Consider the following 218,149-nt stretch of genomic DNA (forward strand, 5'->3'; position numbering starts at 1 on the left):
AACGGCGCGCCATGCGCCTGGCCCTGCGTTTCATCGCGCCTTATCGCTGGCCGGCCGTCGGTGCCTTGCTCGCATTGATCGTCACGGCGGGCATCACCTTGTCCATGGGGCAGGGGATTCGCCTGCTGGTGGATCAGGGTTTCATGACCCAGTCGCCGCATTTGCTCAACCAGTCCATCGGCTTGTTTATGTTGCTGGTGGTCGGGCTGGCGATTGGCACCTTCGCGCGTTTTTACCTGGTCTCATGGATAGGCGAGCGCGTTGTCGCGGACATCCGCCGTCAAGTGTTCAACCATCTGATTTATCTGCACCCAGGATTCTACGAAGACAACCGCAGCTCCGAGATTCAGTCGCGGTTAACCGCTGACACTACGCTGCTGCAATCGGTGATCGGCTCTTCGCTGTCGCTGTTTTTACGCAATCTGTTGATGGTGATCGGCGGGATCGTCCTGCTGTTCATCACCAACCCCAAGCTCACCAGCATCGTAGTGGTCGCGTTGCCGTTGGTGATCGCGCCGATCCTGATCTTTGGCCGTCGGGTGCGTAGCCTGTCGCGCCTGAGCCAGGACCGGATTGCCGATATCGGCAGCTACGTTTCCGAAACCCTGGGCCAGATCAAAACCGTGCAGGCCTACAACCATCAGGTCCAGGATGAGCAGCGCTTTGCCGCAACGGTGGAGGAGGCCTTCAACACCGCTCGCAAGCGGATCTTCCAGCGGGCCTGGCTGATTACCCTGGTGATCGTGCTGGTGCTTGGCGCCGTCGGGGTGATGCTCTGGGTCGGCGGAATGGATGTCATCGCCGGGCGAATTTCCGCGGGCGAGCTGGCGGCGTTTGTGTTTTACAGCCTGATCGTTGGTAGCGCATTCGGCACATTGAGCGAAGTGATCGGCGAACTGCAGCGTGCCGCCGGCGCCGCCGAGCGGATAGCCGAATTGCTGCGTTCGGAAAACATCATCCGGCCACCGACCGCTGACCTGGTGACCTTGCCTGAACGGGTAAAGGGTGACCTGGTGCTGCAAGACGTGCGCTTTTCCTACCCGTCGCGTCCCGAAAGCTATGCGGTCGATGGTTTGAATCTGACGATCAATGCCGGTGAAACCCTCGCGTTGGTCGGGCCGTCCGGTGCCGGTAAGTCTACGGTGTATGACTTGCTGCTGCGCTTTTACGACCCGGCCGAAGGACGCATCCTGCTCGATGGCGTGCCGCTGACTCAACTCGATCCGTTGGACCTGCGCCGCTGCTTCGCCCTGGTCTCGCAATCCCCGGCGCTGTTCTTTGGCAGCATCGAAGAGAACATCCGCTACGGCAACCCGACGGCAACCCTGGCCCAGGTTCAGGAAGCGGCGAAAATCGCTTACGCCCACGACTTCATCGAGCAAATGCCCAACGGCTACCAGACCCACCTTGGCGACGGTGGCCTCGGTTTGTCCGGTGGTCAACGCCAACGCTTGGCCATTGCCCGGGCCTTGCTGGTGGACGCGCCGATTCTGCTACTGGACGAAGCCACCAGCGCCCTCGACGCCCAGAGCGAACACCTGATCCAGCAAGCCCTGCCGAGCCTGATGAAAAACCGCACGACGCTGGTCATCGCCCACCGACTGGCCACGGTGAAAAACGCTGACCGGATCGCGGTGATGGACCAAGGGAAACTGGTAGCGGTGGGGACGCATCAGGAATTGATTGCGAGCAACGCGCTGTATGCGCGGTTGGCGGCGTTGCAGTTCAGTGATGGGCGCCATGTACCAACCGACCAAGTAACCGACTAAGTAATCGACCAAGTAGAGCACCCAAAAAAAATGCCCGCATCAATCGATGCGGGCATTTTTGTCTGCGCTTCAAAGCAGGCTCATTGATCGTCAAAGTAGCGCTCATGCCAATCCACCAGCGGTTGCGGTGAGTTGAGCTTCTGGCCGTAGATCACCGAGTACGACAACACGTTCTGCACGTACTGACGGGTTTCGTCGAACGGAATGCTTTCCACCCAGACGTCAAAACTCAGGTGGTCCGCACCGCGCAGCCACTGACGCACGCGCCCCGGGCCGGCGTTGTAAGCGGCGGAGGCGAGGACGCGGTTGCCGTTGAACTGGCTGTGGACCTGGCTCAGGTAAGCGGCGCCGAGCTGGATGTTCTTATCCGGATCGAACACTTGCTGCGGCGAGGCCAGTGGAATGCTGAACTTGCGCGCGGTTTCCTTGGCGGTGCCGGGCATCAGTTGCATCAGGCCGCTGGCGCCAACGCCGGAGCGGGCGTCGGCCATGAAGGCACTTTCCTGGCGGGTGATGGCGAACACCCAGCTCGAATGCAGGCCGCGAACCTTGGCTTCGCGCACCAGGGTTTCGCGGTGGGCCATCGGGAAGCGGATGTCCAGGTCGTCCCAGTACTTCGCCTGACTGATGGTGCGGATCGCCGGGAAATACCATTTCAGGTCGTAGGCCAGTTTCGCCTGGGCGACCATTTCGTCGCGGCTGAAGTGGCGGCTGACGTGGTACCACTCGCGGCGACCATCGACGATCTGTCCGCGAGCATGAAACTCAAGCGCCCGACGCACGCCTGGGGTATTGCGGACCTTGTTGATCAGCGCCTGGCTTAGCACCAGCGGTTTGTTGTTCAACGAGTAGGGCAGCTGCGAGCGATCCGCCGCGAGGAAACCGTAAAAATCACGCTCGCGGGCGAGGTCCTTATAAAGCGTCTGCGCTTCCGGGTTCTGCGGCTGCGCCAGTTCCAGGCTGCGGGCCTGCCAATAGCGCCAGCGGTTGGTGGTCGCCAGATCCGGCGGCAGGCGGCGAGTCAGCTGATAGGCATCGTCCCAGCGGGCCAGGCGCAGCAGCAGACGCAAGCGCCATTCGGACACCGTGTTGTCACGCAGTTCCGGGTCGTATTTAGTCATCATGTCCAGCGCGCGGCTGTCGAACCGTTTAGCCAGGGACAGGCCGATTTCCCGGGCGATCGCCACTTTTTCGTCACGGGAGAAGTGCATGCTGCTGGCATAACTATCGAGCATCTGCATCGCCCGGTCAGGATCCTGCCGCGCCAGACGGCGCAGGCCAAGGCTGACCACGTCGGACATCGGCTCATCGGCCGGAATGAACCGTGAAGGAGCGTTGAGCAGTTCGGGTTTCTGCGCCACCTCCACCAGCAAACGACCGCGAGGGGCGAGGGTGGTCAGTCCGTTGACCAAGCTGTTGGCCAACGGATAGTTGCGTGCCTGGGCGGCAAGCTTGGCGCGCTCCCAGCGTTTCTGCTCGGTCAGTTGACCTTCGGCGGCCCAAATACCAAACAGCGCATCGCACGCGGCGGGTTGGGATTTGCCGGTCAGCCAGAGTTTATTGGCGTTGGCGTAACCTTCGGATTTCTGGTTATGCCCGATCTGATACTGCGCGTTCAGGCAGTCCAGTTCGGTGAAATTGAGCTTGGGATCGTAGTACTTGACGAAGGTCGCCCAGTCGCCGCGTTCGGACAGCCAGCGCAACCAGCGCAACTTCATCCAGTTGGCCTGGGGCAGGTCACCGTGCTCGGCGAGGAATTTCTCGATTTCGGCATTGCTAGCGGTTTTAAGGCGAGCGGTCAGTTCGTCATACGCCAGGTACGGCTCCAGCGGGTAATCGCTGAGGGCCTGGCTGTAACGGAAATAAGGACCGGTATCCCCCTTGGCGAGGGCACGCTTGGCTTCATCGTAATACTGGCGCTGGGTGGACAGGTCCACCGCCTGGGCGGTTTGAACGGCAGTGGCAGAAAGAAGAAAACAGGATAAAAGACTGAAAAGGCGACTGCGCATGAGACGTCCGGGCAGAGAAATCATGACAAGTGCGAGCATGGCCTGCACTGAATTGTCTGTAGCTTAGCCTTTTGCCGGCAGCGGGCGAAAGCTTTGCCGGCCTGTCAGCATCAGTTCGCAACATTTGTCATGCAGAGTGTTGCGAAGGTGAAATTGCCGGCCTTCTGAAGCCTCAAGTCAGGTAGAATGCGCGCCCGGTTTTTGGAGAAGCTCATGACCCTGCTCAAATTCAGCGATGTGTCCCTTGCTTTCGGCGCTATGCCGTTGTTGGACAAGGTGTCCTGGCAGATCGCCCGTGGTGAGCGGGTGTGCATCATCGGCCGCAATGGCACTGGCAAGTCCAGCATGATGAAGCTCGTCAAGGGCGACCAGAAGCCTGATGAAGGCTCCGTTTGGCGCGCACCTGGCCTAAAGATTGGCGAATTGCCGCAAGAATTGCCGGTAGCCGACGAGCGGACCGTGTTCGACGTGGTGGCCGAAGGTCTGGACGGTGTCGGCGAGCTGCTCGCGCAGTATCACCACCTCAGCCAGAACATCGTCACCGACGCCGACCTGGACAAACTGATGCACGTCCAGCACGACCTCGAAGCCCGTGACGGCTGGCGTTTGCAGCAATTGGTCGACAGCACGTTGAGCCGTCTGCAGTTGCCGGCCGACAAGACCCTCGCCGAACTGTCCGGCGGCTGGCGTCGTCGCGTCCTGCTGGCTCAGGCTCTGGTTTCCGAACCCGATCTGCTGCTGCTCGACGAACCGACCAACCACCTGGATATCGGTGCAATTGCCTGGCTCGAAGAAGCGCTGAAGGATTTCCAGGGCGCCGTGCTGTTCATCACGCACGACCGTTCATTCCTGCAGAACCTCGCGACCCGCATTCTCGAACTGGATCGCGGTGGCCTGATCGACTGGAACGGCGACTACGCCAGTTTCCTCGTCCACAAAGAGGCTTCCCTGGCCGCTGAAGACACCGCCAACGCGCTGTTCGACAAAAAACTGGCCCAGGAAGAAGTCTGGATCCGCCAGGGCATCAAGGCTCGCCGGACCCGTAACGAAGGCCGCGTACGCGCCCTGAAAGCCCTGCGCAACGAGCGTAGCGAGCGTCGTGAGCGCACCGGCAAAGCCAACATTCAGCTGGATACGGCTGACAAGTCTGGCAAGCAGGTAATGGTCCTCGATAACGTGAGCTTCGCTCACCCGGGCGGCCCGTTCCTGATCAAGGATTTCTCGATGGTCCTGCAGCGCGGCGACCGTATCGGTCTGCTCGGCGCCAACGGTACCGGCAAAACTACATTGCTGAAGCTGATGCTCAGCGGTCTGCAGCCAACCAGCGGCACAGTGGAAGAGGGGACGCGCATCGACGTGGCCTACTTCGATCAGTTGCGCCATCAGCTGGACCTGGAAAAGACCGTAATCGACAACGTCGCAGAAGGTCGCGACTTCATCGATATCGATGGTCAGAGCCGCCACGTGCTGAGCTACCTCGGCGATTTCCTGTTCAGCCCGCAGCGTGCCCGCACGCCGGTGAAGGCGCTGTCTGGTGGTGAGCGTGCCCGTCTGCTGCTGGCGAAACTGTTCAGCAAACCAGCGAACCTGCTGGTCCTCGACGAACCGACCAACGACCTCGACGTCGAAACCCTCGAGTTGCTGGAAGAGGTCTTGCTGACCTTCAACGGCACCGTGCTGATGGTCAGCCACGACCGGGCATTCCTCGACAACGTGGTCACCAGCACCCTGGTCTTCGAAGGTGAAGGCAAGGTTCGTGAATACGTCGGTGGTTATCAGGACTGGCTGCGTCAGGGCGGCTCGCCGCGCCTGCTGGGCGTGACCGAGAGCAAGTCTGGCAAAGCCGACCTGACCTCCGCTGTCGTGACGGCCGAAGCGGCGCCAGTCGCTGCTGCTGTCGTCGAAGCGCCGGTGGCGAAGAAGAAGCTCAGCTACAAGTTGCAGCGTGAGCTGGAAATGTTGCCGGGTCAGATCGAAGCCATGGAGCAGCAGATCGCTACCGTTGAGGCGCAAATGGCCGATGCCGGTTTCTATCAGCGTCCTGCTGCCGAGACCGCTGCAGTGATCGCTCAGTTGGAGCAGTTGCAGGCTGAGCACGACGTAATGGTCGAGCGCTGGGCCGAGCTGGATGCCTGATTGATCCTGCTATAAAAAAGCCCGGCGTTCAGTGATGAGCGCCGGGCTTTTCGTAGGCGCTGTGGTTTAGCTTTTGATCAGGCGCACCGCGAGCACATCACAGGGCGCACCGTGCAGCACGTCATTGGCGGTTGAACCCAGCAGCAATGCCAGGCCGTGTCGGCCATGGCTGCCCACCACGATCAGGTCGCAGGTTTGTTCCTTGGCCAGGTGGTGGATTTCCTGGCGTGGCTGGCCGTAGGTCAGGTGGCTGTATTCTTTGGAGAGTTCCGGATACTTCACGATCAGCCGATCCAAGCGTTCCTTGGCCTGATCGAACTGCTGTTGTTGCAGTTGTGACAGGTCCATGGGCACGTCGCCGCCAAAGGCCATGGCCATTGGCTCGACAATGTGCACCAAGGACAATTTTGCCCCGTTGCTCACCGACAGTTCGCGAGCGCGGTGGATTACAGGATCGCACTCTTCGGTTAGATCTACAGCGACCAGAATGTGGTTGTAGGGCATGAGGTGCTCCTCCTGAGGGTTGCAATATTGGTAAGTATGGCTGGTTTCAAGCGCATTGTTTTCAAAGTGACTCAATGCGCTCATCAAGAATCGGGAGTACAGATATGACGGTCTGGATAGTGGTGTCAATCCTGTTGGTGGTACTGAGTCCGCTGGCATGGTTGCGACCGTCGCGCCACCAGAGCGGCCGCATGGCCCTGCGCATGGAGGCGCGACGCATCGGATTGGCGATGCAACTGGCGCCTCAGGACTGGCCGCACTGGCTGAGCAAGGAGCCGCCGAGCCCTTGCGCCCAATACCATCGACCGCGGCGTGGCAATCGGCCGGCGTGCTGGAGTTACTGGCAAAAAGCGCCGGGTGTGTGGGTCAATCAATGGCAGGAGGTCTGCGAGGAGCCTACGTTGTTGATTCATTTCGAAAAGTTGCCAGACAACGTTTACAAGGTCGAAGCAGACAAGCAGATGATCACGTTGTATTGGGGCGAGAAGGGCGAAGCGTCGGTTTTGGAGGATATTGATGCGGTGCTGAAGGCGCTGGCATAAATCGCGGAAATTTCGCGCCGCAATGGCGCGAAACGTCTGGCAAACAAGCAATAAAAAGCCCGACATCATCGGGCTGGAGTTGGCCAGGCAGGCCGGTAATTCTGTGTGGCGCTGATCTTACGCTGGGCATTCGCCAAAAGCGTTCATGTTTTTTTCCTCAAGGTCCCGCCAGCGTAGCTTTTTAAACAAAGGCTGCAGCGAATTAGGGCGACTTTTCTAACTATTGATCCTATGAATGACCTCACATGCAGCCGCGTGTTGCAGGGCTTCGCGGTACGGAAATGACCGGAAAGTCGCGTTTCAACCAGTATTTTGGGCGATTGACAATTGTCGGAAATTCCGTGAAGGTGACGTACCCAAATCAAACGGGCGTATGAATTGAGCGTTTGTATTACAGACCGCTCCTACAGAATCCCGACTATCGCGTTGGCGGGTGTGCCGGGTGGATGGGCGTAGCATTGACTTAAACGTCCTTGCCGAGCCATTCGCCTGCGTCCGACGTGTACTGTTCAGCTTCCATATCGTGGAGATCAGTTGATGATTTACGAAGGTAAAGCCATCACGGTTAAGGCTCTTGAAAGTGGCATCGTCGAATTGAAATTCGACCTCAAGGGTGAGTCCGTCAACAAGTTCAACCGTCTAACCCTGAACGAACTGCGTCAGGCCGTAGACACCATCAAGGCAGATGCTTCGATCAAGGGTGTGATCGTCAGCAGTGGCAAGGACGTGTTCATCGTCGGCGCCGACATCACCGAATTTGTCGAGAACTTCAAGCTGCCTGATGCAGAGCTTGTTGCTGGCAACCTGGAAGCCAACAAGATTTTCAGCGATTTCGAAGACCTCAACGTCCCGACTGTCGCCGCGATCAACGGCATCGCCCTGGGTGGCGGTCTGGAAATGTGCCTGGCGGCGGACTACCGCGTCATGTCCACCAAGGCCAAGATCGGTCTTCCGGAAGTCAAGCTGGGCATCTACCCGGGCTTCGGCGGTACCGTGCGCCTGCCGCGCATCATCGGTGCCGACAACGCCATCGAGTGGATTGCCGCCGGCAAGGAAAACCGTCCTGAAGATGCGCTGAAAGTCGGCGCAGTCGACGCAGTGGTTGCTCCCGAGAAACTGCAGGAAGCTGCTCTGGAGCTGATCAAGCGCGCCATCTCAGGCGAGTTCGACTACAAGGCCAAGCGTCAGCCGAAGCTTGAAAAGCTCAAGCTCAACGCCATCGAACAAATGATGTCGTTCGAAACCGCCAAGGGTTTCGTGGCCGGTCAAGCTGGCCCGAACTACCCGGCACCGGTCGAAGCGATCAAAACTATCCAGAAAGCCGCGAACTTCGGTCGCGACAAGGCGCTGGAAGTCGAAGCCAGCGGTTTCGTCAAACTGGCCAAGACCTCTGCCGCGCAGAGCTTGATCGGTCTGTTCCTGAACGATCAGGAACTGAAGAAAAAGGCCAAGGCCTACGACGAAATCGCCAAGGACGTGAAGCAGGCTGCCGTATTGGGCGCCGGCATCATGGGTGGCGGTATCGCTTATCAGTCGGCTTCCAAAGGGACGCCGATCCTGATGAAGGACATCAACGAGCACGGCATCGAGCAAGGTCTGGCCGAAGCCGCCAAATTGCTGGTGGGCCGCGTTGATAAAGGTCGCATGACCCCGGCAAAAATGGCTGAAGTGCTCAACGGCATTCGCCCGACCTTGTCCTACGGTGATTTCGGTCACGTCGACCTGGTCGTTGAAGCTGTCGTCGAGAACCCTAAGGTCAAGCAAGCCGTTCTGGCTGAAGTGGAAGACAAGGTCAAAGAGGACACCATCCTCGCGTCCAACACCTCGACCATTTCCATCACCTTGCTGGCCAAAGCCCTGAAGCGTCCGGAAAACTTCGTCGGCATGCACTTCTTCAACCCGGTGCACATGATGCCGTTGGTGGAAGTGATCCGTGGCGAGAAGTCCAGCGAGCTGGCAGTTGCCACTACCGTTGCCTACGCCAAGAAAATGGGCAAGAACCCGATCGTCGTCAACGACTGCCCGGGCTTTCTGGTCAACCGCGTGCTGTTCCCGTACTTCGGCGGTTTCGCCAAGCTGGTCAGCGCCGGCGTGGACTTCGTCCGCATCGACAAGGTCATGGAAAAATTCGGCTGGCCAATGGGCCCGGCGTACTTGATGGACGTGGTCGGTATCGACACCGGCCACCACGGTCGCGACGTGATGGCTGAAGGCTTCCCGGACCGCATGAAAGACGACCGTCGTTCGGCCATCGACGTGCTGTACGAAGCCAAGCGCCTGGGCCAGAAGAACGGCAAGGGCTTCTACGCCTACGAGACCGACAAGCGCGGCAAGCAGAAGAAAGTCGCCGATCCGTCGGTGCTGGAAGTGCTCAAGCCGATCGTCTTTGAACAGCGCGAAGTCACTGACGAAGACATCATCAACTGGATGATGATCCCGCTGTGCCTGGAAACCGTGCGTTGCCTGGAAGACGGCATTGTCGAAACCGCTGCCGAAGCCGACATGGGTCTGGTCTACGGTATTGGTTTCCCTCCATTCCGTGGCGGTGCGCTGCGCTACATCGATTCGATCGGTGTTGCAGAGTTCGTTGCCCTGGCTGACCGGTACGCTGATTTGGGCGCGCTGTACCACCCGACCGCAAAACTGCGTGAAATGGCCAAAACCGGCCAGCGGTTCTTCGGTTAAGCGCCCCCAACTAGAGTGAGAGTGAATATATGAGCTTGAATCCTAGAGACGTCGTGATAGTCGACTTCGGTCGTACTCCGATGGGCCGCTCCAAGGGCGGCATGCACCGCAACACCCGCGCCGAAGACATGTCGGCGCACCTGATCAGTAAACTGCTGGAACGCAACGTCAAGGTTGATCCGAGCGAAGTCGAAGACGTGATCTGGGGCTGTGTGAACCAGACCCTGGAGCAGGGCTGGAACATCGCCCGCATGGCATCCCTGATGACGCAGATCCCGCACACCGCTGCCGGCCAGACCGTCAGCCGTCTGTGTGGTTCGTCGATGAGCGCTCTGCACACTGCTGCGCAAGCGATCATGACCGGCAACGGTGACGTGTTCGTGGTTGGCGGCGTCGAGCATATGGGTCACGTGAGCATGATGCACGGTGTCGACCCGAACCCGCACATGTCGCTGTACGCGGCGAAAGCTTCGGGCATGATGGGTTTGACCGCTGAAATGCTGGGTAAAATGCACGGCATCACTCGCGAACAACAGGACGCTTTCGGCGTGCGCTCCCACCAGCTCGCCCACAAGGCGACCCTGGAAGGTAAGTTCAAAGACGAAATCATCCCGATGCAGGGCTACGACGAGAACGGTTTCCTGAAACTGTTTGACTACGACGAAACCATTCGTCCGGAAACTACTCTGGAAAGCCTGGCGGCTCTGAAGCCAGCGTTCAACCCTAAGGGCGGTACCGTGACAGCCGGTACTTCGTCGCAAATCACCGATGGTGCTTCGTGCATGATCGTGATGTCGGCGCAACGTGCACAGGACCTGGGCATTCAGCCTATGGCGGTGATTCGTTCGATGGCGGTGGCAGGTGTAGATCCGGCAATCATGGGCTATGGTCCAGTACCGGCCACACAAAAAGCACTGAAGCGCGCCGGTCTTGGCATTAACGATATCGACTTCTTCGAGCTCAACGAAGCTTTCGCCGCACAGGCCCTGCCAGTGCTGAAAGATCTGAAAGTGCTCGACAAGATGAACGAGAAGGTTAACCTGCACGGCGGCGCGATCGCCCTGGGTCACCCATTTGGTTGCTCCGGTGCGCGTATCTCCGGCACTCTGCTGAACGTGATGAAGCAAAATGGCGGCACCTTCGGGGTAGCTACCATGTGCATTGGTCTCGGCCAAGGCATCTCCACCGTCTTCGAACGCGTTTAAGCGTTTTCGTTGAAGGAAGCCGGGGCCAAGTGCCCCGGTTTTTGTTTTTCTGAATTTATTTTTGTTTTTATTTTGAAAAGATTTGAGCGAGGGCCAAACCATGCCGATACAACCTGGGCTCTACCAACATTACAAAGGTCCGCAGTACCGCGTATTCAGTGTTGCGCGGCATTCGGAAACTGAAGAAGAAGTGGTCTTCTACCAAGCCCTGTATGGCGATTACGGCTTTTGGGTGCGTCCCTTGAGCATGTTCCTGGAGTCGGTCGAGGTTGACGGCGAACAGGTGCCACGCTTTGCTTTGGTGCAAGCCGAACCGAGCCTTTTTTCCAAGCCATAAGCTGAGTGCGCGCAATACCCTGCGCTTGACCTCACCTTGTAGCCACTATATATAGCGGTGCCGCGTCAGGCGCCAACCGCCTTTCACTTCTAGAATTCAGGAATTTTCTGATCCATGGGCAAATCGCTGGTCATTGTGGAATCCCCGGCTAAGGCCAAGACCATCAACAAGTATCTGGGTAACCAATACGTGGTGAAGTCGAGTATCGGCCATATCCGAGACCTGCCCACCAGCGGTTCGGCTAGCGCCAGCAAAGAGCCAGCCGCCAAGCGCGGCAAGGCCGCTGCGGGTGAAGGTCCGGTGCTCACGCCAAAAGAGAAGGCGCGCAAGCAGCTGGTCTCGCGCATGGGGGTCGATCCCGATCATGGCTGGAAAGCCAAGTACGAGATCCTCCCGGGCAAGGAAAAGGTCATCGAAGAGCTGCGCCGGCTCGCCAAGGATGCTGACACCATCTATCTCGCAACCGACTTGGATCGCGAGGGGGAAGCCATTGCCTGGCACCTGCGCGAAGCCATCGGTGGTGACGACAGCCGCTACAAGCGCGTGGTGTTCAACGAAATCACCAAGAAGGCGATTCAGGAAGCCTTCTCCAAGCCGGGCGAGCTAGACATCGACCGTGTAAACGCCCAACAGGCGCGTCGTTTCCTCGATCGCGTGGTGGGTTACATGGTTTCGCCACTGCTGTGGGCCAAGGTCGCTCGTGGCCTGTCCGCCGGTCGTGTGCAGTCGGTTGCCGTGAAGTTGGTCGTCGAGCGTGAGCGTGAAATCCGCGCGTTCAACCCGGAAGAGTACTGGGAAGTTCATGCCGACCTCGGCACCGCGAAGGGCGCAACCGTGCGCTTTGACGTGGCTCGCGAGAAAGGCGAAGCCTTCAAGCCGCTTAACGAAGCGCAGGCCATGGCCGCGCTGGAGAAGCTCAAGGCTTCCAGCTACAGCATCGTCAAGCGCGAAGACAAGCCGACCAGCAGCAAACCGTCGGCACCTTTCATCACGTCCACTCTGCAACAGGCTGCGAGTAACCGCCTGGGCTTCGGCGTGAAGAAAACCATGATGATGGCCCAGCGTCTGTACGAAGCCGGCTACATCACTTACATGCGTACCGACTCCACCAATCTCTCGGTCGATGCCGTGACGATGGCGCGTACTTATATTGAAGGTGAGTTCGGCAAGAAATACCTGCCGGAAAACCCGAACGTCTACAGCAGCAAGGAAGGCGCACAAGAGGCTCACGAAGCGATTCGTCCCTCCGATGCCAATACCGAGCCAAGCAAGTTGTCGGGCATGGAGCGCGATGCAGAGCGGCTCTACGAGCTGATCTGGCGCCAGTTCCTCGCTTGCCAGATGCTGCCGGCCCAATACTTGTCGACCACTGTCACCGTCGGTGCCGGTGACTTCGAGTTGCGCGCCAAAGGCCGCATCCTGAAGTTCGACGGTTACACCCGCGTCATGCCGCAAATTGCCAAGCCTGGCGATGACGACGTGTTGCCGGACATGGCTCAGGGCGACGCGATGAAGCTGATCAAGCTTGATCCGACCCAGCACTTCACCAAGCCGCCGGCGCGTTACTCGGAAGCGAGCCTGGTTAAAGAAATGGAAAAGCGCGGCATCGGTCGTCCTTCGACCTACGCGGCGATCATTTCGACCATCCAGGATCGTGGCTACGTAGCGCTGCACAATCGTCGTTTCTACTCGGAAAAGATGGGCGACATCGTTACCGAGCGTCTGGCCGAGAGCTTCTCCAATCTCATGGACTACGGCTTCACCGCCGGCATGGAAGAGAACCTCGATGACGTTGCTCAGGGTGAGCGCGACTGGAAGAACGTGCTCGACGAGTTCTACGGTGACTTCAAGAAGAAACTTGAAGTAGCCGAAAGCGCCGAAGGCGGCATGCGCGCCAACCAACCGGTGATGACTGACATTCCGTGTGTGCTGTGCAGTCGTCCGATGCAAATTCGTACCGCATCGACCGGCGTGTTCCTCGGCTGCTCGGGCTACAGCCTGCCGCCGAAAGAGCGCTGCAAGGCCACCGTCAACCTGGTGCCGGGCGATGAAATCGCTGCGGACGACGAGGGTGAATCGGAATCGCTGGTGCTGCGTGGCAAGCACCGCTGCCCGATCTGCAGCACGGCGATGGACGCTTACCTTCTGGATGAGAAGCGCAAGCTGCACATCTGCGGTAACAACCCGGATTGCTCTGGCTACGAAATCGAAGAGGGCACTTATCGCATCAAAGGCTACGAAGGTCCGAGCCTGGAATGCGACAAGTGCGGCAGCGAGATGCAGCTCAAGACCGGCCGTTTCGGCAAGTTCTTCGGTTGCACCAATGCGACGTGCAAGAACACCCGCAAACTGCTGAAAAGCGGTGATGCAGCACCGCCGAAGATGGATCCGGTGAAGATGCCTGAGCTGAAGTGCGAAAAGGTCAACGACACCTACATCCTGCGCGACGGTGCTTCCGGCCTGTTCCTGGCGGCCAGTCAATTCCCGAAAAACCGCGAGACGCGTGCTCCGCTGGTCATGGAAATTGTGCCGCACAAGGATGAGATCGATCCGAAGTACCACTTCCTCTGCGAAGCGCCGAAGAAAGATCCAGACGGCTTGCCTGCTGTGATCCGTTACAGCCGTAAAACCAAAGAGCAGTACGTGCAGACTGAAGTCGACGGTAAGCCGACTGGCTGGAAAGCGTACTACGACGGCGGCAAGTGGACGGTTGAAGACAAGCGCCCGGCGAAGGCTGCCAAGGCTTAACAGGTGCTGTACTGAAAAGGCCGCATGACAACCCTCGGGTTTTCATGCGGCCTTTTTGTTTTGTACTTGCGGGAAGCGGAGCTGATCCACGACACTGTCTGACCTGCGTGAAGCAATTATTTCGTTGTGGAGGCTGCCGTCATGGCCCACGAACTCTATACCCGTACCAACCAGAAGATTTACTTCGCCGGTCTGTCTCTGGAAGCGCTCGCCAGAGCCGAAGAGGGGCGGGCGATGAACTCCCTGGCGCTGATTCAAGCCGGACGCGAGTCGGCGTTGTTTCACCTGTACGGTGCCCTGTTGGGGCTGTGCCATGAAATCGCCGGTTTCTACCGCTTGCCTCAGGCCAATGCACCTCGGGCCGAGTTGCTGCTGACTCGCGAAGTGCTTGAAGCCATCGCGATTCCGGAAATGGCCGAGATGGTGGAGTTGGCCAATAATTCGGAAACCTGGCTGGCCAAACTGCTTGCGGCCCATGCTGCACTGTTTCAGCCTCCACGGGCGCCGCACAAGCCCAAGGGTGACGTGACGCAACCGCTGATCCTGGCCGTAAACCTGGATGAAGAAGAGGCTCCACAAGAGCTGAGCCGGGAAGAGCTGGAGAGCTGGCGTCAGAACCTCAAGGGGCTGGCGATTCGGTTTCGCGAAGGCCTGAACGAGTGCTGAAGGATTGAGCTGAACAATGGATGGCCCGCTGGGTTGTCCGTTCAGGTATGAGAACTGGCGGACCTTCTCTTTGTAGTGGCATCTGGTCAAGATCCCGAGCGAAGCCTGGCCGATGCCTATATAATCCCCGCCTTTCGTGGAGAACAGACCTTTATGCCAACGTCCTTTCTAGAAATTGTCGAGTTACCAGACGGCCGCATCGAGCTGCGCAGGGCTGAGGACGAGGGTTCTCTGGTTACTTTGGATTTCTCCGAGGATGCCAAAGCGTTCTTGCAGGGCCAGCACGTGGAAGTCGCCAAGGCGATGTTGAGCGTCGGCGTTCAGATGGCCGGACGATTGGTTGAAGGCGATTTCAATACGGACGAGGGGTCGCGGGTTCTTCATTGATCCCATCCGTCGGTTTTTTGCTGATATCGCTATAGGTTGGCTTCTCTATCCTTGGAGAAGCCCCGCGCTGCTCAGCGCGCGCTTTGTTTGTCAGTTACCCAATCGAATATTCAGGCTTTGTGCGTCCCCGGTCCGGGCGGCGCTGATCAACTGTTGCCGTGAAGTTGAGCTCAATGGGTTGAGCCAGCTGACCACCGTGTGACTGCGGCCCAGGCGCAAGGCCTCGCAGGTCAACTGCTGAGCGCTCTGAGTACCGCGCGGTTGCAGCAGCAGGATGCGTTCGCGGTTAAGGCCGGCGTCCCGCAACCAGGCCTGGGTCAGGCTGGCGGGCGGAGCGATCAGCGTCAGCCACCGCGCGTCCTGTTCCTGACTCAGTTCCCTGAGAATCGGCGCAAGCAGGTTCAGGCAGTTCCCGGCTGCACCACGCAGCGACAGCTCGCTGAAGACTTCGGGCTCGGCGCTCCAGGGTAACTCGACCACTTCTTTCAGGATCGGCGCCAAGGGCTGCACCATGAAAGCCTCGAACAACGGCAGTTGGGCTTGCTGTGATGTGTGTGGGAACTGCATAAAGCCTCCTTTAGCGGCGAATGACGCCGACACTCAAGCCTTCGATCACCAGTTCCTGATCTTTCAGGTTCACTTCGATAGGGGCGAATTCAGGGTTTTCGGCAATCAACCAGACCTTGCTGCCATCTCGCTTGAAGCGCTTGACGGTCACTTCATCGCCGATCCGCGCTACTACGATCTGGCCGTTGCGGGCCTCGCGGGTGGTGTGCACTGCCAGCAGGTCACCGTCGAAAATGCCCACGTCCTTCATGCTCATGCCATGAACCCGAAGTAGATAGTCGGCCCGAGGATGGAAGAATGACGGGTTGATGTTGCAGGACTCTTCGATGTGCTGCTGGGCGAGGATCGGAGCACCGGCAGCCACTCGGCCAATGATCGGCAGGGTGGATTCGTCGGCCTTGGCTTCGAAGCCGGGAATGCGAATGCCGCGGGAAGCGCCAGGCGTCATCTCGATCGCACCCTTGCGGGCCAGCGCCTTAAGGTGTTCTTCCGCCGCATTGGGCGACTTGAAACCCAGTTCCTGAGCGATTTCCGCGCGGGTGGGTGGGTAGCCGTTGTCTTCGAGGCAACGTTTGATGAAGGCCAGAATCTCTGCTTGGCGTGGCGTCAGCTTTAGCATATTGATCGCTCTGTCTTTTTATACAGTGACTGGGATTATATACAGTGGAACTGTCTTGGCAATGCCCCTTTTTTTGCCGGCCGCCAGACGGTCGATGAGCCTGCTGATTCACGCTTGCGAGTTGTATGGTTAAATAGCTGACCGACCATTCCCAAAACGAACCGTCAGGCTTGACAAGGCCTGGGCTGAAACGTATGTTTCAAACAAGTGTTTGTCAGGCGGAGTAGCCATGGCCCAGTCGGAAACCGTTGAACGCATTCTTGATGCTGCCGAGCAATTGTTCGCGGAAAAAGGTTTTGCTGAAACCTCATTGCGTCTGATCACCAGCAAGGCCGGTGTCAATCTGGCGGCGGTGAACTATCACTTCGGTTCGAAGAAGGCGCTGATCCAGGCAGTTTTTTCGCGCTTTCTCGGGCCGTTTTGCTTAAGCCTTGATAAAGAGCTGGAGCGGCGTCAAGCCAAGCCGGAGAACAAGCCGACGCTTGAAGAGCTGCTGGAAATCCTCGTCGAGCAAGCCCTGGTGGTGCAACCACGCAGTGGCAACGATCTGTCGATTTTCATGCGTTTGCTGGGTCTGGCTTTCAGTCAGAGCCAAGGGCACTTGCGACGTTATCTGGAAGACATGTACGGCAAGGTGTTCCGCCGCTACATGATGTTGGTCAACGAAGCTGCGCCGCGTATTCCGCCAATTGAGCTGTTCTGGCGTGTGCACTTCATGCTCGGCGCCGCCGCGTTCAGCATGTCCGGTATCAAAGCCCTGCGCGCAATTGCCGAGACCGACTTCGGCGTCAACACCTCCATTGAGCAAGTCATGCGTCTGATGGTGCCGTTCCTGGCAGCAGGCATGCGCGCCGAAACCGGTGTGACCGACGTAGCCATGGCCACCGCGCAGTTGCGTCCGCGCAGCAAATCAACCCCGGTTGCCGCCAAGGTTTAACCCGCACACGGGTGGGCGCGGCAGCTGACATCCGCTAAGCTAGCCGCCCATGCCGACTCTCGTTCTGAACCCGTTCCCCATTTGTATCGCCGACCTGCCGGGCATTTCCCATGGCGGCGATTGCGTGCGAGCCGGGTTTATCGTTATCAAGGAATCTCTATGACTGCTGGCCTGCAAGGCTCGTTGATGGTGGACGTCGCCGGTACCTGGCTGACGGCTGAAGATCGCCAATTGTTGCGCCAACCCGAAGTGGGCGGGCTGATCATTTTTGCCCGCAATATCGAACACCCCCGCCAGGTGCGCGAGTTGAGCGCCTCAATCCGCGCCATTCGCCCCGATCTGCTGCTGGCAGTCGACCAGGAGGGCGGCCGGGTTCAGCGTTTGCGTCAGGGCTTCGTACGACTGCCAGCCATGCGCGCCATCGCTGACAATCCGAATGCCGAGTACCTCGCCGAGCAGTGCGGCTGGATCATGGCGACTGAAGTGCTGGCCGTCGGCCTCGATCTGAGCTTCGCTCCGGTGCTGGACCTCGACTTCCAGCGCAGTGCTGTGGTCGGCACCCGTTCATTTGAAGGTGATCCCGAGCGTGCAGCGTTGCTGGCGGGAGCCTTCATTCGCGGCATGAACAGCGCCGGCATGGCCGCCACCGGCAAGCACTTTCCCGGTCACGGCTGGGCCGAGGCCGATTCCCATGTTGCGATCCCTGTTGATGAGCGCAGCCTCGACGAAATCCGCGCCAATGACTTGGTGCCGTTCACCCGACTGAGCAAGCAATTGGCTGCGGTCATGCCGGCCCACGTTATCTATCCACAAATCGATTCCCAGCCTGCCGGCTTCTCCCGCCGCTGGTTGCAGGACATCCTGCGTGGCGAGCTGCAATTCGACGGCGTGATCTTCAGCGATGACCTGTCCATGGCAGGCGCCCACGTGGTCGGCGATGCCGCCAGTCGTATCGAAGCGGCACTGACCGCCGGTTGCGACATGGGTCTGGTGTGCAACGATCGCGCGGCCGCTGAGTTGGCCCTGAGCGCCGCCCAGCGTCTGAAGGTCAAGCCGTCCGAGCGCATTGCGCGGATGCGCGGCCAGTCGTACGCCAGCACTGAATACCGTCAAGACCCGCGCTGGCTCGCAGCGGTCGGCGCGCTCAAAGAAGCTCAACTGATTGATTGAGGACTTTTCGTTATGACGGTTTACGCGATTATCGGCGGCACCGGTCTGACTCAACTCGAAGGCCTGAGCATTCGTCAATCATTGGCGGTGGACACCCCTTACGGTGCGCCTTCGGCTGAAGTGCAGATTGGCGAGTACGCCGGCAAGGAAGTGCTGTTCCTCGCGCGCCACGGTCATCCTCACCGTTTCCCGCCGCATCAGGTGAACTACCGCGCCAACCTCTGGGCGCTGAAGCAGGCCGGTGCCGAAGCGATTCTCGCGGTCAACGCCGTGGGTGGAATTCATGCCGTGATGGACACCGGATATTTCTGCGTACCGCATCAATTGATCGACTACACCAGTGGTCGCGAACACACCTATTTCGCCGATAATCTCGAACAAGTTACCCACATCGATTTCAGCTATCCCTACAGCGAAGCCCTGCGTCAGCAGCTAATCGCGGCATTGGAGGCTGAAGGCGTTGGTTTTGCCAGCCAAGGCGTGTACGCCTGCACCCAGGGGCCACGGCTGGAAACCGTCGCTGAAATCGCGAGACTGGAGCGCGACGGATGCGACATCGTCGGCATGACCGGGATGCCTGAAGCGGCATTGGCTCGCGAACTGGAACTGGATTACGCCTGTCTGGCGCTGGTAGTAAACCCGGCAGCGGGCAAGTCGACGGCAGTGATCACCATGGTCGAGATCGAGCAAGCGCTGCATGACGGGATGGGCAAGGTGAAGTCGACGTTGGCTCGGGTGCTTAAAGGCTGAGTCTTGATACCTGCGAACTACAGTCACTTTCAGAAGCGTAGATATTATGTCGGCAATTATTGAGCAACTTCATGAGCTGCCGTGGGCGGAGGCGTTCAGTCATCGCGCTCTGGATAAGGCTCGCAGATACGCTGTAGAAAGCCGGGTACAGATCCGCGAAATCGAGGACGCTTTGGTTCTCGCAATCTGCAAGGGTTCCCAAGGGAACATCTACGAACAAGCCATTGAACTCATTGAAGACACGAATGGTGATTTTGAGCTGGTTTGCTCTTGTTCGTGTCCAGTGGTGATCAATTGCAAACACTGCGCAACCGTGCTTTACAACCTGCAAGAACTCCCCGTGGACTCGTTCAAAAGCACTGCATCGGTTCAACTGAATCGCGACTTGGAGCGCTGGCTCAATGATATTCCTCGCGACGTTCCGGATCGCGATGGGACTGCGCAGAGCACCGGCACGTGCTGGGTCTACAAACTCAAAGCAACGTCCACTACAGGCAAGTGGTTGCTGGAAATTTACAAGGCTCGTCAGCTCAAGGATGGCCGCTTGCAGGACATCAAATCTGTGTACTCGCCGTCAGACGCTCTGATGCGAGAGCCCGGCTATCTGTCGGAGCTTGATCTGCGAATCGCAAGATTGCTGGTCGCCGTCCACTCCCATCATTCGTTTTACAGCGGCTATCCCCTGCAAGGCAGCAGTGGTGCCGAAGTTCTTCAATTGGCATTGAAAACCTCACGCCTGTATCTCGACTTCGAACAATTGCAGCCGCTGGTAGCTGGAAAGAGCAGGTCTGCGCAGTTTGCCTGGACCGAGCAAGCCAGCGGCAGCTTCCGTCCTCAATGGCGTAGTGACGAAGCGCCTGAGGAAACGATTCTGGCGCTGGAACCTTTGTACTACCTGGACCGCGAACGGATGGCGGTTGGGCCACTGCTAAGCGAGCTAGATGAAAAGCTGGCCTGTCATCTGTCATTGGCCCCTGACATTCCCGCACGTCAGGCCATGCAGTTCAGCCATCGGATGAGTACTGCAACTCGAGTCGTGCCTCCACCGCATGCATTGACCGAGCGGATCGTCGACGACGTTGAACCCCAAGCCTTCCTGGCGCTTGCAAGCACCAACCGTTACAGGAACTGGAAGTACGAACCCGAGCATCGCGCGGCATTGGCGTTTACCTACAACGGCCACATGGCGGCGGACAAAAAATCCTCAGAAGTACTGATACTGTCCGGCACCGAAACCCAGCGCATTCAACGCAAACCCGTGGCTGAAAAAGCCTTGCGCCAAGCCTTGCAAAAACAGGGCTTCAAAAAGGCCACCCGTAAAAGTGATGCGCTACCCGATAGTGCAGGCGAAATGTTCGATTTGCCGGACGACTCGGCTTGGCTGGTTTTTGTGCAGTCCGGGGTCCCGGCGCTCAGAGAGGCAAATTGGCAGATCCGTATCAACGAGGGCTTTCATTTCAATTTGCAGCCTATAGATGAATGGTATGCCGATGTCGAGGAATCTCCGGGGCGCGAATGGTTTGATCTGCAGTTGGGTGTCGTGGTCAATGGCGAGCGACACAGTTTGCTGCCGATTCTGTTGCAACTGTTGCGCAGGCAACCGCAGTTGATGGATCCGGGTAACCTGGCCTTGCGCGACGATGACGATCAGGTGCTGATCGATCTCAATAGTGGTCAACTCGGTGCCAAACCTGGCATCAAAGTCGCGCTGTCCCTCGGACGGATCAAGCCGTTAATGGCTACGCTCAGTGAGTTGTATTTAAACGCGACCAGCGGTGATTCGCTGCGCTTGAGTGGCCCTGATGCGGCGCGCTTGAGTGCGCTTGAAGGCCTGCCATTAGTGTGGCAGGGCGGCGAGCGTTTACGTAGTTTCGCAAAACGCTTGCGTGAATCGACTCAGCAAAACGTTGCTGCTCCTCAAGGCCTCAACGCCGCACTGCGGCCTTATCAGCTTGAAGGCCTGAACTGGATGCAAACCCTTCGTGAGCTGGAGGTCGGCGGTATCCTCGGCGACGACATGGGCTTGGGCAAGACGCTACAAACCCTGGCTCATCTGCTGTTGGAAAAGCAGTCGGGTCGACTCGATCTTCCGGCACTCGCTGTGATGCCGACCAGCCTCATTCCCAACTGGCTCGACGAAGCGGCACGCTTCACCCCGCAGCTGAAAGTCTTGGCGCTGCATGGCGCCACTCGGCAAAAGGACTTCAGCAACCTTGCCGAATACGATTTGGTGCTGACCACCTATGCGTTGTTGCCGCGTGATCTTGAGGTTTTGCAGCCTCAGGTCTGGAGCGTGCTGATTCTCGATGAAGCGCAGAACATCAAAAATCCGCTCAGCAAAGCCGCTCAGGCTGCCCGTGATCTGGAGGCCCGGCAGCGTTTGTGCCTGTCCGGCACGCCGTTGGAAAATCACCTCGGCGAGCTATGGTCACTGTTTCACTTCCTGTTGCCCGGCTGGCTTGGCGACAGTAAAACCTTCAATCGCGACTACCGCACGCCGATCGAGAAACACGGCAATAGCGAGCGGATGCAGCACCTGACAGCCCGGATAAAGCCCTTTCTGCTACGCCGCAAGAAAGAACAGGTCGCCACCGAGTTGCCGCCAAAAACCGAGATCGTGCATTGGGTCGAACTCAGCGATGGGCAACGCGATGTCTATGAAACCGTGCGTGTGGCGATGGACAAGAAGGTGCGTGACGAAATTGCCCGAAGCGGTGTTGCGCGTAGCCAGATCATCATTCTCGACGCCTTGCTCAAGCTGCGTCAGGTGTGCTGCGATCTACGGCTGATCAAAATGCCCCTGACGGCGAAAGCACTTCGTGCGGGCAGCGGCAAGTTGATCGGCCTGATGGAGATGCTCGAGGAGTTGCTCAGCGAAGGCCGCAAGATTTTGTTGTTCTCGCAGTTCACGTCGATGCTTGCATTGATTGAGGAAGAATTGCAGCGGCGAGGGATCGGTTATTCATTGTTGACGGGTGAAACGACGGATCGGCGCACACCGGTCAAAGACTTTCAGGGCGGCAAAGTGCCGTTGTTTCTGATCAGTCTCAAGGCAGGCGGGACAGGACTGAACCTGACAGCGGCGGACACGGTGATCCACTTCGATCCCTGGTGGAATCCTGCCGTTGAAAACCAGGCGACGGACCGTGCTTATCGTATCGGTCAGGATAAGCCGGTGTTCGTCTACAAGATGATTGCGCGTGGCACGGTGGAAGAAAAAATACAGGCGCTGCAGCAGGAGAAGGCGGCGCTGGCCGGGGCGGTGCTTGAAGGTGGGACGACGGGTGGATGGAAGCTTGAGCAGAGTGATATTGAGGCGTTGTTTGCGCCATTGCCTGATCCCAAGTTCTGATACCCGGTCTTTTCAGGAAAACCGAGGCGACCCCATCGCGGGCAAGCCACGCTCCCACAGGTTCAGTGACTTCCCGTGGGGGCTTGCCTGCGATAGCGATCTTACAGTCGCCGCTATTTTTCGAGTTTATCCGGCAACGGCGCAAACAACGCTTCAATATCATCACTCTGCAACTTCCAGTCCCCGGTTTTGCGCCCATCCAGCACGCCAGCCGCCAGGTCGGATTTTTCCTTCTGCAGATGCTGAATCTTCTCTTCCACCGTGCCCCTGGCAATCATCTTGTAGACAAACACCGGTTTCTCCTGACCAATGCGATACGCCCGGTCAGTGGCCTGATTCTCCGTCGCCGGATTCCACCACGGATCATAGTGAATCACCGTGTCGGCTTCGGTCAGGTTCAGGCCGACGCCACCCGCCTTCAGGCTGATCAGAAAGATCTGACGCTTGCCGCTCTGGAAGTCTTTTACCGGGGCGCGCCGGTCGCGGGTCTGCCCGGTCAGCAGCGCATAATCGACTCCGCGTTTTTTCAGCTCATCTTCAATCAACGACAGCATCGAAGTGAACTGCGAGAACAGCAGAATCCGCCGACCTTCATCGAACAATTCCTCAAGCATTTCCATCAGGCTGTCGAGCTTGCCCGACGTGCTGCCGCGAGTGGGCAGGGTGGCATCGTTGACCAGGCGCAAATCGCAGCAGACCTGACGCAGCTTCAGCAGCGCCTCAAGAATGATGATCTGGCTGCGCGCCACGCCCTTGCGGGTGATCTCGTCGCGGACTTTCTTGTCCATGGCCAGGCGCATGGTTTCGTACACGTCGCGCTGGGCTTCGTTGAGCTCGACCCAATGGATGATTTCGGTTTTCGGCGGCAACTCGGTCGCCACTTGTTCCTTGGTTCGACGCAGCAGGAACGGTTTTATCCGGCCGTTGAGGTGCTGAAGTCGAACTTCGCTGGCGCGTTTTTCGATCGGCACGCGGTAATCGCGGTTGAAGCTTTTCACGTCACCCAGCCAGCCGGGCAACAGGAAGTGAAACAGCGACCACAGTTCACCCAGGTGGTTTTCCAGCGGTGTGCCGCTCAGGCACAGACGCTGTCGGGCATTCAATTCGCGGGCAGCATGGGCGGCCTTGCTGTTGGGGTTCTTGATGTATTGCGCCTCGTCCAGAACCAATACATGCAAAGGTTGCGCCGCCAGACGTTCGACGTCCTTGGGCAGCAACGCATAGGTGGTCAGGATCAGGTCGTAATCGGCCAGCGTGTCGAAATGCTTTTTGCGACTGGCGCCGTACAGTGCCAGCACGTTGAGTTGCGGCGTGAAGTGCGCCGCTTCATCCAGCCAGTTGGGGATCAGGCTGGTGGGCATCACCACCATGCACGGCCGATCGAGGCGTCCGGCGTTCTTCTCGCAGAGAATGTGCGCCAGGGTCTGTAGGGTTTTGCCCAGACCCATGTCGTCTGCGAGAATCCCGCCGACTTCCAGTTGTCGCAACGACTGCATCCAGCTCAAGCCTTCCAGCTGATAGGGGCGCAAGATCGCGTTCAAGCCTTCCGGTGCGGTCGCGGTGAAGTCCTTGATGTCCCGCAGCCGCTGGGCAAAAGTGCGAATTTGCTCGCCGCCCTCCCAAAGCAACGGCAAGTCTTCCAGCGGATTCAGGCGCGTGGCATCGGCTTTGCTCAGGCGCAGCGTCGTTTCGCCGGGCCCTTGCAGGTAGAACTCGCCGAGGGTCGCCAGCACCGGTTTCAATCGGCCGAAGGGCAGGGCGACTTGCAGCGGGCCGTACTCAGAGTTCGGGCGATTGGGAATGTTCACCAGGATCAACTCGTCGTCGCGACGTCGGGCGAGGCGTTCCGGGTTGAGGATCTCGGTGTGGGAACGCATCAGGTTCAACAGGATCGGCAGCAGACTGAGCCGCTCGCCGTTGACGATGATCCCCAGTTCCAGATCGAACCAGTCGCGCTCCGGTGCCTGTTCTACGGTGGCGTACCAATCGTCCACGGCAGTCAGGTCGAAACCGAAGTCTTCGTCGATCTGCAACTCCCAACCCTGGGTACGCAGCTTCGGCAGTTCATTGAGGGTGAAGGTCAGCCAGGCGCTGTCGTTGACCATCTCGAAAAGTTCGCCCGCACTTTCCGGCAAGGCCTTGCTTTGCCGGGTTGCGACTTTGAATCCGAGGATTCGCAGCTGTTCCCTGTAGGTCTGTTCGACTTCCGGGTGACGTTTTATCCGAAGCGTCTGGGTTTCCTGACGGATCAGGATGTCAGCGTTCTTCTGCCCGGAAACGTATTCATCCAGATAGCTGAAAGACAGCGCCGCGCGATGCTGAATATAACGCTGCATCTTGCCATTGCGCGGTTCGAAGGCGCTGAACTCGATGCTCGCCAGCCATAGGCGCGGCACCGGTTGCACGTTATCCACCAGCACTTGCGGTGGCGCCTTCGGGCTGCGGTTTTCCAGTACGGCTTGAAGTTTTTCCAGCAGCTCGGCGTCTTGCGCGGCGGCGGGGTAAGCCAGGGTTTCCTGCACTTTCAGCAGCACCGCCGCGCAGTGCTTGCAGTTGCTGTGGACCGGGCAGGTGCAGGTGGCGTCAATCATAAGCAACGTGGCTTTGGCTGACTCGCGCAGGCGAATGGTCTGACGGTAAACGTTGCCGCCAGAGCCCTCGCAGGCGGCAATGATCGTGGCGTCGCCAGCCTCGACGATCCTGACGCGGTTCTCCAAAGCGTAGCGACGGCCGCGCTCCAGGCTCTGTTCCTTGAATCGGCTGACCCAGGAAGGTGCCAGGGGTTTGCTCAGGGTCGGGGGCATAAGGACTTCAATCAGTCCGGAATTTCATCGGGGACTGGCCGAGGCGCAGGGGCAGTCAGCGAGGTGATCTTGATCAGCAGGCCGAGATGGCCGTTGTCTAGGAAGTTCAGCTGGCCGTTCTTGGTGTGGCTTTCCTGTTTCATGCGTTCGCTGGCGGTCACCATGCCATTGGCGTCGATCTGGTTGACCCAGAAGTCTGCGTCGACGTCGGTGAAACGTCCCAGTTTCATGCTCAGCGTGCCCTCGATCGGGAACTGGCCGAACTGTTCTTTGCCCTCGCTGATCGCAACTTTGCTGGCTTCTTCGCCAAGGTTCTGTTGCCAGGCCTTGTGCAGCAACACCGTGTATTCATTGCTGGCGGTGAGTTTTTCCACTTCGGCATTGAGGCTCGGTGTGCGCAGGCTGTCGGGGTTGATGGATTGAGCTCCGGCAGCCCAGTCTTCCGGTGCGGCGCGGCTGACGATTGCGGGCACGGCGTTTTGGCGGACCAGAATCATTTCTATCTGGTACAGGTCATCGGCAAACGTCGTCGGCGCAACCAGGGTCATCAACAGGATCAGTGAGCGAAACAGGCGCATGCGGCGTCCTTCAAGCAGTTTTCGGAATGAGGTGCTCAAACAGCGCCTCTACAGTATTAAAGCGCTCTTCCGGGCGCTCCATTGGCACCTGGAATTTAAACATCGTGGCGCCTTCGAATTTGTAGCGTTTGGGCTGGCTCTGGATCAGTTTGATCAGCGTCAGCGGGTCGACCGGGGTTTGCGTCGCGAACTCGATTCGGCCACCTTGCGGGCCGCCGTCGACTTTCTTGATACCCAGTAGCTCGGCCTGCAATTTCAGCGCGGTAATGCGCATCAGGTTCTTGGTCGGTTCCGGCAGCAGACCGAAACGATCGATCATCTCCACCTGCAAGTCCTTGAGGCCTTCCTCGTCGGTGGCCGAGGCGATGCGTTTGTAGAGAATCAGTCGGGCGTGTACGTCCGGCAGATAGTCCTCGGGAATCAACGCCGGTACCCGCAGATTGACTTCCGGACCACCGCCGAGCGGTTGATCGAGGTTCGGTTGTTCGCCCTTGCGGATCGACTTCACCGCGCGCTCGAGCATTTCCATGTACAGCGTGAAACCGACGGCCTGGATCTGTCCGCTCTGCCCGTCGCCGAGCAGTTCGCCGGCGCCACGGATTTCCAGGTCGTTGGTGGCGAGCACGAAGCCCGCACCGAGGTCCTGTGTATTGGCGATGGCTTCCAGACGTTTTTCGGCGTCAGGCGTGATTTGCTGGCGCGGAGGCGTCAGCAAATAAGCATACGCCTGGTGGTGACTGCGACCGACCCGGCCGCGCAACTGGTGCAGCTGCGCCAGGCCGAACTTGTCGGCACGCTCAATGATGATGGTGTTGGCGCTCGGCACGTCAATGCCGGTCTCGATGATGGTCGAGGCGATCAGCACGTTGAAACGCTTGTGGTAGAAGTCGCTCATCACTTGTTCGAGATCGCGTTCGCGCATCTGCCCGTGGCCGATGCCGATCCGCGCTTCCGGCACCAGTTCGGCGAGGTCGGCGGCGCATTTCTCGATGGTCTTCACGTCGTTGTGCAGGTAATAGACCTGACCGCCACGCAACAGCTCACGGAGCAAGGCCTCTTTGACCGTGCTCTTGTTCTGCTCCATGACGAACGTCCGTACCGACAGTCGACGGGCCGGCGGCGTGGCGATGATCGACAGATCGCGCATGCCCGACACGGCCATGTTCAGCGTGCGCGGAATCGGCGTGGCGGTCAGGGTGAGGATGTCGACTTCACTGCGCAGGGCCTTGAGCTGTTCCTTCTGACGGACACCAAAACGGTGCTCTTCGTCGATGATCACCAGCCCCAGGTTTTTGATTTTTACGTCGTCTTGCAGCAGCTTGTGCGTGCCGATGACGATGTCGATCTTGCCTTCGGCCAGATCCGCGACCGCAGCATTCACTTCTTTGGTCGACTTGAATCGGCTCATCACTTCCACGCTCACCGGCCAATCGGCGAAACGGTCGCGGAAGCTGTTGTAATGCTGCTGGGCGAGCAGGGTGGTCGGTACCAGAATCGCCACTTGACGCCCGCCATGCACCGCGATGAACGCGGCGCGCATCGCCACTTCGGTCTTGCCGAAACCAACGTCGCCGCAGACCAGACGGTCCATCGGTTTCGGCGCGAGCATGTCGGTGCGCACGGCTTCAATGGTGGTTTGCTGGTCCGGAGTTTCTTCGAACGGGAAGCCGGCGCTGAAGGTCGCGTAATCGGCTTTCGGGTCGGCGAACGCATAACCTTCGCGGGCGGCGCGGCGGGCATAGATGTCGAGCAGTTCGGCCGCCACGTCGCGCACCTGTTCGGCGGCTTTGCGTTTGGCTTTCTGCCAGGTCTCGGAGCCGAGACGGTGCAGTGGGGCCAGGGCATCGTCGCTGCCGGTGTATCGGGCGATCAGATGCAGGTTGGCCACCGGCACATAAAGCTTGGCGTTTTCGGCGTATTCGAGGGTCAGGAACTCGGCGGCCTGACTATCGATTTCCAGAATCGTCAGCCCGAGATAGCGACCGACACCGTGATCGATGTGCACCACCGGCGCACCTTCGCGCAGCTCGGTGAGGTTCTTGATGACGGCATCGTTGTTGGCATCGGCGCGTTTCTCGCGGCGACGGCGCTGCATCACGCGCTGACCGAACAACGGGCTCTCGGCGACCAGGGCCAGGGCCGGATCGTCGAGTACCAATCCTTCGTCGAGCGGCGCGATGGTGATCGCCAGGCGCTCCTTGCTCGCAACAAAGTCCGGCCAGCTGTCGACGGTTTTCGGTCGCAGCTTCAGGCGTTCCAGCAACTCCAATAGCACTTCACGACGGCCCGCCGACTCGGCGGTAAACAGCACGCGACCGGGGAACTCATCAAGGAAGCCTGCCAGCGCCGCCAACGGTTGAGTGGCCTTGGCTTCGATGGCCAGGTTCGGCAGCTCCCGAGCGGGAAAGCGCTCGCGGCCGACGCCGGTTTCAACGTCCTGTTGACTGGCGACCACGCGCGGCCAGTTTTTCAGGCGAGCGAAGCAATCTTCCACCGGCAGGAACAGTTCAGCTGGCGGCAATAAAGGACGGGCCGGATCGACGCGGCGCTCTTCATAACGATTGCGCACGTCGTTCCAGAAGTTTTCAGCCGCCTGCTCGATGCCCGGCAGGGAAAACACTTGCGTGTCCTGCGGCAGGTAATCGAACAGCGTGGAGGTCTCATCGAAGAACAGCGGCAGGTAGTACTCGATACCGGCCGGTGTAATCCCGCTGCTCAGATCCTGGAAGATCGGGCAGCGACGGAAGTCGACATCGAAACGCTCGCGGAAGCGCGCCTTGAAGCGGGTGACCGCATCCTTTTGCAGCGGAAACTCTCTCGCTGGCAGGAGGCGAACCGTTTCAACCTTGTCGATGGAGCGCTGGTTTTCCGGATCGAAGGTACGAAGGGTCTCGATTTCGTCGTCGAACAGGTCGATGCGGAAAGGCAGTTTGCTGCCCATCGGGAACAGGTCGATCAACGAGCCACGCACGGTGAATTCGCCATGCTCATAGACAGTGTCGACGTAGCGATAGCCGCTGGCCTCAAGCCGGGTGCGCATTTGCTCGACATCGAGCTTCTGGCCGATGTCCAGCACCAGGCTGCTGCCGAGCAGGAATTTGGTCGGTGCCAGGCGATGCAGAGCCGTCGTGATAGGCACGACCAAAACGCCATGACTCAGCTCCGGCAATCGATACAACGCGGAGATTCGCTGGGAAATAATGTCCTGATGCGGCGAAAACAGATCGTAGGGCAGCGTTTCCCAGTCCGGGAAATGCAGCACTGGCAAATCCGGGGCGAAGAAACTCAGCTCCTGTTCCAGCCGTTCGGCACTTTGGCTGTCGGCAGTCAGTAGCAGGGTGAAGCGCTTGGCAGCGCTGGCGGCCTCGGCAATGGCCAGGCTCAGGGCGGCACCGGGCAGGTTGCCCCAGTGCTGTTTACCTGCCGCGGCAGGGAGAAGCGGTAGACGCAGAACGGGCACGGAAGGTTGAGCTCCAAGCGTTGCGACAAAGTCGGTAATTGTAACGGTCCCGGGTGCCGCCTGTCAGTTGCAGACTGTGTCTATTACGCAGGTTGGGCAAAATGTAGTGGTAAAGACAAAATCGGCCCGTTTTTTAGTAAAAATGACTGAATATGTAGTGGCAAAACGACCGAGTGTTACGGAGGGTTACAGACAAGACGGTGTTGTCTACCAAAAAATGACTGCGCTGCAGGCCGCGGTTTCGTTGGGTTTGAGCCGTGCGTGATTTTTTTGAAGAGGATTTTGTTACTGGCCGTGCGACAGGCGCGCATTGCTACGGGAGGCGCTCGGCGGCATAATGTAGCCCCTTTTTTCTGCCCCTACATGTGGAAGGTTCCCGTGACTCAGAAGCCCGACCAGTGTCTTGGTGAATGGATCGACCGTGAAGCACTCGCAGAAGCGATGATTCCGCTTATCGGTCAGCTCTACCGCAATAACAACGTGGTGAGCTCGATCTATGGCCGCAGCCTGATCAATCGTTCAGTCATTGCGATTCTCAAAGCTCACCGCTTTGCTCGTCATCGTCAGTCTGATGACAGCGAATTGTCCGTCCACGAAACATTCCCGCTGCTCAAGGCAATGAGCGAGCTCAAGCTCGGCGCTGCTTCGGTAGACCTGGGCAAGCTTGCAGTCAAGTTCAAGGCTGAAGGCAATGGCCGCACTGCCGAGCAGTTCGTCCGTGAAGAACTGGCTGACGTCGTTGGTCAGCAAAATGTTTCCGCCCGCAAAGGCACCGACGTTGTTCTGTACGGCTTCGGTCGTATCGGCCGTCTGCTGGCGCGCATCCTGATCGAGAAAACTGGTGGTGGCGACGGCCTGCGTCTGCGCGCCATCGTTGTCCGCAAGGGCGCCGAGAACGATCTGGTCAAACGTGCCAGCCTGCTGCGTCGTGACTCGGTTCATGGTCCGTTCGATGGCACCATCACCATTGATGAAGCCAACAACACCATTACTGCCAACGGCAACCTGATCCAGGTTATCTACGCGAAAAACCCGACTGAAGTGGACTACACCCAGTACGGCATCAAAGACGCGCTGCTGGTGGACAACACCGGTGTATGGCGTGACGCCGACGGTCTGGGCCAGCACTTGGCTTGCCCGGGTATCGACCGCGTTGTTCTGACCGCGCCTGGCAAAGGCAAGCTGAAGAACATCGTTCACGGCATCAACCACGGTGAAATCACCGCTGATGACAAGATCGTTTCCGCGGCTTCCTGCACCACCAACGCCATCGTGCCGGTGCTCAAAGCCGTCAACGACAAGTTCGGCATCATCAACGGTCACGTTGAAACGGTTCACTCGTACACCAACGACCAGAACCTGATCGACAACTTCCACAAAGGCGATCGCCGTGGCCGTAGCGCCGCGTTGAACATGGTGATCACCGAGACCGGTGCTGCCACCGCTGCTGCCAAGGCGCTGCCTGAGCTGGCCGGCAAGCTGACCGGTAACGCGATCCGCGTTCCGACGCCAAACGTGTCGATGGCCATTCTCAACCTGAACCTTGAGAAAGCCGCCACCCGTGAAGAGATGAACGAGTACCTGCGCTACATGGCGCTGCACTCCGATCTGCATAAGCAAATCGACTACGTCAATTCGCAGGAAGTGGTTTCCACCGACTTCGTTGGCTCGCGCCACGCAGGCGTAGTGGATGCTGAAGCAACCATCAGCCAAGACAACCGCGTTGTTCTGTACGTTTGGTACGACAACGAATTCGGTTACAGCTGCCAGGTGGTTCGCGTGATGGAAGACATGGCCGGTGTAAACCCGCCTGCATTCCCGCGCTAAGCGTTAGCTGCACATGAAAACGCCCCGACTTTGGTCGGGGCGTTTTTGTTTGTGCGGTGATCGTTCTCACGCAGAGCGTAGGAACGATCTTTTTTCCCTGTGGGAGCATAATGGTTGGCCTTGGCGTTGTGTCAGGGAATGCCTGGGGGGGTGGGGATTGTTGAATAGGTGGCAAGGCGTTTTAATTTTTCTGTTCGGCGTCCTTTCAGGCTGCGGCAACGGCGATTCCATGGAAAGCTTCGGCGGCCCGACCATGGGCAGCACGTATTCGATCAAGTACCTGCGCCATGCCGGGCTTCCCGCCCCGACCGAGGTCCGTGTTCAGGTCGAAAAGATCCTTGCTGAAGTCGATCAACAAATGTCGACTTACCGCAGCGACTCCGACATCGAGCGCTTCAACGATCTACCCGCCAACCGCTGTCAGAAAATGCCCCCGCCGATCCTCAAACTGGTGCGCGTCGGTGAGCGTCTGTCGGAACAAAGCGAAGGTTCTTTCGACCTGACGGTGGAACCGCTGCTTAACCTCTGGGGTTTCGGCCCGCAGGCTCGCGAGGAAAAAATCCCCGCGGCCCAAGCGCTGGCCGAAGTGCGGCAGCGAGTCGGTTACCAGCACCTGCGTATCGACGGCGATCAGCTGTGCAAGGACGCCGCGGTCGAGGTTGACTTCAACAGCATCGCCGCTGGCTACGCAGTCGACACGATTGCCGCGAAACTCGAAGCAATGGGCATCCACAACTACCTCGCCGAAGCCACCGGCGAACTCAAGGCCGCCGGCAAGAAACTCGACGGTTCACCGTGGCGCGTCGCCCTGGAAGAACCCCGCGACGACCAGCAAGTGGCCGAGCGCATCATCGCCGTCGACGGCTACGGCGTTTCCACTTCCGGCGATTACCGCAACTATTTCGAGCAGGACGGTCGGCGTTATTCCCACACCTTCGATGCCCGCACCGGGGCGCCGGTCTCACACACCCTGGCGTCAGTCACGGTGATTCATCCTTCAGCGTTGATGGCCGATGGCTTATCGACGCTGTTGCTGATTCTGGGGCCTGAACAGGGTTGGGATTACGCAGAAAAACATGACATCGGTGCATTCTTTGTGATTCGTGCCGATACAGGTTTCGTCACACGAACCACGCAGGCTTTTGAACGCCTGAGTGACGGAAAAACCGAGTGATCACGGCGATTCAAGCAGCAAAGACTGGCGTTGTAGTGCAGGCAAAACTAGCCTACGACGCGACCAAGGGTTAATGTGCGCGGCGTTGACGCTTATATAGACTGTGTCCGGGTTCTGCACTGGCCCCAAATTGTTCCTTCACGCCGCAGATCGGCGTGATTTAGCCGCAGGTGCCGAGGGCGCCGCGGCCTGTTCTGAGGAGTATGCATGGCTGTCTACAACTACGACGTGGTGGTGCTGGGTTCCGGCCCGGCGGGAGAAGGCGCGGCAATGAACGCCGCCAAAGCAGGGCGCAAGGTGGCGATGGTCGATAGCCGTCGCCAGGTCGGCGGCAACTGCACTCACCTGGGCACCATCCCGTCCAAGGCACTGCGTCACTCGGTCCGGCAGATCATGCAGTTCAACACCAACCCGATGTTCCGGGCCATTGGTGAGCCACGCTGGTTCTCGTTCCCGGACGTTTTGAAAAGCGCCGAAAAAGTCATCTCCAAACAAGTCGCATCGCGCACCGGCTACTACGCCCGTAACCGCGTCGACGTGTTCTTCGGCACCGGCAGCTTCGCCGACGAGCAAACCATTGAAGTGGTTTGCGCCAATGGCGTGGTCGAAAAACTGGTGGCCAAGCACATCATCATCGCCACCGGCTCGCGTCCTTATCGTCCGGCGGACATCGATTTCCACCATCCGCGTATCTACGATAGCGACACCATCCTCAGCCTCGGCCACACCCCGCGCAAACTGATTGTTTACGGCGCCGGCGTGATCGGTTGTGAGTACGCTTCGATCTTCAGCGGTCTGGGTGTATTGGTTGAACTGGTGGATAACCGCGGTCAGTTGCTGAGCTTCCTCGACTCGGAAATTTCCCAGGCCCTGAGTTATCACTTCAGCAACAACAACATCACGGTTCGCCACAACGAAGACTACGACCGCGTCGAAGGCGTGGACAACGGCGTGATCCTGCACCTGAAGTCCGGCAAGAAGATCAAGGCCGACGCCTTGCTCTGGTGCAACGGTCGTACCGGCAACACCGACCAGTTGGGTCTGGAAAACGTCGGCGTGAAGGTCAACAGCCGTGGCCAGATCGAAGTCGACGAGGCCTACCGTACCTGCAAGCCGAACATCTACGGCGCCGGTGACGTGATTGGTTGGCCGAGCCTGGCCAGTGCCGCTCACGACCAGGGGCGTTCGGCCGCTGGCAGCATCGTTGACAACCATAGCTGGCGTTTCGTCAACGACGTGCCAACCGGTATCTACACCATTCCGGAGATCAGCTCGATCGGCAAGAACGAGCAGGAGCTGACTCAGGCCAAGGTGCCGTACGAAGTGGGCAAGGCGTTCTTCAAGGGCATGGCGCGTGCACAGATCGCCGGCGAGCCTCAGGGCATGCTGAAGATTCTGTTCCATCGCGAAACCCTGGAAGTGCTGGGCGTTCACTGCTTCGGTTATCAGGCGTCGGAGATCGTTCACATTGGTCAGGCGATCATGAACCAGCCGGGCGAACTGAACACGCTGAAGTACTTCGTCAACACGACGTTCAACTACCCGACCATGGCTGAAGCCTATCGGGTAGCGGCGTACGATGGCCTCAACCGGCTTTTTTGAGTGGCTCCGGCCGGTGGCCTGAGCCGGCCGGGGAGACCGATTTCAGCAATTCTCGAGCGTGGCGCTGGCCAAACCGGGAAAGTCTGTAATCAGGCTGTCAACGCCGAAGTCGGCGAGTCTGCGCATTAGCGCGGGCTCGTTGACTGTCCATACCGACACATGCAGCCCCTGACGCTGCGCCTTCTGCAGGCGTTCCGGCGTACACAGGGTCCAGTTCAGCGCCAGAATCTCACAGCCATAGCTTTGCGCGACCTTCAACGGGTCAAGCCAGGCGTACTCGGCCACCAATCCGCGGGACACATCCGGCACGAAGTCCAGCGCAGCTTTCAATACTTCCCGTGAACTCGAGGTGATCGTGACCTTGTCGAGCAGGCCGAAACGCTGAGCCATTTCGCGAATCGCCAGCACCGTAGTCGCGGCGCGGGTGCGTGAAGCGCTTTTGACTTCCAGTTGCCAGTGCTCGAAATCGCATTTCTCGAACAGTTCTTCCAGTGTTGGAATCGGGCACGGTTTAATCCAGCCCGGTCCGCCGGTGCGCGCATCGTAGGTCACCAGCTCAGCCGCCGTGTGTTCGACGACTTTGCCGCGACGGTCGGTGGTGCGCTTGAGTGTCGGGTCGTGGATAACCATCAACTCGCCGTCCATGGACAGGTGCAGGTCCAGTTCGCAGCGGCGCACGCCGTGCTTGAGGCATTGCTGAAAGCTGGTCAGCGTATTTTCCGGTGCTTCGCCCTTGGCGCCGCGATGGCCGTAGATGAGAGTCACGGTTCTTCCTTAAATTAAATGCCTGATTCGTTTTGTTCGCGGGCCAGGCGTCGTTCCTGGGCCTGCTTCTGCAAAATGTAGCGAGCCAGCAATTGGCGCTGGGCATCGGTCGGGTACTCGAATTCGGTACCGACGTCATAGCCGTCGCCTTTGCGATCGCAATGAGTGACGCGAGCTCGCAATAAGAGTCCGAGGGCTTGCGGCATTAGCACTAGTTTGACCGACAGGTGGGCGCCCTCGGCAATGGGCGTCGGATGCTGAAACTCGATCCCGCCTTCGGAAATGATCACCGGCTGCGGCTCGCCGATCTGCCCGAGCACAGTGATTGCGATCACCTGGCTGAGCAAATCGATGCGTTTATTCTGGGATTTCAGGAATGCGGCGAGGTTCCGGTCGCGCTCACTGATCTGGCGCAACAGGTGCTGTGACTCGAATTCGCTCAGGTGCAGTTCGCTGAGCAAGTTGAACAGAGGGGAAGCATCCTGCAACACTTCCTGGCCTGCGGCTTCGGGAGCGGACAGGGGCCGAATTTCCAGTGCGATCGTGTCCTCGATACGGTAGTATTCGCGGCGATCTTCTTCATCTAATGTCGACATGGCGAACCCATGGTAGCGGCGGTGGTCTGAGTGTAAAGCTGGTTATCGACCCCCGCCACAAGGACGTTCCTTTTCCCTCCGAACAAGCCCCGACATGTTCAGACCTCTCTTCGTATTTATTGGCACGCGTTATACCCGTGCAAAGCGTCGCAATCATTTTGTGTCATTCATTTCCCTGACCTCGATGATCGGACTCGCCCTTGGCGTGGTCGTGATGATCGTGGTGCTGTCGGTCATGAACGGCTTCGATCATGAGATGCGCACCCGCGTGCTGGGCATGGTGCCCCACGCGACCATCGAGTCCGGTGAACCGATCAGCGACTGGCAAAGCCTGGCCGCCAGGGTCAAGCAGAACCCGCAGGTGACGGCCGTGGCGCCGTTTACCCAGATGCAGGGTTTGCTGACCAACAACGGCAAGGTCTCCAAAGTCCTGCTCAATGCCATCGACCCTGCGCTGGAACGGCAGGTCTCGATCATTGATAACTTCATGCAGCAGGGCAAACTCGACGACCTGGCGCCGGGCAGTTTCGGCATCGTCATCGGTGACAAAGCCGCGGCCAAGTTGGGTGCGGCGATCGGCGACAAGCTGACGTTTGTGGCACCGGAGGTCACCGTGACCCCGGCCGGGATGTTCCCGCGCATGAAACGCTTTACCGTGGTCGGCATCTTCCATGTCGGCGCCGGTGAACTGGACGGCTATCTGGGCATCACCAATCTGCAGGATCTGGCCAAGCTGCATCGCTGGAAACCGGATCAGGTCCAGGGCATCCGCCTGAAGTTCGACGACCTGTTCCAGGCGCCACGCGTGGCGTGGAGCATCGCTCAGCAACTCGGCGAAGACCATTTCTATGCCCGCGACTGGACGCGCACCCACGGCAATCTGTATCAGGCGATCCGCATGGAAAAAGCCATGATAGGTTTGCTGTTGCTGCTGATCGTCGCTGTTGCCGCGTTCAATATCATTTCCACGCTGGTGATGGTGGTGAACGACAAGAAGGGCGACATCGCGATTCTGCGCACCCTTGGCGCCACGCCGGGTTCGATCATGGCGATCTTTATGGTGCAGGGCACCGTCATTGGTGTGGTCGGGACGCTGATCGGCGCCGTGGTCGGGATCTTCGCCGCGCTGAACGTCAGCGCCGCGATCTCGGCCCTCGAAGGGCTGATCGGGCACAAGTTCCTCAACGCCGACGTGTACTTCATCGATTACCTGCCGTCGCAAGTGCAGAGCCAGGATGTGTTGATGGTCTGCGCCGCCGCGTTGGTCCTGAGTTTCCTCGCCACCCTGTATCCAGCCTGGCGTGCTGCGCGCACCCAGCCTGCGGAGGCGCTACGTTATGAGTGAGTTGGGCATGAGTGATAAAGCAATCTTGAGCTGCCGCAACCTGGGCAAATCCTACGAGGAAGGCCCGGAGTCGGTAGAGGTTCTGGCCGGTCTGCAACTGGAGCTGCATCCGGGTGAGCGCGTGGCGATTGTCGGTACCTCGGGCTCGGGCAAAAGTACCTTGCTCAACCTGCTGGGTGGCCTCGATACACCGACCAAGGGCAGCGTCTGGCTGGCTGGTGAAGAGCTGTCGGCGCTGAACGAAAAGGCTCGCGGTTTGCTGCGCAATCGGTCGCTGGGTTTCGTTTACCAGTTCCACCATTTGCTGCCCGAATTCACCGCGTTGGAAAACGTCTGCATGCCGCTGCTGATCGGCAAGACTGCGATCCCGGAAGCGCGTCAACGTGCGACAGCGTTGCTGGAGCGGGTAGGGCTGGGTCATCGCCTGGAACACAAGCCGGCCGAACTGTCCGGCGGCGAACGTCAACGGGTGGCCATCGCCCGTGCCCTGGTGAACAAGCCAGGCCTGGTGATGCTCGACGAGCCGACCGGCAACCTCGACTCCCACACCGCCCAAGGCATTCAGGATTTGATGCTGGAACTCAGCACCTCGATGCGCACGGCGTTCCTGGTGGTGACTCACGACATGAACCTGGCTCGCCAGATGGATCGCGTCCTGCATTTGCAGGAAGGTTACCTGACGCCCATCTGATTGACCGAAACCCGGCGTACTGAACAGTACGTCGGGTCTTTTATTTTTATACGGTGCCCAGCGAATGTTCAGACCGTTATCGATCTTTATCGGCGCGCGCTATACCCGCGCCAAGCGCCGCAATCGCTTTGTTTCCTTCATCTCGATGACCTCGATGATCGGCCTCGCCTTGGGCGTGCTGGCGATGATCGTGGTCCTGTCGGTGATGAACGGCTTCCAGCGCGAAATGAGCTCCCGCATCCTCGGCATGGTGCCTCACGCGACTATCGTCGGCGTCAATCCGATCGACGATTGGCAGCCCGTCGCTGCCGCCGCCATGAAGAATCCCGAAGTGACAGCCGCCGTGCCGTTCACCGAGATGGAAGGTATGCTGTCCTACAAGGGGACGATGCAGCCGATCCAGGTCAGTGGCGTTGATCCGGCGCTGGAAGGCAAGGTGTCGATCGTTGCCCAGCACATTGTTCAGGGTCGTCTCGATGCCTTGAAGCCGGGTGAGTTCGGCGTGGTGATCGGCGAGATCACGGCACGCCGCTTCCGCTTGAACGTCGGCGACAAGATCACCCTGATCGTGCCTGAAGTCAGCACTGCACCGGGCGGCATCACCCCGCGCATGCAGCGGTTGAACGTGGTTGGAGTGTTCAAGGTTGGCGCCGAACTGGACGGCTCCATGGCGCTGATCCACGTGGCCGATGCCGCGCAGATGCAGCACTGGGCGCCGAATCAAGTGCAAAGCGTGCGTCTGGCGGTGAAGGATTTGTATGCTGCGCCGAAGGTTTCCAGCGATATTGCTGGCGGGCTGGGCACCGCTTACAAGGCTGATGACTGGACTCACACACAGGGCAGTCTGTTCAGTGCAATGAAGATGGAAAAAACCATGATCGGTTTGCTGTTGCTGATGATCGTCGCCGTGGCGGCGTTCAACATCATCGCAACCCTGATTATGGTGGTGAACGACAAAGGCGCGGACATCGCGATCCTGCGGACCATCGGCGCTACGCCGCGGCAGATCATGGCGATCTTCATGGTGCAGGGCACCGTGATCGGGGTTGTCGGTACGTTGATTGGTGGTGTGCTTGGCGTGATTGCGGCGCTGAACGTCAGTGAACTGGTGGGCTGGATGGAGCGGGTCAGCGGGCAGCACATCTTCAGTTCAGACGTGTACTTCGTCAGTAACCTACCGTCCGAACTGCAGGGTGCGGATGTGGTGTTGATCTGCTCTGCCGGGTTCATTCTGAGCTTTCTCGCCACCGTTTACCCTGCATGGCGTGCGGCGAAAGTCGAGCCGGCTACCGCGTTGCGGTATTCGTAAGTTACCCATGATCGTTCCCACTCTGTGGGAACGATCAAGTTCGCGGCAACTCAATCACAAACCGCGTCCACCCGTTTTCCGATTCGCAACGAATCTGCCCGCCATGGGCGCGGATGATTGACTGAGTGATTGCCAACCCCAATCCCGCATGTTCACTACTGCCTTCCTGGCGCGCCGGGTCAGCCCGGTAGAAGCGATCAAATAAACGCGGCAGCAACGCCCCGTCAATTCCGTCGCCGCTATTCTCGACCGTCAGGCTCAACCCCTTAGGTTGATCAACAATCTGCACCCGAACCTCGCCTTCGACCGGCGTAAACCGCAACGCATTGTCCAGCAAATTGGAGAGCGCCCGACGCAACATGCTGCGATCGCCCTCCATGCGAGCACTGCCTTCACGACTCAACCTGACCTGAGCGTCCTCCGCCAACGGCGCAAAAAATTCCAGCAACAGATCCGCTTCTTCCGCCAGTTCCAGCGGTTCGCGCTTGGGCATCAACAACCCGTGGTCAGCCTTGGCCAGGTACAACATGTCGTTGACCAGTTGCGCCATCCATTGCAGTTCTTCGAGATTGCTGTGCAGTGCTTCGCGGTAATCCTCAATGGGCCGTGGACGGGTGAGGGTGACCTGGGTGTGGGTCAACAGGTTCGACAGCGGCGTGCGCAATTCATGGGCGATGTCGGCGGAGAAGGCCGAGAGCCGCTGAAAAGAGTCGTCGAGGCGTCCGAGCATGGCGTTGAAGTTGTGGGCCATTTCCGCGAGTTCTGGCGGCATGTTTTCTTCGGACAGGCGTGAATTGAGCGATTGCGCTGAAACGCCGCTGGCAACCGCACTCATGCGCCGTAACGGCCGCAACCCTCTGCGCGCGGCCCAGGCTCCGAGCAGGGCGGTGGCCAATGCTGACAAACCGACTGTCAGCCAGATCAGGTGCTGCATGCGTTGCAGAAAGTGCTGGTGATGGGTGATGTCCAGCAGCAAGGTCAACTGCGGCGAGTCAGGTTTGTCGAGGAACAACGGAGCGTTGAGGACGCGGTAGTCGGTACCTTCGCTGCTCACCGTGGACAAGCCCGGTTGGGTCGGCAATGCCTGGGGCAGGCGCGTCGAGCTGTCATACCAGCGCTTGCCGTCGCTGCCGGTGATCCGCAGCGACAGATCAGCCTGGCGGCTCAATTCATCGGCCAGTTTGACTTCGCTTTCACTCGACTGAATGTCATGAAGTGCCCGACGCAAACCAATCAACTTGCCGTCGAGCAACTGCTGATCGAGTTCAACGAAATGCGCTTCACTGGCCCGGCTGAACAACACCCCGGCAAACAGCGACACCACGGCGGTGCACGCCGCAAACAGCAGCGCCAGACGGCTGCTTAACGAAAGTCGGCGCATCAAGCGGGGCGCTCTTCAAGGACGTAACCCATGCCACGCACGGTGTGAATCAACTTGTTCGGGAATTCATCGTCGATCTTCAGGCGCAAACGACGGATCGCCACTTCGATGACGTTGGTGTCACTGTCGAAGTTCATGTCCCAGACCTGAGAAGCGATCAACGACTTGGGCAGGACTTCGCCTTGCCTGCGCAGGAGCATTTCGTCTCGCGTTGTCAGAAACAGTACCGGCGTGTCGAGGCCGGCACCGCGCACCGCTTGCAGAATCTGCCAGCCATCGCGACCGGGCAGCATCACATCAAGGATCAACAGCGCGTAATCGCCGGTCAGCGCCAATTGTTGGCCGGTGCTGCCGTCCGCCACCAGTTCAGTATTGAAACCGGCTTCGGTCAGGCCTTGGCGCAAGTAGTGGCCAGTTTTCGGTTGGTCTTCGACGATCAGCAGTTTCATGGGCGACTCGAGGCAAATGGAACGAACGCTTTATACCGTGGGCGGCGTTAATACAGGTCAACCTGACAAAGTTGTAATCTGGCCGTCAGGTTGCGGGCAGTCACAGCAGTTTAGAGTTTTCCACAGGCTGAACCTTATCTTGTTGGAGTACGACTATGTTTTTGCGCAAATCACTGGTACGCGTCGCGTGTTTGCTGGCGCTGAGCTCGCCGGCGTGGGCTTCCCCGGCGCATACCTACGACTTCGGCCAGCCGGCCCCGGCGGCCAAGGTGACTCGCAGCATTGAAGTTGTCATGGGCGACATGTCGTTCACGCCCAAGGCGATTGATATCAAGGCCGGTGAGACGGTTCGTTTTGTGTTGGTGAATAAAGGTCAGTTGTTGCACGAATTCAACCTCGGTGACGCGGCAATGCATGCCAAACATCAGCAGGAAATGATGAAGATGCAGCAGAGCGGAATGCTGATGCCTGCAGGCATGAAGGAAATGGACCACGGCGCCATGGCCGGTATGGGGCATGGAATGAAGCACGACGACCCCAATAGCGCGCTCGTCGAGCCGGGTAAAACCGCCGAGCTGACTTGGACCTTCACCAAGGCCACCAACCTGGAATTTGCCTGCAACATCCCCGGTCATTACCAGGCTGGCATGGTCGGCAAGATGACTGTCAGTCAGTAAGCACTCAAAGGCGGGAGCAAAGGCTGGTAGAATCCGCTGATTCTTCAGTCAGGTTTCCGCCATGCATCCCGCAGCCGAACACTCGCCGCTGGGCAAATCCAGCGAATACATCGCCACCTACACGCCGTCCTTGCTGTTCCCGATCCCGCGCACCGCGAAATGGGCAGAGCTGGGCCTGACGGCTGAAACCCTGCCATACAAGGGCGTGGATTTCTGGAACTGCTTCGAGCTGTCGTGGCTGTTGCCGTCCGGCAAGCCAGTGGTGGCGATTGGCGAATTCAGTATCCCGGCGGATTCGCCGAATATCATCGAATCAAAGTCGTTCAAGCTGTACCTCAACTCCCTGAACCAGACGCCGTTTGCCGACACCGCGAGCCTTGAATCGACATTGGCGAAAGACCTGTCGGCCGCTGCCGGTAAACCGGTCGGCGTGCGGATTCGCAGCCTGAAGGACGTCGAAGCTGAAGGCGTTGTGGCGTTGCCGGGCGTGTGCATTGATGATCTGGACATCAGCGTCAGCAACTACGAGCATCCGCGTCCGGAACTGCTGCGTTGCGATGAATCGCGCATCGTGGAGGAGAGCGTGCACAGCCATTTGCTCAAATCCAACTGCCCGGTCACCAGTCAGCCGGACTGGGGTAGCGTGGCGGTGGAATACCGTGGCGCGGCGCTGGATCACGCGAGTTTGCTGGAGTACATCGTGAGCTTCCGTCAGCACTCGGACTTTCATGAACAGTGCGTGGAGCGGATTTTTCTCGACCTGCAACGGTTGTTGAAACCGGAGAAATTGACGGTGTATGCGCGGTATGTGCGGCGCGGTGGGTTGGACATCAACCCGTATCGCAGTACTGAAACCGTTCAACTGCCAAACCACCGTCTGGTCCGCCAATAAAGAACCACTGTGGGAGCGAGCCTGCTCGCGAAGAGGTCAGCACATTCAACATCAATGGTGACTGACACTCCGCATTCGCGAGCAGGCTCGCTCCCACAGGGGATTGCATTGCAAGTCGCAGACAATAAAAAGCCCCGCTTTTGACGACTTATACCCTAACGGTACATAGTTTTTTCAGCTGGGACCGAAGGTCTAACAGGTGTTGGCTTTCAATCATCCTAGCCTTACGATGTAGAAATACATCCTAAGACATCGTAATTCCTAAGCGCCCACGGCTACGTCGGCGCTTTTTTATTTTCCGATCCACAGCCCTAGTCGCGGCCCCTGGCCCAGTGTTTCCAGTCAGGCTGAAGGATGGGTAGTTGCACAGACTTGCCCACCCGTTTGCATTCAACTTGACCAGCCATTTGCATCGGACTTGACTACCAGCGTCGTGGCGGTGACCGGCAGAGAACGACCCAAAGCTGCCGGTGGCGATAGTCAAAAACGGCCACTAGCGGATGTTCATGGCGGGACCACTTTCGGCCAAAAACCGTTATACAAAATGCTAATACTTGCCACGGAGGAAGCAGCGACTCTAACTCCGCGTAGCGTTCAAGCTGCTTGTGGTAAAGGCTATGTGGAAGAGCCGACTCTTCGCTCTGAGTTAAAGAAAAGCCACTCTCACGAGTGGCTTTTCTATCTGCAGATTACTCTGAGCAGGGCGCGTCACAGAGGGGCTTCATACCGAGTACGATGCCGCAAGCGAGTGCTCTCGCATCCGTCGATACCCCCAAATAGTTACCAGTAATACAGCTGCTCCGGCTGCCAGAGCAACGTTAAACCCATAGCGAGCACCTTCCATATCCACCAGTTGGCCCGACGCCGCAGCACCCATCGCCACCCCAACATTCAAGCCTGCCAGTAACCAGGTCATGCCTTCGGTCAATTGTCGTTCCGGCACAATTCGCTCAACCAAGGACATCGCCACAATCATGGTGGGCGCAAAGAATAACCCGGACACCAACACTGCTCCCGAGAGGCTGGCAATGTTGCAAGCCATCAACAAGGGCAGTGTCGTTGCGGCAGTTGCAAGGCCACCCAACAGCAAGAGTTTGTGCAACGGCGTTTTCAGTTTTAGCGCACCGAACAACAAGCCCGCGGCGCACGAGCCGATGGCGTAACAGGACAACACGATACTGGCCGTCGCCGGACTGCCCATTTGTTCAGCAAACGCGACACTCACGATATCGACCGTTCCGACGATGACGCCCATCGCGACCATCAGCAATGTTAATAGCCGGACGTCCGCCAGGCGAAAGATTGAGGCTGTTCGCGTGCTCATTTCTTCAGCGGATTCTACTGGCGGTTCGGTGGATGCTTGTGCTGCCAAAGCAAGTGCGCCAATCGCCAGCAGTACAACTGCCGCTAACGGTCCTGCCTGGGGGAAGACGGCCACGCTCAAACCAATGGAAACCGGAGGGCCTGCGATAAACGTCACTTCGTCCAGCACGGTTTCTAGTGAGTAAGCTGTTTGCAGGTGCGGCTTGCCCCTGTACATCGCAGTCCAGCGAGCGCGGACCATGGCCGACATGCTCGGCATGAAACCCGCTAACACAGCGGCCACGAACAATGTCCAATCGGGCGTATGCCAGTAGGTACAGGCAAGCAGTAGAAGAATACCCAAAACACTGATGCCAGCTGACAAGGGTAGTACCCTGCGCTGGCCGTATCGATCCACCATGCGTGAAACCTGCGGTGACATCAATGCATACGTCAGGACGAAGGTGGCAGAAACCGCGCCTGCCAGTGCGTAGCTGCCCCGCAACTGCGAAAGCATGGTGATGATGCCGATACCTGTCATGGGGAGCGGTAAACGGGCGAGGAGGCCTGCCAGGAAGAATCCCTTGGTGCCGGGGGCTTGGAACAGTATTCGGTACGGATTGGCCATGCTCGATACTCCTTATCGAATGAGTTCAGCTTTTCGGGGCGTCGCTGAACTGGGAATATACATTCATTACGTATGATTAAAACCCTATAATCATACGCAGTGAATGTAAATAGCTTGTTGGTCTGGGAGATATCATGGTTCGACGTACACGCGCTGATATGGAAGAAACACGTGCCACGTTGCTGAAGACCGCGCGCCAGGTTTTCAGCGAACATGGCTATGCCGAAACGTCCATGGATGATTTGACAGCGCTGGCTGGCCTGACGAGGGGCGCGCTTTACCATCATTTCGGCGACAAGAAAGGTTTACTCACGGCCGTGGTTGCTCAAATTGATGCGGAGATGGACACGCGGCTACAAGTGATTTCGGACAGTACAGACAACGCATGGGAGGCTTTCAGGGACCGCTGTCGCATGTATCTGGAAATGGCACAGGAGCCTGAGATACAGCGCATCGTATTGCGGGATGCGCGCGCTGTTCTGGGTAGCTCCCCACCAGAAGCGCATCGGCACTGTGCAGCCTCCCTACAAAAGATGCTTGAGCAACTGATGCTGCAAGAGACGGTTGTACAAACCGATCCCGAAGCATTGGCGATGCTGATCCATGGTGCCTTGTGCGAAGCAGCATTCTGGATCGCAGTAGCTGAGCCAGGTTCAGACAGGCTGTTGCAGGCCCTGGGGGCACTTGAGCTTCTGCTTAAGGGCGTCCGTAGCTGAAATCAGGAGCATAGGGGGCGGATCCCAGTGTGGGTAATACGGTGCGTTGATAATGGGGTGCTCTTCCCAGATGACGAATTCTTCATGGAGTTTTCGTGGTGGAGCAAAAAAGAAGGGCGTAATCATTGCATCAGCATCACACCGAAGTGTAACCGTCCGGCCAACACATCCCGACGTCGATTATTGAAGCGATGGGGTCAGGAAGATGTGTTGGCCGGATGATGTTACGAGTCACTAGGGGCAAAATTCGGTGCACAGCCATTCCCAATATCTACTGCCGCTTTGTCAGATTCTGTAATAATTGGTCTCGTATGAGGCGCTCCGAAACATTGTAGGATTTCATCCCCAATTTTTTTCAGGTCTTTATGAGCACCCTCCTGGAGCCTCCCAGTAGTTTTTTTCAATCCACACCTTGTATCAGTTCGCTCTCCGCTGTTAGGCGTAGATCTCGTTTTTTAAGATCGCTTAACCTCGAAATCTCGTCTGTAGGTTTCTCAGCGATTACTTTCCCCAAGTCGAACTGTGTCATCTCCAAAGCTTTACCTCCTTGCATACGCTTGGGGAAGCCTTTCTCTCTTGCGCCTTTCGCACTGAACATCAAATCCGCTCCGTCGAGCAGGAGTTCGTGTTTTCGTGCAGTTCACTCATTAGCCCTAACTCTACGAGAGATTGAATAATCCCTATGGAATGGATTGCTGATCCCACTGCATGGCTTGGCCTGCTGACCCTGATCGTGCTGGAGCTGGTGCTCGGCATCGATAACCTTGTGTTCATTGCCATCTTGGCTGACAAGCTACCGCCGGAGCAGCGAGATCGTGCGCGTGTCATCGGCCTATCCCTTGCGTTGTTGATGCGTCTTGGCTTGCTGGCCAGCATCTCCTGGATGGTCACCCTTACCGAACCTTTGTTCGAGGTCTTCGACAAGACGTTCTCGGGCCGAGACTTAATCATGCTGTTCGGTGGTGTGTTCCTGTTGTTCAAGGCAACCATGGAGTTGCATGAGCGACTCGAAGGACATGTGACAGAACGTTCAGGTAATGCGGCCTATGCGATGTTCTGGCCTATCGTTGCGCAGATTGTGGTGTTGGATGCGGTCTTCTCGCTGGACGCTGTGATCACTGCTGTGGGCATGGTGGAACACCTGTCGGTCATGATGATCGCTGTGATTTTTTCCATTGGCCTGATGATCATCGCAAGTAAGCCGCTGACTAACTTCGTCAACGGGCACCCAACCGTCATCATGCTCTGCCTGGGCTTCTTGATGATGATCGGCTTCAGCCTCACCGCTGAGGGCCTGGGCTTTCACATTCCGAAAGGCTATCTGTACGCGGCGATTGGATTCTCGATCCTGATCGAACTGTTCAACCAGTTGGCTCGCTCACGTCGCAAGAAGAGCCTGCATGGTCTTCGCCCCATGCGTGAGCGTACCGCGCATGCAGTGATGCGTTTGCTGGGTGGTCACAAGTTGGGGGTCGATGAAGTCGGTGAAGAAATCGCTGACATGCTGTCAGGCGATGAAGCAGAACAGGTTTTCCACCGACGGGAGCGCGTCATGATCAGTGGCGTACTTCAGTTGGCGGAACGCCCTATACGCGGTGTCATGACCCCTCGTGCAGAAATCGACCAAATTGACTTAGCCGACTCTCCAGAAGAAATTCGCACAAAGCTGATGCACTCGTCGTACTCCAGGTTGCCGTTGATCCGGGAGGGGCGCGTTGATGAGCCGTTGGGGTTCATCCACAAGAAGGAGCTGCTCAAGGAGCTGTTGGCAGGTAATGAGCCGAATCTGGAAGCCATGGCGCGCAAGGCTATCAACTTGCTGGACAACTTCACGATTCTCAACGCGCTGGAACAGATGCGTAAAGAGTCGACTCACATCGCTTTCGTGGTGAACGAGTTCGGTGACTTCATCGGTATTCTTACCATGACCGACATTCTTGAATCCATCGCAGGTGAGTTGCCGGATGCCAGTGAAATTGAAGGCCCGAACATCGTTGCTGAGGATGGCGGTTTCCTCGTCAGCGGTGCGCTGAATCTCAGCCAGATTCGCGAACACATCGGTTTCCAAGCGAAAGCGACCGATGACTATCAGACGCTCGCGGGGTTGGTTATGAGCCTGCTGGATCGCTTGCCGATCATTGGAGACAAGCTCAATTGGCAGGAGTGGAGCATGACCGTTGTCGAGGTCGAAGAGCGGCGAGTGACGAAGGTGCTGTTGCGTAAAGAATGATAATAGAAAACAAGGCCGCATTTGCGGCCTTGTTTGTTTTCAGGGTATTACTCGTGCGAATGCCCGTGGACAATAAGCGTCTGCTGGGGGCTCCTTTCGTAAGCCTGGGAGGTAAGCTAGACCGGAATCCACTGATGCGGCAGCAGTTGCCCGATCTCACTTGCTCGCTGCGTCGGCAGCCGCGTCAGCACATCCTTCAGATAGGCATACGGATCATGCCCATTCATGCGCGCTGACTGGATCAGGCTCATAATCGCCGCCGCGCGCTTGCCGCTGCGCAGCGAACCTGCAAAGAGCCAGTTTTTGCGACCCAACGCCCATGGTCGGATTTGGTTTTCGCACCAATTATTGTCAATGGGTACGGCCCCGTCATCGAGGTAGCGCGACAGCGCCGTCCAGCGTTTGAGGCTGTAATCCAGAGCTTTGCTTATCGCCGAGCCGTCGTGCACGATCTGGCGCTGGGCGATCATCCAGGCATGCAGAGCATCCATCACCGGTACAGCTTTTTCTTGCCGTATTCGGCGGCGTAAATCCGGTTCAAGGTTGCGGGCTTCGCTCTCGATTTCGTAAAGCAACTGGATGTAGCGCAAGGCCTGTTCGGCGAGCTGGCTCTTGTTGGTGGCGTGCAGTTCGAAGAACTTGCGCCGTGCATGGGCCATGCAGCCGATCTCGGTGACGCCGAGTTCAAAGCTGGCCTTGTAGCCGCCAAAATCATCACAGACCAGCTTGCCTTTCCAGTCTTGCAGGAAGTTGCATGCATGCTCTCCGGCGCGGCTCGGGCTGAAGTCGTAAACGACCGCCGCCAAGTCCGAGAACTGGGTGGTGGCGTAGGCCCAGACATACGCGCGATGGGTTTTCTTTGCGCCCGGCGTAAGCATCTGCACCGGCGTTTCATCGGCATGTATTACGCCATGTTCGAGAACCGCATCGCGCAGGGCATCGACCAGCGGCTGCAACTGCACACCACAGCTGCCGACCCATTGCGCCAAGGTCGAGCGGGCGATGACCAGACCGGCCCGACCAAAAATCGACTCCTGACGATAGAGCGGTAAATGGTCGGCGAACTTTGCGATCATCACGTGGGCTAGCAGGCCGGCGGTCGGGATGCCCTTGTCGATGACCTGCGCCGGAACCGGCGCCTGGATCAGCGTTTCGCACTGGCCGCAGACCCACTTGCCTCGGATATGACGCTCGACGGTGAACACGCCTGGCGTGTAGTCGAGTTTCTCGCTGACATCCTCGCCGATACGCTTGAGGGCGCAGCCGCACTGGCAGTGGCTGTTGTCGGGTTCGTGGTGGATCAGGGTGCGCGGAAACTGCGGCGGCAAGGCGGTACGCTTGGGTTTTTACCGAGCCTCGGTCGAAACGGGAGCGGGTTGTAGCGCTTCAAGTTCGGCTTCGATGGCTGCGATGTCAGTGTCGATCAGGTCGTCAAGCAGGCTGGCCTGATCCGGGCTCAGTTGCTCGCTGCGCTTGGCAAACTTGAAGCGCTTGAGCTGCGCGATCTCGTGGGCCAGTTTCTCGTTGACCGTTTTGTGATGGTGGATTTTCTTACCCATCGTCTCGACTTTCTGATCGAGATTCTCGACACGCCGCATCAACTGCGCCGCCAGAGCGCGCAGTTGTTCAGGGTTTAGTTGGTCGAGGTTTGGAAGCGAAGTCATGCCGCCGATTTTGCCAGAGCAAGGCTACACCGGCGATAGACTCATCGGACAATTGCACGGCCAGGCTGGCCATGGCAGGCGTCACACGATGGAAATCGCGCCGCTTGGCCCAACTCTTTGCCAAGGCAAACCCAGCACCAGGGCATGCAGTTGTTCGGCACCTAATTCCATCTGAGAGCCGTATCGAGAACCCGGCCAGAAGAACTTGCCTTGATGCAGGCGGCGCGCCGCCAGCCAAATACCCAACCCGTCGTGCACCAGCACTTTCATGCGATTGGCGCGGCGGTTGGCAAACAAATAAGCACAGTGCTGCTGCGCCGCACCGAACACGGCGACCACACGCGCCAGCGCGGTTTCGGTGCCGGCGCGCATGTCCATGGGCTCGGTGGCGAGCCAGATGGAGTCGATGCGGATCATCGCAACAGGTCTCGAAGAAAGGTCGCACAGGCAGCCGCGCTGTCGGTCGGCCAGTTCACTTTGACGGTGCCGCGTGGGTGTGGGATTTCGAGGCAGATCATGGCCGGGGTGAAATCCGATCGTGACGCTGGCGACGGTAATGCCACCGGGATAAAGGCAGGTTGCAGGGCGACACTTTTCTGCGACTGTAGCCGAATCCACTTATGGACGAGGTTCGCGTTGAGACTGTGGCTCAGCGCGACGCTGGCGATCGAAGCGCCGGGCTGGGCACACTCTTGAATGACCTGGGCTTTGAAGGATTTGGAGTAGGAACGGCGTTGTGGCTGCATGAAATACCCGCTTAAAAGGCTAGAACTGGTGCCCACTTAAATTTAAGTGCACACCATGTCTTGGCTTTGCGGGGCTGGGTAGATGACTTGGCCGGACGCATACACCGAAGTGGCCTAACACCGATATCTATCTAAACGCAGATGGCAACATCGACATGCTAAAAGAGAGCGGTACTGACGTAGACAGGTTGAAAGAGTGTCAATGGGACCGAGCCAAGCCTTAGGTTGATGCCTTCGTTGCGGGCTGAAGTAAGCTGGCTGCTCGCTCACACCAAAGAACTGTCATCCTGCGCGGCGGTAAACGGAGGGTGAGAGCGAGTGAATTCTACGGTATGAGTCGTCCTTGATTTAGTAGACACCTCCGACCGGCTGCTAATGGCCGTTTTCTGCCTGTCAGGACTGATCGGAAACGACCCGTTGCAACCATTAATGGACTGCCTGAAATTTCCATCTGCCGCCCGCCAATTCTCCCTTCTCGTCAAGCCCCCGACACATCCAACTGGTCAGGTGGAATGCAAATGGGGGGCGAGTCGAAGGAATTATCAGCCGCACATCGCCCCATCGTGTCGGGGCTTTGGCAGTACCAGGATGCAATTTTCGCGTCCGCGAAAATGGAAGCTACCCCATGCTAAACAACCTGTGTGCCCCTGCCCGAAAGTTGAGCAGGTACAGTCAAACACCAGGGGCAATTTTCGGTCAGCGGCAACACGCCAAATCATCATATAGTCACTATTTCTCGTCATAATGACCAATGATTCGTTAAATCAACGCACTTTTCGTCTTATCGTCGCACTCGCTTGCTTCTAAACTACTTTCCCCGCGGGCTCTGCCTTCTACGCGAGGGAGCGCGACCTGTCGGGTGTTAGTTCTTCCAAAGTCTCATACGAGCTCCATAACAGTACTCATGAGTCACAAGCGCTCATGTTGGTCCTTGGGAATAAAACAATGAAAAAAAAATTTCTCACCCTTTCTGCATTGGCTTTGTGTGTAGCTGCCGGTTCCTCGCTGGCCAAGGAGTACAAGGAGTTGCGTTTTGGCGTCGACCCCTCTTATGCGCCGTTCGAATCCAAGGCCGCCGATGGCAGCCTGGTGGGCTTCGATATCGATCTGGGCAACGCGATCTGTGCCGAACTGAAGGTCAAATGCAAATGGGTCGAAAGCGACTTCGACGGCATGATCCCTGGCCTCAAGGCCAACAAGTTCGACGGTGTGATCTCGTCCATGACCGTCACGCCGGCGCGGGAGAAAGTCATCGATTTCTCGAGCGAGCTGTTCTCTGGCCCGACCGCGCTGGTTTTCAAGAAAGGCGCGGCCCTCGGCACCGATCCGGCCTCCCTCAAGGGCAAGAAAGTCGGCTACGAGCAAGGCACCATCCAGGAAGCCTACGCCAAGGCCGTGCTGGACAAGGCCGGGGTCGAGACCCAGGCGTACGCCAACCAGGACCAGGTGTACGCTGACCTGATCTCCGGACGCCTCGACGCCTCGATCCAGGACATGCTGCAAGCCGAACTGGGCTTCCTGAAGTCGCCACCAGGCGTCGACTTCCAAATCAGCGAGCCGGTCGATAGCGAGTTGCTTCCCGCGAAAACCGCAGTGGGCATCAGCAAAGGCAACGCCGAGCTCCAGGCCTTGCTGAACAAAGGCATCAAGGCACTGCACGACAATGGCACCTACGCTGCCGTCCAGCAGAAGCACTTTGGCGACCTGAATCTCCACAGCGGCCAATAATGCCCCCTGCGCCCATCTGACGATGGGCGTTTTTTTTGAATGCCAAAGGGCTGCTCAATGTTCGAACACCTATTGCACATACTGGGGCTTTCCGGCTTCAGCCTAAAGGGCTTCGGCCCGCTGTTGGTGCAAGGCACCTGGATGACCGTCCAGCTGTCCTTTCTATCGCTGCTGGTGAGCGTCGGCCTGGGTCTGTTCGGCGCCAGTGCCAAGCTTTCGAGATCGGCGCTGCTGCGCGTTCCCGCGCAAGCCTACACCACGCTGATCCGCGGCGTGCCGGACCTGGTGCTGATGTTGCTGATCTTCTACAGCCTGCAAACCTGGCTGACCAGCCTGACCGAATACCTGGGTTGGGAATACATCGACATCAATCCGTTCAGCGCCGGGGTCATCACCTTGGGCTTCATCTACGGGGCGTATTTCACCGAGACCTTTCGCGGCGCCATCCTCGCTGTACCGCGCGGGCAGATGGAAGCGGCTACCGCCTACGGCCTGACCCGTGCCCAGCGCTTTCGCCTGGTGGTGTTTCCGCAAATGATGCGCTTTGCCCTGCCGGGCATCGGTAATAACTGGATGGTGATCCTCAAGGCCACCGCGCTGGTGTCGATCATTGGCCTGGCCGATCTGGTCAAGGTGGCCCAGGACGCGGGCAAAAGCTCCTATCAACTGTTCTTCTTCCTGGTGCTGGCCGCCTTGATCTATCTGGTGATTACCACCGCTTCCAATTACGTCTTGCGCCGGCTGGAAGTCTTCTATGCCGCAGGCACCCGGGAGGCCGTACGATGATCGAACTTCTGCAGGAATACTGGCGACCCTTCCTGTACCAGGATGGCAGTCACATCACCGGCCTGGCCATGACCCTCTGGCTGCTCAGTGCCTCGATCTTCTTCGGCTTCGTGATGTCGATCCCGCTGTCGATTGCCCGGGTCTCGAGCAATGTCTGGGTGCGCTGGCCGGTGCAGTTCTACACCTACCTGTTCCGCGGTACGCCGCTGTATATCCAGTTGCTGATTTGCTACACCGGGATCTACAGCCTGGCCGCGGTGCGTGCCCAGCCAGTACTGGATGCGTTCTTTCGCGACGCGATGAACTGCACCATCCTGGCCTTCGCCCTGAACACCTGCGCTTACACCACGGAGATCTTCGCCGGGGCCATCCGCAGCATGAACCACGGTGAAGTGGAAGCGGCCAAGGCCTATGGGCTGCGCGGCTGGAGGCTGTACGCCTACGTGATCATGCCGTCGGCCCTGCGCCGCTCGTTGCCGTACTACAGCAACGAAGTGATCCTGATGCTGCACTCGACCACCGTGGCCTTCACCGCCACCATCCCGGACATTTTGAAAGTCGCGCGGGACGCCAACTCGGCGACCTTCCTGACCTTCCAGTCGTTCGGCATCGCCGCGTTGATCTACCTGGCAGTCACTTTCTCCCTGGTCGGCCTGTTCCGCCTGGCTGAACGCCGTTGGCTGTCTTTCCTTGGTCCGGCTCACTAATTCAGGATGCTGTTCATGTACAAACTGACCGTTGAAAACCTGCACAAAAGCTACGGCAACCTCGAAGTGCTCAAGGGCGTTTCGCTAAACGCCAGGACCGGCGATGTTATCAGCCTGATTGGCGCCAGTGGTTCGGGCAAGAGCACCTTCCTGCGTTGCATCAACTTCCTGGAAACGCCCAACGACGGCGCCATGAGCCTGGACAACCAGCCTATCCGCATGGTCCATGACCAACACGGCATGCGCGTGGCCGACGCCGATGAACTGCAGCGCCTGCGCACGCGCCTGGCGATGGTGTTCCAGCACTTCAACCTGTGGAGCCACATGACCGTGCTCGACAACATCACCATGGCCCCACGCCGGGTGCTGGGCGTCAGCAAGAAGGATGCGGAGGAGCGCGCCCGGCGCTATCTGGACAAGGTCGGTTTGCCGTCGCGGGTCGCCGACCAGTACCCGGCGTTCCTCTCGGGTGGCCAGCAACAACGGGTCGCCATCGCCCGGGCCCTGAGCATGGAACCGGAGATCATGCTGTTCGACGAGCCGACCTCGGCCCTGGACCCGGAACTGGTGGGCGAAGTGCTCAAGGTAATCCAGGGGCTGGCCGAGGAAGGCCGGACCATGATCATGGTGACCCACGAAATGAGCTTTGCGCGCAAAGTGTCGAACCAGGTGCTGTTCCTGCACCAGGGGCGGGTCGAAGAGCAGGGTGCGCCCGAGGCCGTACTGGGCAACCCGCAAAGCGAACGCCTGAAGCAGTTTCTCAGCGGCAACCTGAAGTAAGCCCCATAATTCATGCACCTTTGAGCGACTACAGGGCGTTCTCAATCAGGCCAGCCAAATGACGGTAGACACGAGGCTCAACATCGCCTGATAGTTCCTGACCGGTCGCTCATACCCCACAAGGAAGACTCCATGCGCGTCGAGTTCCATCCCCTGTTGTTTAAGCCAGCCACTGGCTCACTCGATACCCGTTTACACTGTTGACTAGTGAGCAGAAGAGTACACAGCTTGGTTAAGTCACAGGCACGCAGACTGCTGTCGATAGCCAAGTTGAAGAGAGCTAGATCCCGTGTCTTCTCCGCGAGCTGGAGTCTGACCCGGATGGCCCAGATATCTCTGATTCGAAGCGGGGCTTTCTCCCCGACAAGCTTTCCCTTGTTCCAAGGCTGATGGCCGTATGTAGCAATAGTGTTCATGGCTTGTCCTTCGCGTTGAGGGAGGACAAAGATGGATCAGTCACGGTGCATGGTCGCTTTCCGACCCCAAACGGTCATTGGGACTGTGGCCAATAATCCTGAATTTCATACCATGTTGCCTTGGACACCACCTCTATATGTTTCTGCTTGTCGGAAGTGAACGTGGAGTCCAGAGTGCCCATCGCTATCGAGATCCACTCGGCGGCAGACCACGTCAGCACCGATCGCATTCATTCCGCACATGCCGGCAGCACTTGCATGACATCCCACATGTTCAACCCTGGGTAGCCGGATTAGATGTTCGATACGCCAGGAGAATACAAAGGGTCCAGCGAATCGAGATCGAAAGTGACATAAACAGGGTATCTTCGCCGATAATTTCGCGGATTACCTTGAATTCGGCAGCAGGGCCCATCTTGTGAAACTCAAGGGCCTCAATCACGCGATAGCCGGCTTTTTCACTAAAGCTGCCTTCGGTTTCGGCATCCATGTGCCCCCGCATTCCGATCTGGATGACTTTTTTCGGGGCGACTAATCCTTCGTCACACATGATCTTGGTCCAAGCACCGGCCCATTCGACATTGCCCAGAAACTTGTCGCCGTAATCACTGGCGTCATAAAAGTCGTGGTGGGCGTCAAAGTGAACCATAGCCAGCGGTTCATTGGTCACCGTGGACTCGGCGCTCCTCAAGGCGCGCAGAATTGGCAAGGTCACCGAGTGATCGCCGCCAATAGAGACCGGCTTGATGCCTGCCGCTACGAGAGGCATGTAAAACTCTTGGATGTCCTTGATCGTTTGATCGTTGTGCATGGCGTTCGGCAGCGGTGTATCGCCCATGTCACAAATTCGGCACTGCTCCCAAGGCGACAGTTTGTACTCGCGATGGACTCGTCGATAGCCCATGGACACATCACGCATGGCGCGTGGACCGAAGTGCTGGTCACGCTCGTTCCAGCCATTGCCACTAGAGTGCGGTACACCTACCAGGCCTATATCGACGGCAGCCAGATCGCGTTCCATTGGGCAGCGAAAAAGTGTCGGCACTCCCCACCACGCAAACATTTCCATCTGGTCGAAATTCTTGTCAGTCATCACTTGCCCTCATCCAGTGTGCAACGCATTTGCGAAAAGCCGCGTCACGGAGCGCGGCGGATTGGGCGCGGCATGTCTGTTTGTTTTCATTGAATAAATGCGAAGTTACAATTAATTACATTGATAACCTATCAATGTAATTCGAGTTGCGGATGTGAAATTTGTGCTGTAGTTTTTCATGAAATTATAAAAACATAATTTCACGAGGCCTCGAATGTTTCAGCAATCCAAGCGACATGTCGCCAGCTATTACGCTCACAGTTGCGCCGATCACCTGGTACCTCGGGCCGGGCTGTCGGGTGAGCACGACACCGACGTCGTGATCGTCGGTGCTGGCTTCAGTGGCCTGCACACTGCGTTGCGCCTCGCTTTGGCCGGCAAACGGGTGACGCTGCTGGAAGCCAGCCGCGTGGCGTGGGCCGCCTCGGGGCGCAATGGCGGGCAGGCCATTCTCGGCTGGTCGTGTGACATGCCACCGCTGGAAGCCGCGTTGGGTTATGAACGTGCCCGGCGTCTGTGGGACGGCATGCGTTGGGCCGCCAGGGAGTTGCGTGAATTGCCGGGGCGTCATGGCTTCGACTGTGACTATCGGGCCGGGCATCTGTGGACCTCGGTCATGCCGCGCCGGGTCAGCCTGTTGACCGAATGGCAACGCGAAGCCAGTCATAAGTGGGGTCATCACGGGTTGCAGTTCATCAGCCGTGAGCAGTTGCCCAGTTGGGTGGCCAGCTATCGCTATCAGGCCGGTCTCTACGATCCCGAAGGCGCTCACCTCAACCCGCTGAAACTGGCGCTGGGCCTGGCAGCGGCTATCGAGCGTGCTGGCGGACGCATTCATGAACAAAGCAAAGCGTTGAGTTATCGAGAAGAGGGTGGCCGTTTTCGGGTGAATACCGAGCATGGGTCGATTAAGGCCGATGTGCTGGTATTGGCCTGCAACGCCTACCTGGACCGGCTCGATCCAAAACTGGCCAGTTGCGTGTTGCCGGTCGGGACGTATCAGGTCGCTACCGCCCCGCTGACGTGTGAGCAGGCCAAGGCGCTGCTGCCGACCAATGTGTGCGTGACCGATAATCAGTTTGTCCTCGACTACTTCCGTCGCACCCCTGATCACCGCTTGCTGTTCGGCGGTGGCTGCACCTATCTGGGCGGCCTGCCCAAGGACATTGCTGGTGCAACCCGGCCTTTCCTGGAGCGCGTGTTTCCGCAGCTCAAGGGTGTCGATCTGGAGTTTGCCTGGGGCGGACACATCGACCTCACCTTGAACCGCACACCGGACGTCGGACGTCAGGGTGATCGTTACTGGCTACAAGGGTACTCCGGGCATGGCGTGCTCCCGACACTGGCGGCCGCCCGCGCGGTGGCCGATGCGATTCTCGGCCAGGGGGATGAATTGGCGTTGTATCAAGGCTTGAGTAATGGCAGCTTTCCCGGCGGCAAGTACCTGGCCGCGCCGCTGGAAGCCATCGGCAAAGCCTGGTACCGACTGCGCGACAGCATTTGATGAGTCATTGACCGGAATCCCAGCCATGAACAAGCAAGAAGAAATCGCCGCGCTGGCGATCCTTATTCACGATTTGCGCAAACATAAGAAATTCACCTTGAAGGACCTGGCCGACCAGATCGGCCGTTCAGTGGGTTTTTTGTCTCAAGTCGAGCGTGGCTTGTCTCGGCCAACGGTAGCCGATCTGACGGCGATCAGCGAAACCCTGGGCGTACCGACGACCTATTTCTATAGCTTGCCAAAACCCAAGGTTCTGCCGTGGGTGACCCGGCCTGACGAGCGTCGCACGTTGTATTACGCCAACGGGATTACCGACGTGCTGGTTTCGCCCAAGATGCGGGCCTCGTTTTCGATGCTCGAAAGTCATCTGGAAGCCGGCGCCAGCAGTGGTGACAGGCACCTGACCGACAGCTCGGAGCAGGGCGGCTACGTACTCGAGGGCGAGTTGACGCTCTGGCTGGGGGATGACGAAGACCCTGTCACTTTACGAACCGGCGACAGTTTTCAGTTCGACAGTCACACCCGTTGCCGTTACGGCAACCTTACCGAGCATCTCACGCGAGTGCTCTGGGTCTACACCTGATAACAACAAAGGAACAACCAAGATGGATGCTGCCTGCTCTGATTTGCTGTCCGAAGTGCGTGCTTTTCGCCAACGCTACCCCGAGGTGCGTTATGTCGACCTGATTTCCCTGGACATTCCGGGACACTTTTACGGCAAACGTTATCCCGTTGAGATGCTGGAAAAAGTCGCGGCCGGCAGCGCGCTCAAGCTGCCCCAGAACTGTGTGTTGCTGGGCGTGCAGGGCGGGTTGTTCAAAATCGGTGACTACTGCTTTAACGACGGTGACCCGGACGCGCTGCGTCGATTGGTCCCCGGCACACTCAAACCGGTGACCTGGGAAGCACAGCCGCTGGGACAGATGCTGATCACTTCGGATGGCACTGAGGCGCCTATCGTTTTCGAACCGCGCGAAGTCTTGGCGCAGGTCCTGGATCGCCTGCGCAGCAAAGGCATTCACCCGGTGGTGGCCTTCGAGCTGGAGTTCTATCTGTTCGATAAGCAGCTGCGCGATGGGCAACCACAGTTCCCCCGCGATCTGCTGACGGACGATGCGGATGATCAGCCGAATATGCACATCGAACGGCTGTCGCGCTTTTCTCCGGTGCTCGATGAAATGGTCGAGGCGGCGCGGACCCAAGGCATCGATACCACGGTGATCACTGCCGAACTTGGTCCGGGTCAATTCGAGATTAATTTTGGTCACCTCGATGACGGTCTGCGTGCCGCCGACTGGGCCGCTCTGTTTTGCCGCAGCACTCGCGGTGTCGCCCTCAAGCATGGTTACCGCGCCAGCTTCATGGCCAAGCCTTATTTGCAGCACCCGGGCAGCGGCATGCATGTGCATGTCAGTCTGTACGATGCTGCCGGTAATAACCTGTTGGCGGCTAACCAGCAGCAACCACTGCGGCACGCCGTGGCTGGTTGTCTGGAACTGCTGCCGCACTGCATGCCGATCTTCGCGCCGAACCAGAATGCCATGCGTCGCTTGGGCGGCACGGTAAACGTAGCCACCCAAGCGAGCTGGGGGTTCGAGGATCGCGATGCGTGCTTGCGCATTCCGGAGTCGGACTCGAAAAACCTGCGTATCGAATACCGTCTGGCCGGTGCCGATGCCCACCCCTATCTGGTGCTGGCGGCGATTCTGGTGGGGCTGGAACATGGCCTGCAAGCAGGCAAAGAACCCATCGCGCCACTCAACGAAGACCGCAACAGTGGGATCGGCTTCCCGCTGGAAATGCTGGACGCCGTTCGCGCGATGCAGCATCAACCGCAACTGCGCGAAGGTCTGGGGGCTGAATTCGTGGATGTGTATTGCGAGAACAAACGCCAGGACCATCTGGCGTTCATGCAAGAGATCAGTGCTCGCGAGTATCGCTGGTACATGTAAAACCGAGGCGTACGGGTGTTGAGTGTAATGACGCTCAACACCCGTTGGTTTCTAATCGTTACTGGCGTCAGCAAAGGCCTGCATCAAGTCTTCAACCAACGCTTGCTGGGCCTCGCTCGGCTGACGGCCGCGATGGTTCGTCAGGTGAAATTGCACGTTGTGGCCCAGCCGCTGCGGTTCTAGCGGTCGTAACAATCCTCGGGCTTCCCAAGGCGCTGCGATGTGCTGGGGCAGGTAGCCGATATGGGCGCCAGAAAGAATGAAGGCCAAACTGCCCTCGACCTGCTCGGTGCGCCCGGTGCTATGGCCAGGCAGATAGGGTTCGGCAGCGTTGACGAACCGGTAGGGATATCGCACGCCGTCACAGGCATCGAGATGCGCCTGAGTGACCTTCGACACACCGAACAATGGATGACTCTTGGCGCAGTACAACTGTTGTTGCTCGCTGAACAGCGGATGGTAATCCAGCGAGCTTTGCTGTCCCGAGAAATAACCGATAGCCAAATGCAGCTGATCCTGTAGCAGACGGCGCTCGAGTTCGGCTGGCATGGCACTGAGCAGATCGATCTGCACCGCCTGATTGCGTTTGCGAAACAAGCCGATGGCGTGCGCGACACGTTCGAGCACTTGTGAGTCGAGTGACTCGGACAACCCGATGGACAGTTCGCCGAGCAACGTGTCGGCCATCCCCAGTGCCTCACCCTTGAACACCTCGATCGAGGAGAACAACTTGCGGGTGGCTTGCAGTACTCGCTCACCCTTGGGCGTCAGGTGAAAGCCCGCCTTGCCGCGTTCGCACAGGCGATACCCGAGGCGGGTTTCGAGCTTGGCCATTTGCGGTGATCCGCGGCATTGCCGAGCAAACCAATCTGCTGGCACTCAACGCCGCTATAGAAGCCGCGCGCGCCGGTGAACAAGGCCGTGGCTTTGCTGTGGTCGCTGACGAGGTGCGTAACCTTGCCCGACGCACCGGCAGTGCCACCGAAGAAATCGTCGCCATTACCCTCACCTTACAAGGCTCTTCCACCGAAGCCCAGCAGGCGATGCAGGCCTCGGCCGAACAAGCCCATACGCTGGAGCGTGAAACCCAGGTCGTGCTGACCTCGCTCAGCCAGTTGGACAACTCCCTGCAAGGCGTGCACGCCCTCGCTGTGCAGATCGCCGTCGCTGCGGACGAACAGGCCGGAACCACGCAGGAAGTGAATCAGCACATGCACCGCCTGCACGACATGACCCGCGACAACCGGCAGAATGCGGCACATACCCGCAGCAGCGGCGAGCACCTGCAGCAAGTGGCCGACAACCAACAAGCCCTGGTGCTGCGCTTCCGCCTATAGCCGCCGCCAGCTCGCAGCCGGGTGATTGCCTGGAGGCATCAGGGGAGACAGAGAGCCTTGAGATTCCGCCTCTGGCGGAATGTTTTGCCGGCAGATGGGGCTGGTTGTGATCCTCGCCCCCCGGACTGATTCAGCCAACCCACTGGGTGGTGTCGTCGAGTGCCTTGCCGAAGCGCTCCAGGATCAGGCCGACTTCCTGTTCAGTGACAATCAGCGGCGGGCAGAGGGCGACGGCATCGCCCATGGCGCGGGTGATCATGCCGTGCTCCTGAGCCCTGCCGGCCATGTAGCGGCCAAGGGTGCCGAGTGCCTGGTGGGGTGCCTTGCTCGCGCGATCGCCAACCAGCTCGACCGCTGCGATCAGGCCGCAACCGCGAATCTCACCAACCAAAGGATGATCGGCGAAATCCTGCAGGCCCGCATGAAGCTGCTTGCCCATTTGTGCTGCGTGTTCGACCAGATTTTCCTCCTCGATAATCTTCAGGTTTTCCAGGGCCACAGCGCTAGCCACCGGATGGCCGCTGCCGGTGAAACCATGGCCGAGGGTGCCGAGGGCATGGCTCTGATCGGCGATGCCTTGGAAGACTTTGTCGTTGATCAGAATCGCCGCGATCGGCTGGTAGGAGGAGGACAGTTGCTTGGACACAACCAAAATGTCCGGTTGAATGTTGAAGGTCTGGCTACCGAACATCTGCCCGGTTCTGCCGAAACCACAAATGACTTCATCGGCGATCACCAGGATGTCGTGCTTGCGGCAGACCCTCTGTATTTTTTCCCAGTAGGTGCGTGGCGGCACGATGACGCCCCCGGCGCCCATCAACGGTTCGCCAATAAAGGCGGCGATGGTTTCCGGGCCTTCGGCGAGAATCTTCTGCTCCAGTTCTACTGCCAGGCGGTCGGCAAACTGCTCTTCGCTTTCACCGGGCTGGGCGAAGCGGTAGTGGTGCGGGCAACCGACATGCAGGAAGCCTGGCAGCGGCAGGTCGAAACCACGCTGGTTACCCGGCAGACCGGTCAGGCTGGCGCTGGCAATCGTGATGCCGTGGTAACCGTTGACCCTGCTGATGAATTTTTTCTTGGTCGGTCGACCAAGTGCGTTGTTCAGGTACCAGACCATCTTGACTACGGTGTCGTTTGCCTCGGAGCCTGAGTTGGTGAAGAACACCTTGCTCATCGGGACTGGCGCCATCTCGATCAGCTTTTCGGCCAGTTCGATGCTAGGGCGGTGCGATTTGTGGCTGAACAGGTGGTAGAACGGCAGGGTATGCAGCTGCTTTTCGGCGGCCTTGATCAGGCGTTGATTGCTGAAGCCCAGCGCAGCGCTCCACAAACCAGACATCGCTTCGATGTAGGCTTTGCCTTGATCGTCATACACATAGATGCCTTCGCCACGCTCAATGATCAGCGGGCCGACTTCCTGGTGCAGGCGAGCATTGGTGTAAGGGTGTAGTTGATACTGGATGTCTTTTTCTTGCAGCGAGGAAACTGGCTGGTTCATGGCACGCTCTCAAGGTGAGTGACAAGGCATAGGGCTAGCTTTACTGGGCGAGTCGCGACGCCAATCGGGCGTACCCGCCTCAGGCCAAGTGCCTGGGACGGTTGCTGGATTATCGTCAGGTGCGCCGTTTTTTCTCCAAAACGCTCTGTTCAGGCGGGCTGCTTGGCTTTGCTGAAACCCGGCAGGGCCAGCAGCTGAGCGTCGATTTGCTTGATGATGTAAGCGCCGATAGGGAGTGCAGACGTTGCCGCGGGTGATGGCGCGTTACAGACGTTGACGCTGCGCCGGGTATTGCGAAACAGGAAGTCCTCAATCAGCTTGCCTTCCTTGGAGATCGCCTGGGCGCGGACCCCGGCCGGATACGGTTTGAGATCCTGCACCCTGAGGCTGGGGCAATATTTACGCACTTGCTGCAGATAGCCACGCTTGAACAGCGAGTTCTTCATCTCGATCAGGCCGGGGCGAAGGTTGTCTTTGAGCACCTTGAGGATGCCCGGGTTGGTCAGCATGTCGAAGATGTCAGCCAGCGAAATATCGCGTTTGCGATAGCCCTCGCGCTTGAGCGCCAATACCGCATTCGGCCCGACCGTCACACTGCCATCAATCATGCGAGTCAGGTGCACGCCGAGGAACGGCATCGACGGGTCCGGGATCGGGTAAATCAGGTGGTTGACGATACGGTTGTGCTGCTCGGGCAGCAAATAGTATTCGCCGCGGAACGGGCAAATGCTGAAGCCCGGATCCAGGCCGAGCATGCGCACTATGCGGTCGGCCATCAACCCTGAGCAGGTGACCATGAAGCGGCCGCGGAATTCGCCGGTCTTGGTTTTCACCAGCATTTCCGTGGGGTGTTCTTCCAGCCCGCTGACCTCGGTGTCGTAGCGAATCTCGCCGCCGCGCTTCTGGAACTCACGGGCCATGGCGGCGGTGACCGCGGCATAATTCACGATGCCGCTGGAGGGCACGAAGATACCGCCGATGCCACTGATGTTTGGCTCACGCTCACGCAACTGTCCGGCAGACAACCAACTCCGCTCCAGTCCATTAGCTGCAGTGCGTTCCCAAAGCGCTTTCATTCGTTGCATTTCCAGCTCGTTGGTCGCCACCAGCAGCTTGCCGCACTCGTCGTAAGGGATGCCTTGCTGGTCACAGAAGGCCTTGGTTGCCCGATTGCCCTCCAGGCAGAACTTGGCCTTCAGGCTGCCGGGCGTGTAATAGACGCCCGCGTGAATGACGCCGCTGTTATGACCAGTTTGATGGTGGGCTGGCCCCGACTCTTTTTCCAGCAGCAGCATCTTGCTGTCGGGATAGGTCTTGATCAACTGCATGGCCGTGGACATGCCAATGATGCCGCCGCCGATGATGATGAAGTCGTACATGTCGTTGCCTACGCTGCTGTAACGGTGGGTGCCGCAAGAGGGCAGGTGCAGCAGCCTGGCTGCCCTCGACATGGCGTTAAGTGGGGCCGCCCGCGGTTCACTGGCGGGGGTTGCGCAGCACCTTGGCGTGGGTGAAGTAACCACGCTGGCGCATCAGTTCACGGCGCAGCCCCGGGTGTGCGGTGAAGCGGTCGCGCCCGTGCAGCCAGAAATGGTTGTTGATCAAGACGAAACTACCCACCGGCACCGGCACCGAGAGTTTCTGTTGGCTGGTTTCGAGCGCTTCACAGAGGTCGGTCAGCCAGTTGCCTTCCTCGAAGTTCTTCGGCTGCACGAACTGGTCGATGTAGCTGATGATCGGCAAGCCCTGGTTGTCGTTATCGAAAACAGCGTGAAAAATGTCCTTGTCGACCTTCTTGCTCGGCGGTGCAGTCCAGCGCATTTCACGCCGAGCCAGTGGATGGCTGCTGAATGTCTGCAGGTGTTCCCAATCATCCAGGTGCAAGAGCAGGGAATTGCCGCCTTCCATGTTCTTTTCGTCGATCTTCATCATCAGCACATAGTCGGTGTCCTGTTCGACGAAAGTCCCATCGGTGTGCAGCTCCAGCACTCGATGGGGTTGACGCAGGTAGCTATCAGAGCGGTCGACGTTCTCCACGACGAAGCGCGCGTAGTACTGCCCGCTCATCGCATCGTAGTTGGAGCGGCCAAACAGATGGGCCACGGCCGTCGCCAGTTTCACCATGTCGTCAGCCTGCTCGACAGTGTCCAAACCTTGCGCCGTTACCAGCATGCCCCCGGTATCGCGATCAACCAGCGTGTTGATCAGGACCGGCTGCAAGCTGCCTTCGCACAACTCATCCAGCAACCTGGCGGCGCGAAAACGCAGGAAGGATTTGTATTCCAGCGCCTGTATTGGCCATTGGGCCGTCGCCGCGAGAAACGCCTCTACCGTGCTTTTGGCGAAGGTCAGTTGTAGCAGGCGCGGCGAGTACTCGCTTGGGGCGAGGGTGAAGCCCTTGAGCTCCTTGGGCAGTGGCACAACAAGATTTTTGAGGGGGGTGAAAATTGTCATGGCGTTTCTCTTGGGCAGTGAGATGGGCGAATCCAAGGGATGAGACGCAGCGATGATTTAATGTCGCCGAAATTGAAAAATATCTACATTTTAAAGATATGTCAACAAACCGATGAGTATCTAGATACTAGCGGTTCTTGTACCTCGATCCGGTACAATGGGCGGGTTATGTGAAAGGACTTGCTCAAATGGAAGCACTGATTTCCCGGGAAAACTCTGGTGTTCGCGGCTACGACGTATTGAAGCGGGACATCATTTGCGGCGTATTCAAACCGGGTGAAAAGCTCTTGATGAGTGGCCTGAAAGAGCGCTATGGGTTGGGCGTAGGACCGCTGCGCGAAGCGCTGTCACAGCTGGTGGCGGAGCGTTTGGTGGTTGCTATCAGCCAGCGCGGTTATCGGGTCGCACCGATGTCGCTGAGCGAGTTGGCGGACATCTACGATGCCCGGGCCAACCTTGAAGCCATGCTGCTGACGCTGGCGATCGAGCGCGGTGATGACGCCTGGGAGGCAGAAATTCTGGCGGGGGCGCATACCTTGACCAAGGTTGTGGAAGTCAGAAATGCCGAGGAGATGCTCAGCCTTTGGGATGCCCGGCACAAGGCCTTCCACGGGGCGATTGTCGCCGGTTGTGGCTCCGCCCATTTGCTCAAGGTCCGCGCGTCCCTATTCGATCAGGCTGAGCGCTATCGCCATCTCTGGCTGCAGCAAACGGTGTTTTCCGAAGCAGCGCTGCAGGCCAAGCGGCACGAGCATGCGGTGCTGGTGGAGGCGATTCTGGCACGGGATGCCGAGCGTGCCAGCCGCATCATGCGTGAACATTTGCTCGGCCCGGTGCCGATCATCACTGAGCTGATGAAAGCCCAGGGGCTTGCCGGCTAACGAGCCGGCAGGGCCGATTGCCAGGCAAGCCTTACTGACCTGCAACCGCAGTTCCTGCTAGCCCGCCGTGCGGCTGGCAGGTTTGCATCTCTTGCGTGCCATCTTCAGCCACTCGGCTTACACACCACACACACACACCGCTGGCGTTCGCTCTAGCCTTTTCTGGGGGGGCTTGGCCGTCACTTCATTGCGTGAGTTGCGCTTGTTCGGGTAAGTAAATTCTCCCGGAATGTTGCGGTTGTGAAATTTAAATGATAATTTTTCATGAAATTATATAAGCATAATTTCATGAGGTGTTCATGTTTCAGCAGTCCACGCAACACGTCTCCAGCTATTACGCCCACAGTTGCGCTGATCGCCTGTTGGATCGTGCCGCGCTGGAAGGTGAACACGACACTGAGGTGCTGATCATCGGTGCCGGGTTCAGTGGCCTGCATACGGCCTTGCGCCTGGCCTTGGCTGGCAAGCGTGTGACATTGCTGGAAGCCAGCCGGGTTGCCTGGGCAGCTTCAGGGCGCAATGGTGGTCAGGCGACTCTAGGGTGGTCCTCTGATATGCCGCCGCTGGAGGTAGCACAGGGCTATGAACGAGCACGGCGGCTGTGGGACAGCATGCGCTGGGCTGCGCAGGAGTTGCGTGAGTTACCCGCGCGCCATGACTTCGATTGCGATTACCGCGCCGGCCACCTGTGGACTTCGGCGATGGCGTGTCGGGTAAGTATCCTGACCGAATGGCAGCGCGAGGCCAGCCACAAGTGGGGGCACGACGGCTTGCGTTTTATCCCGCGCGCAGAGTTGCCGCAATGGGTCGCCAGCGAGCGTTATCAGGCGGGCCTGTTCGACCCCGAAGGCGGGCATCTGAATCCGCTGAAACTGGCGCTCGGCCTGGCTGCCGCCATCGAACGCGCGGGTGGTCGCATCTATGAGCAGAGCAAGGCGCTGAGCTATCGCGAAGCAGGTGATCAGTACGTGGTCACTACCGAACACGGCAGCATTCGGGCGGATGTGCTGGTGCTGGCGTGCAACGCCTACCTCGATCAGCTCGATCCTGAACTGGCCAGCTGTGTATTGCCGGTCGGCACCTATCAGGTCGCCACCGCGCCGCTGACAGCAGAGCAAGCCACTGCATTGCTGCCGAGCAATGTCTGCGTCACCGATAACCAGTTCGTCCTCGATTATTTCCGCCGCACACCGGATAACCGCCTGCTGTTCGGTGGTGGTTGCACCTATCTGGGCGGGATGCCCAAGGACATCGCCGCAGCGACCCGGCCTTATCTGCAACGGGTCTTCCCACAGCTTAAGGACGTCGAGCTGGAGTTTGCCTGGGGAGGGCATATCGACCTCACTCTCAAGCGCACCCCCGATATCGGCCGGCGTGGTGACCTCTACTGGCTACAGGGCTACTCCGGACACGGTGTACTTCCGACGTTGGCCGGAGCCCGCGCGGTGTCCGATGCGATTCTCGGCCAGCCGGATGAGCTGGCCTTGTACCAAGGTTTGAGCAACAGCAGGTTCCCCGGCGGCAAACACCTGGCAGCCCCGGTGGAAGCCATCGGCAAGGCCTGGTATGGACTGCGCGATAGTATTTGATGAGCAATCTTTTGGAGCTCCTGGCATGAACAAGCAAGAAGAAATCGCTGCCTTGGCGATCCTCATTCAGGACCTACGCAAGCACAAGAAATACACCCTGACGGAGCTGGCGGACAAAATCGGCCGCTCGGTAGGTTTTCTCTCGCAAGTCGAACGCGGTATATCGCGCCCCACCGTGGCGGACTTGACGGCGATCAGCGAAACCCTCGAGGTGCCGACCACCTATTTCTATAGCTTGCCCAAGCCCAAGGAATTGCCTTGGGTTACCCGGCCGGATGAGCGGCGCACGCTGTATTTCGCCAACGGGATTACTGACATTTTGGTTTCGCCGAGTATGTCGGCCACCTTCTCCATGCTTGAAAGCCAGCTGGAGGCGGGTGCCCACAGTGGCGAGCGGCACTTGAGCGACAGCTCAGAGCAGGGCGGCTATGTCTTGGAGGGGGAGTTGACGCTGTGGCTCGATGACGATGAGCCCGTCACCTTGTATCCCGGCGACAGCTTCCAGTTGGCCAGCCGTGCCCGTTGTCGCTACGGCAACCTCACTGAAGATCCTGCCCGAGTCCTCTGGGTTTACACCTGATTGCCTAATAAGAGATCAAAGGAAGAACAACAATGGATACTCGCTGCTTTGACCTGCTGGCCGAGGTTCGTGCTTTTCGCCAGAGCTACCCTCAGGTGCGTTACGTCGACCTGATTTCCCTGGATATTCCCGGGCACTTTTATGGCAAGCGCTACCCAGTAGAAATGCTCGAGAAGGTGGCCGCCGGTAGCGCCCTCAAGCTGCCGCAGAACTGCGTGCTACTAGGTGTCCAGGGTGGGCTGTTCAAGATTGGCGACTACTGCTTCAACGACGGCGACCCGGATGCCGGTCGTCGTCTGGTGCCCGGCACACTCAAGCCGGTGAGCTGGGAAGCACAACCGCTGGGGCAGATGTTGATTACCTCGGATGGCACTGAGGCGCCTATCGTTTTCGAACCGCGCGAAGTCTTGGCGCAGGTCCTGGATCGCCTGCGCAGCAAAGACATTCACCCGGTGGTGGCCTTCGAGCTGGAGTTCTATCTGTTCGATAAGCAGCTTTGCGATGGACAACCACAGTTCCCCCGCGATCTGCTGACGGACGATGCGGATGATCAGCCGAATATGCACATCGAACGGCTGTCGCGCTTTTCTCCGGTGCTCGATGAAATGGTCGAGGCGGCGCGGACCCAAGGCATCGATACCACGGTGATCACTGCCGAACTTGGTCCGGGTCAATTCGAGATTAATTTTGGTCACCTCGATGACGGTCTGCGTGCCGCCGACTGGGCCGCTCTGTTTTGCCGCAGCACTCGCGGTGTCGCCCTCAAGCATGGTTACCGCGCCAGCTTCATGGCCAAGCCTTATTTGCAGCACCCGGGCAGCGGCATGCACGTACATGTCAGCCTCTACGACGCGGCGGGGAATAACCTGCTGGCAGCAAACCAGCAGCAGGCGCTGCGTCATGCAGTGGCCGGTTGCCTGGAGCTGCTACCGCATTGCATGCCGATTTTCGCACCGAACCAGAATGCCTTTCGCCGTTTGGGCGGCACAGTGAACGCCGCGACGCGGGCCAGCTGGGGTTTTGAGGATCGCGATGCCTGTGTACGGATTCCCGAGTCGGACCCGCAGAACCTGCGAATTGAATATCGTCTGGCCAGCGCCGATGCCAATCCTTATTTAGTCCTGGCTGCGATCCTGGTCGGTCTGGAGAGCGGCCTGGTCACCGGCCATGAACCGATCGCGTCGCTCAACGAAGACCGCCGCAGCGGCATCGACTTCCCGCTGGAAATACTGGAAGCGGTGCGTGCAATGCAGCACGAGCCACGGATACGCGAGGGGCTGGGCGCGGAGTTCGTCGATGTCTACTGCGAAAACAAACGCCAGGACCATCTGGCCTTTATGCAAGAGATCGATGCGCGCGAATACCGCTGGTATCTGTAAGTGGCCGTTCGCTGTTCCCGCGTGTTGACGTGGTTGGGGGCAGCAAACTCTCTCCGGATTTGTTAGGTACGACTGTAGGAATCAACTATGAGCAAGCAAGTCAGCAACCCGCAGACACTCGAGTGGCAAGCACTGAGCAATGATCACCACTTGGCGCCCTTCAGCGATCACAAACAGCTGAAGGAGAAGGGACCACGGATTATTACCAAGGCCGACGGGGTCTATATCTGGGACAGCGAGGGCAATAAGATCCTCGACGGTATGGCCGGGCTCTGGTGCGTGGCGGTGGGGTATGGTCGTGACGAGTTGGTGCAGGCCGCCAGCAAGCAGATGAAACAGCTGCCTTTCTACAACACCTTCTTCATGACCGCGCACCCACCGGTGCTGGAACTGGCCAAGGCGATTGCTGATATCGCACCAGCCGGCATGAACCATGTGTTCTTCACCGGCTCCGGTTCGGAAGGCAACGACACCATGCTGCGCATGGTTCGTCACTACTGGGCGATCAAAGGCCAGCCACAGAAAAAAGTTATCATCGGCCGCATCAACGGCTATCACGGTTCGACCGTGGCCGGCGCCAGCCTAGGCGGGATGCAAGGCATGCACAACCAAGGAGGCCTGATACCCGATATCGTGCACATCCCGCAGCCGTACTGGTTCGGCGAAGGCGGGGATATGACGCCGGACGAGTTCGGTATTTGGGCCGCCGAGCAGTTGGAGACTAAAATCCTTGAAGTCGGTGTGGAAAAGGTCGCGGCTTTCATTGCCGAGCCGATTCAGGGTGCCGGCGGCGTGATCATTCCACCCGACACCTACTGGCCCAAGATCCGCGAGATCCTTGGCAGGTACGACATCCTGTTCGTTGCCGACGAAGTGATCTGTGGCTTCGGTCGCACCGGCGAATGGTTCGGCAGCGACTACTTCGCTAACAAGCCAGACATGATGACCATCGCCAAGGGTCTGACCTCCGGCTACATTCCCATGGGCGGGCTGATCGTCAGCGACAAGATCGTCGAGGTGCTCAACGAGGGTGGCGATTTCAACCACGGTTTCACCTACTCCGGGCACCCCGTGGCGGCGGCGGTGGCGCTGGAAAACATCCGCATCCTGCGCGAAGAAAAGATTCTCGAGCGCGTGCGTGAAGAAATAGCACCTTATTTGCAGCAACGTTTGCGCGAGCTGGCGGATCATCCGCTGGTGGGCGAGGTCCGTGGCGTCGGCATGCTCGGTGCGATCGAACTGGTGAAGAACAAGCAGACTCGCGAGCGTTTCGAGGGTAGGGGCCTCGGCATGATCTGCCGCGGTCACTGTTTCGACAACGGCCTGATCATGCGCGCCGTCGGCGACACCATGATCATTTCGCCGCCGCTTGTAATCAGCAAGGCCGAAATTGACGAACTTGTGACCAAGGCGCGTCAGTGCCTGGATCTCACTGCCACTGAGATCCTCGGTTGAGCTAAGCGTTAGACATTAGCTCCGGTTACCCGCAACAGATACCTGTCTCTCTGACGTACGCCTGACCTGTGCCCTTTTGGGCATGGGAAGGGCGAAGCCTTGTCTTTGTCTAGTCCGGAACCGTTACGTAGCCTGGCTTCCTGCTACCAGGTGGTTAAGTAACCACTCACTGAAGCTCCGCGCCACCGGGTCGTTCTCGCTGTCGCGATGAGTCAGCAAAGCCCAGTTGGGGCCATGGTTTGTTCGGTCAAGGGTCGTAACAACCCGTTGACGCGTGCCTGTCGACCTCAGGATGACGTGTTCGTCTCAACCAGTGGCAGGGTTCGCAGTAACTATGACGAATGGGAAGCCAAGCTGACCCGTAGCGCTTTTGGCGTTGACTGGGGGCTGAGTTACGTTGCCACGGATCTTTCCAAGAGCGAGTGCGCGAGCTATTACGGTTATACCGATGTGTGCTCGGCGACCGTGGTGGTCAGCGCCAGCAAGACGTTCTGATTGGCCTTGGCGGTCATAAAACTTGCACGCTTTAGTGTTTGCAGGTTTTACGGCCACACTCTACCTGGCACGCTGGAAAAGGCGGCATGGAAAAAGAGAGAGATTTACTGCCCGCATTTTGACCGTCTGCTTTTGGCCGATAACTGCCTGTCACGACTGACGTCCTCAGGGCGTGAAGTGGGCACGCGACCGTTTCACGATCCATGTCTGCGTAGGTTGCCCTTGCCGGTTTCTCTCTTGAGATCCCCCGTCCCAATAGCGTTCAGCATTTTCTGAAACGTCGAGCATTCGATATGACGGGGAGCAGGGCACGACGCAGCACGACGAAGCTCGTCGCGTATAGTACTGAGGCGCTTGATGGTGCGGTCCAGTTCGTCAGCCTTTTCTTCAAGCCGCTTGTGATCAATGGCAGGCTGACCGTCCGCGTCCAGCATGGCGGCGATATCGTCCAATGAAAACGCCGCAGATTGCCCGAGCGCGATCAATGACAGCCGCTGGAGTACATCCGCACGAAATACGCGGCTCAGACCACGACGACCTATCGAGCTGATAAGACCTTTTTCTTCGTAGTAGCGCAGGGTTGAAGACGGCAGACCGGAACGTCGTGCCACTTCACCGATATCCATCTCTTTCATGCTTGACCTCAAGTCGACTTGAACTTGCAGACTGCCGGGATCAAACCGCCAAAACAGGCTGAAGGCAAGGGGAAATACCGTGGGAGTAGGTGAGACAGTACTGCGCATTCTGTTTGTTGGAATGGGGGCCACGCTGATCATGGACGTATCGGCTTTTATTCAAACGCGGGTATTTGGCTTGGCGTCGCTTGACTATGGGCTCGTCGGTCGTTGGTTGGGCCACATGTTACAAGGGCGGTTTCGTCACGCCTCGATTGTGACTGCGCCCCCTGTCGGGAATGAACGCCTGGTTGGCTGGGTGTTCCATTACATCACTGGCGGTGTCTTCGCGATGGTGCTCTTCGGTGCCCAAGGGCTTGCCTGGATGTGCAACCCCTCTCTGATGCCCGCGCTGGTGACTGGTTTGATCAGTGTGATTGCACCTCTCTTCATTATGCTGCCCGCGTTCGGTTTCGGCATCGCCGCTTCGAGGACAGCGGCACCGAACGTGGTAAGACGCAGAAGCGTCATTGCGCATTTGACGTTCGGAATTGGGCTCTTTGGGGCTGGGTGGCTATTGATGCTGCTCTTTCCTACGCCGCTGTGCCTAGGGTGAGCGCCTGTGGGATTGAGGTGGCGCTCAGGGGCCGGTCGTAAGCACTGAGTGTCTGCTCCTGACCCAGGCTGTGTGAAAACGCATGCGCCGTTTTGAAGTCTGCGTTGCTACGTAAAATCTGCCAGCGTTTGGTTAATCAATAGACCGAAAATTTGCGTAGGAACGCGATTTTCGGCCCCGTCCTGACTGTCAAACTTGCTCTAAAACGTTTTCACACAGCCTCGACCCATTGCGGACATCCACCGAGCAGGGAGGCTTGTGAATCAGTTTCCGATAGTCCAGAGCATTGTCTGAACCGTGATATGCGGATGACTTTCTAACGGTTCCCATTCATCTATGAAAGAAAAACCCTGCTTCAGATAGAAGTTCGAGGCTCTCGCATTGTCGGGAGAGACGTCCAGAAAAACGCGGTCGTGCCCTTTCCCCATCGCGCGAGATTTCACTGCCTCAATCAGCTTAGCTGCCATGCCAGAGCCACGTGCAGCGGGTTCAACCCACATTCCGATCAAGTTATAGCGATTCGCGCTACTGACCCCGGCCCCTATCATTCCCACGGGGTTGTCTCCCTCGAAGGCCAGCCAGAATTCCGTTCCTGCTGACGAGGCTCGTTCTTTCCACTGTTCGTCACTGTAATTGGCGGCAGTTTGGTAACTCACACCAAACGCTGTCGGTGTGTCCAAAAGCGCGGCGAGACGGACTTGCTTCAAAAGCATCCAGTCTTTTGCTTCCGTCGATCGAATGTCCATGATCTTCCTGAAAAATTAGCGACACCTCAACGTCTCACAAGAGTGTTGAGGGAGCAACCAGGCCGTTGTTGCGCAATGGCCGCTCTTGGCCGATAGCTGCCTGTGAGGTGAACCGGGCTGGTTCTCCGAATTCAACTGTCGACTGGCCTTTTGTGTGCAATCGGTTAACCGATATCCAACTTCTTCAATCGAGCCAGGCCTTGTTTGATATGGCCGGCGTTTTCACCCATGGTCCATAGTGCTCCACGGATATTTCCGCCCACTTCCTGCGCCCCTTGCTCCTCAATTAGGAGGGTCAGCTCCATAATGGCCGCCTGCAGAGCCTGCTGGTTTTCGTACAGCCTTTCCAGTACATCCGACAATGAATAGTCACCAGGCATGGTGTCGACTCCTTTCAAGAAAAACACAAGCATACTACCGGCAGTGCCAATGTCAGGCGGTTATTACAGCTTGCTTAGAAATTGCTACAAAGCGAAGAAGTCGCAGCAGATTAGCCAGTCAGGCTGGGGCGTTGGAGGACTGCTAGACCCAATCCATCACGGTAGATCACCTGAATTATGATGTGCAAAACATGAAAGAGCTCAAATACTAATAGTGTTAATCGCGAATTAATATAATGTATAAGGCTTTTAACAGTAGAAGCCTGTCGTGTTTTGAATGACTATGGTGTACACGGTCAATTGACTGTGTCACTCCCGCAGCTACGCGGATTGGACGAGCAGGTCGGTGGCCCCGGCCTATTGAAATGGAGATGGCAACATGTGCTCTTTCTATGGCGGCATGTTTCTTTTAAATGGTAAAAAGTCAAAAAATTATAAATTAGCAACAGGCGGTCAACAGGCCGCTGACCCTGACGTTTCAGCACTAGATATTCAAAGAGCATCTGAGCCTATATTTGATTGCGATTGAGAAAAATCCCCCCGATGGGCTGTTCTACGGCTACGACTGACACAGTCAAGTACCAAAAATCCCTACTTGCCGAGAATGGACTAGTTGACGGTTCCGTACTAAAAAGCGGCACAGACAATCGCGAGATTGTCCTGCTACATCCTATATTCTCATCAATAATTTGCTCTAACAAACTCAATGCCACATAAACTAGCGAGGAATGACTATGCAACTCAACGGCAACCATATTCCGACCCCAGGCATATCCTATGCTATTCATGAATATCCAGTACCTACGAATCATTTTCACGCAAGTGCTGTAACGGTGGATACGGGTCCTAACCTTGCAGGGGCCGTGAAAATGGCGGTATGGGCGGGCCTTCCAAACCAAAAATTTGAGTGTGTCGAGTATGGGGGCTACCTTGGTTTTATTTGCCGTGTAGCCCCTGAAAGTTCTAACGGGGCTTACCTTGGCTACAACACTAAAGAGAGGCTTATCTGTGAAGCTCAGTACCAGCGAGCATGGGAGCAGATGGTTGTGAATAAGATTCAGTCTGGAGGATTCGAGTGGTGTATGAGAAAGGATGACCATCTTGCATTCGTTTGGCGTGGCAATGACAACGCAAATCTAATGATATTAAGGGACTTTACCGACACATGGGGCTTCACCGAGTGGAGCCGCTAGCCTTCACAACAATTCAAGTACTTACGTACTTGAGTTACCACCCGTAACATACTCGTTCGGGTTAGCAGGCTGCTGAAAAATACTGTTTTCAGTAGCCTGCTAGATCGAGAGATATGCCAAGCAGAGTTGACGCAAGACCTGACCCCTTGACTTGCAAAGCCTCAAAGCCTGACCCCAAAATCCAATCCCAAAAAGACGCTTGTTGAAACCTCTAATAAGGGCCTATTCCTGAATCCAGGGAGACCGTTAGCTGCTCTCCACTCCTTAATTGCCCTAGTGATTTTGTCGGCTGAAATAGTCAACGGCATCGACGGGACGGCTCGGTCATACGGGCCACCTAAAAGTGGGTTGCTTAGTACCTGCTACATCATATGTATTAAAAGCAATGAAAGCCTTATTTTATGGGGCCTGCAGCAACCTATCTACCCAATCCATCATGGGGCTGCTTTCGACCCAAAACTGACGGTGGCGACAGGCAGAAATCGGTAAGCGTCCGGCCATGTCACCTTCAAAACTCCAGCATTAAGGGCGATGGTGTCCGCGTATTTTTAAGCGGACGCGATCACCCTTAATCGCCAGGATTTCCATGCGCCAACGAAGCTCTTATCCCAAACCGTTCAAAGCCCAGGTCGTTCAGGAATGCCTTCAGCCCGGGGCCACCGTTTCAAGCGTTGCCATCGCTCACGGCATCAACGCCAACGTCATTCGTAAATGGCTGCCGCTTTACCGGCATACCTCAGTTGCCGCGTTGCCTGCGTTTGTCCCGTTGAAGGCTCCGCCTAAGCGGCCGTCGGAGGCATCGGCGATCATCGAGATACCCGTTGGCGAACAAGCCATCGCAGTGAAGTGGCCAGTTTCCGATCCTGATGGGTGCGCTCGATTTATTCGAGAGCTTGCCAAGTGATCCGCATAGACGCCATCTGGCTCGCCACCGAGCCCATGGATATGCGCGCGGGTACCGAGACTGCGCTGGCCAGAGTGATCGCAGTATTCGGTGCGGCGAAGCCGCACTGTGCTTATCTGTTTGCCAATCGCAGGGCTAACCGAATGAAAGTCCTGGTTCATGACGGAATTGGTGTTTGGCTGGCGGCACGGCGGTTGAACCAAGGCAAATTCCACTGGCCAGGCATTCGCCAAGGTTGCGAGATGGAGCTGGATGCCGAGCAACTTCGGGCGTTGGTGCTCGGTCTACCTTGGCAACGTGTTGGCGTTGGCGGCGTAATTACACTGCTTTAAAAGTTTTAATTTTGCTTCTTGGCCTACTGCCGTAGGCGGTCTGCTTTGGTAAAATCCACGGCATGACTTCCTTGCCCAACCTCGACCAAATGACCCCCGACCAACTGCGCGCCCTCGCTGCGCAGTTGATGTCGAAGGTCGACACCATGGGCAGAAAGATCCACCGCGATCAAACCATCATCGAACAGCTGACCCACGAGATCGCGATCCTCAAGCGGCACCGGTTTGCCAAACGCAGCGAGCAGATCAGTCCTGAACAAGGCAGCTTGCTCGACGATCTGCTCAACACCGACCTTGAGGCTATCGACGCCGAGCTGACGGCACTGCTTCCGGCTCCTGCTCCAGAAGAGGCGCGCCAAAAACCAAAGCGCGCGCCACTGCCGCCGCAGTTTCCACGCACCGTCATTCATCACGAACCAGAAAGCACTCAGTGCACTTGCGGCTGCCAACTCCAGCGCATCGGCGAGGACATCAGCGAGAAGCTCGATTACACGCCGGGCGTGTTCACTGTTGAACAGCATGTGCGTGGGAAGTGGGCCTGCCGTCAGTGCGAAACACTGATCCAGGCACCGGTACCGGCCCAAGTGATCGACAAGGGCATCCCAACTGCGGGCCTGATCGCGCATGTGTTGGTGGCGAAGTTCGCTGACCACTTGCCGCTGTATCGGCAGGAGAAAATCTTCGGACGCGCTGGTTTAGCGATCCCGCGCTCCACACTAGCTCAATGGGTTGGACAAACAGGTGTACAGCTTCAGCCATTAGTTGATGCCTTGCGAGAAGCCGTCCTGGCGCAGCAAGTTGTCCACGCCGATGAGACGCCGGTGCAGATGCTTGCGCCCGGAGAGAAGAAAACTCACCGCGCTTATGTCTGGGCTTACTGCACCACGCCGTTTTCGGCGCTTAAGGCAGTGGTTTATGACTTCAGCCCGAGCCGCGCCGGTGAGCATGCGCGTAACTTCCTCGGCGCGTGGAATGGCAAGCTGGTGTGCGACGACTTTGCTGGTTACAAAGCTGGGTTTGAGAAAGGCATGATCGAAATCGGCTGCATGGCTCACGCCCGCCGCAAGTTTTTCGATCTGCATGTCGCGAATAAAAGTCAGTTGGCAGAACAGGCGCTGCACTCGATTGGCGGTTTGTACGAAGTTGAGCGGCAAGTGCGAGACATGAGTGATGGAGATCGCTGTCGAATACGGCAAGAAAAAGCGGCGCCGCTGGCCAAAGCACTGCACGACTGGATGTTGGCCCAGCGCGATCTTGTGCCCAATGGATCAGCAACGGCCAAAGCCTTGGATTACAGCCTTAAACGCTGGGTAGCGCTGACGCGCTACCTGGTCGATGGGGCGGTGCCCATAGACAACAATCCAGTCGAAAACCAGATCAGGCCGTGGGCACTTGGACGCTCGAACTGGTTGTTTGCTGGATCGCTTCGCAGCGGCAAACGGGCAGCGGCGATTATGAGTTTGATCCAGTCGGCACGTATGAATGGGCACGATCCGTATGCCTATCTCAAAGATGTGCTGACGCGGCTGCCGACGCAGCGGGCGAGTGAGATCGACCAACTGCTGCCGCATCAGTGGGTATCTGCCTGAGTCATGCAAGGTGACTTCGGCGGACGCTTACAGAAATCGGGCCAAAAGCGGTCGTTCAGTAAAGAGGGAGAAATTTCCAATATGTGTTTTTATCGCAACAGATTAAAGCCCGCTCTTAGCGTCCGAGTGGGGGCGGCCCATAAAGTTCGGTTTCCCAGTCTTCAAGAGGTGGCGTCACTTTGAAAGATGGGTCGCAGTAGGACCTTAGGTAGTCAGTCGCTCTCTTTTGGGCGTGGGTGAAATTGAGCACATTCCCTTCACTGTCCATCTCTATCACGTTCGCAAATATTGCGAACACCATCTCGATTGCACTTGGTTCTGAGCCATAAACGTCCAGGTACTCCACGTTTTTTAGCATGTAGTGGGTTCCACTTGCCATGAAGTATGCAAATGTTCGGAGTGCCCCACTGAAATCGTTACTTAGCTTTTTCATATAATTTTTCGTAGTAAATATACTGGTTTGATTGAGGGGCGAGCTCTAACACGTCCCGAGCAAAAAGAAAGGCTTGTACCGTTAACCAGGATCTAAGAATACACAACAGTACCGGGCGGCAATTTTATACCGCGCAGAGAGCGGTAACAGACCCCATTCCCATACACAAGGCCCGCATCCAGGGCTTGAGCTTTAAGCACTAACGCTCGCAGCTTGTGGACGAGTCGAGCTAGTCGCTCCCTGAATAACAGCGGTTGAATTGGCCGCCGTGGTTGCCTGGGGTACTGAATTTCACCTAGATATTCCCGCCAGCTTGTGGGTCGCTGATATAGCGCCATTTCGAAATTATTCAAAATTTCCACCGCGTTATTTAGATCGTCACTTCTGAGGCAAAATTTTACGTTCATTGACGTAATGCTTATCCCTGCATCTCTTTGAGCATATTGTTCAAAAGCAGGAGCTATCAGGTAAAAATAACCAAGCGAATGAAAGCAATCAGATCTGAAAACAATTTGGTCTTGAGACTCTAGCCGCCACAATTGCTCTGTTTTTTTCGAGGTGTATAAACCGATGATGTGATGCATGTGACTATCCTGATTACTGACACTCTTATTGGTGACGGCAAGCTCAATACTTTGCGAGGACTCAGCATAGCGGCCCATGCCATCCATTTGCCACGGTTTTGTCTGCTTCTGGCCCAGAGTGTGTAAAAACGCTTCGCCAAAATTGAAGTGTGCGCGTCTACGTTAAATCTGAAATTTATTGGCCCGTCAGCAGATGTGGATTTCGCGTAGAAGCGCGATTTCCAGTCCGGCTTTGAGTACCTGTCGCGCTCAAAAACGTTTTTACACAGCCTCGGCCGGTTGCTGCCTTTTGCGAACGACTGCATAGGGTCGGTTAGCGACCACCACGCACCGTGACTGATCCACCCTTGTCCTCCCTCAACGTGGAGGACAAACCATGAAGATCATTGCTACATATAGTCGTCAGCCATGGAACAAGGGAAAGCTAGTCGGACAGAAAGCCCCGCTCCGAGTCAGAGATATCTGGGCCATTCGGGTAAGACTCCAGCTCGCGGAGAAAACACGGGATCTGGCTCTCTTCAACTTGGCCATCGACAGCAAGCTGCGTGCCTGTGATTTAACCAAGCTGCGAGTCCGAGACATAGCCCATGGGGAATATGTGTCGTCACGGGCCATCGTGATGCAGCAGAAAACCCAGCACCCAGTGCAATTTGAAATCACAGAGCAAACCCGAACAGTTCTGGAGGCTTGGATGCATCAGGCCCGCCTCCGCAGCGAGGACTTCTTGTTTCCGACCCGGTTGCACGGCTCAGACCATCTATCCACCAGGCAATACGCTCGAATAGTCAAAGCGTGGGTGACAACCATTGGCCTTGACCCAACCATGTACGGTACTCACACGCTCCGGCGAACCAAGGCATCGCTGATCTATCGCAGGACGAAGAACCTGAGAGCTGTGCAACTCCTGCTTGGTCATACGAAGCTTGAAAGCACTGACAGATACCTGGGTATCGAGGTCGATGATGCCCTAGAAATGGCTGAACAGACGGAGGTGTAATTCCTCTGCGATGGTCGCAACTAAACTGTCGCCAATAGCTGCCAGTGAGGTGAACCGGACTGACTAACCGAATTGTAAGCGCTCCATAAACCCCACCTGCACATGAAGCGCCGATTCAAGGATGCTGAGTTCCCATTTCTCGCTCGGATCGACCGATCCGCCGGACGGTCTGTTAGTCGTTACGTGTCTGTTCAAGCCGCTTATCAAGCTCGCTTGGCGGCAAGTTCGGCGTCGAGTGAAGCGTCAGCCAGACGGCCCGCAGAATGTTGATCGCGGCCATGTTCAGGTGTTGTTCGGCGGCGTGCAGGGCCAGTTCGGCTGCCAGGCGCTTGTCGGCAGCACTGAGGTGCGCCGTTTTGTGGGTCATGTCCGCATCGACGTTGGCCAACAGCCCCTGGAGTTCCTGCACCGCCTGATCCGATGCCTGACGCATGTCCGCCAGCAGGCGGCTGGCTTCGGCAGGCGTCATGGCCAAGGCGCGGACGCTGCGAAAAGTCAGGCGGGCGGGCAAGGTGGCCAAACTGAACCCCGTCGAAATTAACTTGCCAATCATGCGAACAACTCCTGTAAACGAGTGCTTCAGCAGCGTATCAGAGTAAATCGCAAAAAAATGTCTGCTCATCGCTTGCCAGAATCAACTCTCCGCCTCTTTTTGGCATCAAGCGTCTGATCGTCGTCAGAACCCTCGAGCGATGCGCCCATAGGCACTTTGGAGTCGGATTCAGGCAGCCTTGGCAAAGGTGTTGCACCTAGCCGATGTCCAATTTCTTCAATCGAGCCAGGCCTTGTTTGATATGACCGGCGTTTTCACCCATGGTCCACAGTGCACCACGGACATTTCCGCCCACTTCCTGTGCCCCTTGCTCCTCAATCAGCAGGGTCAACTCCATAATGGCCGCCTCTAAGGCCTGCTGATTTTCGAACAGCCTTTCCAGTACATCCGACAGTGAATAATCGCTTGGCATGGTGTCGATTCCTTTCGAGAAAGCTCAAGCATAGCAGCGACAGTGCCCCCAATTGGAACCTGCAATAGGTTGATTGGAGTATGGTCAATTGATGAAGCTGTCACCGGCTACTTTCGACCCAAAGCGGACAGTGTCAGAAAGCACAATTAGCCAAGGGTGGTTGGGAACACTGACAAATTGTGAGGCGCAGGCGTATAAATGTGGAGTAACGACAGCTCTGGGTTCGTTTGGGATTTGAATGGACGATCTTTCCGATATTGAATGTGTAAACCTCACGGTGACCAAGCGAGAGCTTAGGTATCTCATTGCATGTGGGCCAGCTCTCGCGCAGCACATTCCGTCCGAATCACTCCCTACATATTGTGGAATGACGAAAGACGAGATCATCGCCGTAACACTGAGGCTAAGGGCGTTAGCGGATAGCCTGGGCATAGACATGTGATCAGCATCGTTAATGACGTTGGATTGCGATCTCAGAGACATGCTGCCGTGCGCTGTCCAGCGTCCGCTTCTGGCCGTTTTCAGCCCTTAGCGACAGACAGAAATCGGCCAGAAGCGGTCATTCCTCCTGCCTACAAAACTAGGGCTGATTCGGAGTCCGGTATTTGGATTCTTCTAAGCCTGCTACGTCCAGCCGAGGCTCGGTCTTTCATTGCTGCATCTTAGGGTTTAGAAACGTCCAAAACAAACACATCAATTAGTCCTGCTAACTCTGGCGGCATCGTTTTCTCGATGCTGTTTTTCAGCTCCTGAGCGGTGTTGATAGTTCTGTTTTTAATTCCTGCGACGTTCACATTTCGGCCAAACCAGATCACAAGATAAATGCCTTGGTGTTCAGCGTCGGGGTGGATGGAGTAGCGCGCATATAATTGCGCCGCCGCGGCAGTGTATAACTCTCTATGCCACTGACCTTTTACCTCAATCACAAGCAGCCGTCTTGTACCGCCAATCAACTTTGTCGCCGTAAAATCGCTGCGGTTAGCACTCTTCAGCTGGTGCTCCGGCGTAATTGCGATGCCTTGCGGTTTGAGTATTAGGCTGAGACGTTCAGCAATGATCTCGGTAGCTCGTACTTCATTCAAGTGCTTACCATCGTCGTAAAAGCGATCCGCGGAGTTAAATTCACCACCATTTATTGCTTTCTGAAAATCTTGAAGTTCTTGGAGGACAAGTTGGCGCAAGCCCTCAACATTCACCACCATGTCGCGATCCAGGCGATCGACGATTTCCTGTGGCGTCGGCGGTTCAAAATCCCTCCGTGCTTTCTGACTGATTTTACCAGCACGTATGCTCTTAAGATCGTTGTACATGTCTATGAACTTCGGATCGGCAAGAAGGCGATCAATGACACGGACGGCGTCATCGGAGACATCTAAATCGATTAACCAAACGATTTCTGTCAAAAAGCGGTATGCATTTTCTTCGCTGGGGCTTCCCGTACCCCAATGGCTCGGTAGGTCCACCTTCGGCCACTTGTCAATAAAGGCCTCTAGAACAGCCACTACTTTGCTTAATGTGAGCTTGGGCCAATGGGAGTGTTCGCCATAGTTAAATCGCCCAGAGCGATCATTAAGCGAAAATATGGTGTCCTTGTCGGTTTTGAGCCAATTCCAGTATGTTTTAGGAGTTTCCTCTAAAAAATAAAAAGCGCGCACGAACCAAAACACGCGCCTTTTTTCGAGGTCTTCATCACCAGTCGGGCTGGGCCACGCGGACATGAAAGTTGAGCAACGCTCTGCAATGATTTTTTGAAGGGCATCGCGATCACCGAACTCGGCCGCAATTTCAAAGAGCGTATCAAGCGATCCGAGCGCCAAATCAGGAAATCGGTTAAGCCATTCTATTGAGATTGCCGCTCGTAGATGGCTGAAAACCTCATCACCGCGTAACAACCAAATATCGGGATGTTGACAGCCCTTTTGTGCGAGTTGGGGCTCGACGTACTGCCGGAGAAAGGTTTCGGCACTTCCCGCGGAGGCGAAAATCAATCGGTTGACTTCATCTTTCAGCGCTTGGCGTTCTTCGTCGGGCACGGCACTGTAACCCATGTCAAGATTAGTACGCAGTGCGTTCAGTAACGACAGATCGACATTTTCCAGGTTCCCGTCGCTGCGCATGATTTCCAAGCAAGCTGCAAAAAGAACAGGTTCAGTATGTGCGCCCTGCGATGCACACTGTAATTCCGCAAGCCTGAGCAGATTAGGGACATCGGGAGCAATGAAATCTAGGCAGTTTCTGAGAGCTTTACGAACGAGCGCTTCATCACCGAACTCATGCTCAATTTTATCGGGGTCGTTAAGAGCCAAATGAGCAAAGCGCGCAAGACAAAGCCAATGCCGACCACTTTCAACAAGCTCACGGTTGTCTCGCAAATACTGGATGTTTAACTTATTGATGTCGTTTTGTTCTCGGTGGCGGCGTTTCATCCTCCGCCTATGAGCAAACATACTTTTTTGTTGGGATTGTGCAGATTGCGCGGCAGCTCTGTTGAACTTTGCCCACTCACGCATCAAAGAGGATTTCTCCAATGCCTGTTCACGCATGTGCCGTCGCAATTTATTTGGGCCTCGCAGTGTTTCACTTTGATGAAAGTTATGCATTGCGATATAGCTCGCCCACAAGGCTGGGTTATCAATTTCAAATGCCAGATCGACTATAAAATTGTAATCATTGGATTGAAAACGAAGGCCCGAGTGAGAGTGAAAATCAAATTTCTGTATTTTAGTCTCGAAAATATCGTCGCTGTTGGTAAGGTTTCCAAGTGCTTGTGCCATGATCCCTTGACGCAAACCATCGTCATCTTGAAGCACTTGAACTGCCTTGCTCTGACCTGCTGATTTCTGCTCATGAAAAATCAGATTTTCGATCCAATGCCAAACTCTTTTCGGGGCAAAATGAGGCATTGCCAGGTCAAAGTATCGATCCAGCATTAGGCCTATAACCTTGCTGATCCCAATTCGACAATCACATTCATAATGTTTTTTTTTGCATGTGCAAACAAGGTCTTTGGTTAAGTCATCAAGTAGCCACTCGATTGATATCAAACCAAGCTCGCCAACTAAGCGCTTTATGAAATAACGCGTACCGATTGTGGATTTGTAAGGGTCTTGATGACTAGGGTAAAGGTTTGAGCAGACTCGAAAGAAGCTGGCGAGGTAAGCTAAACCTAATACTTCTGCGCCGATAGCCGTAAGGATGGTTACCGCAATTTTCAGAGAGGTATGACTGGATTCAGAGACTAGGACTGCTAAATCGGCGCGATGGTCATGGCCCGACAGATCGAGCAGACATCTGCTAGCCAACAAGCGAGTGTGTTCGCTTTCGCTTGAGTTCAACAAGAGTTGACGCAGTTCTTGTGTCAGTTGCGCAATCGCTGGTGACCCCGTCAGAAGCTCAAGAATTAGATCACGCCAATGCCCATCACTGCCGCTCGCTAGCAGGGGTTTAATCTCTGTCATAACCTCTTGGGTGAAGAAACCTGAAGCACTGAACCGGCGCCAAGCATCGCCTCGGCGGAAATAGGGATCCTTCGTTTCGACGTCTTTCAGACCCTGTATAAGTAGACGTTTTGAGGAGTGTTCAAGTTGAGAGGGATCACCGTTCGCAAGCACCGCGTAGGGGTCAAGCTCAATAGCAATCTCTTGAATGGATCTGTTGCCTAGCGCCGCGAGCCAACCCAGTAATCCCCGGAGCTCATCTCGAACTAAGTTGTTCGGAGCGATGATAGGTAGGCATTTATGTAATGTCAGAGGATCAACCGGATCAGAAATCCGCTTTGCAAGGTAGTCTGCCGCACAGTATTCAGCAACGATCTTGTGAACAGGCCGATGCTGATCCGCACTGTCTCCAGGTTTGAAAAGTCGAGTTGCCAAGATGCCTTCAGCTACTGTGTGTTTGTCAAAGAGTGATGCCAGTAGTGGATAGATCCGATCTGCGGTTAACTCGCTCGTCCCTATGCCTTCTGCTCCGGACAGCAAAAGCTTGGCGAACACTTCGGAGGACAGAGCAACCCTTTGTGTGCTGGATAGCGTCTGCGCTACATTGACGTTAGCTTCCTTCGCCAGCCGCTCGACAGCTTGTGAAAATATATTTCGTTTATCTGTGAAGTGTCTGCCGCTTTCCATATAAGCATCTGCAAACATCTTGAGAAATTGGGGATTAGGGAGTAACGCTCCTAAGTCGAATCGAGACACTTCCGCTTGGAACTTTGAAAATTCCTCACCCCGAACATGATGATGAAAAATTTCCCGCTGTTCTCCCTCTTCAAACTCGCAAAGCCTAACCACCAGCGGTGAGCATCCTAGATAGTCTTCGAATGCGTTTGTGGCAGCTGTGCCCCACTCGCTGGATCGGCTAGAAATGATGACGCGTGTTGGCTTTGCTTTTCTGGCGTTAGCAAGAAGGCTGTGAATACCCGTTTGATCGAGTTTGGCCAACTCATCAAACGCATCGATCACGAGTGGGTTATTCTCGGCATCGGCCCCCAAGTGTTTGAACTTGTTTGCGGTAACGGTGGAAGTTCCCAGCTGTCGGGCTAAGCTTCCCATAAGTTCAGTTTTTCCGCCTCCGGGCTCTGCTAAGACAACAACGTAATTTGAAGCCGCCAGCAACGCTTCTTCAGTGTAAATGCTGTCTTTATTGGAGAGGCTGCGCGGAAGGTAGAAAGTTGAATTCATAGGATAAATTCTGCGTTTTGTATTGCACCTTGTTTTCGGTGCTATGTCATTTCAGCCAGGTCAGTTTCACTGACTGTTCCTGCTGATGATAGTACGCCATTTCAATCTAAAATTGGGCTTTGCAAAAGTTCTGGCGATCGGGTTTTTCGGTACGGTGCCAATCTCAACAAAAGCAATGCCTGATCATAGGTTCGTGGTGCGATTTGCGTTTGCACTCTAAATTGCCTCCAATTTAGTAGACAAGTCTCAATGACCGCTTTTGGCCGTTTTCTGCCCATCCCAAGAGGCACAAAGTGACCCAGAGCGGGCACTAACGATCAGGTAAACGGCAGGCAAAAGCGTACCGTTTGACTGTCTGGCAAGCCAAGTGAGCGACGTTTGCGTATTGTTAAAAACCATATACACAATTGCCTAGTAAGTCGCCAAAGGCGTTAGTTAGCGTGCCTATGGCAGTAATAACGATGCCTAGTGCAACATTATTACCAATCCTCCGTTCTTCTGCTGTCGTGATTATCGGCGTGCCGTCGGTGTGGAGGTCAGCGAAGCGCCCAGCGCCGGATTGTGACTTATAAACTCCGCTTGAAAACAGAGGTGACATAGTAAAAAGCAGGCCGACCACTATAACCACCGCGCCAAATCGATTCATCCACGACCAGTTTTCATTAATTAATGAAAAAGTAATTCCTGCGCCAAAGGCTGCTAAAGAAATAAAAATTAAGAAACCCTTAGAGGCGAGGGGTTTTACTATTGAATCGAGTATATGCCTGTCTGGATGTCGGTTTTGGGTGAACACGGAGCATTCCTTTGGCTACTAACGTTTGGTTAAGGGGCGGGCTTTAGCCCGTCCCAGTGAGCGAAGCGAATGATTTGAACCATTTGTTAGGTGGTGTGAACGATGTCGGCTGTTACAGACAGAGTTGAAAAAGCTCCTCGCCCAGGATCTTCAATGCCTGAATGGGCATAGCACTTGCTCCAACCTTGAACAATTTTAAAGTAGCATTGCCTTTTTAACTTCAGCTCCTTTATTTCTGTGATCTCGAACATCGAGCCTAAACCCAGAAACGCCTGCTCATCGGCTCGGAATGGTTGAAAGAGACCAAATGAACTCCAAGAAACTAAAAGCGACCACACTCTAACTAGTAGGCGCAGGTCGTTGTCAACGTCACTCCACCGGACAATTGGCATTGCCTCGTTGTGTGAAACTAGCTTGTTTCTGAATAATAATGTCTTGGAGTTTTCGTTTGTAAAGAGGCCGGATTTTATTTCCATTGCCGAGTGGATATAGTCGACTTCTTCTTTAGTGCACGCGCCGTTAGAAAGTATTAATGGAGAGGCAAGCTCCCATAACTTGCGCAATGAGTTGTCGCGTTTGTCTTTGCTTACAAGCTTTCCAATAATTGTGAATACACCATAGATTGAGCCGAGATACCATTGAGCATAAAAACCACTGTCTTTGAATGGATTGTTTTTTGTTTCTACATTTTGAAATGCATACACCATGGCTCGCCATTCGATGAGTTCAAGAATTAATTCATCAATGCCCTGAGGATAGTTTCCTTGCTTAAAATCATCGCTATTTTTCCATTCTTTCAATTTTTCCAGTTCACTTAGCCATAAGCCCCGAGATTCCTCACTGTGTGCGCTCTCAAACATTTCCTGATAATGGCTTATGGTTGAGTTAATTTCTTCAAGTGTCTTCGCTTTGTTTGTGAGAGCGACAACATACTCTTTAGCTTCTTCTACAGTGCAAAACTGCATGTGCGGCTCCACCTAACGATTGAGCTAAGGGGCGGCGGCACGCCGTCCCAGCGAACGAAATGAGCGATTTCAGCGCCTTATTATCTCTTCACCATGTTTTTGTTCAATGAACTCAATAAAATCATCTAGTGGAGTCTTGGCCATATAATATCCCCTTTTTTTTTGGTAGCACCAGCCTGACTGCCGTTGACCTTATCTGTTGCAGACCTAAATTTGGATCCTGGTTCAATTGCCCAGTATCTTCCGAATCGCTCGAGCAAAACCCACGTCGAACAACGTCCGTCCGCGCTCATTGACAATTTCGCCGTGGCTACCTTCCCGCAGACCGCATGTTTCCAAGTGTTCGGGCGATATCGCCTTCAGCAAGGCTTCGTACTCAGATGGGGTCAGTTGCGCAGCAAGGGCGAGCACTGCAACCTGCGCTCCAGGCGCACTCGCAATAGTTGCCCCCAGTGGACGCCGATCCACCGTAACTTGCGTGTTGGCCTTCAGGACGTTGAGCTGTGCCTTGAGCTTATCTCGCTCGGCAATAATGGCTTGCATGATGGAGCGAATGGCTGGATCTTCAATACGCATCAGATATTCGTGGCTCGCGAGAATCTTTGCCGGTTTGGGCGCGGGCGGTCCCGCGTAGGCGGCCCAGGCTTCGATGAGCACTCGGTAGTCAGCAGACTGAGCATTGTAGAGCGCTCGGCCCTTTATGATGCCATCCGCTTCTGCCAGACGGCCGATGGCTGGCAGCAAGAAGTCTCGAGAGCTGGTCTCATACTGCTTGCGGCAAAGTTCGTGCATCTTAACTAGGTTGGCGCGCCGGTTTGATCGCCCGCCCTTAGCGAGTAAAACTTCCAAGATCGCGTCCGGGTGGATGTCCGTTTTGCCATTCATGTTTCATCTCCCGCGAGGACTTGGTGCACGGAAAAAGCCGCCTGAACGCCTTTTTTCGTCGGTAGTAGAGTAGACAGGTCAATATCGAAGTGGTGACTGAGGCTCACGCCCGCATCAATCAAATGAATGACTTGGCGTTGACCAAGTGCGGGATTTTCAGGGTTCATTTTCTGCGCAAGGTGGCGCATGAAAGCATTGCCGGCGAGAAGTTGCTCCTGTTCACTTAACAGCATGAACAGGGGAGAAAGATCCTCGCGATAAAGGGTCGCGTCGAGCAATTGGCTGCGACGGAATATTGCTTTACCCGGCTCTAGGTCGGGGTAGACCTCTACGCTTTCGCATACGCCCGCTAGCTGGAGCAACTCCGATTCCGTCTCTTCAAAGACAATATTCGCATCACCCAACGTGCCAGCGGCAACCAATTGCGTACCATCGCTAGATGGTGCATTAAGGGCGTCCTTACATCGTTCGATGAGGCGCCAGCAGGCTACCAAGTCCTCGGCAAGGTCGCTGAAACGCTTCATGCTTTTTTCCCACATTCGTTCTGCCTGCCGGTATGTGTCGATCCGCGCAAACGGTTGGTTTTCTTCCTCGGCGTCAGCTCGTTGTTTTTTCAGGTCCTGCAGCGTTTTTTCGTGGGCAATACAAATGTTACGCGCCTCGTCAAAGTGGTAGGCGAGTGTATTGAAGTGGGCAGCCAGTGCAGGCAGGTGGTGCGGTTCAGTTACGAACCAGCGGCAACGTACGCAATTTCTGCTCCCGCCTGGCACGGGGCCATGTTTTTTCGAGCAAAGTGAGCCGATTTGAGGGCCACCGTTGTAACAGCCGCCCACCGAGTCATTTTCTTCGATTTCGCTGGTGTTGCCGCCTACCAAGCAAAGCCCGTGGTGCATTGGCATCCAGCCGACTGCGTTCCGCGCGGCCGGATGCTGGGGGATAGCTGCGGCAATACTGGAAACGCTGTTGCAGATGGTTTTATTTAAGAGTTCGCCATATTCGGTGTCCAGAAGAAAGTTTTGAATGCTCGCTTCTTTGTTCGCTTCCAGTCGTTCTACTGCCTTGAGTAACACGTCGTTGATATACGTCGCGCCAGGCTTGGTGTAATACAACGTCATCAGTAAGCGGCTGTGGCCTACGAGTTTTTGTAGGATGGGGAACGGCACCAGCCCCTCCAGGGCGAGCGCGGTGATGAGTGAAACTCGCAGGCTATGCAAAGGAAAAAGAGTTTTCTTCGAGGATAACTTTCGCTCTTCTAGGGGAGGGAGAAATCGTATCGGCTGCCCTTTGCAGTGGGTTTCTCCACGCTCGATTAGCCGCAGTTCGAGCGCCTCAAGCAAGTTAAACCAAGGTTTCTCTAACGAATCTAAGGTCAATGGAAGATGGCGTTCGCTCGCCCGCGATTCCGCCAGACGGAACAGAAAGCAAGCATCAGAATAACCGGCCAATTGCAGTGCGCTCTTGGCTTTGATGTGACGGCCATCTAGCTGAGTCCAAGAAGTACGCTGCGAGATGGGGTTGTACTTTTCTTGCCAATTGCGCATCTTTTCAAGCCAGTAGTACACATCCTGATGCACTGATCCACCGAATGCCCACGGAAGTAAATAGCCTTTGTCGGGACCGTGCTTGGCTATATCGGCGGTCTTATTGGTGTTGATATACAGTACAACCGGAACTCCTTCGCTATCGGCGAGCTGGCTGGGGTAACGGAACACACCTTGTTGAATTGGTCTACGTTCACTGCCCTGGGCGAGTCGGCCCTTGTTTGGCTCCCAAGTTTCCCTTGCGTAGCGCCGAGTATCAGCTTCGCCCGAGTCGAGCATACGGATCTGGAAGGTGCGGAGCGGCAAGATAAGCTTGACCAGCAGTGCTACCCAGCGAACCGGGCTCCACATTTCTAAGCGACTCCCATTCTTTGCCGAACGCTCACGCCATACGCAATCCGGGTCGCTCCGATCAATTTGCTCCTCGATTACCTCGAACCAGGCAGGCCCACCGGGCCCGCACAGACCAGCTACTTCGCTGAGTCCACCTTGGGCCCAATGCCAGTCACGAAAATGCGGCCCTGCGGCAAGTATTTGCCGCAGTTCCTCGATGTAGCCGTAGGGCAACGGTGAATGCACACTTTCGTCTAGTTTGCGTAGACCAGCGAATGAGAGGCGGGACACAGGATTGTGGAAGCCGGTTAAGACTACCGGTTGATCGTTGTGCCCAAGTTCACTGAAATTCCGCAGCAGAACGAAGTTTAGAAACGCGTGAATATAGTTGTTGTACCTAACACCTCTTTCCGAGTCGGGGCACGTCATCCGGTAGAAGTCAGGCAAAACTGACTCTCTCGCTAGAATTACCGCCGGATCGAGCGGAAGATTCTGTTGGATAAGAAAACGTTCTAGGAAGGCTACCAACCCGCTAAGTTTGGCGCTTACGTCAGTCATCTCACCCTTTAGCCAGTCAACAGCTAAGATGCGCCAAACGGTCAGTTCCGGGTATTCGCGTTCGACCCACCCAAGCGCCGTGTCCGTTTCACGTGTAACTCCTACTACCTTTGCGGTCGGAATGCTGGAGGGCTTTGGCATCATTTTGGTTCTGGCAGCCATGAGAGTCCCTCAGTCGTTGTGTCCCATACCGGGCAACGATAAGTCAGATGTATAGAATGTCCCAGCGTATTTGTTCCGTAGTAGCTGCGCAGCTATTTCCAGTGATGCAAGAGCCTCACGCGTGTTTGCCTGCGTGTATACCTCCTGGCTTTCCAGCGAGGCGTGATGCATGAAGCGGCGGATGAGCGCTTTGTCGATGCCGGCTTTGCTCAGCCGGCGGCCATAGGCGTGACGGTGGCCGTGCGGCGTCGTGCCCAGAGCCTTGCCTACTGTGAGACCAATACGCTCGCAGGCGGCGGCGTGTGCCTTGTTGTACTGGGTGAGCGTGTACATTGCACCGACGGGCTCGCGGCTAAGGTTTATGAAGGCGAAGGGATGGTCGCGCTCGACGTGCACCACCTGTGCCAGGTATCGGTACCAAAGGTTCAGGAACCACTCGCCAAACTCAGGCAAGAACCAATATGCCTGCTTGTAGTAGGGGCCATCGTGTGTGCCACCTTTCCAGCCGGCGTGACGGCTGTTCATTAGCTCAGTACGGGGCGTGAGGCCGAACTGATGGGCAAGGTATTCCGCTCGATTACCGTTACGTGATCGTCCTCGCTCATCGCGCCAATCCCCAGGTGCTGCACCGTAACTCGGATGGTGGATGAGGACCTTCGCCTTGCTCTTGTTTGCGGGCTCAGGGATCACGTCAGGAATATAGAGATGAAGAGGCTCCGACTCGCGAAAGCCCGCGCCGTGCAGCAACAAGGTGATGAGCATCCCGCGATAGTCGTATCGTCCACCAACGCAGAATCCCTTATATAGCAGCTCCTCAAAGCGCTCCTCCGGGAAAGCCGGTGGTTCGGGCTTCTCTACCTTGGGCAGGCGCCGGCCTCGCACACGGTGTCCGGTCTCGACGTGGGAGGTGTTTGCCGCCCAGGTGTGGCCAAGGAAAGCCTTACTACGTCGGTACTGGTAAGCTGCTTCTTCAGCCTGTCGGTCGAAGGCGCCAATCGTATAGCGTGGGTTCACCTTTGCAGCCTCGGGGCGCATCTCGCCGAGCCAGTCGAAGAAGTCAGTCAGGTGGGTGATAATGTGCGAAGCGTCTTGAGGAGTTCTCTGAACCCAGCATAGTTCGCTCGGGTCGAGGCCTGTCTCGCGGTTGAATGTCCCAGTGTAGAGGCGTTGAGCGAAATTCTGAAAAAGTCGAAAGGTATCGCGTTCTTCGGGATTTATTTGTAGATACTCAAGGAACATCCGAACTGAGCGAGCCACTTTCGTCATCCACGTCAGGCTGCGGTCGTGGCTGCGATAAAGGTAATAGTCGAGCAACGGTTCCAACACTCCAGCGGGCGTCAGCAGCACTGGAAGTTCTGTGTAGACACCTGTGGCATCTGTATAGACGCGCGCCTTGACTGTCACAAACATGAGATCTGACCTATCTGCGCAATGTACTTGTCAAATCTCCCATTCTTGACCTTCTCCAATGACCTGGTGCGTCTCGCTGACCACAACTAGCGACTTGCCGCGATGAACCAAGCAGAAGCTAGATACGAGATCGGTGTCGACACCAACTGCGGACGTTGTGTCGCCAAGCGAGCCGATCCAGACATAGCGGTAGGTTTCGAGGCACGCCAGGTAGTATCCGGTAGGCATGTCATTGCTCCAATCAATGAGGTCGTGAGATGCGAAGCAATCTAATGCAAGCGCTAGCGACGATGGAAATGGGCAGGACGGACATTGCGACCAACGAGGTTGAGGCTAAGTTCTGCTCAACGTTTGTGTGTCGCGTGACTAGGCTGCTATCCAGTTTTCCATGGTGCGCGTGGGTTACATCGGATTGAACGGCGTCTACATACCATGCTAGATCACGGTATGGCTTTCACATTCGCAGAGCAAAAAAATACCCCTCGGAGAGGGGTATTCGTGTAGCAAAAACCTGAAAAGCCCCAAATTATGTATTCCAAAGTGGGGGGAATAAATCACTAGCGGGGCTTTTTTGTATCTGATGGGTTCAGATCCCCATATTGGCCAGGGCTTGCACGATGTTGCGCAAGGTGCCGGCCAGGGTTGGGTGTTCGATTTCGAAGCGCTCGACGGCCAGGTTCACATTGTCGGAGAGGCTGGAGTCCTTGGTTTTGGTTTCGAGCTCAAGTTCCAGTTCGATCTGTTGCATCAGCGCGTGCAGGTCTTCGCGCTCGGCTTCGGTCAGCGGTGGATTCTGTTCCAATTGCTCGCGCAGAGTATTGAGCTGTTGTTGCAGTTCGCGGGCAGGCATGGCGTTCTTCCTTTTATCGATAGGCACTGGCATAGACCGCAGCAGCACGCCAAAGGTCTATGGCTTGACCTTTAGATTAATCCACTCGCGCGCAACCTGCATGATCTCGATCAGGGCTTTTCGCCCTTGAGCCGACGCAGGCTGATGTCGGCCAGGCAGGTGTCGAGTTCACCGAGGTGATCGATCACCGAATGCACGCCCAGACCGAACAGTTGCACCGTTGCCTTGCCGCGTTTGAATTCCCGCTCCTGCTGAGTCAGCGCCTGCCAGTCGTTGGGTGCCAGGCCGCAGAGTGAGCCGCAGGACGCCAGCCCAATCGTCCACAATCCGGCATTGAGCCCCGCTTGCAGCAATCGCGGTTCGCCGCTGACCAGCACGCAACCCTCCAGTCGTTCGACATTCAACGTCATTAGGGCTTGCCAACAGGCATGCGGTGCCGGCCATGGATTGTTTGTTTCGCGGTGTTGCGAGGGTTTGATCCATGAAGGCAAGGCAGCGGCCAGGGAATGGCTGAGGGCAGGGGGGAGTTCATCGAGCCAGGCACAGGGAATCTGCTGATGTTGCAAGCTGCGCAGGCTATCCAGCGCGCCGGGCGTGGCCTCGGCGTGTATGGCAGAGGAGATGCCGTGTGCGCGTGTGCGGGCACCGAAATCCACCAGGCAACCACTGAGGCCGAACAGGACGGCGGTCAGGCTGGGCGCAATGTGGGGCAAGGTTTCGGCGTGCGGCATATCAACGTCCCTGAAATAGCCTCAAGGCTAGGGGGCGACGGTGACAGTTGAGTGACACTGATGTGAATCGCTCACAATCATCACGAATGATCCGTAGGCTGCCTCGCACGGTGCTGCCTTAAGCGGCTTTTCCGTCTTATACTAGCCCGCTTAACGCTTGGGCCAAGCGCCCACGCCAGTACAATCCAAGGAGTTTTTCTATGCGCTGGAGCAATCATCTAGCTCAGTTTTGTGTATTTGCCAGCGTATTGCTGGTTCCGTTCGTTGCCCAGGCAGCCTCGGAAGACGATCCTTGGGAAAGCATCAACCGCCCGATCTACAAGTTCAACGATGTGCTCGACACCTATGCGCTGAAGCCTTTGGCCCAGGGCTATCAGTTCGTGACGCCGCAGTTCCTTGAAGACGGCATCCACAACATCTTCCGCAACGTCGGTGATGTCACCAACCTCGCCAACGATATCTTGCAGGCCAAACCGGCCGCCGCTGGCGTCGACACCGCACGCTTGATCTTCAACACCACCTTCGGCCTGCTGGGTTTCTTCGATGTGGGCACCAAGATGGGCCTGCAACGCAATGACGAAGACTTCGGCCAGACCCTCGGCTACTGGGGCGTAGGCAGCGGCCCGTACGTGATGCTGCCGCTTCTGGGTCCAAGCACTCTGCGTGACGCGCCGTCCAAGTATGTCGACGGCTACACCGGTCCGTATCGGTACATCAACGACGTGCCTGTGCGTAACTCGATCTTCGGCCTGAACATCGTCGACACCCGCGCCAGTCTGCTATCGAGTGAGAAGCTGATCAGCGGCGACAAGTACATCTTCATCCGCAATGCTTACTTGCAGAACCGCGAATTCAAAGTTAAAGACGGCCAGGTCGAAGACGATTTTTGATCTCGACCGGTAAAAACGAAGAGGGCGGCCGGTTGGCCGCCTTCTTTCGTTTGGCTTCCGGGACCGGTTTGATTCATGGGTTTGAACCTTCCATTACGTTTCGGTTTTGCCTGTTCTTATAACTCCCGGTGATTTGAAATCGAAAGACGTCAAGCGACCATCGGCGTGAGCTTGAAACGCCCCGCGGATGGGAGTACCGTCTGCGCCTTAGAAGGGCACCTCTGGTGTACCTGTGTGTAGGGCAAACGCTCGAAAACAGTGCAGTAGAGAGGCTAGAAAGCGAATCCAGTAGTGAGAGCCGGGACAAAGCCCCTGCCTGCTACGCCAACCTAATTCTGGCGCCGTTTGCCCACATGCCAAAAACCAGTGCCACGCTGCTGATAATCGATGATGACGAAGTAGTGCGCGCGAGCCTCGCGGCCTACTTGGAAGACAGTGGTTTCAGTGTCCTGCAGGCCAGCAATGGCCAGCAGGGTCTTCAGGTATTCGAGCAAGACAAGCCCGACTTGGTCATCTGCGATCTGCGCATGCCGCAGATGGGCGGACTCGAACTCATTCGCCAGGTCACCGAGCTGTCGCCACAAACCCCGGTGATCGTGGTTTCGGGCGCCGGCGTGATGAACGACGCGGTCGAGGCCCTGCGCCTGGGCGCGGCGGACTACCTGATCAAGCCTCTCGAAGATCTGGCTGTGCTCGAGCACTCTGTGCGCCGGGCCCTGGATCGTGCGCGCCTGCTGCTGGAAAACCAGCGCTACCGCGAGAAGCTGGAAAAGGCCAACCGCGAGCTCGCCGCCAGCCTGAACCTGCTCCAGGAAGACCAGAACGCCGGTCGCCAGGTGCAGATGAACATGCTGCCGGTCAGCCCCTGGACCATCGACGAGTTCCAGTTTGCTCACCAGATCATCCCGTCGCTGTACCTGTCGGGTGATTTCGTCGACTACTTTCGGGTCGACGAGCGTCGGGTAGCCTTCTACCTGGCGGACGTTTCCGGTCATGGCGCCTCTTCAGCCTTCGTTACCGTGCTGCTGAAGTTCATGACCACGCGCTTGCTGTTCGAATCCAAGCGCAGCGGTACATTGCCGGAATTCAAGCCTTCAGAGGTCCTTGGTCATATCAACCGAGGCCTGATCAGTTGTAAGCTGGGTAAACACGTCACAATGGTCGGTGGAGTCATCGACGAGGAGACAGGTTTGTTGACCTATAGCATCGGTGGTCATTTGCCGTTGCCTGTGTTGTACACGCCAGACAGTGTTCGTTATCTGGAAGGGCGTGGTCTGCCGGTGGGCCTCTTCAATGAAGCCACCTACGAAGACCACGTATTGGAGCTGCCGCCGACGTTCAGCCTGACGCTGATGTCCGATGGCATTCTGGACCTTTTGCCAGAACCTACACTCAAAGAAAAAGAAGCGGCTTTGCCCCAAAGGGTCAAGGCAGCGGGCGGCAGCCTGGATGGTCTGCGGCAGGTTTTTGGATTGGCCACGCTAGGGGAGATGCCGGATGATATCGCCCTGTTGGTGTTGAGCAGGAATCTTTAATGAGTACCGGTAGAATCCAGTTCGCCGAGCAGGATGGCACCTTCGTCCTGAAGTTCGTCGGTGAAGTTCGCCTGACCCTGTGTTCGGCGTTGGATGCGACTATTGAGCGGATCTTCACGGCGTTGAACTTCAACGCAATCGTGATCGACCTGACCGAAACCCGCAGCATCGACAGCACCACCCTTGGCCTTTTGGCCAAGCTGTCGATCCTGTCGCGGCAAAAGGTCGGCTTGCTGCCGACCGTCGTCACCACCCACGAAGACATCACCCGTCTGCTGCAGTCCATGGGCTTCGAGCAAGTGTTCAACATCGTTGACCGCCCGATCCCGTGCCCTGAGTGCCTGACCGACCTGCCGGACCAGGATCAGTCCGAAGAAGTGGTGCGGATCAAAGTGCTCGAAGCACACAAGATCCTCATGGGCTTGAACGACTCCAATCGTGAAGCGTTTCATGATCTGGTGAACGCCCTCGAGCGTCACTGATTCCATAAGCGACCGCGCACAAAAAAGGGCGAACCTGTGAGGGTTCGCCCTTTTTTGCGTTTGCTCTTACTGGATCAGAGCTTGGCTTGCAGCAATGCTTCGAGTTTTTCCTGGTCGCGAGCGAACTGACGAATACCTTCAGCCAGTTTCTCGGTCGCCATCGCGTCCTCGTTGGACAACCAACGGAACTGCGCTTCATTCAAGCTCAAACGCGCTTCACCGGCATGACCCGGCGCCAATTTGCGCTCCAGCTTGCCAGTGTCCGCCGCCAGCTTATCGATCAAATCCGGGCTGATGGTCAGACGGTCGCAACCGGCCAACTGCTCGATCTGATTCAGGTTACGGAAGCTTGCGCCCATGACCACAGTCTTGTAGTCATTGGCCTTGTAGTAGTTGTAGATGCGTGTCACCGACTGCACGCCCGGATCATCAGCGCCGGTGTAGTCGTTGCCGTTGGCCTTCTTGTACCAGTCGTAGATGCGACCCACGAACGGCGAAATCAGGAATACCCCGGCGTCAGCACACGCCGCAGCCTGAGCGAACGAGAACAGCAACGTCAGGTTGGTCTGAATGCCTTCTTTTTCCAGAATTTCGGCAGCGCGGATGCCTTCCCAAGTGGAAGCGATCTTGATCAGCACGCGGTCACGGCCAATGCCGGCCTTGTCGTACAGCTCGATCAGACGGTGCGCACGCTTCAATACGGCGTCAGTGTCGAACGACAGGCGCGCATCCACTTCGGTGGAAATACGGCCAGGGATCACTTTCAGAATTTCTTGCCCTACCGCAACGCCAAAACGGTCGCTGGCCAGGCCCACATCGCCCTTGCAGTCGCTGACGCAAGCGTTCAGCAACTCGGCATAAGCGGGAATGGCCGCCGCTTTGAGCAGCAGGGAAGGGTTGGTGGTAGCGTCCACGGGTTTAACGCGAGCGATAGCTTCGAAGTCGCCGGTGTCGGCAACCACGGTGGTCATTTGTTTGAGTTGTTCCAGCTTGGAAGTCATGGGCGTGCTCTGTCCTATGGGTCTAATGACATTACCCGAGCGCTGACAGCCACTCAAGGGTGCGTGTACGTATCGAGGGCCCCAGCGGCAACATCCGGAAAACGGCTGTTTGAAAGGCGGGGCGCGGTATCGGTAAATACGATGCCAAATCAGACCACAGGTTCAACCCAAGCGACCGTTAACGCCCCTCAAGCAACTCCGCCGCCTGATCCAGCAATACCAAAGGCTCTTTAGCCTTGTGAATATCCACCGACAACAACTGCCGAAACTTGCGCGCCCCCGGAAACCCGGTGCCCAGCCCCAGCACATGCCGAGTGATGTGGTGCATCGAGCCGCCCGCATCAATATGCGCCGCTATATAAGGCCGCAACTGCGCCAGCGCCTCGGCCCGGCTGATCACCGGCGCGGTGCTGCCGAACAGTTGCTGATCCACCTCAGCCATCACATAAGGATTGTGATAAGCCTCACGGCCCAGCATCACGCCGTCGAACGTCTGCAAATGTTCGTGACAGGCTTCCAGCGTCTTGATCCCGCCGTTGAGAATAATCTCCAGCTCCGGAAAATCCGTCTTCAACCGCGCCGCCACGTCATAACGCAGGGGCGGAATGTCGCGGTTCTCCTTCGGCGACAACCCCTCCAGAATCGCAATCCGCGCATGCACCGTAAAGCTCGTGCACCCGGCATCCCGAACCGTGCCGACGAAATCACACAACTCATCGTAACTGTCCCGCCCATTAATCCCGATGCGATGCTTCACCGTCACCGGAATCGACACCGCATCGCGCATCGCCTTCACACAATCCGCCACCAACTGCGGATGCCCCATCAGGCAGGCACCGATCATATTGTTCTGCACCCGATCACTCGGGCAGCCAACATTCAGATTCACCTCGTCGTAACCATGCTCCTGCGCCATGCGCGCGCACATCGCCAGGTCCAGCGGCACACTGCCGCCGAGTTGCAGCGCGAGCGGGTGTTCGGCTTCGTTGTGACGCAGGAAACGGTCGTGATCGCCGTTGAGCAGCGCCCCGGTGGTGACCATTTCGGTGTAGAGGAGGGCGTGCTTGGAGAGTAGGCGCAGGAAAAAACGGCAATGGCGATCGGTCCAATCCATCATCGGGGCGACGGAGAAACGGCGGGAGAGCGAGGCGGGTGTGGCGGTGATTGGGGGCATTGGCGGTTCTGAGATGGGTGAGGCTGGGAGGTGGGGAGTTTATCAGGATTGGGGTTGTGGGGCTTAGGCGAGTCTTGCTGCCGTTGTCAGGGCATCTGAACAACGGCATAAGAGGGAATCGACTGGATCGCTACGAGTAAATAAATCTGTCCTGGTTTTTTGGGAGAGCGGGGCGGGTGTGGGGGCTTAGACGAGTCTTGCAGCGGTTCTTCACGGCGGCGTGTGGAGGAAGTCGAGGAACGAGATAGATGGGTCAACGAGGCGTCCGAGGAGGGCGCCTCGTTATGACGTCAGGACGATTCAGCATCCATACGTCGCGCAACGACATCTAGAACATCGCAGCCATCGCGCAAGGGTATGCAGCAAAGCATTGCAAAGTCGCTGAGTATCACCGAATCCGTGGTGATGTCGCCGCGCATTGCGAGGTTCTCCAGAATCTGCGTTACCGCACCAATTCGGTAGCGTGCGGTGCTTAGCAGTGAGTGCAGCGGTTGGGTGGTGTTTACATACAGCGAGGGAAGGTCGTCGGCGTTGCTGGTTAAAGCCATAAATTCTTTCATGTGACGCTCCATTAATTCGAGAAGAACTACTACTCAATCGTCGCCAAACGAATGGGTGGTAGCCGTACGCGGGTTGGCGAACCGGGCAATGGAGAAACCGGCAGACCCTAAGGTCTCCCGCGCACAGCCACCATAAAACAGGCAGCTAAGTGCGTTCCGAAACGCTCCGAAAATGCTCGAAGGTTTCAGTTCAATTGCCATCGAGTCGCCAAACCCGACACGCCATTTTGGCGTTGGGTGGACTATAGGCCTCGTGACAAAAGCGCAGCAATGGACAAGTGTACGGACAATTCCCAGAGTCGTGTAGGACGTTACTCTTTTAACAGTTTGTCTGGGGAGCCCCCTTTTTTGCCTCAAGCAATCAGTACCTGAACCAACGCTGTCGCCCAGCAAAGTTTCATAATTCCTGTTGGTCTTGCGGCATAGGATGACGACCTAAGGTCACCGCGCTTCGAACCCACAGGGAACTGAAAAATGATCTCGAATCTCTTAAAAGTCGTACTGATCGGTGGTGCGTTGCTGTTGAGCGCCTGTTCGGGTGCAAGCACCCATAGCGAATATTCGGAAGCCACCCTGCCGTCTGCCGGTTTTGGTCCGGGGCCTACCAACAACCCCAATAAGATGAATTTCCATGGCAGTGCGCTCGGCAACAGCTTCGGCGAGTACAGTTCGGGGTTGTTGCACGACGATTAACGGCGGAAGTGTTTCCGCCGTTTTGCGTTATGCCTGATGTGTCGTGTGCTTTGGGTTGGCGACTGCTGCGCAGTCGGACGCAGGCTTCGCCAACTGCTACATGGATGGTGTACGTGCGGTTATTTGGGCTCGGGTGTCGCTATCCATTGGCCCAGAACTTTTTGGTAGTTGCCCGTGACTTTGGCCAAGTGCAACCACTGATCGACGTACAACTTCCAAGTCATGTCATCACGCGGCAGCAAGTAAGCCTTTTCGCCGTACTGCATGAATTGCTTCGGGTTCACCGCGCACAGACCGGGTTTGAGTTTCTGCTGATACAGCGCTTCCGAAGCATCGGTGATCATCACGTCAGCCTTCTTGTCCAGCAGCTCCTGGAAGATGGTCACGTTGTCGTGAAGGCGCAATTGCGCGTTGGGTAGAAAGGCGTGAACAAAGGCTTCGTTGGTGCCGCCGGCCGGTTCGACCAAACGAACCGAAGGCTGGTTGATTTGCTCAACGGTCTGGTACAGCGCCTGATCTTCGCAGCGCACCAGCGGGATTTTGCCGTCGACGTCCAGCGTGGTGCTGAAGAAGGCCTTTTTCTGGCGCTCCAGCGTGACGGAGATGCCGCCGACGCCGATGTCGCATTTGCCCGCGAGCATGTCGGGCATCAGGGTTTTCCATGTGGTCTGCACCCACTCGACCTTGACGCCCAGGCTGTCGGCCAGCGAGCGGGCCATGGCGATGTCGATGCCCGAGTATTCGCCGTCCTCGGCTTTGACGGTATAGGGTTTGTAGTCGCCTGTTGTGCACACGCGCAGTTGGCCCTGTTGGATGACGCTGTCCAAATGCGATTGCTCGGCTTGAGCGCCAAACGATAGAGCGAGCAGGCCACCGAGCATCATTGTGCTTTTTAGGTTGTTCATTGTTATCCGGCTTCCATGATGGAGTGGGGGGTGAGGGACTTACTTTTTACTGCACCGCTCAACATCATCCTGGGTTTTCAAATCGGTTTCGATTCCCAACCGGTATTTGCAGTAGTCGATAATCCACGCGCGTTGCTCTTCCGTCAGGCGTTCCACTTTTCGAGTGTCGCCGTCATTGGCGTGGATGTTGTAGAACTTGATTTGCAGGGTTGGGTGTTTCTTGATGAAGGGGATTGTTTCGACGTCGGCGTCTTCAAGGGCGTTGTAGTAACCGAGACTCAGCATGCCCAACAAGATCAGCGCGATAACAGCGATCAGTTTTTTCATCCTTGAGACTCAGTGGGGGAATGGGTGGGGGCGATGGATAACACCAGAAGCTTATAAATACTCCCGAATTTCCTTCCAGACATATCCGTAGCTGTAGCGCAGCCAAGCGATTTTCACTTTCGCGAAGGTGCGACGAACCGGACTCGACGCTCGTGCGTTCAATGTTTTTTCGATTTCACTCAGTAGCCAGTCATCCTTGAAACCCGTCCAGATGGGTGGGACGGCCACTTCCAGGTTCCAGAAACAGACCGGTGCGACTTCTGCGTAAAGGATGTCTTTCACGGCTTCTAAGTCGTATGGCCGAATTTGCTCGGCGATGTAGGCGTAGTCGACCGGATTGTCTACAAACGCCTCAGCCAGTGCTATGCGTACACTTGCTTTCTGTTCCGGGGTCAAGAGCTTTTATTGGGCCTGGACGCATCAGCCACAGTGCCGCCACCGCAATTGATATACGAAGACGACTTCAACCAGCGTTGATCCGGATAATAAGAAAACAACAACTGCCCATCCTTCATCGAATCAATCAACTTATGCGCAATCGCCGGCCGCACAGCCGGACAGCCCAGGCTTCTACCAATCCGGCCATTGGTTCGGGCAAGAACCGGACTGACATAGGGCGCCCCGTGAATAACGATCGCCCGTTCAAATGCGTTGTCGTTGAAACCCGGCTCCAGACCTTCCATGCGCAAGGAATAACCGTTCTGGCCGACATAGCTCGACTGGGTGCGGTACAAACCGAGGCTGGTGGCAAAGCTTTCATTCTGGTTGGAGAACTTGACCGCCATGTTCTCGCCGCTGTTGCGACCGTGGGCGACCAGTTCGTGGAACAGTAATTTACGTTTCTTCAGATCGAACACCCACAACCGTTGTTCGGTCGAAGGCAGTGAGTAGTCGATAACAGCAAGTCTTTGGACAGGTGCTTTACCTTGGGCCAAGCTGCACTGGGTAGCGCGTACGGCCAGTCCGATGACTTTGGCGTTGGCGCCCGGTGCTGCTTTGAGCAGCGCGGCTGCAAGCGAATCGGCGTAGGCTGCCGGTACCGAAACTGACGTCAGCAGCAGGGCCGTGAATAGGAAACCAAAGCGGTCTAGCGCCATTTGTAAGTCTCACATTAATGTTTCGAGTCTAGCAGTGTGCAGGATGCTAGCCGTTGAATCCGGGGCGATTAAGGATTATCCATGGGGCAGTTAACAAGGTTATTCGTCATAAGCCGCATCTTTTTTATGGGCTTTCTGATCAGCGGCGCAGCGAATGCTGAAACTTCGCCGATTGAGGCGGCATCTCCAGTCATTAGCAGAAATGGCGCAGCACCTGACGATTACGTCGCTCAAACGATTCAGGCGGCACTTGAGCCCTTGAGTTCATCGTTTCCACCCTTGCTCACTTCCCGTGGGCATCAACGGGTGGATCCGGGTCGCGTGGTCATGGATTTTTACATGCATCGGAGTTATCGCTCGGCCTGGGCGAACGACAGCGATGTCATTCAGTTATTGAAAAGCCTGAGCGAGACCCAGGCCGATGGGTTGGACCCTGCGGACTTTCATATTGATGAGTTGACGAAGGCCAGAGCATCGATGCAGGCAGCAGAGCCGACGGTGGCGCAACGGGCGGCGTTCGATATCGCGGCCACCCGCACCTTTATCACGGCGCTGCTGCAGTTGCGGCGCGGCAAGGTTGACCCTTCACGTCTGGACATCCATTGGAATTTCGACCCTGTCGGTGCCGATCCTCGTGGAGACATGAATAACTTGTTCGTTGCGCTCGATGCTCATGACGTGGCGCGCGCTTTCGCCGAAGCGCCACCACAAGAGGCGGTTTACCGCAGCCTGCGCGTGGGCCTGGCGCAACTGCGCAAGGTTCGGGACGCTGGCGGCTGGCCGAAGATAGCCGAAGGCCAAGCGCTCAAGCCAGGCATGGATGACGCCTCTGTCGCGCAGTTGCGAGCACGGTTAGTGGTGGGGGGGTATCTGGCCCCATCAAAGAAGCAACGCACTGATTACGACGACAACGTCACCGCGGCGGTGAAAAAGTATCAGACCGAGCAATACCTGGGGGCGGATGGCGTGGCGGGGGCCGCGACACTGGCTGCGTTGAATGTGCCCGTAGAGGCGCGGATAGACCAGGTTCGGGTGAACATGGAGCGCGCGCGTTGGTTGCTGTACAAACTTCAGGGCACTTTTGTCATCGTTGATATTGCGGGTTACAAGGTGGCGCTTTATCGCGACGGTAAGGCGATATGGCGTTCCCGGGTTCAGGTCGGTAAGCCGTTCCGCAGTACGCCGGTGTTTCAATCCGAGATTACTTACGTGACGTTCAACCCCACCTGGACCGTGCCACCGACGATCCTCGTCAAAGACATGTTGCCGAAGATTCAACGAGATCCTGGCTACCTTGCCGCCAACCGTATAAGAGCGCTTGATCGAGAGGGGAATGTGCTCGATCCGTCGACCGTCGACTGGGATAACGCGCGCGGTATCACGCTGCGACAGGATGCCGGGCCGGATAATTCGCTGGGGCAGGTGGTCATTCGGTTTCCCAATGACTATTCGATTTACCTCCACGACACGCCGCATCGCGAGTTGTTTGCGCAATCACGCCGTGCCACCAGTTCAGGCTGCATACGAGTGGAGAAGCCACTGCAGTTAGTAGAGCTACTGTTCAACGACCCGGTTCGTTGGAGCAGTGCCGGGATACAGGCCCAGTTGGCGAACGGCAAGACCGAAAACATCAGACTTCCCGTCAAGGTGCCGGTGCTGTTGGCTTACTGGACGGTGGACCTGAGCAATGATGGTCGAGTGATGTTTAAACCCGATGTCTACGGGTACGATTCCGCAGTACTTCGGGGGTTGAATCTGCCTTCGGAACTGCCCGTTCAGGATGTGCGACGAGCAGGAACTTCCGCTGTGGCGGCGGGGCAAAACCGGCAATGGCCGTTAAGGAAGCGGGACTTGCGGGTTATTGATGCACCTTCGATGCAAGCGCTCTTCGTCAACCTTTGCGCTCCGTCGCAGATTCCGAGGGTGGTGAAGCCAAGTTGTTGGCTCACCCGTTGAAAACTATCACAATGCAAAATAGCCACCGCTCAATATCAAGGGATAGGAAATTGAAGATGGATGTTGCGCAAAAAAACTCGTCACTCATCACCGGTATGCTTCATGCGCATGACCTCGATGAGTGCCGCAACATCCAAAAAGGTGCTGTGTTTATCATTGCCTCGGGGGCGTCCGCTAAAGATTTTCCGCAGGAAAGGTTTGCAGACGTTCCGATGATCACGATGAATGGTGCCATCTCCATGTTCTCCAGGACAGGTATCAAGCCGTTCTTTTATGCCTGTACGGATCAAGGCTTTTCCCAACAGCAACCCGAACTGTTTTCACAGGCCATGCGTATTAGTCAGCGGGTTGCACTGTGGCAAGAGCACATCTGGCATACGACGGTAGCGCCTGAGGGCGAACTGTATTTACTCGGCCGAGCACCCAAGCTCTCCTGGACGGACCTGGTTTTCAGGGCGGATAAAGAACTCGTCAGAAATCGCAAACTCGGAAATGGCCGCAATAGAACCCTTGGTTTCAGCAAGAATCTTAAACGCGGTTTTTTTGATGCCCGTACGGTGGCTTATCTGGCGTTACAGATTGCCTATCACGTGGGGTTTACCAAGGTGTTTTTGGTCGGCGTCGACTTGAATCAATCTATAAACCGTTTTTACGAAGGGGGTGATGCGTTCGCCTCACCCTGCATGCTCGATCAGCATTTTTATACGAGAATCCTGCCGTCGTTCGAGATCTTGTCGAAGTACGTCGTGGATGAAGATTTTCAGGTCTACAACTTGTCCAGTTCCTCAAGGATTCCGGGTGAACTCATTCCCCGGGTGACGCTGGATGAGATCGACAAATTGATCTAAAGGTTGTTCGTGCCTTATTGAAATGGGCGCCCTCGAGGCGCCCATTTTTTTGCCTGGTGATTATGTCTGGCCCAGTTCCTCGCGCAAAAACTCCACCAAAGCCCGCTGCAACCCGGTCAGCGCTCCCTCGCGGCTGATCAACGCCAACTCCGTCGGCGGCAGTTCGGGCAGGTCGGTGCACACGCTGTGCTCAGGCAATACCGCCGAAGCGGGCAGCACCGACACGCCCAGACCTGAAGCCACCGCGGCTTGAATGCCTGTCAGGCTATGACTGCCAAACGCAACCCGCCAGGGACGCTGAGCCACATCCAGCAGGCGGATGGCCCGTTGGCGGTAAATGCAGCCCTGCGGGAACAGCGCCAATGGCAATACCCCGTTGGCTGAATCCACGCCTGCACCTTTGACCCACACCAACACTTCCGGCCAGGCTGCCCAGCACGGCCCGCTGTCCGGTTCGCGCTTGATCAGCGCAATGTCTACGGTGCCCGCGCTCAGTTTCTGTTTGAGATCGGTGCTCATGCCACTGATGGTTTCCAGGCGCGCTTCAGGTCTGGCCCGGTTGAAGCCGGCGAGAATGACCGCCAGGCGCCGAGCGTCGAAATCCTCCGGTACACCAATGCGCAAAATTTCCAGATCGAGGTCGCTGGCCAACGCTTCAACCGCTTCAGAGGACAACGCCAGCAAGCGCCGGGCATAGTGAATCAGCAGTTCGCCATGCTCGGTGACACTGACGTTCTGCCCGGTCCGATCACGCAGCAACAGCGAATGCCCGACCAGTTCTTCGAGTTTACGAATCTGTTGGCTCACCGTGGATTGGGTCCGATGCACACGCTCGGCGGCGCGGGTAAAGCTGCCTTCGTCGACCACGCAGACGAAGGTCTTGAGCAATTCGAGGTCGAGCATGGCGGCTTCCTTGATATTCGATTTGCCACTGACAAGTAGATATTAATTTAATTTCACACTATCACTAATGGCTCGTAGTCTGAAGATCACCTTTCAGAGGACACGAACATGACACTCAAAAACACCCCGCGCCCCGAGTGGCTGACCTTCGATTGCTACGGCACGCTGATTCAGTGGGATGAAGGCTTGAAGACCGTGGTCGCCGATATTTTGCGCGACAAGGGCGACCACGCCGTTGATGTCGATCGCCTGATTGAGGTGTACGACCGGCATGAACACCGACTGGAGCAGATCCCGCCGCATCGCTCGTTTCGCCAGTTGAGCGCGCAGGGCTTGCACCTCGCTCTGGAGGAGTTGGGGCTGGCGAGCGCGCCCGAAGACAGTCAGCGGCTGGCCGGGGCGATCCCGCGGATGCCGCCGTTCCCCGAAGTGGTCGAGACGCTCGCGCGGCTTAAGGCGATGGGGTTCAAGTTATGCATCGTGTCCAACACCGATGACGACATCATTGCCGGGAACGTTGCGCAGCTCGGTGGGCATATCGACCGGGTCATCACCGCTCAGCAGGCCGGTGCTTATAAGCCGGATCCGCGGTTATTTGACTACGCTCATGAACAGCTCGGCGTCAGTCGTGATCAGGTGGTGCACATCTGCGCCAGCCCGATGCTGGACCATACCGCCGCCCGCGACATGCACTTTCGCTGCGTCTGGATTGACCGCAGCACGGGTCGGCAGTTGCTGCCGGACTATCAACCCGATGCGATATTAAGCACGCTGGACCAGGTCGTGCCCTTGTTCACATCCCTTGGCTGGTAAACACGGAGTCGTCATGGCCCACACCCTTGCAGGCAGTTCCCGTCCCTCGCGTTACGCCGATCTGAATCTCGATTCGGAGGCCGCCATCGCCGCTCGCACGGAATTGGCGGCGTGCTTTCAATTGGCGGCGCTGCACGGTTTGGAGGAGGGCATCTGTAACCATTTTTCCGCCATGGTGCCGGGTCGGGATGATCTGTTTTTCGTGAACCCCTACGGCTACGCGTTCGAAGAAGTCACCGCTGACAACCTGCTGGTCTGCGATTTTCACGGCAACGTCGTGGTGGGCGAAGGGCTGCCGGAAGCGACCGCGTTCTATATCCACGCGCGACTGCACAAACAGCTGCCGAGGGTGAAAGTGGCGTTTCACACGCATATGCCTCACGCCACGGCGTTGTGCCTGCTGCAAGGTCCGCCGCTGTTGTGGCTGGGGCAAACGGCCTTGAAATTCTACGGCCGTACGGCGGTGGACGAGGACTACAACGGTCTGGCGCTCGACGAGTCTGAAGGCGACCGGATTGCCAGCGTCATGGGCGATGCCGACATTCTGTTTTTGAAGAACCACGGGGTGATCGTCGCCGGGCCAACCATCGCCGAAGCCTGGGACGATCTGTATTACCTTGAGCGTGCCGCCCAGGTGCAGTTGATGGCGATGGCGACCCAGCGTGAACTCAAGCCGGTGCCCCATGAGATTGCTCAGCGGGCCTATGAGCAAATGCGCCTGGGGGATGCAGAAAGTGCTCGGGCGCATTTGCACAGCGCGATGCGGCGACTAGCCAAAGGACATTTGCCCCATACCCCCCCGTAGACTAAGCTCACAAAAAATAAGGGTTTTGGGGTGTTACCCATGCCTTACCCTTACAGGACGCGCTTTTGTCTATCCCTCTTCACGATCCGCACAACGCCACCGGCGTCACGTTGAAACGGTTACCTCTGCGCAAAGCAGCGGTACTGTTTATTGCGGTCGTGTGCCTGAGCCTGTGCGGTTTGCTTTACCTGCAACTGGAGCAGTCGCGCCGGCATGACCTGGCATTGGCGAAAGTGGCGTCATCAAACCTGACGCGGGCCATGGCGCAGCAGGCCGAAGACACCTTCATGCAAGCCGATCTGGTGCTGACCAGTCTGGCCGACTGGATTCAGGCTGACGGTTTCGGCGCCCCCCAAAAGGCACGCTTGCAGAAAACGTTCGCCCGGCGGGTGCAGGCGCTGAATCAATTGCACGGGATATTTCTGTTCGACCAGAAGGGGCAGTGGATCGTTAGCTCCTTCGAAAACCTGCCACGTGGCCCGGGTGTGTCGGATCGCGAGTACTTCAAATTCCACCAGCAGAACGTCTCCTCCCTGGCGCACATCGGGCCGGCGATTCGCAGTCGGGAAAATGGCGAATGGATCATCCCGATATCCAAACGGGTGAACGACAAGAATGGCAATTTCCAGGGCGTCTTGTTGGCCGGCATCAAGATGGCGTACTTCGATCAGTTCTTCAAAAGCTTCAGCATTGATGACAACGGTTCGATGTTTTTGGGCTTGACCGACGGAACGCTGCTGGCGCGACGGCCGTTTGTGGAATCGCTGATTGGCACATCACTGGCCAAGAGCGAGATCTTCGAGAAATTGCTGCCCAACGCACCCTCCGGTAACGCAATGTTCAGCTCACTGGTCGATGGTGTCGTGCGGTTGTATGGCTACCGTCAGCTCGACACTTATCCGCTGGTCGTGTCTGCCGCCTCGTCCAGGGAATCGATTCTCAAGGATTGGTACGACACGGCATTTCGCTCCACAGTCATCGTTGCCCTGGTGGTGCTGGGCGTGGGGTTGTTCGGTTGGGTGTTCCTTTATCAGGTGCGTGTCGGCGAACAGATCGAGGCGGATTTGCGCAAGGCAAAGGAAGCGCTGAAGCTGATCGCGACCCACGACAGCCTGACCGGCCTGGGCAATCGCCGGCTGTTCGAGGGGGCGCTGGACATCGAGTTCGGCCGAGGTGCCCGGCAGTCGAGTTCGCTGAGCCTGATCATGCTCGATATCGATTACTTCAAACGCTACAACGACGCTTACGGCCACGTGGCGGGGGACCATTGCCTGGCTGAAGTGGCGCTGGCGGTGAAGGGGTGCTGCCATCGAAAAGCCGATTTGGCAGTGCGCTACGGCGGTGAGGAATTTGCGGTATTGCTGCCCGACACGGACATTCACGGCGCGATGGTGATTGCCGAGCAGATCCGCCGCAGCGTCATGGACAAGAACATCATCCACAGCGGTTCACCCTCGGGCTTCGTGACGGTCAGTCTGGGGTGTTATTCGTTTGTGCCGACGGGGCGGGACAGCATGGAAGTGTTTATCGAACGTGCGGATGCGGCGCTGTATCAAGCCAAGCATTCGGGGCGAAACCGCTCGGGGGTGCTGTCGATGGAGGGCGGTGTCGAGGCACTGCTGCGTTCGGATCGTTGAGGTGTCTCGAGAGGGTGTTTCACCCGCGCAACACCCTGGCCCGCCGGCTGTCTGCCTGTCAGATCCCCTTCAATTGATCGTCTAGAGTTGCGGTAACGCTGCCGATCCCGGCAGGTCCCCCCACCGCACGGATGATCGTCAAAATGTTGATTACTCAAGCATTGGCAGCCGTTGCTCTAACCGTTGCAGCCTGCGCCATCTTTCCGCTCGCGAGCCACGCTCAATCGAAAGTCACAGCCGAAGAAGCACACGCCATCGGCGTGGATGCCTACCTTTATTTGTACCCGCTGTTGACCATGGACATCACCCGCAAGCAATTCACCAACATCGAATCGGGTAAGGAATTCGGCAAAGGTCCGATGAATATGTTTGTCAGCGTGCCGCAGTATCCACCTGCCGATTTCAAAGGGGTGGTGCGCTCGAACTTCGACACCTTGTATTCCATTGCCTGGCTGGACTTGACCCAAGAACCGCTGGTGATTGCAGCGCCCGATACGGCCGGGCGTTTTTACCTGCTGCCGATGCTCGACATGTGGACCGATGTGTTCGCCTCACCGGGCTGGCGCACCACGGGTACACAAGCGGGGCAGTTTCTGGTGACACCGCCTGACTGGACCGGGACGGTGCCTGCCGGACTGAACCATCTGCCGGCGCCTACGCCCTTTGTCTGGGTCATTGGCCGCACCAAGACCGATGGCGCTGCGGACTACGCGGACGTGCACAAAATTCAGGCTGGCTATACCGTGACACCGCTGTCCCGACTGGTTAAAAGCCCCGGGCCGGTCAGCGTTAACATTAACCCGGCCGTGGACATGAAGACCCCGCCCAAGATCCAGGTGGACTCAATGTCGGCAGCCGACTACTTCGCCTACGCCGCCGAATTGCTCAAAGTGCACCCTGCGCACATCACCGATCAACCGATCCTGGCGCAGATGAAGCGTATCGGTATCGAGCCCGGAAAATCCTTCAACATGGATGCGCTGGACCCTGAAATCAAAGCAGCGCTCCAGGCCGTGCCCGAAGACGCGCAGACGCTGAAGACGTGGAAAGTTCCAACGCTCACTGGTGTGGTCAACGGCCGAAGGGTAGGTTCAATCTGACCATGCGTTTGTATGGGCCCAAGCCCGAGGTTTTGAACGGCAAGTGGAACCCGCCACCGGTCAAGCCAGCCTAGTACCGCGTTTCAGGCTCAAAAGCAGCTGACGATCATCGGCTGCTTTTACGCGTCCAACTGCCCGTCCCGCCGCCGGCACCGCCCGTTCCACCGCCCGCCGCGCCCGTGCCACCCCCCGCGCCAGAGCCGCTGTTCCCGGCATTGCCACCATTTCCGCCACCCGACGAGCCCGATCCGATATTGCCGCCGTTAGCGTTTTGGTCGCTCGAGGGTTGGCCAAGGTTATTGTTGGGCGCCATTGTCGTGCGGCCTATTGAACCCGATTGGGTGCCGGTCGCATAAGCACCATCGCCGGAGGCTGCAAAAGTGCCGACGGACAAGGCGGACAGCACTCCAGCCAGTAACAGCGAAGTCATTTTGATGATCATCATGGTGCATCTCCCAAGATGAGTCGTTACCTGATGTTGGTGTGAAGGGCAGGGCACTTGCGTCCGTCCGGCATGATCCGTTCGTGGCGCACGATGCCTTCCTGCTGCGCGCCGAGCCTGAGGACCGCATTACGTGATTTCTGGTTGTTTTCGTCGGTGGTGGCACCCGCACGCAATCCAGTGTGTCGAAGGCGTACTGCAGCATCCTTAACTGTAGGGGGGCGCAGGCCGATTCGTTGACCTTCCAGTGTGTCCATCAGCAGGTATTCTCGGCTTCAAAAGGTACGCGGGCGATGCGTGCAATTACAGGGCCGCGGCCGTCGATTGGCAAGGGTTGTGTAATCGGTTCTTTATTAGCGGCAATGACTTGCGTTATCCAGGCGCCAAGGCCCGGCATGGCTGCTATGGTCAATGAACGTTCGGCCAGTGCCCTGGTAAAAAAGCATTGCGAGCGTCGCATCCCGATCAGGCAATCGATTGACAGGATCAAGTGCATGGATATGACCGCCGTTACCACTGTCGCTGCTCCCCGTCATACGCCGATAACCCGTAACCTGGTGTTTGTCGTCGGCTTGCTGTTTGTTCTGGGTGTGCTGATCGCCCTGTTGGCCTTGTTCAACATTGCCGGGAGGCTGGACTCCCAGGACCTGGCCAAGACCACGTTCTACACCCAGCGTGCGCTGGAAAACCGCATCACCGCCTCGAAAAACTACGTCGCCAGTTATGCAAACTGGACGACCGCCTACGACCATTTGAACGGCAAGGTCGATGTGCAATGGGCCTACGTCGAGCAGAACCTGGGCAAAACCTTGTTCAGCATCGATCACTACGATGGCGTCTTCGTGGTCGATCCTCAGCAAACCAAATACGCAGTGGTGCGCGGGCTTCAGGTGCAGGAGGCGGCGACCACCTATCTTTCGGCATCAATGGCGACGCTGATACAGGCAGTCCAGCGTCAGGAAAGCCTCATTGATCCGGTCAGCCAGTTCACGCTGTTCGAGGGCAAACCGGCATTGCTGACGGCTGCCGCGATCGTCCCCAATGACGAAAGGCCGGCAGTCGATCCCCAAAGCACCTCGGTGCTGGTGTTCGTTGACCAATTAAACCCTGACAAGCTCAGCGCCCTGGGCGCCGATTACGGTTTGCATGATTTAAACCTGACGCCTGATAACGCCATCTCGCCCGGCAGGCCAGCCGTGGCACTGGCGGACACCGGCTACAGCCTGGTTTCCCGACTTGAGCAACCGGGCCATCAGTTACTCTGGTCGCTGCTGCCGCCATTGGGCGGCGCGCTGTTGGTGCTGGCGTTGTTAACGGCTTATTTCTTCCGGTATGTCTTACGCACGTCCGGGCATGTGGATGCCAGCTACACCAGCCTCGATTTATCGAACCAGGCGCTGGAGGCCAGTGAAGAACGTTTTCGTGCCGTGGCTGAGGCCGCTTCCGACTGGATCTGGGAAATCGACGACAAGCATTGCATCTCTTATCTGTCAGGACGTTTCGCCACCGTCACCGGTTTTTCCGATCAGCAATGGATAGGGCAGGACATCGGGCAACTGCTCAATTGCGATACCCTGCCCTTGTCGCTGTGGCTGCATAAGCTCAATGAAGAACAACCCGTCAGCCATTTGCGCTGCTCCTATCGCGATCAGTCGGGGCAACAGCGTATTTGCCGGGTTTCGGCACGACCGATCCATCGCAAGGGCGCGGTGCTGGGCTATCGCGGAACGGCCAGCGACATCACCGATGAAGTCGCCGCCCATGCCCAGATCCAGCATCTGTCGTTGCACGATGCCCTGACGGGGCTGCCGAATCGCAACAAACTGGCGCGTTTCCTCGACGAGGCCCTGGCGCAAAAAGGGCATTCGGCGGCGCTGGCGCTGTTGATGATCGATCTGGATAACTTCAAGCCGATCAACGATTCCCTTGGCCACCCGGCCGGCGACGCTGTGCTGCTGGAAGTGGCCACCCGATTGCGCGAGTGCACGCGGGACATTGATCTGGTCGCCCGGCTCGGTGGTGATGAGTTTGTGCTGGTGCTCAACGGCATGGACAGCCACGCCGAAATCGACCGGTTCTGCGAGCGTTTGCTCGAGAGCTTGCAGCAGCCGATTCATTACGAGCACCACACGCTGCACATCGGCGCGAGCATCGGTGTCGCCTTGAGTCGGCGTCAGGGGCACATTCCCAATGAGCTGATCCGGTGTGCCGACATTGCGCTGTATCAGGCTAAATCCGACGGCAAGAAGACCTGGTGCTACTTTGCGCCGCACATGAACGATCAGATCCAGCACCGTCGGCAACTGGAAAACGACCTGCGCCGGGCGATCAAGAACAACGAGTTCGTGCTGCATTACCAGCCGCGCTACAACATGGGCGGCAAGCAGGTGGTTTCGGTGGAAGCGTTGCTGCGCTGGCAGCATCCGGAACAGGGGCTGCTGAGCCCCGACGAGTTTATCCCTTTGGCTGAGCAGACTGACCTGATCGTGCCTTTGGGGCGCTGGGTGTTGCGCGAAGCCTGTGAAACGGCCCTGACCTGGCCCGGTGCGTTGATGGTGTCGGTCAATTTGTCGCCAGTTCAATTTGCCCGCAGCGATGTGGTGGAGGACGTCAGGGAGGCATTGATCCAGAGCCGTTTGCCGGCCAGTCGTCTGGAGCTGGAAATCACCGAAAACGTGATGCTCATCGATGTGGAGGGCGCGTTGGCGACCATGAATGCGCTCAAGGAACTGGGCGTGCGGTTGAACATGGACGACTTCGGTACCGGCTATTCGTCCCTGGGTTACTTGCGCACGTACCCGTTCGACGGGATCAAGATCGACAAGCGTTTCATCTCGTCCATGAGCGGCGGCGGCAATGACCGCGCCGTGGTGCAGGCGATCATCAACCTGGGCAAAGCCATGGGCCTGACCGTGACGGCAGAGGGCGTCGAGACCCTGGAGCAACTGGACTTCCTGGTCTCGGACCAGTGCAATGAAGTGCAGGGTTTCTACTTGAGTCGGCCTATGGAAAAGCAGGCGTTACTGCCATTGCTCAAGGCGTCGCATGACGAGTTTCCAGTGTAGGGGCGTGCCTTTAGTCGCCTGTCTCGCTCATAGAGGCAACTGCCGGGGCGTGCCCCCGGTCACAACTGGACATCGATCCTGCGTTGCGAGCGTTGGAACATGAAGAACCTGAAAATCGCGACATTCAACGTCAACGGCATGCGCGCCCGAATGCCCAACTTGCTGGCCTGGCTTGAGCGAGAGCAGCCAGACATCGCCTGTTTGCAGGAACTCAAGTCGGATGACAGTGCATTCCCGGCCACCGAGCTTGAGGCCGCTGGCTACGGCGCGATCTGGCAAGGCCAGTCTTCGTGGAACGGCGTGGCGATTCTGGCGCGGGATGCGCAGCCGCTGGAGAGTCGTCGAGGTCTGCCGGGTGATGACAGCGACACCCATAGTCGATATTTGGAGGCCGCCGTGCACGGGATCCTGGTGGGCTGCCTGTACCTGCCCAACGGCAACCCGCAGCCGGGGCCGAAGTTCGATTACAAGCTGGCGTGGTTCGAACGACTGATCCATTACGCGCAGACGCTTCAGGCCAGTGAGCATCCCGTGGTGCTGGCCGGTGACTACAACGTGGTGCCCACCGACCTGGACATCTACAACCCGCGATCCTGGCTGAAGGATGCGTTGCTGCAACCTGAAAGCCGCGAGTGTTATCAGCGCTTGCTGGCCCAGGGCTGGACCGATTCCTTGCGCCATCTGTATCCGGAGGATCGGCTCTATACCTTCTGGGATTATTTTCGCCAGCACTGGCAAAAGAACTCAGGGCTGCGCATCGATCATCTGTTGCTTAACACGGCGCTGAGCCCTTATCTGCTGGGGGCCGGAGTCGATGCCTGGGTTCGCAATGAGCCCCACGCGAGTGATCATGCGCCGACGTGGATTCGGTTGAGTTCGCGCAAGCGGCGTTGAGATTGAAGTGTGTGGCGATTGGCTAAATCAATTGTCAGTCAAGCCGCTTTATCCCTTATACATGGCGCCCATCGGCGGAGAAATCCGGCCCCATGCATAAGGACTGAGCGATGAGCGAGCCACACCTGAGTAATCTTGCGTTGTACCTGCAGCGCCTGGGCTTCGACGCGCCTCCGGCGCCGACCCTGGAAACCCTGCGCCAACTTCAACTGCGCCACACCGGCGTCTTCCCGTTCGAAAACCTCAGCACGTTGTCGGGGCAGCCGGTGCTCATCGATCTGCCGTCCATCGAACAAAAGGTTCTGCACGACGGTCGCGGCGGTTACTGCTACGAACTCAACAACCTGTTCCTGGCCTTGCTCCAGGCACTGGGCTTCGATGCTCGCGGCATTTCCGGCCGAGTGGTCATGGGCCAACCCGAAGGCGCATGGACCGCCCGTACACACCGCTTGAGCCTGGTGACCCTGGACGGCGTGCGCTACATCACCGACGTCGGCTTCGGCGGCATGGTGCCCACCGCACCGCTGGTGCTCGATACCCCGGCTGAACAGTTCACACCTCACGAACCCTATCGCATCGAGCAGCACGAGGATGGCTACACCCTGCGGGCCAACGTCGCCGGCGAATGGCGGGCGATGTACATTTTCGATTTGCAGCGCCAGGAAGACATCGATTACGCCGTCGGCAACTGGTACGTCTCGACCCATCCCGAATCGTCGTTCGCCAGGCAGTTGATGGTGGCGCGCACCGGCGAAGGGTGGCGCCGCACGCTTAACAACGGCAGTTTTGCGATTCATCGGATCGGCAGTGAGACTGAGCGGCGGCAAGTGACGGATGTGGATGAATTGATGGATGTGTTGCGCAGCGAGTTCGGTATTCGGGTGCCACGGGAGGCGGCGTTGCGTCGGGTTATTGAAGGGCTGATTCAACAGCCCTGAACCTCACAGCTCCAGCCCCTCCTGCACCACCGAAAGCAGAGTGTCTTCGGTCATGGCGATCGCATCCGGTTGTTGCCCGGATTGATCGATCGCTTGCAGCCACCACTGCGTCTCGCCGTGTTCGCTCACGGTTCGCAGCATCGAGAGTGCCTTTCCTAGGGGGCGGATCTCGACCCGCCCGGCACCATCCTCAGTGAAACGAGCGATGGGGTCGAAGGTGATGCTGTGGTGATTGCCTTCAATCAGTAACTGGTCGATGGCGTAGTCGTAGGTCGCACCGTCAGGATGACACTCGAAGACGTGCGTAGGCACTCGCCGGATGTTCAGCCCGGCTTCGCTGAGCGGCGCCAGCCAGGTTTCGATGAGGTGGTACAGCTCGTAAACCTGCGCAGGCCAGCTGTCTATTTGGTGATCTGCACAGAGTGTCTCGTCGGCGCTGGACTGCTGGGTCTGCTTCAGTTTCGCGGCGAGTTGGTCAGCCTTGCTCATGTCGATTTCCTATCGTGGACTCAGTAAGAGCGTACCTCTATCAAAGTAGTGCACGTCTTGCCTTGCGTCATGTTGCCGGGAGGTTTTGGCTTCATATCAGGGAAGGTGCGGCGCAAGTCTCAGGTGTGAAATGGCCATGTGTCCATAATCTGACTGATTAGTTGTATACAACTCTATAGACATTTGTCCTGAGTCTTGCATACAGTGTGCGCACAACAAAAACCAGGGAACCCCCCAAACCATGAAAACGCCCCATGTTTCACACCAACGGCCTGAGGATGAAAATCTCGGGGTCGGCGCGAATATGGCTTACGGCCTGCAACACGTTCTGACCATGTACGGCGGCATCGTTGCGGTGCCCTTGATCATCGGCCAAGCGGCCGGGCTCTCGCCAGCGGACATCGGTTTGTTGATTGCTGCTTCATTGTTTGCAGGGGGGCTGGCGACATTGCTGCAAACCCTGGGCTTACCGTTTTTCGGCTGCCAATTGCCGCTGGTACAGGGCGTGTCGTTCTCTGGTGTCGCGACGATGGTTGCGATTGTCAGCAGTGGCGGGGAGGGCGGGTTTCAATCGATTCTCGGGGCGGTGATTGCCGCGTCGTTGATTGGCCTGCTGATCACGCCGGTGTTCTCGCGAATCACCAAGTTTTTCCCGCCGCTGGTCACGGGCATTGTGATCACCACCATCGGCCTGACGCTGATGCCAGTCGCTGCACGCTGGGCCATGGGTGGTAACAGCCATGCCCCGGACTTCGGCAGCATGGCGAACATCGGTCTGGCGGCAGTGACGCTGATGCTGGTTCTGCTGTTGAGCAAGATCGGCAGCGCGACCATCTCCCGGTTGTCGATCCTGTTGGCCATGGTCATCGGTACGGTGATCGCGGTGTTCCTTGGCATGGCGGATTTCTCGTCCGTCACCCAGGGCCCGATGTTCGGCTTCCCGACACCCTTCCATTTCGGCATGCCGACCTTCCACTTCGCCGCGATCCTGTCGATGTGCATCGTGGTCATGGTGACTCTGGTGGAAACCTCGGCCGACATCCTGGCGGTGGGTGAAATCATCGACACCAAGGTCGACTCCAAACGCCTGGGCAACGGCCTGCGTGCCGACATGCTGTCGAGCATGATCGCGCCGATCTTCGGTTCCTTTACCCAAAGTGCCTTCGCCCAGAACGTCGGGCTGGTGGCGGTGACCGGCATCAAGAGCCGTTTCGTGGTGGCTACCGGCGGTTTGTTTCTGGTGATCCTCGGGTTGCTGCCGTTTATGGGCCGCGTCATCGCCGCTGTACCGACTTCTGTCCTCGGCGGCGCCGGTATCGTGCTGTTCGGCACCGTCGCGGCCAGCGGTATTCGTACGCTGTCCAAGGTCGACTACCGCAACAACGTCAACCTGATTATCGTCGCCACCTCCATCGGCTTCGGCATGATCCCCATCGCTGCGCCGAGCTTCTACGACCACTTCCCAAGCTGGTTCGCCACGATCTTCCACTCGGGCATCAGCTCCTCGGCGATCATGGCCATCGTGCTGAACCTGACCTTCAACCACCTCACTGCCGGTAACTCCGATCAGCAGTCGGTGTTCGCGGCTGGCACTGAACGCGTCCTGCGCTATCAGGATCTGGCAGCGTTGCGCGAAGGGGATTATTTCAGCGAAGGCAAACTGCGTGACTGCGACGGGAATGAGATTCCAGTGGTGGAGGTGGCCCATGCATCAGACGAGCACCACCCCAGCCATGCGAAAAGCAGTGAGCATGTCTGACAGTTTATAGCCGGAGGATTAAAAGATCGCAGCCTGCGGCAGCTCTTACAGAATTTGTGTTCGCCCGATGAATCACGGGTGTACGCGATTCCCATGTAGGAACTGCCGCAGGCTGCGATCTTTTGACTTTATGAAGAGCCACAAAAAAGCCCCTGAACCTTTCGATTCAGGGGCTTTTCGATATTGCTGTCTGGCTCCACGACCTGGACTCGAACCAGGGACCCAGTGATTAACAGTCACTTGCTCTACCAACTGAGCTATCGCGGAATGGCGCGTATGTTACTGATTCAAAAAGAGAAGTCAAGCACCTGTTAGCAGTTTGATGGGTTCATGGGGACGGACGGTGGTTTATCGACCGTGGGCGGTTACCAGAATCGCCTCAGAGGTCTACCATGGCGGCCCGGAAGTGGTTACACGCGCTGCCGGCCATTCGCCGAAAAGGTACGCGCCATGAATCACCCAACCACCACACTTCGCCACAACGGGGTGTTCGCATGAGCATCGCTCAGATCAGCCTGCCCAAAGGTGTCGGCCCTCACGCCGAAAAACTGTTCGACGCAATCACTCAGGCCAGCACCGCTGACGAATTGAACCGTGCCGGTGGCAAGGCCGAAGGTTTTGTCCTGGGTCTGGAAAGCACCAAGGCCATCAAAAGCCAGGTCGCCGAATCGCTCTACGTCGCCTATGACGACGCTGCCAGCCAGCGCGCAACCGAACTGGCCTAACCGCCAAAGGTGACGGTGGCGAGCATCAGTTTGGCGTACAACATCGTTGCGGCCAGCTGCACTAGCCACAAGGCCAGGCCGCCGAGAAACACGCCGGCAGCGACTTGCATTACCAGGTTGTTACTGCGTTTGGCCGGGGTGCGGGGCACGAAGTGGTCCAGCTCATCGCGGTCGGCGCGTAGGTCATCGTTTTTCATGTTGGCTCTCGTCAGAATTCTCGGGTGTACACAAAACCTGTGGGAGCGAGCCTGCTCGCGAAGGGGTATTGCATTCAACATTGATGTTGGCTGATACGACGCCTTCGCGAGCAGGCTCGCTCCCACATTTGATCTGCGTGCAGTCTAAAGCGGTCGTTCGCTGCGCTGGGAACTATCTGAGGCAAGTAAAACGGGAAGCCCAAGGGCTTCCCGTTTTTTTTACCACTCGACGACTCAGATCACCGCAACGATGGCCTTGGTCACAACGTCGATGTTGCTCTGGTTCAACGCGGCCACGCAGATGCGGCCGGTGTCCAGTGCATAGATGCCGAACTCGCTGCGCAGGCGGGTCACTTGCTCAACCGTCAGGCCGGAGTAGGAGAACATGCCGCGCTGACGACCGACGAAGCTGAAGTCACGCTGTGGAGCTTGCTTCGCCAGCTGCTCAACCATCTGGATGCGCATGCCGCGAATCCGCAGACGCATTTCAGCCAGTTCTTCTTCCCACTGAGCGCGCAGTTCCGGGCTGTTCAGTACAGCGGCGACAATGCTTGCACCGTGGGTCGGCGGGTTGGAGTAGTTGGTGCGGATCACGCGTTTGACCTGCGACAGCACGCGTGCGCTTTCTTCTTTCGATTCGCTGACGATCGACAGGGCGCCCACGCGTTCGCCGTACAGAGAGAACGATTTGGAGAACGAGCTGGAGACGAAGAAGGTCAGGCCCGATTCAGCGAACAGACGCACGGCAGCGGCGTCTTCGTCGATACCATCGCCAAAGCCCTGGTAGGCCATGTCGAGGAACGGTACGTGACCTTTGGCTTTCACCACGTCCAGGACGTTGTTCCAGTCCGCCGGGCTCAGGTCCACGCCGGTCGGGTTATGGCAGCAAGCGTGCAGGACAACGATGGAGCCGGACGGCAGGGCGTTCAAGTCTTCCAGCAAGCCAACACGGTTCACGTCGTGGGTCGCGGCGTCGTAGTAGCGATAGTTCTGCACCGGGAAACCGGCCGTTTCGAACAGCGCGCGGTGGTTTTCCCAGCTCGGGTCGCTGATCGCCACGACGGCGTTCGGCAGCAGTTGCTTGAGGAAGTCGGCACCGATTTTCAGCGCGCCAGTACCGCCAACGGCTTGGGTGGTGATGACGCGGCCAGCGGCGATCAGTGGCGAGTCATTGCCAAACAGCAGTTTCTGTACGGCCTGGTCGTAGGCAGCAATGCCGTCGATTGGCAAGTAGCCACGGGAAGCGTGTTGAGCGACGCGAATCGTCTCGGCTTCGACAACGGCGCGCAGGAGTGGAATTCGCCCCTCCTCGTTGCAGTAAACACCGACCCCCAGGTTGACCTTGTTGGTGCGGGTGTCGGCGTTGAATGCTTCGTTGAGGCCCAGGATTGGATCACGTGGTGCCATTTCGACAGCGGAGAACAGGCTCATTTTGCGGCGGCTCTGAATGGAAAGTGGAGGGACGTGTCGCGCTCCAGCCGAATGCACTAGAGCGGTGCACAAACGGGGAGCTAGTATAGAGGCCATCTGCGATTGATGGCGACAGACGATTCGGCTTTTACGGTAAGTTTTTCCGATTATTTCTGGACCGTTAGTCGATTGGCATCGTCAAAGGTTTTACCCGATGTAGGACGTTTGACTTGAAAGCGAGGGCAATCGGCTCCACATTGAGCACAATCCAGTTTTTTCCTCGGGCGACATCGGTCGTTTGCGGTCTTTCCCGTTGCTGCCCGGTTCGGCCGGACAGGCGCGACTCCTGCTTCGAAAACCGAGAGGTATTTCATGTCTGAATTCCAGCTAGTCACCCGCTTCGAGCCCGCCGGCGATCAGCCGGAAGCCATCCGCCTGATGGTCGAGGGCATCGAAGCCGGGCTGGCGCACCAGACGTTGCTCGGTGTGACCGGCTCGGGCAAGACCTTCAGCATCGCCAATGTGATCGCCCAGATTCAGCGTCCGACCCTGGTACTGGCGCCGAACAAGACCCTGGCCGCGCAGTTGTACGGTGAGTTCAAGGCGTTCTTCCCGAACAACGCGGTCGAATACTTCGTTTCCTACTACGACTACTACCAGCCCGAAGCTTATGTGCCTTCGTCGGACACGTTCATTGAGAAAGACGCGTCGATCAACGACCACATCGAGCAAATGCGACTGTCCGCGACCAAGGCGTTGTTGGAGCGTAAGGACGCGATCATCGTCACCACCGTGTCGTGCATTTACGGTCTGGGCAGTCCGGAAACCTATTTGAAGATGGTGCTGCACGTGGATCGCGGCGACAAGCTCGATCAGCGTGCGTTGCTGCGTCGCTTGGCAGACTTGCAATACACCCGCAACGACATGGAGTTTGCCCGTGCGACCTTCCGGGTCCGCGGCGATGTAATCGATATCCACCCGGCGGAATCCGATTTCGAAGCGATCCGTATCGAACTCTTCGACGATGAAGTCGAGAAGATTTCCGCCTTCGATCCGTTGACCGGCGAAGTGATCCGCCAGTTGCCGCGCTTCACCTTCTATCCGAAAAGCCACTACGTGACGCCACGGGAAACCCTGCTCGGCGCCATCGAAGGCATCAAGGTCGAGCTTCAGGAGCGCCTGGACTACCTGCGTTCCAACAACAAACTGGTGGAAGCGCAGCGCCTGGAGCAGCGCACCCGTTTCGACCTGGAGATGATCCTCGAACTGGGTTACTGCAACGGCATCGAAAACTACTCGCGCTACCTGTCGGGCCGTGAATCCGGCCAGGCACCACCGACGTTGTTTGACTACCTGCCGGCTGACGCCTTGCTGGTGATCGATGAATCCCACGTCAGCGTGCCGCAGGTCGGCGCCATGTATAAGGGCGACCGTTCGCGTAAAGAGACGTTGGTGGAATACGGTTTCCGTCTGCCGTCCGCCCTGGATAACCGGCCGATGCGCTTCGACGAGTTCGAAAACATCAGCCCGCAGACGATTTTTGTCTCGGCCACACCGGGTAATTACGAGGCGGAACACGCCGGTCGCGTGGTCGAGCAACTGGTCCGCCCGACAGGCCTTGTAGACCCGCAAATCGAAATCCGCCCGGCGTTGACCCAGGTCGACGATCTGCTCTCGGAAATCGGCAAGCGTGTGGCGCTGGAAGAGCGGGTGCTGGTCACCACGCTGACCAAGCGCATGTCCGAAGACTTGACCGATTACCTGGCGGACCACGGCGTACGGGTGCGTTATCTGCACTCGGACATCGACACGGTGGAGCGGGTCGAAATCATCCGCGATCTGCGTTTGGGCACCTTCGATGTGCTGGTGGGGATCAACCTGCTGCGTGAAGGTCTCGACATGCCGGAAGTCTCACTGGTGGCGATCCTCGACGCGGACAAGGAAGGCTTCCTGCGTTCCGAGCGCTCGCTGATCCAGACCATCGGCCGGGCGGCGCGAAATCTCAATGGTCGGGCGATTCTCTACGCGGATCGCATCACCGGTTCCATGGAGCGGGCGATCGGCGAAACCGAGCGTCGTCGCGACAAGCAGATCGCCTTTAACCTGGCCAATGGCATTACGCCCAAGGGCGTGTTCAAGGACGTTGCCGATATCATGGAAGGCGCCACCGTGCCGGGTTCGCGCAGCAAGAAGCGCAAAGGCATGGCCAAGGCCGCCGAGGAAAGTGCCAAGTACGAAGCTGAACTGCGCTCGCCGGGCGAGATCGCCAAGCGCATCAAGGCGCTGGAAGAGAAAATGTACCAACTCGCCCGCGACCTGGAGTTCGAAGCAGCGGCGCAGATGCGCGACGAGATTGGCAAGTTGCGTGAGCGGTTGATCACTGTTTGATGTGTGGTGCCTGACAGGGCCTTATCGTCGGATCGCCGCCCGGAGCAAGCTCGCTCCCACAGGGATCACGCTGAACCTTGTGGGAGCGAGCTTGGTCCGGGCGGCGTTCCGACGATGGGGGCGCCTCGGTCTCAATGTGCCTCGCCAACCTTCAATCCCGCCGGCAGCGCCTTGGTCAGCAACACCGCCAACATGCTGATCCCCAGCGCAATCCCGACAAAGTGAAACGCATCGTTGTAAGCCATGATCGACGCCTGCTGATGCGCAATTTCACTGAGCTTGCCCAGCGCTGCCGTCTCACTGCCAAACCGATCCGTCAGCGACGCCATGCGCTCGGCCACCTGCGGGTTGGTCGGCACAATCAGGGTCGTGGCGATCAACGAGATGGTCACCATGATCAGCGGCTGGCTCAGCGCGCGGATGATCTGGATTTGATTGAACTGCGGCCCGGCGAAGTCCGGGTTCAACCCCCCCGATGAAAAACTCGCCAATCCAAATAGCCCGAGACCCAGCGCGCACAGCCATTTCGGCGGGTCAAATCTGGCATACAGCGAATGATGGGTAGATGCCATCGGCTGATAATCGGCCATTCACCAAGGCTAGAGCGCGTTGTAGACGCAACCTTGGCTTAAATGCCCTGTTCACTGGAGCCGGGCGGGCAACGCCTGTTACCATTCGCCCTTTGTTTTATCTTCATTTCGAGACTTGCCATGACCACCGTCCGCACTCGCATCGCGCCATCGCCTACCGGGGATCCCCACGTAGGTACCGCTTACATCGCTTTGTTCAACTACTGCTTTGCCAAGCAGCACGGCGGTGAGTTCATCCTGCGGATCGAAGACACCGACCAGTTGCGTTCGACCCGCGAGTCCGAACAACAGATTTTCGACGCCCTGCGTTGGTTGGGTATCGACTGGAGCGAAGGTCCGGACGTTGGCGGCCCGCACGGTCCTTACCGTCAGAGCGAGCGTGGCGACATCTATCAGAAGTACTGCCAGCAACTGGTCGAAATGGGCCACGCTTTCCCGTGCTTCTGCACCGCCGAAGAACTCGACCAGATGCGCGCCGAACAAATGGCTCGCGGCGAAACCCCGCGTTACGACGGCCGTGCGCTGTTGCTGTCCAAGGAAGAAGTCGATCGTCGCCTGGCCGCTGGCGAGCCGCACGTGATCCGCATGAAAGTGCCGAGCGAAGGCGTTTGCGTGGTGCCGGACATGCTGCGTGGCGACGTCGAGATCCCTTGGGATCGCATGGACATGCAAGTGCTGATGAAGACCGACGGCCTGCCGACGTACTTCCTGGCCAACGTCGTCGATGACCACCTGATGGGCATCACCCACGTTCTGCGTGGCGAAGAGTGGCTGCCGTCGGCGCCGAAACTGATTCTGCTGTACGAATACTTCGGCTGGGAACAACCAGAGCTGTGCTACATGCCGCTGCTGCGTAACCCGGACAAGAGCAAGCTGTCCAAACGCAAGAACCCGACCTCGGTGACGTTCTACGAGCGCATGGGTTTCATGCCGGAAGCGATGCTCAACTACCTCGGTCGCATGGGCTGGTCGATGCCGGACGAGCGCGAGAAGTTCTCGCTGCAGGAAATGGTCGACCACTTCGACCTGAGCCGCGTCTCCCTCGGCGGGCCGATTTTTGACATCGAGAAACTGTCGTGGCTCAACGGCCAATGGTTGCGTGACCTGCCGGTGGAAGAGTTCGCTTCGCGCCTGCAAACATGGGCGTTGAACCCGGAATACATGATGAAGATCGCGCCGCACGTGCAAGGTCGGGTTGAAACATTCAGCCAGGTAGCACCGCTGGCCGGTTTCTTCTTCGCCGGTGGCGTGAATCCAGACGCCAAGCTGTTTGAATCCAAGAAGCTGTCGGGCGATCAGGTGCGTCAGTTGATGCAGTTGATTTTGTGGAAGCTGGAAAGCCTGCGCCAGTGGGAGAAGGACAGCATCACCGCAACGATTCAAGCGGTGGTCGAATCCCTGGAACTGAAGCTGCGCGACGCCATGCCGCTGATGTTTGCCGCGATCACTGGCCAGGCCAGTTCGGTGTCGGTGCTTGATGCGATGGAAATCCTGGGTCCGGACCTGACCCGTTTCCGTCTGCGCCAGGCGATCGACTTGCTGGGCGGCGTGTCGAAGAAGGAAAACAAGGAGTGGGAAAAACTCTTGGGCAACATCGCCTGATTCCCACTGTTCTCTGTAATTGGATGGACTCGCCCAAGCCGAGGCGTCAATGCGCCACGGTGGCAGTCTAAACAGCCAACGACAGCGAGGGCGAGTCCATGAAAAAGCATACTTCGATTGATCAATTCCTGTCTTCTTCCGATTTGTCGGCCTGCACAACCGTGGCGGTCGATCTGGCCAAGCAGGTCTTTCAGGTCGCCGGTGAAGACGTCCTCGGCCAGGTGCACTACGAGCAACGGATCAAGTCGCGCGAGGCGTTTTATGAGTTTCTACGCCAGTTGCCGCCTCATGTCGTGGTTCTGATGGAGACCGGCCCGGGTGCTCAAGCCTGGGCCCGGCAGCTGCAAGACCAAGGCAATCTGGCGCGGATTCTTCCAGCCGGCTTGGTGGCCACACATCGCAGCGGGCCTAAAAATGATCGCAACGATGCGCTGGCGATCCTGCGGGCTGGTCGCGATGAAAAGATCTGCGCAGTGCCGGTCAAAAGCGTTGCGGCGCTGGCCATGCAGGCACTGCATCGCGCTCGTCAAGGTTACGTGCGTCGCCGCACCGCCGTGAGTAATCAGATGCGCGGCCTGCTGCTCGAGCATGGCGTGGCCTTGGCGCAGGGCGATGTTGCGATCAGCCAGAAAATTCCGCGGGTACTGGAAGATGCCACCCAGCCGGTGCCGGGTCTGCTGCGTGAACTGATCGACGAACTGTTGGCCGAGTGGCGCCATTTGGGCGAACGCATCAGCGTGCTGACGGGGCGCCTCGAAGTGGCCGCCAACGCCGACATGACGGCGAAGCGACTGATGACTGTGCGCGGCATCGGCCCAGTCACTGCCACGGCACTGGTGGCCAAGGAAACCAAGCCTGAGCGATTTCCCAATGCCCGCAAGTTTGCCGCGTACTTTGGCATGGTGCCTGACCAGCACAGCAGCGGGCAGACGGTCCGGCTGGGGGACATGACCAAGCGAGGCGATGTTTATTTACGCAGCCTGATGATCCAGGGAGCCCATGCGGTACTGCAACAACTACGACCTGATTCCCAGCAACCCGATGACCGCCGCTTGTTGCGCTGGATGAGCCGACTGGGCCGTAAGGAGGCTGCGGTCAGGTTAGCCAACCGCAACCTGCGAATCGTCTGGGTGCTTCTACAGAATGACCAGACTTATCGTCGCCAGGCTGGTGATGGCCGGCAAGCGACGATGAGCCACTGAGCGACAGAGTTCTGCCACCGAGGTACTAACTGTCCGGCCCTTTGCTGAAAAAAAATTGACCCCAGGTAAGACCGGCGTGGATTGATGCCTTAGCTGCTACTGGCCTTCGAGGCCTGACTGTAATCGGCATACCACGAGCTCTTCCAATTTTGGCCAGAAGCCGAAGACGGCTTCCTCGAATAGGCCTAATACATAGATGCAACGGGGCGGCGGTTTTTCAAAAGCGGGTAGACAGTGGGGGCGAGTCCATACATAGCAGCTGCCGAAGGCTGCGTTGGGCTGCGCAGCAGCCCCTTATGGCAGCAGCACAATCTGTCTGAAAGGGCAGGGTGGCTGAATCGCGAGTGCTACGCACTCGAACGCAGCCTGCGGCAGTTGCTACAAGAACGGATACACCCCCGGATTTACGGGGGAGGGTGGTAAGTGATTGTTATGTCGGCAAAAAACTTTGAAATATTTTAAAAATAAGTTTGACAGCCTTCCGGTGCGCCATTAAGATTCGCCCCGTCCTCAGCGATGAGGGGCTATAGCTCAGCTGGGAGAGCGCTTGCATGGCATGCAAGAGGTCGACGGTTCGATCCCGTCTAGCTCCACCAATTTACACTTCAAGGCCTGGCCACACCGGTCTTGAAGCGATCAACACTCAGCGTTGATCTGTTGTATAGAAGGGTTTGCGTCCCCTTCGTCTAGTGGCCTAGGACACCGCCCTTTCACGGCGGTAACAGGGGTTCGAGTCCCCTAGGGGACGCCAGTTTTACAGAAGCGATGTTGCAAGATGTCGCTCCGCCGCGAGGCGAAAAATCCGGGGCTATAGCTCAGCTGGGAGAGCGCCTGCATGGCATGCAGGAGGTCAGCGGTTCGATCCCGCTTAGCTCCACCAATTTTACAGTTCAAGGTCTGGCCACACCGGCCTTGAATCGATCAGCTCTCAGCACTGATCAGTTGTATAGAAGGTTTTGCGTCCCCTTCGTCTAGTGGCCTAGGACACCGCCCTTTCACGGCGGTAACAGGGGTTCGAGTCCCCTAGGGGACGCCACGATTACCCGCTTTGCGGGATTTTATAAGGGTCATTCAATTATTGAATGGCCCTTTTGTTTGTCTGGCGTTTGGCCAAATCCCTATTTCTTTCAAACTGTTCTTCAGACCAGCGGTCACATTCACGACTTGCGTAAAATTATTATGAGAATAATATTCTAGTCGTAATATTCGGAGGCAACGATGAACGATAAAAAAGCTCAAACCCGCGAACGCATCCTCAAGGCTGCCAGCGCAGCGCTGATTCAGCGCGGCCCGGCCGAACCGAGCGTAGGCGAAGTGATGGGCGCGGCCGGCCTGACCGTCGGCGGCTTCTACGCGCACTTCGAAAGCAAGGACGCGATGATGCTGGAAGCGTTCAAGCAGCTGCTCGGTCACCGCCGTGGCTTGATCGCCGACATGGACGCCGAGTTGACCGGCGAAGAGCGTCGCGCGCTGGTTGCTGCGTTTTATCTGTCACGCAAACACCGTGATTCCTCCGAGTCAGCGTGCCCGATTCCGGCTTCTGTCGGTGAGCTGGGCCGTCTGCCGGACGCGTTTCGCGTGGCGTTGAATGAGCATGTGGAAATGATGGTCGCGCAGTTGGCGGCCAGCCCGGAAGACACCGACAAGGCCCTGGCCGACATGGCCTTGATGGTGGGTGGTTTGGCTTTGGCTCGCGCGTTGGGGCCAGGAGAATTGTCCGATCGATTGCTGCGCGCCGCCAAGTCTGCGGTGCTGTGACCTATAGGCCTAGGCCTAGGCCTGAGGAGTGAGAGCGATGAGCACGTTGAAGTGGGTTCGTGGCGTTAATGGCACCTTGGGCTGGGTCGCACCAAAACTGGTTGCGAACATAATGCGACTGGCATTCATGACGCCGCGCGAGCTGCCGCCGCGTGATTGGGAATTGCCGCTGCTGGCGACATCCGAGCGGATCACCTTGCGCTTCGGTCTCTCGGCACTGCGTTGGGGGCAGGGCCCGGCCGTGTTGCTGATGCATGGTTGGGAAGGCCGGCCGACGCAGTTTGCCAGCCTCATCACCGCGCTGGTCGATGCCGGTTACACCGTGGTGGCTCTGGACGGCCCGGCCCACGGTCGCTCGCCGGGCAGCGAAGCGAACGTTGTGCTGTTTGCTCGTGCCATGCTTGAAGCCGCTGCCGAGTTGCCGCCGCTGCAAGCGGTTATCGGTCACTCCATGGGTGGTGCCAGTGCCATGCTCGCCGTTCAACTGGGCTTGCGCACCGAAACCCTGGTCACGATCGCCGCCCCGGCTCGGATTCTCGGCGTGTTGCGCGGTTTCGCCCGTTACGTGCGGTTGCCACCGAAAGCCCGTTCAGCGTTCATTCGTCAGATCGAAAGAGACGTCGGCATGCGCGCTGCGGCGCTGGATGTCGCGCACTATCAACTCGACATGCCCGGCCTGATCGTCCATGCCGAAGACGACTGCTACGTTCCGGTCAAGGAATCGCAGCTGATCAACGAAGCCTGGTTTGACAGCCGTCTGTTGCGCCTGGAAGCAGGTGGTCATCAACGGGTGCTGGCTGATCCTCGGGTGATCGAAGGCGTTCTTTCGCTGCTGGCCGGTCGCAGTCTGCAATCGCGCCAATTGGCCTGAGCATCCGTTACACTGCCCCGGTCAAAATTTTCTGACCAGGAGTGGGGCATGGGCTGGGATCGGGCAACGCCATTTATCATTGATCTGGAAGTCGGTGCAGAGGACATCGATGGGCTGGGTCACGCGAATAACGCGGTGTACGTAACCTGGCTCGAACGCTGTGCCTGGCGCCACTCCCAGCGGCTTGGCCTGGACCTGGTCGAGTATCGTCGGCTGGATCGGGCGATGGCGGTGGTGCGGCACGAGATCGATTACCTGGCGGCCGCCTATGAAGGCGATGAGTTGCAATTGGCGACCTGGATCGTCGATTGGGACCAACGTCTGAAAATGACCCGACACTTCCAGTTGAAGCGCCCCAGCGACAACACCACGTTGCTGCGGGCGCAGACCACCTTCGTCTGCATTGAACTGTCGACCGGCAAGCCCAAGCGCATGCCAGCGGAATTCATCGAGGGCTACGGCCCGGCATTACAGGTCTTGGATGTAACCAAAATCTAATGTGGGAGCGAGCCTGCTCGCGAAGGCGGCGTGTCAAACAACTTATGTTTCGACTGACACACCGCTTTCGCGAGCAGGCTCGCTCCCACAGTTGATCTGCGATGTTCTGCAGATTTTCCGCGCAATCCAGTAAACTGCCGCACGTTTTTCGTTGAGTGTGTTTTTCATGCAAATTGCTTTGGCGCCCATGGAGGGGTTGGTCGACAACATCCTGCGGGACGTGCTGACCCGTGTGGGCGGTATCGATTGGTGCGTGACCGAGTTCATTCGGATCAACGATCAACTGCTTACGCCTGCCTATTACCACAAGTTCGGCCCGGAGCTGTTGACCGGCGCCCGCACCGCATCCGGGGTGCCGCTGCGGGTGCAGCTGCTCGGTTCCGATCCGGTATGCCTGGCGGAAAACGCTGCGCTGGCGTGCGAACTGGGTTCCGAGGTCATCGACCTGAACTTCGGCTGCCCGGCCAAGACTGTGAACAAGTCCCGTGGCGGTGCGGTGCTGCTCAAAGAACCTGAGCTGCTAAACCAGATCGTCGAACACGTGCGTCGCGCCGTTCCGGCGCACATTCCAGTGACTGCCAAGATGCGCCTCGGTTTCGACAGCCCGGACGGTGCGCTGGTGTGTGCCACGGCCCTGGCCGAAGGTGGCGCGGCGCACATCGTGGTTCACGCGCGGACCAAAACTGACGGCTACAAGCCGCCAGCCCATTGGGAATGGATCCCCCGGGTGCAGGATGTGGTCAAGGTTCCAGTGTTCGCCAATGGCGACATCTGGAGTGTCGAAGACTGGCGTCGTTGCCGTGAAATCAGCGGCGTCGAGGACATCATGCTCGGTCGCGGCCTGGTTTCGCGCCCGGACCTGGCACGGCAAATCGCAATGGCGCGGGCCGGTGAGGACGTCGTCGAGATGACCTGGGCCGAGTTGTTGCCGCTGATTCAGGACTTCTGGCTGCAAGCCAAGGCGCAGATGACGCCGCGCCAATCGCCGGGTCGCTTGAAGCAGTGGCTGGCAATGCTGACCCGCAATTATCCCGAAGCGGTCGAGCTGTTTACCGTGCTGCGTCGCGAGACCGAACTGGATCAGGTCTCGCGTTTACTGGGTCTTCAGGTGTCTGAAGCGGCCTGAATCCAATCCAGTCAACGGGACGCAAAACCCAGCGCTGCAGCACTAAGGCAGAGCAATAACAAGGTCCGCGTCATTTGAGCAGCTTTTGAAAATCCTCCACCGGCAGCGGCGGGCTGTGCAAATACCCCTGATAGAAATGGCAGCCCAGCCCTTGCAAAAATTCCAGCTGCTCCGGTGTCTCTACCCCTTCGGCAATCACTTTCAATTCCAGGCTGCGGGCCATGGCAACGATGGCGCGGATGATCTCGGCGTCGTTGGGGTCGGTGGTGGCGTCGCGGATGAACGATTGGTCGATTTTCAGGGTGTCGACCGGCAGACGCTTTAGGTAAGTCAGCGAGGAATAACCGGTGCCGAAATCGTCCATGGCGAAACTCACGCCGAGTTTTTTCAGGCTACGCATTTTGTTGATGGTGTCTTCCAGGTTCTGGATCACGATGCCTTCGGTGATTTCCAGTTTCAGCAGCGAGCAGGGCAGACCGTGGCTGACGAGGCTGTGTTCGATGCGTTCGACGAAGTCGTTTTGGCGAAATTGCCGTGGGCTGATGTTGACGCACAGGCTGAAGTCCAGCGGATCGACCAGGCCCTTGGCGATCAGTTGTTTGAAGGCGCTGCAGGCTTCATCGATGATCCATGTGCCGACTTCCAGAATAAGCCCGCTGTCCTCCAGCACCTTGATGAACTCGGTGGGCGATTGCGCGCCGAGTTCCGGATGGTTCCAGCGCACCAGCGCCTCGGCGCCGACGATGCGGTCGTTCCGGGCGTCCACCTGAGGCTGGTAGTGCACGCGGAACTCACCCCGGGAAAGGGCCAGGCGCAGGTCGGTTTCCATGCGCAAGCGTTCGCTCGCCGCCTTCTGCATGGTGTTGTGGTACATCTGCGCGGTGTTGCGGCCCGAATCCTTGGCCCGGTAGAGGGCGATGTCGGCGCGTTTGAGCAGGTCGGTCGGGGTCGAACCGTGATCGGGAATCAGCGCGATGCCGATGCTCGGGGTTACTTGCAGGCGTTGTCCGTCGAGGAACATCGGCTCCGACAGCAGTTCACGCAATGTGTCCGCCAGTTGCAGGACTTGCTCGCTGACCTCGTTGCGCGAGCCTTCGAGCCCGCTGAGCAGCACCACGAATTCGTCACCGCCCAAACGCGCGACGGTGTCTTCCATACGCACGCTGGCTTCGAGGCGCGCGGTGATGATTTTCAGCACGGTATCGCCCACCGGATGACCGAGCGAATCATTGATGTGCTTGAAGTGATCAAGGTCGAGAAACAGCAAGGCGCCGCGTAGGTTGTGGCGCTTGAGCAGGGCGATCTGCTGACTCAGGCGATCCATCAGCAGGGCGCGATTGGGCAGGTTGGTCAGCGGGTCGTGGTAGGCCAGGTGACGGATCTGCGCTTCGGCGTTTTTCAGCAGGCTGACGTCCCGCGCGGTCAGCAGCAGGCAGGCGGTTTCGTTGAGGGTGATCGGTTCTACCGAGACTTCGACGGTCAGCAACTCGCCGCGTTTATTGCGTCCGAGCATTTCCTGATGAAGTACCCGACCGTTGATCTGGAGTTCGGTGAGCAGCGCCGAACGTTGTTTTTCCTCGGCCCAGATGCCGACCTGATACACCGTGCGACCGACCACTTCATCGGCGCGGTAGCCGGTCAGGCGGCAGAAGCCATCGTTAACCTCCAGATAACGCCCGGTGTCGCGCTCGGTGATGGTGATGGCGTCGGGGCTGGAGTGGAAGGCCTTGGCGAACTTCTCTTCGCTGGCCTTGAGCGCGGCTTCCGAGCGTTGCTGCTGAGTGATATCGCGCAGGGTGGTGACGATGCACGGCTGGTCGCCGACGCTGATCTGGCGGCTGGAAATCACGCAGGTCAGGGCTTGCCCGTCTTTGTGCTGAACGAGGATCGCCACGTTGTTCAGGACTTGCTCGCGGATGACCTGCTCGATGCGTCGCAGGCTTTGTGCCGAAGCGTCCCATAGTCCGATTTCGTCGGCGCCGCGGCCAATTACATCGGCGGCGCTCCAGCCGAAGGTCTGGGTGAAGCTGGAGTTGATCTCGATGAATTGACCGGTGTCTTGACGGGTCACGCAGATCGGGTCCGGGCTGACCTGGAACAGGGTGGCGAACTTCTCTTCGGACGCCACCAGCAGTTGCTCCCGCTCCACCTGGTCGGTGATGTCGAGCAGGGTGCCGGCCATGCGCAGCGGGACACCGTTTTCATCGCGATAGAGTCGGGCGCGGCTTTCCAGGAAACGCGAGCTCCCGTCCGGCAGTTGCACGCGGTAGGTCAGTTGATAATTGCCGGCAGGGCCTTCTCGCAGGCTGCGATAGGCGTCGCGCATGGTGCCGCGCTCTTCGCCGGGCACGCCTTCAAAAAACTCGTCGAAGGATTCATGGAAAGGTATGGCTTCCAGCCCGTGCAGTTGGGCGGCGCGTGCCGAGCCGTACAGCATGCCGCTGGGAATGTGCCAGTCCCAGGTGCCGAGTTGCGCTGAATCCAGCGCCAGGTCGAGGCGCTCCTGGCTGTCTTTCAGAGCAAGCTCGGCGGCTTTGCGTTCGGTGGTGTCAAGGAACGTACTCAGCAGATAAGGCTGGCCTTCGAGCTCGACCTTTTGCGCGCTGAGGATGCCGTCGTGGATCTGGCCGTTGCTGGCACGAAATTGCACCTCCATGTTGATCAGTTCGCCCTTGGCCTTGGTGGCTTTGACGAGTTGCGCCCGTTGCTCCGGATGCACCCAGAGGCCCAGTTCCAGGGTGGTGCGACCAATAGCGTTCTGCACTGGCCAGCCAAACAGGCTTTCGAAATACTGGTTGGCTTCGCTGATCAGGCCGTCTTCCTGGCGAGTCAGCAGGACCATGTTCGGACACAGGTGGAACAGCGTGGCGAAGCGTTTTTCCGAGCTGCTCAACGCCTGTTCGCGCTGGCGCTGGTGGGTGATCTCACGGATGACGCCAATCATGCGTGGTCGACCGTGTTTGTCCGGCAGCAGGCTGCCGTTGATCTCCAGCCAGTGCAGGCTGCCGTCGGGCCAGCGTATGCGGTGATGCATCGCCTGTTCCAGCGGGGCGCCGGCGATGACCGCGTCGAAGGCGCGAATGGTTTTCGCCCGATCCTCTGGCGGCAGCAAGTCGAGGTATTCCAGATCCGCCGGCAGCGGTTGCCGGGGATCGAAGCCGAACAGCGCCTGGGTACCCCGCGACCAGCTGATCTGCCCACGTTCGATGTCCCAATACCAGGCGCCCAAACGTGCACCGTTGAGGGCGGCCAGCAATTGTGGGGCGCTTTCCCAGCTCTGCTCGGACCGTTTTGGGTCAAGCGCCTGTATACGCGGCATCGGCGGAATACGGTCAACAGATTTCGGCATTGGCAAGCCTTGGCTGAGTGGGGTGTCAGGTTCAGTGACTCGAGGCTCTATAGAAGTAGCACAGCTTAGCCGAGAGTCCCTGGCAGATCGATTTGCGCATCCAGCAGGGCCATGAAGGCCCGTGCCGCATTCGACAGCGTCCGCTCTGTGTGCAGGATATAGCCTAGCTGGCGAGTCAGTTGTATGCCCGGTAAAGGTATTCTCGCAACCTGATCATCAAGCATGGTGCGCGGCAACACGCTCCAGGCCAGGCCGATGGAGACCATCATCTTGATGGTTTCCAGATAATTCGTGCTCATGGCGATGTTCGGCGTCAGGCCTTGAGCTTCGAACAGGTGCCGGACGATGTGGTGAGTAAAGGTGTTGCCGCCGGGGAAAACCGCCGGGTGCAGGGCAATGTCCGCCAGGCTGACCGGGCCGTGGCTGATCAGCGAGTGCTCCGGGGCGACCACGAAGTCCAGCGGGTCGTCCCACACCGGCGTGGCCTTGACCAGTGCGTGGGGCTCCGGCGCCAGGGTGATGACTGCCAGTTCGGCGCGGCCATGGAGGATTTCTTCGTAGGCCACTTCCGAATCGAGGAACTGAATATCCAGCGCCACCTGCGGGTAACGTCGGGTGAATTCCCTTAATAAGGGGGGCAAGCGGTGCAGGCCGATGTGGTGGCTGGTGGCCAGTGTCAGGCGGCCGGTCACTTCGCCGGTCAGGTTGGTCAGGGCGCGGCGCGTGTCGTCCAGCACATTCAGGATCTGATAGGCCCGCGGCAGCAAGGCGCGTCCGGCTTCGGTCAGGCCCACTTCACGGCCCAGGCGATCAAACAGGCGCACCTTCAATTGCTGTTCCAGCCCGGCAATGCGCTTGCTGATGGCCGGTTGCGTCAGGTGCAGCCGTTCGCCAGCGCCGGAGAAGCTACCGGTCTCGGCAATCGCGATAAAAGCATTGAGGTTGGCGAGGTCCATTGCAGTATTCCAGTTGGTTATCCAAAGCATAAAAAATATGAATTTGAGTTATTTAATGTAACCCCCTAGGATCGACCTCACAAGCCAAGGGGTTATTGAGTTGTTCAAAACCCAGGGCATAGAAACACGCTGATGAGGACCGTCTGATGGCCGGCAAAACGCTTTACGACAAGCTTTGGGATTCCCATGAAGTGAAACGGCGCGACGATGGGTCGTCGCTGATCTATATCGACCGCCACATCATCCATGAAGTGACTTCGCCCCAAGCTTTCGAAGGCCTGCGTCTGGCCGGGCGCAAGCCTTGGCGCGTCGACTCGATCATCGCCACCCCGGACCACAACGTACCGACCACTCCTGATCGTAAGGGCGGCATCGAAGCGATTACCGACCAGGTCTCGCGCTTGCAGGTTCAGACCCTCGATGACTATTGCGACGAATATGGCATCACTGAATTCAAAATGAATGACGTGCGACAGGGCATCGTTCACGTGATCGGTCCGGAGCAGGGTGCCACCTTGCCGGGTATGACCGTGGTCTGCGGCGACTCGCACACCTCGACTCACGGCGCGTTTGGCGCCTTGGCCCACGGCATCGGGACTTCCGAGGTCGAGCACGTGTTCGCCACGCAGTGCCTGGTCGCCAAGAAAATGAAAAACATGCGGGTGTCGGTCGAAGGCAAATTGCCGTTCGGCGTGACCGCCAAGGACATCGTGCTCGCCGTCATCGGCAAGATCGGCACCGCCGGCGGTAACGGCCACGCCATCGAGTTCGCAGGCAGCGCCATTCGCGATTTGTCCGTCGAAGGCCGCATGACCATCTGCAACATGTCCATTGAAGCCGGCGCTCGTGTTGGCCTGGTGGCTGCCGACGAAAAAACCGTGGCTTACGTCAAGGGCCGTCCATTTGCCCCGAAAGGCGCGGAATGGGACATGGCGGTCGAAGCCTGGAAAGACCTCGTTTCCGACGCCGATGCGGTGTTCGACACCGTCGTCGAGCTCGACGCCACTCAGATCAAGCCGCAAGTCAGCTGGGGCACTTCGCCCGAGATGGTCTTGGCGGTTGATCAGAACGTGCCGGACCCGGCGAAGGAAATGGACCTGGTCAAACGCGGTTCCATCGAACGCGCCTTGAAATACATGGGTTTGAGCGCCAACCAGGCGATCACCGACATTCAACTGGACCGCGTCTTCATTGGTTCCTGCACCAACTCGCGGATCGAAGATTTGCGCGCAGCGGCGGTGATCGCCAAGGGCCGTAAAGTCGCTTCGACCATCAAGCAAGCCATCGTGGTGCCGGGCTCGGGCCTGGTGAAGGCGCAAGCCGAGGCCGAAGGCCTGGACAAGATTTTCCTCGAAGCCGGTTTCGAGTGGCGTGAACCGGGTTGCTCGATGTGCCTGGCGATGAACCCGGACCGTTTGGAGTCGGGCGAGCATTGCGCCTCGACCTCCAACCGCAACTTCGAAGGGCGTCAGGGCGCCGGTGGCCGTACGCACCTGGTCAGCCCGGCCATGGCCGCGGCGGCTGCCGTCCACGGTCGTTTCATCGACGTTCGCGAACTGATCTGAGGAACCGCACATGAGAGCTTTTACCCAACACACCGGTTTGGTCGCGCCATTGGATCGTGCCAACGTCGACACCGACCAGATCATTCCGAAGCAGTTCTTGAAGTCGATCAAACGCACCGGTTTTGGCCCGAACCTGTTCGACGAATGGCGTTACCTGGACGTGGGCTACGCCTACCAGGACAACTCCAAGCGTCCGCTGAACAAGGATTTCGTGCTCAACGCCGAGCGTTATCAAGGCGCCAGCGTGCTGCTGGCCCGCGAGAACTTCGGTTGCGGCTCCAGCCGTGAACACGCGCCGTGGGCGCTGGAAGAGTACGGTTTTCGCAGCATCATCGCGCCGAGCTACGCCGACATCTTCTACAACAACAGCTTCAAGAACGGCTTGCTGCCGATCATCTTGAGCGACGCTGAAGTGGATGAGTTGTTCCAGCAGGTTGAAGCCAATCCGGGTTACGAGTTGACGGTCGACCTGCAAGCCCAGACCGTCACCCGGCCTGATGGCAAGGTCTACAGCTTCGAACTTGACGAGTTCCGCAAGCATTGCCTGGTCAACGGCCTGGACGACATCGGCCTGACCTTGCAGGACCACGAAGCGATTGCGGCGTTTGAAGCCAAACACCGTGCGAGCCAGCCGTGGTTGTTTCGCGACGTTTGATTTTGCGTAAGGCGACGATGAGGCCCGGATAGACACCACAAGGCTAAGCCCCAAAAAGGAAGTCCATATGACCAGCAACGCCCAGCACAGCCAAGTCGTACAAAAGCAATTCGGTGAACAGGCCTCGGCCTATCTGAGCAGCGCCGTACACGCTCAGGGCACCGAATTTGCGTTGCTACAGGCTGAACTGGCAGGGCAGGGCGATGCCCGGGTGCTGGACTTGGGCTGCGGCGCCGGTCACGTGAGTTTTCACGTAGCGTCGCTGGTCAAGGAAGTGGTGGCCTACGATTTGTCGCAGCAGATGCTCGACGTGGTAGCCGGTGCCGCCGTCGATCGCGGTCTGACCAACGTGTCCACCGTGCTGGGCGCCGCCGAGCGTCTGCCGTTCGCCGATGGTGAGTTCGATTTCGTCTTCAGCCGTTATTCGGCGCACCATTGGAGCGATCTCGGCCTGGCCCTGCGAGAGGTTCGCCGGGTGCTGAAGCCGGGCGGCGTGGCGGCGTTCATCGACGTGTTGTCACCGGGCAGTCCGTTGTTCGACACTTACCTGCAAAGCGTCGAAGTGCTGCGCGACACCAGTCATGTGCGCGATTATTCCGCCGGCGAGTGGTTGCGTCAGGTCAGCGAAGCGGGGTTGCATACCCGTAGCACCACCCGTCAACGGCTGCGACTGGAGTACACCTCCTGGGTCGAGCGCATGCGCACACCAGAGGTGATGCGCGCGGCAATCCTCGAGTTGCAGCAATCGATGGGCAACGAAGTGCGCGAATATTTTGAAATTGAGGCCGATGGTTCGTTCAGCACCGATGTACTGGTGCTGATGGCTGAACGATAAGCGGCAAGACTTTTTCCGGGTACGTCTGCGGGCGTACCGACTGATGACATGAGGAAAGCATGAGCAAGCAGATTCTGATTCTCCCAGGCGACGGTATTGGCCCGGAAATCATGGCCGAAGCGGTCAAGGTGCTGGAGCTGGCGAACGACAAGTACAGCCTGGACTTCGAGCTGAGCCATGACGTGATCGGTGGCGCTGCCATCGACAAACACGGCGTGCCGCTGGCTGACGAAACCCTGGACCGTGCACGCGCGGCCGACGCTGTACTGCTCGGTGCCGTGGGCGGCCCGAAATGGGACACCATCGAGCGTGACATTCGCCCTGAGCGCGGTCTGCTGAAAATTCGTGCGCAACTGGGCCTGTTCGGCAACCTGCGTCCAGCGATCCTGTACCCGCAACTGGCCGAGGCTTCGAGCCTGAAGCCTGAAATCGTGGCTGGCCTGGACATCCTGATCGTCCGTGAACTGACCGGCGGCATCTACTTCGGCGCGCCACGTGGCGTTCGCGAGCTGGAAAACGGCGAGCGTCAGGCTTACGACACCCTGCCGTACAGCGAAAGCGAAATCCGCCGTATCGCCCGTGTCGGTTTCGACATGGCCATGGTGCGCGGCAAGAAGCTGTGCTCGGTGGACAAGGCCAACGTGCTGGCCTCCAGCCAACTGTGGCGTGAAATCGTCGAGCAAGTGGCCAAGGATTACCCTGAAGTTGAACTGAGCCACATGTACGTCGACAACGCCGCCATGCAGCTGGTGCGTGCACCGAAGCAATTCGACGTGATCGTCACTGACAACCTGTTCGGCGACATTCTTTCCGACCAAGCGTCGATGCTTACCGGTTCCATCGGCATGCTGCCGTCGGCGTCCCTGGATACCAACAACAAAGGCATGTACGAGCCGTGCCATGGTTCGGCGCCGGACATCGCTGGCAAAGGCATTGCCAACCCGCTGGCGACCATTTTGTCGGTGTCGATGATGCTGCGTTACAGCTTCAATCTGCAGGATGCGGCCGATGCGATCGAGAAGGCCGTCAGTCTGGTATTGGACCAGGGCCTGCGTACTGGCGACATCTGGTCGGCCGGTTGCACTAAAGTCGGTACGCAGGAAATGGGCGACGCAGTAGTCGCCGCGCTGCGGAATCTGTAATCTCTTTGGCCCGCTGCAACTTTCAACCTTGAAAGCAGCGGCCCACTTTTAAAGAAGGTGTAGTTGCGATGAAACGTGTAGGTCTGATCGGTTGGCGCGGTATGGTCGGTTCCGTGCTCATGCAGCGGATGCTGGAAGAGCAGGATTTCGATCTTATTGAGCCGGTGTTTTTCACCACGTCCAATGTCGGTGGCCAAGGCCCGTCCGTGGGCAAGGACATTGCTCCGCTCAAGGACGCTTACAGCATTGATGAGCTGAAAACCCTCGACGTGATTCTGACCTGCCAGGGTGGCGACTACACCAGCGAAGTTTTCCCGAAACTGCGCGAAGCCGGCTGGCAGGGTTACTGGATCGACGCCGCTTCCAGCCTGCGCATGCAGGATGACGCGGTGATCGTGCTGGACCCGGTGAATCGCAAGGTCATCGACCAGCAGCTCGACGCGGGCACCAAGAACTACATCGGCGGCAACTGCACCGTCAGCCTGATGCTGATGGGCCTGGGCGGCCTGTTCGAAGCCGGTCTGGTCGAGTGGATGAGCGCCATGACCTATCAGGCGGCCTCCGGTGCCGGCGCGCAGAACATGCGCGAACTGATCAAGCAAATGGGCGCGACCCACGCCGCCGTCGCTGATCAACTGGCCGACCCGGCCAGCGCGATCCTCGACATCGACCGTCGTGTTGCCGAAGCCATGCGAAGCGACGCGTACCCGACTGAAAACTTCGGCGTACCGCTGGCCGGCAGCCTGATCCCGTGGATCGACAAAGAACTGCCGAACGGTCAGAGCCGCGAAGAGTGGAAGGCCCAGGCCGAGACCAACAAGATCCTCGGTCGCTTCAAGAGCCCGATTCCGGTCGATGGCATCTGCGTGCGTATCGGCGCCATGCGCTGCCACAGCCAGGCGTTGACCATCAAACTGAACAAAGACGTGCCGATCGCCGATATCGAAGGGCTGATCAGCCAGCACAACCCTTGGGTCAAACTGGTGCCGAACAGCCGCGAAGCCAGCATTCAGGAACTGAGCCCGACGAAAGTCACCGGCACCCTGAACGTACCGGTTGGCCGTCTGCGCAAGCTGAACATGGGCACGCAGTACGTTGGCGCGTTCACCGTCGGCGACCAACTGCTGTGGGGCGCGGCCGAACCGCTGCGTCGCATGCTGCGGATCCTGCTTGAGCGTTGATCGATTGAAGTAATGAACGAACCCGTGCCTTGAAAGAGGTGCGGGTTTTTTTATGGGGGTTGTGTCGCCAGTGAGGTCCTCTTCGCGGGCAAGCCTCGCTCCTACAAGGGCAACGCGATTCCATGTAGGAGCGAGGCTTGCCCGCGAAGAGGCCGGTACAGGCACCACAAATCCTTGGCAGAATTGCCTGCATGCCAACCACCCGGTAAAGTGCCGCTCCCCCCGTTTCGCCAGAGGTAGAACCATGAGCCAGTCCTTTGATATCGCCGTGATCGGCGCCACCGGTACTGTCGGCGAAACGCTCGTGCAGATTCTCGAAGAGCGCGACTTCCCTGTCGGCAATCTGCACCTGCTCGCCAGCAGCGAATCGGCCGGACATTCGGTGCCGTTTCGCGGCAAGAATGTGCGGGTGCGGGAAGTCGATGAGTTCGACTTCAGCAAGGTCCAGCTGGTGTTCTTCGCTGCCGGCCCGGCGGTAACCCTGAGTTTCGCTTCGCGTGCCACGGCCGCCGGTTGCTCGCTGATCGACTTGTCCGGCGCCTTGCCGGCTGATCAGGCGCCACACGTCGTGCCTGAAGCCAACGCGCAGGTGCTGGCGGGTTTGAAAAAGCCGTTCCAGGTCAGCAGTCCAAGCCCTTCGGCCACCACACTGGCGGTAGTGCTGGCGCCGTTGCTCGGTTTGCTCGATCTGCAACGCATCAATTTGACCGCCAGCCTGGCCGTCTCCGCCCAGGGCCGCGAAGCCGTCACCGAGCTGGCACGGCAAACGGCCGAGCTGCTCAATGTGCGTCCGCTGGAGCCGACCTTCTTCGATCGGCAGATGGCCTTCAATCTGCTGGCGCAAGTGGGCAAGCCCGATGAGCAGGGGCATACGCTGCTGGAAAAACGCCTGGTACGCGAGCTGCGTCAGGTCATGGCGCTGCCTTTATTAAAGATTTCCGTCACTTGCATTCAAGCCCCGGTGTTTTTTGGCGATAGCTTTAACGTGACCTTGCAGTCATCGAGCGACATCGACCTGGCAAAAGTCAACGCCGCCCTGGAAGACGCGCCCGGTATCGAGTTGGTGGAAGCCGGCGATTACCCGACGCCGGTAGGCGATGCGGTAGGGCAGGACGTGGTCTACGTTGGTCGGGTTCGCAGCGGGATCGACGACCTGTCGGAACTAAATTTGTGGCTGACGTCAGATAACGTACGCAAAGGCGCAGCGCTCAATGCTGTGCAGGTGGCTGAATTGTTGATAAAAGACCTGCTGTAAAAGATACTTGGCAACAATTTGTCGAATGAATCCAGCCGGGCGCTATGCTTGGCCGGACTGCTGAATGCGGGCTCCCTTCGGGGCTTTGCGTGGCATGAATGAAATGATCGCGCGCGACGACTCTTCGCCGCCGCGCGCAATGCCTTACGGCAGCGACTATCAACACCTTCTCGCTGGCCGAGGAATGTTCAAACAAAGGATGAGGCTATGGTTCAAGTTCGCAAACTGGTGTTAGCAATAGCGGCCGCCTCGGCGCTGTCCTCCGGTATGGCGCATGCCCTCGGGCTTGGGGAATTGACCCTGAAGTCGACGCTGAACCAGCCCCTGGTAGCAGAAATCGAGTTGCTCGACGTCAAGGACCTCACCGCTGCCGAAGTGGTGCCGAGCCTGGCTTCGCCCGAAGATTTCGCCAAGGCCGGTGTCGACCGCCAGGCATTTCTCAATGACCTGACCTTTACCCCGGTGCTCAACGCCAGCGGCAAAAGCATCCTGCGTGTGACGTCCAGCAAACCACTCTCCGAACCCATGGTGAAATTCCTGGTTCAGGTGATGTGGCCCAACGGTCGCCTGCTACGTGATTACAGCGTGCTGCTCGATCCGTCCAAATTCTCGCCGCAAACCGCTGATGCGGCTGCGCAGCCTGCACCGACGCAATCCGTCACCGCACCGGTGACCGGTAGCACCGAACCAACCCAATACACCACCGCGCCGCGCGATACCCTGTGGGAAATCGCTGCGAAGGCGCGCAATGGCGGCTCGGTCCAGCAAACCATGCTGGCCATCCAGGCGTTGAATCCGGATGCCTTTATCGACGGCAACATCAACCGGTTGAAAGCCGGTCAGGTGCTGCGTCTGCCGGATCAGGCGCAGAGCACCAGCGTGCCGCAACCGAAGGCCATTGCTGAAGTCTCCGCGCAGAACACCGCATGGCGTCAGGGTCGTCGCTATGTGGCGAAGTCCGGGACCGGACAGCAGCAGCTTGATGCCACCAAGCGCGCTCGCGACGAAGGGCCTTCGTCGCAAACGGCGACAGACAAGCTGAGCCTGGTCTCTGCCGAGTCCGGCAAGGCCGGTGGCAAAGGCGCCGCCGGTGATGCCAAGAATTTGAGCAACAAGCTGGCCGTGACCCAGGAAAGCCTCGACACGACCCGTCGTGACAATGCCGAACTGAAAAGCCGCATGACCGATCTGCAAAGTCAGCTGGAGAAGCTGCAACGCCTGATCGAACTGAAGAACAATCAACTGGCCAAGTTGCAGGCTGAAGGCGCGGCGGGTGCGCCAGCACCAGGTGCGACCGCTCCGGCGATGTCAGCCGAACTGGCGGCCAACCCTGCGGCAACAGCGCCTGCGGACGCGGCTCCGACTGCACCTGAGGCTGCTGCGCCTGAGGCCACTCCGGCTCCAGCCGAGAAGCCAGTCGAGCCGACGCCGGCAGCATCCGACGATCAGCAATTCAAAGAACTGCTGACCAATCCGTGGCTATTGGGTTTGGCAGGTGGCGGTGCCGTGGTGGCGCTGTTCCTGCTGCTGTTGCTGGCGCGTCGCCGCAAAGCCCAGCAAGAAGCCGAGAAGCATTTGCGCATGGCCCGTGATTTGGCCGAGGAGCAGGCGTTCTCCGCTGAACTCGACCTGCCAAAAAGCATCTTTGAAGACCTGGAAGTGCCGCCGCCGAGCGTGAAGCTCGCTACCGCGCCAATCCCAGCGCCGTCGCCTGCACCCGCGCCGGCTCCGGTGATTGCTCCGGTTGTGGTAACGCCGCCAATCGCCGCGCCATTGGTATCGCCTGCTGGCGAGCGCGATGACGACGTATTGACCAAGGCGCAGTCGCACATTACTGCCGGTCGTCTGAATCAGGCGGCTGCCTTGCTGGAAGACGGGATCAAGCAAGAGCCGCAACGCAGTGACTTGCGCCTCAAGCTGATGGAAGTCTACGGTCAGCAAGGCGACCGCGATGCATTCGTTGCCCAGGAACGCCAATTGGTGGCCAATGGTGACAACTTTGCTCAGGTCGAAAAACTCAAGAGCCGCTTCCCGGCCATGGTCATTGCGGCAGCCGGTGGTATCGCAGCCGCTGCGATCGCTGCCGAACTGGACGCGCAATACGTCAAGGATCTGCTGCTGGACGAGCCTGAAGCGCCGGCACCGGCAGCGCCCGATGACTTCGACAATGCCTTCGATTTGAGCCTGGATGATCTGGAAGCTGCCTCTCCGGCAGTGGTTGCACCAGAACCAGAAGCAGAAGCAGAAGCAGAGTCCGATGACTTCGACAGTGCCTTCGATTTGAGTCTGGATGATCTGGAAACTGCCTCTCCGGCAGTGGTTGCACCAGAACCAGAACCAGAGCCAGTGTCTGCGGCTGAGCTGGACGAGTTCCCGCTGGACGACGACTTGAGCTTCGAGTCGGTGTTGCAGCAGCAGACCGACATCAAGGAAAGCCTCGATGACCTGTCGGACTTCGACCTGGATATGGATCTTGGTGGGGATGCCTCGCCGGCGACCCTGGCCGAAGACGACTTCCTGTTGAGTCTGGATGAAGGCGTCAAGGACCTGGATCTACCTGTCGCTGAAGCGCCGACTGTTCCCGAGGTTGCGCTGGACGATCTGGAGCTGCCAGCCGATTTCGACCTGTCGCTGGCTGACGAAATGGACGCGCCAGACGCTCCGGACGCGTTTGCAGCCGAACTGAATGACGTCAACGCCGAACTGGATCGTCTGTCTCAGAGTCTTGGCGAGCCGAGCTTCACGGCGGAAGACGCCATGGCCTCCGCCGCTGACGAGCCGGAATTCGATTTCCTTTCCGGCACTGACGAAGTCGCGACCAAACTCGATCTGGCCCAGGCCTATATCGACATGGGCGACGCCGACGGCGCCCGGGACATCCTCAACGAAGTGGTGACCGAGGGTGATGCAGGTCAGAAGAGCGAAGCCAAGGAGATGCTTTCGCGTCTGGCTTGATTGATCGGTAAGGCGTAAACAAAACGGCAGCCCATTGAGGCTGCCGTTTTTGTTTCAGCCGACGACAGATCGTTCCCGGCAGGTCACAAACAGCACACGCCTCTGGCGTCCCGGTCCGGCGGCCTTATAATGCCCGCCTTTGCGTACATCAGCAGGCTGTCACTCCTTGGCAAATATAGATAACCCGGCCGCCGAAATGGTGGCCGACGGCTTTTTCCGGATCGCGTTGGGCGTTGAATACAAAGGCTCGCGCTATCGCGGCTGGCAGCGCCAGGCTTCCGGCGTACTTACCGTGCAGGAAACGCTCGAAAAGGCCTTGTCCAAAGTCGCCGATTCACCCGTGTCGCTGCTCTGCGCCGGGCGTACGGATGCCGGCGTTCATGCGTGCGGTCAGGTGGTGCATTTCGATACCCAGGTCGAGCGTTCGATGAAAGCCTGGGTCATGGGCGCCAATATCAATTTGCCCCACGACGTCAGTGTCAGCTGGGCCAAGGTTATGCCGGCGCATTTTCATGCGCGGTTCAAGGCGATTGCCCGGCGCTATCGCTACGTGATCTACAACGATCAGATCCGCCCGGCGCACCTGAACGAAGAAATCACCTGGAACCACCGTCCGCTGGACGTCGAACGCATGGCCGAGGCGGCGCAGTACCTGGTCGGTACCCACGATTTCAGCGCTTTCCGTGCCGGCCAGTGTCAGGCCAAGTCGCCGATCAAGGAGCTGCATCACCTGCGCGTCACGCGCCACGGCAAGATGATCGTGCTGGACATCCGCGCCAGCGCCTTCCTGCACCACATGGTGCGCAACATTGCTGGCGTGCTGATGACCATCGGTGCCGGCGAGCGCCCGGTGGAGTGGATGAAAGAAGTGCTGGAGAGCCGCATTCGCCGTTCCGGTGGGGTGACGGCGCATCCGTACGGCCTGTACCTGGTGCAGGTCGAGTACCGCGACGAGTTCGAATTGCCCGAGCGTTACATCGGGCCGCACTTCCTGACCGGCTTCTCGGAACTTGACGGCTGACGCCCTCGAACGCTTTTGTTACCATCCGGGACTTTCTCGGATTTACCTTGGGGTTCTATCGACATGTCGGCCATTCGCAGCAAGATTTGCGGGATTACCCGCATAGAAGATGCGTTGGCAGCGGTTGAGGCCGGGGCTGATGCGATCGGATTTGTGTTCTACGCCAAAAGCCCCCGGGCCGTGACGTTTCAGCAGGCGCGCTCGATCATCGAGGCGTTGCCGCCGTTCGTGACCACCGTAGGGTTGTTCGTCAACGCCAGCCGCTGCGAGTTGGGGGAAATCCTCGACGCCGTGCCGCTGGACCTGTTGCAGTTCCACGGCGACGAAACCGCGGCCGACTGCGAAGAATGGAATCGTCCGTACATCAAGGCGCTGCGGGTCAAGGCCGGTGACGATATCGCGGCTGCGTGCGATGCGTTTCCAAGTGCCAGCGGTATCCTGCTCGACGCCTACGTTGAAGGCGTACCCGGCGGAACCGGTGAAGCGTTTGACTGGTCTCTGATACCGCAAGGCTTGAGCAAACCGATCATCCTGGCGGGTGGCTTGACGCTGGACAACGTCGCCGAGGCGATTGCAAGGGTTCGGCCTTATGCCGTGGACGTCAGCGGTGGGGTGGAGGCGAGCAAGGGCATCAAGGATCACGCAAAGATTCAGGCATTCATTAAAGCGGTACGCGGTAGCTGATGTGACGGCTGGCACACTGCCGCCGTCCACAGGCATGGCTGAGGGTTTTTGGGGTGTACGCAGGTCACGTTTAGCTGATCCGGCAACCCATCGATCATCGCCACACACATGAATTTAGCTCAAGGGCATACGCGGGGCTGCGAACCAAAGCGTTCGGGCCGCCGGTACTGGAGAAAGAAAGCATGAGCAACTGGTTAGTAGACAAACTGATCCCTTCGATCATGCGTTCCGAGGTCAAGAAGAGCTCGGTGCCTGAAGGTCTGTGGCACAAATGCCCGTCTTGCGAGGCTGTGCTGTATCGTCCGGAGCTGGAAAAGACCCTGGACGTTTGCCCCAAGTGCAATCACCACATGCGTATTGGCGCTCGCGCTCGTATTGATATCTTCCTCGACGCTGAAGGCCGTGCCGAACTGGGCGCGGACCTGGAGCCGGTTGACCGTCTGAAGTTCCGCGACGGCAAGAAGTACAAGGATCGCCTGACAGCTGCGCAAAAGGCGACCGGCGAAAAAGACGCACTGATCTCCATGAGCGGCTCCCTGTTGGGCATGCCGGTAGTGGTTTCGGCCTTCGAATTCTCCTTCATGGGTGGTTCGATGGGCGCCATCGTTGGTGAGCGTTTTGTTCGCGCCGCCAACTACGCGCTGGAAAACCGTTGCCCGATGATCTGCTTCGCCGCTTCCGGCGGTGCGCGGATGCAGGAAGCCCTGATCTCCCTGATGCAAATGGCCAAGACCTCCGCGGTACTGGCGCGTCTGCGTGAAGAAGGCATTCCGTTCATCTCTGTGCTGACCGACCCGGTCTACGGTGGTGTTTCCGCCAGTCTGGCGATGCTCGGTGACGTGATTGTTGGTGAGCCAAAGGCCCTGATCGGCTTCGCCGGGCCGCGCGTGATCGAGCAAACCGTGCGTGAAAAACTGCCGGAAGGCTTCCAGCGCAGCGAGTTCCTGCTGGAACACGGTGCGATCGACATGATCATCCACCGTCAGGAGCTGCGTCCGCGTCTGGGCAATCTGCTGGCACAAATGATGGGCCTGCCGACGCCGAAATTCGTCGCCGCGCCAATCGAGCCAATCGTAGTTCCACCGGTACCCGCCAACATATGATCGAACGTACCCTTGGCGAGTGGCTCGCCTACCTTGAGCAGTTGCACCCTTCGGCCATCGACATGGGCCTGGAGCGCTCGCAACAGGTAGCGTCCCGCATGGGACTGGGCAAGCCGGCGCCTCGGGTGATCACGGTCACCGGCACCAATGGCAAAGGTTCTACCTGCGCATTCGTGGCTTCGTTGCTGCGTGTGCAGGGCCTGAACGTCGGTGTCTACAATTCTCCGCACCTGCTGCGTTACAACGAGCGGGTGCAGGTCAATGGCGTCGAAGCCACTGACGCCGAGCTGTGCGAAGCCTTTGCAGCGGTCGAGGCGGGCCGTGGCGACACTTCGCTGACGTACTTCGAAATGGGCACCCTGGCGGCGTTCTGGCTGTTCCAACACGCCAGTCTCGATGCGGTGGTGCTGGAAGTCGGGCTGGGCGGGCGTCTGGACACGGTCAACGTGGTCGATGCCGATATGGCGCTGGTCACCAGCATCGGTGTCGATCACGCGGACTATCTGGGTGATACCCGTGAATCCGTAGCGTTCGAAAAGGCCGGCATCTTCCGCCAGGGCGCGCCTGCGCTCTGTGGCGACCTGAATCCTCCACAGCCTCTGCTGGATAAAGCGCGAGAGCTCAATTGCCCGTTTTTCCTGCGTGGGCGCGATTTTGACCTCGGCATCACCGATCACAACTGGCAATGGCGCGGTCTTGACGCTCAAGGGCGAGTGGTCGAGCTGCATGATCTGCCGTTGCTTGATCTGCCGATGGAAAACGCCGCGCTGGCGTTGCAGGCTTACCTGTTGCTCGGTTTGCCTTGGGTGGATGCACAAATTATTGCTGCGCTGAAAGCCACTCGGGTGGTCGGTCGCCTCGATCGCCGTCAGTTTGACTGGCAGGGCAAGCGCCTGAACCTGTTGCTGGACGTGGGGCATAACCCCCATGCGGCAGAGTATCTGGCTCGCCGTCTGGCCAGTCGTCCACCGGTCGGCAAGCGTCTGGCGGTGTTCGGATTGCTGGCGGACAAGGATCTGGATGGTGTTGTCGGTGAATTGAATGCTAGTGTCCAGCAATGGGCCGTCGCGCCGCTGGATTCACCGCGAGCACGCCCGGTTGCCGATTTGCACGCGGCATTGCAGAACCTTGGCGCCTCGGTAGCGTCCTATGACAGCGTGGCCGCCGCCCTGGAAGGGCAGTGCGCGCTGGCGACGAACGACGACGAGATTCTGTTGTTCGGATCATTTTATTGTGTTGCCGAGGCCCTTGAATGGCTGGCCCGGCGCTCCACGGAGGAAGCGGCAAATGGCATTGCTGGATAAGGCATACAAACAGCGCATGGTTGGCGCCCTGGTTCTGGTGGCGCTGGCGGTGATTTTCCTGCCGATGCTGTTTTCCCGTCAGGATGAACAGCGTCAAGTGACGGTTGAAGCCCCGGCTGCGCCGCAAGCGCCTGCGGTGCCGCAAGTTCAGGTCGAACCGGTGGTGGTGCCTGAGCCGCAAGCGCTGCCTCAGGAGCCTGTGCCGAGTGATGACGAAATCGCTCAGCAAGAAGCACCGTCGACAGCGATTGCCCCGAGTGTACCGGTGGCGCCTGCGCCTGCCGCCAAACCGGTCGCTCCGGCTCCTGTTCCGGTCGTCAAGCCTGCGACAGCACCTACCCAGCCCATCACAGCTGCACCGGGCAAGCCGGACACGACTCAAAGTCGCGTCGATGCCAATGGCCTGTCGGTCAGTTGGTCGGTGCAACTGGCCAGCCTGTCGAGCCGTGCAAGTGCAGAAAGCCTGCAGAAATCCCTGCGCAGCCAGGGCTACAACGCCTACATTCGTACTGCCGACGGCAAGAATAGGGTGTTTGTCGGACCGCTGATCGAGCGGGCAGAAGCCGATCGTTTGCGTGACTTGTTGAGTCGCCAGCAGAACCTCAAGGGTTTTGTGGTGCGTTTCCAGCCTGAGCGTGGTTAAAACTAGCGCCCCGATTTGAAATGCACTGACAATCGCAGCTTACCGATAGCCATGCGCTCTGCTAAAATGCGCCGCCTTATCCGTCTGTAGGCTGCACTGTGCCATTTACCTGGGTTGACTGGGCGATCGTTGCAATCGTCGCCATCTCCGCATTGATCAGTCTGAGCCGCGGCTTCGTCAAAGAAGCACTGTCGCTGGTGACCTGGATCATCGCAGGAGTCGTCGCCTGGATGTTCGGTGGTTCATTGTCCGAGTACCTCGCCGGATACATCCAAACGCCGTCGGCCCGTGTGATCACGGGCTGTGCCATCATGTTTGTCGCCACGTTAATCGTAGGCGCGATGATCAATTATCTTATCGGCGAATTGGTTCGCGTCACCGGGCTGTCCGGGACCGATCGATTCCTCGGCATGGCCTTCGGCGCCGCGCGTGGCGTGTTGCTGGTGGTCGTGGCGGTCGGGCTATTGAGCCTGGGGCCGGTACAGCAGGACGGGTGGTGGCAAGAGTCACAGCTCGTGCCAAAATTTCTATTGGTTGCAGACTGGTCCAAAAACCTGATTCTTGGGTGGAGCAGTCAGTGGCTTGCCAGCGGTATCAGCGTACCCGCTGAGATACCGTTCAAGGAGCACCTCTTGCCGATGGCCAAAACGCCTCAGTGAGTTGTGTTCAGTTCAGATCCATTAAGTAGGGGTTGCGTCGCATGTGTGGCATCGTCGGTATCGTCGGTAAGTCGAACGTCAATCAGGCGCTGTATGACGCGCTAACCGTCCTCCAGCACCGCGGCCAGGACGCTGCCGGTATCGTGACCAGCCATGATGGCCGGTTATTCCTGCGCAAGGACAATGGCCTGGTGCGTGACGTGTTCCATCAACGTCACATGCAGCGCCTGGTCGGCCACATGGGTATTGGTCATGTGCGTTACCCGACCGCGGGCAGCTCGACTTCGGCCGAAGCCCAACCGTTTTACGTCAACTCGCCTTACGGCATCACCCTGGCGCACAACGGTAACCTGACCAACGTTGAGCAGCTGGCCAAGGAGATTTACGAGTCTGACCTGCGCCACGTCAACACCAACTCCGATTCGGAAGTGCTGCTTAACGTGTTCGCGCACGAACTGGCCCAGCGCGGCAAGTTGCAGCCAACTGAAGAAGACGTGTTCGCCGCTGTTACAGACGTGCACAACCGTTGCGTCGGTGGTTACGCGGTCGTGGCGATGGTGACGGGTTACGGCATCGTCGGTTTCCGCGACCCGCATGGCATCCGCCCGATTGTCTTCGGTCAGCGTCACACGGATGAAGGCGTCGAGTACATGATCGCCTCCGAAAGCGTCTCTCTGGACGTGCTCGGTTTCACCCTGATTCGCGACCTCGCGCCGGGCGAAGCGGTCTACATCACTGAAGACGGCAAGCTGCACACCCGTCAGTGTGCGACCAACCCGTCCCTGACCCCGTGCATCTTCGAACACGTTTACCTGGCGCGTCCGGATTCGATCATCGACGGCGTGTCGGTCTACAAGGCCCGCCTGCGCATGGGCGAGAAACTCGCCGAGAAGATCCTGCGCGAGCGTCCAGAACACGACATCGACGTGGTTATCCCGATTCCGGACACCAGCCGTACCGCGGCCCTGGAGCTGGCGAACCACTTGGGCGTCAAGTTCCGCGAAGGCTTCGTGAAGAACCGCTACATCGGCCGGACCTTCATCATGCCGGGCCAGGCAGCACGGAAAAAATCCGTACGCCAGAAGCTCAACGCCATCGAGCTGGAATTCCGCGGCAAGAACGTGATGCTGGTGGACGACTCCATCGTTCGCGGCACCACCTGCAAGCAGATTATCCAGATGGCCCGCGAAGCCGGCGCCAAAAATGTCTACTTCTGCTCCGCGGCACCGGCCGTTCGTTACCCGAACGTTTACGGCATCGACATGCCGAGCGCTCACGAGTTGATCGCGCACAACCGTTCAACCCAGGACGTGGCTGATCTGATCGGCGCTGACTGGTTGATCTATCAGGACTTGCCTGACTTGATCGAAGCGGTCGGTGGCGGCAAGATCAAGATCGAGAAGTTCGATTGCGCGGTGTTCGACGGCCAGTACGTCACCGGCGACGTCGACGAGGCTTACCTGAACAAGATCGAGCAGGCACGTAACGATGCCTCCAAGGTCAAGACGCAGGCAGTCAGTGCGATCATTGATCTGTATAACAACTGAGTAACTACCGGCCCTGAGGGGCCGGTTTTGTATCTACTAAAAAGAGCAAGGCAAGGAGTGACAGCATGAGTCAGGATTGGGATGCCGGTCGGCTGGACAGCGACCTCGAAGGCGTAGCGTTCGACACCCTGGCCGTACGCGCCGGTCAGCACCGCACGCCGGAAGGCGAACACGGTGACCCGATGTTCTTCACTTCCAGCTACGTATTCCGTACCGCTGCTGATGCGGCGGCACGCTTTGCCGGTGAAGTGCCGGGTAACGTTTACTCGCGCTACACCAACCCGACCGTGCGCGCGTTCGAAGAGCGCATTGCCGCACTGGAAAGCGCCGAGCAAGCCGTGGCCACGGCGACCGGCATGGCCGCGATCATGGCGGTGGTGATGAGCCTCTGCAGCGCTGGTGATCACGTACTGGTGTCGCGCAGCGTGTTCGGTTCGACCATCAGCCTGTTCGAAAAGTACTTCAAGCGCTTCGGCATCGAAGTCGATTACGTGCCCTTGGCGGATTTATCCGGTTGGGATGCGGCGATCAAGGCCAACACTAAATTGCTGTTCGTCGAATCGCCGTCCAACCCGCTGGCTGAACTGGTGGACATCGCCGAGTTATCGAAAATCGCTCACGCCAAAGGCGCGATGCTGGTGGTCGACAACTGCTTCTGCACCCCTGCGTTGCAGCAGCCGCTGAAGATGGGCGCGGACATCGTCGTGCACTCGGCGACCAAGTTCATCGACGGCCAGGGCCGTTGCATGGGCGGTGTTGTGGCCGGTCGCAGCGAACAGATGAAAGAAGTCGTCGGTTTCCTGCGGACTGCCGGGCCGACCCTGAGCCCGTTCAACGCCTGGATCTTCCTCAAGGGCCTGGAAACCTTGAGCCTGCGCATGAAGGCTCACTGCGCCAATGCCCAGCAACTGGCCGAATGGCTGGAGCAGCAGGAAGGTATCGAGAAAGTCCATTACGCCGGTCTCAAAAGCCATCCGCAGCACGAGTTGGCCCTGCGTCAGCAGAAAGGCTTTGGTGCGGTCGTCAGTTTCGAGGTCAAGGGCGGCAAAGAGGGCGCCTGGCGCTTTATCGATGCGACCCGTCTGATTTCCATCACCGCCAACCTCGGTGACAGCAAAACCACCATTACGCACCCGAGCACTACCTCCCACGGCCGTCTGGCGCCGCAAGAGCGTGAAGCAGCGGGAATTCGTGACAGTCTGATCCGCATCGCGGTCGGTCTGGAAGACGTGGCAGACCTGCAAGCCGATCTGGCGCGCGGGTTGGCTGCCTTGTGATCGAGTTGTCCACGCCGACCACTGGCACCAACGGCCGCGTTGCACTGGTCACGGGTGCTGCGCGGGGCATTGGTCTGGGGATCTCGGCCTGGCTGATCAGCGAAGGCTGGCAAGTGGTGCTGACTGATCTTGATCGGGTACGCGGTTCGAAAGTGGCGAAGGTGCTCGGCGACAACGCCTGGTTCATCGCCATGGACGTCTCGAACGAAGGGCAGGTGGCATTGGGCGTCGCCGAAGTGCTGGGGCAGTTCGGGCGTCTGGATGCGCTGGTGTGCAACGCGGCGGTTGCCGATCCGCACAACATCACCCTTGAAAGCCTTGATCTGGTGTACTGGAATCGGGTGCTGGCGGTGAATCTCAGTGGGCCGATGCTGCTGGCCAAGCACTGTGCGCCGTACCTGCGCGCTCACAGCGGCGCAATCGTCAACCTGGCTTCGACCCGCGCCGGGCAGTCGGAGCCCGACACCGAGGCTTATGCGGCGAGCAAGGGCGGCCTGTTGGCCCTGACTCACGCCTTGGCAATCAGCCTCGGGCCGGAAATCCGCGTCAATGCAGTCAGCCCGGGTTGGATCGATGCGCGGGATCCGTCCGCACGTCGTGCCGAACCACTGACTGATGCCGACCATGCACAGCATCCGGCGGGCAGGGTAGGTACGGTCGAGGACGTGGCGGCGATGGTCGCCTGGCTGTTGTCGAAGAACGCCGGTTTCGTCACGGGCCAGGAGTTCGTGGTCGATGGCGGCATGACCAAGAAGATGATTTACAGCGAGTAATCCGAGCGGGGGCCGCGACAGCGGCGGCTTGAGGTTGCAGGCGGCCGTGGGCAGCGCTGCGGGAAATGACATGATTTTGTCTTTTTCAGAAAAACTTCAAGCGGGGTATTGACTTAGCTTCGGTACCTGCGTAAATTTCGCGGCCTCGGAGATGCAAACGGGTGATTAGCTCAGCTGGGAGAGCGTCTGCCTTACAAGCAGAATGTCGGCGGTTCGATCCCGTCATCACCCACCACTTCCGAGAGTCTTGCGAAAGCAAGATGGAAGCTTTTAAAAGCCTCCACCGACGCGCAGCGGTAGTTCAGTCGGTTAGAATACCGGCCTGTCACGCCGGGGGTCGCGGGTTCGAGTCCCGTCCGCTGCGCCATATTTTCCGAGTCAGGTTTATTCTGGTTCGAGATTGAAAGCCTCGAAGCTTTCAGTCAGACGAGTTACTTGGACGCAAGTCCAAAGCGATACGCAGCGGTAGTTCAGTCGGTTAGAATACCGGCCTGTCACGCCGGGGGTCGCGGGTTCGAGTCCCGTCCGCTGCGCCATATCTGCCTCAAGGCCCACTGAACGCCTTGAAGCTACGAAGAAAGCTGCTGGTAAAGCCAGTGTCTACTTCGAGTCGATAGCAAAGACCCTGGTCGAAAGACCGGGGTTTTTTGTGTCTGCGATTTGGCTTTTCTCTCCTGCTCCCCGCAACCATGGGTATCCGCATCTGCCGGCCAAATGCGGCCGTGTGTCGAATTGTTACTCCTCTCGATGATTTCCCTCAATAACGCTCAGCCCTGATCAACCGGTGGCTGCGTGGCAGAAACACCTGTCTTTCATTTGCATATTCAGTTTTTCCTGGGGGCAAAACGCATAAAGCGCTTGGTTTGAAGTATCAACACTAATTAGAATGAGTCGCATTTAAAATATTTCTTCGCGCAGGGTTCCTTTAGATGAGTGATGCAGCGATGCCGGCGGCGCAAACCTTCCACGACCTGTACCGCGACCATCGTGGCTGGCTCGAAAGCTGGTTGAGGCGACGCATGAGCAATGGCCATGATGCGGCGGACTTGAGCCAGGATACGTTCGTGCGTTTACTCGCCAGCTCCCAGCACATCGCTGACCTGCAAGAACCCCGCGCTTATCTGGCGACAGTCGGCAAGCGACTGCTCACCAATTTCTATAAGCGCCGCAGCCTGGAGCAAGCCTACCTCAGTGCGCTGGCGCTGCTGCCTGAAGACTGCGTGCCGTCGCCCGAGCAGCGTTGGTTGCTGCTGGAAACCCTGCAAGCCCTGGACGAATTGCTCGATGGATTGCCGACGGCGGTGCGACGAGCGTTTCTCTGGAGCCAGTTGGAGGGTTTGGGTTATCACGAGATTGCTGAACGCCTGCAAGTCTCGGAGCGCACGATCAAGCGCTACATGGCGCAAGCCTATGAACATTGCCTGCTGGTGGAATTGTGATCGGTTCGACACCTTCGGCTGAAGCCCGGCAAGTTGTGCGGGCTGCCGCTCAATGGCTGGCGCTCATGGAATCAGGCGCCGCCAATGAACGCGATCGTGCCAATCTGCAGCACTGGCGTGACAGCCATCCCAGTCACGAACAGGCCTGGCAGAAAGCCCAACTCTTGCGCCAACGCTTTGCCGACCTGCCGTCGGCACTGGCCATGGCCAGCCTGGATCGGCCGCAGACGAGTCGGCGCACGGTGCTCAAGCGCGCCGTCGGGGCGGTCGCACTGGTGCCAACCGCCTGGCTGATCAGCCGGCAGCTACCTCTGGACGTCTGGCGCGCTGACTTGCGAACCGCGACCGGGGAGGGCAAAAAAGTCCAGTTGGCCGATGGCAGCTCGCTGCAATTGAACACCGCGAGTGCCGTCGATATCGACCTGAAGAATCGCCGGCTGACACTGGTGGAAGGCGAAATAGCGCTGAATGTGCCCGGTACATCGCCGCTGACGATCCAGACGCACTTCGGGCAAGTGGTCGTCAGTCAGAGCGAAGTGTGCGTTCGTCAGGGGCAGACGGGGTGCAAGGTGTCAGTGCTTAAAGGCGCTGTGCAGTTGCAGCCTTTGCGCGGGCCGGTCTTTTCATTGCGCGCAGGCCAGCAAGTCAGCCTTCAGGCGATGGGTGCCGGACGCGTCGAACCTTTCGATGTGCTTGCCCCAGGCTGGCGCGACGGCGTGTTGATGGCGCAGAACCAGCCCCTGGGCGATTTTCTGCGCGAAGTCAGCACCTATCGTTCGGGATTGTTGCGCTGGGAACCGGAACTCGAATCCCTGCGCGTCACCGGCAGTTTCCGTCTGGAAGACACCGATCGCATCCTGACGTTGCTGGCGGCCAGCTTGCCGCTGGAGGTGCATAGGCGAACCCGCTACTGGGTTACGTTGCTGCCGCGCAAAAATAGTGTCTGAGGCCTGTCCCCTTTTTTCGCGTCGCTTGTCATTCAAGGCAAGTGAAACGAAATCAGAGAGATTCTCAATGCCCGTAGTGATGCCCTGCAGTACGCGTCTGGGTTCTTCCAGGCTGCGCCCGTTGTTGCACTTGAGTCTGTTACTGAGTCTGAGTGCTTGTCCGTCGTTCATCACTGCCGGTTGGGCCGAAGACGCGCCTCGACGCAGTTATCAGGTGCCGGCAGGAAGCCTCAGCGCAGCGCTGACCCGTTTCGCCGGGTTGGCCGGGGTCAATCTGTCAGTGGACCCGGCACTGGTGGGCAGTCGCACCAGCCCAGGACTTTCCGGCGAATACGCGGTCGAGGAGGGCTTTGCCCGACTGCTGCAGGGTTCCGGTCTGCAACTGCAGCCGGTGGGCGAAGAGGCGTACATCCTGACGCCAGCGCCGGAAGGCAGCAGCCTGCAACTGGGCGCCACCTCGATTCTCGGTGCCATTGATCCGGTGGACGGCGATCCGTATGCCGGCGGCCAGGTCGCGCGCCGTGGTTCGCAAGGCTTGCTGGGCTCGAAAGACTTTATGGAAACGCCGTTCAGCATGACCACCTACACCAGTGAGGTGGTCAAAAACCAGCAGGCGCGTACCTTGGGCGACCTGATCGCCAACGATCCTTCGGTTCGCGCCACCAACCCGGCGGGTGGGCGCTATGAGCAGTTCACCATTCGAGGGTTGAGCCTGTTCAACAGTGATGTTGCCTATAACGGTCTCTACGGCGTCCTGCCGACCTATACGATCGACATGGAGATGGCTGACCGCGTCGACGTCCTCAAAGGCCCGAGCCAGCTCATCAACGGCATCTCGCCGCGGGGCAGCGTGGGTGGCGGGATCAACGTGGTGCCCAAGCGCGCGACCGACAAGCCCATCACTTCGTTCACCGGTATGTACGCTTCCGACAGCCAGGTCGGTGGTGCCGTGGATGTTGGCCGGCGCTTTGGTGAAGACAACAAGTTCGGTCTTCGTTTCAATGGCGTGAAGCAGTCCGGCGACACCGAATGGGATCACCAGAATGTCGACCGCGAGATGGCCGTCCTGGGCCTGGATTTTCGCGGTGAACGCCTGCGACTCTCGACGGACATCGGGCGCACCGAACGTGATACCGACGCACCGCAGGAGCGCGTACAGGTTGGCCCTAACGCGCAGGTTCCGCATGCCAGCGATGTGCGCCGCAACTATGCGCAACCCTGGAGCAAGGCGAGTACCAACGACACTTTCGGCACTGTGAATGCTGAATACGATGTCAGTGATTCCGTCATGCTGTATGGCGGTGTGGGCGCGCGCAAAAGTAACCATGACTTCCTCCGACATGCCGTTTCGGTCACCAACAACGCTGGCAATTTCAGCGTTCAACCGCGTGACTTCACCCGTGACGAAAATGTCCGGACGGCCACGGCGGGAGTGCGCAACTGGTTCCATACCGGCCCGGTAAGCCATGAAGTCAACCTGGCAGCCAGCTATTACTACATGGACTTCGAAAATGGCGGCGCCCGTTATGCTGCGGCCAACAGCAACATTTATAACCCCGTTGAAACACCAACGCCTGTCAGACCCACGCGACAGGATTCGGAGGTCTATACCGAAAACCGCTCCAGCGGTGTGGCGTTGTCCGACACCCTGGGTTTCTTCGATGACCGGCTGCTGCTGACCCTCGGCGCCCGCTGGCAGCGCGTGAAGGTTGACGACTGGACCGATAACGTCAGAGGCGACACCGCCTACGACGAGGAAAAGGTTTCGCCGTCGGGCGGCATCCTGTTCAAGGCAACCGATAAGCTGTCGCTGTATGCCAACTACATGGAAGGCCTGAGCCAGGGCAAGATCGCACCGTCGACCTCGGTGAACGAGGACGAGATCTTCCCGCCGTTCATCAGCCGCCAGGTCGAGGTCGGTGCCAAGTATGACGCTGGTGCGTTCGCCGTCACCGCCGCTGTGTTCCGGATCAAGCAGCCGGCTTACGAGACCAATGCCACGACGCGCGTCTTTGGCCCGAACGGCAAGCGTGAGAACACGGGTGTGGAACTGAGTGTGTTCGGTGAACCGCTCGATGGTTTCCGTTTGCTCGGCGGTGTCATGTACATCGACAGCGAATTGAGTAACACCACCAATGGCACCTTCGACGGCAACCGGGCACCGGCCACGCCGAAATACAACGTCAACCTGGGCGCCGAGTGGGACGTACCGACCGTGCAGGGCCTGACCCTGACCAGCCGCGGCATCTATTCCAGCTCGCAGTACCTGGACCAGTCCAACAACAAGGAAATCGACTCCTGGGAGCGTTTCGACGTGGGCGCACGCTATGCGTTCAAGGTCGAGGAAAAGAACATCACCCTGCGTGCCAATGTCGAGAACGTGGCGGACAAGCGCTACTGGAGTTCGGCCGGGGCCTCGGATGACAGCGAGCCTGGCTTGACGCTGTCGACCCCGCGCACCTACCTCCTTTCGGCGACCGTCGACTTCTGATTCACCTGTGTCATGCGCCCCAGGGACCGGGGCGCCATCGTTGGACCATGACCTGATTCGTATAGAGGAAGGACATATGCACACCATCAGTTAATGAACGATCGAGACACTTGCGTATAAGTCGCTATCTATCCGTAGCCTATATCGAAGTTGTCAGTTTCATTACAAGATCATGGCTAGATCATGGCGCTTCCGGAGTTTATACCAGGTTTATTAACTTGGTTTTTTGCGTGTCTGATGGTTTTTAAAATAGTTCAAATAGCTATATGTAAATTTCCAAATGGGTTGTAAGAATTAGTTGCAACAACTTGTTAATGAGAATAAGTTGCATATCGAATTTAACGAGGGTGAAGCGATGTTGAATGATGGCGTATTGCACTCTAATCCTTTGCAAAAAACCAATGCCGACTATTTGGCTCGACAAAGCAAGTTCGAATCTAATGTACGCAGTTATCCACGCAAGTTACCGCTGGCCATCGCCAAGGCGCACGGGCTCTGGGTGACCGATGTCGAGGGCAATACGTACCTCGACTGTCTGGCCGGCGCCGGTACTTTGGCCCTGGGGCACAATCACCCGGCCATCATGGCCAGCCTCGACAGCTTCCTCGCCTCAGGCCTGCCGATGCACACCTTGGACCTGACCACCGCGGTCAAGGACGCCTTTAGCGAAACCTTGCTCAGCCTGTTGCCGAACCAGGGCCGTGATTACTGCTTGCAGTTTTGCGGGCCATCCGGGGCGGATGCGGTGGAGGCCGCGCTGAAATTGGCCAAGACCTTCACCGGGCGCAACAACATCATCAGTTTCTCCGGGGCCTACCATGGCATGACCCACGGCGCCCTGGCCCTGACCGGCAACACCGCGCCGAAAAATGCCATCGCCAGCCTGATGCCCGGGGTGCAGTTCATGCCGTACCCCCACGAATACCGTTGCCCGCTGGGCATTGGCGGTGAGGCCGGGGTCGAGGCCTTGACCCACTACTTCACCCAGTTCATCGAAGACGTCGAAAGCGGCGTGTCACTGCCGGCGGCGGTGATCCTTGAAGCGGTGCAGGGTGAGGGCGGGGTCAACTGTGCCCCGGCGAGCTGGCTGCGGGCGATCCGCGAGGTAACGCGCAAGCACGGCATCCTGCTGATCCTCGACGAAGTGCAGACCGGTTTCGCCCGCACCGGCAAGATGTTTGCCTTCGAACACGCCGACATCGAGCCGGACCTGATCGTTATGTCCAAAGCGGTCGGTGGCGGTTTGCCCATGGCAGTGTTGGGCATCCGTCGTGAATTCGACGCCTGGGAGCCAGGCAATCACGCCGGCACCTTCCGCGGCAATCAGATGGCCATGGCCGCCGGGCTGGCCACGTTGCAGGTACTGCAACAGCAAAACCTCGCCGCCCAGGCCGAGCGTCGTGGCCAGTGGCTCAAGGACCGACTGGTCGAGTTGCAGGCGCATTATCCGGCCCTCGGCCAAGTGCGCGGTCGCGGCCTCATGCTGGGCATAGAGATCGTCGACGAGCGCCAGCCGGCTGATCGCCACGGGCATTTCCCGATGGACCCGGCGCTGGCCGTGGCCATCCAGCAACAGTGCTTCAAACAAGGCCTGTTGCTGGAGCGCGGCGGGCGTAAGGGCAATGTCATCCGCTTGTTGCCGCCATTGATTATCGACGATGAACAATGCCAACAAGTGATCCAGCGTTTTGATAACGCGATGGCTGCAGCGTTATTGCAGTTGCGCCCTTGAATGAATCAATCGAAGTTGCGTTGGCAGTCCGCCGAATTGCAGTTTGATGACAGCGCTGCAGGTAACTTTGATGGTCGTCTGGTTGTTTAAAAAGGTTCAGTGAAGTGATGTCGTTACATGGGGTTTCGTCGGCCGTTAAACAGGTCGATCAGCAACTAATTTTTCGCCATATAACGTGTCCAGTGGCCTCGCGGGCTACTGTGGAGCACCCATGAATCATCCAGATCGCAGTGTTTTATCGAATATGGTCAGTGAGTTGGCGACGACGCGTGCGTTGCTTAATTGTTTGATCAAAGAGTTCGCCCTGCCGGAAAACTGCCTCAGTTACAGTTGGCCGACGCAGATGCAAGGTATCGCCCCGGGCAGTTACCTCGAGGGGCTGGAATGGAAGGGCATTCCCCTGACCATCAACCTGCCCAACCAGCAGCAGTTCTTTGTGATGGTGGACCGCCGTGATGGTCTGGGCAGTCACCGTTACCTGTCGGATGTTTATGCCCGGCGTGGCGAGGGCGACTGGTCGTGCCTGAGGTTTACCGAGTTCGTCGAGCAGTTGCTCGCGGCGTGCGAACACATGACCCGCGCCAGTAACGACGAGTTGCTGGATCAGGTGTTGCAAAGCCAGTTGCTGACCGCGGCCATCGTCGGCCACAACATGGACGGCCAGCACCCGGCACCGCTCAGCGGTTACCTCGCCAGCGAGCAGGGCTTGTGGTTCGGTCATCCGAACCACCCGGCACCCAAGGCGCGGCTGTGGCCAGCTCATCTGGCCCAGGAAACCTACGCCCCGGAATTCCAGGCCCGCACGCCATTACACCTGTTCGAGGTGCCGCTGGAAGGATTGAACGTCGGGGCCAACGGCCTGAGCAAAGCCCAAGTGCTGGCCGGTTTTGCCGATCAAGCGCAGGCGCGGCCAGGGCACGCGGTTATCTGCATGCACCCGGTACAGGCCCAGCTGTTCATGCAGGATGGTCGGGTTCAGCGTTTGTTGAAATCCGCGGCCATCGTCGACCTTGGCGCCACAGGGCTGATGGCCAACCCCACTGCGTCCATCCGCACCTGGTACATCGAGGGCCATGAGTTCTTTATCAAGGGCTCGCTGAACGTGCGCATCACCAACTGCGTCAGGAAAAACGCCTGGTACGAATTGGAAAGCGCACTGATGATCGACCGAGTCTTCCGTAACCTCCAATTGACCCAGCCCGAAACCCTTGGCGGGCTCTCGGTGGTGGCCGAACCGGGCAATCTGAGCTGGGCGCCGCAACAGGCCAGCGAAGCCGATAACCACTGGTTCCGCGAACAGACCGGGGCGATCCTGCGGGAGAACTTCTGCCTCGACACCGGCACCGACTGCAGCATCATGGCCGGTACGTTGTTCGCTCGCGGCCTGCATTTACCGCCGTTGGTGCATGAGTTCCTGAGCCGGTTCAACGGCAATGACATCGACGATCAAACGCTGTTGAGCTGGTTCGACGACTATCAGGCGCTGCTGCTACGGCCGGTGCTGGCGCTGTTCTTCAATCACGGCATCGTCATGGAACCGCATTTGCAGAACAGCGTGCTGGTGCATGACAACGGTCGTCCACAACGCTTGCTGCTGCGGGATTTCGAAGGGGTCAAACTGACCGACGAACTGGGTGCTTCCCGGATCGACGCAGACGTTCATCCAAGGGTGCGTGAGTCGCTGCTCTATTCCCGCCAGCAAGGCTGGAATCGCATCGTCTATTGCCTGTTCGTCAACAACTTGTCCGAGGCTGTGCTGGCCCTGAGTTGGGAACGTCCGCACCTGGCGCCGCTGATGTGGCAACGGGTGGAACAGCAATTGATCAGCATCCGCGCCGAATTGACCCGCGCTGCGCCGGAGTTGGACGCGCTGATCGCCGGTCAGCCGATTGCCTGTAAAACCAACCTGAAAGTCCGCCTGGCAGCCAAGGCTGATCGCCAGGCCAGCTACGTCAGTCTGGTGTCCCCGTGGGGCAAGGAGGCCAAGCATGGATAAGCTGCCCGCAACGGTATTGGCCGCCATCGACGAAGCCCGCCCGCAGCACGAAGACCCGCTGGCGCTGTTCATCTATGACCTGGACGCGCTGAAACAGCACGTCACGCAGGTGATGGCGGCGCTGCCCGAAGGCGTAGAGCTTTACTACGCGATCAAGGCCAACAGTGAACCGCAAATCCTGGCCGCCGTGGCGCCGTTGGTGCACGGCTTCGAGATTTCCTCCGGCGGCGAGATCGATCGTCTCCCGGCCTGCCCGACGCGCAAGCCGTTCATCTTCTCCGGCCCCGGCAAACTGGACTCCGATCTGCGTTCGGCGCTGCAACATCAGGTCGAAGCGATTCACATCGAAAGCCTGAATGAAATCGTCCGCCTGCAGCAGCTGGCACTGGAAGCGAGGCGCGTGCAAGACGTGCTGCTGCGGATCAACCCTGAACTTCCGTCGCCGCTCTCCAGCAAACTGGCGATGGCCGGCACGGCCACACCGTTCGGGATCGATGAGTCGGAACTGGCTCAGGCGGTCAGTTGGGTCGATAACGCCAGCCACCTGCGGCTCAAGGGCTTCCATGTGCATGCGATGTCTCATCAGTCGCTGGTGGAACGCCATGAACAATTGCTCGATCTGTACTTGCAGCGCTGGCCGCAATGGAAGGCGTTGTCGGCCGATCCCGCGGCGATCACTCACCTCAATGTGGGCGGTGGCATCGGCGTTAATTACCTTGGGCCGCAGCAATTCGACTGGCAGCGCTTGTGTACGCATTTGGGCCAGTCCCTCGCGGCGTGCGCCGATGCGCCCATCGTGCGCTTTGAGCCCGGTCGTTTCATCAGCGCTTTCTGCGGCTATTACGTCATTGAAGTGCTGGACAAGAAAACCAGTCACGGCAAGCACTTCCTGGTCTGTCGGGGCGGCACCCATCAGTTTCGTTTGCCGGTTGCCCAGGGCCATGATCACCCGATCATTCATCTGCCCCGGCACCCTGCAACACCGGGCGCAGTGCAACAGCAGTGGACCGTGGTGGGGCAACTCTGTACGCCCAAGGATGTGCTGAGCCGCGATTGCCCGCTCACCGGGGTGGAGATCGGCGACATGCTGGTGCTGCCGCTGGCGGGTGCCTATGGCTACAACATCTCCCATGCCGACTTCCTCTGTCATCCGCGACCGCCGCAGGTGTTTGTGCAAGAAGCCGGAGTCGCCCCGTGAGTTTGACGTTTGCCGTGCCGCGCTGGTTGGTGGTGGTCAATGTGTTGTTGGGAACGCTGACGGTCAGCCTGAACAACAGCTCGCTGAATCCGGCGTTGCCGGCGTTCATGGAAGCCTTTCAGATCGGCCCGCTGTTGGCCACCTGGATTGTGGCGGCGTTCATGGTGAGCATGGGCATGACCATGCCCCTCACCAGTTTTCTCAGCCAACGGATGGGACGCAAATCCCTGTATTTGTGGGGCGTGGCGTTGTTTGTCTGCGGCTCGCTGATGGGCGCGCTGGCCAACTCTATCGCGCTGGTGATTACCGCGCGCGTGGTGCAAGGCATCGCCAGCGGGCTGATGATTCCGCTGTCGCTGGCGATCATTTTTTCGGTGTACGCCAAGGGCGAGCGGGGCAGGGTCACCGGCCTGTGGGGCGCGGCGGTCATGCTGGCGCCGGCATTGGGGCCCTTGTGCGGGAGCCTGATGCTGGAGTGGTTCAGTTGGCGCTCGCTGTTCCTGATGAATGTGCCGATTGGCCTGCTGGCGCTGATCCTGGGTGTCGGTGTGCTTCCGGCCTCTGAAGCGGCAGAACGCAAACCTTTCGATCTGGCGGGTTACCTGTTGATCGCGACGGGCATCGGTCTGTTGATGATCGCTGTTGGCCGCCTGCGCCATGCCGAAGCCCTCATTGATCCCCTCAACCTTGGCATGCTGCTGGCGGCCATTCTGTGTCTGGTTGCGTTTGTACGACTGGAACTGAACCGGACCGCGCCGTTGCTCAACCTGCGAATCTTTGCCCTGCGCGGTTATCGCTTGAGCGTGATCATCGCGGTGGTGCAGTCGGTCGGCATGTTCGAGTGTCTGGTCCTGCTGCCGCTGCTGGTGCAAGTGGTGATGGGCTACAGCGCTATCTGGACCGGCCTGTCGCTGCTGTGCACAGCGATGTTCGCCAGCCTGTTCGGGCATCTCGGCGGCAAGTGGCTGGACCGTCACGGCCCGCGTGGCGTGGTGCTCTGGGGGCTGCTTTTGACCGGGGGCGCCACATTGGGATTGGGCGTGCTGGGGGCTGGCGCTTCAATCGGTGTGGTGTTTTTTCTGATGATGGTCCGCGGTGCCGGGCTGGGCTTGTCCTATATCCCCATCACCACCGCCGGGCTCGATGCGCTGCCTGAATCGATGGTCACTCAGGGCGCGGCGATGAACAACATTTCCCGTCGTCTCGTCTCGTCACTGGCCATCGTGATCGCCTCCCTGTGGCTGGAATTCCGCCTGACTGCCGAGACCGGGGGCGGGGTGGTTTCGATGGCCAGCTCGGGGGCGATCAGCGAGGTCTTCATGGCCACCGGCATTCTCATCCTGCTGGCATTGCCCTGTGCCTGGCGTTTTCCCGTTCACGCATCCGACGAGCCGGCCGAGGCATTGCCCTCAGCCCTCGAACACCGTTAATTCTTTCACGGACAAGGTTATGACTATGGCGACTTCTTCACAGGCAACACATCAAGCTGCGGATTCAGCGCCAGGCGTCTGGCTGGCGACGGCCGATCCCCGCCACTATCAGCAAGTGGAACAGCGCGTGGTGGGCCAGCTGCTGCAAACGCTGCTGTATGAAAACGTCCTGCCGTATCGCCATTCGCCCCTCGATGGCGGCCAGTACCGTTTTGTCGTCAGCGGCTTCGACGCGCAGCAACAACCGGTGGAGTACCACTGCAGCGGATTGCTCAGCGAAAGCTTCGAGCTGATCCGTCTCGACTATGCCAGTCTCGAACGCGTAGATGCGTTGGGTGCGCGCAGCCGGCCGCACCTTCATCAAGCATTGGCGGAGCTGCTGATCGAACTTCAGGAAAGCCCGCACCTGCCACGCTTCACCTATGAGCTTGAACAAACGATGCTCAAGGATCTGCAATCGCGCAGCCAGGGTTACCAAGCGGCAAAGCCAACCCATCAACTGGATGTCGATGCGCTGGAGCAGCACTTCATGGACGCCCACAGCTATCACCCTTGCTACAAATCGCGCATCGGTTTCTCGCTCAAGGACAACGCCCGTTACGGGCCGGAATTTGCCGCGCCCATCGCGATTGTCTGGCTGGCCGTGGCCAAATCCTGCGGGGCGATGAACATCTCGCAGCACCTGGATTACGAAGGATTTATCCAGCAGGAATTCGGATTTCAGCGCTGGCAGCAACTGGCTGAGACCCTCACCGACCACGGCAAGGCGATGGGCGATTATTGGTTGATGCCGGTGCACCCGTGGCAGTGGGAAAACGTCATCGTTCCCGTTTTCTACCCAGAACTGGTCAGCGGTGAAGTGATCTATCTGGGCACCACGGATGATCGCTATCAGGCGCAGCAATCGATCCGCACCCTGGCCAACGTCACTGAGAAAAAGCGGCCTTACGTCAAGCTCGCGCTGAGCATGACCAATACCTCCAGCACCCGAATTCTGGCCCGGCACACGGTGATGAACGGCCCGATCATCACCGACTGGTTGCAGCAGTTGATCGGCAGCGACAGCACCGCCCGTGACCTTGGCTTTGTAATACTCGGAGAAGTGGTCGGGGTCAGTTTTGACTACGATCACCTGCCCGCCACGCGGATGTCCCAGGCCTACGGCACGATGGGCACCCTGTGGCGCGAGAGCATTCACCAGTACCTGCAAGACGACGAGCAAGCGGTGCCGTTCAATGGTTTGAGCTCCGTGGACAACCGCTACGGCAGCGGTGAACAGAAGCCGTTCATCGATGCGTGGATTGCTCAATACGGCCTGCACGCCTGGACGCGCCAACTGTTGCAGGTGGCGGTGTCACCGATCATTCACATGCTGTACGCCGAAGGCATCGGCATGGAATCCCATGGGCAGAACATCGTCCTGATCGTGAAGCAGGGCTGGCCGCAACGTATTGCCCTGAAAGACTTCCATGACGGCGTGCGCTATTCACCGCAGCACTTGGGGCGCCCCGAGCTGTGTCCGACCCTGGTGCCGCTGCCCGCCAGCCACGCCAAGCTCAACCGCAATTCGTTCATCCTCACCGACGACCTGGATGCGGTCCGGGATTTTTCCTGTGATTCGTTCTTTTTCATCGCCCTGGCCGAGATGGCGATCTTCCTGCATCAGCACTATCAGCTGGAAGAAGCCTTGTTCTGGCAGATAACTGCCGAGGTGATCACCGCTTACCAGGCCGAGCATCCGCAACACCGCCCGCGTTATGCAGCGTTTGATGTCTTCGCGCCGTTTTATGAAGTGGAAGAACTGACCAAGCGCCGCCTGCTGGGCGACGGCGAACGTCGTTTCAAATCGGTGCCGAATCCGCTGCACGCCTTCCGGCCGCAATCATGCTGAGGACCAATCTGCTCAAGCAGAAGCTCAGAACAGGTGAGCCGGTCTACGGCCTGATCAGCTCGATTCCGTCGCCAGCGGCCATTGAACTGATTGCCGAGGCCGGTTTCGATTTTGTGATCATCGATATGGAACACGTGCTGATCAATCCCGAGACCGTGGAGAACATGATCCGCACCGCCGAAAGTTACGCACTGACCCCGCTGGTGCGGGTGGCCGACCTCAACCCGAAAATCCTGCTGCGCCTGCTCGATGGCGGTGCCCAGGGCATTGTGTTGCCGATGATCGAAGGCCCCGAGCCCTTGGCCGAAAGCATTCGGGCGTGCAAATACCACCCGCAGGGCACCCGCAGCCTGAATGCCGGTCGCCCCGGTGCCTTTGGCAAACACAGCCTGGCGGAGTACGTCGCGCTGGCCAATGAGCAAATCATGGTCGTGGCGATGATCGAAAGTGCCGAAGGTGTGCGGCGGGCGGCAGAGATTGCCGCGGTGCCTGGCTTGGACATGATTCTGGAAGGGGCCGCCGACTTATCGCAATCGATGGGCATGCCTTGGCAGATCGACCGGCCCGAGGTGCAGCAAGCGCTGCTCTCCAGCTGGCATGCGGCGAGTGCCGCGGGCGTGCCGTATTGCGCGATTCCACGTCAGCCGGGCGACCACGGACGGTGGTTGGCTCGCGGCGTAAAAAGCTTTGTTTTGGGTGACGAGCGTGGCATCGCTTTTCGTGCCCTCCAGGCCAGATTGGCCGCCACTTCAGCAGAAGGAAAATAATCGGATGAACTTCACCACAATGGCCGCCGACAAGGTGATGCAGGATCTGGTCGATTGTTTGCTGGCCGAACATTTTTTCGGGACCGAGCCGCTGAATCTGGTGGCGCCATCGTCATCGGCCGATCAGCCGTTTACCGGGTTGAGCGCCGAACAACGGATTTGGGAATGGCCCAGCGATCCCCAAGGTTGCATCGTCATTGCCTTGCGTCCCGGTATAACTCAGCAATGGGAGAAAGTACCGGGCACGCCGGTTTGGGCGCGACAGAATGACCAACTGACCGCGCTGTCACCCGAGGCCTTCACGACCCGGGTGTTGGCAGGGATGACCGATCGCTACCCGGACAATGAAAAAGGCTTCGCCCTGTTCCTGGATGTGCTGCGCACCAGCGTCCGGCAAACCGAATTGTCCCTGGCCCATCGGGTTGACAGCGAACGCTTGCTGGAAAAGAGCAACGCGGACTTTTTCCTGGCGATGGAGCAGTGGGCTTCGTTGCGTGATCGTCCCTATCACCCACTGGCCAAAGCCAAGCAGGGTTTGAGCGAAACCGAATACCAGCAGTATCAGGCGGAATTTGCCCGTCCGGTGGCGCTCAATTGGGTCGCGGTCGACCGCACGTTGCTGCAATGCGGCGTCGGTGTGACGGACCTGGCGCAGAGCTATCCCGCCCACTACCTGTTGCCGCCGCTGTTGCAGGCCAACTTGCAACAAGAGCTGCAGCAGCGGGGCATTGCCCAGAGCCACATCGCGTTGCCGGTTCACCCGTGGCAGTTCGAACACGTGCTGGAGGCGCAACTCGGCGACGCGTTCGCCAAGGGTGATTGCCATCGGCTGGACTTCACCGACGGTAATTTCTTCGCCACCTCGTCATTGCGCTCGATGACCCCGTGCTTCAACAGCGCCGATTACCTCAAGTTGCCGATGGCGATCTATTCGCTGGGCGCTTCGCGTTACCTGCCCGCAGTAAAAATGATCAACGGCGGCCTGAGTGAGGCGCTGCTGCGCCAGGCACTGAGCAAGGATCAAACCCTGCAACAGTCCCTGCACCTGTGCGACGAAACCAAATGGTGGGCGTTCATGCCGCCCGACGCGACGCTGTTCGACGAAGCGCCGCGTCACCTGTCGGCCATGGTTCGCGGCTATCCACCCGCGCTGCTCGAAGACCCGGACTGCCGACTGGTGCCCATGGCTGCGTTGGGCACACCGCTGCCGGGCAGCAATCAGCACTTCTTCGATGACTGGATGGGCTACCGCCAACTGCCGGCCAATGCCGCGTCGGTGATGACGCTGTTCCGCGAGTTGTGCCACAGCTTCTTCGATATCAACCTGCGAATGTTCCGCATCGGCATGCTGGGGGAAATTCACGGGCAGAACGCGGTGCTGGTGTGGAAGGCCGGTTACGCGCAGGGCTTGCTGTTGCGCGATCACGATTCGTTGCGCATCTTCGTGCCGTGGCTGGAACGCAACGGTCTGGCCGATCCGGCTTACCGGTTGAAGAAGGGGCATGCCAACACGCTGTATCACGATCGCCCTGAAGACCTGCTGTTCTGGTTGCAGACCCTGGGCATTCAGGTCAACTTCCGCGCCATCATCGATACGCTGGCTGAGGTCTACGCATTGCCGGCGACCGGGTTGTGGATGGCGATGGGCGAAGTGCTCAACGAGTTGATCGACACCATCGAGTTTGACGCCGAGGCGCGGATCACGATCAAGCACCAGTTGTTCGAAGCGCCACATTGGCCACAGAAATTGCTGCTCACCCCGATGATCGAACGCGCGGGTGGCCCTGGCAGCATGCCGTTTGGTAAAGGGCAGGTGGTCAATCCGTTTCACAGGCTCGATCGTGAAGCCTGAACCGCGATGTCATCCCTCCAGGCGCACGCTGTTGCGCCTGTCCCTGGGGGCGCTTGCCCTCAGGTTTTCCGCGCCGGCGTGGGCCGAGGCTGGCGCCGCGCCGTTGCGGGTGATCACGCTGTTTCAGGGCGCCACCGACTGCGCTGTGGTGTTGGGTGTTACCCCGTGTGGCGTGGTTGATTCCTGGAGCGAAAAACCGACCTATCGTTACTTGCGCGCTGCACTGGAGCAGGTGCCCCATGTCGGGCTGGAGACTCAGCCCAGTCTTGAGGACATCGCGCTGCTCAAACCGGACGTGATTATTGCCTCGCGCTATCGCCATGAACGCATTTCGCCGTTACTTAAGCAGATCGCCCCGGTGCTGATGCTGGAGGAAGTGTTTGAATTCAAAAAGACCCTGGCGCTGATGGGCGCTGCTTTACACCAGCAACAGAGGGCCGACGAGATTCTGAACCGATGGCAGCAACGCGTGGCACAACTGTGCGCGCAACTGCAGCAGACATTTGCCGGACGCTGGCCTCCCACGGTGTCGATTCTGGATGTCCGCGAAGACCACATTCGCAGTTACCTGCCGGCGAGTTTTCCGGGCTCCGTGCTCAGCGAACTGGGATTCAATTGGAGTGACAGCAGCCGGGAGGCGAGCGGGGTATCGATCAAACTCACCAGCAAGGAAAGCCTTGCCGTGGTGAATGCCGACATCTTTTTTGTGTTCCTGCGCGCGCAGAACGGGGCGGTGCAGCGCAACTACGAGAGCCTGGTGCAACACCCGCTGTGGAAGCAGATGCGTGCCCCGCAGCAAGGACAGGTGTGGCAGGTCGATGGCGTCGCGTGGAGTCTGTCGGGCGGGATGTTGGGGGCAAACCTGATGCTCGACGATGTGGCTCGCGTGGCCGCTGCGCAGGTGGCCTCATGAGCCCGGGAGTAAAGCTCTGCAGCGCGGGTGTCGTGTTGCTGCTGTGCTGCGTGTTGAGCCTGGCGGTCGGTGCCACCTGGATTCCACTGCCACAGATTGCCGCGGCGTTTGTCCACCCCGACCCATTGAGTATCAGTCATGTGCTGGTGACCACCACGCGCCTGTCGCGCACCTTGATGGCGATTTCCGTAGGCGCTAGCCTGGCGGTCGCGGGCGCCCTGATGCAGGCACTGACGCGCAATCCGTTGGCGTCCCCCGGATTGTTCGGGATCAACGCCGGCGCGACCTTTTTTATCATTCTGTTTTCCTCGATCTTCTCGCTGTCATCCCCGGATGCCTGGCTATGGTCGGCGTTCATTGGCGCTGCCGTGGCGGGTTGTCTGGTGTGGCTGATCGGCAACATGGGGCAAGGCAGTCTCAGTCCACTGCGCATCGTGCTGGCGGGCGCGGCGATCGCCGCGTTGTTCTCCGCCTTCAGCCAGGCGCTGCTGGTGGTGAATCAGGATGGCCTGGACACGGTGCTGTTCTGGATGGCTGGTTCGTTGTCCGAACGCAACCTGCCGAGCGCCGCACCCTTGTTGCTGACTGATGTGTTCGGGTTGTCGGGGGCGCTGTTGCTGGCCGGGCAGGTCAACGTGCTGAACGCCGGGGAAGAGATTGCCACGGGTCTGGGGCAGCGAACCGGTCTGATCCGGCTGCTGATGAGCGTGCTGGTGATTTGTCTCGCGGGCAGCGCGGTGGCGTTGGCCGGCAGCATTGGTTTCATCGGTCTTCTGGTGCCGCACATGGTGCGCAAGGGGTTGTCTATCGACCATCGCTGGTTGCTGCCCGGTTGTGCGCTGCTCGGCGCCATTCTCCTGCTGTTGGCGGATACGCTGTCGCGGGTATTGATCTTGCCTCAGGAGGTGCCGGTAGGGGTGATGACGGCGCTGTTCGGCGCGCCGTTTTTCATTATGTTGGCCCGGCGTGGAGGTCGTTATGGATAGGGTGGTGACTTGGCGCCGGGGCGGGTATTCCCGGCGGGTCAACCTTTCCACGTGGTTGCGGTTGGCGGCGGCGCTGGTGCTGACGGTGCTGGTGATGCTCGGCTCGTTGTCGCTGGGGAAAGTCAACCTTTCGCCCCTTGAGGTGATGCGAATTCTGTTTTCCAGCCAGGACGCCAGCCTGACGTTGATCGTCGAGCAACTGCGTTTTCCACGCATTGTGCTGGCGGCGCTGGTGGGGGCTGCGTTGTCGGTGTCGGGGCTGATCCTGCAAAGCATCATCCGCAACCCGCTGGCATCGCCCGACCTGCTGGGCATCACCAGCGGTGCAAGCGCCGCCGCCGTGCTTTACCTGTCGTTCTTGTCCGCGACGCTGGGCCAACAGTTTCTGCCCCTGGCCGCGATGCTCGGTGCGGCTCTGGCAACATTGGCCATTTACCTGCTGGCCTGGAAGCAGGGGGCCTCACCGCTGCGGCTGGTGCTGATCGGTGTGGGCGTCTCGGCGATGTTGACGGCCGCGACCACCTTCATTCTGGTGTTCAGTCCGCTGACCACCACCCTGTCTGCCTACGTTTGGCTGACCGGGAGCGTGTACGGCGCCAGTTGGCCCGAACCGCTGGCGCTGGCGGGCTGGTTGTTGGGCATTTGTCCGCTGCTGGTGCTGCTGGCCCGTCAGGTGATGGTGCAACAGTTGGATGACAACCTGGCACAGGGCATCGGCGTGCGCGTGCAATGGCTGCGGGCCGGTTTGTTGCTGGTGAGTGTGGCGTTGGCCGGTGCGGCCATTGCCTGGGGTGGGGCGATCGCGTTTGTCGGGCTGATTGCGCCGCATATTGCCAAACGCCTGGTGGCCCCTGGTTTCGCTGGGCAGGCCGTGATGGCAGCCCTGATTGGCGCAAACCTGGTGATGCTGGCGGACCTGGTCGGGCGCACGCTGTTTTTGCCCCTGGATCTACCGGCCGGGATCTTTGTCGCGGTGCTGGGCACGCCCTTTTTTCTCTACTTATTGATTAAACAGCGTCATTAAGGAATTCAACGTATGACGTCGATTGCAAGTCGCGGCCTGACCCTGAGTTATCAGCGCCAGGTGATTATTGACGCGCTGGACATGCAACTGCCCAAGGGCAAGATCTCGGTGCTGATTGGCAGTAACGGCTGCGGTAAAAGTACCTTGCTCAAATCCTTTGCCCGATTGCTGAAACCGCAGCAAGGCTCGGTGATTCTCAACGGCGTGGATATCCAGCAAAAATCCACGGCGGCGGTGGCGCGTGAGTTGGCCATCCTGCCTCAGACACCGACGGCGCCCGAGGGCATTACCGTTCGCCAACTCGTGGCCCTGGGCCGGTACCCTTATCAGAGCTGGATGCAACAGTGGTCGGCCGAGGATGAAGCCATGGTCAATCGCGCCCTGTCGCAGACCAGTTTGCAGGCGCTGGCGGATCGGCCGGTGGATGCCTTGTCCGGTGGGCAGCGCCAGCGTGCGTGGATCGCCATGACCCTGGCCCAGGACACCGGCATCGTGCTACTGGATGAGCCGACGACCTTCCTCGACCTGGCTCACCAGATTGAAGTGCTGGACCTGCTGCGCGACCTCAACCGGCTCGAAAACAAAACCATCATCATGGTGCTTCACGACCTCAACCTGGCCTGTCGTTATGCCGATCATATGGTTGCGGTACATGAACGTACGGCATTTGCCCAAGGCCGCCCTGAGGACGTCTTGACCCAGGCGCTGGTCAAAACCGTGTTCGATCTCAACTGCAGGATTATTCCTGACCCTTTCTTTGGTACGCCGATGTGCATCCCGTTTGGTCGGGAATTGCCGCAATGAATCTGGCTCACCACTTCACCGCGCAAGAATGGAACGTGCTGGGCGGTGGGTTGCGTCTGAAGGACTGCGCCGAACGTGACCCATTACGCTCGCTGATGGCGCGTGACCTGTTGCAGGAAGATGTGTGCGAGCGTTTGCTGGACGCATTGAGCCCGGTCATTGGCTCACCGTCGCGGGCGATCACGGCCTCACTGCTAGGCAAGCGCCTGTCGTTCCTGGCAACCGGCGCCTGTTTGTACGCCATGTCGGTGTACGACAAAGGACTGCTGCTGTCCCTGGATAACACGGTGATCGAATACGGCCACGATGAAGGGCTGTGGACGTCTTCGATGCCGCTGGTTCATTCCCTGCCGCTGACGTACGAGGCAGGTGAGCGCGAGACCTGGCGGGAAACCCTGGTGCAGGCATTGTTTGCCGGGCTGTTGAAGCCGCTGTGGCAAACCTTCAACCGTGTGAGTGGCGTTTCACGGCGCATCTTGTGGGAAAACACCGCCGTACGCGTGTATTCGTTGTATGAAAAACGCATGGCAAAAATCGACGAACCGTCGGTGCGCGAGCGCTATGAAGCGGACTTCAGGTGGTTGCTCACCCAGGCAGAACCTGCGCTGTTCGGCCTCGATTACAACCCGCTGAGCCATTTCCGCCGACCGCCGACACTGCTCGATGAGGGGCAGCGCAGCATTCGCTTTCGGCGAACCTGCTGCTTCTATTACCTGGCTACTGAGCCCGCTGAATATTGTTCGACCTGCCCATTGCTACGTCCGGGGAAATGCCGATGAGTGATCAGATCAACCCTCGCCATCAGCTCGTCACCCCGGAGTTACTCAACGCCTACCGGTCGATCCCTTCATCAACCATCGGCCATTTTTCTGATCAGGGTTTCCTGCGGGGGATCAAGCCGCTGTTCAACGACATCCGCATGGTCGGTAATGTCGTCACCGTCAAAGTCTTCCCACCGGATGGCAGCATTTTGCGTGAAGCACTGTTGCTGAGTGAGCCGGGTGACGTGCTGGTGATCGAATGTGTGGGCGACGAGGAGTGTGGCTGCTGGGGTGAACTGCGCACCCTGGCCGGGCTGATCAAAGGGTTGGCCGGGGTGGTGGTATCGGGTGCGGTCACGGATGTCGGCGCATTGCGTCGCCATGGGTTGCCGATCTTTTGCCGGGACGTCAGTGCGTACACGACTCGCGGCATTGGCGCCCATGGGGAAGTCAATCAGTCGATCAATGTGGGCGGGGTTCGGGTGCAGCCGGGGGACCTGGCCATTGGTGATGATGACGGTGTCTTCATCCTCGATGCCCAGCGTGCGGCCGAGCTGCTTCCCGAGCTCTTGGCCAAAGAGGAAATGGACCAGCAGCGCAGGGCCGAGTTCTTGCAGAGGCTCAATCAGCGAAGGGGCTGACTTCCCGAGCTGAAATGAAAAGGGGCAACTGTGCAGTTGCCCCTTTTTTGCATCTAATCGGTCAGAAGCCGAGTTTGTCGCGCAGTCCGTAATACCAGGCGCCCAACGCAGCGAACGGTGTGCGCAGCAGTTGTCCGCCGGGGAACGGGTAGTGGGGCAGGTCGGCAAACGCATCGAAACGCTCAGCCTGGCCACGTAATGCTTCAGCCAACACCTTGCCCGCCAGGTGCGTGTACGTCACGCCATGGCCGCTGCAACCCTGGGAATAGTAGATGTTGTCGCCCAGGCGTCCGACCTGGGGAAGACGCGACAAGGTCAGCAGGAAATTGCCGGTCCAGGCGTAATCGATCTTCACGTCCTTGAGCTGCGGGAAGGCCTTGAGCATCTTCGGCCGAATTATCGCCTCGATGTTCGCCGGATCCCGCGCGCCATACACCACGCCACCGCCGAAGACCAGGCGCTTGTCGCCAGTCAAACGGTAGTAGTCGAGCAGGTAGTTGCAGTCCTCGACGCAGTAATCCTGCGGCAACAGGCTCTTGGCCAATGCTTCGCTCAAGGGTTCAGTGGTGATCACCTGAGTCCCGCAGGGCATCGATTTGGCGGCCAGTTCCGGCACCAGATTACCGAGATACGCATTGCCCGCCACGATGATGAACTTGGCTCTGACCTTGCCCTGAGGCGTATGCACCACCGGACTCGCGCCGCGCTCGATGCGCACCGCCGGCGATTGCTCATAAATAGTTCCGCCCAACGACTCCACAGCTGCGGCTTCGCCCAATACCAGGTTAAGTGGATGAATGTGCCCGCCGCTCATGTCGAGCATGCCGCCGACGTATTGATCGCAAGCGACCACTTCACGGATGCGACGCTGATCCATCAGTTCAAGCTGCGTGTGACCGAACCGCTCCCACAGACGCTTCTGGGATTCCAGATGGCCCATGTGCTTGGCGGTAATGGCGGCGAATACGCCACCGTCCTTCAAGTCGCACTGGATATTATATTTGGCAACCCGCTCACGAATGATCCGCCCACCTTCGAATGCCATCTGCCCCAGCAACTGAGCCTGCTTGGGACCGACACTGCGCTCGATCACATCGATGTCGCGGCTATAACTGTTAACGATCTGGCCACCGTTACGCCCCGACGCACCAAAACCTACCTTCGCGGCCTCAAGCACCGTAACCCGGAAACCGTTTTCCAGCAGAAACAGGGCAGAGGACAGACCGGTGTAACCGGCACCGATCACACAGACATCAGACTCTACGTCATCCTGCAAGGCCGGGCGCGGCGGAACCGCATTGGCCGATGCGGCGTAATAGGATTCCGGGTAGGGGGTGTTCGCCATCCTGCAGCCTCTGTTTAATATATTTTACGAGTGCATCGATCCTACCCGAGATAAAAATCGACCGCCAGCCACCGTAAAATCTTCTTTGCAGCGGCAAAATTAAATATTTTGCATATTCATAGGGTTAGCTCGAAAAAAGGTGTTGACACCCCTCCGGAATTCCGTAGAATGCCGCCTCACAGCAGGCACGTAGCTCAGTTGGTTAGAGCACCACCTTGACATGGTGGGGGTCGTTGGTTCGAGTCCAATCGCGCCTACCAAACAAAATCCGCTCTGCTGGGCGGTCTAGAAGGGCTCACCGAAAGGTGGGCCCTTTTTTGTTGTCTGCGATTTGCAAAACTTTTGCAAAACCCCACTCAAACGCCAGCTCGGCGCCCACCTCCAGATACTCGACCTTCTTTTCGTCGTGTCTTCACTTTGCTGGTGGCCGCCGTAGCGCGGGTGGTGTCGTAGGGGAATGGGCGCGTGACAATGCAGGGGTATGATCGCAATCACGATCGTGATCGTGACGATAGAGCGACTGAGTGCGCAGGCCATCGGCTAGCGAGAGACGGCGGTGACAGGCGCTCCTCGGGCCCAATGATCACCCGGTTTGCCGATTAGCTTCAGCGGCACGGGTTGCCAGTGATTCAGGCGTAAGATAGCGGTGCTACCTCATCAAAAGGAGCCGCATATGATCGCCGACCAAATGAACAAGCCGGTATCTGAGGATAGAGCTGTTTGGGATCAATACTTCTGCGCTGCGTTGATTGCGGAAAGCAATCTGACGGCACCGGTTGTAGGAGGGGCTACTCATGAAGACAGGCAGAACCTGTTGATTGAAAGGGCCAAAGCTCTCGCCGACAAGATGATGGAAAACAGAAAATAACCAGAGCCCAGCCATCGCGCTGGGCTCTTCACATCTGGATCTCGGCATCATTGCAGCGCTTGCTGTCAGGCAGGGCAGAGGCATGGGTTTGGTCGCCTTTAACACCGAGAACCTCAAATACCTTCCAGCGTTTTCAAAAATGCTTGGATGTGTCTGGCCGCCTCTTCAGGCGCAACCTGAAGCAGGCAGTGCGGTGCTTCGATTTCAATGATTCGTGTATCACCGTTCATTGAAGAGACCCGCGTAGACGCTGTCCCGGGAACCACCGAATCATGCTTAGCGCGAAGGTAAATAGTCGGTACGCTGACTTGGGCGAGCTTGGCGGATACGTCAACGGTAAGAACCGATCGTAGTCGTGAACGCATTACCGAAGGGCTCACTTGAGTGATGGCCTGGCGTAGCGCTGCGCGCAGGGCGCTCGTGGAAAACCGGCCGAGCAATACTTTGCTGATCCATCCGACAGGCGCAAGGCAGTGCGCCGAGCAAAAAACTCAAGTGACTGAATATTGGTCTTGGATTGCGTGCGAATGTGCCGCACAGCACGAGTCCCAGCTGCTGGGGCGGTTGCCTGGCGCTCAGGGAAATAGCGATCGGTCCCGAGAAGGATTCACCCAGCAGTACGAATGGGCGGTCGGTCGGCAGCGACTCTCGGACCAGCGACTCCAGCGCTGTGTAGCTCAGCGGAATATTGGGGGGATAGGTGATGATTAGCGTATCGAATTCGCGCTCCATGCTGGATGCAAAGGCTGCGAACAATTCACCTGTTCCATCCATTCCAGGTAGCAGAACCAGCGTGGGAGTTGATCGATTCATGTGTTCCGTCCTTGCCTGCGAATCGTTGGCGTCGGCCCAGCGTTATGACCAGTGATATCGCCGGCCAGATGGAAGGCCCGCAGCGCAAGACGATGCTGGTGCTGCAACAGGTGATGATGATGGGTGAGTTAGCGGTCAATCGCGTACTGGATAACCACAAGCCTGGGTAGTCGCCAGGCACTGTAACGAGGGGATTGCCCCCTCGTTACAAATGTTGCATGAAGAGCATGAATCACTACTGGCGTGGTTCATCTCAACAGCGTCGGACCTGCGTGGTAGGTCCAACCAACTAAAACCAATCTTACCTGGCGTTCAACTTCTTCAGTTCTTCATAAGTCGCCGACTGTACAAACCAGAAGCCGGAGATGATGCACCACGTCAGGGTGCCGGTAATGAAAACGCCTGCCCCGGACCAGAAGCCCTGAACGAAGATCATGACCACTGCGGCGATCCAGATAACGGCCAGTGCGACGTACAGAACTACGTTGTTTACGCCAATTACGAACTCTTTCACGTCTAATTCCTTTTGAATGATTATCCTCTGACTCCTTACGCAAGGGCCAGTGAGCGGCATGATAGGGAGATAGCTGGCTGTTCGCCAGTCATGTCGCCCTGAGCAGGCATGCTTCGAAAAAATCGCCCTCAGCCTGTAGGTGCCTGGCAGGCAGATTTCCAGAATTTGGACTACTACTGACAAGCCCATTTCCTTATCCCTGTCAGGAGCATCCCTATGCTGTCTCACTGGTTTCTTGCGGCGATCCACCTCTTGGCTGTTGCCTTGGGCCTCTGGGCGGTGCTCACCCGAGGGGCGGCGTTAAGCCGCCTGGCCGTCGGTACGGCGCAGGTCCGCAGCGTGCTGGTTGCCGATAACGTATGGGGCATCTGTGCGGGTATTTTGCTGATCACAGGTTTGATGCGGGCCTTCGGTGGGTACGACAAAGGCACCGACTATTACCTTCATCAGCCGTTGTTCCATCTGAAGATGACGCTGTTCGTGATCATTCTGCTGCTTGAAGTGGCACCAATGATCACCTTGATCAAGTGGCGGATCGCCTTGGGCAGGGGCGCTTCGATTGACCAGGGCCGAGCCAGGCTGTTTGCGCGCATCAGCCATATCGAAGCGCTGTTGTTGATGATGATGGTGATTGCGGCCACCGGCATGGCGCGCGGTGTGACCTTCGGCTAATAACGGCGTGATTCGTCGGGGTTAAAGCGAATAATCTGACAGCCACGGCGTGGCCGAAGCCGGTAGCATCGGCTTCACGTAATGGGGGGAGGAGGCGAGTGCTCAACAAAATGCCGAGCATGAATCTTTAGCCAGCCATTGCGCTGTAACGAACGGGCTGGCTACTGACTGCAACAGGATTCAGGGAGTCTGCGGTTTGTCTGGAGCGGTGAGGCCAGCCTGAATGCGCTGATAGATTTCTTCGCGATGAACCGCAACGTCTTTCGGGGCATTGATGCCAATTCTGACTTGCTGGCCGCTAACGCCCAGAATGGTGATCGTAATGTCATCACCAATATTTATGCTTTCACCGACTTTGCGGGTGAGTATCAGCATGGTCTTCTCCTTGATTGCTTTGTAGGGCACCTGATTCGGACAGTGCAGAGGTCGGTGGTATGTATAGATTAGTGCGAAGTCTCACGGTTTGGGTGCCTCTTTCTGACGCGCAGATGCTGCATTAATTCCCAAGGCGTAACTATACAGAGGCCGCAACCATCATTCTCGTTGTTTTCAGCCCATTTTGCGGCACTCGGGAAGTATTCATGGATGCTAAAATCGCCGCTTTAAGCATTCTGAGGGAAGCGTTGTGCGCAAAATGGTCTTGGTAATCGCGGTACTGGCGCTGGCGGGATGCGGTGAGGGCAAGCGTGTTGAGGCGCAAAAGCCGCAATCGGCAGCTGCGGCTGCACCTTCGGTGGTATCCGCGCCACAATGGGATCTCGAAGTTCGAGGCGAAACACCTCAGGCGGTCAGCGATTTGAGCGGCTGGCTGATTGAGCACAGTTTTGTTTCCAATATCGTCAAGGAAAATGGAAAGGCCCGGATTCTGCTCGGGCCATTCAGTTCGAAAGCAGAGGCCGAGGCCAAACAGACAGAAGTGCGCGCGGCGCTCACCCGCGCGAAGAAACAGAACATCGAATTGCTGGTCGTCGAACGTCCATTGACCCAGTAACGGTCGTATCCAGGGGGCTTTCGACGGAACGCCTTAAAGGGGATCCACATTGACTCGTTTCTAGACGTAGTCACTGTCGATTCCCTGTAGGAGTTCCCCCATGGCCTCCGCCACCCCTTACAAAATATTCGACGCAGTCCTGCGCCACAAAAAGATGCTGAGTCCTCATTTGATGCGCGTCACTCTGGCCGGTCCGATGGTTACCGAAATGGCGACCTGGTCACCCGACCAGCGCGTGAAGCTGTTCTTTCCGGCTGTGGACGGTTCGCCTGCCAGGCTCTCTCATGGCGATGACTGGTACGCACGTTACCGCTCGATGCCGGTTGCCCAGCGCCCGGCGATGCGCACTTACACCATCCGACATTTGCGTGCCGAGCAGGGCGAAGTGGACATCGACTTCGTGTTGCACGTCGAAACCGGACCCGCATCCCGTTGGGCAATTCATGCAGCGGCGGGTGAACCGATCCAGATCGTCGCACCTGATCGCCAGTTTTCGGCGCAAGACGCGGGCGGTTTCGAATGGAAGCCGCCTCAACAGCTCAAGCATCTGTTACTGGTCGCCGATGCCACGGCTTTACCCGCGGCGCTCGGCATTCTGGATGAGCTGGCAGCGCTTGCCGTACCACCGATAACCCAGGCGTTTTTTGAAGTAGACAGTGTGGACGATGCGTTGCCGGTTCCTGACTGGCCCGGACTTTCGGTGGAGTGGCTGATTCGAGATCACGCCACCGTGACTGGAGCGGGTTCGCTGATGACCGACGCGGTCCGTCGGGCCATTCTGCCGTCATCCTCTTCGAAAGCATTCGAAACGGTGGAACTGGCGGAAGTCGATGTCGACGAAGACATGCTCTGGGAAACGTCCGAGTCTGTCGGTGATGGCTTCTACGGCTGGGTCGCCGGGGAAACGGTTGCAGTGATGAGTCTGCGCAAATACTTGATCAAGGAATGCGGCATTGCCAAGGAATCACTCAACCTCATGGGCTATTGGCGCTACAACAAAGTGGGCGGTTAGAAACGAACAAAGGCCTCGGGCATTAAACCCGAGGCCTTTGTGTTTTCAGCGTGCACTTAACCGCAGGCTTTCATATCGACCGGGCCGACAAACTCGTTGCCGCGTCCCATGACGCACGCCACGCTTTGGTTGCGCTGTCGTTCCCAGGCCTCTACCGGATAGGTTTTGTTCCAGGCTTCGTACAGTTGTCGATCCTGTTTCGACAGGCGCAGACCGTACTGCTTGCTCATGTAGAAATACGTTCGAGCGATCATGCCGCGTATGGACGGGCGGGGCATGACCTTCTTCGCCTTGAAGTCGACCTGAGTCAGGCACGAGCCATATTGGCCCGACTGCACCGGCAACCAGCCGAAACTGAAGTTGCTGCGATCGCCATTCACCTCACCAATGCTCGGCACCAGGTTGTGCAGGTCGGCTTCGGCCTTCTGGTAGGTCGGATCGTAACGCGTGCAGTTCTTGCGCCCACCATCTTGCCAGCACTGACGCTGATGGCCGATCTGCCAGGCCGGAACAATGTGCTCCCACTCGATGCGGGCAGCGCGCTTCGCGTTTTTGCGCGGTACGTAACCGCAGGCTGCGAGGTTGATTTTGTTGCCGGTGTATTTGCACCCGCAATAGAACTCTGTGGATTGCGGTGCGTAGAGCTTCCAGGCAACTTTCTTGGCTTCGTTGAAGGTGCGGGGGGCGCCAGCCTGGGCGCCGAGGGTGATGAACAAAAACAGCAAAGCAAACCAGCGGACACTCATTGACTCAATCTTCCTTCGGCACAACCCAAAAAATCTGCACACCGCCATCGTCGCGATAGGCGAGGGTGACGTTGTCGTTCTCGTCGATTTCTTCGAGCAATTGTTCCCACTCATCCACAGGTTCGTCCGGTAGACGGAAGATCAAGGCTGCTTTGGCTTTTTGAGCGGTAGGGGAATTGATGATTTTTTGAACGCGCATACCCATGCGTGCATAGGAGTCAGGAGAGGCAGAGGTGTTGGCCACGGAATTATCCTTATTAAGCTGTACGTGCATACAGTATTTAACTGTAAGCATTTTCGCAACTGCTTAAAATTCAAGAAAATCCTCTGACAGCAATTTTTTCCGTTTGGTGTAGGACGAATGGAAAATTTTTATCGAAATATCGGAAGGGGGTGTGAGCCACTCGCCTGGGTTGGCGAGTGGTGAAAGCAGTGCCCGACCGGAACCGGTCGGGCGAGGGCGAATCAGTATTCCCAGAACATCCGTTGCAGCTCTTTGCTGTCGTTGGTCTTGGTCAGTGCGACCATGGCCAGGATGCGGGCCTTTTGCGGGTTCAGATCATGCGCCACAACCCAGTCGTACTTGTCATCAGGCTGTTCGGCGTTACGCAGTACGAAACCGCCGGCGTTGACGTGGGACGAGCGAATGATTTGCACGCCGTCCTTGCGCAGGGCTTGCAGCGATGGGACTACACGGGACGAGACTGAGCCATTGCCGGTACCGGCGTGAATGATGGCTTTGGCGCCAGACTGAGCCAACGCTTTGTAAGCGGTATCGCTGACATTGCCGTAGGAATAGGCGATTTCGACGTCAGGCAGGCTCGTGATGGTTTTGATGTCGAATTCCGAGTCCATGGTGTGACGCTTGGCCGGCAGACGGAACCAGTAGGATTTACCTTCGACCACCATGCCGAGTGGGCCCCAGGCACTTTTGAACGCCTCAGTCTTGATGTTGATCATTTTGCTGACGTCGCGACCCGACTGGATTTCATCGTTCATGGTCACCAGTACGCCTTTGCCGCGCGCCTCTTTGCTGCTGGCCACGGCCACTGCGTTGTACAGGTTCAGCATGCCATCGGCCGACATCGCGGTGCCTGGGCGCATGGAGCCGACAACGATGATGGGCTTGTCGGTTTTTTCCACCAGGTTCAGGAAGTACGCGGTTTCTTCCAGGGTGTCGGTGCCGTGGGTGATAACGATGCCGTCGACGTCTTTGCTGTCGGCCAGTTCAGCCACGCGACGACCCAGTTGCAGCAGGTTGTCGTTGGTGATGCTTTCGGACGCAATCTGCATGACCTGTTCGCCACGAACGTTAGCCAGCTGGCTGAGTTCCGGAACCCCGGCGATCAATTGTTCGATGCCGACTTTTGCCGCTTGATAGGTCGCGCTATTGGCGGCGCTGGCGCCCGCGCCGGCAATGGTGCCGCCGGTGGCCAGGATCACCACGTTCGCCAGTTTCTGTTGGGTTTCGACTTCTTTTGCCTGAAGGGCAGTAGGCAGGAGCAGCAAGAGGGCTAAAGCGCCCGGAACGAAGGTCTTGAAAGCAGATGTCATTATTTTTCTCTCTAGTAGTGAGACGGTGCTGATGCAGGTTCATCTAGATGCGCCCCAAGCGGATCTGAGCGCTTGGGGTGAATGAGATGAGCAGGATCTGTACCAGTCGTACTTTGAATGAGAAAAACTTTTAACTTGATGATTTGTATCAGTATTTATTTGATTGGCCAGAATGGTTGCACAGTCTGTTGTCCGGGTTTCCGAACGCGTTGAGCGTTTCTGTTCGGCTCTCCGAAAAGTACTACGACCTCTGTAGAGCAAATCGCCTTGCAAGATTGCGAATCACTGCTAAAGAAACCCGTGCTTCGGTCGATGTTCCTTTAAAGGATCTTTCTACTCACAGGAGTTCACATGTCGTTATCCATTGGTATCCCAAACGCCGCAGGCGTCACCATCGGCGGCAAGTCCGCCGCTTCGATTCAAGCGTTGAGCGATCAGACGGCCGATGCCGCGAATCAAGCGTTGGGTACGAAGGAAAGCGACAGCAAGCAAGTCAGAACCGGCGCTGTGGGCCTGGATAAAAGTGCGGAGGCGTCGACTGAAGCGGGTGACGCCGACAACGCCTCGGTGGCGCAAAAGGTTTTGCTCAAGCGTCTGAAAGAACTGCAAGAGCAGTTGCGTCAGCAACAGCAACAATTGGCGGCGGCCCAATCGGCGTCTTACCCGACGCCTGAAGCCAAGGCCACCGTGGTGATGGCGATTCAGGGGCAAATGGCCGACACCACTGCCGCAATACTGGAAACGGCCAACAGCCTTTACAAGGAAATGGCCAAGAGCTCCAGTACCGGATCGGTAGTCAACACGACGGTATGACATGAATACCGGTATTTGCGGTTTCCCCCGCAAAACGGTTTTTCTGGTCGTTGACAAATGTCGGCAGGGTTCGCATAGTTCGGTCTACGCAAACGTTTGCGCGGCGCTCCCGGTGGTTTCCATCAGTGAGCGCAATGAAGCCTACGCCAGCGCAAGCGTTGCTCACAATAATCATAAGATCGGAGTGAACCCATGAAGCTGCCATTCGCTGGACGTCTTCTCGCTGTCGCTATGCTGACTGCCGCATCCGTCGCGTTACCCGTCTCTTCGGCCTTCGCCGAGACTGAAAAACCCAAAGTCGCGCTGGTCATGAAATCCCTGGCCAATGAATTCTTCCTGACCATGGAAGACGGCGCCAAGGCCTATCAGAAAGACCACTCCGGCGATTTCGAGCTGATCTCCAACGGCATCAAAGACGAAACCGACACGGCTGGCCAGACACGCATCGTCGAGCAAATGATTCTGGCCAAGGTCAATGCGCTGGTCATCGCACCGGCTGACTCCAAGGCCATGGTCCCTGTGATCAAGAAAGCCATCGATGCCGGTATCACCGTGATCAACATCGACAACCAGTTGGACCCGGCTGTGGTCAAAAGCAAAAACATCACCGTACCGTTCGTAGGCCCGGATAACCGCAAAGGCGCGCGTCTGGTGGGCGAGTACCTGGCCAAGCAACTGAAGGCCGGAGACGAAGTCGGCATCATCGAAGGCGTTTCAACCACCACCAACGCACAGCAAAGAACCGCAGGCTTCAAGGATGCGATGGAAGCGGCGCAGATCAAGGTCGTCTCTTTGCAGTCCGGTGACTGGGAAATCGACAAAGGCAACAAGGTTGCTGCCTCGATCCTCAGCGAATACCCGCAAGTCAAAGCCCTGCTGGCCGGTAACGACAGCATGGCCGTCGGCGCAGTATCCGCCGTGCGCGCAGCAGGCAAGGCCGGCAAGGTGCAAGTGGTCGGTTACGACAACATCAACGCCATCAAGCCAATGCTCAAGGATGGCCGCGTTCTGGCCACCGCTGACCAGTTTGCAGCCAGGCAAGCCGTGTTTGGCATCGAAACTGCGCTGAAGATCATCAAGGGTGAGAAAGTCGACAGCGGCACCAATGGCGTGATCGAAACTCCGGTAGAGCTGGTCACCAAGTAGGCCTTCTGGCGACACAACGGTGCTCGCCCGTCCGGGCGAGCACATGGAGAGTTTTTATGTCAGTTTCTGCCCCGAATGCTGTCCTCTCGGTCAGCGGTATCGGCAAGACCTACGCCCAACCGGTCCTGACCGGCATCAACCTGACGCTGATGCGCGGTGAAGTGCTGGCGCTGACCGGCGAAAACGGCGCGGGGAAAAGCACGCTGTCGAAGATCATCGGCGGGCTGGTCACACCGACCACCGGCCACATGCAATTCCAGGGGCAGGATTACCGCCCCGCAAGCCGTACCCAGGCCGAAGACCTCGGCATCCGCATGGTGATGCAGGAACTCAATCTGTTGCCGACCCTGTCGGTGGCTGAAAACCTGTTTCTCGACAACCTGCCAAGCAATGGCGGCTGGATCAGTCGCAAGCAATTGCGCAAGGCTGCGATCGAAGCCATGGCCCAGGTCGGCCTCGACGCGATTGACCCGGACACGCTGGTGGGCGAATTGGGCATTGGACACCAGCAAATGGTGGAGATCGCCCGCAACCTGATCGGCGATTGCCACGTGCTGATCCTCGACGAACCGACTGCGATGTTGACGAATCGGGAAGTCGAGATGTTGTTCGAGCAAATCACTCGTCTGCAAGCTCGCGGCGTGTCGATCATCTATATCTCGCACCGTCTCGAAGAGCTGGCGCGGGTCGCCCAGCGTATTGCGGTACTGCGCGATGGCAACCTGGTTTGCGTCGAGCCGATGGCCAATTACAACAGCGAGCAACTGGTGACGCTGATGGTCGGTCGTGAACTCGGCGAACACATCGACATGGGGCCGCGCAAGATCGGCGCTCCAGCCTTGACGGTCAAAGGGCTGACCCGTTCCGACAAGGTCTGCGACGTGTCCTTCGAGGTGCGTGCCGGCGAGATCTACGGAATTTCCGGTTTGATCGGGGCAGGGCGCACCGAGTTGCTGCGGCTGATTTTCGGTGCTGATACTGCAGACAGCGGCACGGTTGCGCTCGGTTCGCCAGCACAGATCGTCAGTATCCGTTCGCCGGCTGACGCGGTCGGTCATGGCATTGCCCTGATCACTGAAGACCGCAAGGGCGAAGGCCTGCTGCTGACCCAATCGATCAGCGCGAATATTGCCTTGGGCAATATGCCTGTGATTTCCAGCGGTGGCTTCGTCAACAATGGTGACGAGATGGCGCTGGCCCAGCGTCAGATCGACGCCATGCGCATCCGCAGTTCCAGCCCGACGCAACTTGTGTCGGAACTGTCCGGCGGCAACCAACAGAAAGTCGTGATCGGCCGGTGGCTTGAGCGTGATTGCTCGGTGATGCTGTTCGACGAGCCAACGCGTGGCATCGACGTCGGCGCCAAGTTTGACATTTATGCCTTGCTCGGTGAGTTGACCCGCCAAGGCAAAGCGCTCGTGGTGGTGTCCAGCGACCTGCGTGAGCTGATGTTGATCTGCGACCGCATTGGCGTGCTCTCGGCGGGGCGTCTGATCGACACCTTTGAGCGTGACAGCTGGACCCAGGATGATTTGCTTGCCGCCGCGTTCGCCGGCTACCAAAAACGTGATGCGTTGCTCAACGAAGCAGCGCCTAGGGATCTCGCATGAATACTGCAGTGACTGCCGGCAAACGTAGTGGCAACTTTTACGGCCTCGGTACCTATCTGGGGCTGGCCGGTGCCTTGCTGGCAATGGTTGCGCTGTTCTCGGTTCTGAGCAGCCATTTCCTGTCCTATGACACCTTCAGCACCCTGGCCAACCAGATTCCGGACTTGATGGTACTGGCGGTCGGCATGACGTTCGTGTTGATCATCGGCGGCATCGACCTGTCGGTGGGCTCGGTGCTCGCGCTCGCGGCGTCAACGGTCAGCGTGGCGATTCTCGGTTGGGGCTGGAGCGTATTGCCTGCGGCGTTACTCGGAATGGCGGCGGCAGCACTGGCCGGGACCATTACGGGTTCGATCACTGTGGCGTGGCGGATTCCGTCATTCATTGTGTCCCTCGGTGTGCTGGAAATGGCCCGCGGTGTGGCGTATCAGATGACCGGATCGCGCACGGCCTACATCGGTGATGCCTTCGCCTGGTTGTCCAACCCGATCGCCTTCGGCATCTCGCCGTCGTTCATCATTGCCTTGCTGATCATCTTCAGTGCCCAGGCAGTGCTGACGCGTACCGTGTTCGGTCGTTACCTGATCGGCATCGGCACCAACGAAGAGGCGGTGCGTCTGGCAGGGATCAATCCGAAGCCCTACAAGATCCTGGTATTCAGTCTGATGGGGCTGCTGGCCGGCATCGCAGCGCTGTTTCAGATTTCTCGCCTGGAAGCGGCGGATCCGAATGCCGGCTCCGGGCTGGAGTTGCAAGTGATTGCAGCGGTCGTGATCGGAGGCACTAGTTTGATGGGTGGCCGCGGTTCGGTCATCAGTACGTTCTTCGGGGTTCTGATCATTTCCGTATTGGCGGCCGGTCTCGCGCAGATCGGCGCGACTGAACCCACCAAACGCATCATCACCGGCGCAGTGATCGTGGTGGCGGTGGTGCTTGATACTTATCGCAGTCAGCGCGCAAGCCGGCGGACCTGAGTCATGGCAACAATCAAGGATGTGGCAGCGCTCGCGGGAATTTCCTACACCACGGTTTCCCACGTCGTGAACAAGACTCGGCCGGTGAGCGAAGAGGTGCGGGTCAAGGTCGAGGCAGCGATCAAAACTCTCGACTACGTGCCCAGTGCCGTGGCCCGGTCTCTCAAAGCCAAAACCACGGCGACCATCGGTCTGCTGGTGCCCAACAGCCTCAACCCGTACTTCGCCGAACTGGCGCGCGGCATCGAGGATTACTGCGAGCGTAATGGCTACTGCGTGATTCTCTGTAACTCCGATGACAACCCGGACAAGCAACGTAGTTACCTGCGCGTACTGCTGGAAAAACGCATCGACGGGCTGATCGTCGCTTCGGCTGGCGGTGACGCGGGGCTGGCAGAAGGTCTGGCGGGTGTGCGTACACCGATGGTGATCGTTGACCGTGGACTGGAAGGTGTGAATGCCGATCTGGTGCGAATCGATCACGAGTACGGCGCCTATCTGGCGACCCGCCACCTTCTGGAATTGGGGCATCGAGACATTGCCACCATTGGCGGCCCGGCGAGTACCAGCGTGGCGCAGATGCGTCTGGCCGGTTATTGCCGTGCCCTGAAAGAGGCGGGTGTCGAAGTATCCCGCGAGCGCATGCTGGAAAGCGACTTCACTAGCACCGGCGGCTACAACGCCGCCGCGATACTGCTGGAAAAGAACCCGCCGAGCGCGATCTTTGCCGGTAACGACATGATTGGCATCGGTGTGCTGCGAGCGGCGGCCGAGCGCAATATTCGCGTGCCGACGGAGCTGTCGGTGATCGGCTTCGACGATATTCAGATGAGCCGCTATGTGTACCCGGCGCTGACCACCGTGGGGCAGTCGATCCTGCAACTCGGCGAGATGGCGGCCGAAGTGCTTTTAAGAAGAATCGCCACACCGGATATGGCCACCGATCAACGGATCGTGACGCCCAGTATTGTCTTGCGGGAGTCGACTGCGCCGCTGGCCGGCGTGTTCGCCCAGTTCCGTTGAAATTGAAAGCCGCTGGATCGAAAGCACCGCTGAAACAGAATTGATGAGTAGTGACGTATGCCAGCAAAAGTAGTGGTTATAGGCAGCCTGAACATGGATCTGGTCACCCGGGCGCCACGGCTGCCCCGTGGCGGTGAAACGCTGATCGGCGAGTCGTTTGCTACGGTTTCCGGTGGCAAGGGCGCGAATCAGGCGGTCGCCGCGGCGAGGCTGGGGGCACAGGTGTCGATGGTCGGTTGCGTGGGCAGCGATGCCTACGGCGAAGAGCTGCGCGGGGCGCTGTTGGCCGAGCAGATCGATTGCCAGGCAGTCAGCACCGTCGACGATTCCAGTGGCGTAGCGTTGATCGTGGTCGATGACAACAGCCAGAACGCAATCGTGATCGTTGCCGGTGCCAACGGAGCGCTGACTCCAGAGGTGATTTGTCGTTTCGACGCAGTATTGCGGGCAGCGGACGTGATCATCTGTCAGCTGGAAATCCCGGATGCCACTGTCGGTCATGCGCTCAAGCGCGGCCGTGAGTTGGGTAAGACCGTGATCCTCAACCCGGCGCCGGCCAGCCGCCCACTGCCGGCGGACTGGTACGCGTCAATCGATTATCTGATTCCCAACGAAAGCGAGGCCTCGGCGCTGAGTGGTTTGCCAGTGGATTCTCTGGCATCTGCCGAAACCGCTGCGACACGGCTGATCGCGATGGGTGCGGGTAAGGTCATCATCACCCTCGGTGCTCAAGGTTCGCTGTTTGCCAGCGGCAAAAGCTTCGAGCATTTCCCTGCGCCGAAGGTGAAGGCTGTCGATACCACGGCGGCTGGCGACACCTTCGTCGGTGGTTTCGCTGCCGCGCTGGCAGCCGGCAAAAGCGAAGCCGACGCGATCCGTTTCGGCCAGGTCGCCGCGGCGCTGTCGGTGACCCGTGCTGGCGCGCAACCCTCGATTCCCACCTTGTCCGACGTACAGGCCTTTAAAGCACCATGAAAAAAACACCTTTGCTCAACGCCGCGCTGTCGCGGCTGATCGCATCCCTGGGCCATGGCGACAGGGTGGTGATCGGCGACGCAGGTCTGCCGGTGCCGCCAGGCGTTGAACTGATCGACCTGGCCCTGACCCACGGTATCCCGGATTTCGTCAGCACTTTGAAGGTTGTGCTCAGCGAAATGCAGGTCGAGAGCCATGTATTGGCCCAGGAGATCCTGGACAAAAAGCCTTCGGCATTGGCGACGCTCGATGAGCTGAATGCCGAAGGTGCGCTGGGTCGGCGTGAGCTGCTCAGTCATGACCAATTCAAAGTCCTCAGCCGAGAGGCACGGGCGATTGTTCGTACGGGTGAATGTCAGCCGTACTGCAACATCGTGCTGGTGGCAGGGGTTACGTTCTAACTCGCTGTTGTCTTTCTGCTGTCCCACGCACAAGGAGTGCGCTATGCACCGCTATGCTCAGAAACTGCACCACCTGCTCCGGAGTCTGCTGCTTTTGTCCCTGATTACCGCAACAAGCGCCCAAGCGGCGGAAAAGATCGACTTGATCATCGACACCGACCCGGGTGCCGATGACGTGGTTGCCTTGCTGTTTGCCCTGGCATCGCCGCAAGAGCTGAACATTCGTGCGCTGACCACCGTCGCCGGCAATGTGCGTCTGGACAAGACTTCGCGTAATGCGCGGCTGGCCCGCGAGTGGGCAGGGCGCGAGGAGGTGCCGGTCTACGCGGGCGCTCCGAAGCCGCTGATGCGCACGCCGATCTATGCCGAGAACATCCATGGCAAGGAAGGCCTGTCGGGCGTCACCGTACACGAGCCGAAGAAAGGCCTGGCCCAGGGCAATGCGGTCAATTACCTGATCGACACCTTGAAAGCCGCCAAGCCCCATAGCATTACCATCGCCATGCTCGGTCCACAGACCAACCTGGCCCTGGCGCTGATCCAGGAACCTGAGATCGTTCAGGGCATCAAGGAGGTGGTGATCATGGGCGGGGCGCACTTCAACGGTGGCAACATTACCCCGGTGGCTGAGTTCAACCTGTTCGCCGACCCACAGGCTGCGGAAGTGGTATTGAACAGTGGGGTGAAGCTGACCTACCTGCCGCTGGACGTGACCCACAAGATCCTCACCAGTGAAGCGCGTCTTAAGCAGATCGCAGCGATCAACAACAATGCCAGCAAGCTGGTGGGCGATATTCTCAATGAATACGTCAAAGGCGACATGGAACACTACGGCATTCCGGGTGGCCCGGTGCATGACGCAACCGTCATCGCCTACCTGCTCAAGCCTGAGTTGTTCAGCGGTCGTTCAGTCAACGTAGTCGTTGATAGCCGCGAAGGCCCGACGTTCGGCCAAACCATCGTCGACTGGTATGACGGCCTGAAAGCGCCGAAGAACGCTTTCTGGGTAGAAAGCGGTGACGCCCAGGGCTTCTTTGACCTGCTGACCGAGCGTCTGGCTCGTCTGAAGTAAGCCATAGACCCGCAGGTGCCAGCCTGCGGGTTTACTTTCACTCGCTATCTATCAGGCCAATATAGTCGGTAGGGTACTTCTCGAATATCTGTGCGATGAATATCTGGGCGGCTTGCGTCCCCAGTTCCTTGACCAATAGATCGATACCAATGATTGCCAACTCTTCCGGGCTGCCCGGGCTGTAAGAGCTGTGGCCCTGTGGCCACTTGGCTTTGATGTCGGCGTCGATACTTACGGTGGTCATGATGGCGCTCGCGAAGTCGGGAAAGTCTGAGTGTCGAGTTAACCATTTTGCGCGGCTTTTGGCACTCCGACTTAGGCATGAGGGGAGGGCTATGCGACACTTGGTCTTTGACGAATTTTCAAGGACTGTGCTGTGCAGATCGATTTGAACACTCCTGACGGCTTGACCCTTGAGGCGGTGCGTCAGCTGCTGGCCTCTGCCAGCGACGATGAACACACTCAATTGCGAGTTACCAAGGGCGGCATCGCCTATATTTCGTCAGGCGTTGTGGGTGGCACTGATATCAGCGGGCTGTTGTTTCGTCTGGAGACGTGGGCCAAGGGTTCCGGTTATGTCGGATGGGTCGCGGCCAGTGACGAGGTCTGGGTCATGCAGATTTTCAATGCGCTGAAAGAGAACTGGCCGAATCCGCCGTTCGACTACATTGACGTCTATTGAACGCTATTCATATTCAGTCACGATTGAGTGGTAAACGGCAGAGCGATGCTCAGGCAAACTCGCCGCGTGTCCGAATAGAGGGCAGGGTGCTAGTACTCCCTGTGAAACCAAGCGCCAGATTGGCGGTCGCACGATCTCAGCTCAACTATTGAAAAAAGGAGGCTTCATGCCTTGGAAGCTCGCGTCATTGGGTACTTTGTTGGCCGTTGCCATGCTGGCCGGTTGCAGCACTACCTCCACCGAGTCGACAACAGATCCTGTCACGACGACTGACACGGGTCACAGCCGTTGTGAGGCAAAGGCTGCCGAATTCACCATTGGCAAAAAGGCTTCGCCTGAACTGCTGGAGCAGGCGCGTACTCGCGCAGGTGCGCAGAATGCACGGTTCCTCTTGCCCACCGACATGGTGACCCTGGAGTACCGCTCCGATCGCCTGAATCTGAATACCGATGCCAATCGGGTCGTCACCCGCGTCAACTGCGGTTGATCGCTTCGGGCTTTTGTTTCGCCCATAAAAAACCCCGTCACGTGGACGGGGTTTTTTTAGTGCGGCTGAAAATTACTCAGCGCGGACTTGTGCAGCTTGCATACCCTTTTGGCCTTTCTCAGCCACGAAGGAAACGGTCTGGCCTTCTTTCAGGCTTTTGAAACCGTCGCTTTCGATAGCTTTGAAGTGTACGAACAGGTCGTCACCGCCACCTTGAGGAGTGATGAAGCCGAAGCCTTTTTCATCGTTGAACCATTTAACGGTGCCGGTTTGGCGATTAGACATGGTGTATCTCCAAGAAACATATATTTTCAGTAGTGCTGTGCTGCTCAGGCCAACTGGGCACACTGGGGTATCATAGTCGAAATGTTCGCTTTGGGAGCCCCCCGGACGTGCTGTTTGCCCTGCAGTCGCGTTTCGTTTGCTGCTTGATGTAGCTGAAAGCCCCGTTTTACAAGGCTTTCAGCCGAAAGTGAAGACGATAAAAAAACCTGTAAAACCTGCGTAAATTGTACGAAAAAGCTTGAATTCATCACTTTTTATCAGCGTTGAGCCGAGTCAAAAGAACTTTTTTCTCACTTTTTCGCCGGCACATTGGCCTTGCATTTGGCAATCTGGCCCAGTGCTTTCTGCTGCAGTTCCGGGGTTGCCTTGTTGTCCATCAGCGCCTGGATGTCAGCCGCCGGGTAAGATTTGATCGAATCAGCACCGCAGGCGCAGTGAGCCTTCGCTGCTGCAGCACCAATCTGCGGGGTCGCAGCTTGTGTGCACTGAGCCATGTATTTATTACGCTCGCCCTTCGGCCAATCGGCGTGGGCGGCCAGTGGCAGCAGCAGAACGATGGGGGCGACTACTGCGAACAAACGATTCAGACGCATGCTGAGATGCTCCTTGTGGGTCAATGTCTAGTTATCTGAGGGGTAAAGCGGGGTTCAAGTTCAGCACTCTGGCATAAAAATGCCTGATTTGCCCCAGGGCAAAACCTCGGTGCATCGACGACCGTTCATCTGTGCTAGCATGCCTCGCTCGGGCGTTTGCAGGCTCCGGATGACCTTCAGTCCCGGTAGCGGCAAATGTGCGAATAACCCTGATTTGAATCCCAGTCACTCTGGTTCGGTTTTCCGGTTGGCCGCAAGGCTCCTGCCGCTGTAAGGCAGGCGTTCGTCATTGAATGGCCTGGATCGGATCTTGTACTGGCTCATCCCAACCCACGTGACCTTTGGTAGGGGTCACCACTAGGAGAGGAGGCGCCATGCCAACTATTACTCTTCCCGACGGCAGTCAACGTTCATTCGATCACCCGGTATCCGTAGCCGAGGTCGCCGCATCCATTGGTGCAGGTCTGGCCAAAGCCACCGTGGCCGGCAAGGTCGATGGCAAGCTGGTCGACGCCAGCGACATCATCAGCAGCGACGCTACGCTGCAAATCATTACGCCAAAGGATGAAGAGGGGCTGGAGATTATTCGCCACTCTTGCGCCCACCTGGTTGGCCATGCGGTCAAGCAGCTTTACCCGGCGGCCAAGATGGTCATCGGTCCGGTCATCGACGAAGGCTTCTATTACGATATCGCCTTTGAACGTCCCTTCACTCCGGACGACCTGGCCGCCATCGAACAGCGCATGCAGCAGCTGATCGAAAAAGATTACGACGTGATCAAGAAAGTCACTCCGCGCGCCGAAGTGATCGAAGTGTTCAAGGCCCGCGGCGAAGACTACAAATTGCGTCTGGTCGAGGACATGCCGAACGAGCAGGCCATGGGCCTGTACTATCACGAAGAATACGTCGACATGTGCCGCGGTCCGCACGTGCCGAACACGCGCTTCCTGAAATCCTTCAAGCTGACCAAGTTGTCCGGCGCCTACTGGCGTGGCGATGCCAAGAACGAGCAATTGCAGCGCGTTTACGGCACGGCGTGGGCAGACAAGAAGCAGCTGGCGGCTTACATCCAGCGCATCGAAGAAGCTGAGAAGCGCGATCACCGCAAGATCGGCAAGCGTCTGGGCCTGTTCCACACCCAGGAAGAGTCGCCGGGCATGGTGTTCTGGCACCCGAACGGCTGGACTCTGTATCAGGTGCTCGAGCAGTACATGCGCAAGGTTCAGCGCGACAATGGCTATCTGGAGATCAAGACTCCGCAGGTCGTTGACCGCAGTCTCTGGGAGAAATCCGGGCACTGGGCCAACTACGCCGACAACATGTTCACCACGCAGTCGGAAAACCGCGACTACGCGATCAAGCCGATGAACTGCCCTTGCCACGTGCAGGTGTTCAACCAGGGCCTGAAAAGCTACCGTGAGTTGCCAATGCGCTTGGCCGAATTCGGTGCTTGCCACCGTAACGAGCCATCGGGTGCGCTGCATGGCATCATGCGTGTGCGTGCGTTCACTCAGGACGACGCCCACATCTTCTGCACTGAAGAGCAGATGCAGGCCGAATCCGCTGCGTTCATCAAGCTGACCATGGACGTTTATGCCGACTTCGGCTTCAAAGACGTCGAGATGAAGCTGTCCACTCGTCCGGAAAAACGCGTCGGTTCCGACGAGCTGTGGGATCGCGCCGAAGCGGCCCTGGCTGCAGCCCTTGATAGCGCTGGCCTGCCGTACGATCTGCAGCCGGGCGAGGGTGCGTTCTACGGTCCGAAGATCGAGTTCTCGCTGAAAGATTGCCTTGGCCGCGTCTGGCAGTGTGGTACCCTTCAGCTCGATTTTAACCTGCCTGTCCGTCTGGGAGCCGAATACGTCTCTGAAGACAACAGTCGCAAGCACCCGGTGATGTTGCACCGGGCGATCCTCGGTTCCTTCGAACGTTTTGTCGGAATCCTGATCGAGCACTACGAGGGTGCATTCCCCGCGTGGCTGGCTCCGACCCAGGCAGTGATCATGAACATCACAGATAAACAGGCCGATTTTGCTGCTGAGGTTGAAAAAACTCTCAATGAAAGCGGATTTCGTGCCAAGTCTGACTTGAGAAATGAAAAGATCGGCTTTAAAATCCGCGAGCATACTTTGCTCAAGGTTCCTTATCTCTTGGTTATTGGAGATCGGGAAGTCGAGATGCAGACTGTCGCTGTGCGTACTCGTGAAGGTGCTGACCTGGGCTCGATGCCCGTCGCCCAGTTCGCTGAGTTTCTCGCGCAAGCGGTTTCCCGGCGTGGTCGCCCAGATTCGGAGTAATTACTATTAAGCGTGAAATGAGACAAGATAAACGAGCTGCACCGAAAGCCCCGATCAACGAGAATATCTCGGCACGCGAGGTTCGGTTAATTGGGGCTGAAGGTGAACAGCTTGGGATTGTGTCAATTGAAGACGCGCTTCTTAAGGCTGAAGAGGCCAAACTGGATCTGGTGGAAATTTCCGCCGATGCAGTACCCCCTGTTTGCAAACTGATGGACTACGGCAAATCGATCTTCGAGAAGAAGAAGCAGGTTGCCGCGGCCAAGAAAAACCAGAAGCAGATTCAGGTTAAAGAAATCAAGTTTCGTCCAGGGACGGAGGAAGGGGATTACCAGGTAAAACTGCGCAACCTGGTACGTTTCCTGAGTGATGGGGACAGGGCCAAGGTATCCTTGCGATTCCGCGGCCGTGAGATGGCCCACCAGGAGCTGGGGATGGAACTCCTCAAGCGAGTTGAAGGTGACTTGCTCGAGTACGGTTCGGTCGAACAGCATCCTAAGATGGAAGGACGCCAGCTGATCATGGTCATCGCCCCGAAAAAGAAGAAATAATCAATAGGGCACGGCAGGCCTTCTGATTATGTTTATCAACTGAATGCGGAGTATCCGAACATGCCAAAAATGAAAACTAAAAGTGGTGCTGCTAAGCGGTTTCTGAAAACTGCTAACGGTATCAAGCACAAGCACGCTTTCAAGAGCCACATCCTGACTAAAATGTCGACCAAGCGTAAGCGTCAACTGCGCGGTAGCAGCTTGCTGGCACCGTGTGACGTGGCAAAAGTCGAGCGCATGCTGCGCCTTCGTTAATTTAGTCAAGAATAGAGGAAGTAACTCATGGCTCGTGTAAAGCGTGGCGTCATTGCCCGTAAACGTCACAAAAAAATTCTGAAACTTGCTAAAGGCTACTACGGCGCTCGCTCGCGCGTATTCCGTGTTGCCAAGCAAGCGGTAATCAAGGCAGGCCAATACGCCTACCGTGACCGTCGTCAGAAAAAACGTCAGTTCCGCGCTCTGTGGATCGCTCGTATCAACGCTGGTGCACGTATCAACGGTCTGTCCTACAGCCGTTTCATCGCCGGCCTGAAAAAAGCGTCCATCGAGATCGACCGTAAGGTTCTGGCTGATCTGGCAGTGAACGAAAAAGCGGCGTTTGCTGCGATTGTCGAGAAAGCTAAAGCCACCTTGGCTTAAGTACCCCCGACAGTCACCCGGCCTCACCTCTGTGGGGTCAGGTGTTAAACGTCATAAATAGGGGAAGAGCCTTCAAGCTCTTCCCCTATTTTGTATCTGGAGTCTGTACATGGAAAACCTGGATGCGCTCGTCTCTCAAGCTCTAGAGGCTGTGCAAAGCGCTGAAGATATCAATGCCCTGGAGCAAATCCGGGTTCACTACCTTGGCAAAAAGGGTGAATTGACTCAGGTGATGAAGACCCTGGGGAATTTGCCGGCAGAAGAGCGTCCGCAAGTCGGCGCCCTGATCAACGTTGCCAAGGAGCGTGTCACAGAGGTTCTCAATGCGCGCAAGGCACTGTTTGAAGAGGCCGACCTGGCCGCCAAATTGTCCGCCGAGTCCATTGACGTGACCCTGCCTGGCCGTGGCCAGACCTCGGGTGGTCTGCATCCGGTTACTCGCACTCTGGAACGTATCGAACAGTTCTTCACTCACATCGGCTACGGTATTGCCGAAGGCCCTGAGGTCGAAGACGACTACCACAACTTCGAAGCGCTCAACATCCCAGGCCATCACCCGGCCCGGTCGATGCATGACACCTTCTATTTCAATGCCAACATGTTGCTGCGCACCCATACCTCGCCGGTACAGGTCCGCACCATGGAATCGAAACAGCCGCCGATCCGCATCGTCTGCCCAGGCCGTGTGTACCGTAGCGACTCCGATATCACCCACTCCCCGATGTTCCACCAGGTTGAAGGCCTGCTGGTCGACCGTGATATCAACTTCGCCGACCTGAAAGGCACCATCGAAGAGTTCCTGCGCGTGTTCTTCGAAAAAGAACTGGCCGTGCGTTTCCGCCCTTCGTATTTCCCGTTCACCGAGCCGTCCGCTGAAGTCGACATGGAATGCGTGATGTGCAGCGGTAAAGGCTGCCGTGTCTGCAAGCAGACTGGCTGGCTGGAAGTGATGGGCTGCGGCATGGTTCACCCGAATGTGCTGCGCATGTCCGGGATCGACCCGGAAGAGTTTTCGGGCTTTGCCTTCGGCATGGGTGTTGAACGTCTGGCCATGCTGCGTTACGGCGTGAACGACTTGCGTCTGTTCTTCGACAACGACTTGCGGTTCCTCGCGCAATTTCGCTAGTCGTAACGAATTCTTAGGAGAGCAGGATGAAATTCAGTGAACAATGGCTGCGTGGCTGGGTAAGCCCGCAGGTAAGTCGTGACGAGCTGGTTGCTCGTCTGTCGATGGCCGGTCTTGAGGTCGATAGCGTTACGCTGGCCGCCGGCGAATTCACCGGTGTGGTGGTGGGCGAGGTGCTGAGCACCGAACAGCACCCGGACGCCGACAAGTTGCGCGTTTGCCAGGTCAGCAATGGCTCGGAGACCTTCCAGGTCGTTTGCGGTGCGCCTAACGTCCGCCCGGGCCTGAAGATCCCGTTCGCCATGATCGGTGCCGAACTGCCGGGCGACTTCAAGATCAAGAAAGCCAAGCTGCGTGGCGTTGAGTCCAACGGCATGCTGTGCTCGCAAGCCGAGCTGCAAGTCGGCGAAGGTAACGATGGCCTGATGGAATTGCCGGCCGATGCGCCGGTTGGTCAGGACATTCGTGAATACCTGAGTCTGGACGACGCGAGCATCGAGGTCGACCTGACCCCGAACCGCGGCGACTGCCTGTCTCTGGCCGGCCTGGCCCGTGAAGTCGGCGCGTTGTACGCTGCTGAAGTCACCCGTCCGGTGGTTGCTGTTGTGCCAGCCGTGCACGATGAAGTGCGTTCGGTTGAAGTTCTGGCGCCGGCTGCTTGCCCGCGTTACTTGGGTCGTGTGATCCGTAACGTTGACCTGTCCAAGCCGACGCCACTGTGGATGGTTGAGCGCTTGCGTCGTGGCGACGTGCGCAGCATCGACGCTGCCGTCGACATCACCAACTATGTGATGCTGGAGCTGGGTCAACCACTGCATGCATTTGATCTCGCCGAAATCAATGGTGGCATCCGCGTGCGCATGGCTGAAGAAGGCGAGAAGCTGGTACTACTCGACGGTCAGGAAGTCAGCCTGCGTAGCGATACGCTGGTGATTGCCGACCATACCCGCGCCTTGGCAATCGCCGGCGTCATGGGTGGCGAGCACAGTGGCGTCAACACCGCGACCACTCGTGATATTTTCCTGGAAAGCGCGTTTTTCGATCAGATTGCTGTCGCTGGCAAGGCCCGTTCCTATGGCCTGCACACCGACGCCTCGCACCGCTACGAGCGTGGCGTGGACTGGCAGTTGGCTCGTGAAGCGATGGAGCGCGCCACCGGCCTGCTGCTGGAAATCACTGGCTGCGAAGCTGGTCCGATCATCGAAACCGTCAGCGAGCAGCACCTGCCGTCGATTGCGCCAGTTACTCTGCGTGCGCAACGCATCACTCAGATGCTGGGTATGGAAATGGATTCGGCCGAAGTCGAGCAACTGCTCAGCGGCTTGGGTCTGGTGATTTCTGCCGATGGGGCAGGGCAGTGGCGCGTTGAAGTTCCAAGCCATCGCTTCGACATCAGCCTGGAAGTCGATCTGATCGAAGAACTGGCTCGTCTGTATGGTTACAACCGTCTGCCGGTTCGCTACCCGCAAGCTCGTCTGGCGCCGCAAGCCAAGGCTGAAGCGCGTAGTGATCTACCAGAGCTGCGCCGTCTGCTGGTGGCTCGTGGTTACCAGGAAGCGATCACTTACAGCTTCATCGATCCGAAACAATTCGAGTTGTTTAATCCGGGTGTCGAGCCGCTGCTGCTGGCCAACCCGATCTCGAATGACATGGCGGCCATGCGCTCGTCCTTGTGGCCGGGTTTGGTGAAGGCGCTCCAGCACAACCTGAACCGTCAGCAGGATCGCGTTCGTTTGTTCGAAAGCGGCCTGCGTTTTGTCGGTCAGCTGGAAGATCTGAAGCAAGAGCCGATGCTGGCGGGTGTTGTTTGCGGTAGCCGCCTGCCGGAAGGCTGGGCGCAAGGTCGCGATGTCGTGGACTTCTTCGACGTCAAAGCCGACGTAGAGGCGGTGCTGGGCTTTGCCGGCGCACTGGATTCGTTCACTTTCGTACCGGGCAAACACCCTGCATTGCACCCGGGTCAAACCGCACGCATCGAACGTGAAGGTCGCTTGGTCGGTTTCGTCGGCGCTATTCACCCTGAATTGTCGAAAACCCTCGGTCTCGACCGTCCGGTCTTCGTTTTCGAGCTGGTTCTGGCCGAAGTGGCATTGGGTAAAATGCCTAAATTCCAGGAGTTATCGCGTTTTCCTGAAGTGCGACGTGACCTTGCGTTGATTGCCGAAAAAGACGTCGCCGCCAGCGCCGTACTGGACGTAATCCGTGAAAATGCAGGGGAATGGCTGACGGACCTCAGGCTATTTGACGTGTATCAGGGTAAAGGCATTGATCCTGATAGAAAAAGCCTTGCAGTTGGCTTGACCTGGCAGCATCCATCGCGCACTCTTAATGACGATGAGGTGAATAACACGACGCAAAATATCCTCACCTCGCTCGAACAAAGGTTGAACGCCACGTTAAGGAAGTGACGTATGGGGGCTTTGACGAAAGCTGAGATGGCGGAACGTCTGTATGAAGAGCTGGGCCTGAATAAACGGGAAGCCAAGGAATTGGTCGAACTGTTTTTTGAAGAAATCAGGCACGCTCTTGAAGACAACGAACAAGTCAAATTGTCCGGTTTCGGCAATTTCGACCTTCGGGACAAACGCCAGCGGCCTGGCCGCAATCCGAAAACGGGTGAAGAAATCCCGATCACGGCTCGCCGTGTGGTCACCTTTCGTCCAGGGCAGAAGTTGAAGGCCCGAGTTGAGGCTTATGCTGGAACCAAGTCATAACGACGAACTACCCGTCATCCCAGGCAAACGCTACTTCACCATTGGTGAAGTCAGCGAGCTGTGTGCGGTAAAACCGCACGTGCTGCGTTACTGGGAGCAGGAGTTTCCTCAACTCAACCCCGTCAAACGCCGCGGAAACCGCCGGTATTATCAGCGACAAGACGTGCTGATGATCCGGCAGATCCGCGCGCTTCTTTACGATCAGGGGTTCACCATCGGCGGTGCACGCTTGCGTTTGTCCGGCGATGAAGCCAAAGACGACACGACCCAATACAAACAAATGATTCGGCAGATGATTGCCGAGCTGGAAGATGTGTTGGTGGTCCTCAAGAAATAATTTCCTGCTTTTGAATACTTCCAGTTTTCAAAAGCTTGCGATATATTCTTGATCGTTCCTTGAGATGAGGAACGAGTTTCACGCCTAGTCGGGGCGTAGCGCAGTCCGGTAGCGCACTAGCATGGGGTGCTAGGGGTCGAGTGTTCGAATCACTCCGTCCCGACCATATTTTTCAATGACTTAGCCCAATCTTTTCAGGTTGGGCTTTTTCATGTGCGTGAATTTTGCGTGACTCCTCTAATTTTTCACGCCTGCTTTCTCTTCAATATTGCCAGGACCGGTCCACGCGAATCGGTTGCTGATACCATGTTCGCAGCTTCAATCAGATGCCCGAGCTCAGCGCCCGAGTAGTGACTGGTGATGCTGCCGTTCTTGTGGCCAAGAAGAGCCTTGCGGTCTTTCTCGGTTACGCCTGCTGCGCGCAGCCGACGGCCAAATCGAATTATCTAATCGTCCGAAATTTCATGGCTGCTGTGATCGCCATCAATGCTGCGTGCAAACTGACCCCCCGCTGTCGGCACCTGGAGTAGGCGCCTATATGGCACTCACCCCCGCTGCTCGGCCACCAACAGCAACAACTGCGGCACAGGCGAAAACCGGCAGGATTCGGCCGGCATCACTGATGGTCAGCGACTCGAGTTCTTTGATGGTGATTTTGGCCATGAAATGGGTTCCCCCTACTTTTCCCCTCACACAAAACGACTGGCTCAGGGTGGAATCCTCACTGTGTTCGTTCGAATTGATGTCTTATTTGGCAGCCTCTTTATGGGTAAGGCGCAAAAAAATTTACGTTTTTTTTACGGTGGGTTTTGTTGCTCGCAACGATACTGGCCGGCAAAATTGACAGTGCTTTTATGCCTTGCAACCCTCAATCTCTTCGGTTTTTCCCACAAGATTTCCTTGGACTGATCAATGCTGTTTTAGGGGAGCAGAAGGTGGTGCGGGTCGGTCGCAGGCCCTTCAGAAAGAGTGATCACTTGGCTGTGCATGGACTACTGTTTTTATTACTCATTTGAATCTGATGGCAGTTTCAGTGAAGTCCACAACGGCCTTGAAATCTCACGGAATGCGTTTTCAGCCCTCAATATTCGAGACGTAGAAAGTGAGCAAAACAGCGACCCATGCAATTGAAGAACCCCATCGCAAAACTTCAGCGGTAGGACTGCTCGTCGCTGCTGTTGGGGTGGTGTACGGAGATATTGGCACCAGTCCCCTGTACACGCTTAAGGAAGTGTTTTCCGGTCACTACGGTGTCCAGGCCAACCACGATGGCGTGCTGGGCATTCTGTCGTTGATCTTCTGGTCGTTGATCTGGGTGGTCTCGATAAAGTACGTGCTGTTCATCCTTCGAGCCAACAACCAGGGCGAAGGCGGCATCATGGCGTTGACGGCGTTAGCCCGCCGTGCGGCAGCCCCATATCCGTACATGAGCAAAGTACTCGTTCTGCTTGGCCTGTTCGGTGCAGCACTTTTTTACGGCGACAGCATGATCACCCCGGCGATTTCAGTGCTCTCTGCGGTTGAAGGACTACAGCTGGCGTTTGACGGAATAGAGCACTGGGTTGTGCCCTTGTCAGTGGTCGTGCTGGTGGCGTTATTCTTGATCCAAAAGCACGGCACGGCTCGCATCGGTATCCTGTTCGGCCCAGTGATGGTGCTGTGGTTTGTCGTGTTAGGTGCGCTGGGGATCTATGGCATATTGCAGCGCCCGGAAGTACTGCAAGCGCTCAATCCATACTGGGGAGCGCATTTTTTTATCGCTCATCCGGGAATCGGTGTCGCCATCCTGGGTGCTGTCGTATTGGCTTTGACCGGTGCCGAAGCACTGTATGCCGACATGGGCCACTTCGGCCGCAAGCCCATTGCCCGCGCCTGGTTCATTTTGGTGTTGCCTGGACTGGTACTCAATTACTTTGGCCAAGGTGCCTTGATCCTGGAGAATCCGGAGGCGGTGCGCAATCCGTTTTATCTGCTCGCGCCTAGCTGGGCACTGCTGCCGATGGTCGCTCTTTCCACTCTGGCTACCATCATCGCTTCTCAAGCCGTAATCTCCGGTGCTTTCTCCCTGACGCGCCAGGCCATTCAGCTGGGATACGTCCCTCGCATGTTTATCCAACACACCTCCAGCCAGGAGCAGGGACAGATCTATATCGGTACGGTTAACTGGGCGTTGATGGTTGGTGTCGTGCTGCTGGTGATTGGTTTCGAATCGTCCAGTGCGTTGGCCGCCGCCTACGGAGTCGCCGTGACGGGGACCATGTTGATCACCACCATCCTGTCCTCGGCTGTCGTCCTGCTGCTATGGAAAACGCCGCGCTGGTTGGCCGTCCCGATGTTGCTCGGATTTTTGCTGGTAGACGGTCTGTATTTCGCGGCCAATGCACCGAAGATCTTCCAAGGCGGTGCGTTCCCGGTGATTGCTGGCATTGGCCTGTTCATTTTGATGACCACCTGGAAAAGGGGCCGGAAGATCATTGTTGAACGGCTGGATGAAACCGCGCTTCCTCTACCGCTATTTATCGGCAGCATCCGTACTCAACCTCCCCATCGCGTACAAGGCACGGCGGTGTTTCTGACGGCCAGGGCCGATGCTGTTCCTCATGCGCTGTTGCACAACCTGCTGCATAACCAGGTTTTGCATGAGCAAGTGGTATTGCTAACCGTAGTGTCTGAAGACAGCCCTCGCGTCAGTGCTGAACGGCGGTTCGAGGTCGAAGCCTATGGTGAAGGGTTCTTCCGGGTCAGTCTGCATTTTGGTTTTATCGAGGAGCCCGATGTCCCCTTGGCGTTGAGTCTCTGTCACTTGGCTGAGCTGGATTTCAGTCCAATGCGAACGACCTATTTCCTCAGCCGAGAGACCGTGATCCCGACCAAACGCATCGGTATGGCCCGTTGGCGAGAAACCTTGTTCGCGTTTTTGCTCAAGAACGCCAATAGCAACTTGAAATACTTCAAGTTGCCGCTGAATCGGGTGATTGAGCTGGGCACACAGGTCGAGATGTAGCGGTAACAGGCCGCTTACTTCGGTAACCCTACGCTCAAGGAATAAAACGATACCCAACACCGGTTTCGGTGATGAGGTGTCGTGGCTGGGAAGGGTCTGCTTCGACTTTTTTACGCAGGCCCCCCATGAAAACTCGAAGGTAAGGCGTATCGGTGGTGTGCGCATGACCCCACACAGCCTTGAGTAGTTGCTGGTGTGTCAGGACCCGGTTCGGATGTGAGCAAAGATGGACCAGCAGGTGGTACTCCAGCGGTGTCAAATGTAGAGGGGCGACAGAGCGCTCCACGATACGCCGCTCCATATCAATCCGCACCTCGCCAAAGGCCAGGACCGCATGGTTCTCGGTATCTTTTACGTGTCTGCGTAGCATTGCGCGGACACGAGCCAGCAGTTCTCCGGTGCCAAACGGCTTCACCAGATAGTCATCTGCGCCAGTGTCCAGGGCCAGGATCTTGTCCGACTCCGCGCCACGGGCAGACAACACAATGATCGGCACCTCTGACCAACTCCTCATGTTCGTGATCTCACTTGATCATGATGAAGTGTTCAACGATGGGACCCCGCGCGCCACCGCGATCAAGAAGGTGATCGTCATCGTCGCCAGCAGCGCCCAGCCTTAGCGTATGTCGCTGACGACATGGCCAAACAGGAAACACAGCGCCGTTGGAATCAGGAAAATCGCGATCAACTGCAGGAAGTTGGTAATGACGATGGGGTTCTCATAGGGGTGGGCCGAGTTGGCGTTGAAGACACCGCCACCGTTAGTCCAGCATATTGATGGCCTCTTGTGACGCCACCGGCCCCATGGCAATGGTCTGCTTGTCACTGTTCATGCATTTTCAATGCGGGATTGCCTTGCGCATCAAGGGTCGGCTGACCGGCGTCATTGAGCGCCGGAACCTGGTACAGCATGACCTCCATCGTCGTGACTTCCTTATAGGGGCCAAGATTCTGGATTACGCCTTGGCTGACGAAGAACAACGCGAAAATCAGCGACAGCGGTAACAGCACCCACAAGGTAATGCGCGTGAGATCGGTCCAGGCATTGCCGATGCTGTCCGCGCTGTTGGCGCGCGAATCGGCGAATCAGGGCAGTATTAAACGACGAGTCCGGACTCACGGCGCCCATTCCTTGCGGGTTAAATGGCAGAACGCCTTGCAATCGTTGTAGTGCATAAACGACCAACAAACCCAGCGCATTGAATACGATCAAGGCGAGTGCGTATTGAAGCCAGCTCATCTGCATTTCAGATTTGACCCCGGCAAGGCGATACAGCGGCGACTCAATGCGCGAACCGAAGGTTAACCGGCCTTCCATCACGGTGGTCAGCCAAAGGCCAAGAGGCCAGGCCAGAATGCCGAGCGTCAGAAGAAAAGCCCCAAGCAGGACCCAGGCTTGAATAGTCACAGGAAGTCCTCCGGAAACAGCAACGCGCAGACGAGATAAACCAGCAACCCGGCCGCTATCAGGCTGCCGAATAGATAGAAGCCCGTTATGACCGCCTCCTGTTAAGCGCCGCACAGCCGCGCGCCAGTCCCACCAGACTGATAAAAAGCAGCGCTCCGAGTACTAAAAAGTTGAGTCCATGGTATTTCCTCCAGCAATGAAAGAAGCCTAGTTTGACGACTAATAAATTGTTAAAAGGATTGGGGGCGAAAGAATAAAGATCTTATAAAGATCCAAGATAGTGCGGTTAGATCAGGGGTAGTTGTTTAGTGAAGGGCGTTTTTCTTGGGCAGGCCTTCTCTTTGTCGCTTTACTATGGGGCGTCTCTGCTTGTTGTTTTTGGTTGAGTAGTTGCTGCTCAAATACTCAAAAACAAAAGATGCAAGTCCGAACAGTCCAATAATTGAAATGACCATAATGCCCAAGTCCGAGCTGCTCATAATATTCTCCCGTCGAAATTTGATCCGGAGGATAAAATATCTTCTGCAGAACTCAAGGCGATCTACGATTTCTTTACGATTCTTTTGGTTAATTATACGAAGCTATACGAATTGGGGGTGGTGGAAGTGATCGGCGCACTATGTCGCGCCGGTCGTTACCAGTGCCAGTTAAAAACTGTTACCTATGTGCTTGAACTGTTTTGTTACCTATGTGGGTGAGTCATACCCAGATGTATTTTTTCTCAGTTTATTGGCCCGCCTTGTTTCACCATAGCGCGCCATTCCTGGACGCTTGATCGCTCGTGCATTTTGGCATGCCATGCACGCATGCTTCACATTCATCAGGTATAGGCAGTTTCACCAGCGAGGCGAAAATCATGCCGCCCAGTACCGCAATGTCGGCCATCGAAAATGCATTGCCCGCCACAAAAGGCTGATTTTCCAGGACGCTGTTGAAACAGTGCATCCCCCTTACGGCCTTATCCCGTATCCGCTCACCCCATTCAGGGTTCTGAGAAAGCTCGACGTCCGGCCCAAGCCCCGGCGTTGCGCGATGGAAGTACGCGCTGAAAGCGTCCAGAAATTCAATTTCCGCACGCTTGGTCATCATATGGATGATGCCTTTCTCAGTGGGCGTTTTACCGGTGAGCACAGGGCTGTCATCCAGAACATCCAGGTACTGAGTGATAGCGGTGCACTCCGCGATGAGCGTACCGTCGGCCAACTCCAGGACGGGAAGTGTTCCGGGGTAGTTGGCTAGAAACGCTGGTTTCTTGTGCTCGCCTGTCCATAGATTGACCGGTACAAACTCGATCCGGGACAGCAGGCCTTTCTCTGCTAACGGCATTGAAGTGTGCGAGCGACGTGCCCGCGCCATTTACACCGCCGTTGCAAGCGCTCAATTGATTGCCCGAACTCGCTTCGATATCGGTTTATTCGACGAACTTGTTCAGAGCTATCAAGAGGCGGGACTCCTTCCGACATAACTGGCTTAACGCGTCATGGTGGGGCGTTTACAGCCTGACCGAGGGGGTGAAAGCAGTACGTCACGAATGGCTGCTTACGACCCAGGCTGTGTGAAAACGTTTTAGAAACAGTTCGACAGTCAGAATCGGCGATCACCGCGTCTCGCGAATGCGGCATCAGCTCGCCGAACACCGCGCAACTCCCTTCCGACGGTTGGACTTTTCCTCGAGTTGGATGGCGAAATCCATGGCCTCTCGGTAGTTGAAACGGTAGGCCCAGGTCTTGCCAGTGTATCGCTCGACGACCTGGAAGATGCCGAGCTTCATGGTCACCACCTGGAAGCGAACACCGCGGCGCGACTTCAGTCGATTAATGCGCCGGAAGAAATCGACGCGTGCTGCATTGGAGTGGATGAGCAGGGCGCCGAGCTCATCGATACGCTGCAGAAAGGATGGATGCATGTCTGATCCTCGAAGTGGGGAGCATGTATTTGTAAGCACTCGTGCCGCTAGCTGCTTGTCTATGGAAGCAGAGGTAGTTCTGACGGATAAATGTAGTCGTAAAAAAGCCACATCGAAACCTGACTCTACTTTGTGCGACACACGGACTTCTTCGCGAACCCGAGGGTTTTCTCTCGCAACCCCTGCTGGGGCCTGCGCGGATCGACGGCCGGGATGGCGAAAATCACCCTCCATCTATTCAAGGCAGATTCCAGGCGTTACGGGCAAGCTATCGAGAAATGCGGCAATCTGCCGGGTACCGCGCAAGTGCAGCGTAGAAGTTTGCGGGCCTATTGCCAGGCGCACCGCCTCGATACCTGGGCGATAGCCACGATCGAAATTCCACACGAAGTTCAGGAAGGTCAGGAACGCCCGATCGAGCTTCTCTGTACAGCCTGCTGCAAGGTCAGGGCGAGGGCGGTTCATTACGCTGCGCATGATCACCCGGGTGAAACAGGTGAGCGGCGGCGTATCGAGCCAGATGATCAGGTCGGTACGGGGCAGGCGGAGGTCGAAGGTTCGCCGCGCATAGTTGCCTTCACAAATCCAGGCATCCGGTGCGACCGCTTCGCGGACCCGTGCGCGGAACTGCTCGGCGTCGGGTTCGACCCAACCGGGCTCCCAGAACAGCGTGTCCAGGTGCACCACGGGCAGACTCAGTCGCTTGCCGAGGGCGCGGGCGAGGGTGGACTTGCCGCTACCGGCATTGCCCAGAATTACAATCCGTTGCATGAGGACTTCCTGTCGCGAAAAAAGCCGGCAATTGTGCAGGTTTTGGAGGGGCAGTTAAAGGCTGATGGATGGGTCGACCGCGCCACTCCAGAAGGTGTAAACCTTATTCAGGACGAGACAGTTGCTGCAAATAAGCCTTCGGCGAACACCCTGTTTTTTGCTTGAAGCAACGGTAGAACGTGGACAGCGAGTTAAAGCCTGAGGCGCTGGCAATCTCGTCAATGCGCGAGGCGTGGCGTTGCGCATTCAAGCGTGAAAGGGCTTCATCCAGGCGCAGCTGATTGAGCAGCGTATAAAACGTTTGCCCCCGAACCTGATTGAGAAAGAACGAGATCTGGTTGCGGGTGTAGCCAGTCGATGCCGCGACATGAGGCAGGTCAGCCGTGGATCCAGGTAGGGCTTGGTCTGCTCGAAGAGGGGCGCTTGCTGGCGATCCGCGAAGCCAAGGACGCCAGTCCGCAAGAAGTCGGCTTCTGCAATGGCGGTGTCATGGGCTTGAGTGGGGCTACAACAACTACCTCGAAACCAATCAGATAACCCGATGCAACGGCGAAGCGTGGGGGTTGGTATCTGGGCTGAAGCGCCTGTTAACCCCACGCTCTGTAGCAGCCTGCGTTCGGCTGCGTAGCAGTCGTGAGACCTGAGTGTGCAGTCTTCCTGATCCACCGCGTCGCCTGATTTCACGACTGCTACGCAGCCGAATGCAGCCGAACGCAGGCTTCGCCAGCTGCAGGGGCGTGTTTCAGTGGATTTCTTCACTGGCTGGCAATAGGGCACCGCTATTTCAGATACCAGCCCCATGGCTGGTCGCTGACGTATTCGGTCACTTGCTTCACCTCCAGATAATTGTGCAGCCCCCATTGGCCGAGTTCCCGGCCAATACCGCTGTGTTTCATGCCGCCCCACGGTGCTTCCACAAAGGTGGGTTGAGAGCAGTTGACCCAGATAATCCCTGCGCGCAGTTGGTTGGCGACGCGGGCGGTACGTTGCAAATCAGCACTCATCACGGCGGCGGCGAGGCCGAAGCGGCTGGCGTTGGCCATTTGCAAGGCTTGCTCTTCGGTCTTGAAGCGCTTGATGCACAGCACCGGGCCGAACACCTCTTCGCGCCAGAGGATGCTGCTGTGTCCGGGCTCGTCGAAGATGGCCGGTTCGATGAAATAACCCTCTGGTAGATACGCCGGTTGCCGACCTCCGGTGAGCAGGCGTGCGCCGCTGGCCAGTCCCTGATCGATAAAGCCGAGGACCTTGTCGTGTTGACCCCGGCTGACCAAAGGGCCCAACAACACACCGGGTTCCAGCCCTGGGCCGATGGTGATCTTGCGGGTTTCCTCAACCAGTCGTTCGATCAACCGCGAGGCGATGTTTTCCTGCACCAGCAAGCGTGAAGTGGCGCTGCACACCTGGCCCTGGTTCCAGAAAATCCCGAACAGAATCCACTCCACCGCCGCTTCGACATCGGCGTCGTCGAACACAATCAACGCAGATTTTCCGCCCAGCTCCAGGCTGATGTTCTTGATGTCGCGAGCGGCCGCCGACATGATTTTTGCCCCGGTGGGCACGCTCCCGGTGAAGGCCAGTTTGTCCACGCCAGGGTGTTCGGTGAGCGGACCGCCGGCGTCGGCTCCAAGACCGGTCACGACGTTCAGGACCCCGGCCGGCAGACCAATGCGGTCGGCGGCCGCGGCCAGTTCCAGCGCTGTCAGTGGTGTCAGTTCGGACGGTTTCAACACCAGCGTGGCCCCGGCGGCCAAGGCGGGCGCGACCTTCCACGCGGCCATCAGCAGCGGGTAGTTCCAGGGGATGATCTGCCCGGCAACGCCGATCGGCTCATGACGGATGCGGCAGCGAAAGCGTTCATCCGGCAGCGCCAGCGGGTGGTCCTGCTGTTGATCCAGTTCCCGGGCCAACCCGGCGTAGTAACGAAAGCAACCGATCGCATCGCCAACGTCCCACTGCGCTTCGGGCAACGGTTTGCCGTTGTCGCGCACTTCCAGTTCAGCCAACGCCTGTTGACCACTGTCCAGTTCATCAGCCAACGCTTCCAGCCACTGCGCGCGCTCGGCGCCAGTGGTTTGGCTCCAGCCGTTATCGAACGCTCGTCTGGCGGCGCGCACCGCATGATCGACGTCTTCTTCGGTGCCCGCGGCTACCCGATGGAAAGCCTGTCCGGTGGCCGGATCGATGACGTCCAGGTAGCCGCCCAGATCCGGGCTGACCCACTCGCCGTTGATGTAAAGCTGATCACGCATGGTGAGACTCCTGGACGCCGGTGCGGCGGTTTTGCAGGTGACGGGAAGTGAACAGCAGCGCCAGCGACGCGCAGATGATGACGGTCGAAACCGCGTTAATCTCCGGGGTCACGCCGCGGCGGATGGATGAAAAGATGTAGATCGGCAAGGTTGTTTCGGAACCGGCGACGAAGAACGCGATGATGAAATCGTCGAAGCTGAAGGTGAACGCCAGCAGAAACCCGGCCATGATCGCCGGACTGATCTGCGGCAGGGTGACCCGCCAGAACGTTTGCATTGGGGGGGCGTAGAGGTCGGCCGAGGCTTCCAGCAAGGCCTTGTCCAGTGAGTCGACGCGGCTGCGCACGATCACCATGACCAATGCCATGGTGAACAGCGAGTGCGCGGCGATCACGGTAAAGAAGCCCATGTTCAACCGTGGCACGCTCGGTATCCAGCTCGCCAGCAACGGGTTGATCAGGTCGAACAGGCTAATGAACGCAATCAGTGTCGAGATGCCGATGACGATCCCGGGCACGATGATTGCGCAATAGGTCAGCGCATCGAACAGCAACCGCACTTTGGCGCTGGCACGTTGCAAACCGAACACCGCGAGCGTGCCGAACAGCGTGGCAATCACCGCTGAAGTGAAGGCAATGAACGCGCTATGGCCCAGCGCCTCCATGATGAACGGGTTGCCAAACGCGCGACCAAACCACTGCACCGAGCAGCATTCGAACGCCAGGCCACTGCGCCCGGCGTTGAAGCTGAACAGCACGATCAACGCGATCGGTGCGTAGAGAAACAGGTACAGCGAAGTCGAATAGCTGCGCAGCCACATGTCACAACCCTCCGTCGGCAGGGCGGCCGCCATAGCGCGCCACCAGTTTCAAATACACGCCGATGATCAGCAGCATCATCGCCACCAAGGTCATCGCCAGCGCGCTGCCGAAGGGCCAGTTGCGCGATTGCAGAAACAGGTCGACCAGTGCGTTGCCGACGAAGAACACTTTGCCGCCACCGAGAATGGCCGGGATCAGAAACTCACCCATCAACAGGATAAACACCAACATCACCCCGGTAATGATCCCGGGCGCGGAGAGTGGCAGGGTGATCCGCCGGAAACTTTCGAAAGCGCTGGCACCCAGGTCTGCCGAGGCTTCGAGCAGACGCTTGTCGAGTTTTTCCAGGCTGACGTAAATCGGAAACACCATCAGCGGCAAGTAGCCGTAAACGATGCCGATCAGCACCGCCCACGGCGTATTGATCAGCCGCACGTCTTCAAGGCCAAGGCTTGCGAGCAAGGCCGGAATGCCCTTGCCGCTGAGGATGAAAATCCAGGCGTAAGTGCGGATCAGGAAACTGGTCCAAAACGGCACAATTACCAGCGTCAGGAGTAGCGAGCGGTTCTTGCTGACCTTGACTGCCAGAAAATACGCCAGCGGGTAAGCCGCCACCAGGCACACCAGCGTGCCCAGCGGCGCCAACATCAGCGTGTTACTGAACGCCGCGCCCCGGGAACCGAGGTTCAAGTAGTTGGCCAGCGTGAAGCCACCGGCGTAACCGCCCACGGCACTGCGCTCGCCGAAACTGAAGACCAGAATGATCACCAGCGGCATCAACAACAGCAGCAGGAACCACAAGGTCGAGGGCAAGAGCATCAGCAGGGTGATCCGCCGGCCGAGGCTGCGCCGTTGGCGAACCTCGACCGACAGGGCATTGCCCGGCTGCACCGTTTGCGGGTGGGTGGTGGCGTTCATGGGGACTCCTCATTGGCCATGGCCAGGCGATCAGGCGGACTTGAAGCGAGCCATCAGTTCGGCGCGCGCCGGGCTGGTGAGCGTCGCTGCGGCACCGAACTCCAGAGGACTGAGCGCTTCGGCGGCCGGGTACATGATCGGATCATCGAGCATGGCGGTGGGCAGCAACGCATCGACGCGATTGTCGCCGCTCGGGTAGCCGTGGCTCAACACTTCGAGCTTGTTGTGCTGCGGATCGAGCAGGTAGTTGATGAAGGCGTAGGCCGCGTCCTTGTGCTCCGAGCTTTTGGGAATGGCAAAGAAGTCACTCCACAGTTCGCCCCCTTCCTTGCCCAGTTCGAACTGCATCTGCGCGTTGTCGCGGTGCAACTGAGAGGCATCGCCGGTCCAGGACATCGCCAGCCAGGCATCGCCGCTGCGCATTGACGGCTGGATGTCGGAGTTGATGGCGAACAGGTGCGGCTTGACCTCGATCAGCAGTTTTTCGGCATCGGCCAGTTCTTTCGGGTCCAGGGAGTTGAAGCTATAGCCGAAGCTTTTCAGCGCGTTGCCGATGGCGGTCAGTTGGTAGTCGTGAACCATCGTCCGGCCGCTGGCGGGGCCTTGAGCTGCAATCCAGAATTCTTTCCAGCTGGAGGGGCCGTTCTTCAGTTTGCCGGCGTCGTAGAGCATGCCGGTAGTGCCCCAATTTTTCGGCACCGCATACACCTTGCCGTCCACCGTTCCCTGGGCCATGAACTTTTGCTGGAAAGCCGACGCCTCAAAGTTGGGAATGCGCGACAGGTCCAATGGTTCGATCAGGCCCAGGCCAACGTAAGTGCTGATGGTGTAGTTGGTCGGTACCAGTACGTCCCAGCCACTGCCACCGGCCTGCAATTTGGCAAGCATCTCTTCGTTGGAACCGAACACGCTCATCGAAACGCGCGCACCGGTGGTTTTGGCGAAGGTGTCGAGGTTTTCCTGGCTGTGGTAATTCGGCCAAGTCGCCAGCGACAGGCGATCGCCCAGCTTGGCCTGCTCGGCGGCCTCGGCGGTGGAGGTCAGCAGGCCGGGCATGTTGGTTGCGACCACCGCTGCGGCAATTCCCAGGCCTGTGCGACCAAGGAACTCGCGGCGGCTGATCGAGCCGTTCTGCCAGCTACGCAGGGTTTTGATAAACGTCTTCTGGTCCATAGCACGCTCCACATTCGGTTGATCAAACGAATCGATGATTTACAACGCCATGGCCAGGCCATTGGCGTGATCCCAGCCGACGCTCACTGCAGCGCCGTGTTCGAATGCATTGGCGCCGTGATCCTGCTGGCGCGGCACACGCACGCAAACCACGCCAAAGGCTTGGGTGCGCACGCGGTATTCGGTGGAGTTGCCGAGGTAGATGCGGTCTTCCACGTGGCCTTGCAGCTTCACTTCGCGGGTCATGTTGGCGTTGGCGCTGGCGATGCTGATCAGCTCCGGGCGCACCGCGATGCAACCGGCGGCGTCTGCGCTCAAGGCTTTGCCGGTGGGCGTCAGTGGGCTGGTCAGTTCCAGTCCTTGCTCGGTGCGCAGCACGACTGAATCGCCCTGCATTTGACGAACCGTGCCGTTGAACAGATTGGATTCGCCGATAAAGTCGGCCACGTAACGGCTGGCCGGCGCTTCATACAGTTGTTCCGGGGTGGCGGTCTGGATGATCGAACCGTTGTGCATCACGCTGATGCTGTCACTCATCGACAAGGCTTCTTCCTGATCGTGGGTGACCAGCACAAAGGTGATACCGACTTCGCGTTGCAGGCGCAGCAATTCGGATTGCATTTCCTTGCGCAGCTTGCGATCCAGCGCCGCCAGCGGCTCATCCAGCAGCAACACGGTCGGCTTGTTGACCAGCGCCCGGGCCAGGGCCACGCGCTGCTGTTGGCCGCCGGAAAGTTCACTCGGCTTGCGTTGGCCGAAGCCGCTCAGGCGCACCATTTCCAACGCTTCATCAGCCATGCGCAGTTGGGCTTTTTTGTCGGGTCGCGGGGTGCGATAACGCAGCCCATAGGCGATGTTCTGCGCCACTGTCAGGTGCGGGAAGAGGGCGTAATGCTGGAACACCATGTTCACCGGCCGCTCAAACGCCGGCACTCCGGCAACGTTTTTGCCCGACAGGCGCACTTCGCCGCTACTGGGCTGTTCGAAGCCGGCGATCATGCGCAGGGTGGTGGTTTTGCCGCAGCCGGAACCGCCGAGGAAGGAATGGAATGAGCCGCGACGCACCGCGAAGTTGAGGCCATTGACGGCTGACACCTCGCCATAGCGTTTGACCACATTGCAGAATTCGATATCGCTTGGCGAAGTGTCATTCACGCTGTTGTTCACGAGGTGGGCTCCCTTGCAGTGATGAATCAGTGCGTCGGGGGCCAAACTAGCAATCGGGGTTTTGCGCTGTATATATCCCTTGGGGGATAGAGTCGGTTTCAGGTGTCAGGCTTCGACGACCAGTTCCTGGCCGGTAAGGTCGCGGATAAACAGCCCGAGCAATTCGGACTGGCTGCCGATGCCGAGTTTGGCGTAGATGTTCTTGCGGTGAATCTTCACCGTGCCAGGACTGATGCCCAGTTGTTCGGCGACCGAGGCGCTGGAGTGACCGCGTAGCAGCAACTGGACAATCTCTTGTTCGCGGTGGGTGAGGATGTGCGCGCCGAACTGATCGAAGGCTTCGCGGATCTTGAAGTCCAGGTCCTGCGCCGGGCGCGGTTGCTGGGCTTGACGCAAACGCCAGGCTTCATTGATGACCTGTTCAACCACGGCCTGCGCGCACTCGATCAACTGCATCTCGTCACGACCAAAAGCACAGCTGGCGGTGGATCGCATCAACGACAGAACGGCCATGGCGCCGCCACCGAGGTCGACGAAAAACGCCACTTCTTCAGCCAGTCCGGTTTGCTGGTAATACGTCAGGTAATACTCGCCGAGGTAAAAGTGGTCGGGTGCGAACTGTCGCAAACGCCACAGTCCAGGCGCTTGCCCGCGAGTGCATGCCAGGTAGAACGGATCCAGTAAATAGGGCCCGCACTGATAGTCATCGACATACACCGCACGCTTGTCGGCTACGAAGGTGTCGAACAGCGCCAACGGCCGATGATTGCCTTCGTAGACGAACAGAACGAAGTGATCGACCGGGCATACTTGCCGCAACCAGTGACTTAAGCCTGCTAACCGCGCATGTCCGGCAGGAAGGTCCAGTAAATGGGCAACACCGGTAGTCCAGAGTTTCAGTTCCTTGGGGCGCATGGCGGCTTCAAGCAGGATTGGATTGCGTTTAGATGCACAATTTGCGCCATGGCTGTTTTGGCCTTGCAGGGCGGGGCGCGTGATGTCGAGTCGTTGAAAAGACGCCCCGTAACAGGGCCGGATGTTACCGAGTGCTACAGGGTTGGTATCAGAAGTGATGGGGTCGGCCGCCCATGGGCCAGGCATTCGATCCTCGGCGGATCGGCCTCGGCATCGCCCATTCGGACTAGGCAGGGCTGACGTTTCTGTTGTGTGCCGCTGGCACCAAACTCGAAGGCCAGAGGGGTGTCGCTTCATGCGTGCCCCGCCTAACGAGCAGAAGGCGCCGCGATGGAGTTTTCATTCAGCGACGAACAGGAAATGATCCGCGCATCGGCCGAGGGCTTTCTCGCCGATGTCTCGGATTCTGCCGCCGTGCGAGCGGCGATGGTCAGCGAGCGAGGTTTTGACGAGGCACTCTGGCAGCGCCTGTGCCGCGAAATGTACTGGCCGGCGATTCATATTCCAGAAGCGTACGGCGGCCTGGGACTGGGCTTTGTCGAACTGTCGATTCTGCTGGAACAGATGGGCCGGCGCTTGCTGTGTTCGCCGTTCTTCGCCACCGCCTGCATGGCCACACCCGCGCTGTTGCTGGCCGCCAACGAACACCAAAAACAACGCTGGCTGCCGTTGATCGCCGACGGCAGCCTCACCGCTACGCTGGCCTTCAGCAGCGCCAGCGGCTGGGCGGCCAAGGATGTTCAGGCCACGGTGGTGACCGAGGGCGAGGGTTTTGTGCTTAACGGAACCCTTAATCATGTGCTCGACGGGCACAGCGCTGACGTCTTGATCATCGCCACACGGGTTCCCGGATCGACCGGCGAGGCGGGCATCAGCCTGTTCGCCGTGGACGCGGACTGGGCAGGGATCGAGCGTCAAATGTTGCCGACCATGGACCAGACCCGTCGTCAGGCACGGGTTCAGCTCAAGGGGCTGTACCTCAGCGCTGACTGCCTGCTCGGTGAGGCCAGTTTCCAGACGCTCAAACACCGTGCCGCCGACATGATGCTGCAGGTCGAATGCGCACGTTCGGCCAGTTATTACGCGGCCTGCGTGGCCCAGGAAGTCCTCGATCCTGAAGGCGATCCGCAGGTGGCCGCCGAGCTGCCGCTGGCGGCGGCGCTGGCCAAGGCGCACTGCTCTGAAACCTATTTCCACTGCGCGTCCGAGTCGATCCAGTTGCATGGCGGCGTTGGTTTCACCTGGGAATACGACCCGCACCTCTACTTCAAACGCGCCCGTGGCAGCGAAAGCTTTCTCGGGCTACCTGCCTGGCATCGCCAGCGGATTGCCGCAGTGATTCTTGGAGAGCAGCCATGAAAATCAGTTTCAGTGAGCAGGACGAGTGCTTCCGTCAGGAAGTGGCCGACTGGTTGAGCGCGAACCTGTGTGGTGAATTCGAGCCCCTGCGATTTCGGGGTGGCCCGGGTGATGGGCATATGTATCCGGGTGAACGCAAAGCCTGGGAACGCAAACTCGCCGAGGGCGGCTGGACCTGTGTCGGCTGGGCGCCGGAGCACGGTGGGCGTGGTCTGTCGTCAACGGCACGTCCTTCTGGTGCCAGGGCTATTCCGAACGGGGTGCGGGGTCCGACCTGGCCAACGTCAAGACCCGCGCGGTGCTTGATGAAGCCAGCGGCACCTGGGTGATCAACGGACAAAAAGTCTGGACCTCCCTGGCCCATGAGTCGGACTGGTGTTTTGTGATCGCCCGCACTGAACCGGGCAGCGTTGGCCATCGCGGCTTGTCCTTCTTGCTAGTGCCCATGGTCCAGACGGAGATTATCGTGCGGCCGATCGAGCAGCTCACAGGCACCTGCGAGTTCAACGAAGTGTTCTTCGATGATGCCTGCACCGACGCCGCCAATATTATTGGCGCGCCGGGCGAGGGCTGGAAGATCGCGATGGCGTTGCTCGGTTTTACACCCTGAGCACCTACATGACCGCCTCGAAACTGGTGCAGGGCGGCAAGATTGGGCCAGAGTCTTCGACCAACAAAATCTTCTGGTCGGAACTCGATCAGCGCATGCACGACACCGCCATGAGCATTCTCGGCTTGCGTGGCGAGCTGCTGCCCGAAGCACCTGCTGCGGGCGACGTCGGCCATTGGCTGGAAGGTTTTCTGTTTTCCCAGGCCGGACCGATCTATGCCGGCACCAACGAGATCCAGCGCAACATCATTGCCGAACGCCGCCGCGTTTAATCGTGGCGCGCTGGGCTGTGCCGCGCAAATGCTGGGGCTGGCCAAGCGCATGGTCGACCTCGCGGTGGATTACACCTCTGAACGCAAACAGTTCGGCAAACCGGTGGGTTCGTTCCAAGCGGTCAAGCATCTGATGGCCAACGTCGCGGTGCAGATCGAGTTCGCCAAAGGGCCGCTGTATCGCGCCGCTTATGCACTGGCCGAGCAGCAACCGGGACAAGAAATGCTGGTGTCTCATGCCAAGTTGGCAACTTCGGAAGCAGGCATGCTCGCCGCGAAAAACACCATTCAGGCCCATGGCGCCATGGGTTACACCTGGGAAGTCGACCTGCATTTGTTCATGACGCGCGCTTGGGCGCTGGACAAGGTCTGGGGTGACCGCGGCCATCATAAAGGGCGGATCCGCGCGGCCTTGTTCGACGGCAATCCAGCACTGGGTGCTGGAAAAACTTCTGATGGCGACTGTGCCTGACGTCAACATTTACCCCGAGGTACACCATGCCTGAAGCCTATATTGTCGACGCCCTGCGCACGCCCACCGGGCGGCGCAAGGGTGGTTTGAGCCAGATTCACGCCGCCGATCTGGACGCCCACGTCTTGCGTGCGCTGGTCGAGCGCAACGACATCCCCGATGACGATTACGACGACGTGATCTTCGGCTGTGTCGACACCATCGGCCCGCAGGCCGGGGACATTGCCCGCACCAGTTGGCTGGCCGCCGGCCTGTCGGAGGCGGTACCCGGCACCACCATCGATCGCCAGTGCGGTTCGTCCCAGCAAGCGGTGCACTTTGCCGCCCAAGCGGTGATGAGCGGCACCCAGGATGTGGTCGTCGCCGGCGGCGTGCAAACCATGACCCAGATTCCTATTTTCTCAGCCATGATCGCTGCCGAACCACTGGGCTTCAGTGATCCGTTCAGCGGCTCCGAAGGTTGGGGCCGGCGTTATGGCGCACAACCGCCGACTCAATTCCGTTCGGCGCAGATGATTGCCGAGAAGTGGGGGCTGTCCCGCGAACAACTGGAAGCCTATTCACTGGAGTCCCATCAGCGGGCATTGCGGGCCATCGAGCAAGGGCGGTTCAACCGGGAAATCGTGCCACTGGCCGGAGTCGTGCACGACGAAACGCCGCGTCAGACCAGCCTGGCGAAAATGGCCGAACTGGACGTTCTGTTTGGCTGCGACCGGGTGACCGCAGCAGTGTCCAGCCAGACCTGCGACGCGGCCAGCGCGATGCTGATCGTTTCTGAAGCGGCACTCAAACGCCACGGGCTGACACCGCGCGCGCGTATCCACCACCTCAGCGTGCGCGCCGCAAACCCGATCTGGATGCTCACCGCTCCAATCCCGGCCACCGCTTATGCACTCAAGCGAGCCGGGATGAAACTTGAAGACATCGACCGGGTGGAGATCAACGAAGCCTTCGCTTCGGTCGCGATGGCCTGGCTCAAGGAGACGGGTTATCCCCACGAACAGACCAATGTCAACGGCGGCGCAATTGCCCTCGGTCATCCGCTGGGCGCCACCGGCACCCGGTTGATGTGCACGTTGTTGCATGAACTGGAGCGCAGCGGGGGACGCTTCGGTTTGCAGACCATGTGCGAAGGCGGCGGCCAGGCCAACGTGACGATTATCGAACGCTTGTAAGCGATGTATTTGAAGGGAGCAGGAACATGAAAATCTGTGAGAACCGCGTGGTGATCATCGCCGGTGCCGGCGGTGGTCTGGGCCGGGCCTACGCGCCGGCCTTCGCCACCGAGGGCGCTAAAGTGGTGGTCAACGATATCAATCGTGAAGCGGCGCTGGCCGTGGTCGGTGAAATTCTCGGGCAGGGTGGAAGCGCGGTGGCCAACAGCAACGACATCACCCGCTACGACGATGCGGCGTTGATCGTGCGCCACGCCATCGAAACCTTCGGCGGCCTGGACGTGGTGGTCAACAACGCCGGCATCTGTCGCGACCGAATGTTCGCCAACCTCACCGAAGCCGACTGGGATGCGGTGGTAGCCGTGCACCTCAAAGGCCACTTCTGTATCGCCAGCCACGCCGCGCGTTACTGGCGCGAGCAGGCCAAGGGTGGTGCGCAGCTGAGTGCGCGGATCATCAACACCAGTTCCGGGGCCGGTTTGCAGGGCTCAATCGGTCAGTCCAACTATGCCGCTGCCAAGGCCGGTATCGCTGCGTTGACGCTTGTGCAGGCGGCTGAACTGGGTCGCTATGGCATAACCGTCAACGCCCTGGCCCCGGCCGCGCGCACCGGCAGGACCGAGCAAGTGTTCGCCGATACCATGAAAAAACCCGAAGAGGGCTTCGACTACGTCGCTCCGGAAAACTTTGCGCCGTTGGTGGTCTGGCTCGGCTCGCAAGCGTCCAGTGCGGTGAACGGGCAGATGTTCGAAGTCGAGGGCGAAAAGTTGTCGATTGCCGACGGCTGGCGTAGAGGTCTGGAACTGGACAGGCAAGGGCGTTGGGCGGTGGGCGGTGGGCGAGGTGGGTCAGGCGGTAGAGCAATTGATGGCTCGGGCGGTGCCGGCAGCGAAAGTGTACGGCAGCTGATTGGGTCGCCCTAAGGGGATCAAGCACTTGGTGCTTGATCCTGTTTCTCGTTTTGGGGCTGCGCAAAACTATCCAGGGACTTCGGGATTTCCAATCCCTCTATATAGAGGGATTGGTTTTCCTCTCTATATAGAGAGGAAACGGGCTGTTTTCCGGCGTTCTGCACGTGTTTGATAGAAAATCTCAATTAAGGGTTGACGGTAGAATCTGG

Annotated in this window: 198 protein-coding genes, 10 tRNA genes and 14 pseudogenes (1 of these 222 cut by a window edge); 140 read left to right on the forward strand and 82 right to left on the reverse strand. The window is 58.0% G+C overall.

From position 1 onward, the window contains the following. A protein-coding gene (locus QFW87_RS09765) for an ABC transporter transmembrane domain-containing protein (RefSeq protein ID WP_283183783.1) crosses the window boundary here: on the forward strand, positions 1-1,769 show its 3' portion. Its footprint begins 25 nt before the window's first position; the window shows 1,769 of its 1,794 coding nt (coding positions 26-1,794); its start codon lies beyond the left edge, outside the window; the stop codon is at positions 1,767-1,769. A gap of 80 nt (positions 1,770-1,849) precedes the next feature. Here the strand turns inward: QFW87_RS09765 and QFW87_RS09770 are convergent, their stop codons facing one another. Then, positions 1,850-3,778: a transglycosylase SLT domain-containing protein gene (locus QFW87_RS09770; RefSeq protein ID WP_283190370.1), complete on the reverse strand. Its 1,929-nt coding sequence runs from the start codon at positions 3,776-3,778 to the stop codon at positions 1,850-1,852. 213 nt (positions 3,779-3,991) lie between these two features. On the opposite strand from QFW87_RS09770, the gene QFW87_RS09775 reads away from it, so the two are divergent. After that, entirely contained in the window at positions 3,992-5,914 is a 1,923-nt protein-coding gene (locus tag QFW87_RS09775; RefSeq protein WP_283183785.1) for an ATP-binding cassette domain-containing protein, read from the forward strand. A 66-nt stretch (positions 5,915-5,980) separates the two neighbouring features. Here QFW87_RS09775 and QFW87_RS09780 read toward each other — a convergent pair whose 3' ends face one another. Further along, on the reverse strand, positions 5,981-6,418 hold the full coding sequence (locus tag QFW87_RS09780; RefSeq protein ID WP_008151425.1) for a universal stress protein: 438 nt from the start codon (positions 6,416-6,418) through the stop codon (positions 5,981-5,983). Between the two features lie 104 nt (positions 6,419-6,522). Between QFW87_RS09780 and QFW87_RS09785 the strand changes: the two genes are divergently transcribed. The 7 genes from QFW87_RS09785 to QFW87_RS09815 all read left to right on the forward strand — a co-directional run bounded on the left by QFW87_RS09785 (position 6,523) and on the right by QFW87_RS09815 (position 14,988). Next, positions 6,523-6,960, forward strand: a complete 438-nt coding sequence (locus tag QFW87_RS09785; RefSeq protein ID WP_283183786.1) for a hypothetical protein — start codon at positions 6,523-6,525, stop codon at positions 6,958-6,960. A 537-nt stretch (positions 6,961-7,497) separates the two neighbouring features. Then, positions 7,498-9,645, forward strand: a complete 2,148-nt coding sequence (gene fadB, locus QFW87_RS09790) for a fatty acid oxidation complex subunit alpha FadB (protein WP_283190371.1) — start codon at positions 7,498-7,500, stop codon at positions 9,643-9,645. A 29-nt stretch (positions 9,646-9,674) separates the two neighbouring features. Further along, the gene (fadA, locus tag QFW87_RS09795; RefSeq protein ID WP_008007076.1) at positions 9,675-10,850 is read left to right on the forward strand and encodes an acetyl-CoA C-acyltransferase FadA; all 1,176 of its coding nucleotides are present in this window, start codon (positions 9,675-9,677) and stop codon (positions 10,848-10,850) included. Between the two features lie 100 nt (positions 10,851-10,950). Next, the gene (locus QFW87_RS09800; RefSeq protein ID WP_007953059.1) at positions 10,951-11,187 is read left to right on the forward strand and encodes a DUF1653 domain-containing protein; all 237 of its coding nucleotides are present in this window, start codon (positions 10,951-10,953) and stop codon (positions 11,185-11,187) included. A 114-nt stretch (positions 11,188-11,301) separates the two neighbouring features. Then, on the forward strand, positions 11,302-13,935 hold the full coding sequence (gene topA, locus QFW87_RS09805) for a type I DNA topoisomerase (RefSeq protein ID WP_283190372.1): 2,634 nt from the start codon (positions 11,302-11,304) through the stop codon (positions 13,933-13,935). Between the two features lie 141 nt (positions 13,936-14,076). After that, the gene (locus QFW87_RS09810) at positions 14,077-14,601 is read left to right on the forward strand and encodes a DUF6586 family protein (RefSeq protein ID WP_046047843.1); all 525 of its coding nucleotides are present in this window, start codon (positions 14,077-14,079) and stop codon (positions 14,599-14,601) included. Positions 14,602-14,754: 153 nt separating this feature from the next. Continuing rightward, complete coding sequence (locus QFW87_RS09815; protein ID WP_046048057.1) at positions 14,755-14,988, forward strand: hypothetical protein; 234 nt, start codon at positions 14,755-14,757, stop codon at positions 14,986-14,988. 90 nt (positions 14,989-15,078) lie between these two features. Here the strand turns inward: QFW87_RS09815 and sulA are convergent, their stop codons facing one another. Further along, the gene (gene sulA / locus QFW87_RS09820; RefSeq protein WP_283190373.1) at positions 15,079-15,555 is read right to left on the reverse strand and encodes an SOS-induced cell division inhibitor SulA; all 477 of its coding nucleotides are present in this window, start codon (positions 15,553-15,555) and stop codon (positions 15,079-15,081) included. A gap of 10 nt (positions 15,556-15,565) precedes the next feature. Beyond that, positions 15,566-16,174 (reverse strand): transcriptional repressor LexA, encoded by a 609-nt coding sequence (gene lexA / locus QFW87_RS09825; RefSeq protein WP_007933171.1) that lies wholly within the window; start codon positions 16,172-16,174, stop codon positions 15,566-15,568. Between the two features lie 229 nt (positions 16,175-16,403). Between lexA and QFW87_RS09830 the strand changes: the two genes are divergently transcribed. The 4 genes from QFW87_RS09830 to QFW87_RS09845 all read left to right on the forward strand — a co-directional run bounded on the left by QFW87_RS09830 (position 16,404) and on the right by QFW87_RS09845 (position 22,383). Beyond that, entirely contained in the window at positions 16,404-17,111 is a 708-nt protein-coding gene (locus QFW87_RS09830) for a TetR/AcrR family transcriptional regulator (RefSeq protein ID WP_283190374.1), read from the forward strand. 159 nt (positions 17,112-17,270) lie between these two features. Further along, positions 17,271-18,281 (forward strand): beta-N-acetylhexosaminidase, encoded by a 1,011-nt coding sequence (nagZ, locus tag QFW87_RS09835; protein ID WP_283190375.1) that lies wholly within the window; start codon positions 17,271-17,273, stop codon positions 18,279-18,281. Between the two features lie 12 nt (positions 18,282-18,293). Then, positions 18,294-19,031 (forward strand): S-methyl-5'-thioinosine phosphorylase, encoded by a 738-nt coding sequence (locus QFW87_RS09840; protein ID WP_283190376.1) that lies wholly within the window; start codon positions 18,294-18,296, stop codon positions 19,029-19,031. Between the two features lie 46 nt (positions 19,032-19,077). Then, on the forward strand, positions 19,078-22,383 hold the full coding sequence (locus tag QFW87_RS09845; protein WP_283190377.1) for a DEAD/DEAH box helicase: 3,306 nt from the start codon (positions 19,078-19,080) through the stop codon (positions 22,381-22,383). 113 nt (positions 22,384-22,496) lie between these two features. On the opposite strand, the gene QFW87_RS09850 is transcribed toward QFW87_RS09845, so the two are convergent. From QFW87_RS09850 to mfd, 3 genes are read right to left on the reverse strand one after another with little or no spacing between them, the layout of a single operon-like run. Continuing rightward, a complete protein-coding gene (locus tag QFW87_RS09850) occupies positions 22,497-25,187 on the reverse strand; it encodes a DEAD/DEAH box helicase (RefSeq protein ID WP_283190378.1) in 2,691 nt (896 codons plus the stop codon). Between the two features lie 11 nt (positions 25,188-25,198). Next, the gene (locus QFW87_RS09855) at positions 25,199-25,765 is read right to left on the reverse strand and encodes a CsiV family protein (RefSeq protein WP_283190379.1); all 567 of its coding nucleotides are present in this window, start codon (positions 25,763-25,765) and stop codon (positions 25,199-25,201) included. A 10-nt stretch (positions 25,766-25,775) separates the two neighbouring features. Further along, positions 25,776-29,225: a transcription-repair coupling factor gene (gene mfd, locus QFW87_RS09860; protein WP_095128744.1), complete on the reverse strand. Its 3,450-nt coding sequence runs from the start codon at positions 29,223-29,225 to the stop codon at positions 25,776-25,778. A gap of 363 nt (positions 29,226-29,588) precedes the next feature. On the opposite strand from mfd, the gene QFW87_RS09865 reads away from it, so the two are divergent. The 3 genes from QFW87_RS09865 (at position 29,589) to sthA (ending at position 33,828) form a co-directional block, all read left to right on the forward strand. Beyond that, on the forward strand, positions 29,589-31,052 hold the full coding sequence (locus QFW87_RS09865) for a glyceraldehyde-3-phosphate dehydrogenase (RefSeq protein WP_192407181.1): 1,464 nt from the start codon (positions 29,589-29,591) through the stop codon (positions 31,050-31,052). A 229-nt stretch (positions 31,053-31,281) separates the two neighbouring features. Next, positions 31,282-32,226 (forward strand): FAD:protein FMN transferase, encoded by a 945-nt coding sequence (locus QFW87_RS09870; RefSeq protein ID WP_283183796.1) that lies wholly within the window; start codon positions 31,282-31,284, stop codon positions 32,224-32,226. Positions 32,227-32,433: 207 nt separating this feature from the next. Continuing rightward, a complete protein-coding gene (gene sthA / locus QFW87_RS09875) occupies positions 32,434-33,828 on the forward strand; it encodes a Si-specific NAD(P)(+) transhydrogenase (protein ID WP_283183797.1) in 1,395 nt (464 codons plus the stop codon). A gap of 42 nt (positions 33,829-33,870) precedes the next feature. Here sthA and QFW87_RS09880 read toward each other — a convergent pair whose 3' ends face one another. Both QFW87_RS09880 and QFW87_RS09885 read right to left on the reverse strand, forming a co-directional pair. Beyond that, positions 33,871-34,593 (reverse strand): glycerophosphodiester phosphodiesterase family protein, encoded by a 723-nt coding sequence (locus tag QFW87_RS09880; protein WP_056744312.1) that lies wholly within the window; start codon positions 34,591-34,593, stop codon positions 33,871-33,873. Between the two features lie 14 nt (positions 34,594-34,607). After that, positions 34,608-35,189: a PilZ domain-containing protein gene (locus QFW87_RS09885; RefSeq protein WP_046047829.1), complete on the reverse strand. Its 582-nt coding sequence runs from the start codon at positions 35,187-35,189 to the stop codon at positions 34,608-34,610. A gap of 94 nt (positions 35,190-35,283) precedes the next feature. On the opposite strand from QFW87_RS09885, the gene QFW87_RS09890 reads away from it, so the two are divergent. From QFW87_RS09890 to QFW87_RS09900, 3 genes are all read left to right on the forward strand, one after another. Then, the gene (locus tag QFW87_RS09890) at positions 35,284-36,534 is read left to right on the forward strand and encodes a lipoprotein-releasing ABC transporter permease subunit (RefSeq protein ID WP_283190380.1); all 1,251 of its coding nucleotides are present in this window, start codon (positions 35,284-35,286) and stop codon (positions 36,532-36,534) included. Positions 36,535-36,541: 7 nt separating this feature from the next. Continuing rightward, positions 36,542-37,225, forward strand: coding sequence for a lipoprotein-releasing ABC transporter ATP-binding protein LolD (gene lolD / locus QFW87_RS09895; protein ID WP_185753189.1), 684 nt, complete (start codon positions 36,542-36,544; stop codon positions 37,223-37,225). 64 nt (positions 37,226-37,289) lie between these two features. Continuing rightward, complete coding sequence (locus tag QFW87_RS09900; RefSeq protein ID WP_095128737.1) at positions 37,290-38,534, forward strand: lipoprotein-releasing ABC transporter permease subunit; 1,245 nt, start codon at positions 37,290-37,292, stop codon at positions 38,532-38,534. Positions 38,535-38,568: 34 nt separating this feature from the next. On the opposite strand, the gene QFW87_RS09905 is transcribed toward QFW87_RS09900, so the two are convergent. Together QFW87_RS09905 and QFW87_RS09910 are read right to left on the reverse strand one after the other, a co-directional pair. Then, complete coding sequence (locus QFW87_RS09905; RefSeq protein ID WP_283190381.1) at positions 38,569-39,915, reverse strand: heavy metal sensor histidine kinase; 1,347 nt, start codon at positions 39,913-39,915, stop codon at positions 38,569-38,571. Further along, on the reverse strand, positions 39,915-40,364 hold the full coding sequence (locus QFW87_RS09910) for a winged helix-turn-helix domain-containing protein (protein ID WP_283190382.1): 450 nt from the start codon (positions 40,362-40,364) through the stop codon (positions 39,915-39,917). The genes QFW87_RS09905 and QFW87_RS09910 overlap by 1 nt, the downstream gene beginning before the upstream one ends. A gap of 155 nt (positions 40,365-40,519) precedes the next feature. On the opposite strand from QFW87_RS09910, the gene QFW87_RS09915 reads away from it, so the two are divergent. The 3 genes and pseudogenes from QFW87_RS09915 to QFW87_RS09925 form a co-directional block, all read left to right on the forward strand. After that, positions 40,520-41,041, forward strand: a complete 522-nt coding sequence (locus tag QFW87_RS09915) for a cupredoxin family protein (RefSeq protein ID WP_283190383.1) — start codon at positions 40,520-40,522, stop codon at positions 41,039-41,041. Positions 41,042-41,102: 61 nt separating this feature from the next. Beyond that, positions 41,103-41,933, forward strand: a complete 831-nt coding sequence (gene queF, locus QFW87_RS09920; protein ID WP_283183803.1) for an NADPH-dependent 7-cyano-7-deazaguanine reductase QueF — start codon at positions 41,103-41,105, stop codon at positions 41,931-41,933. Between the two features lie 9 nt (positions 41,934-41,942). Beyond that, positions 41,943-42,032: pseudogene (locus QFW87_RS09925) on the forward strand (DUF4381 domain-containing protein); the annotation flags it as partial. 622 nt (positions 42,033-42,654) lie between these two features. Here QFW87_RS09925 and QFW87_RS09930 read toward each other — a convergent pair. Continuing rightward, entirely contained in the window at positions 42,655-43,863 is a 1,209-nt protein-coding gene (locus QFW87_RS09930) for an MFS transporter (RefSeq protein ID WP_283190384.1), read from the reverse strand. A gap of 134 nt (positions 43,864-43,997) precedes the next feature. Here QFW87_RS09930 and QFW87_RS09935 point away from each other — a divergent pair, with 134 nt between their 5' ends. Next, on the forward strand, positions 43,998-44,579 hold the full coding sequence (locus QFW87_RS09935) for a TetR/AcrR family transcriptional regulator (protein ID WP_283190385.1): 582 nt from the start codon (positions 43,998-44,000) through the stop codon (positions 44,577-44,579). Between the two features lie 682 nt (positions 44,580-45,261). Beyond that, positions 45,262-46,809, forward strand: coding sequence for a TerC family protein (locus QFW87_RS09940; RefSeq protein ID WP_283190386.1), 1,548 nt, complete (start codon positions 45,262-45,264; stop codon positions 46,807-46,809). Positions 46,810-46,925: 116 nt separating this feature from the next. Here the strand turns inward: QFW87_RS09940 and QFW87_RS09945 are convergent. The 3 genes and pseudogenes from QFW87_RS09945 to QFW87_RS09955 all read right to left on the reverse strand — a co-directional run bounded on the left by QFW87_RS09945 (position 46,926) and on the right by QFW87_RS09955 (position 49,219). Continuing rightward, positions 46,926-48,473: pseudogene (locus QFW87_RS09945) on the reverse strand (IS66 family transposase). 81 nt (positions 48,474-48,554) lie between these two features. Continuing rightward, positions 48,555-48,890: an IS66 family insertion sequence element accessory protein TnpB gene (gene tnpB / locus QFW87_RS09950; protein WP_283190387.1), complete on the reverse strand. Its 336-nt coding sequence runs from the start codon at positions 48,888-48,890 to the stop codon at positions 48,555-48,557. Next, positions 48,887-49,219 (reverse strand): transposase, encoded by a 333-nt coding sequence (locus QFW87_RS09955; protein WP_149629057.1) that lies wholly within the window; start codon positions 49,217-49,219, stop codon positions 48,887-48,889. Before QFW87_RS09955 ends, tnpB (QFW87_RS09950) begins: the two co-directional genes overlap by 4 nt. Before the next feature lie 945 nt (positions 49,220-50,164). Between QFW87_RS09955 and QFW87_RS09960 the strand changes: the two genes are divergently transcribed. From QFW87_RS09960 to QFW87_RS09975, 4 genes are read left to right on the forward strand one after another with little or no spacing between them, the layout of a single operon-like run. Then, positions 50,165-50,947 carry a transporter substrate-binding domain-containing protein gene (locus tag QFW87_RS09960; RefSeq protein WP_283190388.1) on the forward strand — a complete coding sequence of 261 codons (783 nt, stop codon included), beginning with the start codon at positions 50,165-50,167 and terminating at the stop codon, positions 50,945-50,947. 57 nt (positions 50,948-51,004) lie between these two features. Then, positions 51,005-51,733, forward strand: coding sequence for an ABC transporter permease (locus QFW87_RS09965; RefSeq protein ID WP_283190389.1), 729 nt, complete (start codon positions 51,005-51,007; stop codon positions 51,731-51,733). Beyond that, positions 51,730-52,440: an ABC transporter permease gene (locus QFW87_RS09970; RefSeq protein ID WP_283190390.1), complete on the forward strand. Its 711-nt coding sequence runs from the start codon at positions 51,730-51,732 to the stop codon at positions 52,438-52,440. Before QFW87_RS09965 ends, QFW87_RS09970 begins: the two co-directional genes overlap by 4 nt. Positions 52,441-52,455: 15 nt before the next feature. Next, on the forward strand, positions 52,456-53,220 hold the full coding sequence (locus tag QFW87_RS09975; RefSeq protein ID WP_283190391.1) for an ATP-binding cassette domain-containing protein: 765 nt from the start codon (positions 52,456-52,458) through the stop codon (positions 53,218-53,220). A 224-nt stretch (positions 53,221-53,444) separates the two neighbouring features. On the opposite strand, the pseudogene QFW87_RS09980 reads toward QFW87_RS09975, so the two are convergent. Continuing rightward, a pseudogene (locus QFW87_RS09980) lies at positions 53,445-53,636 on the reverse strand (integrase); the annotation flags it as partial. Positions 53,637-53,910: 274 nt separating this feature from the next. Continuing rightward, positions 53,911-54,729: an arginase family protein gene (locus QFW87_RS09985; RefSeq protein WP_283190392.1), complete on the reverse strand. Its 819-nt coding sequence runs from the start codon at positions 54,727-54,729 to the stop codon at positions 53,911-53,913. A gap of 214 nt (positions 54,730-54,943) precedes the next feature. Between QFW87_RS09985 and QFW87_RS09990 the strand changes: the two genes are divergently transcribed. Genes QFW87_RS09990 through QFW87_RS10000 form a run of 3 tightly spaced genes read left to right on the forward strand, consistent with a single transcriptional unit; the run spans position 54,944 to position 58,185 of the window. Further along, entirely contained in the window at positions 54,944-56,233 is a 1,290-nt protein-coding gene (locus QFW87_RS09990; RefSeq protein WP_283190393.1) for an FAD-binding oxidoreductase, read from the forward strand. A 25-nt stretch (positions 56,234-56,258) separates the two neighbouring features. After that, entirely contained in the window at positions 56,259-56,816 is a 558-nt protein-coding gene (locus QFW87_RS09995) for a cupin domain-containing protein (RefSeq protein ID WP_283190394.1), read from the forward strand. A gap of 22 nt (positions 56,817-56,838) precedes the next feature. After that, on the forward strand, positions 56,839-58,185 hold the full coding sequence (locus QFW87_RS10000) for a glutamine synthetase family protein (RefSeq protein ID WP_283190395.1): 1,347 nt from the start codon (positions 56,839-56,841) through the stop codon (positions 58,183-58,185). 51 nt (positions 58,186-58,236) lie between these two features. Here QFW87_RS10000 and QFW87_RS10005 read toward each other — a convergent pair whose 3' ends face one another. Continuing rightward, complete coding sequence (locus QFW87_RS10005) at positions 58,237-59,019, reverse strand: LysR family transcriptional regulator (protein ID WP_283190396.1); 783 nt, start codon at positions 59,017-59,019, stop codon at positions 58,237-58,239. Between the two features lie 5 nt (positions 59,020-59,024). Here QFW87_RS10005 and QFW87_RS10010 point away from each other — a divergent pair, with 5 nt between their 5' ends. Then, the gene (locus QFW87_RS10010; protein ID WP_283190397.1) at positions 59,025-59,522 is read left to right on the forward strand and encodes a methyl-accepting chemotaxis protein; all 498 of its coding nucleotides are present in this window, start codon (positions 59,025-59,027) and stop codon (positions 59,520-59,522) included. Between the two features lie 130 nt (positions 59,523-59,652). On the opposite strand, the gene QFW87_RS10015 is transcribed toward QFW87_RS10010, so the two are convergent. The 3 genes from QFW87_RS10015 to glaH all read right to left on the reverse strand — a co-directional run bounded on the left by QFW87_RS10015 (position 59,653) and on the right by glaH (position 63,474). Continuing rightward, on the reverse strand, positions 59,653-61,020 hold the full coding sequence (locus QFW87_RS10015) for an aspartate aminotransferase family protein (protein WP_283190398.1): 1,368 nt from the start codon (positions 61,018-61,020) through the stop codon (positions 59,653-59,655). Positions 61,021-61,169: 149 nt separating this feature from the next. Continuing rightward, the gene (lhgO, locus tag QFW87_RS10020; protein ID WP_283190399.1) at positions 61,170-62,399 is read right to left on the reverse strand and encodes an L-2-hydroxyglutarate oxidase; all 1,230 of its coding nucleotides are present in this window, start codon (positions 62,397-62,399) and stop codon (positions 61,170-61,172) included. Positions 62,400-62,496: 97 nt separating this feature from the next. Further along, positions 62,497-63,474: a glutarate dioxygenase GlaH gene (glaH, locus tag QFW87_RS10025; RefSeq protein WP_283190400.1), complete on the reverse strand. Its 978-nt coding sequence runs from the start codon at positions 63,472-63,474 to the stop codon at positions 62,497-62,499. Between the two features lie 188 nt (positions 63,475-63,662). On the opposite strand from glaH, the gene csiR reads away from it, so the two are divergent. From csiR to QFW87_RS10050, 5 genes are all read left to right on the forward strand, one after another. Beyond that, a complete protein-coding gene (csiR, locus tag QFW87_RS10030) occupies positions 63,663-64,355 on the forward strand; it encodes a DNA-binding transcriptional regulator CsiR (RefSeq protein ID WP_283190401.1) in 693 nt (230 codons plus the stop codon). Positions 64,356-64,654: 299 nt separating this feature from the next. Continuing rightward, positions 64,655-65,944 carry an FAD-binding oxidoreductase gene (locus QFW87_RS10035; protein WP_283190402.1) on the forward strand — a complete coding sequence of 430 codons (1,290 nt, stop codon included), beginning with the start codon at positions 64,655-64,657 and terminating at the stop codon, positions 65,942-65,944. 25 nt (positions 65,945-65,969) lie between these two features. Beyond that, the gene (locus QFW87_RS10040; protein ID WP_283190403.1) at positions 65,970-66,524 is read left to right on the forward strand and encodes an XRE family transcriptional regulator; all 555 of its coding nucleotides are present in this window, start codon (positions 65,970-65,972) and stop codon (positions 66,522-66,524) included. Between the two features lie 32 nt (positions 66,525-66,556). After that, positions 66,557-67,903 carry a glutamine synthetase family protein gene (locus tag QFW87_RS10045; RefSeq protein WP_283190404.1) on the forward strand — a complete coding sequence of 449 codons (1,347 nt, stop codon included), beginning with the start codon at positions 66,557-66,559 and terminating at the stop codon, positions 67,901-67,903. Positions 67,904-67,990: 87 nt separating this feature from the next. Then, a complete protein-coding gene (locus tag QFW87_RS10050; RefSeq protein ID WP_283190405.1) occupies positions 67,991-69,358 on the forward strand; it encodes an aspartate aminotransferase family protein in 1,368 nt (455 codons plus the stop codon). Positions 69,359-69,481: 123 nt separating this feature from the next. Here the strand turns inward: QFW87_RS10050 and QFW87_RS10055 are convergent. Then, positions 69,482-69,642 (reverse strand): annotated as a pseudogene (locus QFW87_RS10055) (LysR family transcriptional regulator); the annotation flags it as partial. Positions 69,643-69,646: 4 nt separating this feature from the next. Here QFW87_RS10055 and QFW87_RS10060 point away from each other — a divergent pair. Then, positions 69,647-69,853: pseudogene (locus tag QFW87_RS10060) on the forward strand (hypothetical protein); the annotation flags it as partial. A gap of 194 nt (positions 69,854-70,047) precedes the next feature. Here the strand turns inward: QFW87_RS10060 and QFW87_RS10065 are convergent. Then, positions 70,048-70,488 (reverse strand): helix-turn-helix domain-containing protein, encoded by a 441-nt coding sequence (locus QFW87_RS10065; RefSeq protein ID WP_283190406.1) that lies wholly within the window; start codon positions 70,486-70,488, stop codon positions 70,048-70,050. 79 nt (positions 70,489-70,567) lie between these two features. Here QFW87_RS10065 and QFW87_RS10070 point away from each other — a divergent pair, with 79 nt between their 5' ends. Continuing rightward, complete coding sequence (locus QFW87_RS10070; protein WP_283190407.1) at positions 70,568-71,083, forward strand: DUF2938 domain-containing protein; 516 nt, start codon at positions 70,568-70,570, stop codon at positions 71,081-71,083. Positions 71,084-71,346: 263 nt separating this feature from the next. Here the strand turns inward: QFW87_RS10070 and QFW87_RS10075 are convergent, their stop codons facing one another. Then, entirely contained in the window at positions 71,347-71,829 is a 483-nt protein-coding gene (locus QFW87_RS10075; RefSeq protein WP_283190408.1) for a GNAT family N-acetyltransferase, read from the reverse strand. Between the two features lie 164 nt (positions 71,830-71,993). Next, positions 71,994-72,209 carry a hypothetical protein gene (locus tag QFW87_RS10080; protein ID WP_283190409.1) on the reverse strand — a complete coding sequence of 72 codons (216 nt, stop codon included), beginning with the start codon at positions 72,207-72,209 and terminating at the stop codon, positions 71,994-71,996. A 379-nt stretch (positions 72,210-72,588) separates the two neighbouring features. On the opposite strand from QFW87_RS10080, the gene QFW87_RS10085 reads away from it, so the two are divergent. From QFW87_RS10085 to QFW87_RS10105, 5 genes are all read left to right on the forward strand, one after another. Continuing rightward, complete coding sequence (locus QFW87_RS10085) at positions 72,589-72,738, forward strand: hypothetical protein (RefSeq protein WP_283190410.1); 150 nt, start codon at positions 72,589-72,591, stop codon at positions 72,736-72,738. 205 nt (positions 72,739-72,943) lie between these two features. Beyond that, positions 72,944-73,402, forward strand: coding sequence for a hypothetical protein (locus tag QFW87_RS10090; protein ID WP_283190411.1), 459 nt, complete (start codon positions 72,944-72,946; stop codon positions 73,400-73,402). A 586-nt stretch (positions 73,403-73,988) separates the two neighbouring features. Then, entirely contained in the window at positions 73,989-74,306 is a 318-nt protein-coding gene (locus QFW87_RS10095) for a transposase (protein WP_010465922.1), read from the forward strand. Beyond that, positions 74,303-74,638, forward strand: a complete 336-nt coding sequence (gene tnpB / locus QFW87_RS10100) for an IS66 family insertion sequence element accessory protein TnpB (protein WP_010465920.1) — start codon at positions 74,303-74,305, stop codon at positions 74,636-74,638. The genes QFW87_RS10095 and tnpB (QFW87_RS10100) overlap by 4 nt, the downstream gene beginning before the upstream one ends. Positions 74,639-74,700: 62 nt before the next feature. Then, positions 74,701-76,227 (forward strand): IS66 family transposase, encoded by a 1,527-nt coding sequence (locus tag QFW87_RS10105; RefSeq protein WP_010465918.1) that lies wholly within the window; start codon positions 74,701-74,703, stop codon positions 76,225-76,227. Between the two features lie 115 nt (positions 76,228-76,342). Here QFW87_RS10105 and QFW87_RS10110 read toward each other — a convergent pair whose 3' ends face one another. Beyond that, complete coding sequence (locus QFW87_RS10110; protein WP_283190412.1) at positions 76,343-76,660, reverse strand: hypothetical protein; 318 nt, start codon at positions 76,658-76,660, stop codon at positions 76,343-76,345. Between the two features lie 92 nt (positions 76,661-76,752). Further along, positions 76,753-77,244 (reverse strand): hypothetical protein, encoded by a 492-nt coding sequence (locus QFW87_RS10115; protein WP_283190413.1) that lies wholly within the window; start codon positions 77,242-77,244, stop codon positions 76,753-76,755. A 376-nt stretch (positions 77,245-77,620) separates the two neighbouring features. Between QFW87_RS10115 and QFW87_RS10120 the strand changes: the two genes are divergently transcribed. Further along, entirely contained in the window at positions 77,621-78,241 is a 621-nt protein-coding gene (locus QFW87_RS10120) for a tyrosine-type recombinase/integrase (protein ID WP_283190414.1), read from the forward strand. A gap of 172 nt (positions 78,242-78,413) precedes the next feature. On the opposite strand, the gene QFW87_RS10125 is transcribed toward QFW87_RS10120, so the two are convergent. The 11 genes from QFW87_RS10125 to QFW87_RS10175 all read right to left on the reverse strand — a co-directional run bounded on the left by QFW87_RS10125 (position 78,414) and on the right by QFW87_RS10175 (position 92,110). Further along, positions 78,414-78,794, reverse strand: coding sequence for a hypothetical protein (locus tag QFW87_RS10125; RefSeq protein ID WP_009043509.1), 381 nt, complete (start codon positions 78,792-78,794; stop codon positions 78,414-78,416). Positions 78,795-78,990: 196 nt separating this feature from the next. After that, positions 78,991-79,206, reverse strand: a complete 216-nt coding sequence (locus QFW87_RS10130; RefSeq protein WP_053184852.1) for a hypothetical protein — start codon at positions 79,204-79,206, stop codon at positions 78,991-78,993. 662 nt (positions 79,207-79,868) lie between these two features. Continuing rightward, on the reverse strand, positions 79,869-83,882 hold the full coding sequence (locus QFW87_RS10135) for a hypothetical protein (RefSeq protein ID WP_283190415.1): 4,014 nt from the start codon (positions 83,880-83,882) through the stop codon (positions 79,869-79,871). A 388-nt stretch (positions 83,883-84,270) separates the two neighbouring features. Continuing rightward, complete coding sequence (locus QFW87_RS10140; RefSeq protein ID WP_283190416.1) at positions 84,271-84,675, reverse strand: hypothetical protein; 405 nt, start codon at positions 84,673-84,675, stop codon at positions 84,271-84,273. 86 nt (positions 84,676-84,761) lie between these two features. Further along, positions 84,762-85,640, reverse strand: a complete 879-nt coding sequence (locus tag QFW87_RS10145; protein ID WP_283190417.1) for a hypothetical protein — start codon at positions 85,638-85,640, stop codon at positions 84,762-84,764. A gap of 225 nt (positions 85,641-85,865) precedes the next feature. Further along, positions 85,866-86,525, reverse strand: a complete 660-nt coding sequence (gene gmtX, locus QFW87_RS10150; protein ID WP_283190418.1) for a gamma-mobile-trio protein GmtX — start codon at positions 86,523-86,525, stop codon at positions 85,866-85,868. After that, complete coding sequence (locus QFW87_RS10155) at positions 86,522-89,119, reverse strand: VPA1269 family protein (RefSeq protein ID WP_283190419.1); 2,598 nt, start codon at positions 89,117-89,119, stop codon at positions 86,522-86,524. The genes gmtX and QFW87_RS10155 overlap by 4 nt, the downstream gene beginning before the upstream one ends. Before the next feature lie 9 nt (positions 89,120-89,128). Beyond that, a complete protein-coding gene (gene gmtY / locus QFW87_RS10160; RefSeq protein WP_283190420.1) occupies positions 89,129-90,529 on the reverse strand; it encodes a gamma-mobile-trio recombinase GmtY in 1,401 nt (466 codons plus the stop codon). Positions 90,530-90,559: 30 nt separating this feature from the next. Then, on the reverse strand, positions 90,560-90,757 hold the full coding sequence (locus tag QFW87_RS10165; RefSeq protein ID WP_283190421.1) for a hypothetical protein: 198 nt from the start codon (positions 90,755-90,757) through the stop codon (positions 90,560-90,562). 358 nt (positions 90,758-91,115) lie between these two features. After that, positions 91,116-91,379 carry a DUF4404 family protein gene (locus QFW87_RS10170; RefSeq protein ID WP_283183804.1) on the reverse strand — a complete coding sequence of 88 codons (264 nt, stop codon included), beginning with the start codon at positions 91,377-91,379 and terminating at the stop codon, positions 91,116-91,118. A 110-nt stretch (positions 91,380-91,489) separates the two neighbouring features. After that, positions 91,490-92,110 (reverse strand): HAD family phosphatase, encoded by a 621-nt coding sequence (locus tag QFW87_RS10175; protein ID WP_283190422.1) that lies wholly within the window; start codon positions 92,108-92,110, stop codon positions 91,490-91,492. Between the two features lie 200 nt (positions 92,111-92,310). Here QFW87_RS10175 and QFW87_RS10180 point away from each other — a divergent pair, with 200 nt between their 5' ends. The 3 genes from QFW87_RS10180 (at position 92,311) to rssC (ending at position 95,017) form a co-directional block, all read left to right on the forward strand. Next, positions 92,311-93,000 (forward strand): VacJ family lipoprotein, encoded by a 690-nt coding sequence (locus QFW87_RS10180; RefSeq protein WP_283190423.1) that lies wholly within the window; start codon positions 92,311-92,313, stop codon positions 92,998-93,000. Between the two features lie 353 nt (positions 93,001-93,353). Then, positions 93,354-94,535, forward strand: a complete 1,182-nt coding sequence (gene rssB / locus QFW87_RS10185; protein WP_010456296.1) for a two-component system response regulator RssB — start codon at positions 93,354-93,356, stop codon at positions 94,533-94,535. Then, complete coding sequence (gene rssC / locus QFW87_RS10190; RefSeq protein ID WP_007935262.1) at positions 94,535-95,017, forward strand: anti-sigma factor antagonist RssC; 483 nt, start codon at positions 94,535-94,537, stop codon at positions 95,015-95,017. Before rssB ends, rssC begins: the two co-directional genes overlap by 1 nt. A gap of 74 nt (positions 95,018-95,091) precedes the next feature. Here the strand turns inward: rssC and tal are convergent, their stop codons facing one another. The 3 genes from tal to QFW87_RS10205 form a co-directional block, all read right to left on the reverse strand. Next, entirely contained in the window at positions 95,092-96,018 is a 927-nt protein-coding gene (gene tal, locus QFW87_RS10195) for a transaldolase (RefSeq protein WP_283190424.1), read from the reverse strand. Between the two features lie 178 nt (positions 96,019-96,196). Next, on the reverse strand, positions 96,197-97,192 hold the full coding sequence (gene dusA, locus QFW87_RS10200) for a tRNA dihydrouridine(20/20a) synthase DusA (protein ID WP_283183808.1): 996 nt from the start codon (positions 97,190-97,192) through the stop codon (positions 96,197-96,199). A 290-nt stretch (positions 97,193-97,482) separates the two neighbouring features. Continuing rightward, positions 97,483-97,752, reverse strand: coding sequence for a short-chain dehydrogenase (locus QFW87_RS10205; protein ID WP_283183809.1), 270 nt, complete (start codon positions 97,750-97,752; stop codon positions 97,483-97,485). 474 nt (positions 97,753-98,226) lie between these two features. Here QFW87_RS10205 and QFW87_RS10210 point away from each other — a divergent pair, with 474 nt between their 5' ends. Further along, positions 98,227-98,445, forward strand: a complete 219-nt coding sequence (locus QFW87_RS10210) for a hypothetical protein (RefSeq protein ID WP_283183810.1) — start codon at positions 98,227-98,229, stop codon at positions 98,443-98,445. Positions 98,446-98,564: 119 nt separating this feature from the next. Here QFW87_RS10210 and QFW87_RS10215 read toward each other — a convergent pair whose 3' ends face one another. Genes QFW87_RS10215 through QFW87_RS10230 form a run of 4 tightly spaced genes read right to left on the reverse strand, consistent with a single transcriptional unit; the run spans position 98,565 to position 100,774 of the window. After that, positions 98,565-99,350, reverse strand: coding sequence for a transporter substrate-binding domain-containing protein (locus tag QFW87_RS10215; RefSeq protein ID WP_283183811.1), 786 nt, complete (start codon positions 99,348-99,350; stop codon positions 98,565-98,567). 39 nt (positions 99,351-99,389) lie between these two features. Next, a complete protein-coding gene (locus tag QFW87_RS10220) occupies positions 99,390-99,677 on the reverse strand; it encodes a hypothetical protein (RefSeq protein ID WP_283183812.1) in 288 nt (95 codons plus the stop codon). Between the two features lie 51 nt (positions 99,678-99,728). Beyond that, positions 99,729-100,073 (reverse strand): hypothetical protein, encoded by a 345-nt coding sequence (locus tag QFW87_RS10225; RefSeq protein ID WP_283183813.1) that lies wholly within the window; start codon positions 100,071-100,073, stop codon positions 99,729-99,731. Beyond that, positions 100,070-100,774, reverse strand: a complete 705-nt coding sequence (locus QFW87_RS10230; RefSeq protein WP_283183814.1) for a murein L,D-transpeptidase catalytic domain family protein — start codon at positions 100,772-100,774, stop codon at positions 100,070-100,072. Before QFW87_RS10230 ends, QFW87_RS10225 begins: the two co-directional genes overlap by 4 nt. A gap of 81 nt (positions 100,775-100,855) precedes the next feature. On the opposite strand from QFW87_RS10230, the gene QFW87_RS10235 reads away from it, so the two are divergent. Continuing rightward, complete coding sequence (locus QFW87_RS10235; RefSeq protein ID WP_283190425.1) at positions 100,856-102,730, forward strand: L,D-transpeptidase family protein; 1,875 nt, start codon at positions 100,856-100,858, stop codon at positions 102,728-102,730. A gap of 56 nt (positions 102,731-102,786) precedes the next feature. Further along, a complete protein-coding gene (locus QFW87_RS10240) occupies positions 102,787-103,578 on the forward strand; it encodes a lipopolysaccharide biosynthesis protein (RefSeq protein ID WP_283183816.1) in 792 nt (263 codons plus the stop codon). Positions 103,579-103,638: 60 nt separating this feature from the next. Here the strand turns inward: QFW87_RS10240 and QFW87_RS10245 are convergent, their stop codons facing one another. After that, positions 103,639-104,481: a LysR family transcriptional regulator gene (locus QFW87_RS10245; RefSeq protein ID WP_283183817.1), complete on the reverse strand. Its 843-nt coding sequence runs from the start codon at positions 104,479-104,481 to the stop codon at positions 103,639-103,641. Positions 104,482-104,589: 108 nt separating this feature from the next. Here QFW87_RS10245 and QFW87_RS10250 point away from each other — a divergent pair, with 108 nt between their 5' ends. From QFW87_RS10250 to QFW87_RS10265, 4 genes and pseudogenes are all read left to right on the forward strand, one after another. Next, complete coding sequence (locus QFW87_RS10250) at positions 104,590-105,294, forward strand: haloacid dehalogenase type II (RefSeq protein WP_283183818.1); 705 nt, start codon at positions 104,590-104,592, stop codon at positions 105,292-105,294. A gap of 13 nt (positions 105,295-105,307) precedes the next feature. After that, positions 105,308-106,099, forward strand: coding sequence for an aldolase (locus QFW87_RS10255; protein WP_283183819.1), 792 nt, complete (start codon positions 105,308-105,310; stop codon positions 106,097-106,099). 65 nt (positions 106,100-106,164) lie between these two features. Then, on the forward strand, positions 106,165-107,736 hold the full coding sequence (locus QFW87_RS10260) for a diguanylate cyclase (RefSeq protein WP_283190426.1): 1,572 nt from the start codon (positions 106,165-106,167) through the stop codon (positions 107,734-107,736). Positions 107,737-107,879: 143 nt separating this feature from the next. Further along, a pseudogene (locus QFW87_RS10265) lies at positions 107,880-108,910 on the forward strand (DUF1254 domain-containing protein). Positions 108,911-108,942: 32 nt separating this feature from the next. Here the strand turns inward: QFW87_RS10265 and QFW87_RS10270 are convergent. The 3 genes and pseudogenes from QFW87_RS10270 to QFW87_RS10280 all read right to left on the reverse strand — a co-directional run bounded on the left by QFW87_RS10270 (position 108,943) and on the right by QFW87_RS10280 (position 109,774). Next, positions 108,943-109,281, reverse strand: a complete 339-nt coding sequence (locus tag QFW87_RS10270) for a hypothetical protein (protein ID WP_283190428.1) — start codon at positions 109,279-109,281, stop codon at positions 108,943-108,945. A 53-nt stretch (positions 109,282-109,334) separates the two neighbouring features. Then, positions 109,335-109,483, reverse strand: a pseudogene (locus tag QFW87_RS10275) (GNAT family protein); the annotation flags it as partial. 51 nt (positions 109,484-109,534) lie between these two features. Beyond that, entirely contained in the window at positions 109,535-109,774 is a 240-nt protein-coding gene (locus QFW87_RS10280; protein ID WP_283190429.1) for a hypothetical protein, read from the reverse strand. Between QFW87_RS10280 and QFW87_RS10285 the strand changes: the two genes are divergently transcribed. The 3 genes from QFW87_RS10285 (at position 109,773) to QFW87_RS10295 (ending at position 114,175) form a co-directional block, all read left to right on the forward strand. Continuing rightward, on the forward strand, positions 109,773-112,343 hold the full coding sequence (locus QFW87_RS10285; RefSeq protein ID WP_283190430.1) for an EAL domain-containing protein: 2,571 nt from the start codon (positions 109,773-109,775) through the stop codon (positions 112,341-112,343). The two genes, QFW87_RS10280 and QFW87_RS10285, sit on opposite strands and share 2 nt — an antisense overlap. Before the next feature lie 99 nt (positions 112,344-112,442). Further along, positions 112,443-113,237: an exodeoxyribonuclease III gene (locus QFW87_RS10290; RefSeq protein ID WP_283190431.1), complete on the forward strand. Its 795-nt coding sequence runs from the start codon at positions 112,443-112,445 to the stop codon at positions 113,235-113,237. A 110-nt stretch (positions 113,238-113,347) separates the two neighbouring features. Beyond that, positions 113,348-114,175 (forward strand): arylamine N-acetyltransferase, encoded by an 828-nt coding sequence (locus tag QFW87_RS10295; RefSeq protein WP_283190432.1) that lies wholly within the window; start codon positions 113,348-113,350, stop codon positions 114,173-114,175. Between the two features lie 3 nt (positions 114,176-114,178). Here the strand turns inward: QFW87_RS10295 and QFW87_RS10300 are convergent, their stop codons facing one another. Beyond that, on the reverse strand, positions 114,179-114,664 hold the full coding sequence (locus QFW87_RS10300) for a hypothetical protein (RefSeq protein ID WP_283190433.1): 486 nt from the start codon (positions 114,662-114,664) through the stop codon (positions 114,179-114,181). 241 nt (positions 114,665-114,905) lie between these two features. On the opposite strand from QFW87_RS10300, the gene QFW87_RS10305 reads away from it, so the two are divergent. Next, a complete protein-coding gene (locus tag QFW87_RS10305) occupies positions 114,906-116,423 on the forward strand; it encodes a nucleobase:cation symporter-2 family protein (RefSeq protein WP_283190434.1) in 1,518 nt (505 codons plus the stop codon). 191 nt (positions 116,424-116,614) lie between these two features. Here the strand turns inward: QFW87_RS10305 and QFW87_RS10310 are convergent. Then, positions 116,615-116,690 (reverse strand) — tRNA-Asn (locus tag QFW87_RS10310). Between the two features lie 227 nt (positions 116,691-116,917). Between QFW87_RS10310 and QFW87_RS10315 the strand changes: the two genes are divergently transcribed. Next, the gene (locus QFW87_RS10315; RefSeq protein WP_008007186.1) at positions 116,918-117,148 is read left to right on the forward strand and encodes a hypothetical protein; all 231 of its coding nucleotides are present in this window, start codon (positions 116,918-116,920) and stop codon (positions 117,146-117,148) included. On the opposite strand, the gene QFW87_RS10320 is transcribed toward QFW87_RS10315, so the two are convergent. Both QFW87_RS10320 and QFW87_RS10325 read right to left on the reverse strand, forming a co-directional pair. Beyond that, positions 117,145-117,345 carry a hypothetical protein gene (locus tag QFW87_RS10320; protein ID WP_095128607.1) on the reverse strand — a complete coding sequence of 67 codons (201 nt, stop codon included), beginning with the start codon at positions 117,343-117,345 and terminating at the stop codon, positions 117,145-117,147. The genes QFW87_RS10315 and QFW87_RS10320 overlap by 4 nt on opposite strands. Positions 117,346-117,579: 234 nt before the next feature. Further along, positions 117,580-118,776, reverse strand: a complete 1,197-nt coding sequence (locus QFW87_RS10325; RefSeq protein ID WP_046047749.1) for an amino acid aminotransferase — start codon at positions 118,774-118,776, stop codon at positions 117,580-117,582. A gap of 351 nt (positions 118,777-119,127) precedes the next feature. On the opposite strand from QFW87_RS10325, the gene uvrB reads away from it, so the two are divergent. Further along, positions 119,128-121,143, forward strand: coding sequence for an excinuclease ABC subunit UvrB (gene uvrB, locus QFW87_RS10330; protein ID WP_283190435.1), 2,016 nt, complete (start codon positions 119,128-119,130; stop codon positions 121,141-121,143). A gap of 131 nt (positions 121,144-121,274) precedes the next feature. On the opposite strand, the pseudogene QFW87_RS10335 reads toward uvrB, so the two are convergent. Beyond that, positions 121,275-121,685: pseudogene (locus QFW87_RS10335) on the reverse strand (EmrB/QacA family drug resistance transporter); the annotation flags it as partial. Positions 121,686-121,853: 168 nt separating this feature from the next. On the opposite strand from QFW87_RS10335, the gene gltX reads away from it, so the two are divergent. From gltX to QFW87_RS10385, 10 genes are all read left to right on the forward strand, one after another. Next, positions 121,854-123,335, forward strand: coding sequence for a glutamate--tRNA ligase (gene gltX, locus QFW87_RS10340; protein WP_283183830.1), 1,482 nt, complete (start codon positions 121,854-121,856; stop codon positions 123,333-123,335). A gap of 143 nt (positions 123,336-123,478) precedes the next feature. Continuing rightward, complete coding sequence (locus tag QFW87_RS10345; protein ID WP_283190887.1) at positions 123,479-124,537, forward strand: IS110 family transposase; 1,059 nt, start codon at positions 123,479-123,481, stop codon at positions 124,535-124,537. Between the two features lie 520 nt (positions 124,538-125,057). After that, a tRNA-Ala gene (locus QFW87_RS10350) sits at positions 125,058-125,133 on the forward strand. 79 nt (positions 125,134-125,212) lie between these two features. Then, positions 125,213-125,288: transfer RNA gene (locus QFW87_RS10355), tRNA-Glu, on the forward strand. Positions 125,289-125,341: 53 nt separating this feature from the next. Next, a tRNA-Ala gene (locus tag QFW87_RS10360) sits at positions 125,342-125,417 on the forward strand. Positions 125,418-125,497: 80 nt separating this feature from the next. Further along, positions 125,498-125,573 (forward strand) — tRNA-Glu (locus QFW87_RS10365). A gap of 182 nt (positions 125,574-125,755) precedes the next feature. After that, a complete protein-coding gene (locus tag QFW87_RS10370; protein ID WP_008028313.1) occupies positions 125,756-126,295 on the forward strand; it encodes a TetR/AcrR family transcriptional regulator in 540 nt (179 codons plus the stop codon). A gap of 37 nt (positions 126,296-126,332) precedes the next feature. After that, positions 126,333-127,166: an alpha/beta fold hydrolase gene (locus QFW87_RS10375; protein WP_283183831.1), complete on the forward strand. Its 834-nt coding sequence runs from the start codon at positions 126,333-126,335 to the stop codon at positions 127,164-127,166. A gap of 48 nt (positions 127,167-127,214) precedes the next feature. Next, complete coding sequence (locus tag QFW87_RS10380; RefSeq protein ID WP_283183832.1) at positions 127,215-127,664, forward strand: thioesterase family protein; 450 nt, start codon at positions 127,215-127,217, stop codon at positions 127,662-127,664. 166 nt (positions 127,665-127,830) lie between these two features. After that, positions 127,831-128,790, forward strand: a complete 960-nt coding sequence (locus QFW87_RS10385) for a tRNA-dihydrouridine synthase (protein WP_046054225.1) — start codon at positions 127,831-127,833, stop codon at positions 128,788-128,790. Between the two features lie 70 nt (positions 128,791-128,860). Here QFW87_RS10385 and QFW87_RS10390 read toward each other — a convergent pair whose 3' ends face one another. Both QFW87_RS10390 and QFW87_RS10395 read right to left on the reverse strand, forming a co-directional pair. Further along, a complete protein-coding gene (locus QFW87_RS10390) occupies positions 128,861-132,139 on the reverse strand; it encodes an EAL domain-containing protein (RefSeq protein WP_283190436.1) in 3,279 nt (1,092 codons plus the stop codon). Positions 132,140-132,204: 65 nt separating this feature from the next. Further along, positions 132,205-133,095 (reverse strand): LysR family transcriptional regulator, encoded by an 891-nt coding sequence (locus tag QFW87_RS10395; protein ID WP_283190437.1) that lies wholly within the window; start codon positions 133,093-133,095, stop codon positions 132,205-132,207. Between the two features lie 146 nt (positions 133,096-133,241). On the opposite strand from QFW87_RS10395, the gene leuC reads away from it, so the two are divergent. From leuC to QFW87_RS10570, 35 genes are all read left to right on the forward strand, one after another. Continuing rightward, entirely contained in the window at positions 133,242-134,660 is a 1,419-nt protein-coding gene (leuC, locus tag QFW87_RS10400) for a 3-isopropylmalate dehydratase large subunit (protein ID WP_283190438.1), read from the forward strand. Between the two features lie 10 nt (positions 134,661-134,670). Beyond that, on the forward strand, positions 134,671-135,315 hold the full coding sequence (gene leuD / locus QFW87_RS10405) for a 3-isopropylmalate dehydratase small subunit (RefSeq protein WP_046047740.1): 645 nt from the start codon (positions 134,671-134,673) through the stop codon (positions 135,313-135,315). Positions 135,316-135,382: 67 nt separating this feature from the next. After that, complete coding sequence (locus tag QFW87_RS10410) at positions 135,383-136,150, forward strand: class I SAM-dependent methyltransferase (RefSeq protein ID WP_283183834.1); 768 nt, start codon at positions 135,383-135,385, stop codon at positions 136,148-136,150. Between the two features lie 59 nt (positions 136,151-136,209). Further along, entirely contained in the window at positions 136,210-137,292 is a 1,083-nt protein-coding gene (gene leuB / locus QFW87_RS10415; RefSeq protein ID WP_283183835.1) for a 3-isopropylmalate dehydrogenase, read from the forward strand. 68 nt (positions 137,293-137,360) lie between these two features. Further along, positions 137,361-138,473: an aspartate-semialdehyde dehydrogenase gene (asd, locus tag QFW87_RS10420; protein WP_033061853.1), complete on the forward strand. Its 1,113-nt coding sequence runs from the start codon at positions 137,361-137,363 to the stop codon at positions 138,471-138,473. Positions 138,474-138,717: 244 nt separating this feature from the next. Then, entirely contained in the window at positions 138,718-139,728 is a 1,011-nt protein-coding gene (locus tag QFW87_RS10425) for an aspartate-semialdehyde dehydrogenase (protein WP_283190439.1), read from the forward strand. A 207-nt stretch (positions 139,729-139,935) separates the two neighbouring features. Further along, positions 139,936-142,683 carry a FimV/HubP family polar landmark protein gene (locus tag QFW87_RS10430; RefSeq protein WP_283190440.1) on the forward strand — a complete coding sequence of 916 codons (2,748 nt, stop codon included), beginning with the start codon at positions 139,936-139,938 and terminating at the stop codon, positions 142,681-142,683. Between the two features lie 196 nt (positions 142,684-142,879). Then, on the forward strand, positions 142,880-143,704 hold the full coding sequence (truA, locus tag QFW87_RS10435; protein WP_046047735.1) for a tRNA pseudouridine(38-40) synthase TruA: 825 nt from the start codon (positions 142,880-142,882) through the stop codon (positions 143,702-143,704). 63 nt (positions 143,705-143,767) lie between these two features. Continuing rightward, the gene (locus tag QFW87_RS10440) at positions 143,768-144,388 is read left to right on the forward strand and encodes a phosphoribosylanthranilate isomerase (protein WP_283183838.1); all 621 of its coding nucleotides are present in this window, start codon (positions 143,768-143,770) and stop codon (positions 144,386-144,388) included. 182 nt (positions 144,389-144,570) lie between these two features. Next, complete coding sequence (accD, locus tag QFW87_RS10445; RefSeq protein WP_283183839.1) at positions 144,571-145,491, forward strand: acetyl-CoA carboxylase, carboxyltransferase subunit beta; 921 nt, start codon at positions 144,571-144,573, stop codon at positions 145,489-145,491. Then, a complete protein-coding gene (gene folC / locus QFW87_RS10450) occupies positions 145,488-146,795 on the forward strand; it encodes a bifunctional tetrahydrofolate synthase/dihydrofolate synthase (protein ID WP_283190441.1) in 1,308 nt (435 codons plus the stop codon). Before accD ends, folC begins: the two co-directional genes overlap by 4 nt. Beyond that, complete coding sequence (locus QFW87_RS10455) at positions 146,779-147,438, forward strand: SPOR domain-containing protein (RefSeq protein ID WP_283183841.1); 660 nt, start codon at positions 146,779-146,781, stop codon at positions 147,436-147,438. Before folC ends, QFW87_RS10455 begins: the two co-directional genes overlap by 17 nt. A gap of 98 nt (positions 147,439-147,536) precedes the next feature. After that, on the forward strand, positions 147,537-148,097 hold the full coding sequence (locus tag QFW87_RS10460) for a CvpA family protein (protein ID WP_074875247.1): 561 nt from the start codon (positions 147,537-147,539) through the stop codon (positions 148,095-148,097). Between the two features lie 41 nt (positions 148,098-148,138). Then, positions 148,139-149,644 (forward strand): amidophosphoribosyltransferase, encoded by a 1,506-nt coding sequence (gene purF, locus QFW87_RS10465; RefSeq protein WP_010456022.1) that lies wholly within the window; start codon positions 148,139-148,141, stop codon positions 149,642-149,644. Between the two features lie 65 nt (positions 149,645-149,709). Next, positions 149,710-150,921 carry an O-succinylhomoserine sulfhydrylase gene (locus QFW87_RS10470; RefSeq protein ID WP_046047729.1) on the forward strand — a complete coding sequence of 404 codons (1,212 nt, stop codon included), beginning with the start codon at positions 149,710-149,712 and terminating at the stop codon, positions 150,919-150,921. Further along, a complete protein-coding gene (locus QFW87_RS10475) occupies positions 150,918-151,694 on the forward strand; it encodes an SDR family oxidoreductase (RefSeq protein WP_283190442.1) in 777 nt (258 codons plus the stop codon). The genes QFW87_RS10470 and QFW87_RS10475 overlap by 4 nt, the downstream gene beginning before the upstream one ends. A gap of 159 nt (positions 151,695-151,853) precedes the next feature. After that, positions 151,854-151,929, forward strand: a tRNA-Val gene (locus QFW87_RS10480). A gap of 55 nt (positions 151,930-151,984) precedes the next feature. Beyond that, positions 151,985-152,061, forward strand: a tRNA-Asp gene (locus QFW87_RS10485). 92 nt (positions 152,062-152,153) lie between these two features. Next, positions 152,154-152,230 (forward strand) — tRNA-Asp (locus QFW87_RS10490). 393 nt (positions 152,231-152,623) lie between these two features. Then, positions 152,624-153,133 (forward strand): sigma-70 family RNA polymerase sigma factor, encoded by a 510-nt coding sequence (locus QFW87_RS10495; protein WP_008145604.1) that lies wholly within the window; start codon positions 152,624-152,626, stop codon positions 153,131-153,133. Next, positions 153,130-154,080, forward strand: a complete 951-nt coding sequence (locus QFW87_RS10500; RefSeq protein WP_283183843.1) for a FecR domain-containing protein — start codon at positions 153,130-153,132, stop codon at positions 154,078-154,080. The genes QFW87_RS10495 and QFW87_RS10500 overlap by 4 nt, the downstream gene beginning before the upstream one ends. Before the next feature lie 67 nt (positions 154,081-154,147). Continuing rightward, a complete protein-coding gene (locus tag QFW87_RS10505; RefSeq protein WP_283190443.1) occupies positions 154,148-156,571 on the forward strand; it encodes a TonB-dependent receptor in 2,424 nt (807 codons plus the stop codon). A 355-nt stretch (positions 156,572-156,926) separates the two neighbouring features. Continuing rightward, complete coding sequence (locus QFW87_RS10510; protein ID WP_283190898.1) at positions 156,927-158,303, forward strand: diaminobutyrate--2-oxoglutarate transaminase; 1,377 nt, start codon at positions 156,927-156,929, stop codon at positions 158,301-158,303. Between the two features lie 211 nt (positions 158,304-158,514). Beyond that, positions 158,515-160,299, forward strand: a complete 1,785-nt coding sequence (locus tag QFW87_RS10515) for an IucA/IucC family protein (RefSeq protein WP_283190444.1) — start codon at positions 158,515-158,517, stop codon at positions 160,297-160,299. Then, positions 160,292-161,497 (forward strand): type III PLP-dependent enzyme, encoded by a 1,206-nt coding sequence (locus QFW87_RS10520; protein ID WP_283190445.1) that lies wholly within the window; start codon positions 160,292-160,294, stop codon positions 161,495-161,497. Before QFW87_RS10515 ends, QFW87_RS10520 begins: the two co-directional genes overlap by 8 nt. Positions 161,498-161,499: 2 nt before the next feature. Beyond that, complete coding sequence (locus tag QFW87_RS10525; RefSeq protein ID WP_283190899.1) at positions 161,500-162,927, forward strand: DHA2 family efflux MFS transporter permease subunit; 1,428 nt, start codon at positions 161,500-161,502, stop codon at positions 162,925-162,927. Between the two features lie 19 nt (positions 162,928-162,946). Beyond that, positions 162,947-164,818 (forward strand): IucA/IucC family protein, encoded by a 1,872-nt coding sequence (locus QFW87_RS10530; protein WP_283190446.1) that lies wholly within the window; start codon positions 162,947-162,949, stop codon positions 164,816-164,818. Next, positions 164,812-165,585: an aldolase/citrate lyase family protein gene (locus QFW87_RS10535; RefSeq protein ID WP_283190447.1), complete on the forward strand. Its 774-nt coding sequence runs from the start codon at positions 164,812-164,814 to the stop codon at positions 165,583-165,585. The genes QFW87_RS10530 and QFW87_RS10535 overlap by 7 nt, the downstream gene beginning before the upstream one ends. 4 nt (positions 165,586-165,589) lie before the next feature. Further along, positions 165,590-167,437, forward strand: coding sequence for an IucA/IucC family protein (locus QFW87_RS10540; RefSeq protein ID WP_283190448.1), 1,848 nt, complete (start codon positions 165,590-165,592; stop codon positions 167,435-167,437). After that, positions 167,427-168,350, forward strand: a complete 924-nt coding sequence (locus QFW87_RS10545) for an iron-siderophore ABC transporter substrate-binding protein (RefSeq protein WP_283190449.1) — start codon at positions 167,427-167,429, stop codon at positions 168,348-168,350. The genes QFW87_RS10540 and QFW87_RS10545 overlap by 11 nt, the downstream gene beginning before the upstream one ends. Beyond that, positions 168,347-169,336, forward strand: coding sequence for an iron ABC transporter permease (locus QFW87_RS10550; RefSeq protein WP_283190450.1), 990 nt, complete (start codon positions 168,347-168,349; stop codon positions 169,334-169,336). Before QFW87_RS10545 ends, QFW87_RS10550 begins: the two co-directional genes overlap by 4 nt. Further along, positions 169,329-170,360 (forward strand): iron ABC transporter permease, encoded by a 1,032-nt coding sequence (locus QFW87_RS10555; protein WP_283190451.1) that lies wholly within the window; start codon positions 169,329-169,331, stop codon positions 170,358-170,360. Before QFW87_RS10550 ends, QFW87_RS10555 begins: the two co-directional genes overlap by 8 nt. A gap of 12 nt (positions 170,361-170,372) precedes the next feature. Then, the gene (locus tag QFW87_RS10560; protein WP_283190452.1) at positions 170,373-171,164 is read left to right on the forward strand and encodes an ABC transporter ATP-binding protein; all 792 of its coding nucleotides are present in this window, start codon (positions 170,373-170,375) and stop codon (positions 171,162-171,164) included. Then, complete coding sequence (locus QFW87_RS10565) at positions 171,161-171,943, forward strand: IucA/IucC family C-terminal-domain containing protein (RefSeq protein WP_283183854.1); 783 nt, start codon at positions 171,161-171,163, stop codon at positions 171,941-171,943. The genes QFW87_RS10560 and QFW87_RS10565 overlap by 4 nt, the downstream gene beginning before the upstream one ends. Beyond that, complete coding sequence (locus QFW87_RS10570; RefSeq protein WP_283183855.1) at positions 171,934-172,566, forward strand: RraA family protein; 633 nt, start codon at positions 171,934-171,936, stop codon at positions 172,564-172,566. Before QFW87_RS10565 ends, QFW87_RS10570 begins: the two co-directional genes overlap by 10 nt. Positions 172,567-172,627: 61 nt before the next feature. Here the strand turns inward: QFW87_RS10570 and QFW87_RS10575 are convergent, their stop codons facing one another. Then, positions 172,628-173,911, reverse strand: coding sequence for an FAD-binding oxidoreductase (locus QFW87_RS10575; RefSeq protein WP_283190453.1), 1,284 nt, complete (start codon positions 173,909-173,911; stop codon positions 172,628-172,630). A gap of 183 nt (positions 173,912-174,094) precedes the next feature. Between QFW87_RS10575 and QFW87_RS10580 the strand changes: the two genes are divergently transcribed. Continuing rightward, positions 174,095-174,171: transfer RNA gene (locus QFW87_RS10580), tRNA-Val, on the forward strand. Between the two features lie 413 nt (positions 174,172-174,584). Beyond that, complete coding sequence (locus QFW87_RS10585; RefSeq protein WP_111452631.1) at positions 174,585-174,779, forward strand: hypothetical protein; 195 nt, start codon at positions 174,585-174,587, stop codon at positions 174,777-174,779. Between the two features lie 330 nt (positions 174,780-175,109). On the opposite strand, the gene QFW87_RS10590 is transcribed toward QFW87_RS10585, so the two are convergent. Beyond that, on the reverse strand, positions 175,110-175,592 hold the full coding sequence (locus tag QFW87_RS10590) for a hypothetical protein (protein ID WP_283190454.1): 483 nt from the start codon (positions 175,590-175,592) through the stop codon (positions 175,110-175,112). Between the two features lie 44 nt (positions 175,593-175,636). Between QFW87_RS10590 and QFW87_RS10595 the strand changes: the two genes are divergently transcribed. Further along, on the forward strand, positions 175,637-175,762 hold the full coding sequence (locus tag QFW87_RS10595; RefSeq protein WP_283190967.1) for a hypothetical protein: 126 nt from the start codon (positions 175,637-175,639) through the stop codon (positions 175,760-175,762). 131 nt (positions 175,763-175,893) lie between these two features. Here the strand turns inward: QFW87_RS10595 and QFW87_RS10600 are convergent, their stop codons facing one another. Further along, on the reverse strand, positions 175,894-176,106 hold the full coding sequence (locus QFW87_RS10600) for a hypothetical protein (protein ID WP_033061943.1): 213 nt from the start codon (positions 176,104-176,106) through the stop codon (positions 175,894-175,896). Positions 176,107-176,322: 216 nt separating this feature from the next. Here QFW87_RS10600 and QFW87_RS10605 point away from each other — a divergent pair, with 216 nt between their 5' ends. Then, the gene (locus QFW87_RS10605) at positions 176,323-176,778 is read left to right on the forward strand and encodes a DUF2214 family protein (RefSeq protein ID WP_283183858.1); all 456 of its coding nucleotides are present in this window, start codon (positions 176,323-176,325) and stop codon (positions 176,776-176,778) included. A gap of 180 nt (positions 176,779-176,958) precedes the next feature. Here QFW87_RS10605 and csrA read toward each other — a convergent pair whose 3' ends face one another. Then, entirely contained in the window at positions 176,959-177,153 is a 195-nt protein-coding gene (gene csrA, locus QFW87_RS10610) for a carbon storage regulator CsrA (RefSeq protein WP_007938114.1), read from the reverse strand. A gap of 250 nt (positions 177,154-177,403) precedes the next feature. Between csrA and QFW87_RS10615 the strand changes: the two genes are divergently transcribed. After that, positions 177,404-177,769 carry an SPOR domain-containing protein gene (locus QFW87_RS10615; protein ID WP_283190455.1) on the forward strand — a complete coding sequence of 122 codons (366 nt, stop codon included), beginning with the start codon at positions 177,404-177,406 and terminating at the stop codon, positions 177,767-177,769. A 100-nt stretch (positions 177,770-177,869) separates the two neighbouring features. Beyond that, the gene (locus QFW87_RS10620) at positions 177,870-178,781 is read left to right on the forward strand and encodes a siderophore-interacting protein (RefSeq protein ID WP_283190456.1); all 912 of its coding nucleotides are present in this window, start codon (positions 177,870-177,872) and stop codon (positions 178,779-178,781) included. A gap of 56 nt (positions 178,782-178,837) precedes the next feature. Here the strand turns inward: QFW87_RS10620 and QFW87_RS10625 are convergent, their stop codons facing one another. The 3 genes from QFW87_RS10625 to QFW87_RS10635 all read right to left on the reverse strand — a co-directional run bounded on the left by QFW87_RS10625 (position 178,838) and on the right by QFW87_RS10635 (position 181,081). Next, positions 178,838-179,527 (reverse strand): endonuclease I family protein, encoded by a 690-nt coding sequence (locus tag QFW87_RS10625; protein ID WP_283183861.1) that lies wholly within the window; start codon positions 179,525-179,527, stop codon positions 178,838-178,840. A gap of 4 nt (positions 179,528-179,531) precedes the next feature. Continuing rightward, on the reverse strand, positions 179,532-179,822 hold the full coding sequence (locus QFW87_RS10630; RefSeq protein ID WP_046056947.1) for a DUF1654 domain-containing protein: 291 nt from the start codon (positions 179,820-179,822) through the stop codon (positions 179,532-179,534). A gap of 170 nt (positions 179,823-179,992) precedes the next feature. After that, on the reverse strand, positions 179,993-181,081 hold the full coding sequence (locus QFW87_RS10635) for an asparaginase (RefSeq protein ID WP_283183863.1): 1,089 nt from the start codon (positions 181,079-181,081) through the stop codon (positions 179,993-179,995). A 351-nt stretch (positions 181,082-181,432) separates the two neighbouring features. On the opposite strand from QFW87_RS10635, the gene QFW87_RS10640 reads away from it, so the two are divergent. From QFW87_RS10640 to QFW87_RS10675, 8 genes are all read left to right on the forward strand, one after another. Next, positions 181,433-181,894: a hypothetical protein gene (locus QFW87_RS10640; protein ID WP_283190457.1), complete on the forward strand. Its 462-nt coding sequence runs from the start codon at positions 181,433-181,435 to the stop codon at positions 181,892-181,894. Positions 181,895-182,086: 192 nt separating this feature from the next. Continuing rightward, the gene (locus QFW87_RS10645) at positions 182,087-183,040 is read left to right on the forward strand and encodes a sugar ABC transporter substrate-binding protein (RefSeq protein ID WP_283183865.1); all 954 of its coding nucleotides are present in this window, start codon (positions 182,087-182,089) and stop codon (positions 183,038-183,040) included. Between the two features lie 56 nt (positions 183,041-183,096). Further along, positions 183,097-184,650 (forward strand): sugar ABC transporter ATP-binding protein, encoded by a 1,554-nt coding sequence (locus QFW87_RS10650; protein ID WP_283183866.1) that lies wholly within the window; start codon positions 183,097-183,099, stop codon positions 184,648-184,650. Further along, the gene (locus QFW87_RS10655) at positions 184,647-185,624 is read left to right on the forward strand and encodes an ABC transporter permease (protein ID WP_283190458.1); all 978 of its coding nucleotides are present in this window, start codon (positions 184,647-184,649) and stop codon (positions 185,622-185,624) included. Before QFW87_RS10650 ends, QFW87_RS10655 begins: the two co-directional genes overlap by 4 nt. Before the next feature lie 3 nt (positions 185,625-185,627). Beyond that, positions 185,628-186,647 carry a LacI family DNA-binding transcriptional regulator gene (locus tag QFW87_RS10660; protein WP_134423092.1) on the forward strand — a complete coding sequence of 340 codons (1,020 nt, stop codon included), beginning with the start codon at positions 185,628-185,630 and terminating at the stop codon, positions 186,645-186,647. 57 nt (positions 186,648-186,704) lie between these two features. Beyond that, on the forward strand, positions 186,705-187,622 hold the full coding sequence (rbsK, locus tag QFW87_RS10665; protein ID WP_283183867.1) for a ribokinase: 918 nt from the start codon (positions 186,705-186,707) through the stop codon (positions 187,620-187,622). After that, positions 187,619-188,023 (forward strand): D-ribose pyranase, encoded by a 405-nt coding sequence (gene rbsD, locus QFW87_RS10670; RefSeq protein ID WP_283190459.1) that lies wholly within the window; start codon positions 187,619-187,621, stop codon positions 188,021-188,023. Before rbsK ends, rbsD begins: the two co-directional genes overlap by 4 nt. 43 nt (positions 188,024-188,066) lie before the next feature. Then, on the forward strand, positions 188,067-189,095 hold the full coding sequence (locus QFW87_RS10675; protein ID WP_283190460.1) for a nucleoside hydrolase: 1,029 nt from the start codon (positions 188,067-188,069) through the stop codon (positions 189,093-189,095). 37 nt (positions 189,096-189,132) lie between these two features. Here QFW87_RS10675 and QFW87_RS10680 read toward each other — a convergent pair whose 3' ends face one another. Then, on the reverse strand, positions 189,133-189,339 hold the full coding sequence (locus QFW87_RS10680; RefSeq protein WP_008145651.1) for a hypothetical protein: 207 nt from the start codon (positions 189,337-189,339) through the stop codon (positions 189,133-189,135). A gap of 132 nt (positions 189,340-189,471) precedes the next feature. Between QFW87_RS10680 and QFW87_RS10685 the strand changes: the two genes are divergently transcribed. Together QFW87_RS10685 and QFW87_RS10690 are read left to right on the forward strand one after the other, a co-directional pair. Further along, on the forward strand, positions 189,472-189,777 hold the full coding sequence (locus tag QFW87_RS10685; protein ID WP_283183870.1) for a hypothetical protein: 306 nt from the start codon (positions 189,472-189,474) through the stop codon (positions 189,775-189,777). Between the two features lie 166 nt (positions 189,778-189,943). Further along, complete coding sequence (locus QFW87_RS10690) at positions 189,944-190,264, forward strand: I78 family peptidase inhibitor (protein ID WP_033061805.1); 321 nt, start codon at positions 189,944-189,946, stop codon at positions 190,262-190,264. A 72-nt stretch (positions 190,265-190,336) separates the two neighbouring features. On the opposite strand, the gene QFW87_RS10695 is transcribed toward QFW87_RS10690, so the two are convergent. Continuing rightward, positions 190,337-190,549, reverse strand: coding sequence for a cold-shock protein (locus QFW87_RS10695; RefSeq protein ID WP_007905882.1), 213 nt, complete (start codon positions 190,547-190,549; stop codon positions 190,337-190,339). Positions 190,550-190,839: 290 nt separating this feature from the next. After that, on the reverse strand, positions 190,840-191,142 hold the full coding sequence (locus QFW87_RS10700) for a hypothetical protein (RefSeq protein ID WP_283190461.1): 303 nt from the start codon (positions 191,140-191,142) through the stop codon (positions 190,840-190,842). A 374-nt stretch (positions 191,143-191,516) separates the two neighbouring features. On the opposite strand from QFW87_RS10700, the gene thrS reads away from it, so the two are divergent. The 9 genes from thrS to QFW87_RS10745 all read left to right on the forward strand — a co-directional run bounded on the left by thrS (position 191,517) and on the right by QFW87_RS10745 (position 198,972). Further along, positions 191,517-193,439: a threonine--tRNA ligase gene (gene thrS / locus QFW87_RS10705; protein WP_283183872.1), complete on the forward strand. Its 1,923-nt coding sequence runs from the start codon at positions 191,517-191,519 to the stop codon at positions 193,437-193,439. Continuing rightward, positions 193,439-193,990, forward strand: a complete 552-nt coding sequence (gene infC / locus QFW87_RS10710) for a translation initiation factor IF-3 (RefSeq protein ID WP_176469887.1) — start codon at positions 193,439-193,441, stop codon at positions 193,988-193,990. Before thrS ends, infC begins: the two co-directional genes overlap by 1 nt. Positions 193,991-194,050: 60 nt before the next feature. Continuing rightward, complete coding sequence (gene rpmI / locus QFW87_RS10715; RefSeq protein WP_008145659.1) at positions 194,051-194,245, forward strand: 50S ribosomal protein L35; 195 nt, start codon at positions 194,051-194,053, stop codon at positions 194,243-194,245. A gap of 27 nt (positions 194,246-194,272) precedes the next feature. Then, a complete protein-coding gene (gene rplT / locus QFW87_RS10720) occupies positions 194,273-194,629 on the forward strand; it encodes a 50S ribosomal protein L20 (RefSeq protein WP_007905879.1) in 357 nt (118 codons plus the stop codon). 109 nt (positions 194,630-194,738) lie between these two features. Then, on the forward strand, positions 194,739-195,755 hold the full coding sequence (gene pheS, locus QFW87_RS10725; RefSeq protein ID WP_007905876.1) for a phenylalanine--tRNA ligase subunit alpha: 1,017 nt from the start codon (positions 194,739-194,741) through the stop codon (positions 195,753-195,755). 26 nt (positions 195,756-195,781) lie between these two features. Further along, positions 195,782-198,163: a phenylalanine--tRNA ligase subunit beta gene (pheT, locus tag QFW87_RS10730; protein WP_283190462.1), complete on the forward strand. Its 2,382-nt coding sequence runs from the start codon at positions 195,782-195,784 to the stop codon at positions 198,161-198,163. 3 nt (positions 198,164-198,166) lie between these two features. Then, positions 198,167-198,469, forward strand: coding sequence for an integration host factor subunit alpha (gene ihfA / locus QFW87_RS10735; protein ID WP_002553164.1), 303 nt, complete (start codon positions 198,167-198,169; stop codon positions 198,467-198,469). Beyond that, on the forward strand, positions 198,450-198,806 hold the full coding sequence (locus QFW87_RS10740; protein WP_003179985.1) for a MerR family transcriptional regulator: 357 nt from the start codon (positions 198,450-198,452) through the stop codon (positions 198,804-198,806). Before ihfA ends, QFW87_RS10740 begins: the two co-directional genes overlap by 20 nt. 89 nt (positions 198,807-198,895) lie before the next feature. Further along, positions 198,896-198,972 (forward strand) — tRNA-Pro (locus QFW87_RS10745). A 79-nt stretch (positions 198,973-199,051) separates the two neighbouring features. On the opposite strand, the pseudogene QFW87_RS10750 reads toward QFW87_RS10745, so the two are convergent. Further along, positions 199,052-199,243: pseudogene (locus tag QFW87_RS10750) on the reverse strand (site-specific integrase); the annotation flags it as partial. A gap of 101 nt (positions 199,244-199,344) precedes the next feature. Here QFW87_RS10750 and QFW87_RS10755 point away from each other — a divergent pair. Next, on the forward strand, positions 199,345-199,650 hold the full coding sequence (locus tag QFW87_RS10755; protein WP_283190463.1) for a hypothetical protein: 306 nt from the start codon (positions 199,345-199,347) through the stop codon (positions 199,648-199,650). A 258-nt stretch (positions 199,651-199,908) separates the two neighbouring features. Next, a complete protein-coding gene (locus QFW87_RS10760) occupies positions 199,909-201,810 on the forward strand; it encodes a potassium transporter Kup (protein ID WP_283183875.1) in 1,902 nt (633 codons plus the stop codon). A gap of 34 nt (positions 201,811-201,844) precedes the next feature. Here QFW87_RS10760 and QFW87_RS10765 read toward each other — a convergent pair whose 3' ends face one another. The 6 genes and pseudogenes from QFW87_RS10765 to QFW87_RS10790 all read right to left on the reverse strand — a co-directional run bounded on the left by QFW87_RS10765 (position 201,845) and on the right by QFW87_RS10790 (position 204,574). Beyond that, positions 201,845-202,306: a winged helix-turn-helix domain-containing protein gene (locus QFW87_RS10765; RefSeq protein WP_349294109.1), complete on the reverse strand. Its 462-nt coding sequence runs from the start codon at positions 202,304-202,306 to the stop codon at positions 201,845-201,847. A gap of 120 nt (positions 202,307-202,426) precedes the next feature. Further along, a complete protein-coding gene (locus QFW87_RS10770) occupies positions 202,427-202,636 on the reverse strand; it encodes a potassium-transporting ATPase subunit KdpA (protein ID WP_283190465.1) in 210 nt (69 codons plus the stop codon). Next, complete coding sequence (locus tag QFW87_RS10775) at positions 202,633-202,821, reverse strand: potassium-transporting ATPase subunit KdpA (protein WP_283190900.1); 189 nt, start codon at positions 202,819-202,821, stop codon at positions 202,633-202,635. The genes QFW87_RS10770 and QFW87_RS10775 overlap by 4 nt, the downstream gene beginning before the upstream one ends. Then, positions 202,745-203,218, reverse strand: coding sequence for a potassium-transporting ATPase subunit KdpA (locus tag QFW87_RS10780; protein ID WP_283190466.1), 474 nt, complete (start codon positions 203,216-203,218; stop codon positions 202,745-202,747). The genes QFW87_RS10775 and QFW87_RS10780 overlap by 77 nt, the downstream gene beginning before the upstream one ends. Further along, entirely contained in the window at positions 203,215-203,307 is a 93-nt protein-coding gene (kdpF, locus tag QFW87_RS10785; protein WP_349294113.1) for a K(+)-transporting ATPase subunit F, read from the reverse strand. The genes QFW87_RS10780 and kdpF overlap by 4 nt, the downstream gene beginning before the upstream one ends. 632 nt (positions 203,308-203,939) lie before the next feature. Beyond that, a pseudogene (locus tag QFW87_RS10790) lies at positions 203,940-204,574 on the reverse strand (glutathione S-transferase N-terminal domain-containing protein). On the opposite strand from QFW87_RS10790, the pseudogene QFW87_RS10795 reads away from it, so the two are divergent. Then, positions 204,552-204,683 (forward strand): annotated as a pseudogene (locus QFW87_RS10795) (TetR/AcrR family transcriptional regulator); the annotation flags it as partial. The pseudogenes QFW87_RS10790 and QFW87_RS10795 sit on opposite strands and share 23 nt — an antisense overlap. Positions 204,684-204,839: 156 nt before the next feature. Here QFW87_RS10795 and QFW87_RS10800 read toward each other — a convergent pair. The 3 genes from QFW87_RS10800 to QFW87_RS10810 all read right to left on the reverse strand — a co-directional run bounded on the left by QFW87_RS10800 (position 204,840) and on the right by QFW87_RS10810 (position 206,271). Then, positions 204,840-205,124, reverse strand: a complete 285-nt coding sequence (locus QFW87_RS10800) for a hypothetical protein (RefSeq protein ID WP_283183880.1) — start codon at positions 205,122-205,124, stop codon at positions 204,840-204,842. 234 nt (positions 205,125-205,358) lie between these two features. Then, the gene (locus QFW87_RS10805; protein ID WP_283190467.1) at positions 205,359-205,895 is read right to left on the reverse strand and encodes an AAA family ATPase; all 537 of its coding nucleotides are present in this window, start codon (positions 205,893-205,895) and stop codon (positions 205,359-205,361) included. Positions 205,896-205,998: 103 nt separating this feature from the next. Then, positions 205,999-206,271, reverse strand: a complete 273-nt coding sequence (locus QFW87_RS10810; protein ID WP_349294114.1) for a helix-turn-helix domain-containing protein — start codon at positions 206,269-206,271, stop codon at positions 205,999-206,001. On the opposite strand from QFW87_RS10810, the gene QFW87_RS10815 reads away from it, so the two are divergent. Continuing rightward, the gene (locus QFW87_RS10815; RefSeq protein ID WP_283190468.1) at positions 206,253-206,432 is read left to right on the forward strand and encodes a hypothetical protein; all 180 of its coding nucleotides are present in this window, start codon (positions 206,253-206,255) and stop codon (positions 206,430-206,432) included. The two genes, QFW87_RS10810 and QFW87_RS10815, sit on opposite strands and share 19 nt — an antisense overlap. Positions 206,433-206,674: 242 nt before the next feature. Here the strand turns inward: QFW87_RS10815 and QFW87_RS10820 are convergent, their stop codons facing one another. The 6 genes from QFW87_RS10820 to QFW87_RS10845 form a co-directional block, all read right to left on the reverse strand. Continuing rightward, positions 206,675-208,147 (reverse strand): aldehyde dehydrogenase family protein, encoded by a 1,473-nt coding sequence (locus tag QFW87_RS10820; protein WP_283190469.1) that lies wholly within the window; start codon positions 208,145-208,147, stop codon positions 206,675-206,677. Beyond that, positions 208,140-208,967: an ABC transporter permease gene (locus QFW87_RS10825; protein WP_283183884.1), complete on the reverse strand. Its 828-nt coding sequence runs from the start codon at positions 208,965-208,967 to the stop codon at positions 208,140-208,142. Before QFW87_RS10825 ends, QFW87_RS10820 begins: the two co-directional genes overlap by 8 nt. Before the next feature lies 1 nt (position 208,968). Then, on the reverse strand, positions 208,969-209,886 hold the full coding sequence (locus QFW87_RS10830) for an ABC transporter permease (protein WP_095128547.1): 918 nt from the start codon (positions 209,884-209,886) through the stop codon (positions 208,969-208,971). A 30-nt stretch (positions 209,887-209,916) separates the two neighbouring features. Next, entirely contained in the window at positions 209,917-211,059 is a 1,143-nt protein-coding gene (locus QFW87_RS10835; protein WP_283190470.1) for a spermidine/putrescine ABC transporter substrate-binding protein, read from the reverse strand. Between the two features lie 39 nt (positions 211,060-211,098). After that, on the reverse strand, positions 211,099-212,214 hold the full coding sequence (locus tag QFW87_RS10840) for an ABC transporter ATP-binding protein (protein WP_283190902.1): 1,116 nt from the start codon (positions 212,212-212,214) through the stop codon (positions 211,099-211,101). A gap of 117 nt (positions 212,215-212,331) precedes the next feature. Beyond that, the gene (locus QFW87_RS10845) at positions 212,332-213,141 is read right to left on the reverse strand and encodes a LuxR family transcriptional regulator (RefSeq protein ID WP_283190471.1); all 810 of its coding nucleotides are present in this window, start codon (positions 213,139-213,141) and stop codon (positions 212,332-212,334) included. Positions 213,142-213,471: 330 nt separating this feature from the next. Between QFW87_RS10845 and QFW87_RS10850 the strand changes: the two genes are divergently transcribed. The 5 genes and pseudogenes from QFW87_RS10850 (at position 213,472) to QFW87_RS10870 (ending at position 217,938) form a co-directional block, all read left to right on the forward strand. Beyond that, positions 213,472-214,500 carry an acyl-CoA dehydrogenase family protein gene (locus QFW87_RS10850; RefSeq protein WP_283190472.1) on the forward strand — a complete coding sequence of 343 codons (1,029 nt, stop codon included), beginning with the start codon at positions 213,472-213,474 and terminating at the stop codon, positions 214,498-214,500. After that, positions 214,497-215,382 (forward strand): annotated as a pseudogene (locus QFW87_RS10855) (acyl-CoA dehydrogenase family protein). The gene QFW87_RS10850 and the pseudogene QFW87_RS10855 overlap by 4 nt, the downstream one beginning before the upstream one ends. Beyond that, positions 215,378-215,854: pseudogene (locus tag QFW87_RS10860) on the forward strand (acyl-CoA dehydrogenase family protein); the annotation flags it as partial. The pseudogenes QFW87_RS10855 and QFW87_RS10860, both read left to right, overlap by 5 nt. A 26-nt stretch (positions 215,855-215,880) precedes the next feature. Further along, positions 215,881-217,029 (forward strand): acetyl-CoA C-acetyltransferase, encoded by a 1,149-nt coding sequence (locus QFW87_RS10865; RefSeq protein ID WP_283190473.1) that lies wholly within the window; start codon positions 215,881-215,883, stop codon positions 217,027-217,029. 26 nt (positions 217,030-217,055) lie between these two features. Continuing rightward, a pseudogene (locus QFW87_RS10870) lies at positions 217,056-217,938 on the forward strand (SDR family oxidoreductase). Positions 217,939-218,149 lie beyond the last annotated feature (211 nt).

Origin of the sequence: Pseudomonas sp. PMCC200344, assembly GCF_030053095.1 — a bacterium.
GTDB classification, from domain to species: Bacteria; Pseudomonadota; Gammaproteobacteria; order Pseudomonadales; family Pseudomonadaceae; genus Aquipseudomonas; species Aquipseudomonas svalbardensis.

What these genes read in the sequence shown, in the direction of transcription:
- QFW87_RS09770 (WP_283190370.1), bottom strand. Translation starts at nt 3,778, where the DNA reads ATGCGCAGTCGCCTTTTCAGTCTTTTATCCTGTTTTCTTCTTTCTGCC.
- QFW87_RS09775 (WP_283183785.1), top strand. Translation starts at nt 3,992, where the DNA reads ATGACCCTGCTCAAATTCAGCGATGTGTCCCTTGCTTTCGGCGCTATG.
- QFW87_RS09780 (WP_008151425.1), bottom strand. Translation starts at nt 6,418, where the DNA reads ATGCCCTACAACCACATTCTGGTCGCTGTAGATCTAACCGAAGAGTGC.
- QFW87_RS09785 (WP_283183786.1), top strand. Translation starts at nt 6,523, where the DNA reads ATGACGGTCTGGATAGTGGTGTCAATCCTGTTGGTGGTACTGAGTCCG.
- fadB (WP_283190371.1), top strand. Translation starts at nt 7,498, where the DNA reads ATGATTTACGAAGGTAAAGCCATCACGGTTAAGGCTCTTGAAAGTGGC.
- fadA (WP_008007076.1), top strand. Translation starts at nt 9,675, where the DNA reads ATGAGCTTGAATCCTAGAGACGTCGTGATAGTCGACTTCGGTCGTACT.
- QFW87_RS09800 (WP_007953059.1), top strand. Translation starts at nt 10,951, where the DNA reads ATGCCGATACAACCTGGGCTCTACCAACATTACAAAGGTCCGCAGTAC.
- topA (WP_283190372.1), top strand. Translation starts at nt 11,302, where the DNA reads ATGGGCAAATCGCTGGTCATTGTGGAATCCCCGGCTAAGGCCAAGACC.
- QFW87_RS09810 (WP_046047843.1), top strand. Translation starts at nt 14,077, where the DNA reads ATGGCCCACGAACTCTATACCCGTACCAACCAGAAGATTTACTTCGCC.
- QFW87_RS09815 (WP_046048057.1), top strand. Translation starts at nt 14,755, where the DNA reads ATGCCAACGTCCTTTCTAGAAATTGTCGAGTTACCAGACGGCCGCATC.
- sulA (WP_283190373.1), bottom strand. Translation starts at nt 15,555, where the DNA reads ATGCAGTTCCCACACACATCACAGCAAGCCCAACTGCCGTTGTTCGAG.
- lexA (WP_007933171.1), bottom strand. Translation starts at nt 16,174, where the DNA reads ATGCTAAAGCTGACGCCACGCCAAGCAGAGATTCTGGCCTTCATCAAA.
- QFW87_RS09830 (WP_283190374.1), top strand. Translation starts at nt 16,404, where the DNA reads ATGGCCCAGTCGGAAACCGTTGAACGCATTCTTGATGCTGCCGAGCAA.
- nagZ (WP_283190375.1), top strand. Translation starts at nt 17,271, where the DNA reads ATGACTGCTGGCCTGCAAGGCTCGTTGATGGTGGACGTCGCCGGTACC.
- QFW87_RS09840 (WP_283190376.1), top strand. Translation starts at nt 18,294, where the DNA reads ATGACGGTTTACGCGATTATCGGCGGCACCGGTCTGACTCAACTCGAA.
- QFW87_RS09845 (WP_283190377.1), top strand. Translation starts at nt 19,078, where the DNA reads ATGTCGGCAATTATTGAGCAACTTCATGAGCTGCCGTGGGCGGAGGCG.
- QFW87_RS09850 (WP_283190378.1), bottom strand. Translation starts at nt 25,187, where the DNA reads ATGCCCCCGACCCTGAGCAAACCCCTGGCACCTTCCTGGGTCAGCCGA.
- QFW87_RS09855 (WP_283190379.1), bottom strand. Translation starts at nt 25,765, where the DNA reads ATGCGCCTGTTTCGCTCACTGATCCTGTTGATGACCCTGGTTGCGCCG.
- QFW87_RS09865 (WP_192407181.1), top strand. Translation starts at nt 29,589, where the DNA reads ATGTGGAAGGTTCCCGTGACTCAGAAGCCCGACCAGTGTCTTGGTGAA.
- QFW87_RS09870 (WP_283183796.1), top strand. Translation starts at nt 31,282, where the DNA reads ATGGAAAGCTTCGGCGGCCCGACCATGGGCAGCACGTATTCGATCAAG.
- sthA (WP_283183797.1), top strand. Translation starts at nt 32,434, where the DNA reads ATGGCTGTCTACAACTACGACGTGGTGGTGCTGGGTTCCGGCCCGGCG.
- QFW87_RS09885 (WP_046047829.1), bottom strand. Translation starts at nt 35,189, where the DNA reads ATGTCGACATTAGATGAAGAAGATCGCCGCGAATACTACCGTATCGAG.
- QFW87_RS09890 (WP_283190380.1), top strand. Translation starts at nt 35,284, where the DNA reads ATGTTCAGACCTCTCTTCGTATTTATTGGCACGCGTTATACCCGTGCA.
- lolD (WP_185753189.1), top strand. Translation starts at nt 36,542, where the DNA reads ATGAGTGATAAAGCAATCTTGAGCTGCCGCAACCTGGGCAAATCCTAC.
- QFW87_RS09900 (WP_095128737.1), top strand. Translation starts at nt 37,290, where the DNA reads ATGTTCAGACCGTTATCGATCTTTATCGGCGCGCGCTATACCCGCGCC.
- QFW87_RS09905 (WP_283190381.1), bottom strand. Translation starts at nt 39,915, where the DNA reads ATGCGCCGACTTTCGTTAAGCAGCCGTCTGGCGCTGCTGTTTGCGGCG.
- QFW87_RS09910 (WP_283190382.1), bottom strand. Translation starts at nt 40,364, where the DNA reads ATGAAACTGCTGATCGTCGAAGACCAACCGAAAACTGGCCACTACTTG.
- QFW87_RS09915 (WP_283190383.1), top strand. Translation starts at nt 40,520, where the DNA reads ATGTTTTTGCGCAAATCACTGGTACGCGTCGCGTGTTTGCTGGCGCTG.
- queF (WP_283183803.1), top strand. Translation starts at nt 41,103, where the DNA reads ATGCATCCCGCAGCCGAACACTCGCCGCTGGGCAAATCCAGCGAATAC.
- QFW87_RS09930 (WP_283190384.1), bottom strand. Translation starts at nt 43,863, where the DNA reads ATGGCCAATCCGTACCGAATACTGTTCCAAGCCCCCGGCACCAAGGGA.
- QFW87_RS09935 (WP_283190385.1), top strand. Translation starts at nt 43,998, where the DNA reads ATGGTTCGACGTACACGCGCTGATATGGAAGAAACACGTGCCACGTTG.
- QFW87_RS09940 (WP_283190386.1), top strand. Translation starts at nt 45,262, where the DNA reads ATGGAATGGATTGCTGATCCCACTGCATGGCTTGGCCTGCTGACCCTG.
- tnpB (WP_283190387.1), bottom strand. Translation starts at nt 48,890, where the DNA reads ATGATCCGCATCGACTCCATCTGGCTCGCCACCGAGCCCATGGACATG.
- QFW87_RS09955 (WP_149629057.1), bottom strand. Translation starts at nt 49,219, where the DNA reads ATGCAGCCACAACGCCGTTCCTACTCCAAATCCTTCAAAGCCCAGGTC.
- QFW87_RS09960 (WP_283190388.1), top strand. Translation starts at nt 50,165, where the DNA reads ATGAAAAAAAAATTTCTCACCCTTTCTGCATTGGCTTTGTGTGTAGCT.
- QFW87_RS09965 (WP_283190389.1), top strand. Translation starts at nt 51,005, where the DNA reads ATGTTCGAACACCTATTGCACATACTGGGGCTTTCCGGCTTCAGCCTA.
- QFW87_RS09970 (WP_283190390.1), top strand. Translation starts at nt 51,730, where the DNA reads ATGATCGAACTTCTGCAGGAATACTGGCGACCCTTCCTGTACCAGGAT.
- QFW87_RS09975 (WP_283190391.1), top strand. Translation starts at nt 52,456, where the DNA reads ATGTACAAACTGACCGTTGAAAACCTGCACAAAAGCTACGGCAACCTC.
- QFW87_RS09985 (WP_283190392.1), bottom strand. Translation starts at nt 54,729, where the DNA reads ATGACTGACAAGAATTTCGACCAGATGGAAATGTTTGCGTGGTGGGGA.
- QFW87_RS09990 (WP_283190393.1), top strand. Translation starts at nt 54,944, where the DNA reads ATGTTTCAGCAATCCAAGCGACATGTCGCCAGCTATTACGCTCACAGT.
- QFW87_RS09995 (WP_283190394.1), top strand. Translation starts at nt 56,259, where the DNA reads ATGAACAAGCAAGAAGAAATCGCCGCGCTGGCGATCCTTATTCACGAT.
- QFW87_RS10000 (WP_283190395.1), top strand. Translation starts at nt 56,839, where the DNA reads ATGGATGCTGCCTGCTCTGATTTGCTGTCCGAAGTGCGTGCTTTTCGC.
- QFW87_RS10005 (WP_283190396.1), bottom strand. Translation starts at nt 59,019, where the DNA reads ATGGCCAAGCTCGAAACCCGCCTCGGGTATCGCCTGTGCGAACGCGGC.
- QFW87_RS10015 (WP_283190398.1), bottom strand. Translation starts at nt 61,020, where the DNA reads ATGAACCAGCCAGTTTCCTCGCTGCAAGAAAAAGACATCCAGTATCAA.
- lhgO (WP_283190399.1), bottom strand. Translation starts at nt 62,399, where the DNA reads ATGTACGACTTCATCATCATCGGCGGCGGCATCATTGGCATGTCCACG.
- glaH (WP_283190400.1), bottom strand. Translation starts at nt 63,474, where the DNA reads ATGACAATTTTCACCCCCCTCAAAAATCTTGTTGTGCCACTGCCCAAG.
- csiR (WP_283190401.1), top strand. Translation starts at nt 63,663, where the DNA reads ATGGAAGCACTGATTTCCCGGGAAAACTCTGGTGTTCGCGGCTACGAC.
- QFW87_RS10035 (WP_283190402.1), top strand. Translation starts at nt 64,655, where the DNA reads ATGTTTCAGCAGTCCACGCAACACGTCTCCAGCTATTACGCCCACAGT.
- QFW87_RS10040 (WP_283190403.1), top strand. Translation starts at nt 65,970, where the DNA reads ATGAACAAGCAAGAAGAAATCGCTGCCTTGGCGATCCTCATTCAGGAC.
- QFW87_RS10045 (WP_283190404.1), top strand. Translation starts at nt 66,557, where the DNA reads ATGGATACTCGCTGCTTTGACCTGCTGGCCGAGGTTCGTGCTTTTCGC.
- QFW87_RS10050 (WP_283190405.1), top strand. Translation starts at nt 67,991, where the DNA reads ATGAGCAAGCAAGTCAGCAACCCGCAGACACTCGAGTGGCAAGCACTG.
- QFW87_RS10065 (WP_283190406.1), bottom strand. Translation starts at nt 70,488, where the DNA reads ATGAAAGAGATGGATATCGGTGAAGTGGCACGACGTTCCGGTCTGCCG.
- QFW87_RS10075 (WP_283190408.1), bottom strand. Translation starts at nt 71,829, where the DNA reads ATGGACATTCGATCGACGGAAGCAAAAGACTGGATGCTTTTGAAGCAA.
- QFW87_RS10080 (WP_283190409.1), bottom strand. Translation starts at nt 72,209, where the DNA reads ATGCCTGGTGACTATTCATTGTCGGATGTACTGGAAAGGCTGTACGAA.
- QFW87_RS10085 (WP_283190410.1), top strand. Translation starts at nt 72,589, where the DNA reads ATGTGCTCTTTCTATGGCGGCATGTTTCTTTTAAATGGTAAAAAGTCA.
- QFW87_RS10090 (WP_283190411.1), top strand. Translation starts at nt 72,944, where the DNA reads ATGCAACTCAACGGCAACCATATTCCGACCCCAGGCATATCCTATGCT.
- QFW87_RS10095 (WP_010465922.1), top strand. Translation starts at nt 73,989, where the DNA reads ATGCGCCAACGAAGCTCTTATCCCAAACCGTTCAAAGCCCAGGTCGTT.
- QFW87_RS10105 (WP_010465918.1), top strand. Translation starts at nt 74,701, where the DNA reads ATGACTTCCTTGCCCAACCTCGACCAAATGACCCCCGACCAACTGCGC.
- QFW87_RS10110 (WP_283190412.1), bottom strand. Translation starts at nt 76,660, where the DNA reads ATGAAAAAGCTAAGTAACGATTTCAGTGGGGCACTCCGAACATTTGCA.
- QFW87_RS10115 (WP_283190413.1), bottom strand. Translation starts at nt 77,244, where the DNA reads ATGCATCACATCATCGGTTTATACACCTCGAAAAAAACAGAGCAATTG.
- QFW87_RS10120 (WP_283190414.1), top strand. Translation starts at nt 77,621, where the DNA reads ATGAAGATCATTGCTACATATAGTCGTCAGCCATGGAACAAGGGAAAG.
- QFW87_RS10125 (WP_009043509.1), bottom strand. Translation starts at nt 78,794, where the DNA reads ATGATTGGCAAGTTAATTTCGACGGGGTTCAGTTTGGCCACCTTGCCC.
- QFW87_RS10130 (WP_053184852.1), bottom strand. Translation starts at nt 79,206, where the DNA reads ATGCCAAGCGATTATTCACTGTCGGATGTACTGGAAAGGCTGTTCGAA.
- QFW87_RS10135 (WP_283190415.1), bottom strand. Translation starts at nt 83,882, where the DNA reads ATGAATTCAACTTTCTACCTTCCGCGCAGCCTCTCCAATAAAGACAGC.
- QFW87_RS10145 (WP_283190417.1), bottom strand. Translation starts at nt 85,640, where the DNA reads ATGCAGTTTTGCACTGTAGAAGAAGCTAAAGAGTATGTTGTCGCTCTC.
- gmtX (WP_283190418.1), bottom strand. Translation starts at nt 86,525, where the DNA reads ATGAATGGCAAAACGGACATCCACCCGGACGCGATCTTGGAAGTTTTA.
- QFW87_RS10155 (WP_283190419.1), bottom strand. Translation starts at nt 89,119, where the DNA reads ATGGCTGCCAGAACCAAAATGATGCCAAAGCCCTCCAGCATTCCGACC.
- gmtY (WP_283190420.1), bottom strand. Translation starts at nt 90,529, where the DNA reads ATGTTTGTGACAGTCAAGGCGCGCGTCTATACAGATGCCACAGGTGTC.
- QFW87_RS10165 (WP_283190421.1), bottom strand. Translation starts at nt 90,757, where the DNA reads ATGCCTACCGGATACTACCTGGCGTGCCTCGAAACCTACCGCTATGTC.
- QFW87_RS10170 (WP_283183804.1), bottom strand. Translation starts at nt 91,379, where the DNA reads ATGCCTGCCCGCGAACTGCAACAACAGCTCAATACTCTGCGCGAGCAA.
- QFW87_RS10175 (WP_283190422.1), bottom strand. Translation starts at nt 92,110, where the DNA reads ATGCCGCACGCCGAAACCTTGCCCCACATTGCGCCCAGCCTGACCGCC.
- QFW87_RS10180 (WP_283190423.1), top strand. Translation starts at nt 92,311, where the DNA reads ATGCGCTGGAGCAATCATCTAGCTCAGTTTTGTGTATTTGCCAGCGTA.
- rssB (WP_010456296.1), top strand. Translation starts at nt 93,354, where the DNA reads ATGCCAAAAACCAGTGCCACGCTGCTGATAATCGATGATGACGAAGTA.
- rssC (WP_007935262.1), top strand. Translation starts at nt 94,535, where the DNA reads ATGAGTACCGGTAGAATCCAGTTCGCCGAGCAGGATGGCACCTTCGTC.
- tal (WP_283190424.1), bottom strand. Translation starts at nt 96,018, where the DNA reads ATGACTTCCAAGCTGGAACAACTCAAACAAATGACCACCGTGGTTGCC.
- dusA (WP_283183808.1), bottom strand. Translation starts at nt 97,192, where the DNA reads ATGCCCCCAATCACCGCCACACCCGCCTCGCTCTCCCGCCGTTTCTCC.
- QFW87_RS10205 (WP_283183809.1), bottom strand. Translation starts at nt 97,752, where the DNA reads ATGAAAGAATTTATGGCTTTAACCAGCAACGCCGACGACCTTCCCTCG.
- QFW87_RS10210 (WP_283183810.1), top strand. Translation starts at nt 98,227, where the DNA reads ATGATCTCGAATCTCTTAAAAGTCGTACTGATCGGTGGTGCGTTGCTG.
- QFW87_RS10215 (WP_283183811.1), bottom strand. Translation starts at nt 99,350, where the DNA reads ATGAACAACCTAAAAAGCACAATGATGCTCGGTGGCCTGCTCGCTCTA.
- QFW87_RS10220 (WP_283183812.1), bottom strand. Translation starts at nt 99,677, where the DNA reads ATGAAAAAACTGATCGCTGTTATCGCGCTGATCTTGTTGGGCATGCTG.
- QFW87_RS10230 (WP_283183814.1), bottom strand. Translation starts at nt 100,774, where the DNA reads ATGGCGCTAGACCGCTTTGGTTTCCTATTCACGGCCCTGCTGCTGACG.
- QFW87_RS10235 (WP_283190425.1), top strand. Translation starts at nt 100,856, where the DNA reads ATGGGGCAGTTAACAAGGTTATTCGTCATAAGCCGCATCTTTTTTATG.
- QFW87_RS10240 (WP_283183816.1), top strand. Translation starts at nt 102,787, where the DNA reads ATGGATGTTGCGCAAAAAAACTCGTCACTCATCACCGGTATGCTTCAT.
- QFW87_RS10245 (WP_283183817.1), bottom strand. Translation starts at nt 104,481, where the DNA reads ATGCTCGACCTCGAATTGCTCAAGACCTTCGTCTGCGTGGTCGACGAA.
- QFW87_RS10250 (WP_283183818.1), top strand. Translation starts at nt 104,590, where the DNA reads ATGACACTCAAAAACACCCCGCGCCCCGAGTGGCTGACCTTCGATTGC.
- QFW87_RS10255 (WP_283183819.1), top strand. Translation starts at nt 105,308, where the DNA reads ATGGCCCACACCCTTGCAGGCAGTTCCCGTCCCTCGCGTTACGCCGAT.
- QFW87_RS10270 (WP_283190428.1), bottom strand. Translation starts at nt 109,281, where the DNA reads ATGATGATCATCAAAATGACTTCGCTGTTACTGGCTGGAGTGCTGTCC.
- QFW87_RS10285 (WP_283190430.1), top strand. Translation starts at nt 109,773, where the DNA reads ATGGATATGACCGCCGTTACCACTGTCGCTGCTCCCCGTCATACGCCG.
- QFW87_RS10280 (WP_283190429.1), bottom strand. Translation starts at nt 109,774, where the DNA reads ATGCACTTGATCCTGTCAATCGATTGCCTGATCGGGATGCGACGCTCG.
- QFW87_RS10290 (WP_283190431.1), top strand. Translation starts at nt 112,443, where the DNA reads ATGAAGAACCTGAAAATCGCGACATTCAACGTCAACGGCATGCGCGCC.
- QFW87_RS10295 (WP_283190432.1), top strand. Translation starts at nt 113,348, where the DNA reads ATGAGCGAGCCACACCTGAGTAATCTTGCGTTGTACCTGCAGCGCCTG.
- QFW87_RS10300 (WP_283190433.1), bottom strand. Translation starts at nt 114,664, where the DNA reads ATGAGCAAGGCTGACCAACTCGCCGCGAAACTGAAGCAGACCCAGCAG.
- QFW87_RS10305 (WP_283190434.1), top strand. Translation starts at nt 114,906, where the DNA reads ATGAAAACGCCCCATGTTTCACACCAACGGCCTGAGGATGAAAATCTC.
- QFW87_RS10315 (WP_008007186.1), top strand. Translation starts at nt 116,918, where the DNA reads ATGAGCATCGCTCAGATCAGCCTGCCCAAAGGTGTCGGCCCTCACGCC.
- QFW87_RS10320 (WP_095128607.1), bottom strand. Translation starts at nt 117,345, where the DNA reads ATGAAAAACGATGACCTACGCGCCGACCGCGATGAGCTGGACCACTTC.
- QFW87_RS10325 (WP_046047749.1), bottom strand. Translation starts at nt 118,776, where the DNA reads ATGAGCCTGTTCTCCGCTGTCGAAATGGCACCACGTGATCCAATCCTG.
- uvrB (WP_283190435.1), top strand. Translation starts at nt 119,128, where the DNA reads ATGTCTGAATTCCAGCTAGTCACCCGCTTCGAGCCCGCCGGCGATCAG.
- gltX (WP_283183830.1), top strand. Translation starts at nt 121,854, where the DNA reads ATGACCACCGTCCGCACTCGCATCGCGCCATCGCCTACCGGGGATCCC.
- QFW87_RS10370 (WP_008028313.1), top strand. Translation starts at nt 125,756, where the DNA reads ATGAACGATAAAAAAGCTCAAACCCGCGAACGCATCCTCAAGGCTGCC.
- QFW87_RS10375 (WP_283183831.1), top strand. Translation starts at nt 126,333, where the DNA reads ATGAGCACGTTGAAGTGGGTTCGTGGCGTTAATGGCACCTTGGGCTGG.
- QFW87_RS10380 (WP_283183832.1), top strand. Translation starts at nt 127,215, where the DNA reads ATGGGCTGGGATCGGGCAACGCCATTTATCATTGATCTGGAAGTCGGT.
- QFW87_RS10385 (WP_046054225.1), top strand. Translation starts at nt 127,831, where the DNA reads ATGCAAATTGCTTTGGCGCCCATGGAGGGGTTGGTCGACAACATCCTG.
- QFW87_RS10390 (WP_283190436.1), bottom strand. Translation starts at nt 132,139, where the DNA reads ATGCCGAAATCTGTTGACCGTATTCCGCCGATGCCGCGTATACAGGCG.
- QFW87_RS10395 (WP_283190437.1), bottom strand. Translation starts at nt 133,095, where the DNA reads ATGGACCTCGCCAACCTCAATGCTTTTATCGCGATTGCCGAGACCGGT.
- leuC (WP_283190438.1), top strand. Translation starts at nt 133,242, where the DNA reads ATGGCCGGCAAAACGCTTTACGACAAGCTTTGGGATTCCCATGAAGTG.
- leuD (WP_046047740.1), top strand. Translation starts at nt 134,671, where the DNA reads ATGAGAGCTTTTACCCAACACACCGGTTTGGTCGCGCCATTGGATCGT.
- QFW87_RS10410 (WP_283183834.1), top strand. Translation starts at nt 135,383, where the DNA reads ATGACCAGCAACGCCCAGCACAGCCAAGTCGTACAAAAGCAATTCGGT.
- leuB (WP_283183835.1), top strand. Translation starts at nt 136,210, where the DNA reads ATGAGCAAGCAGATTCTGATTCTCCCAGGCGACGGTATTGGCCCGGAA.
- asd (WP_033061853.1), top strand. Translation starts at nt 137,361, where the DNA reads ATGAAACGTGTAGGTCTGATCGGTTGGCGCGGTATGGTCGGTTCCGTG.
- QFW87_RS10425 (WP_283190439.1), top strand. Translation starts at nt 138,718, where the DNA reads ATGAGCCAGTCCTTTGATATCGCCGTGATCGGCGCCACCGGTACTGTC.
- QFW87_RS10430 (WP_283190440.1), top strand. Translation starts at nt 139,936, where the DNA reads ATGGTTCAAGTTCGCAAACTGGTGTTAGCAATAGCGGCCGCCTCGGCG.
- truA (WP_046047735.1), top strand. Translation starts at nt 142,880, where the DNA reads ATGGTGGCCGACGGCTTTTTCCGGATCGCGTTGGGCGTTGAATACAAA.
- QFW87_RS10440 (WP_283183838.1), top strand. Translation starts at nt 143,768, where the DNA reads ATGTCGGCCATTCGCAGCAAGATTTGCGGGATTACCCGCATAGAAGAT.
- accD (WP_283183839.1), top strand. Translation starts at nt 144,571, where the DNA reads ATGAGCAACTGGTTAGTAGACAAACTGATCCCTTCGATCATGCGTTCC.
- folC (WP_283190441.1), top strand. Translation starts at nt 145,488, where the DNA reads ATGATCGAACGTACCCTTGGCGAGTGGCTCGCCTACCTTGAGCAGTTG.
- QFW87_RS10455 (WP_283183841.1), top strand. Translation starts at nt 146,779, where the DNA reads ATGGCATTGCTGGATAAGGCATACAAACAGCGCATGGTTGGCGCCCTG.
- purF (WP_010456022.1), top strand. Translation starts at nt 148,139, where the DNA reads ATGTGTGGCATCGTCGGTATCGTCGGTAAGTCGAACGTCAATCAGGCG.
- QFW87_RS10470 (WP_046047729.1), top strand. Translation starts at nt 149,710, where the DNA reads ATGAGTCAGGATTGGGATGCCGGTCGGCTGGACAGCGACCTCGAAGGC.
- QFW87_RS10495 (WP_008145604.1), top strand. Translation starts at nt 152,624, where the DNA reads ATGAGTGATGCAGCGATGCCGGCGGCGCAAACCTTCCACGACCTGTAC.
- QFW87_RS10505 (WP_283190443.1), top strand. Translation starts at nt 154,148, where the DNA reads ATGCCCGTAGTGATGCCCTGCAGTACGCGTCTGGGTTCTTCCAGGCTG.
- QFW87_RS10510 (WP_283190898.1), top strand. Translation starts at nt 156,927, where the DNA reads ATGTTGAATGATGGCGTATTGCACTCTAATCCTTTGCAAAAAACCAAT.
- QFW87_RS10515 (WP_283190444.1), top strand. Translation starts at nt 158,515, where the DNA reads ATGAATCATCCAGATCGCAGTGTTTTATCGAATATGGTCAGTGAGTTG.
- QFW87_RS10520 (WP_283190445.1), top strand. Translation starts at nt 160,292, where the DNA reads ATGGATAAGCTGCCCGCAACGGTATTGGCCGCCATCGACGAAGCCCGC.
- QFW87_RS10530 (WP_283190446.1), top strand. Translation starts at nt 162,947, where the DNA reads ATGACTATGGCGACTTCTTCACAGGCAACACATCAAGCTGCGGATTCA.
- QFW87_RS10535 (WP_283190447.1), top strand. Translation starts at nt 164,812, where the DNA reads ATGCTGAGGACCAATCTGCTCAAGCAGAAGCTCAGAACAGGTGAGCCG.
- QFW87_RS10540 (WP_283190448.1), top strand. Translation starts at nt 165,590, where the DNA reads ATGAACTTCACCACAATGGCCGCCGACAAGGTGATGCAGGATCTGGTC.
- QFW87_RS10550 (WP_283190450.1), top strand. Translation starts at nt 168,347, where the DNA reads ATGAGCCCGGGAGTAAAGCTCTGCAGCGCGGGTGTCGTGTTGCTGCTG.
- QFW87_RS10555 (WP_283190451.1), top strand. Translation starts at nt 169,329, where the DNA reads ATGGATAGGGTGGTGACTTGGCGCCGGGGCGGGTATTCCCGGCGGGTC.
- QFW87_RS10560 (WP_283190452.1), top strand. Translation starts at nt 170,373, where the DNA reads ATGACGTCGATTGCAAGTCGCGGCCTGACCCTGAGTTATCAGCGCCAG.
- QFW87_RS10565 (WP_283183854.1), top strand. Translation starts at nt 171,161, where the DNA reads ATGAATCTGGCTCACCACTTCACCGCGCAAGAATGGAACGTGCTGGGC.
- QFW87_RS10570 (WP_283183855.1), top strand. Translation starts at nt 171,934, where the DNA reads ATGCCGATGAGTGATCAGATCAACCCTCGCCATCAGCTCGTCACCCCG.
- QFW87_RS10575 (WP_283190453.1), bottom strand. Translation starts at nt 173,911, where the DNA reads ATGGCGAACACCCCCTACCCGGAATCCTATTACGCCGCATCGGCCAAT.
- QFW87_RS10585 (WP_111452631.1), top strand. Translation starts at nt 174,585, where the DNA reads ATGATCGCCGACCAAATGAACAAGCCGGTATCTGAGGATAGAGCTGTT.
- QFW87_RS10590 (WP_283190454.1), bottom strand. Translation starts at nt 175,592, where the DNA reads ATGAATCGATCAACTCCCACGCTGGTTCTGCTACCTGGAATGGATGGA.
- QFW87_RS10595 (WP_283190967.1), top strand. Translation starts at nt 175,637, where the DNA reads ATGACCAGTGATATCGCCGGCCAGATGGAAGGCCCGCAGCGCAAGACG.
- QFW87_RS10605 (WP_283183858.1), top strand. Translation starts at nt 176,323, where the DNA reads ATGCTGTCTCACTGGTTTCTTGCGGCGATCCACCTCTTGGCTGTTGCC.
- csrA (WP_007938114.1), bottom strand. Translation starts at nt 177,153, where the DNA reads ATGCTGATACTCACCCGCAAAGTCGGTGAAAGCATAAATATTGGTGAT.
- QFW87_RS10620 (WP_283190456.1), top strand. Translation starts at nt 177,870, where the DNA reads ATGGCCTCCGCCACCCCTTACAAAATATTCGACGCAGTCCTGCGCCAC.
- QFW87_RS10625 (WP_283183861.1), bottom strand. Translation starts at nt 179,527, where the DNA reads ATGAGTGTCCGCTGGTTTGCTTTGCTGTTTTTGTTCATCACCCTCGGC.
- QFW87_RS10630 (WP_046056947.1), bottom strand. Translation starts at nt 179,822, where the DNA reads ATGCTTACAGTTAAATACTGTATGCACGTACAGCTTAATAAGGATAAT.
- QFW87_RS10635 (WP_283183863.1), bottom strand. Translation starts at nt 181,081, where the DNA reads ATGACATCTGCTTTCAAGACCTTCGTTCCGGGCGCTTTAGCCCTCTTG.
- QFW87_RS10640 (WP_283190457.1), top strand. Translation starts at nt 181,433, where the DNA reads ATGTCGTTATCCATTGGTATCCCAAACGCCGCAGGCGTCACCATCGGC.
- QFW87_RS10645 (WP_283183865.1), top strand. Translation starts at nt 182,087, where the DNA reads ATGAAGCTGCCATTCGCTGGACGTCTTCTCGCTGTCGCTATGCTGACT.
- QFW87_RS10650 (WP_283183866.1), top strand. Translation starts at nt 183,097, where the DNA reads ATGTCAGTTTCTGCCCCGAATGCTGTCCTCTCGGTCAGCGGTATCGGC.
- QFW87_RS10655 (WP_283190458.1), top strand. Translation starts at nt 184,647, where the DNA reads ATGAATACTGCAGTGACTGCCGGCAAACGTAGTGGCAACTTTTACGGC.
- QFW87_RS10660 (WP_134423092.1), top strand. Translation starts at nt 185,628, where the DNA reads ATGGCAACAATCAAGGATGTGGCAGCGCTCGCGGGAATTTCCTACACC.
- rbsK (WP_283183867.1), top strand. Translation starts at nt 186,705, where the DNA reads ATGCCAGCAAAAGTAGTGGTTATAGGCAGCCTGAACATGGATCTGGTC.
- rbsD (WP_283190459.1), top strand. Translation starts at nt 187,619, where the DNA reads ATGAAAAAAACACCTTTGCTCAACGCCGCGCTGTCGCGGCTGATCGCA.
- QFW87_RS10675 (WP_283190460.1), top strand. Translation starts at nt 188,067, where the DNA reads ATGCACCGCTATGCTCAGAAACTGCACCACCTGCTCCGGAGTCTGCTG.
- QFW87_RS10680 (WP_008145651.1), bottom strand. Translation starts at nt 189,339, where the DNA reads ATGACCACCGTAAGTATCGACGCCGACATCAAAGCCAAGTGGCCACAG.
- QFW87_RS10690 (WP_033061805.1), top strand. Translation starts at nt 189,944, where the DNA reads ATGCCTTGGAAGCTCGCGTCATTGGGTACTTTGTTGGCCGTTGCCATG.
- QFW87_RS10695 (WP_007905882.1), bottom strand. Translation starts at nt 190,549, where the DNA reads ATGTCTAATCGCCAAACCGGCACCGTTAAATGGTTCAACGATGAAAAA.
- QFW87_RS10700 (WP_283190461.1), bottom strand. Translation starts at nt 191,142, where the DNA reads ATGCGTCTGAATCGTTTGTTCGCAGTAGTCGCCCCCATCGTTCTGCTG.
- thrS (WP_283183872.1), top strand. Translation starts at nt 191,517, where the DNA reads ATGCCAACTATTACTCTTCCCGACGGCAGTCAACGTTCATTCGATCAC.
- rpmI (WP_008145659.1), top strand. Translation starts at nt 194,051, where the DNA reads ATGCCAAAAATGAAAACTAAAAGTGGTGCTGCTAAGCGGTTTCTGAAA.
- rplT (WP_007905879.1), top strand. Translation starts at nt 194,273, where the DNA reads ATGGCTCGTGTAAAGCGTGGCGTCATTGCCCGTAAACGTCACAAAAAA.
- pheS (WP_007905876.1), top strand. Translation starts at nt 194,739, where the DNA reads ATGGAAAACCTGGATGCGCTCGTCTCTCAAGCTCTAGAGGCTGTGCAA.
- pheT (WP_283190462.1), top strand. Translation starts at nt 195,782, where the DNA reads ATGAAATTCAGTGAACAATGGCTGCGTGGCTGGGTAAGCCCGCAGGTA.
- ihfA (WP_002553164.1), top strand. Translation starts at nt 198,167, where the DNA reads ATGGGGGCTTTGACGAAAGCTGAGATGGCGGAACGTCTGTATGAAGAG.
- QFW87_RS10740 (WP_003179985.1), top strand. Translation starts at nt 198,450, where the DNA reads ATGCTGGAACCAAGTCATAACGACGAACTACCCGTCATCCCAGGCAAA.
- QFW87_RS10755 (WP_283190463.1), top strand. Translation starts at nt 199,345, where the DNA reads ATGGCACTCACCCCCGCTGCTCGGCCACCAACAGCAACAACTGCGGCA.
- QFW87_RS10800 (WP_283183880.1), bottom strand. Translation starts at nt 205,124, where the DNA reads ATGCATCCATCCTTTCTGCAGCGTATCGATGAGCTCGGCGCCCTGCTC.
- QFW87_RS10805 (WP_283190467.1), bottom strand. Translation starts at nt 205,895, where the DNA reads ATGCAACGGATTGTAATTCTGGGCAATGCCGGTAGCGGCAAGTCCACC.
- QFW87_RS10815 (WP_283190468.1), top strand. Translation starts at nt 206,253, where the DNA reads ATGCCGCGACATGAGGCAGGTCAGCCGTGGATCCAGGTAGGGCTTGGT.
- QFW87_RS10820 (WP_283190469.1), bottom strand. Translation starts at nt 208,147, where the DNA reads ATGCGTGATCAGCTTTACATCAACGGCGAGTGGGTCAGCCCGGATCTG.
- QFW87_RS10825 (WP_283183884.1), bottom strand. Translation starts at nt 208,967, where the DNA reads ATGTGGCTGCGCAGCTATTCGACTTCGCTGTACCTGTTTCTCTACGCA.
- QFW87_RS10830 (WP_095128547.1), bottom strand. Translation starts at nt 209,886, where the DNA reads ATGAACGCCACCACCCACCCGCAAACGGTGCAGCCGGGCAATGCCCTG.
- QFW87_RS10835 (WP_283190470.1), bottom strand. Translation starts at nt 211,059, where the DNA reads ATGGACCAGAAGACGTTTATCAAAACCCTGCGTAGCTGGCAGAACGGC.
- QFW87_RS10845 (WP_283190471.1), bottom strand. Translation starts at nt 213,141, where the DNA reads ATGCGCCCCAAGGAACTGAAACTCTGGACTACCGGTGTTGCCCATTTA.
- QFW87_RS10850 (WP_283190472.1), top strand. Translation starts at nt 213,472, where the DNA reads ATGGAGTTTTCATTCAGCGACGAACAGGAAATGATCCGCGCATCGGCC.
- QFW87_RS10865 (WP_283190473.1), top strand. Translation starts at nt 215,881, where the DNA reads ATGCCTGAAGCCTATATTGTCGACGCCCTGCGCACGCCCACCGGGCGG.